This window comes from Nocardia amikacinitolerans (assembly GCF_900215415.1).
Taxonomy (GTDB): domain Bacteria; phylum Actinomycetota; class Actinomycetes; order Mycobacteriales; family Mycobacteriaceae; genus Nocardia; species Nocardia amikacinitolerans.
Genome location: NZ_OBEG01000007.1, coordinates 57,469 through 286,498, shown reverse-complemented (window position 1 = coordinate 286,498; position 229,030 = coordinate 57,469). Strand labels below are relative to the sequence as shown.

The window sequence follows — 229,030 nt, the reverse complement described above, 5'->3', positions numbered from 1 at the left end:
TCTCGCGCAGCACCGAACCCGTCGTGTCGGCGAGGCCGACCAGGTTGGCGAGCACGTCGTCGAGGCCCTGCCGTTCGTCGACCAGCGTCTGGCTGGTGGTGACCGCGTTGTCCACGGTCCGCAGCAAATCACCAACGGTGTCCGCGTACAGGTTCGACACGTCGGCGGTGGCCGCGAAATCCTGTTGCAGCGTCGGCAGCGTCGGGTTCATCTCGCGCAAGTAGAAGTCGAGGTTCACCAGCAGCTCACCGAGCGTCTCGCCGCGGCCTTGGAGCGCGGTGCCCAGCGCGGAGAGCGTCGCGTTCAGCTTCTCCGGCTCCACCTTGGCGAGCACGTCGGACAGGTGCTGGAACAGCGTGTTGAACTCGACGGTCACGTTCTCGGCGACCACGGTCGCACCCGGCTTCAGCGAATTCGACGAAGGCGCTTCCGGCACAACGAAGTTGACGTACTTCGCGCCGAACACGGTGGTCGACCTGATGTCGACGCCCGCGTTGGCGGGAACCAGCTTCAGCATTTCGGGATCGACCGCCAGCTTCAGCTGCGCCCGGTCGGCCTGCTGGGTCACCTCGGCGACCCGGCCGATCTCCACGCCGCGCACCTTCACCTTGGCGTCGGGGTCGAGCACGAGGCCGCTGCGCGGCGCTTCGACCAGCACCGTGGCGGTCTTGGTGAACCCGCCGACGAACATGGTCAGCGCGATCGCGACCACCGCGACCAGCACGAGCACCATGGCGAGGCCGGCGAGTTTGTACTTGAACTTTTCCATACCGCCCTACCCGGAAAGATGGAAGTTGCCGGAGGTGCCGTAGATGGCCAGCGAGATCAGCAGGGTCACCGTGACCACCGCGACCAGCGAGGCCCGCACCGCGTTACCGACCGCCACACCAACGCCGACCGGGCCGCCCGCGGCGTAATAGCCGTAGTAGGTGTGGATCATCATGACCGCCAGTGCCATGAAGATCGCCTGGGCGAAGGACCAGAGGATGTCGCTCGGGATGAGGAACGTCGAGAAGTAGTGGTCGTAGACGCCCGCCGACTGCCCGTAGATCACCACGGTGGCGAACCGGGCCGCAACGAACGAGGCGATCACGGCCAGCGCGTAGAGCGGCACGATCGCGATCATCCCGGCAAGCACCCTGGTGCCGACCAGGTACGGCACCGGGCGGATCGCCATGGTCTCCAGCGCGTCGATCTCCTCCGAGACCCGCATCGCGCCGAGCTGGGCGGTGGAACCCGCGCCGATGGTGGCGGCGAGACCGATGCCGGAGATCACCGGAGCGGCGATGCGCACGTTGATGAAGGCGGAGAAGAAGCCGGTCAGCGCCTCGACGCCGATGTTGCCCAGCGAGCTGTAGCCCTGCACCGCGATGGTGCCGCCCGCGAACAGGGTCAGGAAGCCGACGATCACCACCGTGCCGCCGATGACGGCGAGCGCGCCGGTGCCCATGCTGATCTCGGCGATCAGCCGGATGGTCTCGGTCCGGTAGTGGATGAGGGCGCGCGGCATCGAGGCCACCGCCTGCGCGTAGAACACGGCGTGCTTGCCCACCGCGTCCAGCGAATCCGACATCCGGCGCACCCTGCGCACCGCGCGGGGGAAGCGGGACTGGATCACGAAGGCCATCGCGTCACCGCACCGTGAACTTGATGCCGACGGCGGTGACCACCACGTTCACCACGAACAGCGCCATGAAGGCGAAGACGACGGTCTGATTCACCGCATCACCGACACTCTTGGGACCGCCTTTGACGTTCAGGCCGAGGTAACAGGCCACCAGTCCGGCGATCAGCCCGAACAATCCGGCCTTCACTTCGGAGATGATCAGCTCGGGCAGTTTGGTGAGCAGCGTGATGCCGTTGACGAACGCGCCGGGATTCACGTCCTGCAGATAGACGGAGAACAAGAAGCCGCCGACGATGCCGATCGTGCACACAAGGGCGTTGAGCAAGAGCGCGACGAACATCGAGGCCAGCACCCTCGGCACCACCAGCCGCTGGACCGGGTCGATGCCGAGAACGCGCATCGCGTCGATCTCTTCCCTGATGGTTCGGGCGCCGAGATCCGCGCAGATCGCGGTGGCGCCCGCGCCGGCGACGATCAGCACGGTGACGATCGGACCGACCTGGGTGACCGTACCGAAGGCCGCGCCGGCCCCGCTGAGGTCGGCCGCGCCGATCTCGCGCAAAAGAATATTCAGCGTGAAGCTCACCAGGACGGTGAACGGGATCGCGACCAGCAGGGTCGGCACGATGGACACGCGCGCGATGAACCAGGACTGATCGATGAACTCACGCGCTTGAAAGGGCCTGCGGACGCTCGCGCGGGCGACTTCCGCGGTGAGTTCGAAGAACCCACCGACGGCCCGCAACGGGACAGCAAGGACCTCGTTCATCCGCGATCCTCCTTGCTCAACTGCACGTACTGCTGCATGGCGCGACTCGGCACCATGGCCGCGTCGCCGGAATGATTAGAACATGTTCACATGGTCGTCGTGCGGTTTTCTTTACATTTGAACTGCACGTTTTCTAGATGACGGCCCTCGATTATGAAACGTGTTTCATACACAGGTGGTGACGCCTTTGTGAGGCGTCACACACCGATCACCCATGTCTACCAAGTGCCGGACTCATGATCAACAGCTGGACAGCTGATCAGTTGTCCCTTCGACGACCGCGGCGAGCGGTCGGCGATCAGCCGAGTTCGGTCAGCGAGGAGGCCGAGAAGGTCTGCCCCGCCGGTCGCTCGGCGAAGTATCCGGAGAGCGTGGCGGCGAGATCGCCGGAGTCCCACGCGTCGCCCGCGGCATCGAAGCGCCGCTCGACGACGGGCGCCGCCATCAGCGCCACCATCGGTCCGTAGACGACGAACAACTGCCCGTTGACCGCGTCGGCCGCGGGCGATGCGAGATAGGCGACCAGCCGCGCCACGTGATCGGGCGAGAGCGGGTCGATGCCCGCCTCGGGTGCCGCGCTGAACACGGCCTCGGTCATCGCCGTGCGCGCACGGGGCGCGATCGCGTTGGCCCGCACGCCGTAGCGCGACAGGGCCCGGGCCGCCGAGAGAGTAAGGGCGGTGATGCCCGCCTTGGCCGCGCCGTAGTTGGCCTGCCCCTCCGGACCGAGCAACCCGGCCTCGGAGGAAGTGTTGATCAGGCGGCCGTAGACCGGCGCGCCCGCCTCCTTCGACTTCGCCCGCCAGTAGGCGGCGGCGTTGCGGGACAAGAGGAAATGGCCGCGCAGGTGGACCGCGAGCACCGCGTCGAAGTCCTCGTCGGACATGTTGAACAGCATCCGGTCGCGGGTGATGCCCGCGTTGTTGACCACGATGTCCACGCTGCCGAACGCCTCGTTCGCGGTGCTGATCAGCGCGTCGGCCGTCGACCGCTCCGCGATGCTGCCCGCGACGAACTCCGCCTTGGCGCCGAGCGCCCGGATCTCGGCGAGGGTCTCGGCGACCGCGTCGGATTCCGCGAGGTCGTTGACCACCACCGACGCGCCCGCGCCCGCCAGTGCGAGCGCCTCGGCCTTGCCGAGTCCCGCGCCCGCGCCGGTCACGATCGCCACACGGCCCGCCAAGCTCAGATCAGTTTCGTTCACCGGCCCGACTTTAGAACGTGTTCCAACCTACTGGCAAGAAACTTTCACTGAAGCTTCAGCGCGGCTTTCGGGCACTGCGCCACCGCGTCCTCGACATCGCCGAGACGGTCGTCGGGCACGTCGGCGGTCAGGATGTGCAGTTGGTCCTCGTCATCGAGTTCGAACACGTCGGGGGCGATTCCGACACAGATTCCGTTCGCCTCGCACAGATCCAGATCAACGCTGACCTTCATGGAAACTCCTTTACTGCGACTCTTCTCGAAGCCTACAAGCCCGCGCTGCCACGCGCGCCGTCATCGGCCGGATTCCTCGGCAATACTGGAACATGTTTCAGTCGATATGCAATCATCGGGACAAGCGAATCGAAGGACACGAGGTTTTGCCATGCGCATTGCGTACACGCCGCAGCAAGAAGAGCTCCGCGCCGAGTTGCGCGACTACTTCGCGCGGCTGATCACACCGGAGCGCCGGGCCGCGCTGAGCGCGACGACCGGTGAGTACGGGCACGGCAATGTCTACCGCGAGATCGTCCAGGAGATGGGCCGCGACGGCTGGCTGACGCTGGCCTGGCCCAAGGAGTACGGCGGCCAGGACCGGCCGACCATGGACCAGCTGATCTTCACCGACGAGGCCGCGATCGCGGGCGCCCCGGTTCCGTTCCTGACCATCAACTCGGTGGCGCCCACGATCATGCACTACGGCAGCGAGGAACAGAAGAAGTTCTTCCTGCCCAAGATCGCCGCGGGCGAGCTGCACTTCTCCATCGGCTACTCCGAGCCGGGCGCGGGCACCGATCTGGCCAGCCTGCGCACCTCCGCGGTGCGCGACGGCGACGAGTACGTGATCAACGGCCAGAAGATGTGGACCAGCCTGATCGCCTACGCCGACTACGTCTGGCTCGCGGTACGCACCGACCCGAACGCCAAGAAGCACAAGGGCATCAGCATGCTCATCGTGCCGACCACGGCCGAGGGCTTCTCGTGGACGCCGGTGCACACCATGGCTGGCCCCGACACCAGCGCCACCTACTACCAGGACGTGCGCGTTCCGGTCAGCTCGCTGGTCGGGCAGGAGAACGGCGGCTGGGCACTGATCACCAACCAGCTCAACCACGAGCGCGTCGCGCTCACCTCGGCCGGGCCGCTGACCGTCGCGCTGAACCAGACCCTCGAGTGGGCGCGCACCACCAAGGCAGGCGACGGCTCGCGTGTCATCGACAAGGAGTGGGTGCAGCTGAATCTGGCCAAGGTGCACGCCAAGGTCGAGTACCTGAAGCTGCTGAACTGGGAGATCGCCAGCCGCGCCGACGCGGGCGGCGATGCGGCGCCGCGCCCGTGGGACGCCTCGACCTGCAAGGTGTACGGCACCGAGCTGGCCACCGAGGCTTACCGGCTGCTGATGGAAGTCCTCGGCCCGCAGGCCTACCTGCGCCAGGACTCCCCCGGCGCCGAGCTGCGCGGCCGCCTCGAGCGCTTCCACCGCGCCGCGCTGATCCTGACCTTCGGCGGCGGCACCAACGAGGTGCAACGCGACATCATCGCCATGACCGCCCTCCGCCAGCCCGCGGCCGCGCGCTGAGCAGAAAGCAGAGACCACCATGGATTTCACCCCCACCGAAGCTCAGCTCGACCTGGCCCGCCTGACCGGCGAGGTGTGCGGCAAGCTCGTCACCGCCGACCGGCTTCGCGCGCTCGACGTGGCGGGCCGGTTCGACGAGCCGCTGTGGAAGTCGTTGGCCGAGACCGGGATTCTGGCCGCGGCGCTGCCGGAGAACGTCGGCGGCAGCGGACTCGGCGCGCTCGAGCAGACCGCGGTGCTTCGCGAGCTCGGCAAGTCGGTCGCCGCCGTTCCCTACCTGTGGTCGATCGTGGTCGGCGCGGGCGCGCTGGCGCGGTTCGGTTCCGAAAGCCAGCGGGCGCTCGCGGCTCGGGCGGGCGAAGGCGAGGCGATTCTGACCGCCGCGCTGGCCGAGGAGCACAACTACGAGCCCGCCAAGCCGACCACCGTCGCCCGCGAGAGCGACGGCGCGTGGCTGCTGACCGGCGCCAAGACCACGGTGCCCTACGCCGATCGCGCGGCCCGAATCCTGGTGCCCGCCACGGTTTCCGGTGTACCCGCGGTCTTCCTCGTCGATCCCGCCGACGCGTCGGTGTCGGTCACCGCGCAGCAGGTGGTGGATCTCAGCGCGGAGTTCGGCGTCGAATTCACCGACACCCCTGCCGAATTGGTCGGCACCGTGGACGGCGGCGCGGAGCTGCTGGACTGGATTCTCACCCGCGCCTGGCTCGGGCTCAGCGCCCAGCAGCTGGGCACCGTCGAGAAGGCGCTGGAACTGGTCGCCGATTACGCGCGCGAACGCGAGCAGTTCGGCAAGGCCGTCGGCAGCTTCCAGGCCGTCGCGCAGCGCTTGGCCGACGCCTACATCGACGTGCAGGGTCTGCGCCTCGCGGTCACCCAGGCGGCCTGGCGGCTCGCCGAGGACCTGCCCGCCGCCGAAGCCGTGCACACCGCCAAGTTCTGGGCCGCCGACGCGGGCCACCGCGTCGCCCACACCGTCGTGCACGTACACGGCGGCGTCGGCATCGACCGCGACCACATCGTGCACAACTACTTCACCGCCGCCAAGCACAACGAATTCGCCCTCGGCGCCGCCACCGACCACCTCCGCGCCCTCGGCACCCTCCTCGCCACCCCGTCCTGAACCCAGCGGCACAACCGCCCCGAGACATCGGCCCGTCGGCACAACCGACGGGCCGATCGTCGTTCCCGGACCTGCACTCGCTCAGCGCGCGAACTTCGTCAGCATCTCGACGATCGTGGGAACGTCGAGCAATCCCTGGCAGACATCCAGCACGAATCGTTCGGCGGCGTCCACATCGAATCCACCATCCAACGGGTGGCCGTTCATGTGCAGGAAAACCCAGGTGGCATACCAGGCCAGGCGCTTGTTGCCGTCGACCAAGCCGTGGTTGCGTGCGATCGACTCCATCAACGCGGCCGCCTTCTGCCACACATCCGGATACGCGTCCTGCCCGAACACGCTGGACTGCGGCCTCGCCAGCGCGGAGTCGAGCAAACCGAAGTCACGTACCTCCGGGGTACCCAGACGCTCAGCGAGCTTCAGCAACTCGGGCAGCGTCAGATACTCCATCAGGCGAGCCTCCGGTTCAGCTCCTCACTCACCCGTAGCACATGATCAGCAGCCTCGTTGAACAGCCGCGAGTGCTCATTGATCGCCCTGGTGACCGCATTGCGCACGAACTGTTGCATGCTCGTCCCCTCCGCCTCCGCGCGCTCACGCAAGGCATTCAGTTCATCATCCGAAAACCGAACATTGAGACCCGCCATGCTCTCGACGGTACCACGCGGTACCACTACGACCCGCCCGTCGCGCGCCGACCGCCGTTGCCCTACGCCGCGAGTGGTGACGAGGTCAGGTAGCGCTGGAGGGTGGGGGCGATGTCGGCGATGAGTTGGGGTGGGGTCATGGCTACGACCGGGGGTAGGCGGAGGACGTAGCGGCACAGGGCCAAGCCGAGGAGTTGGGTGACGACGAGTCCGCCGCGGCGGGGGGCGTCGGCCGGGTCGCCGAAGCGCAGGACCGCGGGGAGGACCTGTTCGGCGAAGACCGCGCGGAAACGGTCGGAGACGGCGTCGTCGGTGATGGACGAGCGCAGCAGGATCAGCAGGACGGTGTTCTGCTCGTCCTCCCAGATCGCGAGGAAGCGGCGGATCAGCAACTCGCCCAACGTGTCCGGCTCGGCGGCGGCCAGGTCCGGCAGTTCGAGATCGATGTCGACGGCCGCCGCGAAAAGGCCGTCCTTGCTGCCGAAGTAGCGCATCACCATGGACGGATCGATGGCGGCGTCGGCGGCGATGGCGCGGATCGTCGCTTTGCGAAATCCTTCGGCGGCGAACCGCGCCCGTGCCGCTTCGAGGATCGCGGCGCGGGTCGCGTCGGAGCGACGGGCGGGGGGCGGATCAGACGACTCTGTCATGCCAACGATTGTAGGCCAACAACTGTTGACTTCCGCGCTCACACGGCTCTACAGTTTTGCCAACAAGTGTTGGCCTACAGTTGTTGACATAGGAGCCAGTCATGAACGCCACCCCGCTTCCCGGCACCACCTCGGTACTCGTCGTCGGCGCCGGACCCGCCGGACTCACCGCCGCCATCACCCTCGCGGACGCGGGCGTCGACGTCGTCGTCCTGGACCGGCTCACCGAGGGCGCCAACACCTCTCGCGCGGCTGTGGTGCACGCGCGCACCCTCGAGGTACTCGCCGAACTCGGCATCGCCGACGAACTGATCCTGCGCGGCATCCAGGTTCCGCGTTTCACCGTGCACGACGGCGCGCGTACCCTCGCGACCATCGAGTTCGGCAAACTCCCGACCCCGTACCCGTACACCCTGATGACCCCGCAGGACACCACCGAGGCGGTGCTGCTCGAGCGCCTGCACAAGGCGGGCGGGCGGGTGCACCGGCCGTACATCGTCACCCGCGTCGTGAACGAAAAGGACGGCGCCACCGTCGAATACACCGATGCCGCGGGTGTCGCCGGCACGATTCGCGCCGACTATGTCATCGGCGCCGACGGCATGCACAGCACCGTCCGCGAGCACGCGGGGATCGGCTTCACCGGCGACACCTACCCGGCCTCGTTCGTCCTGGCCGACGTGCGAATGACTTGGCCGATCGCCAGAGATGAAGTAGCGCTGCACCTTTCGCCGGAGGGCGTGACCGTCGTGGCTCCGCTGCCCGACGCCGCGGAACCCGACCGCTACCGGGTGGTCGCCACGGTGGACGATGCGCCGGAACACCCCACCACCGACGACATTCAGGCGATCCTGGACGCGCGCGGCCCCGGCGGCGACATCCGCGTGCGGGAAGTGCTGTGGTCGTCGCGATTCCGCGTGCACCACCGGGTGGCGGACCGTTACCGCGCGGGCCGAATCCTGCTGGTTGGCGACGCCGCTCACGTGCACAGCCCGGCGGGCGGTCAGGGTATGAACACCGGCATCCAGGACGCGGCCGCCCTCGGCCCGCTGCTCGCGCGAGTGCTGGCCGGCGAGCCGCAGGCGCTTCTGGACGAGTACGAAGCCAGCCGCCGACCTGTCGCCGTCGGGGTGGTCGCGTTCACCGACCGCATGACGAAGATGGCCACCTTGCGCCCCCGCATCGCCCGGCTCGCGCGCAACACCGCGCTCGCATCGCTGAGCAGGATCCCCGCGATCCGCACCCGCCTCGCCTTCCGCTTGGCCGAGCTGACGACCCGCTGACCGAAAGACATACCGGCGCCGCCGCATTCGACCGCGGCGCACGACGAAAGAAGGCCGGATCGACGCGTCGATTGGGTAGCGCTCGGCGCATGACGAAGGGCCGCCGCGGTTTTCGCGGCGGCCCTCGATCGTGGTCGACCTACTTGGCGCTCGCCTCGGCGTGCTCGTCGGCCGGGCGCGCCTCGGTCTGCGCCTTGGCCCACCGGTAGTCCGGCTTGCCCGCGGGGGAACGCTTGATCTCGTCGACGAACCAGAGGCTGCGCGGGAGCTTGTAGGGGGCGATCTCCTTGGTCAGGACCGGGCGCAGGTCCTCCAGGGTGGGGCGGTTGTCGCCGCGACACTGCACGACCGCGACGACGCGCTGGCCCCAGCGATCGTCGTCGACGCCGACCACCAGGGCGTCGAAGATCTCGGGGTGCGACTTGAGCGCGCCCTCGACCTCCTCGGGGAAGATCTTCTCGCCACCGCTGTTGATGCTGACCGAACCGCGGCCCAGCATCGTGACGGTGCCGTCCTCCTCGACCCGCGCGTAGTCGCCGGGGATCGAGTAGCGAATTCCGTTGAACTCCTTGAAGGTCGCGGCGGTCTTGGCCTCGTCCTTGTAGTAGCCGAGCGGAATGTGGCCCTTGCGCGCGAGGATGCCGATCTGGCCGGACCCCGGCACGACGGGGTTGCCCGCCTCGTCGAGCACCTCGGTGGAGGCGTCGATCTTGACCCGAGGCCCGCCGGTGTGCGCCTGCCCCTTGGCGACCATGCTGAGCCCGCCGAACCCGGTCTCGGAGGAGCCGATCGAGTCGGTGATCATCCGGTTCGGCAGCAGGTCGAGCAGCTTCTCCTTGATGGCGGGCGAGAAGAGCGCCGCGCTGCTGGCGATCGCGAACAGCGTCGAAAGGTCGTACGGCTTACCGGTTTCCGGGTTGCCCTCGATCAGCGCGTCCAGCATCGGCCGCGCCATCGCGTCGCCGGTGATGAAGATGAGGTTGATGCCGTGGCGGTCGATGTGCTGCCACACGCCGTGGCCGGTGAACTCCGGGATCATCACGGTCTTGCCGCCGCCGAACAGGCTCTGGAAGGTGGCCCACTGGGAGCCGCCGTGGATCATCGGCGGAATCGGGAACCGGGTCATCGGCGGGTTGGCCGCGCCGAGCTTGGCCAGATCCCATTCGTCGGCGACGTATTCGCCGGTGAGGAAGTTGATGCCGCCGCCGAGCACGCGCCACACGTCCTCCTGCCGCCACATCACGCCCTTGGGCATGCCGGTGGTGCCGCCGGTGTAGAGCATGTACAGGTCGTCGGGGGACCGTTCGCCGAAGTCGCGCGCGCCCGAGGACTGCGCGAGGGCGGCCTCGTATTCCACCGAATCGGCTGCGGTGGGGATCGTGCCGGTCGTATCGTCGTCCACGACGATGACGGTGCGCAGCTTCTCGATCGCGGGGCGAACCGCGGCCACTTTGTCGCTGTAGCGGCGCTCGTGAATCAGCGCGACCATGTCCGAGTTGTCGAAGATGTATTGCAACTCGTTCTCGACGTATCGGTAGTTCACGTTGATCATCACGGCGCGGGCTTTGAACACCGCGACCATGGCCTCGACGGCCTCGATGGTGTTGCGCGAGTAGATGCCCACCTTGTCGCCCGGCTGAACACCGTGTTCCAGCAGGTAGTGGGCCAGTTTGTTGGCGCGCTCCTCCAGCTGGGCGTAGGTCACCTCACGGCCGTCGTCGGCCAGCGCGACGCGATCGGGCATGAGGTCGATGGCATGTTCGACGAGGTCGGCTATGTTGTGGCTCACACGCTAAAAATAGAACGTGTTACTGTTCTTGACAAGGCTCGAAAGTCAGGAGAATCAGCAATGCCGCACTGCCTCGTCGAGAAGCGCGATCACGTTCTCATCGTCACCATGAATCGGCCGGAGGCCCGCAACGCGCTGTCGGCCGAAATGATGGCGATCATGCGCGACGCCTGGGACCAGGTGGACAGCGATCCGGACATCCGGGTGGCGATCCTGACCGGCGCGGGCGGCGCTTTCTGCGCGGGCGCCGACCTCAAGGCGATGACCGCCCAGCATCCGGGCGATTCGTTCAAGGGCGGCGGCTGGGACCTGTCCAAGATCGAGGCGCTGCTCAAGGGCCGCAGGCTGACCAAGCCGCTCATCGCGGCGGTCGAGGGCCCGGCCATCGCGGGCGGCACGGAGATCCTGCAGGGCACCGACATCCGCGTTGCCGGCGAGAGCGCGAAGTTCGGTGTGTCCGAGGCGCGCTGGGGCCTGTTCCCGCTCGGCGGCTCCGCGGTGCGCCTGGTGCGCCAGATCCCCTACACCGTCGCGGCCGACATCCTGCTCACCGGCAGGCACATCACCGCGCCGGAGGCCAAGGAGATCGGCCTGATCGGGCACGTCGTCCCGGACGGCACCGCGCTGGACAAGGCGCTCGAACTGGCCGACCTGATCGCGGCCAACGGCCCGCTCGCGGTGCAGGCGATTCTGCGCACCATTCGCGACACCGAGGGCATGCACGAGGAAGAGGCGTTCAAGATCGACGCCGAACTCGGAACACAGGTCTTCAAGTCGGCGGACGCCAAGGAGGGACCGAAGGCGTTCGCGGAGAAGCGCAAGCCCACTTTCACCGGTCAGTAGCCGAATGCGGCTCGGCCCCCGGCGCGTTCGCGCTCGGGGGCCGCGTTGCGTTCGGGCGTCAGTTGGCGCCGGGGTAGTCCATCCAGAACGGCTCCCACTGGTGGCCGTCGGGGTCGATGAAGGTGCGGCCGTGCATGCCGACCTGGGCCTCCTGCGCGCGCTTCTCCTCGTTGACCTCCTCGGTCGCGCCCGCGGCGACGGCGGCGTCGGTCAGCTGGTCGACCTCCTGGGCGCTGGACAGCGACAGCGCGTAGGCGGCGGCCGTCGCCGAGACGGTGTCGGCGATCGGGCGCTTGCTGAAGGTGGTGAAGTATTCCCTGGTCAGCAGCATCAGGCAGATGTTGTCGTCGACGACGATGCAGGAGGCGTTCTCGTCGGTGAAGTCCTGGTTGACCTTCCAGCCCAGTGCCTCGTAGAAGGCCTTCGACCGGTCAAGATCGGTGACCGGAAGGTTGATGAAGATCATCTTGCTGCTCATGTTCTCGTCCTCTCGGGGCGTGTCGGCGTGTTCACAGGTAGAGACGAACCCGGCGGCGAGAACTCATCGCTGTAGCCGCGTGTGATCACGGCCACTCCGTTTCCGGTCGATCTTGGTGCAGGTGCCACCCGGTTTTCGGGCCTGTTTTGTGTCGGTGGGCTGTGGCATGGTGGCACCCATGACCGACTCGTCCAGCCCGTCGACCACCCTCTCCCCCGACGTTCTCGCGTCGTTCGAGGGTCACCGGCGGGAGCTGTGCGCCTACGCGTATCGCATGCTCGGCTCGTCCTTCGAGGCCGAGGACGCGGTGCAGGAGACCTTCACCAGGGCGTGGAAGTCCTACGGCTCCTTCGAGGGCAGGGCCAGCCTGCGATCCTGGCTGTACCGCATCGCCACCAACGTCTGCCTCGACATGCTCGACGGTCCCCAGCGGCGGGCCAGGCCGATGGATCTCCACGGTCCAGGCACTCCGGATTCGCCGCTGCCCCCACCGCAGCCCGACTACGTCTGGATCGAGCCGATCCCCAATGCCCTTGCCTTCGGGGCGGATCCGGCCGAACACGCGGCCACCAAGGACACCCTGCGCCTGGCTTTCGTCGCGGCATGTCAGCATCTGCCCGCGACCCAGCGCGCCATCCTGATCATGCGCGAGGTGCTGCGCTTCTCGGCGAGCGAGACCGCCGAGGCGCTGACCATGTCGCCCGCGTCGGTGAACAGCGCCCTCCAGCGCGCCCGCGCCACCATGTCCAAGGTGCAGCCCGACAGCACCGACGGCTACGACGAATCCGACGACGATCAGCGCAAACTCGTCGACGATTTCGTCGCGGCCTTCGAGGCCTACGACATGGACGCGTTGACCACCCTGCTGAAAGCCGATGTGGCACTGTCCATGCCGCCTTTCGACCTGTGGATCTCCGGCCCGCAGAACGTCGCCGAGTTCATGCTCGGCACCGGCAGCGCTTGCGCCGGGTCCCGGATGGTGCGGCTGGAAGGAGCGAACGGACTGCCGGCGTTCGGGCACTACAAGCCGAGCGAGGAGCCGGGAGTGTTCGTGCCGTGGTCGATCACGGTGCTGGAACTCGACGGCGAGACGATCTCGGGGCTGAACTTCTTCTTGGATACGGAGCGGTTGTTCCCGCTGTTCGGGTTGCCGATGGAGTTGCGGGACTGAGTTGGTGGTGGGGCGGGTCCGGTTTGAGTGGGCCGGGCGGTAGGTAGGGGGTGTGCCAGGGGGTGAGTTGTGGGGGCGGGGAGTGGGTGGTTGGCGGCCCGAGGGGCGTTGGTCGCGGGTGGGGGTGGCGGCCCGGTGAGCCGCTAGTCGCGAGGTGGGTGGCGGCTCGGTGGGCCGCTGGTCGCGAGGTGGGTGGCGGCCCGGTGGGCCGTCGGTCGCGAGGTGGGTGGCGGCCCGGTGGGCCACTGGTCGCGAGGTGGGTGGCGGCCCGGTGGGCCGTCGGTCGCGAGGTGGGTGGCGGCCCGGTGGGCCGCCGGTCGCGAGGTGGGTGGCAGCCCGGTGGGCCGCCGGTCGCGAGGTGAGTGGCAGCCCGGTGGGCCGCCGGTCGCGAGGTGAGTGACAGCCCAGTGGGCCGCCGGCCGCGAGGTTGGTGACAGCCCGGGTGGGCCACTGGTCGCGAGGTGGGTGACAGCCCGGGCGGGCTGCGGGGAGTGGGTGGTTGGCGGCCCGAGGGGCGTTGGTCGCGGGGCGGGGTGGCGGCCCGGTGGGCCGCTCGTCGCAAGGTGGGTGGCGGCCCGATGAACCATCGGTCGCGAGGTGAGGTTGACAGCCCGGTGGGCCGCTGACCGCAAGGTGGGTGGCGGCCCGGTGAGCCACTGGCCGCAAGGTGGTCGGCGGCCCGGTGAGCCACTGGCCGCGAGGTGGGTGGCGGCCCGATGAACCATCGGTCGCGAGGTGAGGTTGGCAGCGCGGTGAGCCACTGGCCGCAAGGTGGTCGGCGGCCTGGTGAGCCACTGGCCGCGCGGTGGGGTGTTGGCCCGGTGAGCCGTCGGTCGCGAGGTGGGGTTGGCAGCCCGGTGAGCCACTGGCCGCAAGGTGGGCAACGGCGCCCTGTGGGCCGCTGGTCGCGAGGTTGGGATGACGGCCCTCGCGGGGCGGGGGTGACGGCCCGGTGGGCCGCTGGTCGTGGGCCATGAGTCGGGTGATCGTGGTGGGTCGTTTGTCACGCAGCCATGTGTCGGCCCGGTGGTCCGCCGAATGTTGGGATCGTGGTGACCGCGCGTTCGGGCGGGTGCGGGGTCGTGGTGACCGCGTGTTCGGGGGGGTGCGGGGTCGTGATCGATGGGTGCGGCGGTCGGGCGGATTCCGACCGGGGCGGCAGGTTGGGTCGGCGGTCCGGTTGGGTCACGTGAGCCCCAGGTCGATGTGCCCAAATAGTCTGCCTACCAGTGTTTTCCTCGAACGGTGCTGGGCACGTTGGGTGCCGTACCCGGCTTACCTCCCGCAGTTGAGGAGCGTGGGCGCGGCTTCCGGCGTGGTCATCTGGTTGTGGTTGCGTCTAGGGAGGGCAGCGAGCGGGAGTTGGTGGGTGGAGCTGCGGTGTTGGGTTGTCGTCGCGTGCAGGTCGCGTGCAGTTGTGCACAGTGCTCGCACGAGTACTGGCGCTGTGTGGCGTGGGCAGCGGTCGCGAGCTGGTCCGATGCGGCGGCGGTGCGCCCGATGCGGGCGCAGGGGGTGCCCGCGAAAATCGACGGTAGTCAAATGGCTGCTAGTTGATCTTGAACAGCCACCATTTGACTACCGTCGAATCCATTTCTCTATCGACGGTAGTCAAATGGTGGCTGGGGGCTTGACAGGCTGAGAGCTCTTTCCCGCTGGCGCACTCTCTAGACGCAACCAGAGCCGGTCGACCACGCCGGAAATCGAGCCCGCGCACCCGACTGCGGGAGGTAGGCCGGGTACGGCACACGACGCGCCCAGCACTGCTCAGAGGAAAACCTGGGTAGGCAGACCATCTGGGCACCAACAACATTGGGATGAAACCCTGGTAAGCAAACCCTCTTGAGCACCCACAACATTGGGAACCGTCTCCCCAACCGCAGCCCCCGCACCAAGCAAACGACGCACCGATTTCGCGCACCCCGGAGAACCGCAACCCAGAGCCCGCGCTCCCACACACCCACCACACCCCTCACATAGGCACCGCCTATGCGAGGCGTGTACAAGGTGTGTGGCACCAGCCAGACCTCCGAAGAACCCGGGGTGACCTCAGCACCAGGGACCGCCGCCCACGCAAACCAGTGGGCGGCACCGCAATTCAGGACGCGGGCACGTAGCGGTCTCGGAGTTTGCGCTTGTACAGCTTCCCGTTGGGGTCCCGGGGGAGCTCCGCGAGGTAGTCGATCGACCGCGGCATCTTGTACTTCGCCAATTGCGTTGCCGCGAAAGCAAGTAGCTCGGCGGTGAGCTCCTCGCCGACTTCGACCCCGTCCGCGGGCTGGACCACCGCCTTCACCTCCTGCCCCCAATCGGGGTGCGGGATACCGAAGACGGCCACGTCCGCGACCTTCGGGTGCGTGACGAGGACGCTCTCGATCTCGGCGGGGTAGATGTTCACACCGCCGGAGAGGATCAGGTCCGAGCGACGGTCGCAGAGGTAGAGGTAGCCGTCTTCGTCGAGGTAGCCGATGTCGCCGACGGTGAACAGGTCGCCGACTCGCGCGTCCTCGGTCTTCGCCTTGTCGTGGTGGTATTCGAAGCTGGAGGCGCCCATTTTCATGTACACCAAACCGGTTTCGCCCGCGGCGACCTCGCTGCCGTCCTCCTCGCTGAGCACCTTGATCACCGACCATGGCCACGCCTTGCCGACCGAGCCGGGCTTGCGCAGCCAGTCGGCGCCGTTGATCACCGTGCCGCCGCCCTCGGTCGCCGCGTAGTACTCGGTGACCGTCGGTCCCCACCACTCGAGCATCTGGCGCTTGGTTTCCTGCGGGCACGGCGCCGCGCCGTGCACCATGCTGCGCAGCGAGGAGACGTCGTACTTCGCGCGCACCTCCGCGGGCAGCGCGAGCAGCCGGTGGAATTGGGTGGGCACCATGTGGCTGTGGGTGACCCGGTACTTGTCGATCAGGCGCAGCATCTCCTCGGGTTCCCACTTGTCCATGAGAACGAGCGTGTGCCCCAACTGGATAGAGATGGTCGCGAAGTTCAGCACCGCGGTGTGGTACAGCGGCGAACCGCAGATGTGCACGTGATCGTCGTAGGGCGCCAGCTCGAACAAGCCGAAGAAGGCGGTGGTGTGCGGCGGGACGACGTCGGGGTCGGCGCCGGTGAGCGGACGCCGAACTCCCTTGGGCCGCCCTGTGGTTCCCGACGTGTAGAGCATCGGCGCGCCGGTGCTGCGCTCGGACGGACGACCGGTGTCGGCCGCGCCGAGCCAGGCCACCGACTTGAAGCCCTCGATCTCACCGACCGAAAAGCGCGCCGTCGCAGGCAAACCGGCCTCGTCGGCGGCCGCCTTGGCCGCGGCGGCGAACCGGTCGCTCGCGATGAACGCCTTTGCCTCGCTGTCCTGGAGGATGTAGGCCACCTCGGGACCGGTGAGGTGCCAGTTCACCGCCACGATGTACAGGCCGGATTGGTAGGCCGCGAAGTAGGCGGCGACCGCCTCGACGCAGTTGTGCACCATGCTCACCAGCACGTCGCCGGTCCGCAGGCCGAGGGCGCGCAGCCCGTTGGCGTAGCGGTTGGCGAGCGTGGCCAGTTCGCGATAGGTCACCTCCCGACCCGAGGGATCGACCATCGCGATCCGATCGGGTTCGGCGTTCGCGATATTCCACAGACCGAGAATTTCCACCGCCCCCTGCGCAGAGGGACGGTGCGGAGACGGGGCGGGCGAGGCAGTCACCCCATTGAATCTAGAACGCGTTCTACTGATCGACAAGGGGTGCGAGCCGGTGCAATTGCGCCACGTCCGGAACCGACACCAGCATCATGGTGACGCCCGCGGCCTCCCAGACCTTCAGTTGCTTACGCACATGCTCCTCGTCGCCGATGATGGCGGTGTCCAGAATCAGCTCGTCCGGGACGACGGCCGCCGCCTCGGCCTTCTTGCCCGCCTGGAACAGCTTGCCGATCTCGTCGACCTCGCGGTCGTAGCCCATCCGGCGGTAGACCTGGGCGTGGAAGTTCAGCTCCGGCGCGCCCATGCCGCCGATGTAGAGCGCCATGATCCAGCGCATCTTCTCCAGCTCCGCGGCGGGGTCGTCGGTGATCACCACTTGGCAGCTGGCCGCGATCTCGAAGTCCTCGCGGGACCGGCGAGCACCCGCCCTGGCAAACCCCTCGTCGAGCCAGTCGTTGTACATGTGCGCCAGGCGCGGGGCGTAGTAGATCGCCAGCCAGCCGTCGGCGATCTCGGCGGTGAGCGCCACGTTCTTCGGCCCCTCTGCGCCGAGCCAGATCGGCAAATCCGCACGTAGCGGGTGCACGATCGGCTTGAGCGGCTTACCGAGCCCGATCGAACCCGGCCCGGTGTATGGCAGCGGGTAGTGCGGGCCGTCGCTGGTCACCGGCGCCTCCCGCGCGAGGATGCGGCGGATGATGCCGACGTACTCGCGGGTGCGCTGCAAGGGCTTGGCGAACGGCTGCCCGTACCACCCCTCCACCACCTGCGGACCGGAAACCCCGAGCCCGAGGATCGCCCGGCCGCCGCTGAGATGGTCGAGGGTCAGCGCGTGCATCGCGGTGGCGGCGGGCGTGCGCGCCGACATCTGCACCACCGAAGTGCCCAGCCGCACCCGCTCGGTGGACGAACCCCACCAGGTGAGCGGACCGAACGCGTCCGAGCCCCACGACTCCGCGGCGAACACGGCGTCGAACCCCGCCTTCTCGGCCGCGACGACCAACTCCCCCGCGTTCTGCGGCGGCTGCGCCATCCAATATCCGAGTTGCAATCCGAACTTCATGAGCGTCCCTTTCCGAGCCACCGATGGGCGGTAAGGCGAAGGTACGCCTTGCCACCAGAATAAGAACCTGTTCTACTCGATAGCGTGACCAAGGGGAATACCGCGTCCGGCGTATTCACGGGTGGGGGCCCGACGGGATGAGCACCGCCGCGAGCTGGGCGGGATGAACCCGACCTGGCACGGGCGCGACGACGGCCGCCGGAACAGCGGCGAGTGATGAACAGCTGAGAGAGGGTCGGAATTGGACACCAGCACGGCACCCGATGTGCTGAGCGCCCCGCTGCGGGCGAAATTCGACTACACACGGTCGGTTGGCCCGACCATCGGCCGATTCCTGACCGGTCTGCGGAGCCGCAAGGTGGTCGGCGTGCGCGGGACGGACGGCCGGGTTCTGGTGCCGCCGCCCGAATACGACCCGGTCACCAGCCTGCCGCTGACCGAGTTCGTCGACGTCGCCGACACCGGCGTCGTCGCCTCCTGGACCTGGGTGCACGAACCGCTCCCCGGCCAGCCCTTCGACCGGCCCTTCGCCTGGGCGCTGATCAAGCTGGACGGCGCGGACACCAGCATGCTGCACGCCGTCGACGTCGCCGGGCCGGACCAGATGCGGACCGGCATGCGGGTGCGGGCGCGCTGGGCCGAACAGACCGAGGGCACCATCAAGGACATCGTCTGCTTCGAGCCGGGCGAGCAGTCCACCGCCGAGCCCGCCACCGAGAGCGGCGAGCCGGTCACGATGGTCGTCACGCCGGTCGACCTGTCCTACAAGCACACCGCGTCCCCGCAGGAGACCGTCTACCTGCGCGGACTTGCCGAAGGCAAGCTGATCGGCGCGCGCACCGACGCCGAGGGCAAGGTGTACTTCCCGCCGCGCGGCGCCAACCCGACCGACGGCAGGCCGACCGACGACTACATCGAGCTGTCCGATCACGGCACGATCACCACGTTCTGCATCGTGAACGTCCCGTTCCTCGGGCAGCGCATCAAACCGCCGTACGTCGCGGCCTACGTGCTGCTCGACGGCGCCGACATCCCGGTTCTGCACCTCGTACTCGGTTGCGAGGCAAGCGAAGTGCGGATGGGCATGCGCGTGAAGGCGGTGTGGAAGCCGCGCGAGGAGTGGGGTCACGGTCTGGAGAACGTCGACCACTTCGAGCCGAGCGGCGAGCCGGACGCCGACTACGAGACCTACAAGCACCACCTGTGAGAGGCGCTTACGTTGACTGACAACGCCACCGACATCGCGGTCGTGGGCTTCGCCCACGCTCCGCACGTGCCGGAGACCTTCGGCACCACCAACGGTGTCGAGATGCTGGTGCCCTGCTTCCAGCAGCTCTACGCCGACCTGGGCATCACCAAGTCCGACATCGACTTCTGGTGCTCGGGCTCCTCCGATTACCTTGCCGGACGCGCCTTCTCGTTCATCTCCGCGGTGGACGCCATCGGCGCCGTACCGCCGATCAACGAGTCGCACGTCGAGATGGACGCCGCGTGGGCGCTGTACGAGGCGTTCGTGAAGCTGAAGTCCGGGCAGGCCCGCACCGCGCTGGTCTACGGCTTCGGCAAGTCCTCGGCGGGCACGCTGCGCCAGGTGCTCACCATGCAGCTCGATCCGTACCTGGTCACTCCCCTGTGGCCGGACGCGCTGTCCATCGCGGGCCTTCAGGCAAGGGCCGGTCTGGACGCGGGCCGGTGGACCGAGCGCGACATGGCCGCGGTCGCGGCGGGCGACTCGGGTGACATCGAAAGCCTGCTCGCCACACCGTATGTGGCCGATCCGCTGCGCGCGCACGACTGCGCGCCGATCACCGACGGCGCGGCCGCCATCGTGCTCGCGGTCGGCGATCGCGCCCGCGAACTGTGCGAGCGCCCGGCCTGGATCACCGGCATGGCGCACCGCATCGACACCCCGGTGCTCGGCGCCCGCGACCTCACCCTCTCCCCCTCGACTTCCGCTGCCGCGCAGGCGGTTACGGGCGGCGACCTGAGCGGCTTCGATATCGCCGAACTGCACGCCCAATTCAGCCATCAGCAGCTGATCCTCACCGAGGCAATCGGTTTGAAGCCGGAGACCACGGTGAATCCGTCGGGCGGCGCGCTGGCCGCCAACCCGATGTTCGCGGCGGGACTCGAGCGCATCGGTTTCGCGGCCGAAGCCATCATGGCGGGCAACGCGAACCGCGCGCTCGCGCACGCCACCAGCGGCCCCGCGCTGCAGCAGAATCTTGTGACCGTTTTGGAGGCGCACGCATGAGTGTTCCGGCCGCGGTGCTCGGCACCGGACAAACCCATCACGTGACGAAACGAACCGACGTGTCGATGTCGGGCATGTGTCGCGAGGCGATCGATCGCGCGCTCGCCGACGCCGGGCTCACCATCGCCGATATCGACGCGGTCGTGGTCGGCAAGGCGCCGGACCTGTTCGAGGGCGTCATGATGCCCGAGCTGCACATGGCCGACGCGCTCGGCGCGACCGGAAAGCCGCTGCTGCGCGTGCACACCGCCGGTTCGGTCGGCGGTTCCACCGGTGTGGTTGCCGCCAACCTCGTGCAGGCGGGCGTGCACAAGCGGGTGCTCGCGGTGGCCTGGGAGAAGCAGTCGGAGTCGAATGCCATGTGGGCGTTGTCGATTCCGGTGCCGTTCACCATGCCGGTCGGCGCGGGCGCCGGCGGCTACTTCGCGCCGCACGTGCGTTCCTACATCCGCAGGTCGAACGCGCCGACCCACATCGGCGCGATGGTCGCGGTGAAGGACCGGCGCAACGGCGCCAAGAACCCGCTGGCCCACCTCCAGCAGCCCGACATCACGCTGGAATCGGTACTCGCCTCGCAGATGCTGTGGGATCCGATCCGCTTCGACGAGACCTGCCCGTCCTCGGACGGCGCCTGCGCGATCGTCATCGGTGACGCCGAAGCGGCCGCGGCGGTCGAGGCCGAAGGCAAGAAGGTGGCCTGGGTGCACGGCACGGCGATGCGCACCGAGCCGACCACCTACGCCGGGCGCGACCAGGTCAACCCGCAGGCGGGCCGGGACGCGGCCGCCGCGCTCTGGAAGGCGGCGGGCATCACCGATCCGCTCGAGGAGATCGACGCGGCCGAGATCTACGTGCCGTTCTCCTGGTTCGAGCCGATGTGGCTGGAGAACCTCGGCTTCGCGGCGCCGGGCGACGGCTGGAAGCTCACCGAGAAGGGCGAGACCGAGATCGGCGGACGCATCCCGGTGAACCCGTCCGGCGGCGTGCTCTCCTCCAACCCGATCGGCGCGTCCGGGCTCATCCGGTTCGCCGAGGCCGCCAAGCAGGTGATGGAGCGGGCGGGCGACTACCAGGTCGACGGCGCGCGCAAGGCCATGGGTCACGCGTACGGCGGTGGGTCGCAATACTTCTCGATGTGGGTTGTCGGTTCGGAGAAGCCGGAATGACCGCTACCGAGCACCCCGCGCGCGCCGCCGGACTCGCATCTCAGGCCGCTGTGCGCGCGCGGGACAAGGACGCATGGCTCAATCTCTTCGCCGCCGACGGGATCGTCGAAGATCCCATCGGGCCTTCGGGTTTCGATCCGGAGGGCAAGGGACACCGCGGGCGCGACGCGATCGGGGCGTTCTGGGACAAAGCGATCGCGCAGACCGAATCGATCGAGTTCCTGTTCGACGATTCCTTCGCCTGCGGCAAGGAGGTGGCCTTCACGGGCACCATCCGCAGCCGCATCGGCGGGCATCAGATCGACGCCGAGGGCGTGTTCACCTACAAGGTCGACGACGCGGGCAAGATCGCCGCTCTGCGCGCGTTCTGGGAGGTCGATCGGGCAATGTCGACCACCCGAAAAGTCGACTGATACCTGCTGCCCATCCCCCTCGGGCAGCACACGAAAGGCCCTCGAACCGGCTGGGTACTCCGGTTCGAGGGCCTTTCTCGTCCGTCAGTGCGCGACGGGGCAGCCGCCCGTCTTGTAGTCGACCTGGAATTCCTTGATCCCGTTCAGCCAGCCGGAGCGCAGCCGCTTCGGGTCGCCGAGCTTGGTGATGTCGGGCAGGTGGTCGGCGATGGCGTTGAAGATCAGGTCGATCTCCAGGCGGGCCAGGTTCGCGCCGATGCAGAAGTGCGCGCCGGTGCCGCCGAAGGACAGGTGCTGGTTGTCCTGGCGGGTGATGTCGAACTTCATCGGGTTCTCGAAGACGTCCTCGTCGAAGTTGGCCGAGCGGTACAGCATCACCAGCCGCTGGCCCTTCTTGATCTGCACGCCGGCGAGTTCGGTGTCCTCGAGGGCGGTGCGCTGGAAGGAGGTGATCGGGCTGGCCCACCGGATGATCTCGTCGGCGGCGGTCGCCGGGCGCTCCTTCTTGAACAGCTCCCACTGGTCGGGGTTGTCCAGGAAGGCCATCATGCCCTGGGTGATCGCGTTGCGGGTGGTCTCGTTGCCCGCGACGGCAAGCAGGATGACGAAGAAGCCGAACTCCTCCTCGCTGAGCTTGTCGCCGTCGATATCGGCCTCGATCAGCGTGGTGACGATGTCGTCGGCGGGACAGGCCTTGCGCGCGACGGCCATCTGGTAGGCGTAGCCGAGCACCTCGGCGGAGGCGGCCACCGGGTCGGCGTCGTTGTCCGGGTCGTCGTAGCCCGTCATCTGGTTCGACCAGGCGAACACCTTCATCCGGTCTTCCTGCGGCACGCCGATCAGCTCGGCGATCGCCTGCAGCGGCAGCTCGCAGGCGACCTGGGTGACGAAGTCGCCTGCCCCCGACGCGGCCGCCCGCTTGACGATGTCCTCGGCCCGCGCCGAGAGCTCGGCGCGCAGACCGTTGATGGCGCGCGGTGTGAAGCCGCGCGAGATGATCTTGCGGAGCTTGGTGTGCTCGGGTGCGTCCATGTTCAGCAGCACGATGCGCTGGAGCTCGATCTGCTCGCGGGTGATGTCGTCGTTGAAGCGCGGGATCGCGGTGTTCTCGAAGCTGGAGAACACGTCGCTGCGCCGCGAGACCTCCTTGATGTCGGCGTGCTTGCTCACCACCCAGAAGCCGTCGTCCTGGAAGCCGCCGGTTTCGGGTGACTGCGGGTTCCACCAGATCGGCGCGGTCTTGCGCAGCTCGGCGAACTCCTCGACCGGAATGCGCTCGGCGTAGATGTCCGGGTCCGTGACGTCGAACCCTTCCGGCAGATTCGGGAGGGCGTTCCGAGTCTCAACCACCAGATGTCTCCTTCGACAAACTGAAACACGTTCTACAATCAATTGCAGCACAGCCGGAAGGACTAGTAAATAAGCGCGGACCATCCGGCTGGCACACGTTTCAGTTTTGTCCCCTAGTGGAAGGTTCAAAGATGGGCACACCCGTCATCGTCGAGGCCGCTCGCACCCCGATCGGCAAGCGCGGCGGCTGGCTTTCCGGTCTGCACGCCGCCGAACTCCTCGGCCTGGCCCAGCGCGGACTGCTCGAGCGCGCCCACCTGGACCCGGCCCAGGTGGAACAGGTGATCGGCGGCTGCGTCACCCAGGCGGGCGAGCAGTCCAACAACGTCACCCGGGTCGCGTGGCTGCACGCCGGATTGCCTTGGCAGGTGGGCGCGACCACGATCGACGCGCAGTGCGGCTCGGCCCAGCAGGCCAACCACTTGGTGGCCGGCCTGATCGCCGCGGGCGCGATCGACATCGGCATGGCATGCGGCGTCGAGGCGATGAGCCGAGTTCCGTTGGGCGCCAACGTCGGCGAGCACGCGGGCCCGCGCAGGCCCGCGTCGTGGAGCATCGACATGCCCAACCAGTTCGAGGCCGCGGAGCGTATTGCCAAGCGGCGCGGCATCACTCGCGACGATGTCGACGCGTTCGGCGCGCGCTCGCAGCGGCTGGCCGGGCAGGCGTGGGCCGAGGGACGCTTCGATCGCGAGGTACTGCCGATCACCGCGCCGGTGGTGGACAAGGAAGGCAATCTCACCGGCGAGAAGCTGGACGTCACACGGGATCAGGGTCTGCGCGAGACGACCGTGGAGGGACTGGCCAAGCTGAAGCCGGTGCTGGAGGGCGGCGTTCACACCGCGGGCAGCTCGTCGCAGATCTCCGACGGCGCAGCCGCCGTGCTGCTGATGGACGAAAAGGCCGCGCAGCGAGCGGGTTTGCGGCCGCGGGCGCGGATCGTGACGCAGGCGCTCGTCGGCGCCGAGCCGGAGTTCCACCTCGACGGACCGGTACAGGCCTGCACCCGCCTGCTCGAGCGCTCCGGGATGAATATAGGCGACATCGACCTTTTCGAGATCAATGAGGCATTCGCTTCGGTCGCACTTTCTTGGGCTTCTGTACATCAGCCGGACATGGACCGGGTAAATGTCAACGGCGGCGCGATTGCGATCGGCCATCCCGTCGGGTCCACCGGATCCCGGCTCATCACAACGGCTTTGCACGAACTGGAACGCACGGGCGGCAGCACCGCGATGGTGCTCATGTGTGCCGGTGGCGCACTGGCGACAGGTACGATCATCGAGAGGTTGTAGCAACTTCAACCAATTCCACACCCCTTTGTTGAACGTTCATCCCAGAGCCGCCAAAACGTGTCGTACGCCACACAATGGCCGGTACGGCCGACTAGATGAGATGTCAGCTATCTTTTCGCTATCATTGCCGCGTCCGGGAAGAACCCCGCGACGGGCCAGAACCGGGTCGTACCGCCCTTGGACTAGAGACGTTGGCGCGACCCGCAAACGCAACCGTCTCAGTGACTTCGCCGACGGCGCACCTAGAAGCTTCAAGGAAATCCTGAATCAGGCGTAGGTTTTCAGTTACTGAGCCGCTAATATCAATGATACGTATCCGAGATAACGACTGTTAGTACAGCGAAGGGAATTGGGCGGCTCACAATGGCTGATTTCGCGGCGCGGCTGAACAAGCTGTTCGAAACCGTGCATCCCCCGGGGCGCAAGCCGCACACCAACGCGGAGGTTGCGGCTGCGCTGACGGCCTCCGGGCATCCGATCTCGAAACCGTATCTCTCGCAGTTGCGGTCGGGCCAGCGGACCAACCCGTCGGACGAAACGGTGGCTGCACTGGCCAAGTTCTTCAAGGTCAAGCCGGACTACTTCTTCAACGACATCTATGCCGCCAAGATCGATCACGATCTAGAGCTGCTGTCCCAGCTGCAGGGCTACGGACTGCGTCGGCTGTCGAGTAGGGCGTTCGATCTGTCCGAAGAATCACAGAACCTCCTCACCTCCATGGCGGAGAAGTTGCGGGCGAGCGAGGGCTTGCCCGAAATTCCTCCGGATGGAACCGAATAAGGTTCTCCCACAGCGCAGCACAGTGCGGCCATCGGTCGCACTGTGCTGCGTTGTGCGCGAGCCAGTCCGTGACCGGGCCGAGACCGTCGGCGGCGCAGACGTTACCGCCGAAGGCAATTCGGCGGCGTAGTCGCATTCCGTAGTTCGGCGGATTGCGTTCGCACCGATTCGCAATGCGCGCTGCGCAAGAACGTTTGAAAGTGCATCGCCGTACGATACTGCGGCGAGTGTGATCGCCATTGCGCAAACGCTTGCCACACAACGTCACAGGGCCGAGACAGTTCTGTCTCTTTTCGTTTGCCCCTATTTCCAGGGGCATTCCCATTCGCTCCATGGACACAGGTCCAACTTCGAGTACGCATCGCTGTCGTCACGGTGACGGATACCATCACCGCCCGGCCGTCAGCGCTGTGAGCGTTTGGGGGAGGTTCATTGTGAGATGGAACGCTCCGCGTGCGCGCCGGCTGTGGATTCGAAAGCGCGGGCGATCGCCTGCACCCAGCCGCGCGGGCTGACGCCTTCCGGTGGAGCGATCCAGCGCGCGTCGATCACTATGTCGCCCAATGGATTTCGTGCCCACTGTGCCACCCGATCGGCGCGCTCGGCGACGGCGGAGGGCGGCGCGCCCGCGGCGACCAGCTCGACACCCCCGCCCGATTGCAGGTAGAGCGCGTCCATGATCTGGGCGACCTGGTCCGAGGCCCGCAGCTGCGTGGAGGTTCCGGTCTGGTCGTGCGCCACCACCTCGGGGAACCGGCCGATCATCAGACGGTGCAGCGGCCGAATCCGGCGCAGCAGCACCCTGGCTCGCACCCACAGTTCCACCACGATCCACACGGCGCCGAAAGCTATGAGCAGAGCGGCGATTTCCCACGCGGGCCAGCCCCACGTCGGTTCACCCGCTGGCGCTCGCGGTTCGTCGGCAAGGGCGCGCTGAACATGCAGGGCCGCGAGCACGCCGACCAGCGCGGTGCCCGCGGTATAGATGGCGATGCCGCGGCCGAGCGTCGTCCAGTCCAGATTGCGCAGACCGGTGACGACGATGAAAATCGCCCCGAGCACCACGAGCACCCAGCCGACCATGTACGACAAGGCCAGCGCGACGGCCACCGCGGTGGCACCCGCCGCGTAGATCACCATGGCGATCTGGCGCAGGTTGCGCCGGGAGACCACCGGCCACGCCGCGGCGGCCACCACCGAGGTCGCGGTGACGAACGCCAGCCAAGCCGATACGACGACACCATCGGACAGCAGTCCCGAGCGCAGGCCGTGCGGGCGCAGATTGTCTATGGCGAGGGCGATCTCGGGCACCGCGACGGTCGCGCCCAACGCGACCGCGGCCACCGCGACGACGATCGCCACCCGCGCCGTCGTCGCGGGCTTCACCAGCACGCGCCCCACGCGCGCGCCCGCGGCGACCCACACCAGCATGGCCGTCAACCAGAGCGTCATCCAAGTGCCTCATCGAATCGTAGGACCGAGACGCCTGCGCCTCGACTGTTGAAGACGCGCAGCCGGGTCATCAGCATGGCGGCGAAGGTCTCGGCCTCCCACTCGGCGAGTTCGTCGGCGCCGTCGTCGACGATCTGCTGATGGGCCCGCTGGCTGAGCATGTAGGCGATCAGGTCGTCGCTCGCTTCCAACGTCACCTCGGGCGCGGGCGCACCCTCGTGATCGAAGACGATGTGGCCGAGCTCGTGTGCCAGCGTGTGATCGCGGCTGGGCAGTGCGGTCGCCAGCACGATGACATCGCGGTCGGGATAGAACCTGCGCTGGCCGCAGACGCCGGGACCCAATTGGGCGCTGGCGATTTCGATTTCCCGCTCGCGCTCGGCGGCGATCGCGGCGACCACCTCGTCCAGGGTTGTCGCGTCGAAGTCGGCGGCGACGGCGCACACCGCGTCGACCGCGGCCGCCACCCGCCGGTAGGACCGGGAGCTGCTCTGGGTCCTGCTCTCACTCATCGCTGCTCCCTCACGACCTCGGGCCGAAGAACTGGGCGCGGGCGGCGTCCACCCTGGCCTGCGCGGCGGAGGCGCTCTGGAAACTCACCGCGCCGGAACCGATTCCGGCCAGCGCGAGCGCGATGAGTCCGCCGACGACCGAGAGCATGTCCGGTTCGGGCAGTCCATCGTCGGCGCTCGTCGGACGCACGTCGTGGGTCGGCTTGGCGGGCGCCTGCGGCGCGGGAGGTGGTGGCGGGGGCGCCTGTTCGGGGAGTGCCTCGGGAGCGTGCGGCGCCGCGACTGGAATCGGCGCGAGCTGCGGGGCCGGGAGGTTGGGCGCCGGTACGGGCGGAATGACAAGGGGCACCGAGGGAACCGCGGGTGCGGGCGGCGGCGGGAGCGGGATCAGCAGGAGCAACAAGGGCGAGGCGGAACCGACCGCGGCCGAACCCACGGCGGCCGAACCGAGGCCCGCCGAACCGACACCCGCGGAACCGACACCCGCCGAACCGACTCCAGCGGAACCAACGCCCGCCGAACCCACTGCGGCGGAACCGACTCCCGCGGAACCGACGCCTGCCGAACCGATGGCCGCGGAACCTACTGCGGCCGAACCTGTCCCGAGCAGTACACCGAGACCGGCCGAACCGGTGCCGACCAAGGCACCGAGTCCGGCGGAGCCGGTACCCAGCACGGCTGCGAGTCCCGCCGATCCGGTACCGAGCACAACACCCAACCCGGCGGAACCGGCCGCGCCAGCCGAACCCAGTCCAGCAGAGCCCGCCGCACCGGCCGCACCCAATCCGGCGGAACCCGCCGCGCCAGCCGAACCCAATCCGGCAGAACCCGCCGCACCGGCCGAACCGACGCCAGCAGAGCCCGCCGCACCGGCCGCACCCAATCCGGCGGAACCCGCCGCACCTGCCGAGCCGAGCCCGGCGGAACCGGCGGCACCCGCCGAGCCGAGCCCGGCGGAACCGGTACCGACGATCGAACCCGCGCCGGACGAACCGATTTCCGCGGCGGCGGGTTCGGGTGTCATTGGGACGAGGGGCAATCCAGGCCCGGGAATACTCGGTTGCGCCGGTTCCTCGAGCGGTATGCCACCCGGTTGCGCGATCGCGGCGACGGAGCCGAACAGCGCGAAACCGGTCACAGCTCCGGCTAGAGCCAACGCACGGACAGTGCGACCAACGGCCATGCGCCAGCCTTCCCCTCTTCGTACTGCGCAGATCTGTGCCCGGTCGCAACACCTCATCCGGGACTTTTGACGGACGGGTGCCCATAGTAAACCCCCGTTCCGAACCTCGCAGGAAAAGGATCGGCGCGCACAGCGACACCCCGAGCGACTCGCGGCTCGAATCGCTCGGGTTAGCCCGAACTTCACTGGGCGGCGTCAAGGGCGGCCCAGCAAACTCGAAGAGGGAATCCGTCGACTCCGGCAAGACGGCCGGAGCGGCGGTGAAGGGATGCCAATCGACGCTGCCAAGCAGAGTCGATCGATTCGCGCACGGCAGGGACGCCGGTCCTACGCTGCCGGACCAAACCTCATCGATACTCGGCGCGGCCTAAGCGAGAGCAGCCGAACGCACGACGAGGCCGCCGGACAGAGTCCATCAGAATCGCGCACAGCCGTGCATCAGTAGCAGACAGGGTCAGCGCGACACGGAGATGCGCGGGACCGATGTTGCCGGATCAATGCCGTCGATACCCGCGCTGGGCCGAAGCGACAGCGGGCGGCCGCCCCCATCCCGGACGAGGTCATCCACACCCTCGCGCAGCGACCCGAGCGCAGCGAAACCCCTCAGGCGCCGTAGACCGGCTCCGGCGGAGCGGCTTTCGCGATGAGATCGGCGACGACGGGCCCCAGCTCGGCGGGTTCCCAACGAGCACCGCGATCCACCGCGACGCCGTGCCGCCAGCCGTCGGCGAGCGCGACCTTGCCGCCCTCCACCTCGAACATGCGGCCGGTGACGCCTGCGGACTGCGGGCTGCCGAGCCAGACGACCAGCGGCGAGATGTTCTCCGGCGCCATCGCGTCGAACCCGTCCTCCGGCTTGGCCATGGTGTCGGCGAACACGGTCTCGGTCATCCTGGTGCGCGCGGCGGGCGCGATCGCGTTGACGGTCACGCCGTAGCGGGCGAACTCGGCGGCCGCGGTGAGGGTCAGACCGGCGATGCCCGCCTTCGCGGCGCCGTAGTTGCCCTGGCCGACGCTGCCCTGGAGACCCGCGCCGGAGCTGGTGTTGACGATGCGGGCGTCGACAGGGCGGCCCGCCTTGCTCTCGCCGCGCCAGTACTCGATGGCATGGCGCATGGTGGCGAAATGGCCCTTGAGGTGGACGCGCACGACCGCGTCCCACTCGTCCTCGCTCAGGTTGACCAGCATCCGGTCGCGCACGAAACCGGCGTTGTTGACGAGCACGTCCAGGCCGCCGAAGGTGTCGACGGCCTGGCGGATCAGGTTGCGCGCGCCCTCCCAGTCCGCGACGTCGTCACCGTTGGCGACGGCCTGTCCGCCCATCGCCTCGATCTCGGCGACCACCTGCTGAGCCGGTGTCTCTGCGGTGGCCGCGCCGTCGAGCGCGGAGCCGAGGTCGTTGACCACCACGCGCGCGCCCGCGGCCGCGAAGGCCAGTGCGTGCGCACGGCCGATGCCGCGGCCCGCGCCGGTGACGATGACAGTTCGCCCGGCGCAGATCTGCTCACTCATTACCTGTTGACCTCTTTCGTTGGCGTTCGGGATCAGGCCCGCTGCTGGTCGTGCGCCGCGGTGGAGGCGGCGAGGAAGGCGGGGCGCTCGCCGCCGCCGTGCACCGGCAGCGACGCGCCGCTGACATAGGCGGCCAGCGGCGAGGCGAGGAAGGCGGCCGCGCGGCCGATGTCCTCGGGCCGGGCCATGCGGCCGAGCGGAACCGTCGCGGCGACGGCATCGACACCGTCGCGGTCGCCGTAGTGCATCTCGGTCAGCTCGGTCTCGACCAGGCCGACGACCAGCGAGTTCACCCGCACCTTGGGCGCCCACTCGACGGCGAGCGACTGCGTCAGGTTGTCGATGCCCGCCTTGGCCGCGCCGTAGGCCGCGGTGCCGGGCGAGGGCCGGTGGCCGCTGACGCTGGAGATCATCACGATCGATCCGCCGTCGTCCTGCTTCTGCATCACCGCATTCGCGGCTTGCGAAACCAGCAGCGGCGCAAGGAGGTTCAGCTCCACGATCTTGGCGTGGAAGTTCTTGCTCGCCTCGGCGGCGAGCGCGAAGGGGGCGCCGCCCGCGTTGTTCACCAGGGTGTCCAGCCGACCGTGTCGGGCGAGCACGGCGTCGATCATGCCTTGGACCGCATCGCCGTCGCGGACGTCGCAGGGCAGGTATTCGATCTCCCGGCCGTCGTGCGCGACCGGGGCGTCGGCCGGACGCCGCGCGCAGGCGATCACAGTCGCGCCCGCGGCCAGAAAGGTCTTGCTGATGCCCGCGCCGACGCCGCGCACGCCGCCGGTGACCAGAACGACGCGATCGGTCAGATCGATTTCGAGTCCCACCGTGCTAACCTACCAAGCAACTGCTTGCTTTGCCAATGCCGACATACTTCGGCACGCACCACGAGCTCAGAAACGAAGGACATGCGATGGGGATCAACCGTCACTCCGAATCAACCGGCATCACCGTGGTCACTGTCGACTACCCGCCGGTCAACGCCATCCCGACCGACGGCTGGTTCGCCATCGCCGACGCGGTGCGCGCGGCGGGGCGCGACCCCGAGACCAAGGTCGTGGTGCTGCGGGCGGAGAACCGCGGCTTCAACGCGGGCGTCGACATCAAGGAGATCCAGAGCAAGCCGGGCCACCAGGCGCTGATCGACGCCAATCACGGCTGCTTCGAGGCGTTCGCCGCGGTGTACGACTGCCCGGTGCCGGTCATCGCGGTGGTGCAGGGCTTCTGCCTCGGCGGCGGCATCGGGTTGGTCGGCAACGCCGATGTCGTCGTCGCCTCCGACGACGCCACCTTCGGCCTGCCCGAGGTCGACCGCGGCGCGCTCGGCGCGGCCACCCACCTGTCGCGGCTGGTCCCCCAGCATCTGATGCGCGCGCTGTTCTACACCGCGAGCACCATCACCGCCCAGCAGCTCCAGCACTACGGCTCGGTGTACCAGGTGGTGCCGCGCGCCGAACTCGACGCCGCCGCAATGGAAGTCGCCAAGAACATCGCGGCAAAGGACGGCCGGGTTATCCGGGCCGCCAAGCGCGCGCTCAACGGCATCGACGTGCAGGACGTGCACCGCAGCTACCGCTACGAGCAGGGCTTCACCTTCGAGCTGAACCTCGCGGGCGTCGCCGACGAGATCCGCGCCAGGTTCGACGACGACCTCGCGGCGCGCAAGGCCGACAAGTAGCCCGCCCACCGGATACAGGAGAACACATGCGGGACAAGCGAATGTCGCTCGACGACGTGGTCGGCGAGCTGCGCAGCGGAATGACCATCGGCATCGGCGGCTGGGGTTCCCGGCGCAAGCCGATGGCGCTGGTGCGGGCCATCCTGCGCTCGGATATCACCGATTTGACGGTGGTCAGCTACGGCGGGCCGGATCTGGGTCTGCTGTGCTCGGCGGGCAAGGTGCGCAAGGCCTATTACGGCTTCGTGTCGCTGGATTCGGCGCCGTTCTACGATCCATGGTTCGCCAAGGCGCGCACCTCCGGCGAGCTGATCGCCCGGGAGATGGACGAGGGCATGGTCAAGTGCGGTTTGCAGGCCGCGGCGGCGCGGCTGCCGTTCCTGCCGATCCGCGCCGGGCTCGGTTCCGCGGTCGTGGATTTCTGGGAGGGTGAGCTGAAGACCGTCGCCTCCCCCTACCCCGCCGCCGACGGCCGGACCGAAACGCTCGTGGCGATGCCCGCGCTGAATCTCGATGCGGCACTTGTGCATCTGGATCTCGGAGACAAGCACGGCAACGCCGCCTACACCGGCGTCGACCCCTACTTCGATGATCTGTACTGCCTGTCCGCCGAGCGCCGCTACCTGTCGGTGGATCGCGTGGTGGAGACCGAGGAATTGGTGAAAGCCGTTCCACAGCAGGCGATCATCCTCAACCGCATGATGGTGGACGGTGTGGTCGAGGCGCCCGGCGGCGCGCACTTCACCTTCTCCGGCAGCTACGGCCGGGACGAGAAATTCCAGCGCCACTACGTGGACGCTGCCAAGACGCCCGAGTCGTGGGCCGAGTTCAAGGCCACCTACCTGGACGTCTCCGAGGACGAATACCAGGCGGCCGTCCGCGCTTTCGCCACGCAGGAGGGCTGATTCGATGACCGAGACCACCACAAGCACCCGCGCCGAAGTCTGCGTCGTCGCGTGCGCGGAGATCTTCCGCGGCGCGGGCGAGATCATGGCCAGCCCGATGTCGCCGGTCACCACGATCGGCGCGCGCCTGGCCCGCCTGACCTTCGAACCGGACCTGCTGCTCTCCGACGGCGAGGCGCTGTACCTGGCCGAGACGCCCGCCCTCGGCGCGAAAGCGCCTATCGAGGGCTGGATTCCGTTCTCCAAGGTCTTCGACGTCGTCGCCTCGGGTCGGCGGCACGTCGTCATGGGCGCCAACCAGATCGACAAGTTCGGCAACCAGAACCTGTCCGCCTTCGGCCCGTTGCAACGGCCGACCAGGCAGATGTTCGGCGTGCGCGGCGCGCCTGGCAACACCATCAACCACGCCACCAGCTACTGGGTGCCCAAGCACAACAAGCGGGTGTTCTGCGAGCAGGTCGACATCGTCTCCGGAATCGGTTACGACAAAGTCGATCCGGGTAATCCGGCGTTCCGCTTCCACCACCTGCATCGGGTCGTGAGCAACCTGGGCGTCTTCGATTTCGGTGGTCCCGACAACACGATGCGGGCACTCTCGCTGCACCCTGGCGTCGGCGCCGACGAGGTCGCGGAGAACACCGCGTTCGAGATCGCTGGGCTCGGCGAGGCGGGCGAGACCCGGCTGCCGACCGAGGAAGAGCTGCGGATCATCCGAACCGTGCTGGATCCCAAGGGTATTCGCGACAAGGAGGTCGCCTGATGACCGCGCGCCTGCACACCCCGCTGACCGAGCTGGTCGGCATCGAGCATCCCGTCGTGCAGACCGGCATGGGTTGGGTGGCTGGTCCGAGCCTGGTCTCGGCCACCGCCAACGCGGGCGGCCTCGGCATTCTCGCCTCGGCGACCATGACCTTCGAGGAGCTGGAAGCGGCGATCGCGAAGACCAAGACACAGACCGACAAACCGTTCGGCGTGAACATCCGCGCCGACGCCAGCGACGCCAACGAGCGCATCGACCTGCTGATCCGGGAGAAGGTGAAGGTCGCGTCGTTCGCCCTCGCGCCCAAGCAGGACCTGATCGCGAAGCTGAAAGATGCCGGCGTCGTGGTGATTCCGTCGATCGGCGCGGCCAAGCACGCGGTGAAGGTGGCCTCCTGGGGCGCCGACGCCGTCATCGTGCAGGGCGGCGAAGGCGGCGGGCACACCGGCCCCGTGGCGACCACCCTGCTGCTGCCCTCGGTGCTCGACGCCGTCGACATCCCGGTCGTCGCGGCGGGTGGCTTCTTCGACGGACGTGGGTTGGCCGCCGCCCTCGCCTACGGCGCGGCGGGCGTCGCGATGGGCACCCGCTTCCTGCTGACCCAGGAGAGCTCGGTCCCCGAGGCGGTGAAGCAGGAGTACCTGCGCAGGCAACTGCAGGACACCGTGGTCTCACTGAAAGTCGACGGCATGCCGCACCGCGTACTGAACACGGAACTGGTTCAAAAGCTGGAGAATTCGGGCCGCTGGCGCGGACTCGCCGCAGCGGTGTCGAACGCCGCGCGGTTCAAGAGCATGACCGGCATGAAGTGGTCGACCATGGTCCGTGACGGGCTCACCATGCGAAAGACCAAGGACCTCAGCTGGTCTCAGGTCGTCATGGCCGCCAACACTCCAATGCTGTTGCGCGCCGGGCTCGTCGAGGGCAATACGCAGGCGGGTGTGCTGGCGGCGGGTCAGGTCACCGGCATCATCGAAGACCTGCCGACCTGCAAGGAGCTGATCGAGCGGGTGGTCACCGACGCGGTCGCGCGGATCGAAGAGATGTCATCCCTCGCCGGCCAGACAACTGCCCACTGATTCCCGATCGCCGACGACAAGGCTGCTCGACCCCACCGGACCGAGCAGCCTGTCAACCCCCTGACCACCATTTCTCTCCCGTCGATAGAGAAATGGTTTCGACGGTAGTCATATGGTTGCTGTTCGATCTTGAAACGCCACCATATGACTACCGTCGATTGACGAGCCTCGTCAGGAACTTCAGCGCGGCCGGAGGTGAGAATCACGGCGCGGTGAAACTGGCTCGTCGTTATCCACAGCTCATTGCCGGAGCACGCACGGTGACGGACGGGTGCGCACTACGAAACCGCGCCGGGCGAATGACATTCACCCGGCGCGGATCGCGATCGGCCCCTACAGGCGCTCGATGATGGTCGCGTTGGCGGTGCCGCCGCCCTCGCAGATGGTCAGGAGACCGTAGCGGCCGTTGCGGCGCTCGAGCTCGTTGAGGAGGGTTGCGAAGAGCTTGGCTCCGGTGGCGCCGAGGGGGTGGCCGAGGGCGATGGCGCCGCCGTTGACGTTGACCTTTTCGGGGTCGGCGCCGGTTTCCTTCAGCCAGGCGAGCACCACGGGGGCGAAGGCCTCGTTGATCTCGACCACGTCGATGTCGTCGATGGTGAGGCCGGTCTTCTCCAGCGCCCACTTGGTGGCCGGGATGGGGGCGGTGAGCATGAAGATCGGGTCGGCGCCGCGGGCGCTGACGTGGTGGATGCGGGCGCGCGGCTTCAGGCCGTACTCCTGCACCGCCCATTCCGAGGCGAGCAGGGTAGCGCTCGCGCCGTCGGAGATCTGGCTGGCCACGGCGGCGGTCAGCGGACTGCCCTCGGCGAGGGCGGGCAGCGACGCCATCTTCTCCAACGAGGTCTCGCGCGGGCCCTGGTCGATCCAGAAGTCGCCGACGGGGACGATCTCGTTGTCGAACTTGCCTTCCTTGATGGCCTGGCGGGCGCGCTCGTGGCTGCGCAGCGCCCACTGCTCCATGTCCTGGCGGGTGATGCCCCACTTCTCGGCGATCAGCTGCGCGCCGCGGAACTGCGAGACCTCGTCGGTGCCGTAGCGGTGGTCCCAGCCCTGCGCGCCGACGAACGGCGACTCGAAGCCGTACTCCTTGCCCGCGAGCATGGCGGCCGAGATCGGGATGGCGCTCATGTTCTGCACTCCGCCGGCGACGATCACCTCGGCGGTGCCGCTCATGATGGCCTGCGCGCCGAAATTGATGGCCTGCTGGGAAGATCCGCACTGCCGGTCGACGGTGACGCCGGGGACTTCCTCCGGGTAGCCCGCGGTCAGCCACATGGTGCGGCCGATGTTGCCCGCCTGCGGGCCGACGTTGTCGACGCAGCCGACGATCACGTCGTCGACGTTGATCGGGTCGATCGGGTTGCGGTCGAGCAGACCTTTCAGCGCGGCCGCACCCAGATCGGCCGGGTGCACACCGGCCAGCGCACCGTTGCGCTTGCCGACCGGGGTGCGCACCGCGTCGATCACGTAGGCATCCCGCAGCGGGGTGTACGGACGGCGGGCGGAAGGTGCAGACATGGGAACTCCTAGTCGGTCCGCGAGACGGTGAGACCGTCGAGCACGATGGTGAGGTACTGCTTGGCGAGGTTTTCGACGGTGATGGCGCCGCCCGGCTGGTACCAGCGCACGGCGACCCATACGGTGTCGCGCAGGAAGCGGTAGGCGAGTTCGACGTCGAGTTCGGGGCGGAAGCTGCCGTCCTTGACACCGTTGGTCAGCACCTGGTGCCAGAGCTCGCGGAACTCGCGGTTGTACTCCTCGATGTAGGCGAATCGCTCGCTGTCTTTCAGCCGCTTGGCCTCGGCCTGATAGATCGCGACCGCCGCGTGGAAGCGGTCGAACGACTCGTAGGACGCGATCACCAAGGCTTCCAAGGTGTCTCGCGAGCTGAGGCCGGAGCCGACGATCTCGCGGTAGCGGCCGAACAGGTCGTCGAGGAAGCCGCGCAGAATCTCGTCCACCATCGACTCCTTGGAATCGAAGTGGTGGTAGAGGCTGCCCGATAAGATTCCGGCCGCGTCGGCGATATCGCGCACCGTGGTCGCGCGCAAGCCGCGCTCGGCGAACAGTTCGGCCGCCAGCGCGAGCAGTTCGTTGCGTCGTGCTGATTTCGAGGCGTCAGGTGCGGTCACGAGGGTCATAATACAACCAAGCGTTTGCTTGGTGCTAGGTGCGTCGTCGGCGTCGGATGAGGGGGCCTTCGGGATACCGGCACCCGAGAGGGTCAGCCAAACAGTGCTCGTCGACGCGACGATCTGGCTGACGGTGCGGGGCCCATCTCCTGACTGCTCTACTATCAGCGGCTCTCGATCCGAACGACCGCAAAGCCACCCCACCATCTCGGCTTCCTCACCTGCGCCGCCACAGGTAGTACGACCTGCCACAGAACTCGCGAAGGCCGGGAAGACAGCGACGTGAGACACAGTCTTAGTTGGCCAGCGCTCCAGGGAGATGGCTCAGAACAGCTGAGAAGTCAATGATGGGAGCGGCGAGGCGTGTCTGCCCAGGGGTCGCCATACTTTTCGTACGGGCTTCCGAGCTCGGCCAGTCGCCGCTCACCCTCCTCGAGGAGATCTGCGCGGAACACCTCCGTCGAGCCGATCTCGCTGTCCGGTATATCTAGATATCCGCGAATGCCGTTGTAGCCGTGTGCTACTCGATGGATTGCTTCGTCGATCGAGACGTCCCAGGGCTCCCATCCGCGCCCGCCACCGGGGAATGATCCGAATCGGATGTATCCCTTGGCCCCGAGTTCGCGGATCACGTCGAGAACAACGCCGCGGGAATAAGTTTCCGGGGTAATCCTCGCCACCATTCCGTCGAAGGTCGCAACCGCAGCCCAGTCGTCCGACAGCTCATACAATAGGAAGTGCTCAAGTTTCTCGTCCATTATTTCGGTAGGTGCACTTTCACTGGTACGGGATTTCCGGGATATCTGATGTCGAGAGTAACGCCACCAGACTTACTTCCATCTCTGAACCTCATCTCCGTACCATCGGGGAGTCGACCGCCCTTACCATCGCCAAAAGAAGTCCGCCCACGACCGAGTTACGATCGGTGACTACCCTCGACCAGACTGCACCGAGGCCGACACCATGCGAAGATCGGGCTGCATCCTCTGCTTGACCCGGAGAAGAAGTAGCTCTGCTTGCACGAGCTTTGGCGAGAATCTCCGAGCGGACGAACTCGTCGACAGAAGTTTGACAAACCGGTCGGAGCCAGACAGGGTGGTTGCGTCCGTCCGCCCATCCGTGGCGGCGGCCAACTCGAATGGGGGGTTGACTTTTGATTCAGGAGACAACGATGCTGCCCGCAGCACCGGCTAGCGGTTGCCGTGAGGTGAAGTGATGACAGGCGTGTTCTACAACCACTACGACGACCCACATTGGGACTGGGACGACGCGCTCGCGAGGCTGACCCCACACGTCAATTCCGACAGGCGCACGCAGTGATTACGATTGCGGGGCGCCCGGTCAGCGCGGTGGCAGGAATAATTGCAATAGCCCTGTTGTCGGCCTGTGGACCAAATGCCGAAACCAGCCCTGCGATAACAGATTCAAGCCATGATCTTCGCGAGCAATGCGATCGAACGCTCGGTTTCTTTTCGAACGATCTCGGAATATCCTCTGTGCAAATCGAATATGGGTCCGAGAAGCCCGATGAGAAAATCGCCCGGGGCGCTGCATGTACCATTACGCAGGATTCCCTGGTAGGAGTGGGCCAAACACGACTACGGGCGATGCTGCCGAGTGAGTCGGACCCAGCCTTGCTCAAAGATGACCCGGACTACATTCCCCAATCCGGATACGACGAGAAAGTATGGGTAAAGAAGGCCGATGATGCCGTGCGCATCGCCACCAAAGTTGACGGTTGGCAGGGTACGCTCACCATAAACACGGCTTTAATCAAGACTAAAGCCGGTGAATCGAAGTTCAAGGTATCCGACCAGCAGATCCGAACCGCATCGCAGTTCCTGATCACTTTGACTCGAGAGCTCGGGTCGCAGGGCTGAGCCGAGGCGACGTGGATTCCACTGGACGACCACCTGAAAGTGCTGCGGCACAGTGATGTTCCGGTGCTGGAGCCAGGAAGTAACTACCGCAACGAGTAGCGGATCGGGGAGGACACGGAGAGGTCGGCGAGGAGGCGGTCGCAGATGATGACCGGGGAGATGCCTGCGCGGGCCATGCGGGCGACGAGGGCCAATCTTCGTTCGGGCGTGTCCCATTCGACGGTGAGGGGTCCGCGGCCGGGGCCCGCGTCGACGGTCGCCATCACGCGGGGCGGGCCGTAGGGGACGGGTTCTTCGATGAGTTTCAGGACCATGCCGCGCTGCCAGGCGTGGTAGGCGTCCATGTCGGCGCCCACGACCAGTTTGTCGGTGGCGGCGCACAGGCCCTGTGCGATTTCGTCGGCGACGGCACCGCGGTCGAAGTGGTGTCTGCGGCAGCGGCGCAGCACCTCGATGAGGTCGGCGCGGACCTCGCGCAGCAGGGCGGTCTGGCGTTGTCGCCGTCGATCCTGCTCGGAAGGAACACCGGCGGGAGCCTTCAAGCCGATCCGCCGGGCGCGGGCGTTGTCGCGCCTCATGTCGGCGCGCAGCGCGGCCCGCGGGTCACGTTCGACTTCGTTCTCGTCGACCGCGTACAGCTCGAGAATCTGGGCGGCGCGGCAGGCTGTCGCCCGCGCGGATTCGTGGTTCATCAGTTCGGCGCCGAGTGTCAAGGCGGCTAGCACCATGCTGTCGAGACGACGTCTGGCCAGCACGACCTCGCGTACGACGTCGAGTTCCAGTTGTTCGCGGGCAGGTGGGCGATCCAGGCCCATAGCCAACGCCCCTTACGAAATTGCGGGATCCGTCCATCCCCAGCATGGCACACCCCGGCCGCCCGCGCGCCACCCTTTTTCACCTGATCGGGCGCCCGTTTCCCAGGAAGGAAGCGGACGCCCGAAGGCGATCTCAATCGGGCGCGTCAGGCCCGCTGACTGCTCACCGAAACCACCTCGCCGGTGAGGTAGCTGGTGTAGTCGCTGGCCAGCATGGCGATGGTCGCGGCGACCTCCCACGGCTCGGCCGCGCGGCCGAAGGCCTCCCGTTCGGAGAGCTGATCGAGCAGTTCCGTCGAGCTGACCTTGTCGAGGAAGGCGTGCCTGGCGATGCTCGGCGCGACCGCGTTGATCCGCACGCCGAGCTCGGCGGCCTCGATCGCGCTGCACCTGGTCAGCGCCATGACGCCCGCCTTGGCGGCCGCGTAGTGCGCCTGACCGTACTGCGCGCGCCAGCCGAGGACGCTCGCGTTGTTCACGATGACGCCGCCGTGGCCGGCCGAACGGAAGTAGGACAGCGCGGCGCGGGTGCAGCGGAAGGTGCCGTTGAGCGTGATGTCGAGGACGCGGTCCCACTGCTCGTCGGTCATGTCCACGACCGGCGTCTCACCGCCGAGGCCCGCGTTGTTGACCATGATGTCGATGCGGCCGAGCGCTTCGGCCGCGCCGCGGACCAGCGCGTCCACCTGCTCGGTGCTCTGCACGTCACAGGCGATCGCGGCGACCCTGCGCTCGGGGAACTCACCCTTCAGCTCGACCTCGGTCTCGGCGAGCCGACGCTCGTGCCAGTCGGAGACCACCACGTCGGCACCCTCGGCGAGCAGCCTGCGCGCGGTCGCCGAGCCGATGCCGGTCCCCGCGGCGGCGGTGACCACGGCGACGCGTCCGGTCAGCAGGCCGTGCCCGGCGACGGGCTCGGGGGCGACCGAAAGGGGCCGCGCGGTCACGGCCGTGCCTCGCGCGGCAGACCGAGCACGCGCTCGGAGATGATGTTGCGCTGCACTTCGTTCGAACCTCCGTAGATGGTGTCGGCGCGGGTGAACAGATACAGCCGCTGCCATTCGTTGAGATCGTCGTCCTCGTCGGCCACCAGGCCGCGCGCGCCGAGCACGGCCATGGCCAGCTCGCCGAGGCCGCGGTGCCAATTGGCCCAGAGCAGTTTCGCCACCGACGCCTGTCCGCCGTCGTCCACGCCGGTGCCTTCCATGGTGCGCAGCGCGTGCGCGCGCAACACTCGCAGACCCACCCATGCCCGGTCGATCCGGTCGGCGATGAGCGGGTCGTCGGCCGCGCCGATGCGGCGGGCCAGCGCTTCGATATCGGCTAGTTCACGCGCGAAGCGGATCTGCTGGCCGAGGGTGGAGATGCCGCGTTCGAAGGTCAGCGTGCCCATCGCGATGCGCCAGCCGTCGCCCGGCGCGCCGACGACCAGGTCGGCGGCGGTGCGGGCGTTGTCGAAGAAGACTTCGTTGAATTCCGACGTCCCGGTGAGCTGGATGATCGGACGCACCTCGATGCCCGGTTGCTTCATGGGAACCAGCAGGTAGGACAGGCCCTTGTGGCGGGAAGAGCCCTTCTCGGTGCGGGCGACGACGAAGCACCAGTCGGCCACGTGCGCCAGCGACGTCCAGATCTTCTGGCCGTTGATGGACCACTCGTCGCCGTCGAGGTGCGCGGCCGTGCTGATGGCAGCGAGGTCCGAACCCGCGCCCGGTTCCGAGTAGCCCTGGCACCACAGTTCGCTGACATTGCGGATGCCGGGCAGGAAGCGGTCCTTCTGCGCCTGGGTGCCGAAGGCGAGCACGGTCGGGCCGAGCAGCTCCTCCCCCACGTGCGAGACCCGCGCGGGCGCGTTGGCCTTGGCGTACTCCTCGTGGAAGATCACCTGCTGGCGCACGGTGGCCTCGCGACCGCCGTACTCCTTGGGCCACCCGAGGCAGGTCCACCCGGACGCGGCCAAGTGCCGGTCCCAGGCCAGGCGCTCGTCGAACGCCTCGTGTTCGCGGCCTGGACCGCCTAGTCCGCGCAGTTCGCGGAATTCTCCGTTGAGATTCTCGGCCAGCCATTCCCGCACTTCGGCGGAAAACCGCGCGTCCTGCGCGGCAGTGTCGGAATCTGAGGTCTGGATCGCAACCACGCCGGTAGGATAACCTACCAAGCACTTGCTTTGTAGAGTGCATGCATAAGTACTCGCGTGAACGGTGAGGAACACCCGTGACAACCCCTGCACAAACGACACCAATGGCCCTGCACGATGCCGCGCGGACCTTCGGCGCCGCGCCGGCACTGGCCGACGGCGGCGTCCGTCTGGACTGGACCCAGCTACTCGGCGCGGTCCAGGAGACGGCGCGCGCGCTGATCGCGCGTGGCGTGCAGTCCGGCGACCGGGTGGCCATGTGGGCGCCGAACACCTATCACTGGGTGGTCGCCGCGTTGGCCGCGCACTACGCTGGCGCCGCCCTGGTGCCGCTGAACACCCGCTACGTCGCCGACGAGGCCGCGGACGTTCTGTCCAGGGTCGACGCGAAGGCGCTGTTCATCGCGGGGACCTTCCTCGGCCGCGACCGGCTCGCCGAACTGCGCACCGCCGCACCGGAACTGGCCATCCCCACGATCGTGGTGATTCCGGTGGAGCCGGGCGGCGAGACGACCAGCACCGACTCGACCGTGCTGAACTGGTCCGATCTCGCGGTGATCGCCGAGACAGTCCCGGTCGAGGACGCCGAGAAGCGGGCCGCGGCCGTGGACGCCGAGGACATCTCCGACATCCTGTTCACCTCCGGAACCACCGGCCGCAGCAAGGGCACGCTCGTCGCACACCGGCAGGCGCTGTCGGTGGTGCGGGCATGGGCCGAGTGCGCAACACTGAACAGCGACGACCGCTACCTCATCGTCAGCCCGTTCTTCCACAACTTCGGTTACAAGGCGGGCATCCTCGCGTGCCTGGTCGCCGGCGCGACGATCATCCCGCAGGCAACCTTCGACGTGCCGCAGACGATGCGGCTGGTCGGCCAGGAGAAGATCACCGTGCTGCCCGGCCCGCCGACGATCTACCAGACGATCCTGGACTTCCCGGACCGCGACTCCTACGACCTGAGCACCCTGCGGGTGGCGGCCACCGGCGGGGCGACGGTGCCGGTCGTGCTCGTCGAGCGGATGCGCTCGGAGCTCGAATTCGCCGTCGTGCTCACGGCTTACGGCCTTTCCGAAGCGGCCGGATTCGGCACCATGTGCCGCGCCGACGACGACGCCGAGACCATCGCGACCACCTGCGGCAGGCCGATCGCCGACTTCGAACTGAAGCTCAGCGACGCGGGCGAGGTGCTGCTGCGCGGCCCCAACGTCATGCTCGGCTACCTGGATGATCCGCAGAGCACCGCCGAGACCATCGACGCGGACGGCTGGCTGCACACCGGCGACATCGGCACGCTCGACGAACGCGGCTATCTCCGGATCACCGACCGGCTCAAGGACATGTACATCTCCGGCGGTTTCAACGTCTATCCGGCCGAGGTCGAGCAGGCGCTCGCCCGGCTCGACGGCGTGGCCGAGTCGGCGGTCGTCGGCGTGCCCGACACCAGGATGGGCGAGGTCGGCAAGGCCTATGTGGTGCGCAAGCCCGGCTCGACGCTGACCGAGGACCAGGTGCTCGCCCACGCCACCACCGTGCTGGCGAATTTCAAGGTGCCGCGCTTCGTCGAATTCCGCGACGAGCTGCCCTACAGCGCCGCCGGGAAAGTGCTCAAGCGTCAACTACGTGAGGAGAAGTCGTAATGCCAGACCAACCGGAGAACGGCGTGCCGGACGAAGGCGAGGTCGTCACTTACGAGCGGCGCGGCCGGGTCGCGATCGTCACGATGAACCGGCCCGACTACCGCAACGCGCAGAACTCGGTGATGACCTACGCGCTCGACGCCGCCTTCCAACGCGCCGTCGAGGACGACGAGGTCGGCGTGATCGTGTTGGCGGGCAACGGAAAACACTTCAGCGCCGGACACGACATCGGCACCCCCGGCCGCGACCACCACGTGCACTACGACAACAAGGCCGTGCTGTGGTGGGACCACGTCGACAAGCAGGGCGGCGACCAGCGGTTCGCCAGGGAGTCCGAGGTCTACCTCGGCATGTGCCGCCGCTGGCGGGAGATCCCCAAGCCGACCATCGCGATGGTGCAGGGCGCCTGCATCGCGGGCGGGCTCATGCTCGCGTGGGTGTGCGATCTGATCGTCGCCTCCGAGGACGCGTTCTTCTCCGATCCCGTGGTACGCATGGGCATTCCGGGTGTGGAGTACTTCGCGCACCCGTGGGTGATGGGACCGCGCGCGGCCAAGGAATTCCTGTTCACCGGCGACCGCTTCGGCGCGGCGCAGGCCAAGGAATGGGGCATGGTCAGCCGGGTGGTCCCGCGCGCCGAGCTGGAGGCCGAGACCATGGCGCTGGCCGAGAAGATCGCCGCCATGCCGCGTTTCGGCCTCGCGCTCACCAAGAAGGCGGTCAACCAGGCCGAGGACCTGATGGGCATGCGCACCGGCATGGACTCGGTCTTCGGGCTGCACCACTTCGCGCACGCGCACAACGCCGAGGTCGGCGCGGACTCACTGGGCGGCATGAACGCCAAGACGATGAAGGCCAGTGCCAGCACGGCCGAGCAGAACGGGACGACGTAGTGGATCTGGATCTGGACCAGGCGACGCGGGAATTCCAGCGGGAGGTCCGCGAATTCCTCGCCGCCGAGAAACCCTCGACACCGCTGCCTTCGATGGACACGAAGGCCGGCTTCGAGGCGCACCGCGACTGGGAGCGCAAACTGGCCGACGCGCGGCTGTCGGTGGTCTCCTGGCCGAAGGAGTACGGCGGGCGCGACGCCTCGCTGCTGGAATGGGTGCTGTTCGAGCAGGAGTACTACGCCGCGGGCGCGCCGGGGCGGGTCAGCCAGAACGGCATCTTCCTGCTGGCGCCGACGTTGTTCGAGCACGGCACCCCCGAGCAGCTCGACCGCATCATGCCGCGCATGGCGCGCGGCGACGACATCTGGGCGCAGGCCTGGTCGGAGCCCGAGGCGGGCAGCGACCTCGCGGGCATCCGGTCGACGGCGCGGCGCACCGAGGGCGGCTGGCTGCTGAGCGGACAGAAGACGTGGAGTTCGCGAGCGGCGTTCGCGGACTGGGCCTTCGGCCTTTTCCGCAGCGATCCGGAGGCGGAGCGGCACAAGGGACTCACCTATGTGATGTTCCCGCTCACCGCCGACGGCGTCTCGGTGCGACCGATCCCGCAGCTGGACGGCGAACCCGGTTTCGCCGAGATCTTCCTCGACGACGTCTTCGTGCCGGACCGCGACGTGATCGGCGCGCCGGGCGAGGGCTGGCGGGTCGCCATGAGCACCTCGAGCAACGAGCGCGGTCTCTCGCTGCGCAGCCCCGGCCGATTCAGCGCGACCGCGCGACGGCTGGTCGACCTGTGGCTGGACTCCGGCGACCGCACCAACACCGCGCAGCGCGACGCCGTCGTCGACGCGTGGATCGGCAGCGAGGCCTACCGCCTGCATACCTTCGGCACCGTCACCCGGTTGAACGAGGGCGGCAAGCTCGGCGCGGAATCCTCGATCACCAAGGTGTTCTGGTCCGAGCTCGACATCGCCATGCACGAGACCGCGCTGGACGTGCTCGGCGCGGCGGGCGAACGGTCCGGTCCGTGGACCGACGGGTATCTGTTCTCGCTGTCCGGCCCGATCTACGCCGGTACCAACGAGATCCAGCGCAACATCATCGCCGAGCGCATCCTCGGCCTGCCGAGAGGGAGTAGCCGATGAGATTCGCGCTCAGTCCGGAACAGATCGATTTCGCGGCAAGCGTGCGCAAGCTGCTGGACGCCGGGCGCACGCCGACCGCGGTGCGCGCCTGGGCGAGTGGCGACTCGCGACCGGGTCGCGCGCTGATTCAGCAGCTCGCCGGTTCGGGCGTGCTCGGCCTCGCGGTCGACGAGGCGCACGGCGGTGTCGGCGCGGATCCGATCGACCTCGTCGTCGCGTTCGTCGAGATCGGCCGGTCCGCGGCGCCGGGACCGCTGGTCGAGACCGCCGCCGCGATTCCCGTTCTGCTGCAATCGCTCTCGGATTCCGCGGCAGCCGAGCGCTGGCTGCCCGGGCTCGCCGAGGGCACCGCGCTCGGCACGGTCGCCTTCGCAACACCGGGCACCGATCCGGTCGCGCTGGACGCCGATGTCGCCGACGTGACGCTGCTCGTCGACGGCGCGCAGGTCTTCCTTGCCGAGCGTGGCGAGTCGATCCGTTCGGTCGACCCCGCGCGAAAGCTGTTCGGAGTGACGGCCACCGAGCTCGTCGCCAACGACGACCGGGTGCTGGAGGCCGGCGCGCTGGCGTTCGACACCGGCGCGCTGGCCGCCGCCGCCCAGCTGCTCGGCGCCGGTCGCGCGCTGCTGCACGCCGCCACCGAATACGCCAAGCAGCGCAAGCAGTTCGGCAAACCGATCGGTGAATTCCAGGCCGTCAAGCAGAAACTCGCCGACGTGCTGATCGGGCTCGATCTGGCCGAGCCGCTGCTCTACCGCGCCGCCCTCACCATGGGCGAGCCGACCCGCGGCCGCGACGTGTCGGCGGCGGTGCTGGCCTGCGGCGACGCCGCGCACACCGCCGCGCGAGCCGCCTTGCAGGTGCACGGCGCGATCGGCTACACCGCCGAGTACGACCTGTCGCTGTGGCTGACCAAGGTCACCGCGCTGCGCGCCGCGTGGGGAACGCCGGATCTGCACCGCGCCAGGATCGCCCGCGCCCTGCGCGACGAGGCCGTTCGGGACCGAGCGATCAGGGGTACCGCATGACCGAACACGAGGAATTCGCCGCCTCGGTGCGCGCGCTGCTCACCAAGCACGCGGGCCGCGACGCCGTGCGCACCGCGATGGACACCGAACTCGGCTACGACCCGAAGCTGTGGCGGCTGCTCTGCGAGCAGATCGGTGTCGCGGCGCTCGCGGTGCCGGAGGAGTACGGCGGGTTCGGCGCTTCGCTGGTCGAATCCCTGCTGGTGGTCCGCGAATTGGGCCGCACGCTGGCGGGTGTTCCGATGCTCGGTTCGGCCGTGCTCGGCGCACAGGCCGTGCTGCTCTCCGGCGACGAGGACGCCTGCGCGCGGCTGCTGCCCGGCGTCGCGGAAGGCACGACGACACTCGCGGTGTGCTGGGCGAGCGAGACCGGGTGGGACGTGCCCGGCGTGCGCGCCGATGGTGAGATACTCTCCGGCACAGCGTATTACGTGCTCGATGGCGCGCACGCCGATACGTTGATCGTGGTGACGGCGAGCGGGTTGTTCGAGGTCGAGGCGGGCGCCGCCGGGATCACCCGAAACCCGGTCGCGACCATGGATCCGACGCGCAAGCTCACCTCGATCCACTTCGACGGCGTCGCGGCACGCAAGCTCGGCACCGGCGATCCGCTCGCTCTCGCGACGCGACTTCGGGAGATCGCGTGGGCCGCGGTGGCCGCCGAGCAGGTCGGGGCGGCGGAGCAGTGCCTGGAGATGACGGTCGAATACACCAAGTCCCGGGTGCAGTTCGGGCGCGCGATCGGCAGTTTCCAGGCGCTCAAGCACCGGATGGCCGATATGTACGTGCTGCTGGAGTCGGCCAAGTCGGCGTCCTACGCCGCCACCGCCGCGGTCGCCGAGGGGCTTCCGTCGGCCGCCGAGGACGTGTGGGTCGCACGGACGCAGTGTTCCGAGTCGTTCACCGAGATCGTCTCCGAGACCGTGCAACTGCACGGCGGCATCGCCATCACCTGGGAACACGACGCGCACCTGTTCTTCAAGCGCGCGCACGGCGACGCCCAGCTCTTCGGCACGCCACACCGTCCGCTTGCGCACACCTAGCACTACCCGACCGAAGGCCCCGGCGAATCCTCGCCGGGGCCTTCGTCGTTCGCTGCTCCGGCTGCCACAAACCGTCCACACGCCTCACATAGGCACCGCCTGTGTGAGGCGTGCAAAGGGTGTGTGGCACCGAGCCAGCCGGGCGCGGCAGGTGCGGTGGGCTATCTCACGGTAAATAGATAGTTAGCTTATGTAATAATATTTTGGTGCAGCAGGCTCCCGTGACGACAGCAGACATCGTGGTCGATCTCCTCGTCACCGCGGGCAGGCTGACCCGGCTGGCCGGGGTGATCGGCGACGACGATCTGCCGCGAGCCGTACTGCGGGCCCTTGCCCTCCTTGACGAGCACGGCGCGGTGCGGGTCAGCGAATTCGCCAGGATCGATCGATGCTCCCAACCGGCGGCAACGGCGCTGCTCGGCAGGCTCGTCGAGGACGGATTCGCGACGAGGACCAAGGACCCCGATGACTCGAGGGCGGTCGTCGTCGACCTCACCCCGGCCGGACGCGAGCGACTGGTCAGGGCACGTGCCGCCTACGGCACGGCCATGGCCGCCCGGCTCGCCGATTTCGACGTCGAACGACTCGCGCGAATGGAAACCGATCTGAACGAACTGCTGGAAGCGCTGAAAAACGCCGCTCCCCAGCACGATCCGTCGAGGGAATTTTGATGAGCACCGTAGTGGACACCCGCGCCGACACCGGCGCACCGGCGTCGACCAAACAGCCGAAAGCGGTCTGGGCGGTCGCCTTCGCCAGCGTCATCGCGTTCATGGGCATCGGCCTGGTGGACCCGATCCTGAAGCCGATCGGCGAGCAACTACACGCCTCGCCGTCGCAGGTCTCCCTGCTGTTCACCAGCTACATGCTGGTGACGGGTGTGGCGATGCTGGTGACGGGCGTGGTGTCCAGCAGGTTCGGTGCGAAGAAGACGCTGCTCGCCGGTCTGGCCATCATCGTGGTGTTCGCGGCGCTGGCGGGCATGTCCGGCACCGTCGGTGAGATCGTCGGCTTCCGCGCGGGCTGGGGTCTCGGCAACGCGCTGTTCATCGCGACCGCACTCGCCACCATCGTCGGCGCGGCGAGCGGCGGCGTCGCGCGCGCCATCATCCTGTACGAGGCGGCGCTCGGCATCGGCATCGCGACCGGTCCGCTGGTCGGCGGCGTGCTCGGCGGAATCAGTTGGCGCGGACCGTTCTTCGGCGTCTCGGTGCTGATGGCGATCGCGTTCGTCTGCATCGTCGTGCTGCTGCCCGACAGCCCGAAACCCGCGCACCGCACCTCGCTGGCCGCGCCGTTCCAGGCGCTGCGCCACCGCGGTCTGCTCACCGTCAGCATCACCGCGCTGCTCTACAACTTCGGCTTCTTCACCTTGCTCGCCTACACCCCGTTCCCGCTGGACATGGGCACCTACGCGATCGGCTTCATCTTCTGCGGCTGGGGCATTCTGCTCGCGGTCGCCTCGGTCTTCCTTGCGCCCGGCTTGCAGCGCCGGTTCGGGACGCTGCCGATGATGGGTCTCGCGCTCGGGTTGTTCGCCGCCGACCTGGCGGTGATGGCGCTGTTCGCGGAGAACAAGACGGTGCTGATCGTCGGCACGGTGGTCGCCGGTCTGTTCCTCGGCGTGAACAACACCCTCATCACCGAGGCCGTGATGATCTCCGCGCCGGTGGAGCGTTCCACCGCGTCGGCCGCCTACAGCTTCGTCCGGTTCGCCGGCGGCGCCGCCGCGCCGTGGTTGGCGGGCAAGCTCGGCGAGCACAGCATCGCGGTGCCGTTCTGGGTGGGCGCCGCGTGCACCGCGGCCGCCGTGCTCGTGCTGGTCGTCGGGCGGGCCGCACTCGCCCACATCGATGAGCACGATCCCGCGCCGCACTCGGTGGAGGAGGCGCAGGCGATCACGGTCGGCGACTGAGATTCGGCGTTTCGCGGGCCCCGTCGGCATGGCGGGGCCCGTTCGGCGTCCGGAATCTGTCACCCCTTCGGCGTACCGTCGAGAGGTATGACCGAAGAGCAGCGAGGCCGCGTCAAGGTCGCGACCAGCCAGAAGCGAGTCCGGGTTTATCTCGGCGGGCACCTGGTGGCCGATACGGACCGCCCGGTGCTGGTATGGGAGATCCCCTACTACCCGACCTACTACATTCCCGTCGCCGATCTGCACGCCAAACTCGAGCCGAACGGCGAGACCACCCACTCCCCCAGCCGTGGCGATGCCACGGTCTACGACGTGATCGTCGACGGCGTCACTGCGGCGGGCGGTGCGCTGCGCTACCACGATTCCCCGCTGCCGGAACTGAACGAACTGGTCCGGCTGGACTGGGACGCCATGGGCGACTGGTTCGAGGAGGACGAGCCGATCTACGTCCATCCGCGCGATCCGTATTCGCGCGTCGACATCCTCGGCAGCTCCCGGCACATCCGGGTCGAGATCGGCGGCGTCGTCGTCGCGGACTCCCACAGCCCGCGCATCCTCTTCGAAACCGGCCTTCCCGCACGCTATTACCTCCCCCTCACCGACGTCCGCCTAGACCTCCTGCACCCCTCCGACACCCACTCCCACTGCCCATACAAGGGCACCGCCGACTACTGGACCGTCCGCATCGGCGACAAGGAATACCGCGACATCGCCTGGATCTACCGCACCCCGCTACCCGAAAGCCAGAAGATCGCGGGCATGGCGTGCTTCTACAACGAGAAGGTCGACGTCTGGATCGACGGCGTCCTCGAAGAACGCCCCAGCTCCCCCTTCAGCTGAGATCCTCGACGCCGTATCCCGGCAACGCGCCACGCAACAGGAGGGCGTACGCGATTCCGCCGTGTGGTCGGCAGACCGCGTGGCGTGGTTGACTTCGGTTCATGCTGGTCGATACGCACGAGCTCGAGGTGTTCGAAAACGCCAGGCCGCGTTTGGAAGCGATCGCGTACCGCCTACTGGGTTCGGCGAGCGATGCCGAGGACGCGGTGCAGGATACGTTTCTGCGCTGGCAGGTCGCCGACCGCGAATTCATCGAGACGCCCGAGGCGTGGCTGACGAAGGTGCTCACCAATATCTGCCTCAACCGGCTCACCTCCGCGCGGGCAAGGCGGGAGACCTACGTCGGCCAGTGGCTACCCGAACCGGTCTTCGCCTCGGACCGCATACTCGGGCCTGCCGACACCGTCGAGCAGCGTGAATCGGTCTCGATCGCGATGCTCACGCTGATGGAGCGACTGTCGGCCAAGGAACGCGTGGTGTACGTGCTGCGCGAGGCGTTCGGGTACTCGCACGGCGAGATCGCCGAGGTCCTCGACCTGTCCGAGTCGAACTGTCAGCAGATCTATCGACGGGCCAAGCAGCGTATGGCCACCGACCGGACGCGTGTGACGGTCGACGAGGCCGCCGCCCGCAAGATCGTCGAGGAGTTCCTCGCCGCGGCACTGAGCGGTAACACCGACTCGCTGGTGCGGCTGCTGGCCGACGACACGATCAGCGTCGGCGATGGCGGCGGCGTTGTCGTGTCGCTGCCACAGCCGATCACGGGCGCACTGCGGGTCGCGCGATTCCTGCGCCGCCTGTTCGAACCCACCGCCGCCAAGTGGGAGACCATCGGCGGTCGCGCCGCCCTGTTCGCCGACGTGGTCAACGGCGTGCCCGCAGTGGTGATCGTGGTCGGCGACCGGATCGTAGGCGTGATCACCCTCGAGGTGACCACCGACGGGATCGCGGCCGTCCACACCCAAGCCAACCCGGCCAAGCTCGAACGCGCGACGCGCCACTGGGCCACCTTCGACCACGGAGACCCGCTCGTCGAAGAGTGGTGACCTAGATCACATCAGACTCCTGTCAGGGTTCGGGCCGCTGTCCGGTTCAGGTAGCGAACACCCGCCAGACAGGAGTGAGACCATGACCCACCGCATCGTCGTTCTCGGGGCCGGATACACCGGAGCCAACGCCGCTGGTCGCCTTGCCAAGCGGCTGCACCCCGCCGACACCGAGATCACCCTCGTCAACGCCGATCCGGAGTTCGTCGAGCGGGTCAGGATGCATCAGCTCGCGACCGGTCAGGACCTGAAGCGCCGCCTGCTGACCGACGTTTTCGCAGGCACGGGCGTGCGGGTTCGGCTGGCGCGGGTCACCGCCGTCGACGCCGAACGCAAGACCGTCGATGTCATCGACGCCGACGGCCCGAGCGAGATCGCCTACGACACCCTCGTCTACGCCCTCGGCAGCGCCGCCAACGACTTCGGCATTCCCGGCGTGGCCGAGCACGCCTACGACCTCGCGGGCAAACAGTCCGCGCAGCGGCTGCGGGACCGTCTGGCAGAGCTCGCCGCCGGCGCGACCGTGCTGGTCGTCGGCGGTGGCCTCACCGGCATCGAAGCGGCCACCGAGATCGCCGAAGCCCGCCCGGATCTCGGGGTCGCACTCGCCGCCCGCGGTGGCCTCGGCGACTGGCTGAGCGAGAAGGCCCAGCGGCATCTGCGCAAGGCCTTCGACCGTCTCGGCATCGCCGTGCACGAGCACACCGACATCGCAGGCGTTCAGGCGACCGGCGCGCGCACTGCCGACGGGCGCACGATCCCGGCCCAGGTGACGGTGTGGACTGCCGGTTTCGCCGTGCACCCCCTTGCCGCGGCCACGACCCTGCGGGTTTCCGAGACCGGGCAGATCGTCGTCGACGACACGATGCGGTCGGTCTCGCACCCCGACGTGTACGCCATCGGCGACGCCGCGCTCGCGCCGGGGGCGAGCGGCAATCCGCTCCGCATGTCCTGTGCCTCGGGAGTCCCGACGGCCTACCAGGCGGCCGACGCCATCGCGGCACGGCTCACCGGCCGCGAGGTCCCACGCAACTCCATCGGCTACACCGGTCAGTGCATCAGCCTCGGACGCCACGACGCCATCGTGCAGTGGGTCACCCCGGACGATCAGCCCAAGCCGTCCGCCCTCACCGGCACAGCGGCCGCACGCCTCAAGGAACTGATCTGCAAGTCCGCGGCCTGGAGCATCTCGCATCCGACGTCGATGCTCCCGTCGCGCCGCCGCCGCATCGCCGGGGTCCCGGAAACCACCGTCACCACCGCGTGATCTCGATCAGTACGGCCTGGGCGGCACGGGCCGAGGAAGCCAGTGGTTCCTCGGCCCTCGACCCCGGATCGTCATGCGGCCTTACGGGTGGCGCGGCCGCCCTTCGACAGTTGCACCGGGAGTTTCACGTAACGGCTCAGTTTGGCGGCCACCGGCGGGGTGCCGCTGACCTGTTCCTTGTAGACGACCGCGGCGGTGTGGTCGGCGGTGACGACGCCGCTCTGGCAGGTGCCGTGCAGCTGTCCCCAGGCCTGCCGCACCAGGGCGGCGTCGCCGATGGCATGGATCTCCGGGTGCGACACCGAGCGCAGTGTGGCGTCGGTGATGATGAGACCTCTTGCGTCGGTGGCGATTCCAGCCTGGGCGGCGAGCGGTGATACGCGCACGCCGGTAGTCCACAGGATCAGGTCCGAGGGGACGAGTGCGCCGGTGTCCAACCGCACGGCGTCGGGCAGCACCTTGGCGACCTTCACCCCGACCGTGCGCACCACGCCAAGCCGGTCCAAGACACGGTTCAGGTAGGCGCGGCAGCGCGGGATGGGCCTCACACCGCGACGACCGCGGGTTGGGTTGGGGTGCGGCGGTAGTGGCCGGGGGCCTGGCCGTATTCGCGTTTGAAGGCTTTGGCGAAGGCGAATTCGGAGGTGTAGCCGACTTTTCGGGCGACGGTGTGCAAGGGGGCGTCGGTGTCGCGGAGGAGGCGGGCGGCGGTGAGAAGGCGCCAGCGGGTGACGTAGGAGAGCGGGGGTTCGCCGACGGTGGCGGTGAAGCGGCGGGCCAGGGTGGCGCGGGAGACGCCGGCGATGTCGCTGAGGTCGGGGACGGTCCAGGCGCGGGCCGGGTCTTCGTGGACGGCGCGCAGGGCGGCGGCGACGGCGGGGTCGGCGAACGCGCCCGCCCAACCGGTGGGGCTGGCGTCGGCCTGTTCGTCGAACCAGGCGCGCAGGATGAACAGCAGCATGGTCTCCAGCAGCGCGGGCACCGCGGCATCGCTGCCCTGGCACGGTTCGGCGATCTCGGCGGCGAGCAGATCCACCGCACCGCGCAGCGCGGGATGACGGCCGGGGCGGGCGGGCAGATGGATGAACTCGGGTAGTTCATCGAGCAGCGGGTGCGACCGCGCTCGACCGAGTTCGTATGCGCCGCAGAGAAGTTCGGTGCGCACTCCGGGTCCGACGATCTCGCGCGGCTCGCCGGGCTTGGCGGTTTCGGTGACGGGGCTGTCGAGATTGTCGACCAGGTCGTGATCGGCTCCGCGCGGCATGAAAAGCACGTCGCCGGCACCGAGCGCGATCGGCTCACCCTCCGGCGGAACGACCCAGCAGGATCCGCGCAGCACGACGTGGAACCCCGCGCCGGGCACGACCGGATAGCGGCGCCCCCACGGCGCGTGCCTGATGAACAAGCCGGACGCCGGATTGCCGGTGCGAATGGCCGCTATCGTCTCGCTGAGAATGTCCACGATAGAAACCATACGCTCATCGATTGAGCGTTTCAGACATGAACGCGAGCATTCAAGCCATTCATTTGCTCGCCGCACGCCCATAAGTTCATACCCATGACACAGCGGACAACCTCCCCCACCATCGCCGTCTACGGCGCCACCGGCCACACCGGCGGCTACCTGCTCGACGAACTCAACCGCCGCGGCCTCACCCCGATCCTGGTGGGCCGCAACGCCGAACGCATGCGTGCCGCCGCCGAAGCCGCGGGCCTGACCGACGCCGAGATCCGCGTCGCCGACCTCGCCGACCACGCCGCCCTGGTCGCCGCGTTCACCGGCGTCGACGCGGTGATCAGCAGCCTCTCCGCCTACGTGCGCAATGGCGAGCCGGTCCTGGCGGCCGCCATCGAAGCGGGCGCGCACTACACCGACATCTCCGGCGAACAGCTGTTCCTGAAGAAGGTCTTCGACGATTACGCGACCACGGCCGAAACAGCAGGTGTCACAGTCGTTTCCGGTATCACGGACAACAACATCGCGGGCGACCTGCTCGCCAATCTCGTCGCGCGCCGGGTGAACGGCCCGGCCGAGATCGTCATCAGCCACCTGAGCAAGAGCGGAGGCAACGGGTCGAAAGGCAGCGCCAAGACGGTGTTCGCCAGCCTCGACTGGTTCAGCAGCGGCGGTTGGCATTTCGCGGACGGCGAGCTGCGCACCGGCCCCGCGCGGCATCCGGAGATGACCTTTCCCGGCGACACGGCGCCCACCGCCGTCGGGAAGTTCCCGCAGCCGCCGGTGCTCACCGTCCCGAGGCACACCGAGGTCGTGTCGGTCGAGGGCGTGCTCGCCGCCGAAATCCTCGACACCCTCCGCTCTTTCACCGAGGAGCTGATCGAGCAGATCCCGGACGAGCCGAGCTCGGACCTGCGCTACGAGGTGATCGTCGACGCCCACGCCGACGGTCGGGTGGTGCGCGGCGTGGTCGACGGCGTCGACTCCTACCGCGATTCCGCCCTGCTCGCCGTCGAGATCGCGACCAGACTGGCGGCGGGCACCGCCAAGCCGGGCGCGCTGGCACCGGCGGAAGCGTTCGAGCCGACCGAATTCCTCGACGCTCTCGGGCGATTCGGTATCACCTGGCGCATCGAGGAAGTCTGACACCAGCGCGTTCCGCCGCGACCGGGTCGGCATCGAGCCGAACGAGCCAGCCCGGCTCGGCGGCGGGCAAAGAAGGCGCCATCGTGGCGAGCGAGCATAGAGTCGCGGGTATGACCGACGACCGGCCCGCGCTGGCCATCGCACTCGATTTGGAGCCGCACCCAGAGGGCGGCTGGTATCGCCAAACCTGGCGCAGCTCGGTGGAATTCACGCCTCCCGGATATCCGGGAGCGCGGGCCGCGGCCACGATGATCCATTTCCTGCTGATGCCGGGAGAGCGCTCGGCCCCGCACACGGTGCGGTCGGACGAGCTGTGGCTCTGGCACCGCGGCGGACCGCTCGCGCTCGACATCGGCGGCGAGGAGATCGTCCTCGGACCCGATGTCGAGCGCGGTCAGCTGCTGCAGGCCGTGGTACCCGGCGGCGTCAGCCAGGCCGCGCGACCGCTCGGCGACGAGTACGTCCTGGTGAGCTGCATCGTCGCCCCTGGCTTCGACTTCGCGGACTTCCAGCTCGACTGAGTTCTATTTGGGTACCTCGATCACACCCTCGTCGACCGCCCACTTGATGGTCTTCTCCAACTGCGGACACGTCTCGGGACGACCTGGACGACCGCCCGACGCCGCGAGCTCGGCGAAGACCGGGCAGTGCGTTTCGGGCGGCTCGGTCCACTGCACGGAGGTCTGGTGCGAGCTGGATTTGCGCACCAGCACCTCGCTCCGGCAGGCCTGACACCGCAACGGCGTCAGGCCCTCCTCCAGGTAGCGCTGCTTGTCGGCCACGGTCTGGGCCTGCACCGCCGCCCGCCGCGCGGGCTGATCGGCGAAGTCCGGCGCCTTGGCCCAGGTGGCCGCCATCAGACGCCTGCCTCGGCTTCCTTCGCCGCCTGCTCGGCCTCTTCGGCTTCGCGCTTGCGACGCAGGTTCTCCGCCACCTCGGCCTCCCACGCCTCGTTCGCCTTGGTGGTGTCCACCTCGAACTCGAAGCGCTGGGTCATCTTCTCGGTGACGTCGGCGACGTCCACGTAGAACTGGTCGTACCAGCGGCGCAGCTGGTAGACCGGGCCGTCCTCCTCGCACAGCAGCGGATTCTCGACCTTGGACTTGTGCTTCCAGATCTCGACGTCCTGCAGGAAGCCGACGCTGATGCCCTCGGTCATCTTCTCGGCCAGCTTGTCGGCCATCTCGCCGTCGACGCCCTTCGGCTTCTCCAACGTGATGCCCCATTGCAGCACGAACGAGTCCTGCGTCACCGGGTAGTGGCAGTTGATCAGGACGCTCTTGACCTCGTAACCGCTGTAGACGTTGATCAGCGGGTTGATCATGTACGAGGGGCCGAAGTACGAGGCCTCGGACTTCAGCAAGGTGTCGCCGCCGTACTTGGAGGCCATGCCGATGTCCGGGCGGCCCTTGGTCTCCAGGAACTGGGTGGCGATGTGTCCCTCGAAGACGTTCTTGAAGTACGTCGGGAAGGCGAAGTGGATGTAGAAGAAGTGGGCCATGTCGACCACGTTGTCGATGATCTCGCGGCAGTTGGCGCCCTCGATGAGCATCGAGTTCCACGTCCAGTCCGTCCAGCCGCTGTCGAGCTGGTCGGTCGGATTGCCGTCCGCGTCGGTGTAGGGGCCCTCGATGTGCGGGATGGTGATCTCCGGCGGCGGCTCGTTGCCCTCGTGGTCGTGCCAGACGAACAGCTGACCGTTGCGCTCGAGGGTGGTCCACTTCCTGGTGCGCGCGAGCGGCGGAACGCGGCGCGCGTAAGGGATGGAGCTGCACTTGCCGTTGACGCCGGACCACCGCCAGTCGTGGAACGGGCAGGCGATGTCGTCGCCCTTGACCTCGCCCATGCTCAGGTCGCCACCCATGTGCCTGCAGTAGGCGTCGAGCACCCGCAGTTCGCCCGCGCTGTCGACCCAGACCACCAGCTTGGTACCGAACACGTTCACCGCGTGCGGCTTACCGTCCCGGAACGTTTTGGCCAGGCCGAGGCAATGCCATCCCCGCGCATAGCGGGTAGGCACCGAGCCGACATCCAGCTCCCTGTGCTTACCCACCCCGCCGGCTCCGCCGGCTGCCGACCCTGTGGCCCTTGCACCGCTCCCTTTGGGGGTAACTGCCATCGCGATTCTCCTCCTTCTGTACTAGAACACGTTACAAAAATGTCCTGCCGCATGCCAGCTATTCGGGCCACTTCCTGCGGATGTCCATCTCCGACCTGCGATGAACGGCGGTTCTCGACAGAAATAAGAACCTGTTCTAGTCTCAGAGACAAATGAGTACCGGTTACCAATCCGACCAGGCAGGAGCAGGTCCCGAGATGACGCAAGAAGTGACCGAGCGGGTCGAAGCGCTGTTGCCGACACTGCGTGAGCGCGCGCAGGAGGCCGAGGATCTGCGGCGCATCCCCGACGAATCGATCAAGGCGCTCCAAGAGACCGGCTTCTTCCGACTGCTACAGCCCAAGCAGTGGGGCGGATACGCCGCCGACCCGGTCGTCTTCTACGACACCGTCCGCAAGCTGGCCAGCGCGTGCGGTTCCACCGGCTGGGTGGCGGGCATCGTCGGTGTGCACAACTGGCACCTCGCGCTGTTCGACCAGCAGGCGCAGGTCGATGTCTGGGGCGAGGACACCGAGGTGCGGATCTCCTCCTCGTACGCCCCCATGGGCGCGGGCACCGTGGTGGACGGCGGCTACATCGTCAAGGGCGCGTGGGCCTGGTCCTCCGGCTCCGACCACGCCACCTGGGCGGTGCTGGGCGGTCCGGTCATCAAGGACGGCAAGCCGGTGGATTTCGGCAGCTTCCTCATCCCGCGCACCGACTACCGCATCGATGACGTGTGGAACGTGGTCGGCCTGCGCGGCACGGGCTCGAATACCGTTGTGGTGGAAGACGTTTTCGTGCCGAAGCACCGGTTCCTGAGCTTCCGCGCCATGAGCGAGCTGAAGTCGCCCGGCCTGGAGCAGAACCCGGACCCGGTCTACAAGATGCCTTGGGGCACCATCCATCCCACCACCATCTCCGCGCCGATCGTCGGCATGGCCTACGGCGCCTACGCCGCGCACGTGGAGCACCAGGGCAAGCGCGTGCGCGCGGCCTTCGCGGGCGAGAAGGCCAAGGACGACCCGTTCACCAAGGTCCGCGTCGCCGAGGCCTCCAGCGACATCGACGCGGCATGGCGCCAGCTCTCCGGCAACGTGGCCGACGAGTACGCGTTGCTGAAGGAGGGCAAGGAGATTCCGTTCGACCTGCGTGTGCGCGCCCGCCGCGACCAGGTGCGCGCGACCGGGCGGGCGATCGCCTCGATCGACAAGCTCTTCGAAGCGTCTGGCGCCACCGCGCTCGCCAACGGCACTCCGCTGCAACGCTTCTGGCGGGACGCGCACGCGGGCCGGGTGCACGCGGCCAACGATCCCGAGCGCGCGTACGTCATGTACGGCACCCACGAGTTCGGCCTTCCGGTGACCGACGGGATGGTGTGATGACCTCCACGGTGGAACTCACCTACGAATCGACCTCGCGCTACGCGCAGGTGCGGCCGGACCTGCGGCTGCACTACCACGAGGCGGGCAGCGGCAACGGGCCGACGATCGTGCTGCTGCACGGCGGCGGCCCCGGCGCGTCGTCCTGGTCGAACTTCGCACGGAACATCCCCGTGCTGGCGCAGAATTTCCATGTGCTCGCGGTGGATCAGCCGGGTTTCGGCAAGTCGGACAAGCCGGTCGAGCACCCGCAGTACTTCGCGCACTCCGCGTCGGCGCTGAAGGATCTGCTCGACCACCTGGAGATCACCGACCGGGTGCACATCCTCGGCAACTCGCTCGGCGGCGGCGCGGCGGTCCGGTTCGCGCTGGACTACCCGGACCGGGCGGGCAAGCTGGTGCTGATGGGCCCCGGCGGCCTCAGCCTCAACGCCTTCGCGCCGGACCCGACCGAGGGCGTGAAGCAGCTTTCCCGCTTCAACTTCGAGCCGACCAGGGCGAATATCGAAGCGTTCCTGCGGATCATGGTCTTCGACCAGAAGCTGATCACCGAGGAACTGATCGACGAACGCTTCGAATCGGCCAAGACCCCCGAGGCGCTGGCCGCGACCCGCGCCATGGGGAAGTCGTTCTCCGGCCCCGATTTCGAGCTCGGCATGCTCTGGCGCGACGCCTACAAGCTGCGCCAGCCGGTGCTGCTGATCTGGGGCCGGGAGGACCGGGTCAATCCGCTCGACGGCGCCATCCTCGCGACCAAGATGATCCCGCGGGTGCAGTTGCACGTGTTCGGCGGCTGCGGTCACTGGGCGCAGCTGGAGAAGTTCCACGAATTCAACCGGCTGGCAACGGACTTCCTGTCCGGATCCGGCAAGGAGAAGTAGACATGGGCATTCGATCGCTCGGCTATCTGCGCATCGAGGCCACCGATATGGCGGCCTGGCGCGAATACGGCCTCAAGGTGCTCGGCATGGTGGAGGGCAAGGGCGGCATCCCCGACGCGCTCTACCTGCGGATGGACGAATTCCCGGCCCGGCTGGTCATCGTCCCCGGCGAGAAGGACCGGCTGCAGGTCTCCGGCTGGGAGACCGCCAATGCCGAAGAGCTGCAAGACATCCGGAATCGGTTGGAAGCCGCGGGCGTGCCCTACAAGGAGGGCACCGCGGCGGAGAAGGCCGATCGGCGCGTCTACGAGCTGATCAGTTTCGAGGACCCGTCCGGCAACGTGCTCGAGGCGTTCCACGGCGTCGCGCTGGAGCACCGGCGGGTGGTCAGCCCGTACGGGCACCGGTTCGTCACCGAGGAACAGGGTCTCGGCCACGTGGTGCTCAGCACGTCGGACGACAAGGCCGCGCTGGAGTTCTATCGCGACGTGCTCGGCTTCCGGCTGCGCGACTCGATGCGGCTGCCACCGCAGATGGTCGGCCGTCCCGCCGACGGCGAACCGGCCTGGCTGCGGTTCTTCGGCTGCAATCCGCGCCACCACTCGCTGGCGTTCCTGCCGATGCCGACCCCCAGCGGCATCGTCCACCTCATGCTGGAGGTGGAGAACGCCGACGACGTCGGCCTCTGCCTGGACCGCGCGCTGCGTAAGAAGGTCAAGATGTCGGCCACCCTCGGCAGGCACGTCAACGACAAGATGCTGTCCTTCTACATGAAGACGCCAGGCGGCTTCGACGTCGAATTCGGTTGCGAGGGCTTGGAAGTCGACGACCACGACTGGATCGCCAGGGAGTCAACCGCCGTGAGCCTGTGGGGCCACGACTTCACGGTTGGCCAGCGCCAGCAATGACCGACGGGGTGAGCGAGCCTGTGATGGAGACGAAAGCGACCGCCGACGGACATCCGGTGATCGATCCGCGCCAATTCCGAAACGTGTTGGGGCAGTTCTGCACCGGTATCACCGTCATCACCGCCTTCGGCGACGACGGGGCGCCGATCGGCTTCGCCTGTCAATCGTTCGCCGCCCTGTCCCTCGATCCGCCGCTGGTGCTGTTCTGCCCAACCAAGGCGTCGCGCTCCTGGGCGGCGATCGAGAAGACCGGACGCTTCTGCGTCAACATCCTCGCCGAGGAACAACAGCAACTGTGTGCCCGCTTCGGTTCCCGCGAACCCGATAAGTTCGCCGGAACCGCCTGGCACGCTTCGGAACTGGAGCTCCCGGTACTGGACGACGCGCTGGCCACGATCCAGTGCACGGTGGACAGCGTCGTCGACGGCGGCGATCACTACATCGTGATCGGCCGCGTGCAGGTCCTGTCGGAGTCCACGGACTCCGGCAGGCCCCTGCTGTTCTACCGCGGTCAGTACACCGCCATCGAGCCGGAGAAGACGGTGCCCGCACCGTGGCGGGCCGATCTCGACCACTTCCTCACGACGACGACGTTGGACACCTGGTTGTAGGCGTACCCCCGCCGTCGCTCGGCCGCGCGCGCTGCGTCCGGCAGTGCTGGTAACCGACCGAAGGCCCCCTTCATCCCGCCAGACCGACTGGACGTGACCTTCATTCACCCGGTACAGGGGTGGGTGCGGGCGTCAGAAGTAGGCGTTGCCCTGGTCGGCGGTGACGAACTGCGCCCACCGCTGCGTGCCGTCGGTGTGGTCGGGGCAGGTGTTCCGACCTTCGCGGAACGCCCGCGCCACCTCGCCCGGCGCGGGCACCCGCACGACCCGGCGCGGTCGCGACCTGATCGTGCGCCATGTTTCGGCGAGCTCGCCCAGGGTCAACACTTCGGGGCCGCCGAAATCGGGGGCGCGGCCGAGCGGCGGGCCTTGAATCAGTTCGGCGGCGCGTGCCGCCACGTCCGTCGCGGCGACCGGCTGGAACCGAAAGTCGGTGGGCAGCGGTGCGATCGGCAGCCGTTCGACGCCGTACATGATCGACGCGATCAGCTCGTGGAACTGGGTCGCGCGCAGAATCGTATGCGGCACATCGCTTTCGGTGACGAGCTGTTCGCAGGCGAGCTTGTTGCGGTAGTACTTGAACGGGATGCGGTCGATGCCGACGATCGACACGTACAGCAGGTGGTCGACGCCCGTGGCGGCCGCGAGCAGATTGCGGGTCTGCTCGACGTCGGGGCCGCCGAACTTACGGAAGTCCGAGGCCGCGTGCACGATGGCGTCCACGCCTTCGACCGCCTCCGCGACGCCTTCGCCCGTCCGCAGATCTCCCACGTGCGTGCCCGCGCCCGGCCGGCGCGAGAGGACTCGCACCGCATGCCCCTCCCGGCGAAGCAGCGCGACGATGTGCCTGCCGAGCGCCCCGGTTCCTCCGGCGACAAGAATGTTACCCATGAGTAACTAGTACTCCTTCCCCTTTGAACACCACAAGTGCCGAGACCCGCGAGTCGGGTTACAAAACTGCTCAATTGGTGAGCACTTATGTGCGGAGGATCAGAAGAAGAGACCATCCCCGCACCTCGGAGGCCACCATGAACCAGCTCGACGGCACCGAAATCCACACCTTCGCCGACTCCGCGCGCTGGGAGGCGTGGCTCGCGGCCAATCACGACCGGTCGACCGGCGTCTGGTTGAAGATCGCGAAGAAGAACGCCGCGAGCGCGACGATCACCATCGCCGAGGCGCTCGACGGCGCCCTCTGCTACGGCTGGATCGACAGCCACCGCCGCGCACTCGATGCCGACCACTACCTCCAGCGCTACTCGCCGCGTCGCCCGAAGAGCCCCTGGTCGCAGGTCAATGTCGAGAAGGTGGAGGCGTTGGTCGGCGCGGGGCGCATGCGCGAACCCGGTCTCGCCGTAGTGCGTGCGGCGCGCGCGGACGGGCGCTGGGACGCCGCCTACGAACGGCAGCGCACCGCGACCATTCCAGACGACCTGACTGCGGCGCTGGACGGAAATCCCCGAGCGCGCGTCCGGTTCGATCAGCTCGACCGCACGGGGCAGTACGCGCTGTTCCTCCGGTTGATGAAGGCGCGCGGCGAGACCGAACGCGCGGCGAGAGTGCGGCAGATGATCGACGAGCTCGGACACGGCGCAGGCTGATCCGCGCGGGTCCGGCGGCCCTCGGTCACCGGTCGACACCCCACCACGGATCCTCGTCGCCGACCGATCCTCGGATCCGAAGAACTCATCCGCCTCCCGGCGCATCGCCGCGCAATCCCCGGCGGCAGTCTGCGATGCCGAGCGACCAGCTCCTCGGCAGTGCGTCGCCACTCACGGCCGACGGCCGTCATTGCCGAGGTTCCAGCAAAAACGCCGAAGCGAGGGCGACCACCTCGCGGCGGCTGCGGTCGCCGTGGTCGGCGGCGAGCAGGTGTTTGCCGACCGCGAGGCTGAAGGCGAGCATGCTGCGGGCCTCGATCTCGTCCGGGTCGGTGCAGTAGGTGCCGAACAGTTCGCGCAGGTACGCCATGCGCTCGTTGTCGACCCGCCGCAGGCGCTCGGCGACCGCCTCGTCGCGGCGGGCCCAGTCGCGCACGGCCAGATCGATCGGGCGGAGACGATCGTCGGAGAAGGTGAGCAGACCGGCGCGCTGGATCTTGGTGCGCGCGTCGCCGCCCTCCTGCTCGACTCGTTCGACCACCGCGCGGGTGCTCTCGCGCTCCCAGGTGTTGAGCATTTCCTCCAGCAGGGCGTTGCGGTCGGCGAAGTGACCGTAGAACCCGCCCTTGGTGACGCCGAGCGCCGCGGCGATGCTCTCGACGCGGACGGCGTCGGGGCCGCCCGCCGCCAGGGCGGCGAGCCCCTGCTCGACCCACCGGCTGCGGGGTGTGCGTGTGACGGCGACCATGCCACCAGTATCGCCGAGGGTGTCGACACTGCGGGCGCAGCGGTCTACGATCGATCGTATACGGTTACGTATATATGAAAGACGTTGCCGTGCAAACTAATTCACGCCGCACGTCCATCGGAGGAGGCCGACATGACGACTCCATTTCCCGTCCCGACAGCGCGACCGGGCAGAAAGATCCCCGACGAAGAGCACACCGAGCGCCCGTGGCGAATCCACGAAATCGCCCCCGATTTCGCGCTGTACGACGTGTGGGCGCTGCCGACGCCGGGCGGCCCGGACGACCTGCCGCGACTGGTCCGGCTCATCACGACCGACGACGACACTCCGCAACCGCTGGTGTTCCGCGCCCTGTTCGAGATCCGCTGGAAGCTCGGCGCGCTGCTCGGCTGGGACGACACCGACTCCGGGGTCGGCGCGCGCGTGACCTCGTTGCGGGAGCGGCTGCCCGACGATCTGCGTGCCGGGCCGCGCGGATCCGATGTCGAGGGCTTTCCGTTCACCTCGGTGTATCTCACCGAGAACGAGTGGGCCGCCGAGATGGCCAACCGCACCGTCCACACCGTGATGCACATCGGCTGGGTGCGCGACGGTTCGGGTTACCGAGGGCAGATGGCCGTGCTCGTCAAGCCGAACGGATTGTTCGGCAAGGTGTACATGGCGGCGATCGCGCCGTTCCGGTACACGCTGGTGTATCCCGCGCTGATGCGCATCTTGGAGCAGGGATGGCAGCGGCAGGCCGCATAGTCGGCCGCCGGATCGAGTTCCGCTCGGGGTAGCTGGCGGAATCGCCGCGGGCGGTTGGCTGTTCGTAAGTATTCGTACCAGCAACACGCTCCCTCGGAGGTTTCGCCCGTGCGCGCCAACAGCTCTCGTTTCGACGACAAGATCGCCCTCGTCACGGGCGGCACCAGCGGGATAGGACTCGCGGCCGCGCGCCGTCTGCTCGACGAGGGCGCGCGGGTCGTCGTGACCGGTCGCGACAAGAGCCGCCTGGACGCGGCGGTCGACGAGTTGGGCGGCGGTGAGCGACTGCTCGGGATCCGCAGCGACGTCGCGGAACTCGGCGACATCGACGCGCTGACCGACACCATCCGCGAGCGCTACGGCCGCCTCGACGTGCTCTTCGCCAACGCGGGCATCGCCGCCTTCCAGCCCACCGCCGACATCACCGAAGCCGAGTTCGACCGCGTCGTCGACATCAACTTCAAGGGCGTCTTCTTCACCATCCAGAGGACCCTTCCGCTGCTCGCCGACGGGGCGGCCATCGTCGTCAACGCCTCCTGGGCCATGCACCGCGGCGTCCCCGGCGCCTCCCTCTACTCCGCCACCAAAGCCGCCGTACACAACCTCACCCGCACCCTCGCCGCCGAACTGGCCCCGAGGAAGATCCGCGTCAACTCCATCAGCCCCGGCTACATCGAAACCCCCTCCTACCGCGACAACGTCTCCCCCGAAGCCAAAGCCGCCGCCATCACCGCCGTCGCCGCGGGCCGCCTCGGCACCCCCGAAGACATCGCCGACGCCGTAGCCTTCCTCGCCTCCCCCGAAGCCTCCTACATCAACGGCCAAGACCTCTCGGTCGACGGCGGCCTCATCACCGCCATCCCCGACCGCATGCTGTAGGAGAGCGAACGGGCCTCCGCGATCAACGTCCGTACAGTTCGTCGAGTCCGATCAATTCGACCTCACCGCGACGCTGCGCGTCCTGCAGATCCGCGCTGAAACCGACACCCGAGAAGCAGAGCAGTCTGGTGCCGGAGGTGTCGAATCGTTCGCCTTTCGCGACGAGGTCCCGAATTCTGCGCAGCCGTTCCAGACGGCCGAGGCCCATCGTCTCGTTCCACTTCGCCTCGCCGATACCCAGCAGCGGCGGTCGGCCGTCGTCGCTATGGCCGACCGCCACGACATCCACCTCGTGGGTCGTCCGATTGGCCGAGTCGTTCACCGTGCCCGAGGTCACGCCAACCGGCCAATCACCGAGTCGATTCAGGCTGTCGGAAGTGCTGGAGAAATGCAGCGCCCAGTCCCGGCACACCCGCTCGAAATGCGGACCGACGACATTGCTCGCGAACCGGTGCGCCGCTCGCTGCCAGATCCGCCGAGTGTCGGTGGCCAGCGTCAGCTGTGGCCAGAACGGCCGCATGATCGCGTGATAGAAGGTGAGCAACGGCTCGGCGATACGGAAATCGGTACGGTTGGCGCGAAAGGCATCCTTCTCGCGCCGAATCAGCCCGGCATCCTCCAGGACCGTGAGCGGGTGTGCGAGTTCGTTCGTCTTTCTGCCGACATGACCCGCGATGCCACCGCGTCCCGTGTTTCCCGTCGCTATGGCATTGAGCACCGAGTGGTAGAGCGCACCTTCCCGTAGATCCGGCTCCTCGGCGAGCAGGTAGCGCGCCTCCAGGAACATCGGGCTGCCCGGCGAGAGAATCGCGCGGACAATCCAGTCGTCGAAGTCGTCGACATCACGGGGAGCGTCGTAGCGGATCATCAGGTACACAGGACTCGGGAGCCACACGTGGACTAATATAAGTAGAAACTTATCCAAGGAGGTTGTTATGCCGTTGTTGACGGATCCGGCGGGGATTGCGGGGCTGGTGGTTCGGGAGGTTCGGACCGGGGAGAGAGGTGGGGAGGTTACCCGGATCGCGGTGGCGCGGCGGAGTTATCCGACGGATCAGGCGGATCTGTGGGACGCGTTGACGAATGGGGAGCGGATTCCGCGGTGGTTCCTGCCGGTGAGCGGGGAGTTGAAGCTGGGTGGGAAGTATCAGCTCGAGGGGAACGCGAACGGGGTGATCGAGGAGTGCGAGGCGCCGCGGCGGTTCGCGGTGACGTGGGAGATGGGCCCGCAGGTGTCGTGGCTGACGGTGACGCTGAGCGCGGACGGGGACGCGACGGTGCTCGAGCTCGAGCACGAAGCGCCGGTGGATCCCGAGTTCTGGGCGCAGTACGGTCCGGGGGCCGTGGGTGTCGGCTGGGATCTGGCGCTCATGGGACTTGCGCTGCACCTGGACGGTGCGGCGGTGCTGGATCCGACCGAGGTGCTGACCTTCCACACCACCGCCGAGGGCGTGGCGTTCATTCGCGCGGCGGCCGAGGGGTGGGCCGACGCGGCGGTCGCCGACGGCGACGACCCGACCGCGGCGATCACGGCCGCGGACCAGACGGTGACCTTCTACACCACCGAGCCCGAGGACGGCGCCGAGTCCTGATGGTCGCGTCTCCGGCGAAGATTTTCGAGGCGCTCGGCGATCCGATCCGCCGCTACATTCTCGAGCTGGTGGCGGCCGAGGAGCAGCCCGCGGGCGCGCTGGTCGCGGCCGTGCAACAGCGCGCCTCCATCTCCCAGCCCGGCGTCTCCCAGCATCTGAAGGTGCTGCGCGACGCCGGGTTGGTGAGCGTGCGCGCGGACGGCACGCGTCGCCTGTACGCGCTCGACCCCGCGGGTCTGGACGCGGCCCGCGCCTGGCTGACCGCGTTGACCGAGCCGCTGCACCAGTTCAGCCAGCCCCTCGACGCCCTCGCCACCGAAATCGCCCGCGGCAAACGGGCCCGGCGCACCGCCGAACCGCCCGCCGAGGAGACGACGAGAAACGCCCGGCACGCCTGAACAGCGCGAATCAGAAAGCGATGAAGAGGATTTCGTCGCGCGAGTACTCGTGCCCGGGGTGCTTCTCCGCGAGGTGCGCCTGGGTCTTGGCGACGAGATCGTCCTCGTCGGTGCCGACGATGGATTCACCGCAGGGGCAGTTCAGGTTTCGCTTCATGGTTCGTCCTAGGTCGCGGTCGGCGGGTCGCCGACGGATCGGAGAGTGGGGTCAGGGCTTTCGGGCCAGGCCTGCGACGATCAGCTGCTCCCAGACGGTCAGCTCGCGAACGGCGGTAGGGCCCGTGACGGGATCGGGCCGCCACTGCGAGACGGGGACGACACCGGGTTCCAAGATCTCGAGATCACCGAAGAGTTCCGCGATCTCCTCGTCGGTGCGCCACCGGCCGCGGCCGAAGGTGGACTGCAACTTCTGCTCCACCGCTTCGGTCTCGGCGTTGTTCCCGGAGCGGAAGTGCGAGATGAACACCGCGCTGCCGGAGGGGATCTGGTCGGTCCAGAAGCGGACGATCTCCGCCGGGTTCTCGTCGTCGTTGAGGTGGTGCAGGATGGCGCTGAAGACGACCGCGACCGGCTGCTCGAAATCGATCAGCCGGATGACGTCGGGATGCTCGCGAATTCCCTTCGCGTCGCGGACGTCGGCCTGGATGACGACCGTCCGATCGTCGGCCTCCAGCAGCGCGCGCCCGTGCGCGAGGACGATCGGATCGTTGTCGACGTAAACGACTTTGACGTCCGGTGCGTGCCGCTGCGCGACCTGGTGCACGTTGTCGGCGGTCGGCAGGCCACTGCCCAGGTCGATGAACTGCCGCAGGCCGGCCTTGGCCAGCTCGCCGACGGCGCGAACCAACACCTCACGGTTGGACGTCGCGATGACGACCGAACCGGGAAGATCGTTCTTGAAGTGGTCGCCGATTTCCTGATCGACCGGGTAGTAGTCCTTGCCGCCGAGCAGGTAGTCGTAGACCCGAGCGATGCTCGGCTTGGACGGATCTATCACGTTCGAGCTATCGGACACGTTCGCACCCCCGACTCGCCGGATATTGTCCCCGCCAATAGTAGGAGACGTCCGCGTGGTCCCGCGCCCGACTGCCAACGACCACAGCGGAATTCGCCGATCAACCGCGGCTTGTCGCCGACTCCATCACGGGCGACCGCGCCCGATTCATCGCGGGCGACTTGGCTGCGAATCCGATTCATCGCGGGCGACAGCGCTGCGCCCCCGATTCATCGCGGGCGACCTGGCTGCGCCCCCGAGCTCGCGGGAATGCTCATGCGGCCGAGTTCGAATTCGACGCCGTCGAGGGCTGTGATGGCGTCGCCGGAGCGTATCCGGCCCGCGAGACCACCCGCGGGCCGGATACGGCAGAGTCCTCGAAAACCGCCCCGATCAGGCGGAAACCGCGGCCTGCTCCCGCTGCAACTCCAGCGCGATATCGATGAGCTGGTCTTCTTGACCACCGACGAGCTTGCGCTTGCCCGCGCGCACGAGCATCTCGGCGGCGGAGACGCCATAGCGTTCGGCCTGGCGCTCGGCGTGCTTGAGGAAGCTCGAGTAGACGCCCGCGTAGCCCATCATCAGGGCCTGACGGTCCAGCAGGCATTCCTGCGGCATGGCGGGACGGACGACGTCTTCCGCGGCGTCGGCGATGGCGAAGAAGTCGATGCCGGTCTTGATGCCCAGCTTGTCGCAGACGCCGACCAGCGCCTCGACCGGCGTATTACCTGCGCCGGCACCGAAACGCCTTGCGCTGCCGTCGATCTGGCTAGCACCGGCGCGAATCGCGTAGATGGAGTTGGCCACCGCGAGATCGAGATTCTCGTGACCGTGGAAACCGACCTGCGCGTCGTTGCCGAGCTCGGCGACCACCGCCGCGACGCGATCGGAAACCTGTTCCAGGACAAGCGCTCCCGCCGAGTCGACGATGTACACGCACTGACACCCGGCGTCGGCCATGATGCGCGCCTGCTTGGCGAGCACCTCCGGCGGCTGGGTGTGCGACATCATCAGGAAGCCAACGGTTTCCAGCCCGAGTTCGCGCGCTAGGCCGAAGTGCTGGATGGAGACGTCGGCCTCGGTGCAGTGGGTGGCGATGCGGCAGATGGACGCGCCGTTGTCCTGGGAGACCTTGATGTCCTCCTTGACGCCGACGCCGGGCAGCATGAGCACCGCGATCTTGGCCTGCTTGACCGTCTGGGCGGCGATCTTAACCAGTTCCTGCTCGGGGGTTTTGGAGAAACCGTAGTTGAACGAGGAACCGCCGAGCCCGTCGCCGTGCGTCACCTCGATGACCGGAACGCCCGCGCCGTCGAGCGCGGCGACGATGTCACGCACCTCGGTGGCGGTGAACTGGTGGCGCTTGTGGTGCGAGCCGTCGCGCAGCGAGGTGTCGGTGACGCGGATGTCGAGTTCTGCTGAATAAGCCATGGGTAACGCTCCTTACACCCGGGTCGAGGAGATCTGTTGTGCCATGACCTCGCCCACCTTGGTGGCCGCTGCGGTCATGATGTCGAGGTTGCCCGCGTACGGGGGCAGGAAGTCGCCCGCGCCCTCGACCTCCACGAAGACCGAAACCTTCGCCAGGCCACCGGAAACCACCGACGGCTCGTCGAACTGCGGTTCGTTGAGCAGTCGGTAACCGGGCACGTACTGCTGGATGTCGGCGACCATCCGGTGGATGGAGTCGGCGATCGCGTCGGTGTCGGCGTCCTCCGGGATGGCGCAGAAGATGGTGTCGCGCATGATCATCGGCGGCTCGGCCGGGTTCAGGATGATGATCGCCTTGCCGCGCTCGGCGCCGCCGATGGTCTCCACGCCCCGACTGGTGGTCTTGGTGAACTCATCGATGTTGGCGCGAGTGCCAGGGCCGGCGGACACCGACGACACCGACGCGACGATCTCGGCGTACGGCACCGGCACGACGCGCGACACGGCCGCGACGATCGGGATGGTGGCCTGGCCGCCGCAGGTGATCATGTTGACGTTCGGCGCGTCCAGGTTGGCGCCGAGGTTCACCGGCGGCACCACGGCGGGGCCCACCGCGGCCGGGGTGAGGTCCACCGCGCGGATGCCCGCCTCGGCGTACTTCGACGCGGCGGCGCGGTGCACGTAGGCCGAGGTGGCCTCGAAGACCAGGTCCGGCAGCTCGGACTGCCCGAGCAACCAGTCGACACCTTCGTGCGAGGTCTCCAGCCCGAGCCCGCGGGCGCGCTTGAGGCCCTCGCTCTCCGGGTCGATGCCGATCATCCAGCGCGGCTCGATGACCTCCGAGCGCAGCAGCTTGTAGAGCAGATCGGTGCTGATGTTGCCGGACCCGACGATCGCGGCGGTGACGGTCCCGTTGGACACGACAATCCTCCTAGATGAATTGCAAACGGACGGAACCGAGTCCGGCGAACTCGGCGTGGAACTTGTCGCCAGGACGGGCGTCGATGGCGCGGGTGCAGGAGCCGGGCAGCACGATGTCGCCCTTCTTCAGCCGCACGCCGAACGAGGCGACCTTGCGCGCCAGCCAGGCCACGGCGATGACCGGATCGCCGAGCACCGCGTCGCTGCGCCCCTCGGCGACCACCTCGTCGTTGCGGGTGAGCACCGCGTCGATGGCCTTGATGTCGATGTCCTTCGGCGCGACCCGCTCCGGTCCGAGCACGTAACCGGCCGAAGACGCGTTGTCCGAGATGGTGTCGCACAGGCCGATGTTCCAGTCCTTGATCCTGGAATCGATCAGCTCGATCGCGGGCGCGTAGGCGACGGTCGCGGCGAGCACGTCCTCCTCGGTGCAGTCCGCGCCGGGCAGGTCGGCGCCGAGCACGAACCCGACTTCGACCTCTACGCGCGGGAAGAGGTAGCGGTCGGCCTCGACCGGAACGTCTTCGAACACTTCCATTTCCGCGAGCAGGTGCCCGTAGTCGGGCTCGTCCACGCCCATCATCTGCTGCATGGCCTTGGACGAGAGGCCGACCTTGTGGCCGACCACGCGCGCGCCGCTGTCGAGGCGGCGGCGGATGTTGATCAGCTGGATCTCGTAGGCGTCGACCACATCGATGTCGGGGTATCGCGCGACCAGCGGGTCGATGGCGACCCGATCGTTCTCGGCCCGCGCGAGTTCGTCGGCGAGTTCGGTTCGTACCGCGTCGGACAGCACGCTAGTTTCCTTCCACTGTTGCTTTTTCGAGGACGGCCTGTTCGTCCGCCGCGGACCGTCCCGCGCGGCGACCGGAGAAGACGCAGTCGGCCAGCGAGAGACCGCTGACGTAGGAATCCGAGCAGATGCCGACGGCGGTCCGGCCCGCGGCGAACAGGCCCGGAATGTCGTTGCCCTCGGCGTTTTTCACCGCGCCGGTGTGCTCGTCGACGACGACGCCGCCGAGGGTGAGCATCGGGCACGGGTTGGTGAGACTCGGCTTGATCCCCACATCCAACAGCCAGTACGGGCCGCTGCGCACGGGTTCGGTGAATTCAACGGGCTTGCCGACCGGGTCGGGTGTGCCGTTCGCGATGGCGGCGTTGTGCGCGTCGACGGTCGCGCGCAGCCCGGCCGGATCGATACCCGCCTTGGCCGCAACGGCTTCCAGTGTCGCGCCACGCACCGCGTTGCGGCGCATCACTTCGAATTGGCCGCGCTGGAACCAGGTCGCCTGGGTGCGGATCTGCGCTATCGCGGTGCGCATGAGCCGCGCGTCGGCGAGCAGCCAGCCCTTGCCCTCGTGCTCGTTGATCAGCTTGTGGCCGACCGCGGCGCCGTAGCGGGTCTCGTCGATCACCCGGCGGCCGTGCGCGTCGACCAGCACCGAGCCGGTGAAAGCGCTGGGCGGCAAGATGAATCGCCAGGCCGAGACGTTGCCCATGCGGTCGGTGGCCGCGCCGACCTCTTGCGCCATCAGGATGCCGCTGCCGTCGTCGCCGGTGGTGCCGAGCGCGAGACCGGCGCGGTACTGCGGACCGTACTGCGCGAGCATGGCGCGATTGGCGATGAAGCCGCCCGCGCTGACCACGACGCCGCGTCTCGCCCTTACCCGAATCGTCGTGCCGTAGCGGCGATCGAGCAGGTCGAGGCGCTTCTCCAGCGACTTGCGCAGCGGCGGATAGTAGATGCCCGGCTTGGCCGCGGCCTTGGCCATGCGGCTGTAGCGGTCACGGACCCGGCCGGGGGCGTCGCGCAGCGATCGGCATTCGACGCCGATCACCACGCCGTTGTCGTCGGTGATCAATCGCGTTGCGGTGGTGAGGGTTTCGACCCGAATGCCGCGGCGCGCCGCGGAGGCGGCGAGCGGGCCGGTGAGCTGCTTGCCAGAGGTGCCCTTGCCCTTGACGCGGTGGCCGCGCTGCGCGGGCTCGGCGACCTCGCGGCCGTAACCGGAGACCTCGCTGCCGGAGTAGTACAGGTAGTAGCTGTCGTTCGGGTACGAGGTCTTGTACGGGCAGAGCGAGGCCTCGAACGGCACGCCGTGCCCCTTCAACCACTCGATCATGGCCGGGCTCTCGTCCACGAAACGGCGCAGCGTCTCCGGTGTGACGGCGGTGCCGACCTCGCGCTCGAGATAGGCGAGCATCTGCTCCGGCGTATCGCGCACCCCCGCCTCGCGCTGCACCGACGTGCCGCCACCGGCGTAGATGATGCCGCCGGACAACGCAGACGCGCCGCCTCCGTTGAACCGCTCCAACACCACGACCTGCGCGCCCGCCTCCGTCGCTTCCAAGGCGGCCGACGCTCCCGCGGCGCCGTATCCGACGACGACCACGTCAGCGGTCAGGTCCCATTCGAGGCCCATGTACTTCACTCCGGTCCGAAACTGAAACAAGTTTCCTCGACAAATGGAACGCCGAGCAAGTCTTCTGCCACACAACATAGACCAATGGCGCGTCCATTCTATAACGTGTTCTACATGACAGATCCGGTTCTCGAGCCACACAGCTACGACGTGGTGGTGGTCGGCAGCGGCGCCGCGGGCATGACCGCCGCCCTCACCGCGGCCCACCACGGCCTCAGCGCGGTCATCATCGAAAAGGCCGCGCACTACGGCGGGTCGACCGCGCGCTCCGGTGGCGGCGTGTGGATTCCCGGCAACAAGGCGCTGCGCGCGTCGGGTCGTCCCGACGACCGTGAGGACGCGCGCACCTACCTGCACAGCATCGTCGGCGACGTGGTGCCAAAGGACCGGATCGACACCTACATCGACCGCGGCGCGGAAGCCTTCGACTTCGTGCTCGACCACACCCCGCTGAAGATGAAGTGGGTGCCCGGGTACTCGGACTACTACCCGGAGGCGCCCGGCGGTCTCGGCGAGGGACGCTCCTGCGAGCCCAAGCCTTTCAACCTCAAAGTGCTGGGCGCGGAGAAGGACAAGCTGGAGCCTCCCTATGCGAAGGCGCCGCTGAACGTGGTCGTCATGCAGGCGGATTTCGTCCGCCTCAACCTCATCCGCCGCCACCCGAAGGGCATGATGCGCGCCATGCGCGTCGGCGCGCGAACCTACTGGGCCAAGTTCACCGGCAAGCACATCGTCGGCATGGGTCAGGCCATCATCGCCGCCATGCGCAAGGGGCTGATGGACGCGAACGTTCCGGTGCTGCTGAATACGCCGATGACGGAGCTCGTCGTGGAGAACGGCGCGGTCACGGGCGTACGTGCGCTGGTGGACGGTAAGCCTGTCGTGTTCACCGCGCGCCACGGCGTCGTGCTCGGCAGCGGCGGTTTCGAGCACAACGCGGAGATGCGCGCGAAGTACCAGCGCCAGCCCATCACCACCGAGTGGACGACGGGCGCGGCGGCCAACACCGGCGACGGCATCCGCGCCGGCATCGAGGCGGGCGGCGCGGTCGACTTCATGGAAGACGCCTGGTGGGGGCCGACCGTCTTCAAGGGTGGTCGCCCGTGGTTCGCCCTCGCCGAGCGCAATCTGCCCGGCTGCATCATCGTCAACCGCGACGGCAAGCGATTCGGTAATGAGTCCGCTCCTTACGTCGAGGCTGGGCACACCATGTACGGCGGCGAATATGGGCAGGGCGAGGGTCCGGGCGAGAACATCCCGGCGTGGCTGGTGTTCGACCAGCGCTATCGCAACCGCTACATCTTCGCCGGATTGCAGCCTGGTCTGCGCTTTCCGTCCCGCTGGATGGAAAACGACAACATCGTCAAGGCCGAAAGCCTGGAAGAGTTGGCGTCCGCGATCGGCGTGCCCGCGGAGAATCTGGCCGCGACCGTCGAGCGGTTCAACAAGTTCGCCGAGGCCGGCACCGACGAGGACTTCGGCCGCGGCAACAGCCACTACGACCGCTACTACGGCGACCCGACGGTGAAGCCGAACCCCTGCCTCGCAGGCCTGGTGCAGGGTCCGTTCTACGCGGCCAAGATCGTGCCTGGCGATCTCGGCACCAAGGGCGGTCTCGTCGCCGACTCGGCGGGCCGGGTGCTGCGCGAAGACGGCAGCACCATCGAGGGCCTCTACGCCTCGGGCAACTGCTCGACGCCGGTCATGGGCCACACCTACGCCGGACCCGGCGCGACCATCGGCCCCGCGATCACCTTCGGCTACCTCGCCGTCCTCGACATCGCCAAGCGCAAGCAGGAGCAGCCCGCCGCGGCCGCCTCCGAGGCGTAACCGCATGCCCCTGCCACACAGGCACCACACGGTTCACATAGGCGGTGCCTATGTGAACCGTGTGAAAAGTGTGTGGCATCGACCCGAACCGCTCGCGCTGCGCCGCCGGACGTGCCCGTGTGGCGGTACGCCGACCTCGCAGACCGTGGATCGTGCGGGACGCCGTCCTATGCGGCGACGAACCCACGGATGCGGGCGCGACACCGGCCCGCGCGGCGCACGAGCCCGCGGATCTGGGTGCGGCGCCATCTCACGCAGCGGCCGGGCTCGCAGTCGAGCGCGGCACCGGCCCGCACGCGGCGGCCGGACTCGCGGCGGGCCGCCGTCCCGGCGAGTGGATTTGGCGTTGCCAGTGGCGGGCGCGTGCCCGCAGGATCGATTCGTGGGCTGAGACGAACCAATCCGTCCACAACCATGCACAAGGAGTACTGATGCCCATCGACCCGAAGATCGCGCTCGGCGCGGAACTGCCGAGCCGGGAGTTCGCGTGGACGCCGTCGGATGTGCAGCTCTATCAGCTCGGCCTCGGCGCGGGAGCGCGGTGGACCGATGCCGCCGAGCTGCGCTACCTCGACGATCGGGAGCCGCAGGTGCTGCCGACCTTCGCGACCGTCGCGCAGACTCTGCACGAGACCGAGCCGCCCAAGGTGAGCTTCCCCGGTATCGACATCGACCTGGCGAAGGTGGTGCACGGACACCAAGAGGTGGAGGTGCACCGCCCGATCCCCGCCGCGGGGAAGGCGACCAGCACCGGGCGGATCAGCGAGATCTGGGACAAGGGCTCGGCCGCTGTGGTCGTGCAGGAGCACACCATCACCGGCTCCGACGGCGCGCCGCTGTGGACCACCCGCTCGTCCATCTTCGCCAAGGGTGAGGGCGGCTTCGGCGGTGAGCGTGGGCCGAGCACGAAGTCGGAACTGCCCGATCGCGCACCGGATTTCGACGTCACCACGCGCACGCTGCCGCAGCAGGCGCTGCTGTACCGGATGCTCGGCGACCGCAATCCGCTGCACTCCGACCCCGAATTCGCCCGCGCGGCAGGGTTCCCCAACCCGATCCTGCACGGCCTGTGCACCTACGGAATCGTCTGCAAGACCGCGACCGACACCGCACTGGATGCCGACGCCACCCGCGTCACCGGTTTCCGCGCGCGCTTCGCCGGTGTGCTCTACCCGGGCGAGACGATCCGCACCCGGATCTGGCGCACCGACGGCGAACTCGTCATCGCCGCGACCGTGGTCGAGCGCGAGGACGCGCCGGTGCTCGCGGACGTCAGCCTGAAGTTCGAGTAGGGCGGGACATCAGCGTGGAGCAGCCGGGGTGACCGTCGCTCGTTCGGAGAGTCGGTCACCTTCGTGCGCGATCTAGCCGGACGGCGGACCGACTATCGCCTCTGATCGGTTGCGGCGTGGGCCGAGGCCTTGGATGACCAAGGCGTACAACACGATCACGACGACCGGCGCGACCGCGGGAGCCCAGGCCAGACGCAGCGGCAGCAGGGCCGCGCCCACCGCGCAGGCCGCGAAACCCACCGCCCCGACGACCGAGGGCAGCGTGGTCGGCACGACGCCGACCGGCGCGGTCACGGTCGCCGCGTTCAGCAGGTAGGTGGTGGCCACCAAACCCGTTGCGGCCGCAGCGAGTACACCGGTGTCGGCCCAGGCGAGCACGCCGATCGCGACGAGCACGGCGGCGACCGCGGCGGGGCGGAACCACCAGCCCGCCGCCGTCAGTATCAGTGCGGGAATGGCCGCGAGCGGCGACATGAGCAGGACCGACGTGACGAGTAGGACACCGGCGAGCACGGCGAGGAATCTGGTCATCGGCGCACCCGCACTGTCCTGCGGTGTTCGGGCAGCAGGCGCATGATCTCGTCGAGCCTGGCGTCCTGCGCCCACGGCACGATGTCGACGCCGACGGTGCCCATGTCGCGATACATGGAGGCGCGTTCCAGCTGCCACATGCGCGCGAGGGTCTGGTCGAGACCGTCGCGAAACGGCGTGCCGCGCAACACGTCCACCACCACGACGACGTGCCCGCGCTTTCGCAGATCGATCAGCGCCAGCGCGAACTGGGTGTCGAGCAATGTGGAGAAGGCCACCACGATCGCGCCGAGCGGCACCGCGGCGTGCGGCGCAAGGGTGCCGGTGGTGGGGATGTGCTCGTCGCCCACGTCGAGCACGGTGTCGACGATCCGGTAGAACTGGCGCCGCCCGATGTCGGGCCGCAGCCAGCGCGGGTCCTGGCCTAGGCAGACCACCGCGGTCCGGTCGCCCGCCTGCAATGTCGACTGCACGACCTGGGCCGCGCCGCGCACCGACAGCTCGAGCGAATCGGTCGCCGGGCCCGGCGCCTGCTGCGAGGTGTCGACGAGCACGACGACGTCGGCGGACCGGTTGGTCAGCCGCTCGGTGACGTACAACCGCCCGCGCCGGGCGCTGACCGGCCAGTTCACGATCCGCAGCTGATCGCCCGGCGCGTAGGCGCGAATGTCGGCGTATTCCACGCCCGGGCCGTGCCTCCGGGTCAGATGGGTGCCGAGCCGTTCCGGAAGTTCGGTGCGCGGCAAGCGCATTCGCTGCGGGTCGGTCACCGGGTAGACGAACAACTGTCCGGCGGGCAGCGTCGCCGTCGCGATGGCGAGCCCCGCCGGGCTGAGCGCGGACACCCGCACCGACACCGGGTAGCGGCCCCAGCGCGCGGCCGAGAGGGCCAGCCGCAGCCCGGCGGGCGCCGCCCCTGAGTCACTCGCCTCCTCGATCTCGATCCCGAGTCCTTGCACCGTCTGCGGCTTCAGGCGAAGCAGCGCGTGCCCCGCCTCGACGAAGGCGGCGACGGTGAGGACAACCTCCTCGGTCTCGAAGCAGCGCAGGGTGCCGCCGCCGTCGACCTGGATCCTGGTCCGCGACTGCTGCCACGGCGCGGTCGCGAGCACGCCGAGCAGCGGCGCGGCGAACACCACCAACTGCCACCGCGCGGCGACGACCGCGACCACCAGCGCCACCGCCGCGCAGCAGGCCAGCATGTACACCAGCGGCGCTGCGCGCCACCGCAATTCGGCCTCGACGGTGGCGCTCGCGTCGCGGTGCCTCGACCGGGTCATGTCACGGTGGCGCGCGGAACCGGCAGGCGGCGCAGCAGTTCGGCGATGACGTCCTCGCCGCGGATCCGCCGCACCCACATCTCCGGGCGCAGCGTGATCCGGTGCGCCATGGCCGGAATCGCCAGCGCCTTCACGTCTTCCGGGATGACGTAGTCCCGGCCGAGCAGCAGTGCGCGGGCGCGCGACATCTGCACCAGATCCAGTTCGGCGCGCGGACTCGCGCCGACCTCGACCTGCGGGTGGCCACGGGTGGCGCCCGCCAGAGCGACGACGTAACCGACCACGTCGGGATGCACCGTCACGTATTCGACCGACTGCCGCATCTCCAGCAGCCCGTTGGCGTCGACCACCTGGCCGACCTGCGGCGGCGTCGCGCCGCGCTCCAGGCGCCTGCGGATCATCTGGGTCTCGTCGTGCTCGGACAGGTAGCCCAGCCGCAGCTGGATGGCGAAGCGGTCGAGCTGCGCCTCGGGCAGCGGATAGGTGCCCTCGTATTCGATGGGGTTGTCGGTGGCGAGCACGATGAACGGCTGCGGCAGCGGGTAGGTTTCGCCGTCGATGCTGACCTGTCCCTCCGCCATCGCCTCCAGCAGCGCGGCCTGGGTCTTCGGCGGGGTGCGGTTCACCTCGTCGGCCAGCAGCACGTTGGTGAAGACCGGGCCGCGCCGGAAGTTGAACCGGCCCGAGTTCATGTCGTAGATGGTGGAGCCGAGCAGGTCGGCGGGTAGCAGGTCGGGGGTGAACTGCACCCGCGTGAAGTCGAGGCCGAGCGCGGCGGCGAAGGATCTGGCGATCAGCGTCTTGCCGAGTCCGGGCAGGTCCTCGATGAGGACGTGCCCACCGGACAGCACGGCGATCATGATCAGCTGCAATTCGTCGCGCTTGCCCACGACGACGCGGCCCAGCTCCCGCAGCACCGCCTCGGTTCGCTGGACGGTCACGTCCAGTGGCATCGTCATTTGTCTACTCGCACTCGTCAACCCATTTCACATTCTCTGCAGGCGGCGCAGGATCTCGTCCAGCGCCGCCCGACCCGGTGCGCGCGTCGTCTGATCGCGCAGTGCCGAGTTCGCCGGATCCACCCAGCGCCACAGTTCCGGTCCGAACTGCAGAATCCCGGCCGCTTCGGTCGCCCTGCGGTTCTTGGCTACCCGCATGCCCGTGGACAACTCGAATTCTTTGGCGAGCAATGGCCGCAGGTGCCGATCCCAGTCGGCCCTGCTGCCGTCGGCGCGCTCTGCGAGCATCTGCGCCCGCGCCTGCCAGCGGTTCAGCATTTCCTGCGGGCCGTTCTCGATGTCGTCGGCGCGCTCGTCGTCGTCGGCGTTCCCGCGCTCGCGCAACGTCAGGATCAGCTGGAACAGCGCGAGGGCGACCGGGACGGCGGCGAGCAGCAGCATCGCACCGCGCGCCCTGCCGAACGCGACCAGCTCCAGCACCACTACCGCGACGATCGCGGCGGCCGCGATCCCTGCCCTGTTCATCCGGCCACCACCACCTCTCCTTGCAGGTCGGCGAGCACGATGCGCAGCAGCTGTTCGGCACGCATCCGCTGCCACTCGAGCATCGCGTGTGGACTGAACCTGGCCTCCTCGAAGAGCGCGACGAGCTCGCGGGCGGACGCGTCGTGCAGCGCGCCGCGCTCGAACGCGCGGGCAAGCACTTCCATCGGGGTGTCGGAGGCCAGTGGCGCGGCCGCGCGGTCGACGGCGAGACCGCGCTCCATGGCGACATAGCAGGCGATGATGGCGGTGCGCGGCTCCTGGCCCGGCGCGTTCATCGCGGCCAGACCCATTTCGGCGGCCCTGGCGAGCGAATCGACGGCGGTCGGCGGTGCGGGAGTCTCCGGCAGCGGAGCGGCGGCCGGCTTGCGGCGGGCCGTCGCGGCGACCACCACCAGACCGACCAGCGCGACACCGACCAGGACGCCTGCGCCGACGATCGTCAGAACCAAGCCGGTTCCGGTCAGGCTCTCGGCTCCGCCGGGCTGGGGCGGCGGAGTGGTAGGGAGATGTTCGGGCGGTGCGCCCTCGCCGGTGGCGGGCGCGGGCTCGGACGGCTGCACTTCTGTGCGGACGCCGACGAAGAACACGGCGGAGGCGGCGGCCAAGACCAGCGCGAGCCCGGCGAGAGCCGCGAGTACCAGCAGACCGACCCGGCCGAGTCGCCATTGGCGGCGCTCCTCCTCCCGATCGAGTTCGGGCATGGCGAGCGGCAGCCGGTGCTGACTGGCGATCACGCCCGCGAGCAGGATCACCACCGAGACCGTGAGCAGCACCGGCATCAGCGCCAAGGCGAGCGCGGAGGGACCCGAGCGACGATCGGCGCTCTCCTCGACCGCGCCGGGAATGTGCCCGCGTAAGGCGATCGCGGCAACGGCCAGCAGCGTGATCAGCACGATCACGCGCGATATCGCCGCTCGCGCCCGGACCACCAGCGTCTACCACCAAACCTGAGAACTGCTCGAATCAGCCACATAGTTACATGCCGAACGGTCCGCTCGGGAGCGAATCGAATACTTCGGATCATGTCCGTTTTAACTCGGGCCGCCGGCGAGTCGCCGCAGGTAGGACCGGAAAAGTGCGGCTACCCAGCCGCCGCGGTCACCGCTTGTGAGATCTCACAGAGGCGGCTCGCGGTGCGCGAAATGTCCGGAACGCCGACCACGCCGTCGACCAGCTCGGCCAGGGGCGCCGCGGCGCAGAGCGTGAGCTCGAGGTCCGCGTCGTAGAGCACGTCGACCAGGTTCACCAGACGCATCGCCCAGTCCGGCGGGACCTCGCGCAGCCGGGGAACGTCCCGGATCGTCCAGCGACGGAAGCGGCGGGTCAGGCCGACGTAGTCGGCGGCGGAGGTCGGGGTGCCGCAGAGCGCGGAGAAGTCGAAGGTGATCGCGTCGCCGTCGACGGCGCGGGCGCGGAGTGTGCGGTCGCCGATCGGGACCGGGAGCTCGTCTTCGGCGGGGACCTTGGGACCGGCAGCGGTGACAGTGCGGGCGGGGCTAGCGGCGGGGGCGGGCGGCGTCCCTACTTCGCTCTGGGTCGGCACGCAGCAGACCAGATAGCGGCCCGCTGCGAAACCCCTTGTGGCGTCGCGGTTGGGCAGTGTGCGGTAGTCGGTGGGTCCGTCTACCGAGAGCACGTCCAAGTGTTCGACGATGCGGGCGATGGTCGGCAGGAACCGGGCGTGGAACAGCGGGTTCGGCAGGAGTTGGGTGGGCGGGTAGTTCGAGGTGAGCACGAGCGCGATGCGGCGGGCGAAGAGGGCATCCAGCATGCGGGCGACGAGCATGGCGTCGCCGATGTCGTGAACGTGGAACTCGTCGAAGCAGACCAGGCGCGCGGTGCCGAGCAGACGCTCGATGGCGGTGTCGATCGAGCCGGTTTCGTGTGCGGCGCTGTGCAATTCGGCGAAGAACCAGTGGAAGTGATAGCGCTTCGCGCGGTCGGCGTCGGCGGTGGCGAGGAAACGGTCCATCAGCATGGTCTTGCCGCGGCCTGGCCGACCGTGCAGGTAGACGCCCCGCGCACCTTTGATCGGGCGGCCGCGCCGGTCCACGAGGCGAGCCAGCCGGTCGGCCGCCGCGCGCTGATCCCGGTCGAGTTCGATCGTCATCCCAGCCTCCTCGCTCTACAGATGTAGAGTCCTCTACAGTTGTAGAGCATGGCGCGGGATGCGGACTAGGGGAGGTGATGATGTCCACAACCGACCGCCGCACCCTGATCGTCGACGCAGCCATCGAACTGATCGCCCGGCGCGGCCTGCGCGCGCTGACGCACCGCGCGCTGGACACCGAGCTGGCACTGCCGCCCGGATCGTCCTCCTATTACTTCCGCACCAAACGCGCGCTGATCGAGGCGATCGCCGACCGGATATCCGCCCGTTCCCGAAGCGATTTCGTCGCGGCGAAGTTCGACGCACCCGAGACGACCGACCTGCCCTCCATCGCCAACGGCATCGCGGTCTGGTTGGACCGGCTGCTCCTCGAACGCCGCGACCACCTGATCGCCCGGCACGCACTGATCATCGACCTGATCGGCGACCCGGAACTGCACCCCCGGCTCGCCAACAGCCTCTTCTCGGTCGAACGCGCCCGAGAACTGTTCCGCGCCAACGGCTTCCCCGACCCGGACACCGCCGCCGCCGACTTCGTCGCCATCCTCGAGGGCGCGGTCTTCGACCGCTTCGCAGGCAGCCGCAGCGCCCTCCCCGCGGGCACACCCGCCAGCATCACCCAGCTGACGACACTCCTGTCCGCCTACCTCCGCCGCTGACAAGCAGAGCCACCGCACGGGTCCGCCGATCTGCCATGCCACGCCGAAGATGTTGGTACCACACACCTTTCATACGCTTCACATAGGCACCGGCTATGTGAAGCGTATGGAAGATATGTGGCAGCAGTGCACAGCCGCGCCAGAACTTGGCCACAGAGTTTCGCACGCTTCACATAGGCGCCGGCTATGTGAACCGTGCGGAAGACATGTGGCAGCGGCGCACGGCCGCACTGGACGCGGACACTGGCCATGTGAGGCGTGCGGAAGCTGTATGGGCAGCAATGCACCGCCGCGACGGACCCGCGCCACACACCTTTCGCACGCTTCACATAGGCACCGGCTATGTGAAGCGTGCGGAAGATATGTGGCAGCAATGCACTGCCGCGCCGGCCCCTTCGCCACAAGCCTTTCGCACGCGTCACATAGGTACTGGCTATGTGAGGCGTACGGAAGCTCTGTGGCAGCGGTGCACGGCCGCGCTGGGCGCGGGCACCGACTGCGTGAGGCGTGCAGAAGGCATGTGGCAGCGGCGCACGGCGGCGGTGGACGCGGGCACCCGCTATGTGAGGCGTGCGGAAGATATGTGGCAGCAATGCACTGCCGCGCCGGACCCTTCGCCACAAGCCTTTCGCACGCGTCACATAGGCACTGGCTATGTGAGGCGTACGGAAGCTCTGTGGCAGCGGTGCACGGCCGCGGTGGGCGCGGGCGCCGAACTATGTGGGGGGGTGTGGCAGTGGTGCACAGCCGCATTGGGCGCGCGCGCCGGCGTGCAGAAGGCATGTGGGCGGGAGGGGCTTTGAGCCGCAGTACTAGACCGGGGCATGCCCGGGCACGGGCTAGACGGGCCAGCCGCGTTGGGAGTAGGTGGCGCCGGTGAAGTAGGCGCGGATGCCTGCGGCGGGGTATTCGATGAGGTCGCTTGGCAATGCCGTCAAGGCGAACCAGGCCAGTTCGTAGCACTTGTCGGGCTCGCGGTTGACCGGTTCGCCTGACCAATTCACGGCCTCGAAGAAGAGCCCGAGGCGGGCTTCGCGGCCCGATCCGACGACGTGCGCGGTGTGGATGTGGCGGAGGTCGGCCGGGTCGACGACCACGCCGATCTCCTCCATCGCCTCGCGGGCCGCGCCCGCCGTGGCCGACTCGCCCGCTTCCAGCTTTCCCGCGGGCAGGTGCCAGCGTCCGTCGAATTCGTCGTCGCTGCGCCGCCTGCTCAGCAGCACCTCGCCGCCGCGGACGAGCAGGATGTGGACATCGACAAGGTGCCGGTCGGTCATGAGGCTCCTCCCGTCGCGGCGACATTGCCGCTCCAAACTACGCGCGGCGATCGGCGCTCGACACCGAACTCGATCGCCGCGGCGAACAAGGCTCGACTGATTGACAGCGAACGCTGTCTGTCCGCAGACTTCGCGGATGGTCGCGCACCGAAGGACTGTGTCGGCCGCTGTCCGGAGTCCTCGATGCCGTCGGAGAAGTTCGTGAGCAAAGATCCCCTACTGCTGTTGCACGGCGTGACGATGTCCGCCGCCGCATGGGACGAAGTCGTTCCGCTGCTCGCCGACGAGTTCGATCTCATCGTGCCGACCGCCGCCGGGCACCGCGGCGGTCCGCAAGCCGAGGGCGCGGCGACGATCGAGCATCTCGTCGATGTCACCGAACGACTGCTCGACGAACGCGGCGTGCGCACAGTGCACATCGCCGGAAACTCGCTTGGCGGATGGATGGGCATCGAGCTCGCCCGCCGTGGCCGCGCGCGCTCGGTCTGCGCACTGTCCCCGGCGGGATTCTGGACAACCGGCACCGCCGACGAAACCGCGCCCACCGGCAAGCTCCGCCGCACGAAACGCTTGGCGGACGTCGCGCACCGGATCGCGCCGCTGCCGGTGCGTTCGGCTGTCGTCCGCAAACTGCTCTTCAATGATGTCGCGGTACACGGCGATCGCCTGACCGCGGCTCGAGCGCTCGCTGCGATACAGGATCTCGTCGACTGCCCCGCCGCCTACGAGATCCTGCGCAGCACCGAAAGCGTCGCGCCCATGCCCACACTGCCGTGCCCCATCACTCTCGCCTGGTCGGCGAAGGACCGCATCTTCCCGCCGTCGGTGAACGGAGCTGTCGCACGGCGCCGTATCCCCGACGCGCGGTATGTGGAACTTCCCGCCGTCGGACATGTCCCGATGATCGATGACCCGGCCTTGTGCGCGGCGACCATCCGCGCGGCCATCGGCAGCACCGAATAGAAGGCACCGCCTGCCGAGCGAACGCAGCTGATGGACGCGGCCGCCCGGCACCGGGCTCGATATTTCGGCAGGCACCAACCTCGCACACCGGCCGGTGTGGCCGCCGACTCGAATGGCCCGACCCAGCCGGTGCGGTCCCGCTCCGCGTCGATCACCTCGTCTCGCGGTCGCCCAGATCGGGTCGGCGGCGGCGCGGGCGATGAGCCGCGCGGCATGTGTGCCGCACTTGGCGTGCCGCGCTCGGCCGACTACCACGTCGCCATGTGGGCAGGGCGATCGTGCGCAGGCGAACGCGCCGACCGAATGGCCTACCCTGCCGTGCGGGCGCCAACCGAATGGCCGACCCAGCCGGTGCGGGCACCAACCAAATGGCCGACCCCAGCCGGTGCGGGTGCCTACCGAATGGCCGACCCGACCGGCGCCCACGTCGAGTGGGCGCACGCGAAATCAGTTGGCGCTCAACACCAGACCCGAGGTCGGCACACCGGTCCCCGCGGTCACCAGAATGTTCCGCAGCGAGTCGACCTGGTTGACCGAGGTGCCGCGAATCTGGCGCACCGCTTCGGCGATGCCGTTCATGCCGTGGATGTACGCCTCGCCGAGCTGGCCGCCGTGCGTGTTGAGCGGCAGCCTGCCGCCCAGTTCGATCGCGCCGTCCTTGACGAAATCCTTCGCCTCACCGCGACCGCAGAACCCGAGCTCCTCGAGCTGCATGAGCACGAACGGGGTGAAGTGGTCGTAGAGGATAGCGGCCTGCATGTCCTGCGGACCCAAACCGCTTTGCGCCCAGAGCTGTTCGCCGACGAGGCCCATCTCCGGAAGGCCGGTCATGGCGTCGCGGTAGTAGCTGGTCATCACGTACTGGTCCGCGCCGGAACCCTGCGCGGCGCCGGTGATCACCGCGGGCTTCTGCGGCAGGTCGCGGGCCCGCTCGACGCTGGTCACCACGATGGCGACGCCGCCGTCGGACTCCTGGCAGCAGTCGAGCAGATGCAGCGGCTCGGCGATCCAGCGCGAATTCTGGTGGTCGTCCAGGGTGATCGGCTTGCCGTAGAAGAAGGCGTCCGGGTTCACCGCGGCGTGCTTGCGATCGGCGACGGCGACTCGGCCGAAATCCTCGCTGGTCGCGCCGTAGACGTGCATGTAGCGGCGCGCCACCATGGCGACCTGCGCGGCGGGCGTGCCGAGCCCGTGCGGATAGGACCAGCCCGCGTCGATGCCCGAGGAGGTCGGCGCGGTGGCCAGCGCCGTGGAGAACTGACCGAACCGCGACACCGAACGCTCGTTGAACGCGCGGTAGGCGACCACCACGTCGGCGACGCCGGTGGCCACCGCCATCGCGGCCTGCTGCACGGTCGCGCAGGCCGCGCCGCCGCCGTAACCGATGTGGCTGAAGAACTTCAGCTGCGGAATCCCCGTGGCGCGCGCGACCGCGGCCTGGGTGTTGGTGTCCATGGTGAAGGTGGTCAGGCCGTCCACGTCGGCGGGCGTGAGGCCCGCGTCGGCGAGCGCGGCGGTCACCGCCTCGGCCGCCAAACGCAGCTCACTGCGGCCGGAGTCCTTGGAGAAATCGGTGGCGCCGATGCCGACGATGGCGGCGCGTCCCGACAGCTTCTGCTCAGTCATTGGTACCCCGCAGCGCGATGACGACTTTCGCCGTGATGTGGTCGCCGAGGCTGTCGCGCCCGACGACGTCGATGTGGATGTCGTCGCCGTCGACCGCGCTCACCGTGCCGGTGAGAGTCAGCGTGTCGCCCGCGTACAGCGGCACCCCGAGGCGCAGCGCGATCGACTTCACGATGGCGCGCGGGCCCGCCCAGTCGGTGACGAAGCGCTGCACCAGGCCGGTGTCGGTGAGGATGTTGACGAAGATGTCCTTCGATCCGCGCGCGACGGCCTTGTCCCTGTCGTGGTGCACGTCCTGGAAATCGCGGGTGGCGAGCGCCGTGCTGATGACGAAGGTCGGGTCGGCGTGCACGACCAGTTCCGGCAGCGTCGTGCCGACCTGCACGGAAGTTGGTTCGGTAGTCGCGGGCCCACCCGTCGCCCGACCACCACCCCTCGAGGAATCGCTTCGCGATGCTGTCGGCCCACCCGTCGCCCGGCCACCACCCCTCGAGGAATCGCTTCGCGATGCTGTCGTCATTTGTTCACCGTCCAATACGGCAGCACGGCCTCGTCTTCGAGCTTCTCGAACTCGACCCGCACCGGCAGGCCCACCTCGACCTCGGCCGGCTCGATGCCGCGCAGTTCACCGAGCATGCGCACGCCTTCCTCCAATTCGACAAGCGCGACCACGAACGGCAGTTCCCGCCCTGGCACTTTCGGCGCGTGATGCACGACGTAGCTGAACACCGTGCCGCGCCCCGAGGCGACCACGTAGTCGGTCGGCTCGGATTTGTCCTTCCACAGCGCGGGGATCGGCGGGTGCCGCAGCGTGCCGTCCGGCAGCTTCTGGATCCGCAACTCGCCGAGTTTCGCGCCCTCCCAGAAGAATTCGGTGTCCAACGAGACGAGCGGCTTGACCCGTTCCCCCGCCGGTTTCGCCGGGGCGGCTGAGGTGCCTGGCGCGAACTTCAGTATGCGGAACAGCATTTCGGTGACGAGCTCGTCGCCAACGCGCCAGGACGTGCGGAAGGTGACGAACCATCCGTCGCCGAGCCCGGTGCGCTTGGGTCCGGTGATGCTCTCCAGCCGACTTGTGACACTCACCTGTTCGCCTGGCACCAGGTAGCGGTGGTAGATCTGCTCGCAGTTGGTGCCGACCACCGAGGTGAATCCCGCCTCGTCGAGCAGTTCGGTGGTGGCCCCCATCGGGTCGTCGGACGGGCGAACACCGTTGAGCCCGAACATGGTCCACACCTGCGCCATGGCGGGCGGCGCGACGATGCCAGGGTGGCCCGCGGCACGGGCGGCGGCCTCGTCGACGTAGATCGGGTTGGTGTCGCCGATGGCCTCGACCCAGTTGTTGATCATCGGCTGGTTCACCGGGTCGCGCGCGAGGCGCGGCGCGCACTCGCCCGCCGCGATGATCTTCTCTGCGGCGGCGACGATCGCTTCCGGCGTTGACGTGTCCGGCACGCGCGGCTCCTTCTTCCTATCGGGGTACTCGCGGCAGGTTCAATCCGGCGGTGGCGACGAGTTCGCGCATGATCTCGTTGACGCCGCCGCCGAAGGTCACCACGAGGTTCTGTTTGGTGCGCCGGTCCAGCCAGGTGAGCAGTTCGGCGGTGGCGGGCTCGGCCGGATCGCCGTGGCGGCCGACGATCTCCTCGGCAAGGCGGCCCGCTTCCTGGAGCGATTCGGTGGAGAAGATCTTGGTGGCCGATGCGTCGGCGATGACCTGCGACTGATCGCCGTCGACTGTCCCCGCGACCTGCCAGTTCAGCAATTCGTTGAGCCGCACCATGGCGTGCATGCGGCCCAGCGAGCGCTGCACATCGGGTTCGACGAGCAGCCCGCGCGGACGCGCCCAGTCGCGCACCCGGTCGTAGAGCTGTTCGATCTTGCCCGACGGACCGAGGCTGACCCGCTCGTGGTTGAGCTGGGTGGTGATCAGCCGCCAGCCCCGGTTCTCCTCGCCGACCAGCATGTCGGCGGGGACCCGGACGTTGTCGAAATAGGTGGCGTTGGTGTGGTGGGCGCCGTCGCAGGTGATGATCGGCGTCCACGAGTAGCCGGGGTCCTTGGTGTCCACGATCAGGATCGTGATGCCGCGATGGCGCGACTCCGCGGTACCGGTGCGGCAGGCCAGCCAGACGTAGTCGGCCTCGTGCGCGCCGGTGGTGAAGATCTTCTGCCCGTTGACGATCCAGTCGCCGGAGGCGTCGCGGACCGCGCTGGTGCGCAGCGACGCCAGATCGGTGCCAGCCTCCGGCTCGGAGTAGCCGATCGCGAAATGGATGTCGCCGGAGAGGATTCCGGGCAGGAACTTCTGCTTCTGCGCGTCGGTGCCGAAGGACTGCAAGGTCGGGCCGACGGTCAGCAGCGTCACCAGCGGCAGCGGCACATCGGCGCGCACCGCCTCGTTGAAGAAGATCTGCTGTTCGACGGGCCCGAAACCCTGCCCGCCGTATTCCTTCGGCCAGCCGACACCGAGCCAGCCGTCGCGGCCCATGCGCTTGACCACGGCGCGGTAGGCGTCACCGTGCCGGTTCACCGCCATCTCGGCCTCCTCTTCGGGAGTGACGAGATCGGCGAAGTACCTGCGGAGTTCGTCGCGCAGCGCGCGCTGCTCGGCGGTCAGATCGATGAACATCTTGCTCCTAGACGATCCAGGCGGAACGACGCGCCGCCGAGCCAGCGGGCGATGTCCTTGGCCTGGGAGTAGTAGCGGTGCATCGGATGGGTCACGTCGACGCCGAGGCCTCCGTGCAGGTGGTGGCACTTCTGCATGGCGGCGGGCAGCTCGGAGGCCACGGTATAGGCGAGTACGTCGAGGTCGTCGTCGACGCGCTCGAGGTGCGCGGAATCGGCGTCGGACAGCGAGAGCGCCCAGTTCGCCGAGACGGCCGCGGCGTGCAGGGTGCGGGACACCACGTACAGATCGGCGATCTGCTGCGCCACCGCCTGGAATTCGGCGAGCGGCCTACCGAACTGCCGCCGTACCCGCAGGTGTTCGGCGGTGAGCACCAGCGCGCCCTTCAGCAGTCCGTCGGCGACCGAGCCGATGCTCGCGACGGCGAGCCGGTGCAGCCGCGCGAGATCACCGGGTAGCAGCTGCTCGGCGGGGATCTCCACGTTGTCCAACAGGACGCTGCCCTCGGGCAGGCCGCCCGAGGTCGGCGACGGCGTGACGGTCAGGCCCGCGGCGTCGCCCTCGACGAGCGCGATACCGGAATCGGTCGGGATCAACAGCCAGCGCGCCTGCTCGGCGTAGGGCACCGCGACCTTGTGCCCGCTGATTCGCACGACGGACCCTTCGGCGACCGCGGTCGTCTTCGGCGTCGCGGCGAAGGGCGCACCGGGCTCGCTGAGCGCCGCGGTGAGCACCGCGCCCTTCGCGATCTCGGGGCAGATGGCCTCGGCCTGCTCGTCCGGCAGGACGGGTAGCAGCGCGAGCAGGGCGAAACCCAAGGTCGGCAGGGCGGGCACGGCGACCGCGTCGACGGCCAGCTCGGTGAGCAGCACCGAGACCTCCGGCAGGCCCATGCCGTCGCCGCCGAAGCGCTCCGGTAGCGCGACCGCGAGCAGTCCCGACTCGACGAGGGTCGGCCACAGCTCCATATCCCGCGCGGATTCGCGCTCCAGCAAGCTCACTACTACTTCGGCGACGGCGTCTTGGCGCTCGTCCCTGGTGAAGTCCACGCTGTTCTCCCAGTCGAGTTTCGTCAGCTGTCCGCGTCGCGCGGCAGCCCGAGAATCCGCTCACCTGCCACGGTGAGCAGGATCTGCTCGGTGCCTCCCGCGATGGAAAGACAGCGGGTGAGCAGGAATTCGGTCACCTCGTCCGACTCCAGCGCACCGTTCGGTCCCGCCGCCTCGACGGCGAACTCCGCGACCGCCTGCCGGTGCCGCACGCCGACCAGCTTGCGCACGCTGCTCTGCGCGCCAGGGTCGGCGCCCGCCAGCATCGCGACCGCGGCACGCTGTTCGAGCAGCAGTCCGGCGATGGCCTCCGCGACGAAGCCGCCGAGCCGGTCGTTGCGCAGCTCCGCGCCTGGTCCGGTGGCGGGCAGCTTGGCGATCAGCTCCTCGAGCACCGGCCCGATTCCGTTGCCGCCCATGGCGACCCGTTCGGTGGACAGCGTGGAACGGGCGATCTTCCAGCCGTTGTTCAGCGCGCCGACCAGGCAGTCGTCGGGGACGAAGACGTCGTCGAGGAACACCTCGCTGAACCGCGCCTCGCCGGTGATCTGCACCAGCGGGCGGATCTCCACACCCTTGCTTCGCATGTCGACGAGGAAGTAGGAGATGCCGCGGTGCTTGGGCGCCTCGGCGTCGGTGCGCGCCAGGCAGATGCCCCAGTTCGCCTTGTCGCCCAACGAAGTCCAGACCTTCTGGCCGTTCAGCACCCAGCCGCCCTCGACCCGCTTGGCGGTGGTGCGCAACGCGGCGAGATCGGAACCCGCGCCTGGCTCGCTGAACAGCTGGCACCACACCACCTCCCCGCGCAGGGTCGGCCAGGCGAACCGGTCGATCTGCTCGGGAGTGCCGTGCTGCAACAGGGTCGGGATCGCCCACCCGCCGATGGCCAGGTCGGGTGCGGCCACGCCCGCGCGGCGCAGCTCCTCGGAGATCACCAACCCGGTCATCGGGTCGGCGCCGCGGCCGTAGGGCGCGGGCCAGTGCGGCATGGCGAGGCCCGCGTCGACCAGTGCGTCGCGCTGCCGGTCCACCGGCAGTGCGGCGATCGCGGCCACCTCGGCGGCCAGGTCGTTGGTCGCCGCGCCGTCCACGTCGACGCCCTCGGCGGCGAAGACCCGGTCCGCGCCGGTGGTCCTGCGCAATCCGGCACGAGTCAGTTCGGTGACCCTGGCCCGCCAGCGCGCCGAGCCGCCGAGCAGCTGGCGCAGCGCCGTCGCCCTGCGCAGGTAGAAGTGGGCGTCGTGTTCCCAGGTGAAGCCGATGCCGCCGAGCACCTGGATGCAGTCCTTGGCCGTCTCCACCGCGGCGTCCAGCGAGATGGCCGCGGCGATGGCGGCCGCGATCGGCAGTTCGGCGCCGCCCTCGTCGACGGCGGCGGCGGCGTCCAGCGCGACCGAGCGGATCAGCTCGGTGCGGCACAGCATCCAGGCGCAGATGTGCTTGACCGCCTGGAAGGAACCGATCTTGCGACCGAATTGCTCACGCACCTTGGCGTATTCGACCGCGGTCTCCAGACACCAGCCCGCGACGCCGGCAAGCTCGGCGGCAACGAGCGCGACGAGCAGGTCTTCGACCCGGTGCGGGGAGGCGAACACCCGCTCGGCGGGCACCGCGACATCGGTGCAGTGCACACGGGCCAGCGGCGTGCTCGGGTCGGCCGAGGTCAGCTCGTCGACGCGCAGACCGGCGGCGCCCGGCGGCACCAGGCACCAGCGCTGCCCGTCCGGGCTGGTCACCGGAAGTAGCACGGCGGTGCCGGAAGCGGCCCCGAGCACGAGGTCCCAGACACCGGTGAGCAACACGTCCGAGTCCGCGGCGGGTACGCTCACACCCGTCTCGGACGAAACGTCCGGACCGACAACGACGTCGAGCGCGACACCGCATGGGAGGTCTTCGGCAAGAGCGCCCGCGGTGACCAGGTTGGCAAGGGCGGTGCTGAGCACCGGGCCGCCCACCAGATCGTGCGCGGCCTGCTCCAGCAGGACTGCGAGATCGGCGACCGACCCGCCGTCGCCGCCCGCGTCCTCGGCCACCGCGACACGGAAGATCCCGAGTTCGGCCAGCGCGGGCCAGTACGTGCGCCAGAAGCCGACCGGCTCGGCCCGCATTGTTGCAATCGGCCGGACCGATCCAGCCCAGCCCCGCATCGACTCCTGAACGGCTTTATGCTCGTCAGTGGTGGCGATGGTCACACTCCAACCCGCCTTTCCGGCGTGACTCCCACACCTAGAACATGTTCTAATATCATCGCCGGGCGGAAGTCAAGAGACGGCCAATCCGCATCGGTGAGCACCGCGCGCCAGGCCGCCGTACGACGTTCGAGGAAAGGACCCTTTTCGATGGCCAGCCCCTCCCGATCGCAGCCCGCCGACACGAGCGCTGCCCGCCCAGCGACCGTGACGACGCTCAGCGAGGACGATCTGAGCTCGGCCGCGCAGCGCGAGCGGCGCAAGCGCATCCTGGACGCGACGCTGGCGCTCGCCTCCAAGGGTGGATACGACGCGGTGCAGATGCGCGCCGTCGCGGAGCGCGCTGATGTGGCCGTCGGCACTCTGTACCGGTACTTCCCGTCGAAAGTGCACCTGCTGGTCTCGGCGCTGGCCAGGGAATTCGAGCAGATCGAGGGCAAACGCAAGCCGCTCGCCGGGACGACGCCGCGCGAGCGCATGCACCTGCTGCTCACCCAGATCACCAGGATGATGCAGCGCGACCCACTGCTCACCGAGGCCATGACACGCGCGTTCATGTTCGCCGACGCGTCGGCCGCCGCCGAGGTGGACCGCGTCGGCAAGGTGATGGACCGCGTTTTCGCCCGCGCCATGAACGACGGAGAACCGACCGAACGGCAACTCGCCATTGCCCGCGTCATCAGTGACGTGTGGCTTTCCAATCTGGTGGCGTGGCTCACTCGACGGGCTTCCGCGACGGATGTCACAGATCGTCTCGAACTGACCGTGGATCTCCTCCTCGGAGATCAAGCGGCGAAATAGCCAAAGGCGATTACCGCGCCAACCGAATCGGATCGGGGAGCCCGGTCGACGGGCACACCGCCCGCGACCGGGCTACCGTGGTGTTATGCCGCGCTTGCCACTGCACGCGGAGCAGACCGCGAACCGCCATGTCCGACAAAGCGACTCGCATCCGACTTACCCGCCGGAGCGAATCGGTACGGGCGTGCCGATCCTCGCGATCGCCGCGCGACCCGACTCCGCTCGCGTCCGCGGAAAGTTACTTGCTGGTTACCTGTGCGTTAACTGGGCAAATCCCGATAACCCAGTTGCAATCGTGCGCACGCATACCGGCGCGCTGCGGTGCGATGAATTCAACACAGTATTGTTTTGCCCGCCCCTGAAACAACTCCTCCGATCACTAGGTTGGATGCGTGAGCGCACAGGATCTGCCACAGGAACTTCGACGAGCTTTGTCGACGGTCGCGCGCGAGCCGAGACTCTTGGTCGCGTCGGACTACGACGGGACTTTGGCCCCGATCGTCTCCGACCCCGCCAAGGCGTATCCGCACCGAGAATCGGTGAGCGCGCTACGCGCACTCGCCGGTCTCACCGGAACAACGGCGGCCGTCATCTCCGGCCGCGCGCTGCGCGATCTCGCGGCACTCTCCCGGCTTCCGGTCGAGGTGCAACTGATCGGTAGCCACGGCTCGGAGTTCGACGTCGGCTTCGTGCACGCGATCGACAACGACGCCAGGCAGCTACTGCAAGAAGTACAGACCGCGCTGACGCACATCGCCGCGGGCAATCCCGGCGTCACCGTCGAGATCAAGCCGGCGAGCGTCGCCCTGCACGTGCGCAACGCCAGCCCCGAGATCGGGCGACGGGCGCTGACCTCGGTGCGCCAGGGGCCCGCCTGCTGGGTCGGCGTTCAGGTCACCGAGGGCAAGGCCGTCATCGAGCTGGCCGTCGTCGCCACCGACAAGGGCACCGCGCTGGACACCATCCGCCATCAGGAGGGCGCGACGGCGGCGGTGTTCTTCGGCGACGACGTCACCGACGAGAAGGCCTTCCGCGTGCTCTCCGGTCCGGATGTCGGCATCAAGGTCGGCGAGGGCGACAGCCTGGCCAAGTACCGGGTCGACACCACCGAGCAGGTCGCGTGCGCGCTGGCCTTCCTGTTGGAGGAGCGGCGCACCTGGCTGGCGGGCGCGAGCGCGCCGCGCATCGAGCGGCTGACCATGCTGGCCAGCCCGCGTTCGGTGGCGCTGCTCACCCCGGACGCCACGGTCACCTGGTTCTGCCACCCGGAGCCGGACTCGGCCGCGGTGTTCGCGCACCTGCTCGGCGGACCCCAAGCGGGCCACTTCACGATCGCGCCGGAGCGGCCGGGGCTGCCGCTCTCGCAGCGCTACGTGGACGGCACCATGACCGTCGAAACCCGTTGGGCCAGCTTGCAGGTCGTCGACTACCTGCCGCACGACGTGGCGCCCAACCGCACCGATCTGACCAGGGTGATCACCGGTGTCGCCAAGGCGGTCGTCACCTTCGCGCCGCGACCGGAGTTCGGCCAGGTGCCGGTGACGCTCGAATCCGAGCCGTCCGGTCTGCGGGTGCTCGGCACCAACGATCCGATGGTGCTGCGCTCCCCCGGCGTCCGCTGGACGATCGAGAGCGACGGAACGCACGATGTGGCGCGCGCCGTTGTGGATCCGGCGATCGGTCCGATCGTGCTGGAACTGCGCTGCGGCACACAGGATCTCGCGCCCGCCATGACCGGCGAGCCGGAGCGCCGCAGGGAGGCGCAGCGGTACTGGTCGGAGTGGTCGAGCGCGCTGGAGCTGCCGCCGCTCAAGCCCGACCTCATGAAGCGCTCGGCCCTCACCCTGCGCGGACTGGTGCACGCGCCGTCCGGCTCGATCCTCGCCGCGGCGACCACCTCGCTGCCCGAGGACATCGGCGGCGTGCGCAACTGGGACTACCGCTACTGCTGGCTGCGCGACGCGGCGCTCACCGCGCAGGCGCTGGTCAACCTCGGTTCGCTCACCGAGGCCGACGAGTTCCTCGGCTGGGTGCACCGCGTGCTGGAGACCCTGCCCGGACCGGAGCGGCTGCACCCGCTGTACACGATCTACGGCGAGACGCTGCCGCCCGAGGCCGTCATCGACCAGCTGCCCGGTTACGCCGGGTCGCGGCCGGTGCGCGTCGGCAACGCGGCGAACATGCAGGTGCAGCTCGACGTCTTCGGCCCGATCGTCGACCTGATCGCGACGCTCGCGCACGCACGCGAGCGCAAGGGCATCACCGACCCGGCCCGCGCGCTGCCGGACGCCGACTGGGAGCTGGTGCACGCCATGGTCTCCGCGGTGCAGCGGCGCTGGACCGAGCCGGACCACGGCATCTGGGAGATCCGCGGCAACCCGCGCCACCACGTGTACTCGAAGGTGATGGGCTGGCTGACCGTCGACCGGGCGCTGACGCTGGCGCAGAAGTTCGACCGGGAGATCGACCCGGAATGGCTCGAACTGCGCGAGACCATCGCCGAGGAGGTCAAGACCAAGGGCTGGAACGACGAGGTTCAGTCGTTCACCGCGGCCTACGACGGCACCGATCTGGACGCGGCCACCCTGCACATCGGCCTCAGCGGGCTGATCGACCCCTCCGACCCGCGCTTCGCCGCGACGGTGGTGGCGACCGAGGCCGAGCTGCGCAGCGGTTCGACCGTCTACCGGTACCACCACGACGACGGCCTGCCCGGCGGCGAGGGCGGGTTCCACCTGTGCGCGGCCTGGCTGGTCGAGGCGTACCTGCTGATCGGCAAGCGTTCGGACGCCGAGGCGCTGTTCGCCCAGCTGGTGGACGTGGCCGGGCCGACCGGGCTGCTCAGCGAGGAGTACGACCCGGTGGCCGAGCGGTCGCTTGGCAACCACCCGCAGGCCTACAGCCACCTCGGTCTGCTGCGCTGCGCGCAGTTGCTCGCCCAGCCGGTGGAAGTTCTCGTCTGAGCGGTCGGCCTTCGAGGCCCGCGGACCGAGCGGTTCGCGGGCCTTCGCGTGTCCGGGCCGGATTCGGCAGCGATGTGGCGGTGGCCGGGCGGTGGCCGGGTTGCGGGTTGCTGATAAAGTAAAACGGTAACGGTTTCCATTATGGGTTGGAGCACTCACCCTGCTCTGACCGCATCGCCAGGAGTTTCCCCGCGTGAGTAGTCGCATTGCCCTGAAGTTCGCCGGCGCCGCCGTGGGGATGGCCCTTCTGTTGACCGCCTGCGGCGGCTCCGACGCTTCGGATAAGCCCGAGGTGGTCGCCTCCACCAACGTGTGGGGCACTATCGCCGCCGCCGTCGCGGGACCGGACGCGACCGTGACCTCGCTCATCACCGATCCGGCCGCCGACCCGCACTCGCACGAGACCTCCGCGGTGGAATCGGCGAAGATCAGCGACGCCGACCTGATCGTCTACAACGGTGGCGGCTACGACGAGTTCGTCGAGAAGGCCATCTCCGGCAAGGACAAGCGCACGGTCGACGCCTTCGAGTCCCGGCCCGACAAGGCCGACGAGAACGAGCACGTCTGGTACGACGTGCGCACCGTCGGCGCGGTCGCCGACCAGATCGCCACCGCCCTCGGCGAGATCGACTCGGCGCACGCCGCGGACTACACGGCGCGCGCCGCGACCTTCAAGACGCAGCTGGCCGGAATCACCGCGGCCACCGGCGCGATCGCCGCCGCGCACCCGAAAACTCCTGTGCTGCAGACCGAACCGCTCGCGCACTACCTGCTGCGCGCCGCGGGCGCGGAAGACCGCACCCCGCACGAGTTCCAGGAAGCGATCGAGCAGGAGACCGATCCCGCTCCCGCGGCCGTCGCCGAGACCAGGGATCTGCTGACCGGCAAGCAGGTTCGCGCACTGATCTACAACGTGCAGACCGAGGACAAGATCACCCGAGACCTGCGCGGGCTCGCCGAAAGCAACGGTGTCGCCGTCGTCGAGGTGACCGAAACCCTGCCCGAGGGAATGGATTACATCCAGTGGCAGACCAAGAACACCGAAGCGCTCGCCAAGGCGCTTGGCTGATCGAAGAGCAGTTGGTCGAGATGGTCATGAGCGAGAGAGCCCCGCTTACCGAACACACCGCACAGGAGCGGCGGCGGCGCGCGGACACCGACGGCGCGGCCGCCGTTCGGCTCGACGACGCCCGGCTCTCGTTCGGCGACCGCACCCTCTGGCAGGGCCTCGACCTCGACGTGGCGCCCGGCGAGTTCATCGCCGTGCTCGGGCCCAACGGCTCCGGCAAGACCTCGCTGTTGAAGGTGCTGCTCGGTCAGCTCACGCTGGGTTCCGGGCGGGCGTTCGTCGCCGGTTCGCCAGCGCGCGCGGGCAACCCCGACATCGGCTATGTGCCGCAACAGAAGACGATCGACGCGGGCGTGCAGCTGCGTGGCGTCGACCTGGTCGGTCTCGGCGTGGACGGGCACCGGTGGGGCCTCGGACTGCGCGGGCGGGCCGAACGCAACAGGAAGGTGGCCGCCGCCATCGCGGCCGTCGGCGCGGAGAAGTTCGCGCACGCGCCGCTGGAATCCATGTCCGGCGGCGAACAGCAGCGGCTGCGGGTGGCCCAGGCGCTGGTCGGCGATCCGAAGGTGCTGCTCTGCGACGAACCGCTGCTGAGCTTGGACCTGGCCAACCAGCGGCTGGTCGCCGAGCTCATCGACCGGCGCAGGCGCGGCCACGACACCGCGGTGCTCTTCGTGACCCACGAGATCAATCCGATTCTGCCCCTGGTGGATCGGGTGCTGTACCTGGTGGACGGCAAATTCCGGATCGGCGCGCCCGACGAGGTGATGACCTCCGAGGTGCTCTCCGAGCTGTACCAGACCGAGGTCGACGTGCTACGCGTGCGCGGACGGCTGGTGGTGGTCGGCACCGGTGACACCATGGACGCGCTCGGCGCGGCGGGGGCGCAGCACTGCCACGCCGAGCCCGACACGAGCGGGGTCCGCGCGTGAACGACAAGCTCGCCGACGTGTTCTCGAAGATGTTCGACCTGTCCACAACGGCCGATCTGCTGTCCTACGACTTCGTCCAGCAGGCGGTGCTCGCCGCCGCCCTGCTCGGCCTGCTCGCCGGCGCGATCGGGCCGCTGATCATCAGCAGGCAGATGTCGTTCGCGGTGCACGGCACCAGTGAGCTCTCGCTGACCGGCGCGGCCGCGGCGCTGCTCGCCGGAATCGGTGTCGGACTCGGGGCGATCATCGGGTCGGTGGTGGCCGCGGTGCTCTTCGGCGTGCTCGGAACCCGTGCGCGCGAACGCGATTCCGTGATCGCGGTGGTGCTCTCGTTCGGCCTCGGCCTCTCCGTGCTCTTCCTCTGGCTCGGGCCGGAACGCGCCGGTTCCAAGTTCTCGCTGCTGACCGGCCAGGTGGTCAGCGTCGGCTACAGCGGACTCGCACTGCTCATCACCTGCACGGTGCTGGTGCTCGCGGTGCTCGCGGTGATCTATCGCCCGCTGCTGTTCGCCAGTTCGGACCCGGAAGTCGCGGTCGCGCGCGGTGTTCCGGTGCGCGCGCTGGCGATCGTCTTCGCCGTGCTGCTCGGCATCACTGCGGCCTTCGGCGTCCAGATCGTCGGCGCGCTGCTGGTGCTGGCCCTGCTGATCACCCCGGCCGCGGCGGCGGCCCAGCTCACCGCCAACCCCGCCCGCGCCACGGTGCTCGCGATCGTCTTCGCCGAACTCGCCGCGGTCGGCGGCATCCTGCTGTCGCTGGCCCCCGGCGTCCCGGTCTCGACATTCGTCACGGCGATCTCGTTCGTGATCTACGTGGTGTGCCGGATCGTCGGCAACCGCCGCCGCCAACTCGCGCGCGTCCGCTGAGTCGGCGCCGGTCGGTCGGCCTCAGGCAGGCCGTACATTCGCCGCCGCGATGATCCGCGCACACTGCGGGAGGGCCGCCGACGCCCGAGACCGCACACCACCGGGGCGGTCTCGCGGTCGGGACGCCCCATCCTCACGACCGTTGGCCGACCGCGGTGCAGGCGGGGCTCATTGGGCCGTGCGGGTTACGGCGTCGCGGGCGGGTCCCGCTCGGGCAGCGAGACCTCCCAACGTGGGGTGCACTAGGGCGGAGGTCTCCCGCAGTCACAGGCCGCACCCACTGGCTGCGAGCACTCTCGCGGTGCAGGCGGGACTCACTGGCCGGTGAGGCCCACCGCCGTTCGGAGGCGGGTCATGTTTCCCGTGCACATCCAGCGCGATGCGAAGCCTTGCGGCCGGTCACTGGTCGGTGAGGCCCACCGCCGGGGGGAGGCGCGTCAAGGATCGGCACAGCACATTCGGCACGATGCGAAGCCTTGCGGCCGGTCACTGGTCGGTGAGGCCCACCGCTGTACGGACGCGGGTCAGGGCTTCGGGGGCGGGCAAGGTGGCGGTGCGATGGTAGGCGGCCTTGTAGGTTTCCTGGCCTAGTTGGTTGGTGAGTGTGTTCACCAAGTCCGCGAGGCGGGGTTCGCCCGCGTCGAAGTCGCCGCGGAGGGCTTCGCTGAGGCCGAGGGCTTCGGCGGCGAGTTCGGGGGTGTTCTCGAGGGAGAGCAGTTCGGCGAGTAGTTCGGCGACGTGGGCGGTATTCGCCGTGTCGCCCAAGGAGAACAGCCCTGCGGCGGCGTGCGGGAGGTGGGCGCGGGCTCCCGCCGCGTCGCCGTCGGCGAGGCGGTTGGCCAGGCGGGCGGCGGCGATCAGACCGTCGGCCATGGTTTCCGGGAGGCCGAGGCGGTCGGCGATCGCGGCGAGTTCGTCGATGGTGTGGTCGGCGGCGGGCACGTCGCCCGCGCGGCGGTGCCATTCGGCGAGTTCGAAGAGGGTTTCCGCGGCGCTGCGGCGGTGGCCGCGGGCGGTGGCCTGCCGCCGCATCGCCTCGATGTCGCGGAGTGCGCCGACGAGATCACCCGCGCGCATGCGTTCGACGGTGAGCCGGGCGCGGCAGTGGAACAGGTCGTCCTGGCCGCCAAGCTCGCTGCTGACCGCGACACCGCGCTCGAAAACGGCGATGGCGCGGGCGTGTTCGCCGCGCAGCGAGTGGTCGCGGCCGACGGCGAGCAGCGCCATCCCGAGACCCCAGCGGTCGCCGACCTCCTCGAAACCGCGCACCGCCGCCGCACGGGCCTCGGCGCCCGCCGCACGGTCGCCACGTTCGGTCCACACGTAGTCCCGCGCCCAGTGCGCGCTGGCTCGCACCCAGGGGTCCCGGTTGGTCAGCGCCTGGTCGAGCACGCGGTCGCCGAGGTCGTCGGCGCCCACCGATGCGGCGAGCAGCGGAATCCACAGCAGCAGCGCGGGGTGGAAGTCGAGTGCGTCGGCGGCGACGCAGTCCTCGATGAGCGTCCGCACCGGAACCTCTTCCGCGATCGGCGCGCCCGCGAGCAGCTGCACGAGTCGCAGCGCGGACCGTTCACGGGCGGGCAGCGCGTCGTCGAGACTCAGCACGGCGGCGAGGAACGTGTCGAACTGGGTGCTCATGCCGCGGATGCCCCAGTACCAGAACAACCCGCCGACGAAGCGCGCGGCGCGCACTGCGTCGCCCGCGTCGAGCATCGATCGCAGTGCGGTTACCAGGTTTTCGTGTTCGTCATCGAAGATGCCGATGGCGCGCAACTGTTCTCGCGTGCGCAGCAGTGGTTCGTACCGTTCGACAAGCGTCAGGTAATGCTCGGCGAAGCGGTCGGCGAGATCGTCGCCGGACTCCGTCAGCCGGTCGGCCGCGTAGGCGCGAATGGTCGCGAGCATGCGGTAGCGCTCGCCCGAGACGGTGAGGACGGACTTCTCCACCAGCGCGTCGGCCACGTACAGCATGTCCTCGGCGGGCAGCGCCGCGTCGGAGCAGATCGCTTCCAGCGCGTCGAGGGTCGCGCCGCCGGGGAACAGCGAGAGTCTGCGGGCCAGCACCCTTTCCGGCTCGGTGAGCAGGTCCCAGCTCCACGCCACCAGCGCCAGCAGCGTGCGCTGGCGCGGCAGTGCGGTGCGGCTGCCGGAGGTCAGCAGCCGGAAGCGATCGTCGAGTCTGCGCGCGATCTGCTCGACGCTCATCGAACGCAGTTTGGCGGCGGCCAATTCGAGCGCGAGCGGCAGGCCGTCGAGCTGACGGCAGATGTCCACCACCGGTCCGACCGTCTCGGTGTCCAGGACGAAGTCGGGTCGTGCCGCGACCGCGCGATCCAGAAAGAGCCGTACCGCGGGCGCATCGGCGGCATCGGCGGACTCTGCTGCCTCGCCCGGCAATTCGAGCGGTCCGAGCTGGTACAGCGTCTCCCCCGCGATGGCGAGCGGCTCCCTGCTCGTCGCGAGAATCCGTAGCTGCGGCAGTCTTTCGAGTAGACCGTCGGCCAGTTCGGCGGCGGATTCGATCAGATGCTCGCAGTTGTCGAGCACGAGTACGGCGGGGCCGACGTCGAGCAGCTCGGCGATGCGGTCGATTCCGGTGAGCGGCTGGCGATTGTCGGAGACGCGCATATCCCAGGAGGCCAGCGCGCCGAGCACGGTGTCGGTCAACTGCTCCGCTGTGCTCACACCGGCCAGCGGCACCAACCAGACCCGGCCGCGCTCGTAAGCCCGGTGCCTGCTGACGGTTTCGACCGCCAAGCGGGTCTTGCCCGCGCCGCCCGGACCGACCAGCGTGACCAAACGACCCGCGGCGAGCAGTTCGGAAACTCGGGACAGCTCGCGATCCCGTCCGACGAAGTTGGTGAGCGGCAGGGGAATTCGGCTCACCGTCGGCTCCGGACGCGCTGCGGGGCGATCCAGTTCACCGCGCAACAGCGCCAAGTGGATGTCGCGCAGTTCGGTGGAGGGGTCGACGCCGAGTTCGTCGCCGAGCCGCTCGCGGATCTGCTCGTAGACGGCGAGCGCGTCGGATTGGCGACCGGCGGCGGACAGCGCCCGCATGCGTAGTCCGGCCAGCCGCTCGGCCAGCGGGCGTTCGGCGGCGGCGGTTTCCAGGTCGGTGAGCACTTCGGCGTGCCTGCCGAGTCGCAGCTCGACATCGTAATTGTCCTCGGCGACAGCGGCTTTCAGCTCTTCGAGCCGGGCAACCGAGAGATCGGCGAACGGGGCGTCCCGCACGTCGGCCAGCGCGGGACCTCGCCAGAGCGCGAGCGCGTCCGCGAATGTGGCCGCCGCCGCCTCGACCTTCCCCGCGGCCAGTTCGCGGCGTCCCTCGGCGGCCGCGGTTTCGAAGCGGTGGGTGTCCACGTCCTCCGGCCGCACCGAGAGCCGGTAGCCGCCGGGGCCGAGTTCCAGGGTGCCCGCGCCGCGAATCGCCTTGCGCAGGCGGGAGACCAGTGCTTGCAAGGCACCCGCCGCCTCGGCCGGTGGATGCTCACCCCACAACCCGTCGATGAGCGCGTCTACCGAGACCGGGCGACCCGCCTCCAGCGCGAGCCTGGCCAGGAGCATCCGGAGCCGCACACCGCCGAGATCCAGAGGGGAACCGTCGTCGGCGAAAGCCGCGACCGGACCGAGTAGAGCAACACGCACCGGTCCAGGGTGTCAGAAGGGTCGAACCTGTCGGCTGGGGTGGTGCCACACAGGTTTCACACGCCTCACATAGGCGGTGGCTATGCGAGGCGTACACAGGGTGTGTGGGAGTCGAAGATTGCGTACGCCAAAGAACCCGGCGCGGGTCGAGCCCACGCCGGGGTTGGGGAGCTCAGGCGGCGAGCAGGGCCAGGAAGACCAGGATCGAGCCGCCGAACACGATGGCGTGGCGGGCGTTCTGCAGCCAGGGCATCACCCAGCGGGGGAAGGCGCCCTCGGCGGCGGCGAGGAAGCGGCGCGCGTCGATGCGGGCGAGTTCCGGGTCGCCGGTCTTGGCGAAAGCGGCTTCGACGCCCTTGGCGGCGGTCAGGTTGCTGTACAGGATGACGACGTTGACGAGGAGAACGAGCGCCTGGCAGATCCAGGTCAGCGTCTGGCCCCACGGGTTCGCCGCGAGGTTCAGTGCGGCAAGGGCGGTCATGACCAGCGCGATGGACAAAGGAGCCCAGGTCTCGTGGCCGCCCGCGTCGAACCGCATGCCGTGCTCGGCGAGCACACCGGGCCGGACGCCCTGGCGGTTCAGTTCCGCCTCGGCGGCGGCCTTCGCGGCGGCGCCGTAGCGGTGGCGGACCAGCGGGATGCTCACGAAGGCGAGCGCGATGAGCAGTTGGACGATGGCGGCGATGGTCAGCATGGTGGTTCTCCTCGGTCTTGCGTGGCCGGTGTGGCCCTTCGATGAACCAAAGATGTCGGGCCAAGCTGACAGGCCGTTCACAATGCGCTGACAGCGCCTGTCAGTGCAGGTAGAGGCGAAATATGGCGGGCACCGATCGAGGTGATGGCAGCCGCCTTCAGTCGTCGGCGTAAGGTTTCGTATGCTCGGATCCACACGCCGCCGAACGAATGGTGACCAACGATGATCGACTTCTCGATTCCCGCCGAACTCGCCGCCGAACGCGACCGCGTCCGCCAGTTCGTCATCGACAAAATCGTTCCGTTCGAGCGCGACCCGCGCCTGACCGCGCACGGTCCGACCGACGAATTGCGCCAGGTGTTGGTGGAACTCGCGCGCGCCGAGAAGCTGCTGACGGTGCAGGCGCCCGAGGCGCTCGGCGGGCGCGGGCTCAGCCACGTCGAGCAGGCCGTCATCTACGAGGCGGCCGGGTGGTCGACCCTCGGCCCGATCGCGATGAACTGCGCCGCGCCCGACGAGGGCAATATGTTCCTGCTGTCCAAGGTCGCGAACCAGGAGCAGACCGAGCGCTACCTGATGCCGGTGATCAACGGACACCAGCGTTCGGTCTTCGCGATGACCGAACCCGACGGCGCGGGCTCGGACCCGGCGCAGCTGGCCACCGAGGCCGTCTTCGACGGCGAGAACTTCACCGTCAACGGGCGCAAATGGCTGATCACCGGCGCCAACGGCGCGAAGACCTGGATCATCATGGCGCGCCTCGCGGCCAACCCACACCTGCCCGAGGGACCGACGCTGTTCCTCACCGACGGCGATCAGCCGGGCATCGTCATCGAACGCACCATGAACACGATGGACCGCAACTACGTCGCCGGGCACGGCGTCGTCCGCTTCGACAACCTGGTGCTGCCCAAGTCGGCGCTGCTCGGGGAGGCCGGGCAGGCGCTGCGCTACGCCCAGCTGCGGCTCGCCCCCGCCCGGCTCACGCACTGCATGCGCTGGCTCGGCGCGGCCGAACGGGCCCAGAGCATCGCGGTGCAGCACGCCAAGACCCGCACCGCGTTCGGCAAGCCGATCGGCGAACACGAGGGCGTTTCCTTCATGCTCGCGGACAACGAGATCGCGCTGCACCAGTGCCGCCTGACCATCTGGCACGCCTGCTGGCTGATGGACCAAGGCGAGAAGGCGCGGCACGAGAGCTCGATCGCGAAGTCCTACGTCTCCGAGGAGCTGTTCAAGGTCGCCGACCGCTGCGTGCAGGTGCTCGGCGGCATCGGCATCAGCGACGAGACGGTGGTCGAGATGATCTTCCGCGATATGCGCGCCTTCCGCCTCTACGACGGCCCCACCGAGGTCCACAAGTACGCCATCGGCCGCAAGATCCTGCGCTGAGCCACTACGATCCCATGGCATGAGTTCGGAACTGCTCGTCGATGTCTCCGCGGGCATCGCCGTCCTCACGCTCAACCGACCCGCCCAGCAGAACGCGTTCACCCCGGCGATGGCCGCTGAGCTCGGCGCCGCGCTGCAGCGCTGCGACAGCGAGGACGCCATCCGCGCGGTGGTCATCACCGGGACTCCGCCCGCGTTCTGCGCGGGCGCGGACCTGTCCAACCGGGTCGGCGAGGTCAGCGCCACCATCGAGCCCGCGCCGTGGCGGGTGCGCAAGCCGGTGATCGCCGCGGTCAACGGGCACGCGGTCGGCATCGGGCTGGCGCTGGCACTGCAATGCGACCTGCGCTACATGGCGCGCGACGCGGTCTACGGACTCACCCAGGTGCGCCGCGGCGTGCTCGCCGACGGCTACGCGCACTGGACGCTGCCTCGGCTCGTCGGCATGGCCAACGCCGCCGACATCATGCTCACCGGCCGCACCTTCGACGGCGAAGAGGCCAAGGCGATGGGCCTGGCCAACGCGTGCCTAGCGGGCGGCGAAGTGCTGCCGACCGCGCTGTCGGTCGCGCACGATCTGGTCAACGGTTCGGCGCCGCTGCCGGTCGCGCTGTCCAAGCGGCTGCTCTGGGAGGGCCTCGGCATGAGCCCGGCCATGGTCGGCAGGCTGGAGTCCGAACTCAACGCCCACGTCGCCAAGAGCGTCGACGGCGGCGAGGCGATGGCGGCGTTCCGTGACCGCCGTCAGCCCAACTGGACCGGCAGCATCAGTTCCGAATGGCCGGCGTGGGACAGCAAGGCCGACACCGACCGACCGGTGCTCGACTGAATCGCGACTTCTCAGGCGTTGCCGCCCAGCACGATAAGCAGAAACAGGATCGCCATCAGAACCATGAGGACGGTTCCGATGACGCCCAGGATGTAGCCGACCAGTACCTGCGCACGGCCGCCGAGTGCGCCGCCGGAGTCCTCGATCTGGTCGAGAGCGCGCTTGCCCAAAGCCCACGCCACCGGGCCGAGGGCCCCGCAGCAGAAGATGCTCGCCGCGCCGAGAAACAACACGGCCGTGGCATTGGGATGCTCGACCGTCGCACCGATGGGCTGGTTGGGTATCACCACCAGCCGAATTCTACGGGGCTACCGGGGAACTCCGCGTATTTTGCGGATCGCGCGTGACACGGGGCGTTTCGTACCCAGGTGCGAAACGCCGTTCACCTGCGCCATCGCCGAAACGGTTGGCGCGTAGGGACATTCGACCCGAGAGCCGTCAGGCCCGACGCTGACGCGCGATCTCGGCGAGCACCACACCCGCGGCCACCGAAGCGTTCAGCGACTCGACCGGACCGGCCATCGGAATGCTCAGGATGCTGTCGCAGTTCTCCCGGACCAGGCGCGAGAGACCCTTGCCCTCCGAGCCGACCACGATCACCGTCGGTGCGGTGCCGTCGAACTCGTCCAGCGTGGTGTCGCCGCCCATGTCGAGGCCGACGACCTGGATGCCCTGGCTGGCCCAATCCTTCAGCGTGCGAGTCAGATTCGTGGCGCGCGCGACCGGAAGGCGGGCCGCGGCGCCCGCGCTGGTCCGCCACGCGACGGCGGTGACGCTCGCGCTGCGCCGCTGCGGGATCAGCACGCCGTGGCCGCCGAACGCCGCGACGGAGCGAATCACCGCGCCGAGATTGCGCGGATCGGAAATGTTGTCCAGCGCTACGAGCAGCGCGGGTTCGGCCGTGCCGCGCAGCCGGTCGAGCAGATCGTCCGGGTGGGCGTAGCGGTACGGCGGCACCTGCAACGCGAGGCCCTGGTGCAGGCCGTTGTTGCTCATCCGGTCCAGATCGGTGCGCGGCACCTCGAGGATGGAGATGCCCGCGTCGGCCGCGGTCTGCACGCTCTCGGTGAGCCGGTCGTCGTTCTCGGTGCCCACCGCGACGTACAGCGCCGTCGCGGGAACGCCCGCGCGCAGACACTCGACGACCGGGTTGCGGCCGAGCACCAACTCGGGACCGTCCTCGGTCTTACGGCCCGCGGCGCGGCCGGTCGGGCGACCCTTCGCCTCCGCCTTGGCCTTGGCAGCGGCGCGCTTGGCCGCGGGGTGCTTGGTCCGCATCTCGGCGGGCGGCGTCGCGCCACGCCCCTCGAGCCCGCGCCTGCGCTTGCCGCCGGAACCGACGACCGCGCCCTTCTTGCTACCCGTCTTGCGCACCGCGCCACGGCGCTGCGAATTCCCTGCCATCAGTTCGCCTTTCCGCGCGCGGCGCCCAGCGACCACTCGGGGCCCTGGGGAGTGTCGGTCACTTCGATGCCAGCGGCGGCCAAACGGTCGCGCACGGCGTCGGCGGTGCCCCAGTCCTTGTCGGCGCGGGCCTGCTGGCGGCGATCGAGTTCCGCGCGCACCAGCACGTCGAGCGCCTCCTGCGCCGCGGAGGTGTCCTCCGGCGCGTACCACTTCGGGTCGTACGGGCAGACGCCGAGGATGTTCAGCATGGCCCGCACCTGCCCGGCCAGCTCGCGGGCGGTGTCGACCGCGCCCGACTCCAGCGCCTTGTTGCCTTCGTGCACCACGCGGTGCACCTCGGCGAGGGCGCGCGGCACGGCCAGGTTGTCGTCCATCGCCTCGGCGAACGCGTCGGTCCACTTGCCGATCGGGATCTCACCGGCCCGCTCGGCGACCCGGTGGATGAACGCCTCGATCCGCTGGTAGGAGGCCGCGGCGTCGTACAGCGCCTTGTCCGAGTACTCCAGCATCGATCCGTAGTGCGCGCTGCCGAGGTAGAACCGAAGTTCCACGGCGCGAACCTTTTTCAGCACGTTCGGCACCGAGAGCACATTGCCGAGCGACTTGGACATCTTCTCGCCGCCCATGGTCACCCAGCCGTTGTGCAGCCAGTACCGCGCGAAACCGTCACCGGCTGCCTTGGACTGGGCGATCTCGTTCTCGTGGTGCGGAAACACCAGATCCATACCGCCGCAATGGATGTCGAATTCCGCGCCGAGGTAGAACTCGGCCATCGCGGAGCATTCCAGGTGCCAGCCGGGGCGGCCGGGACCCCACGGCGACGGCCAGTTCGGCTCGCCCGGCTTTGCCGCCTTCCACAGCGTGAAATCGCGCGGGTCGCGCTTGCCCTCGCCCGCGCTCTCGCCCTGGTGCACGTCGTCGAGCTTGTGGCCGGACAGCTTTCCGTAGTCCGGGAAGCTCTGCACGTCGAAATAGACGTTGCCCTCGGAGGCGTAGGCGTGCCCGCGCTCGATGAGCCGCCGCATCAGGTCGACCATCTGGGTGATGTGGCCGGTGGCCCGCGGCTCGGCGGACGGCGGCTGCACGCCGAGCGCTTCGTAGGCGCGGTCGAAGGCGCGCTCGTAGGTGGCCGCCCACTCCCACCACGGGCGGCCCGCCTCGGCGGCCTTGTTCAGAATCTTGTCGTCGATGTCGGTGACGTTGCGGATGAAGTACACGTCGTAGTCGTGCGCCTGCAACCAGCGACGCAGCACGTCGAACGCGACGCCGCTGCGGACGTGACCGATATGGGGTTCCCCCTGGACGGTGGCGCCACAGAGGTACACCGAAGCGCGGCCGGGAACCAGCGGCGCGAAATCGCGCATGGTTCGGCGTTCGGTGTCAAAGAGGCGCAGTGTCACGGCAGTCGATCCTAGTCGGCGTCGTCGAGCGACTTCCGTCCAGGCTCACACACGACCGGCGCGAACTCTGAGGTTCGCCCGCCCGGTCGGAGCAGGGCGTTCGCGCCTCGGCCCGATCGAGAGCCGCCGCAGTCCCGAGTCACCGGCCGGCCGATCGTGCGCACGGCCATCGCGCAGACTGGGATTCGCTCAGCCGCGGGCTTGCAGCAACGCGGTGGCGATCGACGCGACACCTTCCCCGCGACCCGTGAGTCCCAGTCCGTCAGTGGTCGTTCCCGACACCGAGACCGGCGCTCCCAGCAGCTCGCCGAGCACCTTCTGCGCCTCCGCGCGGCGCGGTCCGATCTTGGGCCGATTGCCGATGACCTGCACCGCGGCGTTGACGATGTCGAAGCCCGCCTCGTCGAGCAACCTGCGGACCTCGGTCAGCATGGCGGCGCCCGAGACGTCCTTCCACTCGGGGCGGCCGGTGCCGAACACCGCGCCGACATCGCCGAGTCCGGCCGCCGAGAGCAGCGCGTCGCACAGTGCGTGCGCGGCCACGTCGCCGTCGGAGTGGCCGGAGCAGCCGTCGTCACCGTCGAACAGCAGACCCGCCATCCAGCACGGACGACCGGGTTCGATGGGATGCACGTCGCTGCCGATACCAACTCGCATGGTCACGACGTTCTCATACGCTCCGCGCCGCGTTGCACACCGTCTCGGCGAGCATCAGGTCGAGCGGAGTGGTGATCTTGAAGGCCATCGGGTCGCCGGGAATGGTGTGCACCTCGGCGCCGAGCCGCTCGACGAGTCCGGCGTCGTCGGTGGCGAGCACGTTCGTCTCGTAGGCGGCGCGCAGCAGATCGGCCGCGAAACCTTGCGGCGTCTGGATCGCGCGAAGGGCCGCGCGGTTGGGGGTTCCAGTCACCACGCCGTCCTGGTCGACGGTCTTGACGGTGTCGACCACCGGGAGGGCGGGCACGACCGCGCGACGACCCGCCCGCAACTCGGCCGCGACCCGGGCGATCAACGCGGGCGGGGTGAGCGCGCGGGCGGCGTCGTGCACGAGGTAATAGCCCGCGTCCGGCGCGGCGGCGATACCGGCCCGCACCGAATCGGTGCGTTCGGCCCCGCCGACGACTACGCGCACGGCGTCCGAGGGCGGCAGCAGGGCGACTGCGCTCTCGACCAGTTCGACGGGGACCATCACGATGATGCGGTCGACCGCCCCGGAGGCCAGCAGGCCGTCCACGGCGAGCCGGACCATGGGTGTGCCGCCGACCGCGACGAACGCCTTGGGCATGTTCTCACCCAAACGAACACCGCGACCGGCGGCAGGAACCAAGGCAACGACAGGACTGTCGCTGTCAGAGTTGTTCACGGTCAGGAAGCCGCTGCGAGGACCTCGTCGAGCAGCGTCTCGGCCTTGCCGTCGTCGGTACCCTCGGCGAGCGCGAGTTCACCGACCAGGATCTGGCGAGCCTTGGCCAGCATGCGCTTCTCGCCTGCGGACAGCCCACGATCCTGCTCCCGACGCCACAGGTCGCGGACGACCTCGGCAACCTTGTTCACATCGCCGGAGGCGAGCTTCTCCAGGTTGGCCTTGTAGCGGCGAGACCAGTTGGTCGGCTCCTCGGTGTGCGGCGCGCGCAACACCTGAAAGACCCGGTCGAGACCCTCCTGGCCCACGACGTCGCGCACGCCGACGTATTCGGCGTTTTCCGCGGGTACGCGAACGGTCAGATCGCCTTGGGCGACCTTCAGGACCAGATACTCTTTTTGCTCACCCTTGATGGTGCGAGTCTCGATTGCTTCGATCAGCGCCGCTCCGTGGTGGGGGTAAACGACGGTGTCTCCGACCTTAAAAATCATGTGTCCCGTGCCCCTTTCGATGTTCACAGTTTAACATGCGACTCGGTAACGGCGCGATCAACTGTGCAGGTCAGGGCCACAACGAGCGGACCGAGGGGGTTGACAGAACCCGTGCGGTGTGCATTACGTTGTGCCAGAACGAGTTATCCACCTGCGCCGACTCGCCCCTGTCCCGCGAGGCGCCCCGGCACTCGGCCCGCAACCGCACCCCCGGGCCACCGAACCGTTATGCAACGGATGCCGACCGACGGCGGTGTCGCGGAGCGGACACCCCGGCCCGACCGACGGGTCCCCGGTGTCGACTACTACGCTGCCTAGTTACTACTCTCCGTAGCGGAGTGATCCCGGTCGACATGGAGGACAACCCGTGACTGCCCTGAATGCTGTGACCGCCTCGTCGGGGGCGCGGAAGCCACGTCTCATGGTGACTGTTGCCGCACTCGCCGCGGGCGCCGCGCTCGCGCTGACCGGCTGCAGCGCGGGGCAGGTCTCCCAGACCGCGAACCAGGCTCCGGCCATCAACGGCAACAACGCCGAGGTCGAGGACATCTCGCTGCGCAACGTGCACATCGTGTACCCGTCCGAGGGTTACACCAACGTGCAGGGCGGCAAGGCGCTGATCGCGCTGTCCATCGTGAACAACAGCGAGACCGTCACCGACGAGCTCACCAGCGTCACCACCGACCTCGGTCAGGTGAAGATCACCCCGCCGTCGGGCGCGTCGTCGGTGAAGCTCGCGCCGCAGCAGACCGTCGTCGCGGCGGCTTCCGAGCAGGGCGGCCGGGGCTCGGCCGACTCGCACGGCGACGACCACGGCTCGGACAGCCACGGCTCGCAGCCGACCAAGCAGCAGGCCGCCGACCCCGAGGCCAAGCCGGCCACCATCGAGATCACCGGCCTCACCAAGGACATCACCCCCGGTCTGACCTACACCGTCTCGTTCAACTTCAAGGAGAACGGCACCGTGCAGGTGCAGGTCCCGGTCGACGCGGGCACCGAGGCCGAGCGCCACGAGTCCGACAAGTCGGGCCCGGCCGCCGGTGGCGGTCACGGCGGCGGCCACTGAGGGTTCCGCCCCCAGCGGACCGAGAACGAAGGCTGTCGCACACGGTGCGGCAGCCTTTTCCCTATCCGGGGTTCTGTCGGGCCCGGTACGTAAGGTGCGCGTGTGGCAAAGAACAAGCCGATCTTCCGGTGCTCCGCCTGCTCGCACGAGGTCGCGAAGTGGGTGGGCAAGTGCCCGGACTGCGGGGCGTGGGGCACGGTCGACGAGGTAGCAGTCTCGGCCGCGTCGGCTGCCGCTCCCGGTAGGCGCGCGATGCTGCCGAGTACCGCGGCGGCCCCGATCTCCTCGATCGATTCGCAGGTCACCAAGGCAAGGCCGACCGGTGTCGGCGAGCTGGACCGGGTGCTCGGCGGCGGGGTGGTCGCAGGCTCGGTGGTGCTGCTCTCCGGCGAGCCGGGCGTCGGCAAGTCGACGCTGCTGCTCGAGGTCGCGCACCGGTGGGCCAAGCAGCGCGACGAGAAGGCGCTCTATGTGACCGCGGAGGAGTCCGCCGGTCAGGTCCGGCTGCGCGCGGATCGCACCGGCGCGGTGCACGAGCGGGTGTACCTGGCGGCGGAGTCGGATCTGTCGATCGTGCTCGGGCATGTCGAACAGGTGCGGCCGACGCTGCTCGTCGTCGACTCGGTGCAGACCATGCTCGCGCCGGACGTGGACGGCGTGATCGGCGGCGTCACCCAGGTGCGCGCGGTGACGGCGGCGCTCACCTCGCTGGCCAAGGCGAGCGGGATCGCGGTGCTGCTGGTCGGCCACGTCACCAAGGACGGCAACGTGGCGGGCCCGCGCACCCTCGAACACCTGGTCGACGTGGTGTTGCAGTTCGAGGGCGACAAGAACTCCGCGCTGCGCATGGTGCGGGGCATCAAGAACCGGTTCGGCAGCGCCGACGAGGTGGGCTGTTTCGAGCTGCACGAGGAAGGCATCGTGGGCGTCGACGACCCGTCCGGGCTGTTCCTGCACCACCGCACCGATTCGGTGCCGGGGACCGCGGTGACCGTCGCGATGGACGGCAAGCGTCCGCTGGTCGGCGAGGTGCAGGGCCTGACGGTGAAGACCGAGATTCCCGCGCCGCGCCGCGCGGTCAGCGGGCTCGACTACAACCGGGTCGCCATGGTGCTCGCGGTGTTGCAGAGCCGCGGCCGGGTCTTCCTCGGCAAGCACGACGTCTACGCGGCGACGGTCGGCGGCATGCGGCTCGTCGAGCCCGCCGCCGACCTGGCCATCGCGCTCGCCATCGCCAGCGCCGAATCCGACACCGCGCTGCCGCCTGGCTGGGTGATACTCGGCGAGGTCGGCCTTGCCGGCGAGGTGCGGAAGGTGACCGGCGTGGCACGTAGGCTGGCCGAAGCACAGCGGCTCGGCTTCACCACCGCGCTGGTGCCGCCGGGGCTGGAACGAATGAAGGGCGGGGGCATGAAGATTCACGAGGTGACCGACGTCGGTTCCGCGCTGCGGATCAGCGGCCTGCGCGCGCGGCGGGCGGCGCGGAACGAGGCGGCCGAGTGATACCAGGGCGGTGGGCGGCGTATCTGCTCGGCAGACCGGCCCCCGTCGCGCCATGTCCCCCGGTCCCGACGACGACCACGCGGAACCGGCTGCCCGAGATCGTCACCCGGCTGGCTCCCGGCACGCCGCTGCGGGACGGATTGGAACGCATCCAGCGCGGCCGCACCGGCGGCCTGATCGTGCTCGGCCACGACGCGGACGTCGAGCGAATCTGCGACGGCGGATTCGAGCTGGACGTCGACTTCGCGCCGACCCGGCTGCGCGAGCTGTCGAAGATGGACGGCGCGGTGGTGCTCTCCACCGACGGCGCCCGCATCCTGCGCGCCAACGTGCACCTGGTCCCCGATCCGAACCTGCCGAGCGCGGAATCCGGCACCAGACACCGCGCCGCCGAAAGGACCGCCGCCCAGACCGGCTACCCGGTCATCGCGGTGAGCAAGTCGATGCGCACGATGACGCTGTACCTCGGCGAGGTCCGCCACCTGATCGAGCCGTCGGCCACCATCCTCGCCAGGGCGAACCAGGCGCTCGGCACGTTGGAGCGCTACAAGGCGCGGCTGGACCAGGTGTGCGAGCAGCTTTCGGAGAGCGAGATCGAGGACGTCGTCACCCTGCGCGACGCGCTGTCGGCGGCCCAGCGCCTGGAACTGGTGCGGCGGCTGGCCAAGGAGATCGAGCAGAGCGTGCTGGAACTCGGCGCCGACGGTCGCCAGCTCGCGCTGCAACTGGAGGATCTGGTCGGCGACAGCGCTTGGCTGCGCGAGTTGCTCGTCCGCGACTACCTCGCCTGCGAGCCGGTCATGTCGGGGGCGGGGGCGGGTGTGCCTGCTGATGGTTTGGTTCTCCGCAGAAGTACCCTGCAACGGGAGAACACGGACTGCTCGTGCGCCGACCACCAACATCAGGACATGCCGGGGGCGGGTGTGCCTGCTGATGGCTCGGTTCTCCGCACAAGTACCCCGCAACGGGAGAACACGGACTGCTCGTGCGCCGACCACCGACATGTGTACGTGTCGGAGGTAGAGCGGGCGATGGCGGGGCTGGACATGCTCAGCGACGACGAACTGCTGGATCTCACCAATTTGGCCGCGCCGCTTGGTTATCCGGGCACCATCGAGGCGCTGGACCTGCCGATGCGCCCGCGTGGCTACCGGGTGCTGACCCGGATACCCCGGCTGCGGTTCACCCACATCGAATCGCTGGTCGACTCGTTCGGCTCGCTGCAAGGGCTTTTGGCCGCGACGGCGGGCGATCTACAGGCCGTCGACGGGATCGGGGTGCCGAGGGCGCGGCAGATCCGCGACGGGTTGACTCGGCTGGCCGAAGCGGGCGCGGACAACCCGTTCGAGCGGGAACGATGAAGCGGCTCAGGCGATATTGAACGGCTCGGCCGCGCTGCGCACCGAACCGAGTTGCGCGACAACGGAATACGCCCCGGGCGGGACCGGGACGCGCTCGCCGGCGCAATTCGGCTGGGATGTCGAGCCGGACCAGGTGACCTGGAATGCGGCCTGTTCACCGCGATTCAGATTGCGCACGTCGGGCTGACCGTCCGGATAGCAGTCGGTGCTCGACCACAGCTTGCGGCTGCCGTCGAGGGTGTAGACCGAGATCTGCTGCAACCCGGAGCCGACGTCGCGGGCACAGGTCACCGAGGAGATGTTGGTGATGACGATGCCGAACACCGGCTGCTCGCCCGCCTTGTAGGTGGGCTGTTCGACGGTCACCTTCACCGCGAGCGACTGATCGGGGCACTGACCGGCCGCCACCGGAGCCGGACTGGCCGCCGGGGTCACCGAGGGTTTGGGAGCGTCCGCGCTCGGCGAGGACTTCGGCGTATCACCCGACTTCTTCACCGACGAGGTCGAACTCGTCGCGGCCGCCTTGACGTCACCGGGCGAGCCCCCACCGCGCACGACCATCACCACCAGCCAAATCACCAGCGCGAGCGCCACGACCAGGATTCCGATGGCGAAAACGCGACGACGCCAGTAGATCTCCGGAGGCAGCGGTCCAGTCGGTTCCAGCACGATTCAAACTTACGGGCAGCACCGGGCGCGGTGTCTCAGGACCTCGGCGTGTCGGACTGGACGACGCCGTAGCGCCGGGTGCGACGCCCCCGGCACGCTGGGGAAACTCCGCTCCGCGAACGGGTCAGGCGACCTCGCCGATGTTGCCGACGGCACTGTGCAGTTTCATCTGGCCCTCGGCCAACTTGTAGGTGACACAGGCGATGGCGAGCTCGCCCGCCTTCACCCGCTCGGCGATGATCGACGAACGCTCCATGAGCAGCTTGCTGGTCTCGACCACGTGCCTCGCCTCGAGCTCGTCCACGTCGGACAGGCCCTCGCGTCGGCCGATCAGGATGGACGGCGACACCTTCTCCACGACGCTGCGGATGAATCCGCCGGGCACCTCGCCGCCGTCGAGCGCGTCGACGGTGGCCTTCACCGCGCCGCAGCTGTCGTGTCCGAGCACGACGATGAGCGGCACGTTCAACACGTGCACGCCGTACTCGATCGAACCGAGCACCGAGCTGTCCACCACGTGGCCCGCGGTGCGCACGACGAACATGTCGCCGAGACCCTGGTCGAAGATCAACTCCGCGGCCACACGCGAGTCGCCGCAACCGAAGAGGATGGCCGAAGGATGCTGACCGCCGACGAGCTTGGCCCGGTCGGCTGCGCCCTGGTTAGGATGCAGAAGCGTGCCGTTGACGAAACGCTCGTTGCCCTCGCGGAGAGATTTCCAGGCGCTGATCGGGTTTGAATCAGACATACCGACCATTGTGCACAAGGCATTCGCTACCGGCGAGTCAGGTTCGTTACGGGTCGGCAAATATCGACTGGCCGCCGGGTGGCGGGGACGGTGAGGGTAATGCGTAGCGGCACAGGTCGGATCACCCCGCCCCTGCAACAGTTCGGCGATCGCGGCATCGACGCCGACGTGTTGCTGGACTGGTACGCCGAGACAGCCCGCGACCTGCCGTGGCGACGCCCCGGCGTGACCGCGTGGCAGATCCTGATGAGCGAGATCATGCTCCAGCAGACACCCGTGGTGCGGGTGGAGCCGATCTGGCTGGAGTGGGTGGCGCGCTGGCCGGTGCCCTCGGCGATGGCCGCGTCCTCCCAAGCCGAGGTGCTGCGCGCGTGGGGCAAGCTGGGTTATCCGCGGCGCGCGCTGCGGCTGCACGAGTGCGCGCGGGTGCTGGCCGAGGAACACGGCGACGAGGTCCCCGCCGACGTGGAGGTGCTGCTCGGGCTGCCCGGCATCGGCGCGTACACCGCGCGTGCGGTCGCCTGCTTCGCCTACGGCCAGCGCGTGCCGGTGGTGGACACGAATGTGCGCCGGGTCGTCGCGCGCGCCGTGCACGGCCGCGCCGAAGCGGGCAACCCGGCCGCGCGCGACCTCGCCGAGACCGAGGCGCTGCTGCCCGCGAAAATCGACCGCGCGGCAAGGTTTTCCGCTGCGCTGATGGAGCTCGGCGCGACGGTCTGCACCGCGCGCACGCCCGACTGCGCGCGCTGCCCGCTGCCGACCTGCGCCTGGGTGACCGCGGGCCGTCCGGTGTCGGAGGTGGTGCGCCGGACCCAGAAGTACGAGGGCACCGACCGCCAAGCGCGTGGCCGCCTGCTCGATGTGTTGCGCGCCGCGACCGGGCCGGTGGAACGGGTGCGGCTCGACCTCGCTTGGACGCGCGATCCAGGACAGCGCGATCGCGCGCTCGACTCCCTGCTGATCGACGGGCTGATCGAGCAGACGGCTGATGGATTGTTCGCGCTCGCGGGCGAGGGTGATCGTTAGTCGATCGCCCGCAACGACCCCCATTGAAGGTGACCTCCAGCGCCTCATACCGACCGAATGCCACCTTCTGTCGATCTCACCCGCACCCGTAGCCGCCGACCGAAGGTGACATCCGGTCCGTCTGGCGGGCTGGGGGTCACCTTCGGTCTGGCCGAACTTCGCCTAGTCCAAAATCTCGCGCAGGAATCGCTCGACCTCGGCGCGGTAGCGCTCGGGCTGGTCGTCGTGCACCAGGTGCCCGGCGTCAGGGATCAGCACGTACTCCGCGTTCGCGTTGGTCTCGGCCATTTCGCGCATCTGCCCGGCCGGGGTGATGGTGTGCTCGCCCTCGATGAGCAGCACCGGGACGCGCACGGCCCGCCACTGCTCCCAGAAATGGCGACTGCCCCACTCCTCGGAGATGTCGCGGAAGGTCGCGACCGAGCCGTGCAGCCGATAGCCGTCCGGGCCGTGCTCGAAGGAGTTCAAGAAGTAGCGACCGGCGACCGGGCCGAAGTACTCGAGCACCGAGTCGGCGTCGGGGAACGGCTGCGGCCACGCCTCGATCATGGCCGCCCAGTCCGCGGCGGTGCGTCCGGTGAAGTCGGGGGCGATGTCCTCGACCACCAGCGCGCGCACCCGCTCCGGATAGTGCGCGGCGAACACCCAGCCGTGCAGCGCGCCCATGGAATGGCCGATCACGACCATCGGCTCGGCGAGGTGCGCGGTGGCCTCGGCGAGGTCGGCGACGAAGGCCTCGGTGGTCAGTTCGGGCGGGGCAGGGCGGCCGTGGCCAGCGGCGTCGTAGGTGTAGACGTGCCCGTGCGCCCGCAGCCAGTCCAGCTGGTCGCCCCAGGTGCGCGCGCTGCCCATCAAACCGTGCAGCAGCAGGATCGGCACGCCTGCTCCGCCTTCGTCGTACCACATCGGGTCGATTGTGCCCCCGGGCTCGTCCGGGCGCGCGGTCGCCCGCGAACGGGCGACGTATTGTCGAGTTCATGGCTGTCGTGAAGATCAACGCGATCGAGGTTCCCGAAGGCGCAGGACCCGAGCTGGAGAAGCGGTTCGCGCACCGCGCGCACGCGGTGGAGAACTCGCCAGGCTTCCTCGGCTTCCAGCTGCTGCGTCCGGTCGCGGGCGAGAACCGCTACTTCGTGGTGACCCAGTGGGATTCCGAGGAATCCTTCGCCGCGTGGCGGGACGGTCCGGCCCGTGCCGCGCACGCGGGCAGCGGCGACAAGAAGCCGGTCTCGACCGGCGCTTCGCTGCTCGAGTTCGAGGTCGTCATGGACGTCGCGGCCAAGCCCGCGTCCTGAGTTCCGGCGGGTAACGACTCGCCCACACCGTGGTCAACAGGCGTCGACCGTGTTGACGACGGGCGCGCCGTGGTGTCACAGTTCGAGGTGACCAAGCGAGGGTGATGCGGTAATTCCGGTGTGATTCCGGAGCGGTCGCGCCACTGTGTTCCAAGCATCGAGTCCGTTCTCCGCCGAGTGGCGGGGGCAGGCAAGGTGCCGGAAAGCCAGACACCGGCACCCATCGCACCCATCTCACGGGACGCGAAAGCGCCCCGGCCGGGCCACAACCCGGCAGGGACGTATCCCTAGGAGGACTCGAATGGCCATCGCGCATTCACCGAGCCAGGCAACCGATTCGCTGGCGACCGTGCTCGTCACGGTAGGTGTCGTTCTGCTCGCACTGCTCACGCTGTACCTGGTCGGTTTCGATCAGGGCGCCATCTCGCGCAGCGGGATGTTCATGCACGAGCTGATGCATGACGGACGGCATCTGCTGGGTGTTCCGTGCCACTGAACCAACCCGTTCCGTCGGCCGCCGTCCCCTTGGCCGGATCCCTCAAGACCCTGCTGTTGCGCGGCCTGCTCGCCGGTCTGATCGCCGGTCTGCTTGCCGCCACGGTTGGCTATTTCGTGGGTGAACCCAAGGTCGACGCGGCGATCGCCATCGAGGAGGCGAGCGCGGCCACCGAAGAGTCGCACCACGCGCCCGAAGAACCCGCCGCGGGTCACTCCCACGGCGACGAGGAAGAGCCGCTGGTCAGCAGGCCCGGACAGAAGTTCGGGCAGTTCCTGGCACTCGGCCTCAGCGGTCTCGCCTTCGGCGCCATCTTCGCCTCGGTCGCGCATTTCGCGCGGCGCCACACCGCACTGTCCGGTCCGAAACTGGCGATCGGGCTCGGTGTCGCTGGCTGGGCCGCGATCGTCGCGGTGCCGTTCTTCAAGTACCCGGCGAACCCACCCGCGGTGGGCGACCCGGAGACCATCAACGATCGCACCCTGCTGTGGGTCGCCTCGGTGCTGCTCGGCCTCGCGGCCGTCGGCGCGGGGGTGTACGTGTACAAGCTGCTGCGCGGGCAACTGGACACCGTCCGGCTTATCGCGGGCGTCGCGGCGTTCGTGCTGATCACCACGCTGGGCTACGTCCTGTTGCCCGGCGTCGACGAGGTCTCCGCCGACTTCCCGCCGAGCCTGCTGTGGCAGTTCCGTGTCGCGTCGCTGGCCGTCTCCGCCACGCTGTGGGCGGCGCTCGGCCTGGGCTTCGCGGCGCTCACCGAGTTCGCTGGGCGTAGCACCCAGGTACGGAGCGAGGTCGCTACCGCGGGGTGATCCGCGTTCAGAAGTTCAGGGGCAGTGTCGGTCTCATGACCGGCACTGCCCCTTCTGGTTCCGCTGTCGTTTCGCCGCGCTCCGTGACGCTCGCGGTGACGGCTTTCGTCATCGCGCTGCTCGCCGGGGTCGGCGAGGCGCTGGCGCGCACGGCGATGACGCTCGAACGGTCCGACGCCGACGTGCCAGGCCTCGCCGTCGGCTTGGCCCTGCGCTTCGCGATCTACCTGTTCGTGTTGGCCGTCGTGATGCGGATGGCGCGCGGGGACCGTGTCGCACGGCTCGCGCTCGTGCTCGGCATCGGTGTGCTCGGCCTGGCTTCGTTGCTCGTCGAACCGGTGACGGCGCTGCTCTCCGGCGTGGCGGTATCCGTCACCCCGAGCTCGCTCGGCCTCGGCCTGCTGCGCGCGATCCACGTGCTCGCCGTGTTCGTAGCGATCCCGGCCATGTACGCGCCCGACGCCCGTGCGTACTTCGCCCGCCGCGCGACCGCATGACTCCCCGCACTCCCCGCTCGGCGCGAGGAGTGCGGGGAATCGAACGGTCACGCCAGCGCGGCGTCCAGGCTGATGGTGTCGACGCCCGCCAGCGCCTTGGAGACCGGGCAGCCCGCCTTGGCGGCCTCAGCGGCGGCGAGGAAGCCGTCGGCGTCCATGCCGGACACCCGGCCGCGGACGGTCAGCTTGATCGCGTTGATGCGGAAGCCGCCCGCCGGGTCGGGGCCGAGGGTGACATCGGCGGTGACGTCAAGGCTTTCGGGGGTGGCGCCCGCGTTGCCGATCTGCGCCGAGAGCGCCATGGCGTAGCAGGAGGAGTGCGCGGCCGCGATCAGTTCCTCGGGGCTGGTTGTGCCGTCGGCTTCCTCCGCGGAACGCTTCGGGAACGACACGTCGTACTTGCCGACGCCCGAACTGGTCAGCTCCACCTGGCCGGAGCCGTCCTGCAGACCTCCGGTCCAAGCGGTGCGCGCGGTACGTGTTGGCATCATTGTCCTTTCACGAAGTGAGCCGAACTCGTGCAGGCTAGAACCTACCCGCACAGCCGAACCGTGGACACCGCTTCCGCTGGCGAGCCGTCAGCCGACCGCGCCGAGCTTCTGATCGAGCTGCTCGAGCACCTGCGGCCACGCGGCGCGGTGCCGGTCTCTGGCCGCCTCGCTCGCGAACCCCGAGTGGCGCAGGCGAAGCCGGATGCCGCGCGGCTGCTTGACGAACTGCACGCTCACCACCGTCTCGGCGCCCTCGGTGCCGCCCTCGCCGGTGACCCAGGTCAGCTCGACGAGGCGCTCCGGCTCCAGTCGCAGGAAACGGCCGTAGTGCGGGTTGCGCTTGCCCTCGAACTCGGTCTCGAAGAAGAACGGCTCGTTCACCGCTGGCCTCATCCGCACCGAATCCGGGGCGGCGAACCAGATGTCGAACCCCTCTGTCCATGCGGCGTAGAGCAAGCTCGGCGGTGCTTTCATCACCCGCTCCACGGTGAGGTCGTGGGGCCGTGCGGACAGATCCGGGAGACGAACTGACTGGTCGACCATCACCGGACCATATACCCCGCGCCCAAAGCCCCCACAGCGTTTACCCCGACGTGATCGGCGGTCACTCGGGATTGGTCACCCGGGCGAGCACGATGCCGCCGAGAATCAGCGCGAGCGCGAGTACTCGGCCCGCGCTGAACGGATCACGGTGCACCACGATGCCGAGGGCGATCGCGCCCACCGCGCCGATGCCGGTGAACACGGCGTAGGCGGTGCCGACGGGTAGCGTCTGCATGGCCCTGGACAGCAAATACACCGCTAGGCTGCCCAGGACGAAGCACACGAGGGTGGGTAGTGGGCGGGTGAAGTTCTCGGTGGGTTTGATGCTCTGCGACCAGACGATCTCGACGAGGCCCGCGAGACCTAGTACGAGCCAGTTCATTTCGGTGCTCCAGTCATTGAGGTACTCGCGTCATTCCGGCGCACGGTTCAGTACCGCGCCGCGAGGGAGCGGGCGGTTTCGGTGGCCTTCGCGTAGGAGTCGTCGTGTTCGGCTCGGCGGTCGGCCAGTGCCGGGTCCTGGCGCGAGTTGGCCAGTTCGGCGTGCACGAAAACCGTGTCGGTGACGGCGAAGTGGCCCGCGAAGAAGTCGCGCAGGTAGCGCTCCTGGTAGTCGAAAGCCGCCTTGGGCGCGCCGGGCGAATAGCTGCCGCCGCGCGCGGAGACGACCACGAAACGGCGGTGCCCCAACGACATTCGCGGAAAGGTGAGCTGGTCCAGCCAGGCCTTCAGTACGGCTGGAATCGAATAGTTGTACATCGGGGTGCCGATCAGGATCACGTCGGCGGCAAGCACCTCGTCCAGCAGAGGCCGCAGGATCGCGAGCGCGGCGGTCTGCGCCGGAGTCGTCGCCAGTCCGTCGAGCTCTTCCGGGTCGAAGCCGCCGCGCGAAAGCACCGCGTCGCACAGCTCGGTCCACGCCTCGCCGATGAACGGCACTGGCCGGGTCGCCAGATCGCGGTACAAGTACCCGCCGTCCGGATGCTCGGCGCGCCAGGCGGTGGCGAACTCCGCGCTCAGTTCCCGGCTGATGGAACGCCGACGGGCGCTCGCGTCCAGGTGCAACAAAGTGCTCATGCCTGCACCTCGCTGACGCTCGGCTCCGGCATGCGCACAGCGCGCTGGCACATGATTCGCTCACTGCGTTCGCTCATGCCTGCGCCCCCACCGACTCTCGACTCCAGCAAGTGCACCGCGCCCTGGCACCTGGTTCGTTCACTGCGTTTCACGGTTCAACCCTTTCGACCAATCGGACACATTGTCCGGTTTGACGCTAACAGGCAACCGGACATACTGTCCACTTATTCCGAACTCCGCTAGAGTCGCTGTCATGGACACCCGTTCGGATCTGCTCACCGGCGCACCGCTCGACCAACCGAGCGAACGCGCGGACGCGGCACGCAACCGCGCCAAGGTCCTCGCTGCGGCGGCGAAGCTCTTCGCCAGCCGCGATCCGCGCGCGGTCACCATGGACGACATCGCCAAGGCGGCGGGCGTCGGCCGCGGCACGCTGTATCGCCGCTACCCGGACACGAATTCGATCGCCGTCGCGCTCTTGGACGCGCACGAACGCGCCCTCCAAGAGCGCCTGCTGCACGGCGAACCACCCCTCGGCCCCGGCGCGTCCCCAGCCGACCGCCTGGCCGCCTTCTACGAGGCGATGGTCGAACTCCTCGACGACCACGCCCATCTGGTCCTCGGTGCGGAAACCGGCGGCGCCCGCTTCGCGACCGGCGCCTATGGATTCTGGTACGCCCACGTGCGTGCGCTGCTGCTCGCCGCGGACGTGCGCGATCCGGACGCACTCGTCGACGCACTCCTGGCGCCCTTGGCCGCGGAGGTCTACCTCGCACAACGCAAACGCGGCCTCACCCCACCCGCCATCACCCAGGGACTAACCCGAATCGCCCACACCCTCCTCGGCGAATCCCGCTAGCCACCACCCCAATTCGCCGCTCCCACACACCGTTCACACGCCTCACACAGCCGATGCCTATGCGAGGCGTCAACAACCTCTGTGGCACCGCCAGCGCAGCACTCACACACGGGCTGCCGGACGAAGTCCGTCCGAAATCCCGCGCATGGCCGGAGCGGATGCGCAGGTACGCCTTAGGCTGCAAGGGTGAGTGCGCCAGGCATAGCGAATCGTGGCTCGGTCGTATGGGACTGGGGCCTCGCGTTGATCGTCGCGGTAGTCCAGGTGGCCGGGGGTCGCGGCGCCAATTTGCACCAGACCGGCACGCAGTCGGTGGATGTGCTCGGCTATCTGCTGCTGATCGCGGGGCCGGTGGCGCTGGCGTTCCGGCGCGTTCAGCCGCTGCCGGTGCTGGTGATCGCGCTTGCCGCGTGCGGCATCTATCTGGCGCTGGGCTACGGGTACGGTCCGATCTTCCTCTCGCTGGTGATCGCCTTCCTTACCGCGGGAACGATCGGATCCCGTTGGTGGACATACCCACTCGTACCGATCGGCTTCGTACTCTTCGTGTGGCCACTGCCCGCGTCGCTCGGTGAGTCGGTGAACGGCTGGCAGGTCTTCGGGATGCTGGCGTGGTCGGCCGTGCTCATCAGCGCGGCCGAAGGGTTGCGCCAGCGCCAAACAACATTGGACGCCCGCAAGGAACGCGAGGAGGCCGCCCGTCGCGACGAGCAGGCGCAGCGGGAACGCCGCGCGACCGAGGAGCGGCTGGCCATCGCCAGGGAGCTGCACGACGTACTGGCCCACAGTCTTTCGCTGATCAACGTGCAGTCCTCGGTGGCGCTGGAGCTGTTCGACAAGCGGCCGCAGCAGGCAAGGACGGCGCTCGCCGCGATCAAGGCGGCGAGCAAGGAATCCCTCGCCGAGGTGCACACCCTGCTCCAGACCATCCGCATGGGCGCGACACTCGCTGATCCCGAAACCGCACCGGTGCAGCGTGATTCGACCGAGACGTCGCGTCCCGCGCGGGGCCTGCGCGGTCTGCGGCGCGCGGCGCCGGGCCAGCGGAGGGTGTCCGGTACGGCGGAGCCGGGTAAGCAGCCGGAGGACCTGCGCGCCGCCGTCCGGGAGCCGCGCTCCGAATTCCGCCCGGCCGAGCCGCCGAAGAAGCAGGAGGCGCCGCGTCCGCCCGCGCCGAGCATCGGGGATCTGGACGCGCTGCTGCGGCGGCCACGTGAAGCGGGACTGACCGTAGAGACCCGCGTCATCGGCGAACCGCAGGCGTTGCCCAGCGAAATCGACGCCGTCGCGGCCCAGATCGTTCAGGAATCCCTGACCAACGTGGTGCGCCACGCGCCGGGCGCGAGCGCCACGGTCACCGTCCGCTATGCGGTCGGCTCCGTCGACCTCACCATCGACAACGCCCGCCCCACCGCCCCCGCGCTCCGATCCGGCTCCGGCGGCCGCAACGGGATCATCGGGATGCGCGAGCGGGCGCACGCCCTCGGCGGAGCGCTCACCGCGGGCCCGCGACCCAGCGGTGGATTCCGCGTCGCGGCCCGGCTACCGAGCCAGACCGTTCCTGTGCCCGCGCGCCCCGCACCCCGCCCCGCCGAAGTCGCGGCCAGTAGCGGCGACGGCGTAGCGGAAAAGGTCCGCGCCGAGCCGGACAATACGGCAGAGCCGATGGGCCGCAACGGGTCCGAGAGTGCGTCCTCCGACAACGCGGACGCCGCGCGCGGCGATCACAAGGGCCGCAACGACACCGCCCCAGGATCCTCCGGCAGCGCAGACGCCGCTGGTGCACCCGACAGCTCGCCGAACATGTACGGCAGCACCGGATCGAGGTCCAGAGGCAGCGAGGACACCGCGCCGGGCGACCGCAAGAGCCGCAACGGCACCGCCTCCGCATCCACTGGCAGCACAGCCGCCAGTGCACCCGACGGCTCCGCGCCCACATCCCCCGGCGACGCAGGCGCCGCGACAACGAACCCGAACGCCCACGGCGGCAACGGTTCGTCGACCACAGGCAGCGGGGACACCACGCCGGAAGACCGCAAGACCCGCAACGGCACCGCCTCCGCATCTACAGGCGGCCTAGACACCGCCGCACGCGACAGCTCCACGCATGCTTCTCTCGGCGCCTACGACACCCCGGCGACCAGCCAGGACAACCGCAGCGCCACCGCGCCCAACACTCGCAGCTCGGACGCCGCGCGCGGCGATTGCAAGGGCCACAACAGCACCGCCCCAGCATCCACGGGCAAACCAAATGCCGCTAGCGCGCGCGACAGCTCCGAGCCCACATCCCCTGGCGACGCGGGCACCGTAGCGGCGAACTAGAACGCCCGCGGCGGCACCACGACCCACACCGGCGACTCGGCCACCGGGGCCGGCGATCGCAACGGCCACAACACCACCGCCGAAACGGGCGGTCGGCAGCCCGAATTAGGCAGGTGCACAAGGTAATTCCGCGACCGAAGCCGCCCGCGGCTCAGGACCGCGACAACGAACCCGAACGCCCTCGGCGACATCGCGTCCGAGACCGAGGACACATCCGCCGGGACCGGCGATCACGACGGTCACAACCGCAGCGCTTCGCCATTCACCGGCAGCCCGGATGCCGCCGGTGCGCACGGCAGCTCCGCGCCCGCATCCCCTGCCTGATCCGCACTTCGGCCGGACGGGAAAACTGTCGGTCGACCCGACTACATTCCGACTAGATCGACAAGGCAGACAGTCGGATCGGAATTCGGGACGGTTCCCGTAGTCCGACGGAGTGGGGAAACCAATGGGAGTGATTCTGTCGTTCACCAAGGTCACGGCGGAACGATTGGGCGAGTTGGTCGCCGCGAGAGCGGAAGCGGGCGACGAGGTTTGGGATATCGAGCGGGCGAAGGGGGATCCCAGCGGGTACCTCGACAAGTCGTGGGACGGGCTGCGCTATCTGCTCGAAGCGGCCGAGTCCAGGGTAAACCTGTTCTACGACGGTGATCTCATCGTCGACGAGTACTACGCGTGGTCGCCGGATCTCGTCCGCTCGACGGGCGAGCGGCTGCGTGCGACACCGTTCACCGCGCTCGCCGCCCACTACGACCCCGCCGCCATGGACGAGGCGAACGTCTATCCGGGCATCTGGACGAGGGACGGCGACGAAGGACTCGGCTACCTGCGCTACCACTACGACGCCCTCGTCACGTTCTTCCGCGACGCCGCGAAGACCGGCTCCGCGGCGATCATGCACTTCGGTTGAGCACAAACGCCGAAGCACGTACCCCGAAACACGTACGAAAAAGGCCCGCCCCCAACGGATTTCCGTTGGGGGCGGGCCTTTCGTTGCGGCTTACTCGCCGGACGCGGCCTCCGTGGTGGAGCCCTCGCCCGCGCCGGTCAGCACGACCTCGGGCTTCTCCTCGACGGGCGTCTTGGTCAGCTTCGCCTTGCCGGTGAAGGTGAACTTGGCGTCCTCGCCGGAGCCCTCGCCGTCCCAGCCCTCGACGTCCACGGCAATGGTCTGGCCTGGGCCGATCTCGCCGAAGAGGATCTTCTCCGACAGCTGGTCCTCGATCTCGCGCTGGATGGTGCGGCGCAGCGGCCGGGCACCGAGCACGGGGTCGAAGCCACGCTTGGCGAGCAGGTTCTTGGCGTTCTCGGTGAGCTCGATCGCCATGTCCTTGTTCTTCAGCTGCGTGGCGACGCGGTTGATCATCAGGTCCACCATCTCGACGATCTGCGCGTTGGTGAGCTGGTGGAAGACGATCACGTCGTCGATGCGGTTGAGGAACTCGGGCCGGAAGTGCTTCTTCAGCTCGTCGTTGACCTTGAGCTTCATCCGCTCGTAGTTCGAGCCCTCGTTGTTGGACTGCGAGAAGCCCAGACCGACGGCCTTCGAGATGTCCGAGGTGCCGAGGTTCGAGGTGAAGATCAGCACCGTGTTCTTGAAGTCCACGGTCCGGCCCTGGCCGTCGGTCAGGCGGCCGTCCTCGAGGACCTGCAACAGGGTGTTGTAGATCTCCTGGTGGGCCTTCTCGATCTCGTCGAACAGCACGACCGAGAACGGCTTGCGGCGCACCTTCTCGGTGAGCTGGCCGCCCTCCTCGTAGCCGACGTAGCCCGGAGGGGCGCCGAAGAGCCGCGAGGCGGTGAAGCGGTCGTGGAACTCGCCCATGTCGATCTGGATGAGCGCGTCGTCGTCGCCGAACAGGAAGTTCGCCAGCGCCTTGGACAGCTCGGTCTTACCGACACCGGACGGACCGGCGAAGATGAACGAGCCGGACGGACGCTTCGGGTCCTTCAGGCCGGCGCGGGTGCGGCGGATCGCCTTGGAGACGGCCTTGACCGCGTCCTCCTGGCCGATGATCCGCTTGTGCAGCTCGTCCTCCATGCGGAGCAGACGGGTGGTCTCCTCCTCGGTGAGCTTGAACACCGGGATACCGGTCCAGTTGGCCAGCACCTCCGCGATCTGCTCGTCGTCGACCTCGGCCACGACGTCCAGATCACCGGATCGCCACTGCTTCTCCCGCTCGGCGCGCTTGGCGACGAGCTGCTTCTCCTTGTCGCGCAGTCGCGCGGCCTTCTCGAAGTCCTGCGCGTCGATCGCGGACTCCTTCTCCCGGCGCGCGTCGGCGATCTTGTCGTCGAATTCGCGCAGGTCCGGCGGAGCCGTCATGCGACGGATGCGCATGCGCGCGCCCGCCTCGTCGATAAGGTCGATCGCCTTGTCCGGCAGGAACCGGTCGTTGATGTAGCGGTCGGCCAGCGTCGCGGCGGCGACCAGCGCGCCGTCGGTGATGGACACCCGGTGGTGCGCCTCGTAGCGGTCGCGCAGACCCTTGAGGATGTTGATGGTGTGCTCGACGGTCGGCTCGCCCACCTGAACCGGCTGGAAGCGGCGCTCCAGGGCGGCGTCCTTCTCGATGTACTTGCGGTACTCGTCGAGGGTGGTCGCGCCGATGGTCTGCAGCTCGCCGCGGGCCAGCTTCGGCTTCAGGATCGAGGCCGCGTCGATGGCGCCCTCGGCCGCGCCCGCCCCGACCAGCGTGTGCAGCTCGTCGATGAACAGGATGATGTCGCCGCGGGTGTTGATCTCCTTGAGCACCTTCTTCAGGCGCTCTTCGAAGTCACCGCGGTAGCGGCTGCCCGCGACCAGCGAACCGAGGTCGAGGGTGTAGAGCTGCTTGTCCTTCAGCGTCTCGGGGACCTCGCCGTTGACGATGGCCTGCGCAAGACCCTCGACGACGGCGGTCTTGCCGACGCCGGGCTCGCCGATCAGCACCGGGTTGTTCTTGGTGCGGCGGCTGAGCACCTGCATGACGCGCTCGATCTCCTTCGAGCGGCCGATGACCGGGTCGAGCTTGCCCTCGAGCGCAGCCTGGGTCAGGTTGCGGCCGAACTGGTCGAGCACCAGCGAGGTGGACGGGGTCCCGGCCTCGCCGCGGGCGCCGGACTCCACCGGCTCCTTGCCCTGGTACCCGGAAAGCAGCTGGATGACCTGCTGGCGGACCCGGTTGAGGTCGGCGCCGAGCTTGACGAGCACCTGCGCCGCAACGCCCTCGCCTTCGCGAATGAGGCCGAGCAGGATGTGCTCGGTGCCGATGTAGTTGTGGCCGAGCTGCAGCGCCTCGCGCAGGCTCAGCTCAAGCACCTTCTTGGCGCGCGGGGTGAACGGGATGTGGCCGGACGGGGCCTGCTGGCCCTGACCGATGATCTCCTCCACCTGGCTGCGCACACCCTCCAGCGAAATGCCAAGGGACTCCAGCGACTTCGCCGCGACTCCCTCGCCCTCGTGAATGAGGCCAAGCAGGATGTGCTCGGTGCCGATGTAGTTGTGGTTGAGCATCCGGGCCTCTTCCTGGGCCAGGACAACGACACGCCTCGCGCGGTCGGTGAACCTCTCGAACATCGCTCCCTCACTCTCCTGCTCAGACCTTCATAGGCGTCCGACGCTTCAGTGCTGTGGTCAACCTTCGGTCGTCAGCCTGCCATGAAGCCCGGGGGTTGCGGCCCCCGCCTCCACTCTAGTTGGCGGGGGTCCGGGCCGCCTCCAGTCCACCCTATTGGGGACCAGCGACAGCACGGTCATTCACTCATAACGTGAGCGTTTCGGGTTTCGTTTCCGATCCGGTTTTGCCGACAGCGAACACCCTCTGATCCGGCGATCTCGCCCCGATCCACGGGCCATCGTCGCCCCGTTGACGCCCCTGCCAGTGCAAACGACCGAACGACCCCCGGTGTTCCCGGCAATCCGCGATTTTCGAATCAATCCGGCGGCCGGGCGGCTGCCGCTCCCGAGGTCAGCCCGTGAACGGTGCGGCGAACTGGCACGGCACCGGCCGCGGATGGGCGGGATCGAGTGCGTTCAGGACGAATCCCGCCGCCCGCGCGGTGCCCGCGATGCCCGCGTGCTCGGAGTAATCCTGTGCGCAACCGTCCTGAACCACGACATTCGTGACATTCGGGCCGGGAACCAGCCCCGCGGTGTACGGGATAACGGCCTCGTCGAGCCGGGTGGCGATGTTCGTGTAGGTGACGTCGGGGTGGTAGACGCCGTCGGCGTTGAGCGACTCCAGGAACGGCGAACCCGCGATGAGCTGGCGGCAGGCGTGGCATAGCGTGGCGCCGACCGCCGAGTCGAAGATCCCGCCCGCGCCGAGCCGGGTCGCGAAGGCGGCGGCGTTGCCGAGGCCCCCGGCGTTGGTGCCGAGCCAGGGCGGCGCGAGGCCGACGAGCTTGTCCACTTTGTCCGCGCCGCCGAGCCGCTTGACGTAGTAATTGCCGATGAAATTGCCCTGCGAGTGCCCGATGACGTCCACCTTCGCGGCGCCGGTCGCGGCGAGCACGCGGTCGACGAAGGCGGCGAATTCCAGGCCACTCTGTTCCATCGGCCGCATGCCGCCGATCGCGGACAACGGCCATGGCAGCGCGTGGGCGCCGTAGGTCAGCGAGTAGACGCAGTAGCCCTCGTTGGCGAGCAGCGGCACGTACACGCCCCAATTGGTCTGCGCGCCACCTCCGGTGCCGTGCGCGAGGACCACCGGATTGGGGTGCTCCGCGCTCGGGCGGCAGGACCAGTCGTTGGCGCCGGGCAGCGAGCCACCCGGGTTGGTCAGCTCGGACGGAATGCCGGAGAAGAAGTTGTAGACGACCGGGTAGCGCTGCGCGTGGGCCGAACCCGCCGCACCGATCCACAGTGCGGCGAGCACGAAGGCCACCACGAACGGAACTGGGACACGTCGCATGGAGCCTCCAATTCTGGAACTTGTTCCAGAAGAAGCTACCGACGACGTGTCCCAGATAGTGCCGATACCGGCGGGTAACTTATAACCCGTTCTACCGACGAGGATCAGCCGAGCCGGTGTGCCGCCGCGGGCTGCGCACCGAATCCGGCGGGCGCTGCGTAGGCCGTCCCAGCCTGGGCCGGACCCGCGGCCTCGCTCTTGCCCTGCTGGACGCCCGCCGCGAACAGCGCGCCGCACAGCACGAGGAAGGCCAAGGTGTGCACCACGGCGCGAATCACGTTGTAGCGCACCCAGGCGGCCTCGTAGTTCGCCCGGACCGCCGCCATGTCCGCGATCTGCGCCGGGTCGCCCGCGGCGGCCAGCTGATCGTTGAGCGGAACGTTGAATCCCGCGGTCACCGCGAACGCGATCACGTTGAGCACCACGGCGATACCGATCCAGACCAGGGTCGCGCGGTGATCCCGGCCCAAGTGCAGCAGCGCGGCGATGATGCCGAACGCGACGGTGCCGAGGAACGCGATCATGAACCAGGGGTTGATGATGACCACGTTGATCTTCTGCATCAGGTCGATGATGGTCCGATCGTCGCTGCGCTTCAGCGCGGGCATCACCGAGATGGCGTAGGCGTAGAACACCCCGGCGGTCAGACCCGTAGCCAGCACGGCCGCCACCAGCGCGGCGATTCTCAGCGCGAACATTCGATTTCTCCTGCCTCACAGTCCGGGTCCGAATCTTCTCGGTCCGGCGACGAGTACAAGTCAATCGTGAAAGGGCCCGCGCCTCCATGGTCGAGACGCTCGCCCGCTTAAGCGGGCGTCCAGACGCGGTTCAGAGATCCCGGTCGGAGATGATGCCGCTCTGCATGGCCAACGCCGCGAGCCGCACCCGCTTCTGGTTCTGCGGCAGGCTCTCCACACCGAACTTGGCGAACAGGGCGCGCAGGTGGGTCTTGATGGCGTCGACGCTGAGGAACAGTTCCTCGGCGATCTGCTGGTTGGAGGCCGGGGTCGCGAAGCCCGCGCCGTTCTTGTACGGGCGGCACAGCGCGACGAGCACCGCTCGCTGGGTCTCGGTGAGCGAACGCAGGGTGGGAATCGAGCCGGTGGAGGTGCGGGTGGCGTCGTCGGCGACCGCGCCGAAATCGTGGAAGGAGACCAGCGAGGTGCCGACCCGGATCTTGTCGCCCGCCATCAGGCGGCGCCTGCCGACCAGTCGCTCGCCGTTGACGAAGGTGCCGTTGCGGGAAAGCCCGTCGTCCACGATCGTCCAGTGCGCGCCCAGGTATTCGACGGCCGCGTGCAGGCGCGAGACCTCCGCGTCCCAGCGCAACGCGAGATCGGCATGGGGCGAACGGCCGATCGTGACTCGCTGCTGATCCGGGCTCAGCATCAGCTCCTGCTGGCGACCCGAGTCATCGGTGAATCGCAACAATGATCCGACGAATCCAGTCACTGCGCCGATACCTCATCTCTCCATACCGCCAGTGACGACCTTCGCACAGTTTCCATGGTGCCGCTTCGGGGTACCACGAGCAAGATCGTGCCGGTCCGGTCGATGGTCGGCGTCGGGCCCGATGCCCGACGAAATGCTGCTGCCGCCCGGGCGTCGCACGATTCGCCCAGGCGGCAGCGGGTGGAAAAGTACTAACCCTTCGCGGCCTTGTTGTACGCGTCGGTGATGTCGGCGGAGATACGGCCGCGAGCGGAGACCTTGTGGCCATTCCGGCGCGCCCACTCGCGAATTGCCGCACTTTGTTCCCGGTCGATGGAGACCCGGCTCTTCGGGGTGGCGGCGGTACCCGCGGCGGCCTTCACGCGGCGACGACCGCTCACCCGGCGCGCACTGGAAACCCACTGCTCCAGCCCGTCACGCAGCTTCGCGGCATTTGCCGACGACAGGTCGATCTCGTACGACACACCGTCGATCGCAAACTCGATGGTCTCGTCCGCGATGGACTCACCGTCGACATCGTCGATCAGGCTAACGGTGACCTTCTTTGCCATGAGATGAACGTCCTCTCGAAATCGTGCGACCCGCATACTAGGCCGATTACCCGAGGCAAGAATACCTCGAATTCAGAAAATTCCAAGACGAGACTTCGGCTATCGAAACGCACCCGACTCTGTTTGATTTGCGATGTTCGCCGACCGCTGGCTGGTTACGCTCCGGCGTCGCCTGTGCGTCGGTCGCTCACACCTCGCTGAGTGACCGGACGCACAATTGGGAACAGTATCGTTTCGCGGATTCCCAATCCCGTGAGTGCCATCAACAACCGATCGATTCCCATACCGGTTCCAGTTGTCGGCGGCATACCATGCTCCATCGCGGCAAGGAAGTCCTCGTCCAGCGCCATTGCCTCGTCGTCGCCCTGCGCGGCGAGCCTAGCCTGGTCCACGAACCGCTCGCGCTGGATCACCGGATCGACCAACTCCGAATAGCCGGTGGCCAACTCGAAGCCGCGGACATACAGATCCCACTTCTCGGTAACTCCGGGCTTGCTGCGGTGCTGACGAGTCAGCGGCGAGGTCTCGATCGGGAAGTCGCGTACGAATGTCGGCGCATAGAGCTTGTCACCGTACTCGTGCTCCCACAGTTCTTCGACCAGTTTGCCGTGGCCGTAGCCCTTGCCCTCCGGAATTTCCAGTCCGACCCGATCGGCGAGTGCCAGCAATTCCTCGACCGATGTTTCCGGGGTGACTCGGACACCCAGCGCATCGGACAGCGAAGGGTACATCTCGACGGTCGCCCACTCGCCCCGAAGATCGTATTCGGTACCGTCCGCGAGGGTCACCACCTGGGTGCCGAAAGCCTCTTGCGCGACTTCCTGCACCAATTCCCGGATCATCTTCGCCGAGTCGTCGTACGTGCCATAGGCCTCATACGTTTCCAACATTGCGAACTCGGGCGAATGGGTCGAGTCGGCGCCTTCGTTGCGGAAGTTCCTGTTGATCTCGAAGACCTTCTCCAAACCGCCGACCACGCACCGCTTGAGGAACAGTTCCGGCGCGATGCGCAGGTAGAGGTCCATATCGAGGGCATTGGAACGGGTGACGAACGGCCGGGCCGCCGCGCCGCCGTGCAGCGTCTGCAGCATCGGCGTCTCCACCTCGAGGAAACCGCGGCGCTCCAGCGCGGCACGCAGCGCGCGCACCACCGCGACCCTCGTGCGCGCCATTTCCCTGGCCTCGGGGCGCACGATCAGGTCGACATAGCGCTGCCGGACCCTCGACTCCTCGTTCATCTCCTTGTGCGCCACCGGCAGCGGCCGCAGCGCCTTGGCGGACATGGACCAGGAATCGGCCATGACGCTCAATTCCCCGGTGCGCGAGGCGATGACCTCACCGTGCACGAAAACGAAGTCACCGAGGTCCACATCGGCCTTCCAGGCCGCGAGCGCGTCCGCTCCGACGCCGTTGAGGCTGATCATGGCCTGCAGCTTGGTGCCGTCGCCCTCCTGGAGCGTGGCGAAACACAGCTTGCCGGTATTGCGCAGGAAAATGACGCGGCCGACGACGCCTGCCAGTTGCCCGGTCTGGGTATCGGCGGGCAGATCGGGAAAGGCGGCCCGAATTTCGGCCAGCGAGTGCGTGCGCGGCACCACAACGGGATACGCCTCGGCGCCCTGCGCGAGCAGCCGCTCACGCTTCTCCCTGCGAATCCGCATCTGCTCCGGGACGTCGTCGACTTCCGGGGCGGGTCGGCGGGATTGCGCCGCAGGAACCGAACCCGCGGAGCGACCGGACGAGGGCGTGTTCGGGGTGCTCACATCGGACAACCCTAGCGTGCACCGGAAATCCTTTTGCGGGCCGCCCGGGCTCCGCCCGATAGTAACGAATCGGCATCGGTTTCCGGTGCGGACGAAAGCCGCAGGAATACCGAAACCGATTGCGCTACCTACTATTTCGAGATAGAAGCAACTCGCGCCGAATTACAGCGAGGCGAGCGCGGTGACCTCGCGGGCGAAGTGCGGCGCCCGGCTCGCGATGGTGAGCAGGCCCGCCGCCTTGAGCGCCTGGTAGCCGCCGATCAGATCGGTGGCCCGGTGCAGCCCGAGTTGTTGCAGCGAGGCGGCGGCCAGGCTGGAGGTGTAGCCCTCGGAGCAGACGACGATCCATTCCACGTCGTGATCGGCGGCCAGCGCCAAACGCGCCGAACTGGTCGGGTCGAGCCGCCATTCGAGCACATTCCGCTCGATCACCAGGGCGCCGGGCAGCGTGCCCTCCCGCTCGCGCTGCGCCTGCGGACGGATGTCCACCAGAATGGCGCCCCTGGCGAGCGCGGCGGGCAATTCGAACGCGTAGATCCGGTCGATCTGCTCGCGCGCGTTGTCGAGCATCTGATCGATGGTCAAGGGGGCCATCACATATCACCTTCGGGCTGGTCGGTGAGAACGGTTCGGGTACGCCGCAGGGTGCCGTGGCCGGTCACCTCGTAGTAGGACATCGCGGTCAGCGGCGGGGAATAGGCGTGCACGCTCAACGTCGGATCGAGCGGGCCCGCGGATTCGGCGGCGGCCGGTGCGCGCATCACGTCGTGCACCCAGCCGATGGGAAAGGAAGCCTGATCGCCCGCGGTCAGCGTGCGCCTGCGCAATTCCGTGCCGTTCCAACGGAATTCCGAGAGCGCGCCGCTGAGCACGGTGAGCGCGCCGAGCGATCCGGCGTGGTCGTGCAGCTCGGTGGACTTGCCCGGCGTCCAGCTGATCAGCCAGACGTCGACCTCGTCGTCGGAGAGCAACCGGGCCGCCCAGCGTTCTTCGACGGGCCAGACGCCGCCCGCGGGAAGCAGGTGGTCGTAGCGGCCCGCGAGCACGTCCTCGGCGCCCTCGTCGGTCAGCCGCAGCAGATCGGCGGGACGCAGCCGGGTCGGGAGCGCTGGGGCGACGGCACGGTCGACCGGCGGACGGGCCGACAGGCCGTCACGTGCGGACGAAAGGGAAAGAACAGAGGAACGCATGAGCGAAACTCCAGGAGGTGGGGATCGGTCGAGGGACTCGTGGTCGGCCTCGATCGGTCGAGGCCGGAATCAGCCTCGACAACACTCCTGGGTGCTCACGCGGAAAGACACGTCGGCGAGTCTAGCAGCGCTCTTCGCGGGAGCAACAGACCCACCCGGGGTGATACACGCCCCACCCCGGGCGCGCGGTCAGGATTTGCGCCGCTGCTGGTTGCGTTCGTAGACCAGGCGCAGGCCGGTCAGGGTCAGGTGCGGCTCGTGATGGTCGATGGTCTCCGACTCCGGCACGATCAGCGGCGCGCTGATGCCGGTGGCGACCACCGCGACGTCGTCGCCCGCGAACGCGTCGAACTCGTCGCGGATGCGGTCGATCAGACCGTCGACCAGCCCGGCGAAACCGAACACCGCGCCGGACTGGATCGCCTCGACGGTGTTCTTGCCGACCACCGAACGCGGGCGCGCCAACTCGACGCGGCGCAGCGCCGCTCGCTCGATGAGCGCCTCACTGGAGATGGCGACGCCGGGCGCGATGACGCCGCCGAGGAACTCGCCCTTGGACGAGACGAGGTCCACGGTGGTCGCCGTGCCGAAATCGACGACGATCGCGGCCGAGCCGAAGCGCTGCTGGGCGGCGAGCGCGTTCACGATCCGGTCGGCGCCGATCTCCTTCGGATTGTCGACCAGCAACGGAATGCCGGTCCGCACACCGGGTTCCACCACCACGTGTGGCACGTGCGACCAGTACCGCTCCAGCATGGCGCGCAGCTCGTGCAGCACCGGCGGCACCGTGGAAAGGGCCGCGACGCCCATCACCTCGTCCAGCTGTGCCCCGACCAGCCCGCGCACCTGCATCGCGAACTCGTCGGCGGTCAGCAGCGGATTGGTGTGCATCCGCCAGTGCCGCACCAGCTTTGCGTGCGAGCCGCTGCCGGAGAACAGGCCGAGCTCGATGCTGGTGTTGCGGACGTCGATGGTCAGCAGCATTGCTCACCCGACTTTCGAAGTTCTGGCCGTCAGGCGAAGACAACGGGGACGGCAGCCGGCGGAGCCGGCGGGGTGGGTGAACGCAGCGTGCGCGGGGAGGTGAGGCCGGAGCCCTCGGGGGCGTGCGCCGGATCGGAGCCGAGCTCGACGGGGCGGTTGCGCTCGTCGACGAAGACGACCTTCGGGTCGTACTCGGCGATCTCCTGCTCGTTCATCATCCCGTAGGCGATCAGGATGACCAGGTCGCCGGGATGCACCAGGTGCGCGGCGGCGCCGTTGATACCGATGACGCCGGAACCGCGCTCACCCGCGATCACGTAGGTCTCCAGGCGGGCGCCGTTGTCGATGTCGACGATGCAGACCTGCTCGCCCTCGAGCAGATCGGCCGCGTCCAGCAGATCCTGGTCCACCGTCACCGACCCGACGTAGTGCAGGTCGGCGTGGGTCACGGTGGCGCGGTGGATCTTGGACTTCATCATGGTGCGCAACATCTTCGTCGTCGCCTTTCTAGAAAGCTGCCGGTGCCGGCTGGGATTCGAGGTTCGGGTGGCCGTCGATCGGGGCGCCGAGGGTGACGGCGATGTTGTCGATGAGCCGGGTGGCGCCGACCTTCGCGGCTACCAGCAACCGGGCGTTGCCGGAGGCCGGGGCCGGGCCGAGGGTCGAGGAGCGCAGTTCGAGGTAGTCGACGTCGACGCCGGTCGCGGCATCGAGAACGGCGCGGGCGGCGGCGAGCACGCCGTCGGCGCCGAGGCCGCCCGCGTGCCTGCCCGCCGACAGGGCCGCGGAAAGGGCCAGCGCGGCTTCGCGCTGGGCGGGATCGAGGTAGCGGTTGCGCGAGGAGAGCGCGAGGCCGTCCTGCTCGCGCACGGTCGGGACCGCGACGATCTTCACGTCGAAGTTCAGGTCGCGCACCATCTGCCGGATCAGCGTGAGCTGCTGGTAGTCCTTCTCGCCGAAGAACGCCTCGCTGGGACGGGCGATCTGGAGCAGCTTGGCCACCACCGTGAGCATGCCCGCGAAATGCGTCGGACGGCTCGCGCCCTCCAGCTCCGCGCCGATCGGGCCGGGATGCACCGTGGTGCGCGGGCCGTCGGGGTACATATCGGACACGCTCGGGGCGAACACCAGGTCGACGCCCTCGGCGCGCAGCAGTTCGACGTCGGCGTCCAGGGTGCGCGGGTACTTGTCCAGATCCTCGTTCGCGCCGAATTGCAGCGGGTTGACGAAGATCGAGACGATCACCACCTGATTGGTCCGCTTCGCGCGGCGCACGATTTCCAAGTGCCCCTCGTGCAGCGCGCCCATGGTCGGCACCAGGCCGATGCTGCGGCCGACACCCCGCAGCGCCTTCGCCACCGCGGCGACCATGGCCGGGTCGTGGTGCACGGTAAGTTCGCCCGGCTTGTAGGCGCCGCGCAATTTCGGATCCATCAACGGCGTCCTTCCAGGAGCTCGATCAGGGCGGGGTTGGTCTTGGCGCGCTCGGCGGTGCGCAGCGACATGGCGCGGTAGCCTGCGGCGAGCCGCTCGTCGGTGGCCTCGAGCGCCGCGAGATGCGTCGCGACGGCGTCCGCGTCGCCGCGGGCGACGGGGCCGGTCAGCGCGGACTGACCGCGGCGCAGCGCGTTGTCCAGCGCGGCCGACGCGAGCGGGGCGAGCAGGCGCTCGGCGAGTCCGTTGGGCTGGTCGTCCACGATCTGCTGACCGAGCAGACCTGGACCGGCCAGCGCCTCGCGCAACGCTTCCACCGCGTCCAGCACCACGGTTACCAGATGGTTGCTCCCGTGCGCGAGCGCCGCGTGGTACAGCGCGCGGTTCTCCTCGGAGACCCGCACCGGCTCGCCGCCCATCTCGATGACAAGCGACTGCGCGATCGCGTAGCCGATGTCGTCGGCGGCGGTGATGCCGAAGCAGGCGTTGCCCAACCTGGTGACGTCCTCGTCGTGGCCGGTGAAGGTCATCGCGGGGTGGATGGCAAGCGGCAGCGCGCCGATCTCGGCCAGCGGCGCGAGCACGCCGACGCCGTTGGCGCCCGACGTGTGCGCCACGATGGTGCCCGGCCGGACCACGCCCGAGCTCGCCAAACCGCGCACCAGCCCGGGCAGCTCGGTATCGGGCACCGCGAGCAGCAACAATTCGCTGCGCGCCGCCACCTCTTCGATCGGCAGGATCTCGGATTCGGGCAGCCGCAGCCGAGCCCGGTGCTTGGAGGCGTCGGAAATGGCGGAGACGCCGAACACCACGTGCCCGGCTCGCTCGAGCGCTGCGCCGAGCGCGGAACCCACGCGTCCCGCCGAGACGATTCCCACCGTCAGGCGTGCGGGCGCAGGGTCGAAGCCCGAAGCCGCGTTGTCAGAAGTCACGCTTCTCGAGGTCAACACTGTCCTCTCGATGTCGTTCCAGTCCCGCACCGCGGGTACCAGACGTTACGAGGTCGAGGATATCGGCCCGAAGTTTGCCGATGCCATGGCCCCCGGACGTGATTTAACGAACAGTGCTTGTTGGCGCGCTGGCGCGCGCGTGTCCGCAGCACCCCCAATCCGACCAAAGGTCACCATCAGTCGCCCCACCGACGTGAAGGTCACCCTCGGTCGGTTCACCGGGCAGACAGGTCGGGTGAACGAAGGTCGCCTCCAGTCGGTCTGGCGGGATGGAGGTGACCTTCGGTCGGTTACCGGGCCGACCATTCTGGACGCGGGAGTCGTGCCTGGAGCGTGCTTTCGAGCTGGGTCAGCCGTGACCGTTTTGTTCCGACTGGAGGTTGGCCATGATTTCCGCGACCGAGAGGCGGCGGGAGGCGTTGCCCGAGTCGGAGTCCGGGTCGACGCGGCGGCGTCGGCGGGAGCTGGCGGTGCCGACCGTCGGGGTGGGGTGCGGGGTTGCCAGGGGCGGGATGGTCGGGTGCGGGGCGGCGTCCTCCTCCAGCGGTGGACGGCGAAGCGGGGCGGACGGCTCGGCTTGCGGTTCCTCGCGTTCGGCCTGCGCTTCTTCCCGCTCGACCGGGGTGAAGGCGTCGGACCAGGCCGTGGGTCTGCCGAGCGGTCCGGTGGTGTGGACGGGGTCGACCGCGTCGTCCGAGTACCCGGCGGCGTAGTCGTCGTAGTCCTCGTCCGGGTAGTCGTCGGGCGAGACGACCGCGGTCTCCGCGGTAACCGGCTCGTCGAACGGGCTCGCGAAGACCGGCGGCTCCGGATGATCCGGAACGAAGACCGGCGTGACCGCGCTGCGCGGTTGCTGCCCCAGCGGACCGACCCACCCGTCGGCATTCGCGGAGCTATCGTTCGCCGGATCGCCGTACGCGCTCGGCAACTCCTGGATTCGGGTGGCGTCGGCGCGCAGCGCGGGCCGATCCATCGGCAGATCGCCGTCGAAGAGTCGTTGCAGACTCTGCCGCAACACCGTCAGCTCGGCGCGCAGCGCGGCCAGCTCCGCGGCGTCCGCGCCGACCTCCTCGCGCACCCTCGCCTCGACGCCGAGCTCGTATTCGCGGCGCGCGGTGATCTCCCGCTCGAGCTGAAGTTCGTAGACCGTCTGCAGGTCACGCACCTTCGCCTTGTCCACATCGGCGTCTTTGCGGTACTTGGTCGCGGCGAGCGCGCCGATCGCGGCGGCCCACAGTGCGGCGATCAGACCGATCCTGATGAACTGCAGGCTGTTGCTGAAGACCAGGAAAACACTGGCAATCAGACCGAGCAGAATCAAAGCGCCGACGAACAATTTTCCCGCCTGATCCCGCTGTGGACGGGAAGTGCTGCTACGGGAGGGTGAAACCATGCACGCCAGGGTAGCGGGGTTGGCGCGGCACGCCCAGAAACTGGTCTTTCGCTTCCGATCAGAAGAATTGCTACGTAGTTGCTGATTCGTCCGGCGGCTCGTCAGGAGCCCGGCAGCAATACTCGAGCCACAGCGCGGCGGCGACCAGCGCCACTCCCGCGAACATACCGACCACCGCGCCCGGCGAATCGGCGGCAGCCGCCCGGAGGGTGCCGCGCTGCGGAAAGACCCAGCACAGGAAGCCGAGCCAGACACCGGCGGCGATCGAACCGACTTGCAGCGAAGCCTTCGCCAACGCGACGGCGCGCGCGGCGGTGATCGGATGCAGCTGGTCCCTGCCGTCCCCGATCTGGTGGTCGCTGACCCTGGCGCGGATGACGAAGGCGAGCACCACCTCGATGGCGGCCACCGGATACAGCGAGGCGCCCGCGTAGATCGAGATCGGCGGGAAATTCGCGTAGGCGACCCTGGTGGCGATCCACGCGACGACCGCCGCGATCAGCACGTTGGCCCCGAGGTCGAGCACCCGGGTCGGTTTGAGCTTCACGATGCGGCTCCCCCAGCGGTCCGGTGCAGCGACAACTCGGTCCGGTGCACACCGGCCCGCTCGTCGGCGTCGAGCGCGGCGAGCCATTCCCGGACCGGCCGGTCGACCCCAGCGACGGACAGCCGCGCCTCGGGTTCCACGTCCAGCCACGGGATCAGCACGAAGGCCCGGTTGTGCGCCTGCGGGTGCGGCAGGGTCAGCTCCGGATCGGCGCTGACGCACGGCACCGGCCCCGACGGACCGGATTCGGCGCACCACACCACGTCCACATCGAGAGTTCGCGCGCCCCAGCGCACTTCGCGGACCCGGTGCGCGGCCCGCTCGAATTCCTGGCCCCTGCGCAACCAGCCGAGACAATCCAGCTCCGGATCATCGACCAGCACAACGGCATTGAGGAAATCGTCCTGATCGACACCGCCCCACGGCGCGGTCGAGTACACCGCCGACACCGCGACGACCCGCTGCGCGAGCCCATCCACAACGCTGCGCAGGTGCGCTAAGCGGTCCCCCATGTTCGAGCCGATCGACAGGACGGCGCGACTCATTCGGCACCCTCGCGCACGCGGGAGGTCACCACGCGGACATCGGCGAAAGTGTGCGGAATCGGGGCGGACGGCTTGTGCACCACTACTTCCACGGCGCGAATACGCGGGTCGGTCATCACGTCGTCGGCGATCTCGGAGACCACCGTCTCGATCAGATTGCGCGGCGGGCCTTGCACGATCCGCACCGCGCGTTCGGCCAGCGCGCCGTAGTCCACCGTGGCGGCCAAGTCGTCGGAGGCGGCGGCCGCCGCGAAATCCACCCACACGGTCAGGTCGACGACGAACTCCTGTCCGTCGCGGCGCTCGTGCTCGAAGACCCCGTGGTTACCGAAGGCGCGCAGGCCGCGCAGCTCGATCCGGTCGGGTCCGGACGGCAGGCCGCCGCGCTCCCACGGTCGGCCCTCGTGGGTCACCGGTGCCGTGGACGAGTTCATTCCTGCGCTCCTCGCGGAATCGGCCGGGCGGCGCGCTGCCAGGCGTCGGTGACGGCGATCGCGTCCAGGGAGGCGCGCACGTCGTGCACGCGGACTCCCCAGGCGCCGTGCATGGCGGCCAGCGCGGAGACCGTCGCGGTGGCGACCTCCCTGCCGTCCGGCGGCCGCGGACCGTCGGCGTCGGCGAGCAGGGCGCCGAGGAAGCGTTTGCGCGAGGCGCCGATCAGCACCGGAAGGCCGTCGGCGACGAAGTCGGGCAGCGCGCCGAGCAGTGCCCAGTTGTGGTCGGCGTTCTTGGCGAAGCCGAGGCCGGGATCCAGGATCAGCCGGGACAGGTCGACGCCCGCGGCAACGGCTAGCTCGACCTGCGCGTTCAACTCGGCGCGCACCTCGGCGACGACATTGTCGTAGTGATCGGCCGGGCCGGTGTGCCGGTAGTCGGCGCCCGCCCGCCAGTGCATGAGAATCCACGGAACTTCCGCAGCGGCAACGACTTTCACCATATCGGGATCGGCGCGCCCGCCGGAGACGTCGTTGATCACCGAGACACCGGCGCCGAGCGCGGCCTCGGCGACGCTCGCCCGCATGGTGTCCACGCTGGTCGGCACGCCCGCCGCGACCAGCCCGCGGATGACCGGCGCGACCCTGGCCGCCTCGGTCTCCGGATCGACGCGGTCCGCGCCGGGCCTGGTCGATTCGCCGCCGACGTCGATGATGTCGGCGCCTGCCCGGTACAGCTCGACGCCGTGCGCGATGGCGAGTTCGGGATCGAGGTAGCGGCCGCCGTCGGAGAACGAATCGCTGGTGACGTTCACGACGCCCATCACCACGCAGCGGCGGCCGCCGCGCGCGACGACGTTCGTGCGACCGGGCACCGTGTCCTCCCTCACCGGCGCAGGATCAGTTCGAGTGCCTCGGCGCGCGAGGCGGCGTTGGTCTGCAACAGGCCGCGCACGGCCGAGGTGGTGGTGCTCGCGCCCGGCTTGCGGATGCCGCGCATCGCCATGCACAGGTGCTCGGCCTCCACCACGACGATCGCGCCGCGCGGCTCCAGCTTGCGCATGATGGCGTCGACGATCTGGCTGGTCAGTCGCTCCTGCACCTGCGGGCGCTTGGCGTAGAGGTCGACCAGCCTTGCGAGCTTGGACAACCCGGTGACCCGGCCGTGCTCGCCGGGGATGTACCCGACGTGGGCGACGCCGTGGAAGGACACCAGATGGTGTTCGCAGGTGGAGTACATCGGGATGTCGCGCACCAGCACGAGTTCCTGGTGGCCTTCGTCGAACGTGGTGTTCAGCACCGCGTCCGGCTCCTGATAGAGCCCGGCGAAGGTTTCCCGGTAGGCGCGGGCCACCCGGGCGGGCGTCTCGATCAGGCCGGGGCGGTCCGGGTCCTCGCCGATCGCGATCAGCAACTCCCGAACCGCGGCTTCGGCCCGGTCCTGGTCGAACGGCCGCCCGGTCTCGAGTGCGACCAGTTCAGGCAGGGTCGACGCGGGCATGGCGCCGTTGCGCTCGACCTCGTCGCGACCGTTGAGCGCCGAGCCGACGGCATGATGATTGGCCGACAATCGAGGACACCTCCAAAATCTCAGGCGCCGGCAATCACTCGGCACCCCGATGGTCGAGCGTAATCGGCGCCCGCTCAGCGCCGTCCGTTCGGTCCATCCCACTCGTGGTTCTCGCCCTCGGCGCGCTGGCTCGGACGACCCGGCTCCTCGTAGCCGTCGTTGTCGTAGCCGCCGTGCTCCTGGCCGGAACCACCCTGCTGCGGATTGCTCCACGGCTGGTAGCCATGCCTGGCCTCGCCTTGGCCGCCCCAGCCGCCGCCGTAACCCGGCTGCCCGACCGGCTGCTGCGGTTCCTCCCTCGGCGGCCAGCCCGGCGCCGACCAACCGGCCGGAGCGCCGTAGTCCGGACGGGAGCCGTGCGTGCCGCCCTGACGCGGGTACGCCTGGGTCGGCGCGTGCGGACTCGGGTAGCCACCGGCCGCGGGCTGGCTCGGGTAGCCGTACTGCGGCTCCGGCTGACGGTCACCCTGCTGCGGATAACCGTTGGCGGGCACGGCCTCTCGCTTGGCGGCGGCCAGCGAGGGCTGCACCGGCTCCGGCGGCCAGGACTCGCCGCGCTCGGCGGCCAGCTCACCCGGCGTCTTCACCGGCGGCTTGTCCGACGGGACGCGCTCGCCGAAGTCGTTGAACGCGGTGATCCTCGGGCGCTTCTCCACCGCGGCAAGCAGTTCCTCGAGATCCTTGCGGTGCAGGGTCTCGCGCTCCAGCAGCGCGGTGGCCAGTACGTCGAGCACGTCGCGGTACTCGTTCAGAATCGCCCACGCCTCGGTGTGCGCGGCCTCGATGAGGTTGCGCACCTCCTCGTCGATCTCACGGGCGACCTCGTGCGAATAGTCCGAGCCCATGCCCATGGACCGGCCGAGGAACGGGTCGCCCTGCTCCTGGCCGTAGCGGACCGCGCCGAGGCGCGCGCTCATGCCGTACTCGGTGACCATCGCGCGAGCGATCTTGGTGGCCTGGTCGATATCGGAGGACGCGCCGGTGGTCGGCTCGTGGAACACCAGCTCCTCGGCCGCGCGACCACCCATCGCCATGACGAGGCGGGCGATCATCTCCGAGCGGGTCATCAGGCCCTTGTCGTCCTCGGGCACCGTCATGGCGTGGCCGCCGGTGCGACCGCGGGCCAGGATGGTGACCTTGTAGACCGGCTCGATGTCGGGCATCGCCCATGCCGCGAGGGTGTGGCCGCCCTCGTGGTAGGCGGTGATCTTCTTCTCGTGCTCGCTGATGATGCGGCTCTTGCGGCGCGGGCCGCCGATCACGCGATCGACCGACTCCTCCAGCGCCTCGCCGGTGATGACCGCGCCGTTCTCCCGCGCGGTGAGCAGCGCGGCCTCGTTGATGACGTTCGCCAGATCCGCGCCGGACATGCCGACGGTTCGCTTGGCGAGACCGTCCAGGTCGGCCTCGGAGGAGATCGGCTTGCCCTGCGAGTGCACCCGCAGGATCGCGCGACGGCCGGCCAGGTCGGGGTTGCCGACCGGGATCTGCCGGTCGAAGCGACCGGGGCGCAGCAGCGCGGGATCGAGGATGTCGGGGCGGTTGGTCGCGGCGATCAGGATGATGCCGGTGCGGTCGCCGAAGCCGTCCATCTCGACGAGCAGCTGGTTCAGCGTCTGCTCGCGCTCGTCGTGACCGCCGCCGAGGCCCGCGCCGCGCTGGCGGCCGACCGCGTCGATCTCGTCGACGAAGATGATGCACGGGCTGTTCTGCTTGGCCTGCTCGAACAGGTCGCGCACGCGGGAGGCGCCGACGCCGACGAACATCTCGACGAAGTCCGAGCCGGAAATGGTGAAGAAGGGCACGCCCGCCTCACCCGCGACGGCACGCGCGAGCAGCGTCTTACCGGTGCCGGGCGGACCGTAGAGCAGAACGCCCTTGGGGATCTTCGCGCCCAGCGTCTGGTACCGCACCGGGTTCTGCAGGAAGTCCTTGATCTCGTAGAGCTCTTCGACGGCCTCGTCGGCGCCCGCGACGTCCGCGAACGTGGTCTTGGGCATGTCCTTGGACAGCTGCTTGGCCTTCGATTTACCGAAGCCCATCATGCCGCCGCGGCCACCGCCCTGCATCCGGGCCATCACGAAGATGAACAGGCCGAGGAGGATCACCATCGGCAGCACGAACAGCAGGATCTGGGTGAACCAGCTCTCCTGCTTGACCACGGTGTTGTACGGAGCGCCCGACTTCTGCACGGCGTCGAAGATCTGCGCCGAGGTCTCGCTGCCGCCCGGGAACTTGGCGATGATCTTGTTCTGGCCGTCGGTCGCGTCGTTACCGTTGTTCAGCTCGATCCGCAGCTGCTGCTCGCGGTCGTCGATCTGGACGTTCTTGACGTTGCCCTTGTCGTTCAGCTGGCTCAACGCCACCGAGGTGTCGACGCTCTTCCAGCCGCGCGTGTCATTGCCGAAATAGCTGAACGCATAGATCACGAGCAGGATGCCCGAGACTATGGCCAGGGTGCGGAACACTGTCTTGCGGTTCATAGAGCGTAGGCCGGGCGGCCAGTCCTTTCCGGTGTCTCCGGTTCTGCCTAGCGAAACGTCGGGCGCGTCGTGATGCATTCCGCCCGGTCCTACCCGATTCCGGGAGGGTTCGGATGCGGACAAGCCACGTTACCGCGTACGGTCTACTCGATACATCGCGCAGTTCGGCAGTTGGTGCAGTTCGACAAGTAAACGGTCGGAGGACGACGGTGGTTCCCGATTCCTCGCTCCGGTTTACCTCGAGTGGTCACAATCATGGCATGTTCGGCCTATCGTGAGCGACGACACAACATCCGGCGTGAGCGAGCGGCCGCGGAGGCGAGCCCTCGGGAGCACTGGACAACTGAACAAGACAACGCGAGCCGACAGGCAACGAGGCAGTGGCTCGCGTCACCACGAGACGAAAGCGGCGCGCGAGCTCACGGCACGGAGGTGACGGCTCGCGGAACCAAGAAAGACCCCGGGACAGCCGCACATCGGAACAGAGCGCAGGGGGTATGGACATAGTCGAGCTACGGACACCCACAGCGATTGTGCGCCACGGTCGCGGACGGTTGATCGTCCTGCGGCCGGGCAGCGAGGGCGAGCGCGTCCTCGACGTGCCGGTCACCGATCTGCTCAAAGTCCGGCTGAGCAGGCGCGCGGACGACGCCGTCGTCATCGAGATCTACCTGCGCTACCCCACCCCGGTGCTCACCGGCGTGCCCGCCGACCGCACCCCGCTTCCGGTGCTGATCGCCGAGCACGACGTGCCCGCGGCGAGCGAGATCGTGGAGCGGATCAACGACCAGATCATGGCGGCCCAGCGCATCGATGTCGCGGCGCCCGATCTGACCCCACCCGCGCCGACCTGGACGAAAACCGGCCCGACGCGCGCGGACGTGGATCGCGCGGTGCGCAGGATGGCGCCGCGCCGCGAGGCCAGGCCCGCGATAGCCGCCCTGCATCGTTACGTGACGGCCGACGAGTACGTCCTGGAGACCGCGGTCGCCGTGGCGCACCCGCCCGCGGGCACCGGGCCCGGCCTGCTCGCCGTGACCACCGGGCGGCTGCTGTTCATCTCGATCGGTCCCGGTGAGCGGTACGCGCACGAGCTGCCGATCCCCGCGGTGCTGTGGGCCAGGTCCACCGAGGGCGCGCCGGCCGCGCCCGGCGAGATCGGCGCGCGCGGCGAGACCGGCGTGGAGGTGCACGACGGCAACATCACCCTGCGTTTCACCGGCACCGACCGCGCCGACATCGAGCGGGTCGCCTGCGCGGTGAACTTCGCGGTCCGCCGCGACTCCGCGGACGGCGCCGCCGGACCCGCGGATCCCGGTGTGGCGCAGCTGTATTCGGAATGGGAGCTGCTCGTCGAGCGGCATTCGCTGGGCATGGTCGACGACGGCCAGTTCCAGCGGTACGGACGCGGGATCCTGCGCTCGCTGCCGGATTCCGTCGCGACCCCTTAGCCTCGCGCAGAAGCAGCAGCCTCGAGGGAAGTCTCGCGCTTCGATCCGGCAGTTTCGCGCGGCGGCTCGGATGCTCGTGGGCGGCGAAATACGCCGCGCCGCGCATAACGGCTCCGTGCTGCCGCGCGCGAATAGAGGCGTCAGCTCTGGTCCGGGCTCTTGTCGTTCAGCGCGATGCGGCGCCACGGGCTGGTGGGGCGGGTCCACAGGCGGAGCAGTTCCATGCGACGGTCGACGCCGCCGTTCTTGAGTTCGGCGAGGTCTTCGCAGGCCTGCCAGTAGGTCCAGCCGGTGAGGTAGGCGTCGCCGAACTGGCGCCAGTTGCGGTACTTGCGCTGGGCCAGTGGCAGCGCCCGCATCAGATAACCCCAGGCCACGTCGGCTTCCAGGTAACCGGCCGTGAACGCCATCCTGGCGACCGCGACGACGCGGGCCAGGTCCCAGGCGTGGATGTCGCTCGGCAGCGGGCGAGCCAGATGGTCGGTGAAGCCGATCTTGATGGCCTGCGACCAGATGTCGTAGTCGCGGACGAGCGCCTCCGGGTTGTCCATGCCGCGGAACGCGCCGACCTGGCGCAGGAACGCGCGGTGCCGGTCGGCGCGCTCGCCGAAGCGGTCGCGCTCGCTGGCGTTGATCGAGGCCATCACGAGCGGATGCACCATCGCGTAAAGGGGGGCGTGCATGCCGTCCAGCAACTGCTCCATCGAGGCCTGCGCCTCGGTGCCGTCGGTGATGCCCCACGCGCCGGTCAGTGTGTCGATGGCCAGCTCCCTGCGGTCGCCGAGCGGATGCTCCCGCTCTGGTCCGAGCAGCAGGGCGTCGTGGAAAGCGTCCCAGCGGGCCGAGTAGAAGCCGCCGAGCGCGAGCGCGCGCAGCTCGTCGTCGGATATCGCGGCCCCTGACCAGTGGTCCTCTTCCCGCTTGTCGAGCTCTTCGTAGGGGAAGGTCGTCAACGTTGGTATACCGCGGGCTGGCATGTTTCCGATTGTTCCCCATGGAGCGACTCGCGGCCGTGCTTATCGCCGACGCGCCCACGACTTCACGGGCGATTTTCAGATCCCTCGTTTCTTGGCCTGCCGCATCGGCGGGTGGAGAGCTAATGTGCACGCATGTGTAAGAGCATCACCGTCCTGCGTGGCCTGGAGCCTGCCGCTACCGAGCAGGAAATCTATGCTGCCGCACTGCAGTACGTGCGCAAGGTCGGTGGCGTGTCCGGCCTGAGCAGCACGACCAAAGCGGCCGTCGACAAGGCCGTGGCGACCATCGCGGCGGCGACGACAACCCTGCTCGACGAGCTGCCGGACACCACGATCGCGCCGTCCACCGAACCGCCGGTGCGGCGGGCCGAGGTGGACTGAGCGGATTCAGACCCCGTAGGCGTCGACGCAGGCGAGCGCCACCTCCAGCGGCAGACTGCGCTGCTCGATCGGATGGCCGAGCAGTTCCTCGATCCGCTGGATCCGGTAGCGGACGGTGTTCTTGTGCACGCCGAGCAGCTTCGCCGTGGCCTCCGGGCTGCGGTGACTGGCCAGGTAGGCGTGCAGAGTCCGGCGTAATCGGACGGCGTTGGCGTCGGAGCCTGCCAGCTCGCGCAGTTCGCGGCGGATCAGGCCGCGCATGGCCGCCTCGTCGGTTCCGGCGAGATAGGCGATCTCGACATCGCGATAGACGGTGACGCGCGAACCGTCGCCGGGTGCGAGCTCCGCTACGTGCCGGGCCGCGACCGCCTCGCGGTGGCTCGCGCGGAAGCCGCCCGCCCGCGCCGCTGGCACCCCGAAAGCGACCCGCACCGGCGCGTCGACGTGCCCGGCGAGCAGTCGCGCGAGCCTGCCCGGCGCGGCGAGGTCGGCGGCGTGCGCCGCGTCCTCGAGGCCGATCCAGGCCCACATCCCGCTGGCTCCGGACGGCACGGTGAGCAGCTTGGCGCTGCCGAGTTCGCCTGCCACCCGCGCGGCCGCGCGGTCGAGCAGTCCGGTCGACTCGCCGTCGCCGCCGGGTTCGGACGCGTCGGTCCACAGCACGAAGGCGAGGTGCTGCTGCGCGAGCCGGTAGCCGAGCCGGATCGAGGCCTGGTCGCCGTCCATCTCCTCACCGGACAGCAGCGCGTGCACCGTCTCGGTGCGGCGGTTCAACGCCGCGCGCAGCACCCGCTCGCGCTCCTCCATATAGGTCTCGGTGAGGAGTTCCACCGACATGCTGACCCATTTCGTCGACCGATCGAAGAGCCGGAGCATGACAGCGCGCTCGATCTCCTGCGGCACGTCGCGCTGCTCGACGGCGTCGGTCATGTAGTCGAGCACCGCCTCCATGCCCACGTGATAGGTGCGCAGCAGCAGGCGCAGGTCGAAGCCGCGGCGCGCGATGGTGCGCGCGAAGGCGTGCGCCTCCTCGGGGATCGCCAATTCGAAGGTGTCGCTGGTCAATCCGCTCAGCATGGTCCTGGCGTGGGCCCGGGTGCTGGCGGCGAGATCGCGGCTCATGTCGCGATCGGCCAACTCGGGGACGCGCGCGACGATGGCGCTGTCGAGGCGGTCCACGACCTGCTCCAGCGTCTCGGTGCGCATCGTCTCGTAGACGTAGTCGGCCAGCCAGTCGCGCACCACCGCGCTGTTCGGCCCGATGCGACCCGCCGACACGCCCGCGCTGCTTTGTACTTTCGACACAATCAGGCCCGATCTGGTTGACAAAATGAGCCAAGAAACTCCCAGGTCATTGTGTCACGATCATAGTTCAGTGAGCTGATTCACAGCGTCGGAGCGGCTCGGCATCGAGCACCGCGGCGCGCACAACGTCAGTGGGAGAACAGCAGTGACCAACACCGAGTCCGCGCCGAGCGCGGCGAAGAAGGCGTCCACGCGCAAACCGGCCGCCAAGAAGGACGCGCCTGCCGTCATCGAGGTGCGCAATCCCGGCACCGGCCAGATCGTCGGCACGGTGCCGACGCAGAGCGCCGACGAGGTCGCGGCCACGGTGCGCGAGCTGCGGCTCTACCAGCCGGAGTGGGAGGCCATCGGCCCCGACGGCCGCAAGGAATGGCTGCTAAAGCTGCAGGACTGGCTGATCGACAACACCGAGCACCTCGCCGACGTGCTCCAGTCGGAGACCTCGAAGCCGCGCGCCGACGCCCTCATCGACCCGGCCTTCGGCGCCGACCTGATCGGCTACTACGCCCGCCGCGCCGCGAAGTTCCTCGCCGACGATCACCCGTCGCCGCACAGCCCGCTGGCCAGGGTCAAGAAGCTCACCACCGCCTACCGCCCGTACCCGGTGGTCGGCGTGATCACCCCGTGGAACTTCCCGCTGGCCATGCCGGTGATGGACGTGATCCCGGCGCTGGCCGCCGGCGCGGCGGTGGTGCTCAAGCCGTCCGAGGTGACCCCGCTGTCCGCGCTCGAATTGGCAAGGGGCTGGCGGGAAATCGGCGCGCCGCCGGTGTTCGAGGTGGTGACCGGCGCTGGCGAGACCGGCGCTGCGGTGGTCGGCAATGTCGATTACCTCCAGTTCACCGGGTCGACCGCCACCGGCCGCAAGATCGCGGCGGCCTGCGTGGAGCGGATGATTCCGTACAGCCTCGAGCTCGGCGGCAAGGATCCGGCCATCGTGCTCGCCGACGCCGACCTCGATCGCGCGGCGCACGGCATCGCCTTCGGCGGCATGTTCAACGCGGGCCAGGTCTGCATCTCGGTGGAGCGCGTGTACGTCGAGGCGCCGGTCTACGACGAGTTCGTCGCCAAGCTCACCGCCAACGTCAAGGCGCTGCGCCAGGGCATCGACGGTCGCGAGCTGAAGCACGACGTGGGCGCGCTGGCCAACGAGAACCAGGTGAACATCGTGCAGCGCCACGTCGAGGAGGCGGTCGCGGCGGGCGCCAAGGTGCTCACCGGCGGCAAGCGCACCGGCCAGGGCACGTTCTTCGAGCCGACGGTGCTCGTCGACGTGGACCACAGCATGTCGTGCGTGGCCGAGGAGACCTTCGGACCGACGCTGCCGGTGATGAAGGTGGCCGACGAGGCCGAGGCGATCCGGCTGGCCAACGACTCCGTCTACGGCCTGTCGGCCTCGGTGTGGACCGGCGACAAGGACCGCGGCGAGCGCATCGCCCGCCAGCTGAACGCGGGTGCGGTCAACATCAACGACGTCTTCGCCAACCTGTTCAGCTACGCGCTACCGATGGGCGGCTGGGGTCTCTCCGGCGTCGGCGCTCGCTGGGGCGGTGCCAACGGCGTGCGCAAGTACTGCCGCCAGCAGGCGATCACCAAGCCGATCCTGCCGACCCAGCAGAAGGAACTGTTCTGGTACCCGTACCAGGTCCCCAAGCTGCTCACCGCGCTCGGCGCCATGCGCGCCGCGGGCGCGCGCGGACTGCGCCGCATCGACATTCCCGCACTGCTGAAACTCAAGGGAGACAACAAGTGACCGACCCGGCGAAGATCCGAGGCAAAGTCGTCGTCATCACCGGCGGCGCCCGCGGCATCGGCCTGGCCACCGCCACCGCGTTGCATGCGCTCGGCGCCAAGATCGCGATCGGCGACGTCGACGAGACCACCGTCAAGGAGTCCGGATCCGCGCGCGACTTCGAGCTGTACGGCAAGCTCGACGTCACCGACGCGACCTCGTTCGAGTCCTTCCTCGACGAGGTCGAGCGCACCATCGGTCCGATCGACGTGCTGATCAACAACGCCGGCATCATGCCGACCGGCAGGCTGGTCGACGAGCCGGACCAGATCACCCGCCGAATTCTCGACATCAACGTCTACGGCGTGATCCTCGGCTCCAAGCTGGCACTGGCCAGGATGCTGCCGCGCCGCAGCGGGCACGTCATCAACATCGCCTCGCTCGCCGGCGAGACGCACATCCCCGGCCTGGCCACCTACAACGCGAGCAAGCACGCGGTCCTCGGCTTCACCGACACGCTGCGCGAGGAGTACCGCGAGTCCGGCGTGCGCTTCTCCTCGGTGCTGCCGACGCTGACCAACACCGAGCTCGGCTCCGGCGTGACCGCGCCGAAGCTGCTGCGTCCCGCCGAGCCGGAGGAGATCGCCGACGCGATCGTCGGGCTGATCGAGTCGCCGCGGTCGAAGGTCAGGGTCACCGCGGTGGCCGGGATCGTCTCCCAGGTCGTCGGCCTGCTTCCGCAGGCGGTCGGCGACGGCATCGCGCGGGCGCTCGGCGCGAGCCACGCGTTCCTCGACGACGTCGACGCGGAGAAGCGCAAGGCCTACGAGGAGCGCGCCAGGAGCGTGTAAGGAGTACCCCGGGCGGGTCAGGAGGCGCTGTGATCGCGGTTTTGCCGCCGATCACAGCGCCTCCGTCGTATGTGCCGGATGTCGCATCCCGGCGGGTGCCTGGTGGCGGTCGCCGTCACTCGGCCTGTACCGCTATCCAATCAATTTGTGACTAATATCACTATTTTTCGTCGTAACAAGCTCCCGCCGCTCAGCGAAGGGTTTCTGTTCGGTCACTGGGTTTGCACATCACCCCGGCGAACCCGATCGCAGATCACGGGCAGGTAACATAAGCGCTGGTCAAGCGACCAAGGAATGCGGCCAGCGGCAAAGCCGCGGCGGGTGCCGGAAATTCGCCGAGCCGATGATGCAGATGACCATGCCAAGCAATATGCTGTCCCTAACAAACCTGCCGACTGTTTCGGTGCCCGTATCCAAACTTTTCGGCCTGATAAGGCTGGAAATTGAGGACTGATTCTGATAGCAAGGGGCTATGGACCCGCATTTGCGCGACCTGCGGTATTTCGTCGCCGTCGCTGAGGAACTGCATTTCACCAACGCCGCTCAGCGGCTGCACATCGCACAACCCACCCTGTCGCGTCAGATCCGTCAGCTGGAACGCCAGCTCGACGTGGTCCTGTTCGACCGCAACCAGCGCAGCGTCGCGCTGACCGTCGCGGGCAAGGAGCTGCTCGAAGGCGCCCGCAAGATCCTGGAGCTCTGGGAGGTCACCAACGTCTCCCTGCAGGAGGCGGGCGAGGTGCTGCGCGTCGGCATCCAGTCCGCGCTCGGCCGCGGACTGCTCAACGATCTGGAGAGCGCGAGCGGCCACCGCTTGGCCCTGCACGCCGCTTCGTGGACCGACCCGTCCAGTGGTCTCGCGGGCAGGCAGGCCGATCTGGCCCTGGTCTGGCTGCCGCTACCCGACCCGAACCGGTACCGCTGGGAGGTCCTGCGCACCGAGCCGCGCTGGGTGCTGCTTCCGGAGAACCACCCGCTCGCCGATCAGGACAGCATCGACTTCGCCGACCTGCTCGACGAGCCGTTCATCGCGCTGCCCTCGGAAGCGGGCGCGGTGCGCGACTTCTGGCTCGGCAACGACGCGCGCAACGGCCGTCAGCCCAAGATCGGCGCGGAGGCGGCGACGCCCGAGGACAAGCTCGAGGCCGTGAGCCTCGGCCTCGGTGTCTGCCTGCTCGCCGAGAACAACGTGCCGATGTACCGCTGGCCGGGTCTCACCGCGCGGCCGCTGACCGGACTCGCGCCGTGCGAGCTGGCCGTCGCGTGGCGGGCCGACGACACCCGCCCGACCATCCTGGAGTTCGCGGCTCGCGCCGTCGAGGGTGGCTTCTCCACCCAGCAGCCGCTGGCCAGCTGAGCGGTTCCCGGCGCACCGTCAGCGCACGGTGCGCCGCCAGGGGTGCAGCTGTTCGAGTTGCGCGGAAAGCCGGAGCACGGTGGTTTCGCTGCCGGGCGGACCGGCCAGCTGGGCGGCGACGGGGGTGTCCGAGTAGGGATGCGTGCCCATCGGCACGGAGGCGGCGGGCCAGCCGACCAGATTCCAGATCGGCGTGAACGGCGAGAAGCGGAAGCCGGTGAGCACATTGGCGAGCCAGCCTTTGCGGTGCCAGGCCCGCGCTCGCGGCGGCGCGGTGGCCAACGTGGGAGTGATCACCACGTCGTAGTCTTCGAAGAATTCGAGCAACCGGGCTTCGATCCGGTCGACCTGCGCGGCACGTACCAGTCCGAGCCGCTGGACGAAGCGGCCGATCGCCAGGTGACGGCGGGTGCGCGGTTGCAAACGTTCGGGATGAGCGAGGGCGGCGGCTTCGGGCAACGCCACCGTCAGCCAGCGGAGCAGCAACGCGAGCACGGCGTTGCCGTACGGCAGCGCTGTCGTCTCCACCTGGTGTCCCGCGGCGGCGGCGACGGCCGCGGCCTTGTGCGCTGCGGCGGCCCAATGCGGGTCGACGCGGGCGAACCGGGAGGGTGGGGTGACGACCAGCGCGATGCGTAGTCGGCCCGGTGGATCCAGCTCGGCTAGGTCCGGACGGGCGGCCATCACCGAGAGCGCGAGCGCGGCGTCACCGACGGTCGTCGCGAGCACGCCGTTCTCCACCATGCCGCCCCAGGAGTCCACCCCGACATCCGACGGCACGGTATGCCTGCCCGGTTTGATGCCGTAGACGCCGCAGGCGGCCGCCGGAATGCGTATCGAGCCGAGTCCGTCGTTGCCGTGCGCCACCGGAACCAACCCGGCCGCGACGGCAGCGGCCGCGCCGCCGGAGGAGCCGCCCGCGCTGCGCTTGACGTTCCACGGGTTCCTTGTGACGCGGTGCTGGTCGTCGGTCATCGCCCAGAGGGCAAGCTCGGGCACGGTCGTGAGCCCGACGACGACCGCGCCCGCGTCGCGCAGCCTGCGCACCACCGGGTGGTCGGCCGTGGCCGGGCCGGTGTCGGTCGCCGCCGACCCGCACAGCACGGTTTCGCCGGTCACCGGGATGTTGTGTTTGACGGCCACCGGCACGCCCGCCATCGGCAGCACGTCCAGATCCGCCCGCTGTTCCAGCGCGATGGCCTCGGCGACGGCGCGCTTGGCGCGCACCACGCTGAACGCGTTGGTCGTTCCGTCCTCGGCGGCGATGAGTTCGATGGTCGCGTCGACGACCTCGGTGGGCGTCAGCGAGCCCTCGTGCACGCCGGCGACGATGGTCACCGCGGGACCGCGCGGCGCCTCAGCTTGCCCCTCGGCGTACGGCCCCCCTCGCTCACTCTCGCCCATGGGCGCCTCCCGGGCGGACAATGGTTCGGTGCTCGTGGTTTCGGTGATCGCGGCCAAGCCTTCCGCCACCGCCGTAGCCTTGTTGTGCATGTGCTGATTCGCCCCCGTCGCATCGTTGTCGAAATCGGGTGATCCGCTGTTGTGGCGCAAGTTATCATTCCCGATACTGCTCGGGGGACGATGACGTCGGGTGTGGCGGATTTTATCCGGTGCAGCCACCGACCGACCAGTGCGGATTTCCCGAACTCCGCCACAGCTAGTAGGTCCGAGAATGAGTGCCGACTCCGATAGAAATACCCGCCCGGACGCGGCTTCCGACTCCGAGTCCGGCGGCCAGTTGCTCAGATCCGAGCTCGTCGCGGTGGAGGCCTTCGCCACGGCGTGGGCCGCCGCGATCAACATCGCCCCAGATGAGGGCCCCGGACCACTACCGGAGATCACCGCGTTCCTGCCCGACGCGCGCACCCTGCGCCGTGAGGCGCTGATCGAACTGATCCGGGTGGATATGCGGCACCGATGGCTGCGTAGGCCCGCGCTCGGAGCGCGCCGCCAGGAAACGCCTCCGCCCACCCTTCGGCGCAAACGATTGGCCGAATACTGCGCCGAATTCCCCGAGCTCGAACGCGAGAACATACCGGCCAGTTTGGTGTATGAGGAATTCGTCGTCCGGCGCCAGAGCGGCGAGCGCGTCGACCCGCGGGAATGCCTGCGCGAATATCCGAGCCAAGCGGCCGAGTTACGCGGTCTGCTGAATGCCGACGACGTCGATCAGAGCACCCGACGAACCCCGCCCGAGGCCCCCGACGACTCCACCCGGCCCTCGATCGACGGGACGAACACGGCCGCGATCGACGAGACGCGCGAGTCCGCGACCGATGACTCCACCCGCGCCGCGTTCGACGGAACCATGCCCGCGACCGGCACCGACCAGACCTCCGCGCTGAACCGAACCACCGCGCCCGTTCGTGGTACCGAGGTGAACCACACGGCGGAGGCTACGAGGGCCGCCGATCTGGGCGGAACCGAAACCGCGATCGGCACCACGATGGGTACCGGACCGGGTCGTCTCGACCCGCTGGACCGCATCGAGATCGGTCAGCGCGTCGACGACTTCGACCTGCTGACCGGTCTGGGCAGCGGCGCCTTCGCCAGGGTCTTCCTGGCCAGGCAGCGATCCATGCAGCGGCTGGTCGCGGTGAAGATCTCCGCCGACCACGGCACCGAGCCGCAAACCCTGGCCCAGCTGGATCACGACTACATCGTGCGAGTCTTCGATCAGCGCCTGCTCGACGCGGGCGAGGCGGACGGAACCGCGCGGCGGTTGCGCCTGCTCTACATGCAGTTCCTGCCCGGCGGCACGCTGCTCGGCGTGCTGCGCTGGGTGCGCGCCACCCCGCCGGAGGAACGCAGCGGCCAGCTGCTGCTCGACGCGGTGGACGCGGCGATGGAGGAAAAAGGCGAGATCCGGCCGACCGATTCCAGCGTGCGCGCCGAGATCGCCGCGCTGAGCTGGCCGGAGACCGTCGCGTGGCTGGGCCGCAGGCTGGCCGAGGCGCTGGACTACGCCTCCGCGCACGGCGTGCTGCACCGCGACGTGAAACCGGCCAACGTGCTGCTCACCGCCGAGGCCGTGCCGAAGCTGGCCGATTTCAACATCAGCTTCAGCCGCAATGTGGAGGGGACGAGCCCGGTCGCCTACTTCGGCGGCTCGCTGGCCTACATGTCGCCAGAACAGCTGGAGGCCTGCCACCCCGGCCGCGCCCGTTCCGCCGCCGATCTGGACACCCGCTCGGACATCTTCTCGCTCGGCGTCGTGCTGTGGGAGCTGCTCACCGGCGCGAAGCCCTACGACGACAGCACCGCGGGCGCGGGCCAGCGCGGCGACGACACCACGCTGGAAGCCATGCTGGAGCGGCGCTGCGTCGGCGTCGACGCCGCGGCGCTGGCCCGGATACCGAAGGACTGTCCCGCCGCGCTGCGCCGCGTGCTGCTGACCTGCCTGCAACCGGAGCGAAGCGAGCGCTGGTCCAACGGCGCGACGCTGGCCAAACAGCTCGACCTCTGCCTCGATGAACGAGCGCGCGGCCTCGTCGACCCGAAACCGGGCAGCTGGCGGGAGCGGCTACAGCCCTACATCCTGCCGGTGATGGTCGTCGCCATCGCCGTGCCGAACATGCTCGCCTCGCTCTACAACATCCAGCACAACCAGAACCTCATCGTCGAACGAATGCCGGAGGACGCGCAGCGCACCTTCCTGATCATCACCGGATTGGTGAACGCGGTGTTCTTCCCGATCGGGTTCATCACCATCATCTACTCGATGCGCTACATGCTCCGGGTGACCAAGGGGCTGCGCCACGGCAAACGCTACGACCCGGACACGCTGCGCCGCGCCAGAACCGACACGCTGCTGCTCGGCGAACGGGCGGTCGCCATCCCGTTCCTGCTGTGGGTGCTCGCGGCGCTCACCTTCCCCGTCGCGATGGAACTCTCCACGGGCGACGTCACGGGGCGCGACGTCGTGCACTTCATGGCCTCGCTGGTGGTCTGCGGCGCCATCGCGGCGTCGTATCCGTTCTTCCTCGCGACCTTCTACCTGATCCGCTGCATCTACCCGATCTTCCTGCGGCACGGGAACATCAGTCCGGAGGACGCGGGCAGATTGCGCGCGCTCGACCGCCGCTGCAACCTGTACCTCGCGATCGCGGCCTCGGTGCCGCTGCTCGCGGTGGCCGGGGTGACCTTCCTGCCGCCAGAGGACATCCCCATGGTGATCGTCGCGGTGCGCGTGCTCTGCGCGGGCGCCATCATCGCGTTCATCGGGTCGTACCTGCTGTTCCGCGCGCTCGAGGCCGACCTGCGCGCGCTGGAGCGGGTGGTCGCGCCGAGCGGGGAGCCCGGCGCACCCGCAGCGCAGAGCGGCTCGGCCCGATACGACGACCGGCCGCGCGCGGCCGCGGAGCGTCCATGACCGTCACGCACGTCGACCCGGTCGCCCGCTTCACCGCCGCTTGGCGACACTGCCTGCACGCCGCACGGGAAAGCCCGCCGCACCTCGCCGACTACGTGCCCGACGGCACCGAGGTCCGCACCGCCGTGCTCGCCGACCTGGTCCGCATCGACCTGCGGCACCGATGGAGCGGACGCGGACCGGTCAAGCGGATCGCGGAGTATCGGGCGGAGTTTCCGGAGGTCGACGCCAGCCCGGAGCTGGCCGACCTGGTCTGCGAGGAGTTCGCCGCCCGGCGCGGACGCGGCCCGCTGCCGCTGGAGGACTTCCTCGCGGAGTATCCCGAAGTGGCCGACGCGGTGCGCGCCCGGCTCACCGGTGAGCAGGGCCACGCCGGGGTGGTGCGGGTCGACCGCGATCCCGCCGACCTCGTCCCCGGTCAGCGGATCGACGATTTCGACCTGCGGACCGAACTCGGCAACGGCCGTGCCGGGCGGGTCTTCCTGGCCAAGCAGCTGTCCATGCAGCGGGTGGTCGCGGTCCGGATCGCGGCGGCGGGCGGCGTGGACCCGCAACCGATGGTGCAGCTCGATCACCCGAACATCGTCCGCGTCTTCGATCAGCGGATGCTCGCCTTCGACGGCGAGATCGGCAGGCTTGTCTACATGCAGTACCTGCCGGGCGGCACCGCGGCGGAGGTGCTGGCTCGGCGCCGCGTCGTGGACGAGGGTATGGGCGGCGCGCTCTTGCTCGGCGCGCTGGACGCCGCGATCGAGGCGAAGGGCGAGATCCGGCCAGCGGACTCCCCGGTGCGCGCCGAACTCGCCGAGCTGAGCTGGCCGGAGACGGTGGCGTGGATCGGTCGACGCCTCGCCGACGCACTCGGTTACGCGGATCGCCACGGCATCGCCCACCACGCCATCGCCCCCGCCAACGTGTTGTTCACCAGCGAGGGCACACCCAAGCTGGCCGACTTCGCGCCCAGCGACGGCGCCGCCGCGCCGCCCGATTCACCTGCGGCGCTTCGCGATTGGCTCGCCTACCGCTCCCCCGAACAGCTCGCCGCCGCACTCGACCCCGATGCCCCGGCGCCGGACGGCCGCAGCGATCTGTACGCGCTCGGCGTGCTGCTGTGGGAATTGCTCACCGGCACAAGACCTTTCGCTGACGACCCGCCCACCGTCGAGGCGGCGCTGCGGGCTCGCCGAGCCGGCGTACCCGCCGCGGCACTCGCGACGCTGCCCGCCGACTGTCCGCCCGCGCTGCGCCGGGTCCTGCTGACCTGCCTCGAGCCCGACCCGCGGCGGCGCTGGCGCAACGGCGCGGTGCTCGCCGAGCAGTTGGACCTGTGCCTCGACGCGCGCGCCCGCGACCTGGTCGACCCGCCCGAGCACAGCTGGCGGGTGCGGCTGCGCCCGTGGCGGGTGGTGCTGATCGCCCTTGCCATCGGCGTGCCCAACATCCTGGCCTCGATCTACAACATCGACCACAACAACATGCTGATGCACCACAGGCAGTCCGCGCAGGCCCAGCGGCAGTTCGAGATCTACTCGGTGATCGTCAATGGCTTCGGCTTCGCGATCGGTACGGTGCTGCTGGTCTACCTGGCCAGATACCTGATCACGGTGCCGCACGGTTTGGCAGCGGGCGTCCGCTACGACGAAGCCGTGCTGCACAAGGCGCGTGCCTCGGCGGTGCGACTCGGCGACTCGGCCGCGCTGATCATCTTCACCATGTGGCTGATCTCCGGCCTGGTCTATCCGCTCGCGTTGCGCGGCACCCCCGACGTGGTATCCGCCAGCGACTACACGCATTTCATGATCCTGCACACCATCTCGGGCGTCATCGCGATGACGTATCCGTTCCTGCTGACCAACTTCTACATCATCCGATGCGTGTACCCGATGTTCTTGGGGCAGGGCGGAATCGAGCGCTCCGAGGCGGACGATCTGCGCGCGCTGCGCCGCCGCAGCGGCGTGTATCTGGTGCTCGCCGCGTCCATTCCGCTCATCGCGGTGGCGGGATCGACCCTGTTGCATCCCCCGGATCTGGCCAAAATCATCGTCGCACTGCGGATAATGTGCATCGCGAGCATCGTCGCCTTCGTCGTTGTCTACCTGCTGTTCCGTGCCATGGAACAGGATCTGTACGCGCTTCGGCGGGTCACGGTGCCGGGTTTGTGAGCACCAACCCAGGAGCGCGATGAAACCACCGTTCGGCAGGTTGGTCAGCCTGTCGCATGTGCACGATCCGGCGACGACGCCGATCTTCCCAGGCGACCCGGAGTTCCGCACCGACATCGTCGCCACCGTCGCCAACGACGGCTACTACCTGCGGTACATCCAGCAGGGCGAGCACACCGGAACGCATTGGGGCGCACCGATCCACTTCCACGCCGACGGGCTGGCGGCCGACGAACTGGACCTGGCCGATCTGCTGCTGCCCGCGGTGAAGATCGACGTGCGCGAGCGGTGCGCGGCGGACCGCGATTACGCCGTCACCGTGGACGATCTGCGGCGCTGGGAATCGCGGCACGGCCGCATCCCGGACGGCGCGGCCGTGGTCGCGTGGACCGGGTGGGACGCCAAGTGGGGCGGCCCGGATTTCATCGGGGTCGACGAATCGGCCGGTCGCCAGCCCGGATTCGCGGTCGAGACGGTGGAGTGGCTGCTGCGCACGGGACGGCTGGGCAGGCGCGGCGCGCTCGGCACCGACACCTTCGGCCCCGATGTGGGCGCCGACGACGCGTACACGGTCTCCAAGCTGCTCTACCGCGAGCACCGGATCAGCCTGGAATGCCTGGCGAACCTGGCCGAACTCCCCGCGACCGGCGCCTGGATCCTGGTCGGCAGCCCCCTCTACCGAGGCGGGTCCGGCTCCCCCGCAACCATTTTCGCGCTACTACCCGACTGAAGGCGCCCATCGGCCGGTCCGGCACGATGAAGGTGACCTTCGGTCCGCTACCCGCCGTATACCTTCGGGTCGAGCGTGCCGATGTAGGGCAGGTCGCGGTAGCGCTCGGCGTAGTCGAGGCCGTAGCCGACGACGAACTCGTTCGGGATGTCGAAGCCCACGTGGGCCACATCGACGTGGGTGCGCAGCGCGTCCGGCTTGCGCAGCAGGGTGACCACCTCGAGCGAGGCCGGGTTGCGGGTGGACAGGTTGCGCTTGAGCCACGAGAGCGTCAGGCCGGAGTCGATGATGTCCTCGACGATCAGCACGTTGCGGCCCGCGATGTCCTTGTCCAGGTCCTTCATGATCCGCACCACGCCCGAGGACGAGGTCGACGAGCCGTAGGAGGAGACGGCCATGAACTCCATCTGGGTCGGGATGGGCAGCGCCTTGGCCAGATCGGTCATGAAGAAGATCGCGCCCTTGAGCACGCCGACCAGCAGCAGGTCACCCTCGGGTGCGTCGGCCGGGTAGCGCTTGGCGATCAGCTCGGCAAGCTCCTGGGTCTTGGCGGCGATCTGTTCCTCGGTGATCAGCACCGACGCGATGTCGTCCCCGTACACGTCAGTTGGTTTCCCTTCCTGTGCGCCGCTGGTTTCGATCGATCCCGCTCGGCATCAGTCACTGCGCAGACATCGGTCGTGTTCGCGCAGTGTCAGCCTGCCATGTTCGCGCGCGGCAACCAACCTCGTGTCCGGTGTACCGCCGCCGACCGCCACCCCTCCCTGCCCGCGCCACGCCGTGACCAGGGCGTCCACCGCCCGTAAATGCTTGTCGGTCAGGGCTTTCGCCCCGCCGTGCAGCAGCCAGGAGCGGATCGCCCTGCGGCGCAGCGCGGCGGGCGCAGTGGCGAGCATCTCGATCGACAGCGCCACCTCATCATCGACGCCGCCGGGACCCTCGGCGGCACGGCCGGGCACCTTCGCGGCCTCCAGCAACTCGTCGGCAAGCACGTCGAGCAGCGCGCCGTCCTCGCGCAGTTGCTCCGCGGTGCGGGCGAGCGCGGCCGCGACGCCGCCGCCGAGTACGTCCTCGAGCAGCGGCAACGCCTCGGTGCGCAGCCGGACCCTGGTGAATTCGGGTGACAGGTTGTGCGGGTCCTCGTGCGGGGTGCGACCGAGGTCGGCGCACATCTGGCGGGTCGTGACCCGCCGGACGCCGAGCAGGGGCCTGCCCCACGGTTCGGCGTAGGCCGCCATGCCTTGGATCGAGCGTCCGCCGGAACCGCGGGCGAGTCCGAGCAGCACGGTCTCGGCCTGATCGTCGAGGGTGTGGCCGAGCAGGACGGGCGCGCCGTGGCGGGCGGCGTCCAGCGCCGCGTACCTGGCCGTGCGCGCCGCCGCCTCCAAGCCGCCTTCGCTGCCGACGTCCACCGCGAGCACGTGGGCCGATCGGCAGCCGAGCGCGAGGGCCGCGGCGGCCGCGTCCGCCGCCACCTGCCCCGAGCCTTCTTGCAGGCGATGGTCGACGATCAGCGCGTCGACGTGCCCGAGCTCGACGACCGCCGCGGCCGTCAAAGCCAGTGAGTCCGCTCCGCCGGACAGCCCGACCGCTACCGATGCACCCTGCGCCAAGTGCTCCCCCGCCCACGCACGCACCGCGCGCCGGACCTCGAGCACCGCCGCGGTCTCCGGCAACCTGCGCGGTCCACCCGAACCAGCGCCGCCCGCACCCGAACCAGCGCCGCCCGCACCCGAACCAGCGCGGCCCACGCCGCCCGAACCAGCGCTGCCCGCGGTAGGCCCGGTTGCCTCACGCTGCCCGGGCGTCGCTCGTACCGCACGGCCCATGGGGAGGACACTACCGATGTCCCGCCGCCCCCGATACGGTGATCGGCGCGCGGGAATCGCGGACGCGGCGCGCCGCTCGGCGAGCCGACGACGACCGTGCTCAGCCGCGCCGAACAGGCAGTGCCCGCTGCCCGCGAGGTCCGCAGCGGCAACGTCTGCCTCCATCTGGACGGCACGGGAGCGCCGAATGGATCTGTCTGCCAACCGAGAGCTGGTGCCACGTCCAGGATGGTCGGCGCGGTAACCGACCGAAGGCCGCCTTCATCCCGCCAGACCGACTGGACGTGACCTTCATTCACCCGACCTGCGTGCACCGGTGGGCCGATCAAGGGTGACCTTCAGTCGGCTTTGCTTGTCCAAACTTTGCGGACGGGCATCGGTACCTCCGCACGGCACTGGATCGGCCGTACCGATGTGGGCTCGGAAGTTCGCTCAGCCCAGGACGCGGGCGATCCAGCGGTCCGGGTTCTCGATCTCGTCCGGCCGGGGCAGGGTCTCGGGATTCGACCACACGACGTTGAACCGCTCCATGCCGACGCGACCCACGACGTGGTCGACGAACGCCTTGCCGCGGACGTACTGCGCGACCTTCGCGTCCACGCCGAGCAGGGCACGCAGGATGCGCTGGATCGGGTTGGTCGGGCGCTTGCGGCGCTTGTCGAACGCGGCGCGGATCTGCTCGACCGACGGGATGACCGTGGGACCCACGGCGTCCATCACGTGGTCGGCGTGGCCTTCGAGCAGGGTGCCGAGCATGAGCAGCCGGTCGAGGGCCTCGCGCTGCGGCGGCGCCTGGGTGGCGCGCAGCAGACCGACGACGCCGCGGGTGGCCGGATCGTCGTTGGCGGTACCGCGGCGGCGGTCGCGTAGTTCCTCGACCAAACGGGTCAGCATGTCGGTCAGCGGCTCGTCACCGACCTCGGAGAGGATGTCGACGTTGTTGCGCATGTACTCGGCCAGCCAGGGCGCGGAGGAGAACTGCACTCGGTGGGTCACCTCGTGCAGGCACACCCAGAACCGGAAGTCGGCTGCCGGGACCCCGAGCGCGCGCTCGACGGCCATGATGTTCGGCGCGACCAGCAGCAGCGTGCCGTCCGGCCCGGTGAACGGGTCGTACTGGCCGAGAATGGCGGTGGAGAGGAACGCGAGCATGGCGCCCGCCTGCACGCCTGCGGGCTTGCCCGCGAAGCCGCCGCGACCCCGTGTATCGCCGCCGGTGCCGGTGAGCTGGGCCATGGAGTCGGCGGCCGCGCCGATCCAGCCGGGCCGGTCGACGATGCGCGCCGCGGGCACGGGCTGGTCATCGAGCAGTCCGCTCACCTCGCGAACCGGTCCCTCGGCCCGCACCGACGCCTCGGCCAGCTCGGCGACGACCTGCTCGGCCGAGTAGCGCGAGGTGCGCGGACCCGGCGGCACAAGGGCCGATCCGGTGCGCGCGGCCAACCGCCAGTCGACGGCGCCGGACAGGCCGGAGCGACGTCGCGCCTTGCCGTCCGATGCCGAATCGGCGATGGCGGATTCGCGTGTCTTGTCAGCGCCTTCGATCATGGTCAACCACCCGTCACGAGCATCCACAGTTGCGCAGCGTGCCTGCGATGGCGTCCAACGCGGGCCTGCTCACCTCCGGCGGCCGGTCGTTCGACATCAACGCGAAGGTCAGCACCCGGCCATCCCGGTCGAGCACATACCCGACCAACGTGCTGGCCACCGAGAGAGTTCCGGTCTTGGCGCGCACCCATCCTGCGCCGCCGCGGTTCTGGGTGACATATCGGCTGGCCAGCGAGCCCGTCGCGCCCGCGACCGGCAGATCGTCCAGCATCGGCGCGAGGGTGGCCGCGAGCTTCTCGCCTGCGGGCCTTGCCTTCGTGCCGGTCGGCCGGGTGAGCGCGTCACCGGCCGACTGGGCGGCGGTGGCGACGATCTTGTCCAGCAGGCGCGCGGGGATGCGGTCGTCGGTGGAGAGTCCGCTGGTGTCGTGCATCACCACCCCGTTCAGATCGAAACCGGCCTTCTCCAGTGTGGCGGCCATGGCGGCGACCGCGCCGCCGAACGACGGTTCGTGTCCGGTCGCCACCGCGATCTCCCGGCCGATGGTCTCGGCGAGCACGTTGTCGGAGTAGACCATCATGTCGCGCAGCCGGTCGCGCAGCGGCGCGGACTGCACGCTCGCCACCTCGGCCGCGCCCGGCGCCGCCTTGCCCGCGCGCACCCGAGACGGGTCGAGACCGAGTTCGGTGGCGAGCCTGCGTCCGGCGTCCAGCGCGGGGGTCGAGGTGCGCGGGGAGTATTCGACGAGCGGTTCGATGCGGCCGCCGTCGATCATCACCGCTTCGATCGGGGCGATCGAGCCGCCGGGGATGTCGGAGTCCTCCCAGCCCTTCGCCATGGTCGGCCCGGCGAAGGCGGTGGTGTCGACAACGATGGTGTCCGCCGTGCTTCCGGCGAGCTTGATCTGCGCGACCAGGTCGGCGAGGCGCGGGCCCTTCGGGTAGTAGCCCTTGCCGTCGGCCTGCGCGGTCAGCGTCGGATCGCCGCCGCCGACCAGCACCAGTTCGTTCGGCGCCGTCCCGGCGACCACTTTGGTGGTGACCCGCTGGTCCTGCGGCAGGGCGAGCAGCGCGGCCGCGGTGGTGAGGATCTTGGCGGTGGACGACGGAATCATCGGGGTGCCCGGATCTTGGCTCCACAGCGTGGTCCCGCTGTCGGCGTCGGTGACGACACCGGCGAACGTGCCGAGATCCGGATTGGCCAGCGCGCCACCGAGCGCCGCCGCCACACCGGCCGGGCTCGGCGCGGGCGCGTTCGACGGCGCGGGAGCCACTTGCGGAAAGGGCTTCACCGGCGGAGGCGGCGCGGCGATGGTCAGCCCGCCGTGCCGGAACTCCGGGGTCCACGGCTGGACGACGACCAACGCGCCGGCAACCGCGATCAGCAGCACACCGAAGGTCGCCCCGAATCCGATCCACATTCTGCGGCGGCGCCGTGCGGCCAAGTCACCGATATTTCTCTTGTTCCCGCCAACCACGTACCCGTCGTCTCCCTGACTCGGCTGCCGCGCCACCCGGCGCACCCATGCCCTTCAAAACCTCGGCCCCACCGATCACACTATCCTCGTTTCGCTACCGTTCCCCCGAACAACCTGGCGAGTCGGCGGTCGTGCCCGCTCGAGCCACCGGATGCAGCACAGAAGGAGATGGCGTGGAGTTCGACGTCACCATCGAGATCCCCAAGGGTTCCCGCAACAAGTACGAGGTCGATCACGAGACCGGCCGTGTTCGGCTCGACCGGTTCCTCTACACCTCCATGGCCTACCCGGCCGACTACGGCTTCATCGAGAACTCGCTCGGCGAGGACGGTGACCCGCTGGACGCGCTGGTCCTGCTGCCCGACTCGGTGTTCCCCGGCGTGATCGTCGAGGCGCGCCCGGTCGCGATGTACAAGATGGAGGACGAGGCGGGCGGCGACGCCAAGGTGCTGTGCGTGCCCGCGGGCGACCCGCGCTGGGACCACATCCAGGACCTGGCCGACGTGCCGGAGTTCGAGCTCGCCGCGATCAAGCACTTCTTCGAGCGCTACAAGGACCTGGAGCCGGGCAAGTACGTGAAGGGCTCGGAGTGGGTCGGTCGCGCCGAGGCCGAGGCCGAGGTGGAAGCCTCCTTCAAGCGTCTGCAGGAGAAGGGCGGCCACTGAGCCGCACGACGAAGGCGGGAGGTCCGTACGGACCTCCCGCCTTTTTCGTTGTCCCCGAAGGGTTCTCCGTTACGCGAAAGGGACGCCCGGCGCTCGCCGGACGTCCCTGGGGAACCGATCACGGTGCTCCGAGCACCGATTACGGGTGGTTTCGCGGGTCAGTAGTAGATGTAGAGGTCCCAGCCGTCCCAGGCCTCGACGCACTCCCAGTAGTAGCCGCCGGTGCTCGGCGAGACGCCGTCGGCGCGGCAGGCCTCGAAGGTGGCGTAGGTGCCGATGTAGGTGGCGCCGTAGCCGGTCGCCTGGTAGGTCGGCGCGGCGTTCGCCGTGGCAGCCGTCGACACCCCGGCGACGGCTGCGGTGGCAAGAAGGCCAGCGGCGAGGAAGGACTTGATTCGCATTTCACTGCTCCTGGAAAGCGAGGTTGATGTTGACCTCTCTCAAGGTAGGGAGCGAAACCCCGCCGAACAGCCACCCCTAGGGCTCGAACCCCCACCCCCTCAGGAGATTCCACCTTCCCCACCCTGCACGGGGATTCACCCCGCACCCTCGCAATCCGCAGGACTCGCCCACACCTCCACAACCGCTTCGACCATTTCCGACGCCACGCGGCCGCGGCGGCTTCCCCGGCAGCGAAACCGCCATGGCCGCAACATTTCCCGCTGGCGAGCGTGCGTCGTGCAGCCGGCGGTCGGTCACGAATCCGGACCGTCCACACCGCGCCGCGCGCTCTCGCGGTTCGCGCTCTGGTCCAGGGGCGGCTCCACGGTCGCACCGCCGGGCAGCGGCAGGCCGGTCTGTTCGAGGAGCCGCGTCTCGGTGTCCACCACGTTGTCGTTTGCCGCCTGGATGCCGCCGACCATGCGCAGCGGCACTTCCTTCCAGAACAGCACGAGGATCAGCGCGAGCAGCGAGAGGCAGGTGAGGGCGAGGAACACCGTCGACATGGAGTCGGCGAAACCGACCTGGAAGGGTCTGGCCAGTTCCGGGCTGAGCTGCTGGATGATCGAGCTGTCCTTCAGCACCTCGCCCGCGGCCGAAGTGTCCTGGGCGAGCAGGCCTTTGGCCAGTGCGGCGTCGGCGGGGTTGCCGCTCTGCGCACCGGCGAGGACGGCCCGCGCGAACTCCGGGTCGCTTGCGGCGGAGTGCAGTTCGTCGGTGATGTTCGGCGTCATCCGCGCGAACAGGATGGACAGGAACACCGCGACGCCCAGCGTGCCGCCGATCTGCCGGAAGAAGGTGGCGGACGCGGTGGAGACGCCCATGTCCTTGGGCGGCAACGCGTTCTGCAAGGCGAGGGTGAGCGGCTGCATGAGGTTGCCGAGGCCGAAGCCGGTGCAGGTCATGAAGAGCATGGCCAACCACAGCGGGCTGTCGGCGTCGAGGAAGTGCAGCAGGAACAGACCGAGCGTCAGCGTGGTCGCGCCGATGATCGGGAAGATCCGGTAGCGGCCGGTCCGCGAGATCAACTGACCGGACAGGATCGAACCGAGCATCAATCCCAGCACCATCGGCAACATTTGCAGACCGGCCAGTGTCGGGCTCGCGCCGCGCACCACCTGGAGGTACTGCGGCAGCAGCGAGATGCCGCCGAACATGGCCGCGCCGACCACGAACGAGATGACGACACCCAGCGCGAAGGTGCGGTTGCCGAAGATTCGCAACGGGATCAGCGCCGCGTCCTTCAGCCCTTTCTCGACCACGACGAACCCGACGACGCCGAGCGCGCCGATCACATAGCAAGTCACCGAAGCGACGCTGCCCCAACCCCATTCGCGCCCTTGCTCGGCGACGATGAGCAGCGGCACCAGTCCGACGGCAAGCACGAGCACGCCCCACCAGTCGACCCGATCGGTGGAGTGCGGCTTCTTCGGCAAGCGCAGCACTCGCGAAACCACCGCCAGCGCAACGAGTCCCACCGGCACGTTGACCAGGAACACCCAGCGCCAGCCGCTGACGCCGAGGAGGGTGTCCTGCCCGGCGAGAACGCCGCCGAGCACCGGGCCGATCACGCTGGACGTGCCGAACACCGCGAGGAAATAGCCCTGGTAGCGGGCCCTTTCGCGCGGACCGACGATGTCGCCGAGGATGGCGAGCGCCAGCGACATCAGCCCGCCCGCGCCCATGCCCTGCACGGCGCGGAAGGCGGCCAGCTGGTACATCGACTGCGCGAGCGTGCACAGCAGCGAGCCGACAACGAAGATGCTGATGGCCGCCATGAAGAAGGGCTTGCGGCCGAACATGTCCGACAACTTGCCGTACAGCGGTGTGGTGAGGGTGGCGGTGATCAGGTAGGCGGTGGTGGCCCAGGCCTGGAGCGCGTAGCCGTCGAGATCGTCGGCGATGGTGCGGATCGCCGTCGAGACGATGGTCTGGTCCAGCGAGGAGAGCAGCATGCCGAGCATGAGCCCGCTGAGGATGGTCAGGATCTGCCGGTGGGTGAATCCCGCCTGCGGTGTCACGGCAGTCGGAGTGGTCACGAATTCCGCTCCGCTTCATCCGGATTCGTGAGCCGCGGCCCGGCGACCATCATGGGTCGCGCGCGTTCGAAATCGTCGACGAACTGGCGCAGCAGGTCCGCAAAGAGCGCGCGGTTGTCCGGCGTCCAGTCGGCCATCACCCGGGTCAGGTTGTCGTGGCGGCGCCTGCGGATCCGCTCGGCCACCTCCCGTCCGCGCTCGGTCACCTCGAGCACCGTCGCACGCCCGTCGGCGGGGTCGGCCGTCCGCCGGACCAGTTCACGCTCGACCAGTTGGGCGACCTGACGGCTGACCGTCGACGCGTCGGAGTACACCGCCTCGGCCAGCGCGCCAGAGCGCATCGGACCGTCGCACAGCAACCGGAACAGCACGGCGAACACGGCCGGGTCGACGCGGTCCTCGGTGCGGATCTGCAAGGCGGTCCGGTCGCGGATGCGCTGGAGCCGGGTCAGTTGCACCGCGATGGTGTCGATCGAGAGGTCGTCCGCGTCCACGCACCGCCACCTTTACTTGCGCCAATCAATTAGTTGTCCGTCGCAAGTATGTCGGTGCGTGGACGCGGGAGGCAACCGCTTATCGACCCTTGAACTGCGGCTCCCGCTTCTCGAACACGGCCTGGATGGCCTCGGTCAGGTCCTCCGACGGCAGGAAGGCCGCGTTCCACGCCGAGACGTAGCGCAGGCCTTCGGCCACCTCCGACGCGCGCTTCTGGTCCAGCACGTCCTTCACGCCCTGCACCACGAGCGGCGGGTTCGCGGCGATCTCGCGCGCCATCGCGTGCGCCGCGTCCAGCACCGCCTCTTGGTCCGGGTACACGTCGTTGATCAGGCCGATCTTCTCGGCGCGCGCGGCGTCGATGTCCTTGCCGGTGTAAGCGAGCTCGCGCAGGTGGCCCTCACCGATGATGCCGGGCAGCCGGTGCAGCGACCCGATGTCGGCGACGATCGCGACCTTGGCCTCGCGCAGGCTGAACTTGGCGTCGGCACTCGCCAGCCGGACGTCGACGGCCGCGATCAGGTCGAGGCCGCCGCCGATGCACCAGCCGGAGATGGCCGCGATCACCGGCTTGGTGCACTCGGCCACCGCGGTGACCGAGTCCTGCATCCGCCGGATCTCCTTGAGGAAGTCGGTGCGCGGCGCGGCGAGCGCCTTGTCGGCCAGCAGCGGACCGAAGGTGCCCGCCATGGCCGGGAGGTCGAGTCCGTAGGAGAAGTGCTTGCCCGAGCCGGTGAGCACGATGGCGCGCACCTCGGGATCGGCGTCGAGGCCGCGGAAGATCTCGGGGAGTTCCCGCCAGAAGTCCGGGCCCATCGCGTTGCCCTTGCCGGGGCCGGTCAACGTCACCTGCGCGACGTGGTCCTTTGTCTCGACGGTGAAAGCCTGCCAGTCAGTCATTTGTACAGCGTATACGCCCCTTCCGCGGGCCGTCCGGGGGAATGCGCGGCGGCTTTCGTCGACAGGAGCAAATGCGCAGCCGCACTTACCCTGAATTCATGAGCAGGGCCCAGCTACCTCCGGTCGCCTGCCGGGTCGCCGACACGCTGATCGCGCGCGGCCATCACGGCGTCATCCTCCGCCAACCGACACCCACCCGAACCGCGGCCGACGCGGCGCGCGCCCTCGGCGTCGAGGTGGGCGCGATCACCAAATCGCTGGTATTCCTGCTGGACGAGGATCCGGTGCTGCTGCTCGTCTCCGGGGCGCACGAGGTGGACCTGACCCAGACCGGCGCTCGACTGGAAGGCACGCTCACCCGCGCGCCCGCGGCGTTGGTGCGGGAGGTGACGGGTCAGCCGATCGGCGGGGTCGCACCGGTGGGGCATCCCACCAACCTGCCGACCTGGGTGGACAACGCGTTGGCCAGGCACCCGGAGCTGTGGGCGGCGGGCGGGCATCCGAACACGCTGTTCCGTACGTCGTTCCGTGAGTTGGTGCGGATCACCGCCGGGCTTCCGATCGACGTGGACTGAATCTCACACCGCCGCGTGAGCTGCGGGTTTCCCGGACGAACGGCAATCGAACAACAATCGCGCGAGCCGAATTCGACGAATCGGGCGTACTTTCGTCATGTGACCGAAGCACCGCAGCCGCACACCGGCGTCCGGATCCCCGACGACCTGAGCGGCATCACCGCCGAGCAGTACCGCGCGTCCATGCGTCACTATCCGGCGGGCGTCACCGTGGTCACGCTCTCCTGCCCGAAGGGACCGGTCGGCTTCACCGCGACCTCCTTCGCCTCGCTCTCGCTGGAACCGCCGCTGGTGTCGTTCAACATCGCGCACACCTCGTCCAGCATGGCCGCGATGCTCGACGCCGACTCCGTCGTCATCCACTTCCTCGGCGAACACCAGCAGCACATCGCCAAGCGCTTCTCCCGCTCCGCCGAGGAACGCTTCACCGACCGCTCACTGTGGACCACCCTGGACACCGGCGAACCCGTCCTGCACGGAACCCCCATCTGGGTCCGCGCCGTCGTCCAGCAACTCATCCCCATCGGCGACCACACCTTCGTCGTCGGCCTGGTCACCCGCGTCCACGACAACACCGACGAAAAGCCCGCCGCCGCACCGCTGTTGTACTACAACGGCCGCTACCACCGCCCGTCCTCGCTGGAGGACTGAGTGGGCTCAGGAGCCGTCCAGCTCCTCGAGCGCGACCTCCATCGGGAACGGGCCGGTCAATCGCAGCGCGTCCTGATGCGTTTCGGCGAGCCGATAGGTCCGGCTCGCCCAGTCCAGGCGCAACGCACGATGCCCCTAGGCGACTCGCGGCTTCACTTCGACAACGAGGTCCGCGTCCAGCGCACTGGCCAACCGCTCCAGAACGGGCAGGCTCGGGATAGTCCCGCCCGCTTCGAACCGCGCTACCGCCGACTGGGTCATCCCCGCCGCTTGCGCGAGCGCGGTTTCGGCGGATCTGGTGCGGCCGAGGATTCAGGCGATGAGGCAGGGGGTGGCGCCGGTGGTGGGGGTGGCGGTGAAGGGGCGGGTTTCGGGGGTGGGGTTCCAGAGGCCGTCGGTTTCGGCGTAGTTCCAGGAGGGGCCGCGGTGGACAAGGGTGGCGACGGCGTCGACGAGGCGGTCGATGTCGGTGGACGTGGTGCCGAGGCCGATGCTTGCGCGCAGTGCGCCGTCGAGGCCGAGGCGGGCGAGCAGCGGGTGGGCGCAGAAGCGGCCGTCGCGCACGCCGATGGCGTGTTCGGCGGAAAGGTAGGCGGCGACGTGGCCGGGTGCGAAGCCCGCGACGGTGAACGCGACGATGCCGACGGAATCGGGACTGTCGGACCAGATGCGCAGCGTCTCGACGCCCGGGATGGCGCACAGTCCGTCGCGCAGGCGGTCGGCGAGCAGGCGTTCGTGCGCGGCCAACGCCGCGGGGTCGATGGCGGCGAGCGCGTCGCAGGCGGCGGCGATCGCGGCAGCGCCGAGCACGTTCGGCGAACCCGCCTCGTGCCGCTGCGGCGCGGGCGCCCATTCGGTGTGCTCGGTGCTCACCGCGCGGACCGCACCGCCGCCCGCGAGATACGGCTCGGCCCGATCCAGCCAGTCGCGGCGGCCGACCAGCACACCTGCACCGAACGGCGCGTACAGCTTGTGACCCGAGAAGGCGAGATAGTCGATACCCTTCTCCCGCAGACTGATTCGCCGGTGCGGCGCGAGCTGGGCCGCGTCGACCAAAATGCGCGCCCCGCACTGGTGCGCGATGTCGGCGAGCCGCTCCAACGGCACCACTTCCCCGGTGACATTCGACGCCCCCGTGACCGCGAGCAGCGCGGCGGGCTTGCTGCACAACTCCGCCACCAGCAATCGGATGGTCTCGGCGACGGTGTCGGCGGCGCGCACCACCCGGCGTCCGTGCCGCGTCCACGGCAGGAAATTGGCGTGATGTTCGATGTCGAGCACCACGGTGTCGCCCGGCACGCAGGACGCGAGCAGGTTCAGCGAGTCGGTCGTGTTGCGGGTGAACACCACCACCTGGTCGTCGTCGGCGTCGAGGAAACGGGCGACCGAACCGCGGGCCGCCTCGTAGCACTCGGTGGAGATGCGCGAGGCGTAACCTGCGCCGCGGTGCACGCTGGCGTAGTACGGCAACAACCGCTGGATCCGGTCGGTGACCTGGGCCAGCGCGGGCGCGCTCGCGGCGTAGTCGAAGTTGGCGTAGGTGCGGGTTCCGCCCTGCACGAGCGGCACCGGCAGATCGTCACCCGAGACGCGGGCGAAGGCGGCGCAGGTCTGGTCCACAACAGAAGTCATCACGTAATCCCGTCGGCTATGGGACTCGCAATCGAGAGATTCGTCGAGTCCGCGCTTGCCGCACCCGGTCGGGCGGCGGCCCGGTCGTCACCCGGAGCACCCCACCGCGGAGGAGGGTTGCCGACCAGCTAGCCGGGGCTTAGCGCTGGTACTCATGACCTGTTTCGAGGTTGGCAGACCGCACGCGGCTCTGTCAACCTCCGGATCAATTGGTTGCGCCGACGACAGAACTGCGCTGCACTCGGTGGATGACGCCCTCCCTGCTGCTGAGCTTCGTCGGATTGTGCGTCCTGCTTTCCCTCACTCCGGGGCCGGATTCGTTCCTGGTGCTGCGCTTTTCGATCGTGGACGCCCGTCCCGGCATCGCCGCGGCGGTGGGTTCCGCGCTCGGCGGCTTGGTGTGGGCGGTGGTGGTTGCCGCGGGCGTCGCCGCGCTCCTGGAGCAATCCGCCACCGCGTATCGCGCGCTGAAGATCGTCGGCGGAATCTATTTGGTGTACTTGGGAATTCGCACGCTCATCGAATTGCGCAGGCGGCGGGCACTGGCCGATCCCGAATTCGATTCCAGCGGCGGGAAAACCGCGCCCTCGGTTCGCTCGGCGTTCACGGCGGGCGTGGTCTCGTGTCTGTTCAACCCGAAGGTCGGCCTGTTCTACCTGGCCGTGCTGCCCCAGTTCCTGACCGAGATCACTTTTCTCAACACCCTCGCGCTCGGCGCGATCGAATGCACCGTCGCGGCCGTCGAAATGATCCTGCTCGCCCTGCTCGCCGCCCGCGCGGTGGCGTTCCTGCGCAGTCCGAAGGTCCGCGATCGGCTCGAACAGGCCAGCGCCGGAATCCTCACGGCGCTGGGACTCGGCACCGCGGCCTCGGCGACCTGACGGACGCTGCCGGACGCGTCCGAAACCCGCGCACGACCGGACCGAATCTGGCCTATCAGCCATTTCGCACAGCGGGTTCGCCCCTCGACATCACACCGCGAGCCCGGCGATTTCACCGATACCGCGGGTACCTTGGTCTGTTGGTCACCGTGGCGTTTGCCAATCGGTAACCCTCATGTGAGACAACCAACGGCGACGCAAGGCAGGTCTATGAGAGGTGGGTCGGACGTGATGCTCCAGCCGCAGGTAGACACCGCGGCGGGCGAGGGCCCGACCGGGCGAGCGCTGTCCGATCCCCTCCGGCGCGGGGTCGCCGCGCCTCCCGCACGGACCCTGGTCGACATTCTTTCGGCGACCGCCGAAGCCCATCCGGACGCGCACGCCATCGACGACGGCGAGATCCTGCTCACGTATCGCGAGCTGCTCGCCGCGATCCAGCACCGAGTGGGCGAGCTCACGGCGGCGGGCGTGCGGTCGGGTGACCGGGTCGGCGTCCGGATGCCTTCCGGCAGCCATGATCTCTACGTCACGATCCTCGCCGTGCTGTGGGCGGGCGCCGCGTACGTCCCGGTCGACGCCGACGACCCGGACGAGCGTGCCCGTTTGGTGTTCGGCGAGGCCCGGGTCAGCGCCATCGCCGGAGTCGACGGAATCCGTCCGGTCGTCGAACGCGACACCGCGCCAACGCAATCCGATCATGCCCTCCCCACCCCCGAAGACGACGCCTGGATCATCTTCACCTCCGGCTCCACCGGCACCCCCAAGGGCGTCGCGGTCACCCACCGCAACGCCGCCGCTTTCGTCGACGCCGAGTCTCGACTCTTCCTGCAGGACGCGCCCATCGGCCCCGGCGACCGTGTCCTCGCCGGTCTCTCGGTCGCCTTCGACGCCTCCTGCGAGGAGATGTGGCTGGCCTGGCGGCACGGCGCCTGCCTGGTGCCCGCCCCGCGCGCGCTGGTGCGCACCGGCGCGGACCTCGGGCCTTGGCTGGTTCGTCGGGAAATCAGCATCGTCTCGACCGTGCCGACGCTGGCCGCGACCTGGCCCGCCGAGGCACTGGAACCGGTTCGGCTGCTGATCTTCGGCGGCGAGGCCGTGCCGCCGGAACTCGCCGAACGCCTTGCGGGCGACGAGGATTCGGGCCGCGAGGTGTGGAACACCTACGGCCCCACCGAGGCCACCGTCGTGGCGTGCGCGGCCCTGCTCACCGGAGAGCCGCCGATTCGCATCGGATTGCCGTTGGACGGCTGGGATCTGGCGGTGGTCGACGCGCAGGGCAACCCGGTCGGCGAGGGCGAATCGGGCGAACTCGTCATCGGCGGCGTCGGACTCGGCCGCTACCTGGATCCCGCCAAGGACGCCGAGAAGTATGGGCCGCTGCCCGCACTCGGCTGGGAACGCGCTTACCGCAGCGGCGATCTGGTCCGCAACGAGCGCGCCGGACTCGTCTTCCTCGGCCGCGCCGACGATCAGATCAAGCTCGGCGGCCGCCGCATCGAACTCGGCGAGATCGACAACGCGCTCCAGCATCTGCCCGGCGTCACCGGAGCGGCCGCCGCGATCCGAACGACCAAGGCGGGCAACAAGATGCTGGTCGGCTACCTCACCGGACCGGACGCCGACTTCGACGTGCACGCCGCCCGCGAACTGCTCGCCGGACAGCTGCCCGCACCGATGGTGCCGCGCCTCGCGGTGGTCGGCGAACTGCCCACCCGCACCTCGGGCAAGGTCGACCGCGACGCTTTGCCGTGGCCGCTGCCTAAGACCAAGCCCGCCGACGCCGACATGTCCCCCACCGCGCGTTGGGTCGCCGGACTCTGGGACGCCATCCTCGGCGCCGAGGCGACCGGCCCCGACGCCGACTTCTTCGACCTCGGCGGCGGCTCGCTCGCCGCCGCCCAGCTGGTCACCGCGCTGCGCGAACGCTATCCGCGGGTCGCCGTCGCCGATCTCTACGACCATCCGCGCCTCGGCGCGCTCGCCGACTGGCTCGACGCCAGCGTCCCCACCGCCGCGGTCGTGGAACGCACCGTGCGCCCGACCCCGCGCGCCGCGCAGTGGGTGCAGGTGCTCGCCACGGTGCCGCTGACCACCCTGACCGGATTGCAGTGGCTCACTTGGCTGGCCATCGTCGGCAATATCGCGGCGTGGTCGGGATCGCTGCCCTGGCTGCCTCGACTGTCCTGGTGGTGGGCGCTGATCGCGTTCCTGCTCTTCATCTCCCCGCCAGGCCGGATGGCGCTGTGCGTTGCCGGGTCGCGCGTGCTGTTGCGCGGTATCGAGCCGGGCAGCTATCCGCGCGGCGGCTCGGTGCACCTGCGTCTGTGGGCGGCGGTGCGGCTGTCCGAGGCGAGCGGCGCCGAGAACCTTTCCGGCGCACCGTGGATGGTGCCGTTCGCGCGGGCGCTCGGCGCGCGCATCGGCAAGGGCGTCGACCTGCACACGTTGCCGCCGGTCACCGGGATGCTCGAACTGGGCGACGGGTGCAGCGTGGAACCCGAGGTCGATCTGTCCGGCTACTGGATCGACGGCGACCTCGTGCACATCGGACCGATCACCATCGGCCCCGGCGCGGTGGTCGGCGCGCGCTCGATCCTGCTGCCGGGCACGCGGATCGGCAAGAACGCCGAGATCGCGCCGGGTTCCGCGGTCTCGGGCAAGGTCAAGGCCGAACAGGAATGGGCGGGCTCCCCTGCCGTGAAGGTCGGCCGCGCCCGGCACCGCTGGCCCGCGCACACGCCGCCGCGCGCCCGGCACTGGGTCCCGATCTTCGGCATCACCTCGATGGCGCTCGCCGCGCTCCCGATCCTCGGCCTCGGTACAGGTGGCGCGTTCCTGGCCTGGTGGGTCCGCGACACCACGACGCTCACCGCCGCGCTCGGCCGCGCCTTCGCCGTACTGCCGGTGGCCGTGCTGCTCGTGCTCGGCGTGTACGCCGCGGCGACCGTCGTCCTGGTGCGTCTGTTCGCGATCGGACTGACCGAGGGCCACCATCCGGTGCGCAGCCGCGTCGGCTGGCAGGCCTGGGCCACCGAACGGCTGCTCGACTCCGCGCGCACCTTCCTGTTTCCGCTCTACGCCAGCCTGCTCACGCCGCTGTGGCTGCGCCTGCTCGGCGCGAAGGTCGGCAAGCACGTCGAGGCATCGACCGTGCTGCTGCTGCCCAAGTTCACCACCGTCGCCGACGGCGCGTTCCTTGCCGACGACACCATGGTCGCCGGTTACGAACTCGGCGGCGGCTGGCTGCGCATCGGCGAGGCCAAGGTCGGCAAGCGCGCCTTCCTCGGCAACTCGGGCATGACCGCGCCCGGCCGCCGGGTACCGAAGAACGGGCTGGTCGCCGTGCTCTCGGCCGCGCCGTCCAAGGCCAAGGCGGGGTCCTCGTGGCTCGGCAGCCCGCCGGTGCGCCTGCGCCGCGCCTCCGAAACGGCCGACGCCCGCCGCACTTTCGATCCGCCGCGGCGGCTGCGCGTCGCGCGGGCGATCGTCGAGACGTGCAGGCTGATCCCGGTGCTCGTCACCTTCGCCATCGGCCTCGGCGTGCTCTTCGCGCTGGCCTGGCTGGCCCAGCGGATCGGTCACCTGCCGACCGCGCTGCTCAGCGGCGTCGTGCTGCTGGTCGCGGGCGCTGTCGCGTGCGGTAGCGCGGTGGCCGCGAAGTGGTTGCTGGTGGGTCGGATTCGGGCCGAGGAGCATCCGCTGTGGAGCTCGTTCGTCTGGCGCAACGAGGTCTCGGACACGTTCGTCGAGACCGTCGCAGCGCCCTGGTTCGCCCGCGCCGCGACCGGAACGCCGGTGCTGAATCTGTGGCTTCGCGCGCTCGGCGCGCGCATCGGCCGCGGGGTATGGTGCGAGTCCTACTGGCTACCGGAGGCGGATCTGGTGACACTCGGCGACGGCGCGACCGTGGAACGGGGCTGCGTGGTGCAGACTCATCTGTTCCACGATCGGATCATGGCCATGGACACCGTCACCCTCGGCGCGGGCGCCACCCTCGGCCCGCACTGCGTCGCCCTGCCCGCGGCGGGTCTGGGCGCGGGCGCGACCGTCGGCCCCGCCTCGCTCGTGATGCGCGGCGACACCGTGCCGCCGTCGACCAGGTGGTGGGGCAACCCCATCGCACCGTGGCACGAGGAGGGCTGATGGGTGACAAGTTCTACGAGAAGCCCATCGACGACTACCTGCCGCAGAACGGCAATCGTGGCTATCGGGTCTCACGGTACGAGCTCGATCTGGTCTACCGGGTGGCGAGCAACCGGCTGAGCGGGCGCGCGGAGATCACCGCGGTCACCACCGCCGTCCAGCCCCGGTTCAGCCTCGACCTCGGGCAGGCGTTGACGGTGTCGAAGGTGTTCGTGAACGGCGCCAAGGCCGCGAAATACGGTCACCAGCACGGCAAATTGGTCGTCACGCCGCAGCAGAAGATCCCGGCGGGCGGCGTGCTCTCGGTGGTGATCCAGTACGCGGGCGTGCCCAAGCCGGTGCGCGGGCCGTGGGGCGAGGTGGGCTGGGAGGAGCTGTCCGAGGGCGCACTCGTCGCCAGCCAGCCCAACGGGGCCGCGTCCTGGTTTCCCTGCGACGACCACCCGAGTTCCAAAGCGAGCTACCGGATTTCGATCACCACCGACAGCCCGTACTATGCCGTCGCCAACGGCACGCTGATGCGCAAGCAGACGAAGGCCAGCCAGACCACCTGGGTGTACGAGCAGCCGGAACCGATGTCGAGCTATCTGGCGACCATCCAGATCGGGCACTACCGCAAGCATCGCGTCGGGCCTGCGCACGGACCGGTGCCCATGCAGGCGGTCGTGCCGCCACGGCTGCGCGCCGAGTTCGAACACGACTTCGCGCGTCAACCGCGGATGATGGAGGTCTTCACCGAACGGTTCGGCCCCTATCCGTTCGGCGGCTACACGGTGGTGATCACCGACGACGACCTGGAGATTCCCATCGAGGCCCAGGGCATCTCGGTGTTCGGCGCCAACCATTGCGACGGCCGCCGCGGCTCCGAACGGCTCGTCGCACACGAACTCGCGCACCAATGGTTCGGCAACAGCCTGACCCTGCGGCAATGGCGCGACATCTGGCTGCACGAGGGCTTCGCCTGCTACGCCGAATGGATCTGGTCCGAGGCTTCGGGCGGGCCGACCGCCGATCAGCTGGCCCGCGCCGCCCGGCACAACCTGTCGCGGCAGCCGCAGGACATCGTCATCGGAGATCCCGGTCCCAGGCGCATGTTCGACGATCGGGTGTACAAACGCGGCGCGCTCACCCTGCACGCGCTGCGCCTCGAGCTCGGCGAGCCCGGCTTCTTCGACCTGCTACGGGAATGGGTGCTGCGCTACCGGCATTCCTCGGTGAGCACCGAGGAGTTCACCGATCTGGCCGGGCACTACAGCCTGGTGCCGCTGCGTCCGCTGTGGGAAAGCTGGCTGCGCGACGAGGCGCTGCCGCAGCTGCCGCCGCACGGCGGGCAGGTCGGGGCGCGCTGAGTTTCGCCGGGGCTCAGAACACGAGGTAGCGGGCGGCGAGTTCTTCGACGATCGGATCGTCCTCGGCGACGCTGTCCAGGGTGTCCAGGTCGGCCGCCACCGAGATCTGCCTCGGGTCGTCGTGTTCGTTGTCGGACGCGTCCTCGGCCAGCTGACGCAGCAGCTTTTCGCGTACCCGCGCCTTGAGTGAATTCTTCATACCGAGGGCTTGCCCGGTTCGGGGCGCGGGAATCTCGCGGGGAGTACCGGGTTGCTCGGTGCAGCGTCGCGTCCCGGATCGCGGGCGTCCTAGGCGCACGGGAGGACGACACCGGCAGACGACACAGACGCCGCAGGATGCCGGCAAGGAGGGCACAGTCAGTCCGGCCATCCGTTTGGCGATCGGCGCCGCCAGCTCGAAGCCCGTGCGGCTGGCGGGGCAGTCAGTTGTTGGACCCGCGTGCGGCTTGCGGCGGCACAGTCCGTCCGGGACCGCGAGCGGCTGGCGGCACCGTCAGACACGGACCACAAGCGGCAGGCGGCACAGTCCGTCCCCGGACCACGAGCCGCTGGCGCACAGTCAGACACCGGACCACGAGCGGCAGGCAGCACAGCCCGTCCCCAAGCCGCGTGCCGCTGGCGGCCCAGTTAGTCGCCGGACCGCGAGCGGCTGGCAGCACAGCCAGACGCCGACCGCGAGCGGCAGGCAGCACAGTCAGTCGCCGATCCGCGTGCAGCTAGCGACACAGTCCGTCCCCGAACCGCGTGCCGCTGGCGACCCAGTTAGTCGCCGGACCGCGAGCGGCTGGCAGCACAGTCAGTCGCCGATCCGCGTGCAGCTAGCGACACAGTCGGTCTCCGGACCGCGATGGCTGGCGGCACAGCCAGGCCCGGGACCGCGTGCGGTTTGCAGGGCAGTCAGTCGCCGGACCACGTGCAGCTTGGGGCAGTGTGCCGGAACCGCGTGCGGTTGGAGGTGCGGCTAGACGGGAGCCAGCCATGTCCCCCACGGCGTGTTGCGCAGTACCGAGTACACGACGAACAGCGCGAGCACCGTCCACATGAACGGGCGCGGCAGGTCCGGGACGCGGGGGCGTTCGCCGCGCCAAGCGCGCATCGCCCAATCGCCGAGGAAGACCGCGAAGGCCAGGAGCAGCGGAATCGCGAGCAGGTTGCTGTGCAGCGAGTCCAGCAGGCGGCCGTCGGTGAGGTTGTGCACGGCGCGCATGCCGCCGCAGCCGGGGCAGTACAACCCGGTCAGGCCGTAGATCGGGCAGATGCCGTACGAGCCCTCCACGTGCGGGTCACGGAAGTGCAGCAGAACCACGGCCCCCACCGCCGCGCCCGCCGCAAGCGCGGGCAGACCGAGCGCACGCCACCCAGTGCGCCGCACCCGCTGCGGCGGCGGGAACGGGTGCTGGGCTGCGACGTGCGTGGTGTCCACGAGAAACCACGGTAGCGGGATCGCGCGGGTCGGCGCTACAGCCACCGGGCGCGGCGAAAGGAGACCGCCGGCCGTGCTGCTCGGAGTGCGAAAGTTTTTGCGGACCGCACTAATCCGGCTGCGCGAGGCGCAGTACGTTGCCCGAGGGATCGGTCAGGTCGAACCCGGGACCGCCGGGTCCGTCCTCGGGGCAGCCCGGCTTGGCATACCGGTAGTCCTTGGCGGCGAGCTCGGCGTGCAGCGCGTGGATGTCGCCCACCGCGATCCACACCACCGAGCCGGGTGTGCCGTCACCGTGGTGCTCGCTGAGGTGCAGTTTCGCGTCCGACCGGGACACCTGCGCGTAGAGCGGGAAGTTCGCTCCGAACCGGTGCTCCCAGTCAACGGTGAAACCCAAGTAATCGCAATAGAATTCGTAGGCTTTCGCGGTGTCGAACATACGCAGCACCGGAATCGGCGCGGCAAACCGAATGCCCTCGGAGGTCATCGCCCGATCATCGCACCACCCACCGACAGCCCGCGGCCCTCTGCACGCGACGACGCCTCCCACACAGCGTTCACACGCCTCACATAGGCACTGGCTGTGTGGGGCGTGCACAGGGTGTGTGGGTGGGTTGGGGCGGGGCACCGCTGGGGGCTGGGTAACGATCGGGTACCGGTGATAGCGGCGCGGGCTCGGCAGGCGATGTACCGGATGTGACTGTTCTGGCCGTGTGCACTCCCGGGAGACATCGCTCGTGCGCGATGTTTCTCCTTCCGGGCAGAGTTCACCGGACCGAATATTGGGTATCCACAGATATGCGCCAGGATTTCCGCCGTCGAGCGCTTGCACTTGCAAGCACTTTGCTTGCATCGTAGTGTGGCGGATGACACAAAGGAGTGCACAATGCTGGTGACGTCGATGAAGACACTGGCGGGGGTGCGCGGCGCCGAGCCGCTCACCGCGGCTTACCGTGCCGGACTGCGGTCCCGCACTTTCGCGACAGCTTCGCTGAACAAGCCGACCGCACCCTGCGAGATCATCCCGGTCACAACCGTCGACGGTGCCAAGCTCCGCGTCCACGCGTACGGACCTGCCGACGGTGACGTCATCGTGCTCATCCACGGCTGGAGCTGCTGCATCGAGTACTGGAACCCGCAGATCAACGCACTCGCGGACCGCTACCGCGTGATCGCCTACGACCAGCGCGGACACGGCGAGAGCACCCTGGGCCGCACCGCCCCGAGCGGCGACACCCTCGCCGACGACCTGGCCACCGTCCTCGACGCCACCCTGCCGCGCGGCAAGCGCGCCACCCTCGTCGGCCACAGCATGGGCGGCATCACCTTGCAGGCGTGGGCCGCCCGCTACCCGGAGCAGGTGCCCGACCGCGCCAACGCGGTGGTGCTCGCGAACACCGCCTCCCGCGAGATCCGCCACGAGACCGATCTCCTCCCGCTGCTGAACAAGCCGCTGACGATGGCGCAGCGTCCGGTCACCCTCTTCGGCGCGGGCCTGCGCATGCCGCTGGTGTTCGCCGAGACGCTGCTGAGCGCACCGGTTCCGCTGCCCGGCGGCCCGCTGGCGACGGCCATCATCAAAGCCAGGCTGATGACAAAGAACGCGACCGCCGACGAGGTCGCCTTCTCGCTCGGCATCGTCCGCTCCTGCCGCCCGCTCACCCGCGGCCTGCACGCCGCGGCGCTCGCCGTCCTCGACCTTGGCGACGCGGCCAAGAACCTGACCGTCCCCACCACCGTCATCGCGGGCGAGTACGACTACCTGCTGCCCGCGAGGATGAACCGTCCGATCGTCGACGCGCTCGACGCCGCGGGCTCGCTCGGCGACTACCAGGTCTGGCCGACCGGCCACCTCGGCAATATCGAGGCCGCCGCCCGCTTCAACGCCGAAATCGATCGGATCGCCCAGGGCGCGAGCAACCAGCGCGCCACCGCGGTCTGACCCGGATCGTTCTCCCGGGCCGGTCGACGATGCCCGGCCCGGGAGCGACGTTCACGATTGCTCGAAGCGCAGGCAGCTGCGAACGAAGTCTTGGACCGGCGCGTTGTCGTCATCGATCGGATTCCACGCGACACCGACCTGGCTGGCGGCGATTCCGGCCACCGACCGGAAAACGATGCCGGGCCGCTGATAGAAGCGAGCCGCGGACTCCGGCGCCAAGGCGATGCCGTACCCGTTCGCGATCGCGTTGAGCCAGTCGTCCGGGTGCTGGGTGACGGCGCCGATGCGCGGCGGAACGCCGCCGCGCTCGTCGACGGCCAACCAGTAGTCGCGCCACGGTCCGGTCGCCTGCGGAGCGGCGACGAACGGTTCGTCCAGCAACTCGTGGAACGGGATCTCGTCGCGATCGGCGAACCGGTGCGTACTCGGCAGAACGACGCAGCGCGGCTCGGTGAGCAGCACCTCCACGCGCCATTTCTCCTGGTCGGGGATCGGCAGCCGCAGTATCGCGACGTCGACCCGGCCATCGGCCAATCCCGCGGTCGGATCCGACCAGGCACTCTGGCGCATATCCACTCGCCAGCCCGGCCTGCGAGCCGTGAATTCGGCGATGATCTCCGTGGTGGCCTCGTTGGCGGCGCTGGCGAGGAAACCCACCCGCAGGACGCGAGTCTCCCGCGCGGCCGCGACGTTGGTTTCGGACACCGCACGATTCCAGTCGTCCAGCAGAGCGGGCACCCGCCGCGCCAGCGCGCGCCCCGCCTCGGTGAGCGCCATTCCCGCCCGCGAACGCGTGAAAAGCCTTGCTCCCAACAAGGTTTCGAGCTGCTTGAGCTGCTTCGTGAGCGCCGGTTGCGAGACGTACAACCGTTCGGCCGCGCGGGTCAGATTCCCCTCCTCGGCCACGACCGCGAAGTAGCGCAGCAGCCGAGTGTCGACATCCATGCCCCCAGGTTATGGATACAGGTATTGGTGCCACAACGACCGCCGAATCGAGACTGGGTGGGCAACCTCGTCTCCGTCGGAAGGCTCCGCCGTGTTCGCCCTCTACGTCACCCTGACCACCCTCACCGCACTGGCCGCCGCGACCGGCGCGTGGATGAACTTCGTCCGCCACCCCATCCCCGTAGCCGCGGCGAAGGAGGTGCGCGTCCCACAGACCTGGATGCTCCCGCTGGGATCCCTGCTCGCCGCCGGCGCCCTCGGCCTCGTCGCCGGTTTCGCCATTCCGCTCGTCGGCATCGCCGCCGCCACGGGTCTGGTCCTCTATTTCATCGGAGCGGTCATCGCCCACTTACGAGTCGCGGACTTCCACCTCGGCCGCGTATCCACAGCCCTCGCCCTCACCGTAGCCACCCTCGCCGCCACCTTGGCGTACCAGATCGGCTGACCTAGCGCGTCAGCGCGATCGACATCAGGCCGTGCACGCCGCCAAGGATGAGAGTGCGCCGATCGGCGGGGTGGATACCCACCGCGAAGAGGTGGCCGCTGGTGTCGAACCGCACCCGTGGCTGTCCCTCGCCGGGGTAGCTGAGCGTCAGCTCGCCGCGGTTTCCGGCCGCGAGGAGTCGGTGACCGCCGTCGAGTTCGTCGACCCGAATAGCGTCGATCGCGCCCGGATGCAGCGGAATCCATGCGCCCGCGAGCCCGGCTTCCAGATCCCAGACCCGGATACCGGAAACGGTCGCCGCATAGACGGGCCCGTTTTCGGCGGCGCCGATCCGGGCGAACGAGAGGTACGGCCGGTAGCGGCCGCCCATGCGCTCCATCAATACCGGATCCGGGGCGGTGCCGCTCATCTGTTTGGCCTTCTCCGCGCGCCAGAAGGCGAGGTCGGCGCGGCTTCTGGCGTCCTCGGCGGCGATGAAAAAGTCCTCGCGGGTCCACTGCGAATCGTCGGGGGGAAGATCCGGCGGCGGCGGGTCGGTGTCGTCCTCGAGCAGCCCGTCCGGGTCGACGAGCGGTACCCCGATCTGGGTGCCATCGCGCAGGTCCCACAGCCGCAGCGCGCCGTCCTCGCCGCCGGAGAGCAGCCGCGGGTGCGTCCCGAAGAACATCGACCGCCGCGGCGGCAAGAACATGACGGCCTGCACCGTGCCGAGGTGTCCGGCCAGGGTGAGCGCACAGGTGTGGCTCGCCACGTCCCACAGCCGAATCGTGTGGTCCCCGCTGCCGGACGCGAGCATCAACCGCTTGCCGACCCAGCCGAATGCCAGTGCGGCAATGTATCGCCCGTGTCCGGTGAGTGTCCCGACCACCGCACCCCCGGTCGGGGTGAACGACGCCAGGACGATGGTGTTGTCGAACCCGCCCGCGGCGACCAGCAGGTTCGCCCCGGATGCGATCGAGGCGAGACAACGAATACCGCCCTGCCCGGTTGAAATCGCCGCGCCGATCGGCTCGCCGCTGTCCACGTCCCATTGGCGCAAATTGCTGTCGGAACCGCCGGAAACGACCACCGCGCGCCCGGCCACCTCGCCCGTGATCACCCCGTAGACAGTCGTCAGGTCCGGCGCCTCCGCCGTGGCGGCCGACAGCAGCTCCGCGACCGGCCAGATATTGACCACCCCGTCGTAGCCGCCGGAAACCAGCGCGACATCGCCTCGGAAGCGCGTGGTGGCCAGGACCGTAGTGGCGCTGTCGTGCGGCACGGGAACGGTGGCGAGCCTACGGCGGTCCGCCAGCGCGTAGAGGTTCAGCGACCGTCCACCGACGGCGAGGATGTCGCCGGGCAGCACCGCGAGCGCGTGCAGCGACTCGGCGTCGACGACGATCGGGTCGCCGACGTGGCTGCCGTCGTGGGGGTTCCAGAAGCGGACCACGCCGTCGTCACCAGCGGTGACGACGACTGTCTGGCCTGAAACAGACGCCGCGACACAGGCATTGATGTTGTGGAAGGCCGCTATGACCTCCTCGGGTTCCTGCTCGTGGATCGGGTCCGGACCGAGATCGGCCGGGACGTCGCCGAGGTGCAGCACCGCGAGCCTGCCGTACTGGTCTCCGATCACCACGGCCGGAACACCGTCGAGTGACGTGAACGCGAACGACTCGGGGGTGCCGTACACGAAGGGGTTGAGCAGGGCGCGCGGCTCACCGGTGGCTAGATCCCAGACGGTGACTACGCCGTCGAGATCCCCGGCGACCGCGTACGCGTGATCATCGATGTCGGCCACTGCGACCGCGGAGAGTTCGGCAGGCGCGCCGAGCGTCACCGATCCCGAGGCTATCCGGCCCGCCACAACCAGCCGGGGCAGTCTGTCGAAGCCCGCCCGCCCCGAGAGCGGCGGCACGCTCGGCGCGCCGGTCACCGGATCGAAGACGTGCACGCGACCATCGGCGGCTCCGACGATGGCGACGATGCGGCCGAACGCGGTACCGAGATTCAGCGCCACGGGCGTACCCACCACGGCCGCGAGATCGAATGCCCGCGAGACCAGTCCGGTGACGCGGTCGACTGTCCGCACGACGCCATCGGCGCCGAGCAGCACGATTTCGTCCAGCTCGGGATCGGCCGCCATGGCCACGGGCGGGGCGTCGCCGAATCGCCCGAGCCGGTGATGCGGGTGCCACAGCCACGTGCGCAACCACCGTACCGAGAGGTCGCGCTCCACATCGAGGGCGGCGAGACCATCGGTGAGCGCGTCCATCCGCTGTTGCCGAGCGACCAGTTCCAGGTGGCCGGGACGTTCCCGAACCGGGCGGCCCGAGAACCTGCGGGCAGCCGCCTCGTACACCCAACCCGCGGCCTTGGCCTCGGCGCCGCGGAGCAGCGGCAGCTCACGAAGCAGCACGTCCGGCTCCGCTGCGACGAGGAATCCCGCATCGAGCACCAGCTCGTCCAGTCTGCCCGCCGCCGCGGCGTGGACAGCGAGGTAGCGGCGCAGGTAGGCGTCGGCCGTTTGCCAACCCGCGCCGCCGCCGAATCGGCGCAGGGCGCGAGCGGTGATTCGGTTGTGCCAGTGCGTGGAATCGACGCGCAGGAGCGGGTCGGTTCGCTCCGACTCCAGGAATTCGCCGAAGCTCTCGTGGTAGAGCTGATATCCGCCGTCGACCTCGTCGAGAAACTGTGCGAGGCGCTGCACCGCGTCGGCGATCCACTCCGGCGCGATGGACAGCCCGACCAGTTCGGCGGCAGCGTTCGGTGTCAACGGTTCCTGCGCAAGGGCGAATGCCGCGAGTAGTGGGAGATACAGCGCCGCCCACGCCGGGTCACGCCGCTCCGGATCGCTGGCCACCGGCACCTCGGTCGGCGCGTTCTCCCGGATGAGCCCGAGGAAGAAGGCGTAGAGCTCGTTCAGTTCGCCGGGCAGCTCCGCAAGGCGAGCCAGTGCGACCAGGTCGCCGTGCCGTTCGTTGGCGCTCGCGTCGAGTATGGCGCGTAGCACCGAGCGCGCGTACTGGAAGCTGCCGTCGGCGCGCTCGGCCACCTTCGCCAGGAAGCGCTCCGGCACCAGGTCCACCGCGCGCAAACCGGCGCCGAGCAGCGGCTCGACCGACGCGACCCGGCTGGTGTAGCGACGCAGATCCCGGTCGACCTCCGTGGACTCCTCGCTGATCGCCAGTTCCCGCAGCCAGCGCCGCTGCGCGCCACGGAATCTGGACAGCAGGACACGGTCCGGGCGCGCGGTGACGACCACCCGGATGTTCGCGGGCAGTTCGGGGCAGACGGCCAGCCAGTTCAGCACATTCGCGACCTGGTCACCAGGCAGAAAGCGCAACTCGTCCACGCCATCGATGACGACAAGAACCCTGGTTTCCGGGCGGATTCGGGCCAGCGCGATGGCCGGTGCGAGCAGCGCGAGGTACTGGAGGTTCTCGAAATCGAGCAGACGTTCGTCGGCGACGATCCGCCCCGCCTGCACCGCGACGACCTCACCATCGATCTCCCCCGCCCGCTGCGTCACCACCGCCGATGTCGCCGCGAACGGGGAAACGACCAAATCGTCCACCTTGATACCGACCATCCGGCCGCCCTGGCCGACGCGGCCCGCCTGCTGCTCGATCACCAGCCGCAGCGCGTCGGTCTCGAATGCCTCGGGGTGCAGCACTGCGAACTGGTGCCCGAGGGTGAGCAGGACCGAGCGCACGTCACCGGCCGACGCGCGCGACATACTGTCACGGCGGATGAAATAGCGCAGCGCGCTCGGCTCGTGTTCGACCAACCAGGAGGCGAACGACGACTTTCCGCTACCGGGACCGCCGGTGAGCAGCACGAAGCGACAGTCGGGTTCGTCGAGCAATTCGGTGAGTGCCTCGGCGAGCCAGGGCCGTTCGACGAAGAACCGGTCGAGGTGCATCTCGACGACCGGCTGATAGAAGAGATCGCCGACCTTGATGCCGGTCATCTTTCACTCAGCCGCCGATCCGGTCCGCGTCCACACCGACCACACGGCCACCGGCCCCGACATCACCGGCCTTCGTGCGCACATCGATGTCGGCGCCGTCGATAGCCCGCGCCCGCACCCCCGCGAGATATCCGTCCACCCGCTCGGCCTCCACCGCGACCTCGATCGTGGTGCCCGACGTGTCGCGGCGCTCGCCGCGAAAAGTGATCCGCTGCCCGTAAACGAGTTCCAGCAACCGCCGCAGCGCCTCGACCCGCTCCAGTAACTCCGGGTCCGCCGGGTCGACATCGGCGAGCTGTTGCGCGTACCGCGACAACTGCTCGTACAACCGCTCGAACTCCCCGATTCGACCCTCCACCAGATCGAAATCAACTGGAGCCGAACGTAATTCACCATCGAGCACGTCGCCCCCACCGCCCGGCAGCATCGTGGTCTCGGCATCGTTCTCCGCCGACCGCCGCTCCCGCCTGCGCCGCAGTATCTCGTCTACCTGCCCGTACAGAAACGTAATGCCCTGCGCGAGCGCCAACGCCCCCACCCCGGCCAATGTCAATGGCTCCGTCACCGACGCTCCTCCCGCGCAGTAGGACCGCTCCAATTCTGTCCCACCGCAACGCGATCCGTTGCCCGTTCGCGGAATTGGGCACAGCCATGACAACCGCGAGCGTCGGTGAACCGGTGGCGCTTCGGTTCCGTCGGGAAGGAGGAGGTAGCACAGGTGAGCTGCCACGCGATGCTTCCGCCCGCGACCGAGCGCGGCGGTACATAGCCCGTGGGCGGGTGCATCACGCTGCGGCGGACGCGTTGAACGACGCGGTGAGCAATCCGGGCTGATCAGCAGACGTGTCGAGCCACTTTGTTGGGACTTGGTTGGGAGTTGGGCCGGTTCGGACGGGAGTCCTTGATCCAGAAACCGGCCTCTACCAGCGGGTATGGAGCCGCCTGGGGGAATCGAACCCCCGACCTTTTCATTACGAGTGAAGCGCTCTACCGACTGAGCTAAGGCGGCGTGCCTTTCGGCCACGCGAGTCTATCGTCTCCGCCCCCGAATCGCGAAAACGGGTGGTCCCGCGGGGTGCGGTCAGGCGGATTGGGCGGCCATGATGGCCGCGACCATGGCGGCGAGGGCGAAGCGGGGCTTGACGTTGAGGTCGAGGGCTTCGCGGCAGTCGAGCACGGCCTCGATGGAGCGCAGCAGGCCTTCGGGGCGCACGCGATCGGCGAGGTCGTGGATCTGGTCGGACATGTCGGGATGGGTGAGGGTGACGCCCGAGCCGTTGCGCGCCGCGCCGAAGCGGACGGCCAGCGCGTCGCGGTACACGCCGGCCACGTCGATCAACGCGCGGTCGAGTGCGTCGCGGCCGGTGCGGGTGGCTCGGGATTTCTGGCGGCGCTCGAGATCCTTCAGCACGCCCGCGGAGCCGCGGGTCGCACTGGCCGCACCCTTGCCGGTGCCGCCCGCTCCGAGCGCGGTGGCCAGCTCCTCGCGTTCGCGTTCGTCGCGGGCCGCGCTCATCTGCTTGGCCTCGTCGTCGGCGGCCTTCACCAGTTCGTCGGCGGCGGCGTAGGCCGCGCCGGGCCGCCCGACGGCCGCCACCAGCGCAAGCGCCCGCTGCCGACGCGCCCTCGCCTCTTCGTCGGTGGCCAGCCGCCGGGCCCGTCCGACGTGGCCGCCGCTGACCGAGGCCGCCCAGTTCGCGGTCTTCTCGTCGAGTCGGTCGCGCTCCTTCAGCACCTTGGCGATGGCGGGCACCGACGGGGTCACCAGGTGCACGTGCCTGCACCGCGAGCGCAGCGTGATCGAGATGTCCTCCGGGTCCACCGACGGCGCGCACAGCAGGAACACCGTGCGGTCCGGCGGCTCCTCGACCACCTTGAGCAGCACATTGCCCGCCGCCTCCGTCAAACGGTCGGCGTCCTCGATCACCACCACCTGCCAGCGCCCCGTGCTCGGACGGCGCGCCGCGATCTGGACGATCTCGCGCATCTCCTTGGTGCTGATGCTCAGCCCCTCGGGCACCACCCGCCGCACGTCGCCGTGGGTGCCCGCCATGGTCGTGGTGCAGGCGTGGCACTTTCCGCAGCCGGGCATGCCGGGATCCGTGCACTGCAACGCCGCCGCGAAGCACAGCGCCGCAATGGATCTCCCCGATCCGGGCGGGCCGGTGAACAACCAGGAGTGCGTCATCGCGCCCTCGACCGCTCCGGCGCGGGCCGCGATCGCGGCAGCCGTCAGCTCGGACTCGACCGCATCCTGGCCGACCAACCGATCGAAGACTCCCGCCACGGCCTACACCCTAGTGGTGCCGTCCGACAAAGTCCGCAGCCCGGGCGGCGGGAGGTCGGCCTGCCCGCCACCGCGCTCGGCCTGTCCCCGCGCGACACGCGGGCGCTGCCGAGCAATCGTTGACCCAACTCATCGCACAGGCGGATCCTCGATGCGGAGGTGGAATCATCGTGAGAATTCTGTTGATCGCCGGGGACGCCGCCGAAGACCTCGAGGTCTTCTACCCCTACCAGCGCCTGCTCGAAGAGGGCCACGCGGTGGACATCGCGGCGCCGACCGTCAAGAAGCTCCAGTTCGTCGTCCACGACTTCGCGGATGGCTTCGACACCTACACCGAGAAGCTCGGCCACAGCTGGCCCGCAGACATCGCACTGGCCGACGTCGTGCCGGAAGACTACGGCGCGCTCGTGGTCCCGGGCGGACGCGCGCCGGAGTACCTGCGCAACAACCCGGACTGCCAGCGCGTCGTCCAGCATTTCGCCGAGCAGCGCAAACCCATCGCCGCCCTGTGCCACGGCCCGCTGATCCTCGCCGCGGCGGGCGTGCTCACCGGCCGCTCGTGCAGCGCCTACCCCGCCCTCGCCCCCGACATCGAGGCGGCGGGCGCCAAGTTCGTGGACAGCGAGGCGCACGTCGAGGACAACATCGTTACCGGCCGCGCCTGGCCCGACCACCCTGCGTGGATGCGCGAATTCCTCCGCCTGCTGCGCGAGTGAGCACGACGCCGCGCCGCGCGCCAACTACGGGCAGCGATTCATGACACCCTGGAATAGGTGCTGTTCTGTCCGTCCAGTGCCTCGCGGATGATATCGGCGTGCCCGCAGTGGTGCGCGATCTCCCGCAGGATGTGCAAGATCGTGAAACGCACGGTCTGCCAAACCCTTTCGGGCGTCCACGGGGCGGTCGGGGTGGGGATGGAGGTGTCAAGGCTGTCCACGGTCCAGATCAGCTCGGCCGTTTCGGCGGCCACCTCGTCCCAGGTGTCCAGCAGGCCTTGCACCGTCTCGTCCGGCGCCATGACGTACTCGCCCGCGAACTTGGAGACGTCCAGCTCGGCGTGCTCGTCACGGGCGACGATCACCGAGGTCCAGTGCCGCTCGCAGCTGATCAGATGATGCAGTAGGCCACCGAGGGTCAACTCGCTGACAGTGGTGCGCTTGCGCGCCTGCTCGTCATCGATGCCGCGAACGGTGATTCGGAACAGCTCGCGCTGATCCGCCAACATCGCGATCAGATCCTCGCGCTCCCGATCGGCCATGGTCGGTCCCTTCCCCGGTACGTCGTACCGCCCGAGGCTAGCCCAACCGTGGCCGATGCTCAGGACTTCTCGGCGGCCGTCTTCTTGGCCGGGGCCTTCTTGGCGGCGGTCGTCTTCTTGGCGGTGGTCTTCTTCGCCGTGGCCGTCTTCTTGGCCGCGGTCTTCTTCGCGGCCGTCGTCTTCTTGGCCGCGGTCTTCTTGGCCGCCTTCTTCACCGGACCGCGAGCGCGCCGATCGGCGAGCAGCTCCGAAGCGCGCTCGTCGGTGATGGTCTCGACCTCGTCGCCCTTGCGCAGGCTGGCGTTGGTCTCACCGTCGGTGACGTACGGACCGAAGCGGCCGTCCTTGATCACCATCGGCTTGCCGGTCGCGGCGTCGTTACCGAGCTCACGCAGCGGCGCCGCGCTCGCGGCCTGCCTGCCGCGGCGCTTCGGCTCGGCGTAGATCTTCAGCGCCTCGTCCAGCGAGACGGTGAAGATCTGATCCTCCGACGCCAGCGACCGCGAGTCGGTGCCCTTCTTCAAGTACGGACCGTAACGGCCGTTCTGCGCCGTGATCTCCTCGCCAGAGGCCGGATCCGCGCCGACCACCCGCGGCAGCGACAGCAGTTTGAGCGCGTCGTCGAGGGTGATCGTGGCCAAGTCCATGGACTTGAACAGTGAACCGGTGCGCGGCTTGGGCGCGGCCGCCTTCTTGGCGGTCTTCTTGGCGGGCGTCTCCTCGGCGGCGGGCTCGGGCAGGATCTCGGTGACGTAGGGACCGAAACGTCCTTCCTTGGCGACGATTTCGTTCCCGGTCTCCGGATCGACGCCGAGACTGCGACCTTCCTGCGGTGTCGCGAACAGCTTCTCGGCGGCCTCGGCCGTCAGTTCGTCGGGCGGCAGATCGTCGGGCAGGTTGGCCCGCTGCGAGATCGGATCACCCTCGGGGTCATCGGGATTGACGACCATGCGCTCCAGGTACGGCCCGAAACGACCGACCCGGACCACCACGTCGCGGCCCTCGTCGTCGGTGAAGAGCTTGATCGAGTTGACCTCGCGGGCGTCGATGTCGTCGAGCTGCTCGCCGACCATCTTCTTCAACCCGCCGGAACGCGCGACCGAACCCTCGACGCCGTGATCGCCGCCGAAGTAGAAGCTGGACAACCAATTTCCGCGCTGCTCGCGGCCGCCCGCGATGGCGTCGAGGTCGTCTTCCATGGCCGCGGTGAAGTCGAAGTCGACCAACCTGCCGAAGTACGCCTCCAACAGACCGACCACCGCGAACGCCACCCACGACGGCACCAGCGCGCTGCCGCGCTTGTACACGTATCCGCGGTCCAGGATCGTCTTGATGATCGAGGAATACGTCGAAGGACGGCCGATGCCGAGCTCTTCGAGCGTCTTGATCAGCGAGGCCTCGGTGTAGCGCGCGGGCGGATTCGTGCTGTGCCCATCGGGATTCAGCTCGACGGCGGTGACGCCCTGACCCTCTTCCAGTGCGGGAAGCCGAGATTCGGCGTCGTCGGACTGACCGCCCGCCTCCTCGTCCACGCTTTCCACGTACGCCTTGAGGAAGCCGGGGAAGGTGATCGTGCGACCCGACGCGGAGAACACGCACTCCTCACCGGTGCCGGCGACACCGGTGATGCGCAACGTCAGCGTGGTCCCTCGCGCGTCGGCCATCTGCGAAGCGACGGTGCGCTGCCAGATCAGCTCGTACAGGCGGAACTCGTCGTTGTCGAGCCGCGCGTGCAACTGGCCCGGCGTGGCGAAGGTGTCGCCCGCGGGGCGGATCGCCTCGTGCGCCTCCTGCGCGTTCTTCACCTTGCGGGTGTACTGACGCGGCGTGGGGTGCACGTACTCCGCGCCGTAGAGCTGGGTCGCCTGCGAGCGGGCCGCGGCGATCGCCGACTCCGACAGCGTGGTCGAGTCGGTACGCATGTAGGTGATGTAGCCGTTCTCGTACAGCCGCTGCGCCACCCGCATGGTCCGCTCGGAGGTGAAACGCAGCTTGCGGCCCGCCTCCTGCTGCAGGGTGGACGTCATGAACGGCGCGTACGGCTTGCGGCTGTACGGCTTGGCCTCCGCCGAGGACACCACCAGATCCGCGCCGTCGAGCGCCTCCGCCAGCCGCCGCGCGTAACCCTCGTCCAGGACGATCACGCCGTTGGTCGACTTGAGCTGCCCGTCGGACCCGAAATCCCGGCCGGTCGCGACCCGCGCGCCGTCGACGTTCACCAGTCGCGCGCCGAAGGTTCGCGGATTCGAGGCGTCGACCGCCTCGCCGGTACCGGCGTCCAGCTTGGCCGCGATATCCCAGTACTCCGCGGAACGGAACTGCATCCGCTCCCGCTCGCGTTGGACGATCACGCGGGTAGCCACGGACTGCACCCGGCCCGCCGACAACCGCGGCATGACCTTCTTCCACAGCACCGGGCTGACCTCGTAGCCGTACAGCCGGTCCAGGATGCGCCGGGTCTCCTGCGCGTCGACCAGATCCGGATCCAGCTCGCGAGTGTCCGCCGCCGCGGCCTGGATGGCGGGCTCGGTGATCTCGTGGAACACCATCCGGCGCACCGGCACCTTCGGCTTCAGCGTCTCCAGCAGATGCCAGGCGATGGCCTCGCCCTCGCGGTCGGGGTCGGTGGCGAGGTAGAGCTCGTCGGCGTCCTTCAACAGGCTCTTGAGCTCGGTGACCTTGGCCTTCTTATCCGGGCTCACCACATAGATGGGCTCGAAATCGTTGTCCACATCCACGCCGAGGCGCGCCCACGGCTGCCCCTTGTACTTGGCGGGCACGTCCGCCGCTCCGCGCGGCAGGTCCCGAATGTGGCCGACCGAGGCCTCGACCGTGTAGTTGCGGCCCAGGTAGGGCGCGATCTTGCGGGCCTTGGTCGGGGACTCGACGATCACGAGACGACGCAGGGGACGGCCCTGGTCGGCTGCACCGCGGTCTCGTGTTGCCACCGGCGAATAACCTTTCCTTCTCGACCCGCGCGACGCGCTGGTGCGCGTTTGTGCGCGGTTTGGGGCAAGCGGCGGCGACGCTGACATCGCTACCAGTCACGTTTATACCTTGACGCTGGTTGTGGTCGAGTGCTTGCGACCCGAACCACTGAGCGTACGTGATCGTTGCCGATCAGTATGCCCTGTTGTTCGGCGCGCTGGCGCGCGCGTGTTCGCGTCCTTCTATCTCTCGCTTCCGAGCGGTCGAGACTCGCGACTGCGTCGCATGCGCTTCGACCGCTCGGAAGCGAGACGGCCGCGAACGGGCTCGTAAGGCTCGCCTCGGGGGTGGTTGGTGGGGGTGGAATGTTGGGGTTGTTGCCGATATATACGGAGTGCGGGGGCGGGTTGGATGTGTTTGGGCGCGCGCCAATCGCTGTGGACGGCAAGGGGCTTCGCCGCTGGGGAGCTTTCGAGCTGGATGATTCGGGATCAGGTCCGCTCGCCGCCGGAGTTGTGTTCGCGACATAGTGCGCGAAGGTCTGTTCTCGGGCGTGGCGTTCTGGCCGATGCCGTGCGCGTGGACGGCCGCTCGGTTGAGGATCGGGGTGCGTGACCGTGGCTCGAATTCGGGCGGACTCCGCGGCTGACCAGGGCCAGCTGATTGCGACGCGTGCCGGTACTGCGGCAGCGTCGTCGCGGGGTCGGCTGTTCTCCGGCCGCGGTGGGCTGACGTACGAGCTCTCGGGGCCATTCAGGTGCCGCACGCTGCGGTTTTGCCGTCTGGAACGACCCCCGCTCAGCTATGCGCGCCCACTCCGGAAACCGATTGGAAGCTCGTGAACCGGCATCCTTCGAGCAACGCGGCCCGCGGAGCCGTCACCGGCCGGCAGCAGCGCATTTAGTTCATATTTTTCACGGACCGCCGTTTCCGACCCACCCCGGATATAGCTCGTCCCCCACCTCCGGCTCACCGGTGGTGGGGGACGAGCTGTGTATTGAGCGTCGCTCAGCTGAGCGCGCGAACTCCGGTGGCCTGGGGGCCCTTGGTGCCCTGGCCAACCTCGAACTCGACCTTCTGGTTCTCCTCGAGGGTGCGGAAGCCCGACCCCTGGATCTCGGAGTAGTGGACGAAGACGTCAGCGGAGCCGTCCTCGGGCGCGATGAAGCCGAACCCCTTCTCCGCGTTGAACCACTTCACAGTTCCCTGTGCCATTCTGTTCCTTCTCTTTTCTTACCGGAACGGCGGACAACTGGGTTCGTCCACCGGGTCCGTTCCGACCGCTGTACTCTTGGTTCCCCCTGCAGGAAAGCACCAAGCACACCGTTCGCAACATCGATCCTGCTGACGGTTTGGACTTTGGATCCGTCCCTCGAACACAGAAGCTTGCGACCAGGAACCAGTGAACCATGTCTTCGAGCAATTCAACAGTCGAGTTACCGACAATTTGCAAAAAAGTTGATCTTGCGAATGTGCAGGTGAGGGACACAATGCTCGAATCCGTACTTCAGGTTCGTTTGCCCCTGGATAACCGGGACAGCATCTGGCAAACCAGATGTGATCCAGGTCGCTCTTTGGTATCGAAATGGCTGGTGGAGCTTCCCACTCGCACACGTTTCACACTTTCCTCGCGTGTCGGAGTCGCGGGATCGTGAATCCGACCCACCAGACGGCCCGAACCGAGCCCGGGAGCGCCGTCAGCTACGGGCGATCGTTGCTGAATCGTGTCCAACGCGGCGGCCTCGACGGCGACCCCAGGCTGACCCACGTCGTAGAGCTTCCTGCGCGGGTCGCAGGCGGCACCGAGTGGCCGGAATGGGCCGCTCTCGACGTGGTCGAAGCCCTGCGCGCCTGCGGAATCAACGCGCCATGGACGCATCAGACGAAGACCGCGGAACTGGCCGCCGCTGGACAGCACGTCGTGGTGAGTACGGGCACCGCGTCCGGTAAATCGCTCGGCTATCAATTGCCGGTGCTCACGGCACTCTTGGCGGACCCGAAGGCCACCGCCCTATACATCTCGCCGACCAAGGCGCTCGGCGCCGACCAGCTGCGAGCGGTCGGCGCGCTGACCCACGAGGGTCCGCTGCGGGATGTGCATCCGGCGACCTACGACGGCGACACACCCGCCGAGATCCGGCAGTGGGTCAGGGCGAACGCGCGGTGGATCTTCACCAATCCGGACATGCTGCACGTCGGAATGCTGCGCTCACACCAGCGCTGGGCCCGGGTCTTCCGCAGGCTGCGCTACGTGGTCGTCGACGAATGCCATGCCTATCGGGGCGTCTTCGGCTCGCACGTCGCGCTGGTCCTGCGCAGGCTGCGGCGGATCGCGGCCCGCTACGGCGCCGATCCGGTATTCATCTTGTGCTCGGCGACCACCGCCGAGCCAGCGGCCGCGGCGTCCCGCCTGATCGGCGCGCCCTGCGTCGCCGTGACCGAGGACGGCTCGCCGCAGGGCCCGCGCACCGTCGCGCTGTGGGAGCCGCCCCTGCTCACGACCCTGACCGGCGAGAACGGTGCGCCGGTTCGCCGCTCGGCGACGTCGGAGGCGGCACGGATCATGGCCGACCTGGTGGTCGAGGGCGCGCGGACGCTGACGTTCGTCCGGTCCAGGCGAGGCGCCGAACTCACCGCGATGGAAGCCCGGCGGCTGCTCACGGAGGTGGATCCGACCCTCGCCGAGCGGGTCGCCGCCTACCGCGCCGGATACCTCGCCGAAGATCGCCGCGACCTGGAGACCGCACTCTCCGACGGTTCCCTGCTCGGCGCGGCCAGCACCAACGCACTGGAACTCGGCGTGGACATCGCGGGCCTGGACGCGGTGGTGATCTCGGGTTTTCCCGGCACCGTCGCCTCCTTCTGGCAGCAGGCGGGCCGCGCGGGTCGGCGCACCCATGGTTCGCTCGTCGTGCTCGTGGCCAGGGACGATCCGCTGGACACGTACCTCGTCCACCATCCAGAGGCGCTGCTGGACAAGCCGGTCGAGGCCACCATCACCGATCCGCGCAATCCCTATGTATTGGGCCCGCAGCTGCTGTGCGCGGCGCTCGAGTTGCCGCTCACCGATGCCGAAGTCGACGAACTCGGCGCCGCCGAAGTGCTCGCCGACCTCGCCGCCGAAGGCCTCATCCGGCGCCGCGTCGCAGGTCAGGACGGCGCCGCCCGCTGGTATGTCACCGCGGACGCGCACCCGCACGACAACGTCGACGTGCGCGGCGGCATCGGCGCGCCGGTCGCCATCGTGGACGGCGAGACCGGCAGGCTGCTCGGCACCGCCGATGCCGGGCGCGCCCCGGCGACGCTGCACCAAGGCGCCGTCCACCTGCACCAAGGCGAAACCTACGTGGTGGACGAGCTCGACCTGGAGGGCGGCGTGGCGTTCGTGCACGCGGCCGAACCCGGGTGGACGACCAGCGCACGGCAGGTCACCAACATCGCCGTCGACGCGTTCACCGAGCAGCACTGGCACGGGGCGGTGACCAGCGCGTTGGCGCAGGTCACCGTGACCAGCCAGGTGATCGGCTATCTGCGCACGCTGCCCACCGGCGAGGTCCTCGACCTGGTCGAACTGGACCTGCCGCCGCAGACCCTCCCCACCCGCGCCGTGCTCTACACCGTCACCCCCGCGCTCCTGACCACCGCCGGCATCGACCCGCGGCAGGTGCCTGGCGCGCTGCACGCCGCCGAGCACGCCGCGATCGGCCTGCTGCCCCTCGTCGCGACGTGCGACCGATGGGACATCGGCGGAGTCTCGACCGCGGAGCACCCGGACACCGGCCTGCCCACCGTGTTCGTCTACGACGGCCAGCCCGGCGGGGCGGGCTTCGCCGAGCGCGGGTTCGCCCAGCTGCACCGCTGGCTCTCGGCGACGCTGTCGGCCATCGAGTCCTGCGCGTGCGCGGAGGGCTGCCCCTCGTGCGTGCAGTCACCCAAGTGCGGCAACGGCAACCACCCGCTCGACAAGGGGGCCGCTGCCCGCCTGTTGACCGCCGTCCTCGCCGAGCTGAACGACCGGCCTGGGGGTTCTGTTCGCCCAGGTCACGGCGCCGATTTCAGTTCGTGACACCCGCGTCCTCCGAGCGTGACCGGACCGCCATCCTGGCGGCGGTCACCGGGCGTCGGCTGCCTCCATCAGCCTCTTCCGCCCCACCAGACGCAGCGGTGTCGGCGGGCTGAATAAAAAGGATTAGATTCATGTTAACTGAGGTATTGCCGTGGGCTTCGGCGGTCGACGTGCGGATTCGGAGCCGGAATATTCCGCACTCGCGCGGGAAATAGATATCGCATCGTAATTGTTCGATTAATCCTATAGCCCATTCGTGGCGAACAAACACTGGCGAGTGTTAGTACGTACCGGTCACTCTTCTTCTTCGGCCGGACCCGCCCGCGCGATCGCGTGCACTGTCCGCGCACCGAACAGACCCATTGGTACATTTCGCGCCACTGTCACAGTCGCATCCCATCCGTCGACCCGACACTCACTAATCCGCGCACCCATCCGCCGCGCCACCTTCTCCCCCGCCGCGCACCCCGCCTCGACCCCTCCGTCCAAAGCCCCGGCCGCCGCGAGCGCCGCCAGATCCGCCCCCGCCTGCGCCCGATGCCGCGCCACCACTGCCGCCCCCACCTGCCCGATCGACAATGCCGCCGCAATCAACCCCACCAACGCCACGCATGCGAACACCGTCGCCCCACCCCACTCCCCTTGCCCACACCCCGGTCGCCCCACTCCCCACTTCCTTCGCCCACAGCCCAACCGCTGCGGGTGGCCCTCGCACCCGCGTTCCGGCCATCCGGCCCGGTGACTCCCTCGCCCGCGTCCCGGCCCGGCGGCCCGTGGTTCCCATCGCCTGCGGGCTCGCCATTCCTCCCTGCCGACACTGCCGCGCCGTTGCATCGGCGATCTGGATCGCCCGTTCACCGCGTCACCTCCGGTTCCAGGGCCGCCACGGCCTCTGCGTGTAGCTCGAGAGGAAGGAGGGGTGCTCGTGCGGAGACGACCGCTACGACGTGAGCACCTTCCGTACGGAGCGAGATGGTGGCGTTGGGTGGGGCGACCTGCCTGGCGGTGGTGACGGCGTTGGGTTCGTCGCCGCGCGCCGCCAAGCGTGCTGCCTCACGGGCGGCGTCGACGCAGCGGACCTGCGTCGACGCCGCGAGCAGTGCTCCGAGACAGGCCATCACCGCGACCATGAGGGACCCGAGCGCGATCGCCGCCTCCACCGTGACGGCACCGCGATCGTCTGCCATCCGCACCGATCCAAGACGTGGCGCGGCGCCCGCCGGGACAGTGGAGCGACACGCAGCGCCCACCGACACAGTGGGGCACCGCAGAGGGCGCGCTGCCACGGTGAAGCGCAGCGCGGCACTGGCCGCGACGGTGCAACGCCTCGCGACCCCCGCCCTCACGGTGAAGCACTGCACAGCAGCCGCCCCGGTCAAGTGCCGCACTGCACCCACCACCACAGCCGATGGCCACACAACACCCGTCACGGCCAAGCACCGGGCAACAGTCACCCCGGCGAAGCGCCGGACGGCATCCACCACCACAACCGAACGCCACGCAACACCCGCCACCGTGAAGCACCGCGCAGCAGCCGCCAGCACAGCGCAAAGCCGCGCGGAGCCCGGCGCTACACCGTGGTGTTGAGGGCGCGGTCGATGATCCGTGTCAGCGCGTCGACGATCGAATCTCCGGTCACTACCCCGTAGAGCACCGCGCCGAAAGCTGCCGCGGCGATCGTGCCGATGGCGTATTCGGCTGTGCTCATGCCGTCTTCGGCGGCGGCTGCTCGGATCGTGCGGAGTTGGAGTCGCGCGATCGCCTCGCGTGCGCGAGCCCACAGCTGTCGGGGGTGAAACCTCGAAACAGCCGTACTCGCTTCGGCTCTCGGTGGCACCGCCTCGTGCCGCACGGCGGCCGCGGCGTTCGCAGGCGCCGTGCGTCGACTCGTCGGGTCCGCGCGATGTGCCGCCTTCCTGCGCGACTTCACACGGATCCTGGCCAAGCGAATGCCCGTTGTTCGAGCGACCCGCCGGATCGAGCTTGCTGGTGAGCTCGCCGTGTCCGTCGCGGAGCCGCGCGGCGCGCGGACCGCTTCGGCCGTCGAATCCCGTACGGCCGCGTGGGCGCGAGCCCACCGCGCGGCAAGCAGTGGGCCGCCGACTCGTCGCGGCGCGCGATCCGTCGGTTTGTCGATTCGCACCGATCTCCCCTTTCCCTTCGGCCCGCGCGGTCCCTCCGCGCGGGTAAGACTGCTGCCGATCGGCGAGGCGGTGCTCATTCATAGGAGACCGCCATCCAGGACCCGCCCCGCCAGACCGATCACCACGGGCACAATGCCCAGGCAGAGGAACGCGGGCAGGAAGCACAGGCCGAGCGGGCCGCCGATCAGCACGCCTGCGCGTTCCGCTCGGGCCGCCGCCGCATCCTCGACCGCGCCGCGGTGCTGGTCGGCGAGTTCTCCGACGGCCACCGACAGCGACGCGCCCGAGCGCGCCGAACGTCGTGCCATCCGGGCCAGCGAGTCGATCTCGGCGGCGCCCGGCCGTCCCTCCGCTTCCCGCGCCGCTCGCTCCCACGCCGAGTTCGGCTCCGATCCGAGCGCCAGCAGGTCCGCGGCTGTGCACAGTGCGGCGGCGACCGCCCGCGGCGCTCCGGCGGCCACCGCTCGCGCCGCGCCCGCCATCGGAAGTCCCGCGCGCAGGCATGCGGCCAGCAGGTCGAATACCGAGGCGACATCGAGCGGATCGCCCACGCCGGGCTTCTTCGGTTTCGCGCTCGTCGCCCGCCCCACTGGCTCCAAGACCCGCAGTCGCCGACTGACGCCGACACGCCCCGGCCACAATGCGAAGGCTCCCGCCAGTGCCAACGTCGCCATACCGGTCTCGACCGCCATGCCGAACCCCTTCCCGCCGAGCCGAATTCGCAAGTGCCCGCGCACTACTTCGGGGCCGACGAAGCCTCGATCGCGCCGCTGATCCGGCGCGCCCGTTCACACCAGCACCTTTCGCGTGATCGCATCGCTCCACAGCAGTCCCGCGCAGGCGAGGCCCACGCCCAGAGGGAGCAGCAGACTCCCCGCAGGGGAGGCGAAGAGGACCCGTAGCGGGTCGGCTCCCATGAGCTGCCCCAAGGCCAGTCCCAGCAGCGGGAGCGTGGCGAGGACCGTGGCCGTGGCGCGAGCACCCGCGAGAGCGGCGGTGGCACGAGCACGAAAACGGATGCGGCCCCGCATGTCTGCGCGGGCGGCCGTCAACAGTTCGGCCAGCGCCAAGCCGTGGTCTTCGGCGATCCGCCACGCGTCGGCGATGCGAGCGAGTTCGGTTCCGATGACGGCGTCCGGGTCGCGCAGTCCGTCGGCGGCGGACCCGCCCAACTTGCTGCGGGCGGCGCTGACCGCGAAAGCGCGGGCCGCCGCTCCGCGCGATTCCCGAGCGGCGACGTCCGCGGCCGCGCTCGGGTGCGCGCCGACTCGCAGCTCGCCGATGACCGCCTCGAGCGCGTCGAGAAGGTGGGCGCACTCCGCGGCACGGTGCCGGTCGCCGCGAGCCCGGCGCCTACGCAGCCCCACGGTGCCCGCCAGCAGCGCGGTGGCGAGGAAGGTCCCGGCATCCAACAGCTTTGTGGAAACCACGCCCACAACCACCGAGAAGCGAACAACGTTGCTGTAGTCCGGCTTTCGCGCCCCATCTATCGAGAACAGTCCGCGCAGCCGCCGTCTCGCACCCGCGCCGGGCAAGAGCAGCACCGCGAGCGCCAGGCACAACATCGCCGCTGTCATCGCCGAACCCGCCCCTCGGGCAATCCCGCCGTCGCGAACCCAGTCCGCGCAGCCGCCGCGCCCGATATCGCCGCCATCGCCCGGACCCGCCGGGCCGGAAGGTCCGCCCTCGCGAGACCGGCCAGCACAACCGCCACACAACTGGTCGCCGCCCTCATCGTCCAACCCGTTCCGCCAGAAGACCTTCCAGCTCTCCTGCCCCCGGCACCGCCCCACCATCCGACCGCCAAGCCGCGACGATCCGCACGTTCCCGCTCTCCGCACGGTCGAGCACCCCGATCTCCCGCAGCCCACGCGAACCGTCCGCACGGCGCTCCACATGCAGCACCACCTGGATCGCTGCGGCGAGTTGGCTGTGCAGGGCGGCGCGGTCCATGCCGCCGAGCGCCGCGAGGGCTTCCAGCCGGGCGGGCACTTCGCGCGGGGAGTTCGCGTGGACGGTGCCCGCGCCGCCGTCGTGGCCGGTGTTCAACGCGGTCAGCAGGTCGACCACTTCGGCTCCACGCACCTCGCCGACGACGATTCGGTCCGGTCGCATGCGCAGCGCTTGCCGCACCAGGTCGCGGACCGTGACCACGCCGACTCCCTCGACGTTCGCCGTGCGCGCGACGAGGCGCACCACGTGTGGGTGCGGCGGCGCGAGCTCGGCCGCGTCTTCGACGCACACGATCCGTTCGCGGGCGTCGACCTTGGCGAGCAGTCCGGACAACAGTGTCGTCTTTCCCGCGCCCGTGCCGCCGACCACCAGAAACGCGAGCCGGGCTCGGATGATCCGCTCCAGCAGCGTTTTCGCCTCCGGCGGCACGGCGCCCGACGCGGCGAGGGCGTCCAACCCCTGGGTGGCGGGCCGCAACACCCGCAGCGAGAGGCAGGTGCCGCCGTGCGCGATCGGCGCGAGCACGGCGTGCAGCCGGACGCCGAACGAATCACCAAGCGCCGCTTCGCTTCCGGCCAACCGGCCGTCCACCCACGGCTGCGCGTCGTCGAGTCTCCGGCCCGCCGCGAGCGCCAACCGCTGGGCCAACCGGCGTACCGCGGCCTCGTCCTGGAAGGTGACCGAGGTCTTTTCCAGGCCGTGCCCCCGGTCGATCCAGACCGCGTCGGGCGCCGTCACCAGCACGTCCGCCACCCGCGGGTCGTGCAGCAGCGGTTCCAGCACGCCCGCACCGGTCATCTCGGTCTGCAACAGCCGCAACGCCCGCAGCAGGTCGGTATCACCGAGCACGCCACCCGCTTCGGCGCGAATGGCCGCCGCCACGGCCGCCGGTTCCGGCGCGCTCGGCGTGCCCGCCAGCCGTTCCCGCACGCGATCCAGCAGCTCGGCCGTCACGAGCGCGCTCATCGTCCGCTCCGCACCGTCGGCGCACCGAGCACGGCGAGTACCGCGTCGGCCGCGTCCGTGAGCGGTCCGCGCCGGGGGGTGGCGAGCCCACCGCGTTCCAATCGACCCGCGAGGCCCCCTTGTGCGCGCACGGCCGCGAGCAGCGGTAGATCGAGCACCTCGGCCACTTCGGCTCCGCGCAGACCGCCCGGCGCCGGACCGCGGACCACCAAGCCCTGGTTGGGATTTCGCCGACCGATGAACGCCGCGACGGACTCCGCCGCCGCCACCGCCCGCAGTGTCGCCTGCACGACCAACACCACCAGATCCGCGCGGTCGAGCATCTGCTCGGCGTGCGCGCCGCGTTCGCCGGAAATGTCGCAAATCACGAGATCGCCTGCGGCACGGCCTGCTTCGATCACCGCGCGCACCGCGCCGGCGCCGATACGGCCCGGCAATCTACCGGCACCGCCGCGGCCGCAGGACAGCACGCCGAGCCCCGGCGCCGCCCTCGGCAGTGCGCTGTGCAGTGCCGCTGCCGCGACCCTGCCGTCCTCGACGACCAGGTCCGGCCAGCGGGGGCCCGTAGCCTTCTCTATGCCCAACAGCAGGTCGAGACCGCCGCCGAAGGGCGCCCCGTCGACGAGCAGCACGTCGCGCCGGAACCCTTCGGCGGCGGCGCGCAGGGCTGTCGCCGCGGCGAGAACGGAGGCGCCCGCGCCACCGGATCCGCTCGCGAAAGCCACGGCGATGCCGTCGGAAGCACGCCGCTCGCCGTGCTCAGCAAACTTCTCGACAAGCCCCTCGGCGGACGCGGGCAGTGCGATGACGCGCTCGGCTCCGACCGCCGCCGCGGCCTGCCAATCGGACAGTTCGGGCTCCCCGTCGGTCACCAGAACGACGCCCGCCCGCCGGGCACAACCGGCCGCCGCGCACGAGCGCGCCCCCGCTGTGTCGAGGATCACCAGGGGCGTTCCGGACCAGACATGCCTGCCCACCGGCGGCTCACGCTCGTCGAGCTGGCGTTCCGCGGCCGCCGCCACCCGGCGGACCTCGTCGCGCAACCGGACATCCCGGATGAGCACGAGCGCGGGCGATGAGCGGGCGGTCTGCGCGGCGTCGGTATCCATGCAGGTCAGCGTGGTGTAATCGACGGCTCGCCAGAAGACCCGAGATGCCGAATGTGGATAACTCCGCCGCTGTGGACAACCGCCGAGCCGGCGAAAAGGGGGAACCGTCCCCGAAATAGAGGACGGCCCCAGCCGGGGGGGGAGGAGGCTGGGGCCGTCGGGTTCAGCCCCGGGGGGTCGGGCTGAACGCGCCTGGACCATGTCCAGGTGCCAGCAATACTACACCCAATCCCCGGCCGTCACGCAAGTCTGTCGGCGAAGAACTTTGCCGTCGCCGCCGCTCCGGCGTCTCCCGGGCAAACTCGTGGCCGCCCCCGCAGACCCGACCCGGCCACCGCCATTTGCATCGCGTGCATATTCTGGACGGGTGACGGCCGAGGGCGACCAGACAACCGTTCCCGACCACCGGGCGGGCGCCGCGACGACGGCGAACAGCACTCCGGGCAGACGCGGGCGCGTCGCCGCGTTCTTCGATCTGGACAAGACGGTGATCGCCAAATCGAGCACCTTCGTGTTCAGCAAGCCGTTCTTCGCCCAGGGTCTGCTCAACCGCAGAGCGGTGCTGGAGAGCAGCTACGCGCACTTCCTGTTCCTGCTGTCCGGCGCCGACCACGACCAAATGGAGCGCATGCGTGAACATCTGACGAAGATGTGCGCCGGCTGGGACGTCGAACAGGTGAAATCCATTGTCGCCGAGACACTTCACGAGCTGGTCGACCCGCTGATCTACGCCGAGGCCGCCGATCTCATCGCCGACCACAAGATTCGGGGCCACGACGTGGTGATCGTCTCGGCCTCCGGCGAGGAGATGGTCGGGCCCATCGCGGAGGTGCTCGGCGCCTCGCACACCGCGGCAACCAGGATGGTCGTCGCGGACGGCAAGTACACCGGCGAGGTCGAGTTCTACTGCTACGGCGAGGGCAAGGTCGAGGCCATCGAAAAGCTCGCCGCCACAGAGGGTTACGACCTCTCGCGCTGCTACGCCTATTCCGATTCGGTGACCGATCTGCCGATGCTGAGCGCCGTCGGCCACCCGACGGCGGTGAACCCGGATCGCACGCTACGCCGCGAGGCGGTCACGCGCGGCTGGCCGATCCTCACCTTCTCCAACCCGGTCTCGCTGTGGGCGCGATTCCAGTCGCCCTCGTCCACCACCCTTGCCGCGACGGCGGCCGTCGGACTCAGCGCGGTGCTGGCCGGAGCCATCAGTTACCGCCTGCTGCGCCGCCGCCGCTGACGGCCGACGGCCCGGTGCTGATCATTGACCGGTGGGCCGGAACGGCCGCCGCCGCGCTGTTCAACGGGGCAACCGACAACTTGCCGGAGGGGTCGGCCGACCCGAGAACGGGGGCGGCCGCGACCAGGCATTTAACCACGAAACGCCGACAGACACGCCGATAATTCAGTGCTTTCTCAACCCTTGAGTGAGCCCACTCACAGTGGTAGAAAGGAGGCACGGAAGGACGGAAGGCCAAGGCGGAGCCGGAAGAGAAGGTTCAGTCTCCCATCCCACCCTTCCCAGCACGGACACCAGGCACCCACGCGGAGCACGCCGCGACAAGGGCAGAAGCGTTGTGGGCCTGCGAGATTCGGATTGTCGACGGCGAAGGCCTCGCACAGGTTGCGGGGATGAACCGGCGGAGTTCGAATAGTCGCCGAGGCCGCAGAACACAACCCACCTAGCACGCTTGGTAACCCGGTAGTCCGTGCTAGCGGGCGGTGAGGTCGTCAACGACAACGCCGCCCGCTTTGATGTGCGGGGCCCATTCCGAATCGCGCGCGAGCGCACGCGCTATCGAACCCGCGCACGCGGCATCCGACCAACGCAGGCGGCACCGAAGCCGAGCCGCTACCCCGCCGCCGCGTCCGCGATCGACGTCGCCTCCCGTGCGCCGTCCTCCAGCGCACCGCAGCAGAAAATCACCCATCCGCCGACCGCGTCCGGCCGACCGGTCCCGAATTCCGCCGCGGCGGCGTCGTACGCCTGCTTGCGCCGCAACCAGAACACCTCCGGCACGCCCAAGCTGTGCGGGTCGAGCCCCCTTGCCACCGACACCAACCGCGAGGCCGCGCGCGCCACGATCCCGTCGGCCGTGCCGAACGGCCGCAGCGCGAGCAGCTCGCCGTGCACCACCGCCGCGACGACGGGCGCGGGCGCCTTCGTGGTCAACACCGTCTGCGCGAGCAGGTCCAGCCGCTCGGCGACGCCCGGATCCGTGCGCGGCCGCCCGAGCAGCTCCTCGTCGGAGACCAGGTCGGCGGCGGCGAGCAGGTGCAACCGGGCGAGGGCCTGGAGCGGCGCGCGCTGCCAGGTGCTTGTGAGGTTGCGCAGGGCGTCGCCGTCGAGCGCCTGGCCGACGCGCAGCGAGCCGGCCAGGATCGGATCCTCGACGCGCCCGTCCGCGGGCAGGTCGGTGCTGCCGCCGTCGATGGCCGCCGAAGACCGCGCCGCGCGCACCGCCGCCTCGGCCGCTGTGGTCGGCCAGCCGCGGCGGTTCGACTTGTGCCGGTGCACCGCGGCGAGTGCATCGCGGGCGCGGTCGGCGGCGTCGCGCACGCCGGGCAGGTCGACGAGGGGCTGCAGCGGGTCGGTCACGAAAGACGAGGCTACTTGCGCGCCCGCCTCACCCCGCGAGCAGATCCCGCCCGGGGATCGCGTCGAGCAGCCTGCGCGTGTAGTCCTCGCGCGGATGGTCGAAGACCTCCTCGGCGCTCGCCGCCTCGACCACCCTGCCCTGCTGCATGACCAGCACGTTGTCGGCGATCTGACGCACAACGGCCAGGTCGTGCGAGATGAACAGGTACGACAGACCCAGCTCGGCCTGCAGGTCGTTGAGCAGATTCAGGATCTGCGCCTGCACGAGCACGTCCAGCGCGGACACGGCCTCGTCGCAGACCACCACTTCGGGCGACAGCGCAAGCGCCCGCGCGATCGCGACCCGCTGACGCTGACCGCCGGACAGCTCGTTCGGATAGCGCCGCTGCACCGAGGCGGGCAACGACACCTTGTCGAGCAGGTCACGCACCGTCGCGGCGCGCTCTTTCGAGGTGCCGATCCTGTGCGTGCGCAGTGGCTCCTCGATCGTGCGGAAGATCGAGTACATCGGGTCCAGCGAGCCGTACGGGTCCTGGAATATCGCCTGCACGCGCCGACGAAACGCGAAGGCGCTCTTGCGATCCAGCTTCGCGACGTCGCGTCCGTCGAAGGTCACCGCGCCGGAGGTCGGCGCGAGCAGGCCTAGCACCATCTGCGCGACGGTCGACTTGCCCGACCCGGATTCGCCGACGATGGCCGTGGTTGTGCCGCGGCGCAGCCGGAAGGACACCTCGTCGACAGCGCGGAACTCCGACGACTTCCACGGCGCCCCACCGCGGATCGGGAACACCTTCGTGAGGCGCTCGGCGACAACCACATCGGCCGACTCGACCGCGGCGCCCTGTTCGGCCACCTCCACCGCCTGCTCCCGGATCTCGATCCGCTTGCGCACCGCCGAGAGCCGCTGCGAGGCGAGCGAGGGCGCGGAGTTCACGAGCTTCTTGGTGTAGGTGTGCTGCGGATCGCGCAGGATGCGCAGCGCGGGGCCGGATTCCACCACCCGCCCGCGATACATCACCACCAGGTGCTCGGCTCGCTCGGCGGCTAGTCCGAGGTCGTGCGTGATGAGCAGGACGGCGGTGCCCAGTTCGCTGGTCAGCGAATCGAGATGGTCGAGAATCTGGTGCTGGACGGTGACGTCGAGCGCCGAGGTCGGTTCGTCGGCGATCAACAGCTTGGGGCGGCACGACAACCCGATCGCGATCAGCGCCCGCTGCCGCATGCCGCCGGAGAATTCGTGCGGGTATTGGTTCACCCGGCGGGCGGCATCGGACATACCGGCTTCCTCGAGCAGTTCGACGGCTCGCTTCGCCGCCGCCGATCCTTTGGCGATCCCGTTGGCCGCCAATGTCTCCCGCACCTGAAAGCCGACCTTCCACACCGGATTCAGATTGGACATCGGATCCTGCGGCACCAGCCCGATGCCGCGACCGCGCACCGCGACGATCTCCTTCTTCGACGCCTTGGTGAGGTCCTTGCCGTCGAAGACGATCGACCCCGAGGTGACCTGCCCGGTGCCGGGCAGCAGGTCGATGACGGCGTGCGCGGTCGTTGTCTTCCCGGACCCCGACTCCCCGACGATCGCCACGGTCTGCCCCGGATACACCGCGAGGCTCACGTCCTGCACGGCGGGCACCTGCCTGCCCTCGGCGCTGAAACAGACGTTTAGGTCGCGGATTTCGAGCAGCGGACGGTCCGGCATCGCGGCGCTCACCTCTTCCTCGCCTTCGGGTCGAGCGCGTCGCGCACCGCGTCGCCGAGCATGATGAAGCTCAGCACCGTGATGGCCAGCGCGGCGGCGGGGTAGAATAGGATCGGCGAGGTCCGCAGATCGTTCTTGGCCCTGGCGATGTCGCCGCCCCAGGACACGATGTCGGGCGGCAGACCGACACCGAGATACGACAGCGTCGCCTCGGCGACGATGAAGACCCCCAACCAGATGGTGGAGACCACGATGAGCGGCCCCGCCGCGTTGGGCAGCACGTGCCGCACCAGCGTTCCCGTCCGCGAGACACCCAACGCCTTTGCCGCCGTGACATATTCGCTGTTCTTGGCCTCGATGACCGCGCCGCGCGCGATGCGTGCCGCCTGCGGCCAGGTGAACGAGGCGAGCACCAGGACGACGTTCCACATGGTCGCGGGCCGCAGCATCTGGAGCAGGACGATCGCGGCGAGCACCATCGGGATCGCGTAGAAGATCTCCGCGATGCGCGAGACGATCTCGTCGAGCACTCCGCCGAAGAACCCGGCCAACGCGCCGAGCGTGCCGCCGATCAGCACGAACAACGCGGCCGCACCGAGCCCGACCAGCACCGAGGCGCGCGCGCCGTAGAGGGTGCGGGTGTAGACGTCGCAGCCCTGCCGGTCGAAACCGAACGGGTGCCCTGGGCGCGGGGGCGCCATGATGTCGTCGCCGAGGCACCGGCGCGGGTCCTGATCGGTGAACAAGCCCGGCCACAGCACGACCACCGTCACCGCCACGATCAACAGGACCGCGACGAGGAAGATCGGATTGCGCCGCAGCTGCCGCCAGGCGTCGCCCCAGATGCTCGTCGGCTCGCCCGACGCGTCGACGCGGTCGGTGGCCAGCACCTCGACCTCGTCCGGCGGCGCGACGTAGTACTCCTGACCGGGCCTGCTCACGTCTTTCTCCAGCTCAGGCATAGCGGATCCTCGGGTCGAGTGCGGCGTAGAGCAGATCCACGATCAGGTTGGCGATCAGGAAGATCACCACAAGCACGGTCACGAACGAGACGACCGTCGGCGGCTCCACCCGCTGGATCGCCTGGTACAGCGTGCCGCCGACGCCGGGGATGTTGAAGATGCCCTCGGTGACGATGGCCCCGCCGATCAGCGCGCCGAGGTCGGCGCCGAGGAAGGTGACCACCGGGATCATGGAATTGCGCAGGATGTGCACGGTCACCACGCGCCGCCTGCTCAACCCTTTGGCGGTCGCGGTGCGCACGTAGTCGGCGGACATGTTCTCCGCCACCGAGTTTCGCGTCAGCCGCAGCACATAGGCGAACGAGAGCGAACCGAGCACGAACGCGGGCAACAGCAGTTCCGCGAAACTCGCCTTCCCGCTGACGGTCGTCGGCGCGATACCCCACTTCACCCCGAACAGGAACTGCGCGAGATAACCGATGACGAACACCGGCACCGCGATGATGACCAGACTCGCCACCAGCATCGTCGAATCGAACAGCTTGCCCTTGCGCAACCCCGCGATCAGACCGAACACGATGCCGAAAACGCCCTCGATGAACACCGCCATGAAGGCGAGCCGGATCGTGATCGGAAAGGCGCGCGCCAACTCGTCGCGGACCGGACGGCCTGAGTAGGCGGTGCCGAAATCGAAGGTCAGAATGCCTTTCAGGTAGAGCAGGTACTGCATGAAGAACGGCTCGTCGAGGTGATACCTGGCCCGCAGCTGAGCCTCGACGGCCGGGGTGAGCGGCTTCTCACCGGCCAGCGCCTTGATCGGGTCGCCGGGGATGAGGAAGACCATCGCGTAGATGAGCAGCGTCGCGCCGAGGAACACCGGGATCATCTGGAGCAGACGCCGCAGGACATACCAAGCCATATTTCCCTCCGGCTTCCGCGGCGGCTACTTCTCGATGTTCTCGAAGTCGAACAGGCCGTTCCACGCCAGCCGCGCGTTGCTGACTCGATCCGAATGACCCGCCGCCGCAACGTAATCCAGCACCGGAATATCGGCCATGTCGCGGATGAGCAGCGCCTGCGCCTGGGCGACGAGCCGGTAGGACTCCTCCTGGGTGGGCGCGGCCAGCGCGGCGTCGAGCAGGCGGTCGAATTCGGGGTTGGCGTAGTTGACGTTGTTGGTCTCGGAGTAGCTGTAGTACTGCGAGGTGAGGAATTGCAGCATCGTCGGATAGTCGCCCTGCCAGCCGTAACGGAACGACTTGCCGATGGTCTCGGCGTTCACCTCGTCGCGGATGTTCTTGAAGGTCGGATAGGGCACCGCGATCGCGTCGATGCCGAGGGTGTTCTTGACGCTGTTGGCCACCGCCTCGACCCAGGCCTGATGCCCGCCGTCGGAGTTGTAGGCGATCTCGTAGCGGCCCGACCACGGCGCGATGGCGTCGGCCTGCGCCCACAGCCGCTTGGCCTCCTCGGGGTTGTACTTCAGCACCTCGGAACCGGGCAAGTTGCCGTCGAAGCCGGGCAGCGTGCTCGCGGTGAAATCGCGGGCCGGAATGCGGGTGCCGTGGAAGATCTTCTCGCAGATCTGTTCCCGGTTGATCGCCATCGAGATCGCGCGCCTGCGCAGCAGGCCCTCCTCGCCGGCGAAATGCGGGACGTTGGACTGCACGCCGATGTGCTGGTTCTGCGCGACCGGCTTGGAAATCGCGCGATCACCGAGTTCCTGCTTGTACACCGAGAGCGCGCTGGACGGAATGGTGTCGAGCGCGTCGAGGTTGCCGGATTGCAGATCGGCGTACGCGGTGTCGAAGGACTGGTACATCACGAACCGCAGGCCCTTGTTCTTGGCCGGACGTCCGCCCTGGTAGTCCGGGTTGGGCACCAGATCGATCTTGACGTTGTGCTCCCACGCGCCCGCGTTGGCGAACTTGTACGGGCCGTTGCCGATCGGGTTCTGCCCGAACGCCTGCATATCCTTGAACGCCGCCTCCGGCAGCGGATAGAACGGCGCGTAGCCGAGTTCGCTCTCGAAATCGATGGAGGGGGCCTTCAACTCGATGGTGAAGGTGCGGTCGTCGACCACCTTCAGACCCGACATCGTCTGCGCGGTGGGCTTTTCCGCGGACACCTCGTCGAAACCGACTATCGGCGAGAAGACATAGCTCTGCAGCTGCGCGTTGGTGCCGACCGCGCCGTAGTTCCACGCGTCGACGAAGGACTTGGCCGTCACGGGCGTGCCGTCGGTGAACTTCCAGTTCGGTTTCAGGGTGATTCGGTAGCTCTTGCGATCGGTGGTCTCGATCGATTCGGCCATCTCGTTGTGCGCCTTGCCGTCGGCGTCGTAATACTTCAACCCCGCGAAGAGCCGGTCGACCACTCGACCGCCCATGTTCTCGTTGGTATTGGTCGGCACCAGCGGGTTCTGCGGTTCGGCGCCGTTGACGGTGACGATGTCGGCATCGGCTCCGTCATCGGTGGAACATGCGGACAGTCCTAGGCTCGTGGCCAGCAAGACCGCCGCGGCGAGCGCGGTAACTCTGTGGAATCGCAACGCGTACTCCCGATTTCGAGAAGGTCGAAGGCGGCTGTGCGGCCTGCGCCCCGTAATCCTCTCCAGCGCGTGCCCACACGTCCCGCCTCGGAATGTCAGCGACGTTAGCCATCGGCGGGTGAGCTTGTCATCGGATCGCCCTATGTTCGTTTCACTTGTTACCAACGCGGCAACATCGGCGAAACACCGAAACTATGCCACCGAAGGGACCCAGCCCGGTGCGTACTCCTCGGCGCGGCGTAGGTCACAGTTGGCTAGGGTCGAGGGTGGGCAGAGCCGACGCGAAAGAAGAGACGTGATGACCGAAACCACCGCCGACCACCGGGACTCGTATCCGCCCAGCGCGGAGTTCGCCGCCGCGGCGAACGCCGACGCCTCGCTGTACCGGGCGGCCGCCGACGATCGCGACGCGTTCTGGGCCGAACAGGCCGAGCGACTGCACTGGCATCGGAAATGGAACCGGGTGCTGGACTGGAGCGTCGCGCCGGTGGCCAAGTGGTTCGTCGATGGACAGCTCAACGTCGCCTACAACTGCGTGGACCGCCACGTCCTGGACGGACACGGCGATCAGGTCGCGATCCACTGGGAAGGCGAACCTGGCGACTCGCGCGAAATCACCTACCGGCAGTTGCTCGACGAGGTGTCCCAGGCCGCCAACTACCTGACCGAGCTCGGGCTCGAGGCGGGCGACCGGGTCGCCATCTACATGCCCATGGTCCCCGAGGCCATCGTGTCCATCCTGGCCTGCGCCCGGCTCGGGCTGACCCACTCGGTGGTGTTCGCGGGCTTCTCCCCCACCGCCCTGCGCCAGCGGGTCGACGACGCACGCGCCCGACTGGTCATCACCACCGACGGGCAGTGGCGCCGCGGCAAGTCCGCGCCGCTCAAGGAGGCGGTGGACGAGGCGCTTTTCGCACACGGCGATGTGCCGCCCCGCCCGAACGGTCAGGGCCCGGAGGAGGAAGCCCGCGTAACCACGGAGGGCCCCCGCTCGGGCGAAAATGGACACAGCGTGGAGCACGTGCTCGTGGTGCGGCGGACGGGCATCGAGGTGCCGTGGACCGAAGGTCGCGACCTGTGGTGGCACGAGACCGTGGCCCAGGCCTCGACCGAGCACGAGGCGCAGCCCTTCGACGCCGAGCACCCGCTGTTCATCCTCTACACCTCGGGCACCACCGGAAAACCCAAGGGCATCCTGCACACCTCCGGCGGCTACCTCACCCAAGCCTCCTACACCCACCACTACGTCTTCGACCACAAACCCGGCCAAGACGTCTACTGGTGCACCGCCGACATCGGCTGGGTCACCGGCCACAGCTACATCGTCTACGGACCGCTGTCCAACCGGGTCACCCAGGTCGTCTACGAAGGCACCCCCAACTTCCCCGACGAACACCGCCACTGGCAGATCGTCGAAAAGTACGGCGTCACCATCTATTACACCGCGCCGACCCTGGTGCGCACCTTCATGAAATGGGGCCGCGAGATCCCGGCCGCGCACGATCTGTCCAGCATCCGGCTGCTCGGCTCGGTCGGCGAGCCGATCAACCCCGAGGCGTGGCGCTGGTACCGCGAGGTCGTCGGCGCGAACACCGCGCCCATCGTCGACACCTGGTGGCAGACCGAGACCGGCGCGATCATGATCTCCCCGCTGCCCGGCGTCACCGCCGCCAAGCCCGGCGCCGCGATGACCCCGCTGCCCGGCATCTCCGCCCAGGTCGTCGACGAAGAGGGCAAGCCGGTGCAGCGCGGGGAGACCGAGGCCAACGGCTACCTGGTGCTGGACCAGCCGTGGCCGTCCATGCTGCGCGGCATCTGGGGCGACATGGAGCGCTACAAGGCCACCTACTGGGAGCGCTACGCCGAACAAGGCTGGTACTTCGCCGGTGACGGCGCCAAGCTCGACTCCGACGGCGACCTGTGGGTGCTCGGCCGGGTCGACGACGTCATGAACGTCTCCGGCCACCGCATCTCCACCGCCGAAGTCGAATCCGCCCTCGTCGGACACTCCGGCGTCGCCGAAGCCGCCGTCGTCGGCGCCACCGACCCCACCACCGGCCAAGGCATCGTCGCCTTCGTCATCCTCACCGCCGAAGCCAAAGACACGGGCGCGGCGCTCGTCGACGAACTGAAGGCCGAAGTCGCCCGCGAAATCAGCCCCATCGCCAAACCACGCGAAATCCACGTCGTCCCCGAACTCCCCAAAACCCGCAGCGGCAAAATCATGCGCCGCCTGCTACGCGACGTCGCCGAAGGCCGCGAACTCGGCGACACCTCCACCCTCGTCGACCCGAACGTCTTCGAGGCGATCCGCGCAAGCCGCGCCTGAGCTTCTTCGCAGACGGTTCGCACGCTTCGCAGTGGGTGCATCCCCTGCGAAGCGTGTGGCGGCTCTGCGAAGTGCGCACCGGAAGGGCGCAGGGTACGGCCGGTGGGTGATCTTGTCACGGGGGGTAGCCGTTAGAATTGCGTCAGGTGTGCCGGGAAGTCTGGTCGGCGTGCGGGCAGGTGGTGTGAGCCGGAACGGCTCGGTCGCGGGTCCGCGGTTCTGCCCGCCCGGCCGAGAGGTTTTCCGTGATCAATCAGGTGCGCTCCGAACTGGCTCGCTACCTGCGAACCGAAACAGTCGGTGGCGCCCTGCTTCTCGTCGCGGCGGCTGTCGCGTTGCTCTGGGCCAACTCCCCGTGGGCCGACAGCTACGTCACCATGACCGAGACGGTGCTGCCGCTCGAGCCGCTGCACCTGGAGCTGACACTTGCCGATTGGGCGAAGGACGGTTTGCTCGCCGTCTTCTTCTTCGTCGCTGGGCTCGAGCTCAAACGCGAGCTCGTCGTCGGTGAGCTGGCCGACCGCAAACGCGCCGCGCTGCCCATCATCGCCGCGATCGGCGGCGTGGTCACGCCCGCGCTGATCGCGGCGATAGTCGGATTCGGCGTCGAAGGCATGGACCGCGGCTGGGCCATCCCGGTCGCCACCGACATCGCCTTCGCGCTGGCCGTGCTCGCCATGACCGGTTCGCGGATTCCGGCGGGCGCGCGGGTTTTCCTGCTCAGTCTTGCCGTGGTGGACGATCTGCTGGCCATCATCCTGATCGCGGTGCTGTTCACCACCACACTCGCACTGCTCTGGCTGCTCGCCGCCGCGGCGTGCTTCGCGGTGTGGGCGCTGGCCCAGCACCGACGGATCGCCTCGCCGGTGGTGTACGTGCCGCTTGCGCTGGTCGCCTGGTATGCGCTGCACGAGGCGGGCATCCATCCGACGCTGGCGGGTGTCGCGCTCGGCCTGCTGACCAGGGTGCGCACGGATCCCGACGAAGAGGAGGCGCCGGCGACCCGGTGGGAGCATCGGTTCCAGCCGATCTCGGCCGGGCTGTGCGTGCCGCTGTTCGCGTTGTTCGCTTCCGGAGTCCCGTTGAACAGCAAGGTCTTCGGCGAGCTGTTCACCGACCGGCTCTCGCTGGCCATCATTCTCGGTCTGCTGCTCGGCAAGACCATCGGCATCTTCGGGATCAGCTGGATGGCAATACGGTTCGGCATCGCGAAGAAGCCGGCCAATCTCGAATACCGCGATATGTTCGCGCTGTCGGTGCTCGGCGCGATCGGGTTCACGGTTAGCCTTCTCGTGGCGGAGCTCGCGCTGTCCGACGTCGGCGACGGATCGGCCGTCGATTTGGCGAAAGCCGCGGTGCTGGTGACCTCCATGGCGGCATCGCTCGCCGGTTCGGCGCTACTGTTGCGGCGTGGGCGTGTCCACCAGGCGCGGCGCGCGGCTCGTGCGCTAGAACCGGAAGAGTGAAAGCGGCGCGAGCGAGCCGCAGCGGGAACACCACGCGAGCGACGGGCCCGCAGGCGGTAGCCTGCGTGACGGAGCTGAAAGCAGTGCCGGGACAGGGAGAAGGGTCGACCAAGTGAGTTTCACCCAGGGCGGTAACGGGAACGACGCGCAGAGCGGGCGCACGGTCACCTCCATTCCGCTGACCGATGCCAACCCGATCGGCTCCGCCAGCTTCGGCACCCTGGTCCGCGACGCGGCCGAGCAGATGTCGACTCTGGTGCGCGCCGAGGTCGAGCTGGCCAAGGCCGAGGTCACCGGCGAGATCAAGAAGGGCCTGCAGGGCAGCGTCTACTTCATCCTCGCGCTGACCGTGCTGCTGTTCAGCACCTTCTTCTTTTTCTTCTTCCTCGGCGAGTTGCTCGACGTGTGGCTGGCCAGGTGGGCCGCGTTCCTGATCGTGTTCCTGCTGATGGTCGTCGCGACCGCGGTTCTCGCGTTCCTCGGTTATCGGCGGGTGAAGAAGCTGCGCGCGCCGGAGAAGACGATCGATTCGCTGAAGCAGGCGCGCTCCGTGCTGCCGAGCGGGTTCGGCGCCGGCGCGCACGACGAGCACCTGGCGCTGGAAAAGCGCACCAACTGACCGTGCGGGTCGTCGTCGCGGCGCCGCGCGCCGACCACTAGGCTCGGTCGGCGTGTCGTCGAACTTCCTTCCGGATCCGTCCACCGTCCGTTACGACGGTCCGTGGACCCACCGGGACGTTCATGCCAACGGCATTCGATTCCACGTCGTGGAGGCCGCGCCCGAGCGCACCGACGCACCGCTGGTGGTGCTGCTGCACGGGTTCGCCGACTTCTGGTGGTCCTGGCGGCACCAGCTGACCGGGCTCACCGAGCTGGGTTTCCGCGCGGTCGCGGTGGATCTGCGCGGTTACGGCGACAGCGACAAACCGCCGCGCGGCTACGACGGCTGGACCCTCGCCGGTGACGTCGCCGGACTCATTCGCGCGCTCGGGCACACCGAGGCCGCGCTGGTCGGCCACGCGGAAGGCGGGCTGGTCTGCTGGGCCACCGCGGTTCTGCACCCGCGGCTGGTGCGCGCCATCGCGCTGGTGAGTTCGCCGCACCCCGGCGCGCTGAAGAGCGCCGTGCTGCGCGATCGGCGGCAGCGCAGGGCGTGGCTGCCGAACTTCCTGCGCTACCAGCTGCCCCGCTATCCGGAATACCGGCTGACCACCCACGACGGATTCGAGGTGGAACGCCTGCTGCGGCAGCGCGTCACCGGATCCTGGTCGGGGACCGCCGAATTCGTGGACGCGGCCCGGCGCATGCGCTCGGCCATCCAGATCCCCGGCGCCGCGCACTGCGCGCTGGAATACCAGCGCTGGGCGTTCCGCAGCCAGTGGCGCCCCGACGGCCGCCGCTTCATGGCCACCGTCCGCGTCCCCATCGCCATCCCGGTGCTCGCCATGCGCGGCGAAGCCGACAACTACTTGCTCCGCGCCACCTTCCACCGCGGCCTGCGCTGGTCACCGCACCGCCGCATGGTCACCGTGCCGAACGCCGCCCACTTCGCCCACCAGGAGAACCCGGACGTCGTCACCGCGGAACTGGCCAAGTTCCTCGGCTGAAATCGGCGTCCCTGCACCGTGCCGGCAATGTGGGCTGGACGCCGACAGCGGTACCGCTCAGCCGCGGTGCTCGACGCCTACCCGCCGACGATCCCTTGCTCTGGGCGCGCCACCGACGGAAGTGACGACACGGCGCCACCGCACTCGGATTCGCACCCAGATCGGCCGCGACGCAGGCAACAGCGCCGCGCGAACCGGTGTGACCTGATACTTCGACGTAGACCGCTAAAGTCATTGCCGCTCGCTATATATCGACCTACTCCCGTGGGCGGGGGATGGGGTCGCCGAATGGCGTCGAATCCGCCTGCCCCTGTCGGTCGGCAATCTGATCAGTGACCAGAAAGGCTAGGCACTTGTCTCACACCCGTGTCAGGGCGTTAGTACTCGCTGTTGCCGCCTTCGCTATCGGCGGCGGTATGCAGAGTGTCGCGAACGCCGAACAAGCTCAGCCCGTGGCCACCGTCCATTCCCCCGGCGAGATAAACGGATCGAGAGAAGTCGCGTACCTGCAGGGCACCTGCGCCGATAGGGTGTCCAGTCTCGAGGTCGTGCTCCGTCAGGGCAACAACGCCCTCTCGCGTCCTACGGCATGCAACAACGGCAACTGGCAGCAGGGCTTCTACCAGCGCAGCACCGAGGATCACCCGTTCGCCTGGCAAGATGGCGAGGCCACAGTCGTCCTCAGGGCATACGACAACGGCGACAATTTCATCGACGGCTACGAGACGACCGTGCAACTGAAATCAGGCTGACGGACCCCGCGACTGTCGCGTCCGGGTTGGTCGGACCAACCCGGACGCGATCCCGGGCGTTCACCGTACTCAGCTGAGTACGCAGGCTCCCGTGTCGACGGGGAGGTTGGCGGTGGGGGCCGCGTCGAGGTCGGAGCGGACCTCGTCGAGGGTCAGCACGTAGCCGGTGTCGTCGTCGGTGACCGCGGCGCCGAAGACGACGCCGAGCACCTGGCCTTCGGTGTCCACCAGCGGGCCGCCGGAGTTGCCGGCGCGCACCAGGCCGCGGACGGTGTAGACCTCGCGCTCGACGGTGCCGTTGCGGTAGATCGTCGGGCCGGTGAGGTCGAGCGTCTCGCGGACGCGGGCCGCGCTGGCCGTGTACGGTCCGCCGCCCGGGTAACCGAGCACGATCGCGCTGTCGCCGGAGCGTGCGGGAGCCGGGGCCTGCGGCACGACCGGCGAGGTCAGGCCGGGCACCGCGAGCACCGCGATGTCCTTGGACGGATCGAAAAGCACGACATTGGCGTCCAGCGGTCCGCGCGGCGTGTCCACCGCGACGCTGGTGGTGCCCGCGACCACGTGCGCGTTGGTCATCACCCGCTCCGGCGCGATGACGAAGCCCGAACCCTCCAGCGCGCGCTGGCAACTCGGCGCGACGCCGCGGATGCGCAGCACGCTCTGTTGCAGCGAGGCCGCGACGGGGCTGGCGAGCACGCTCGGATCCGGCGGCTCGACCGCGGCGATGGGCGCGCGGCCGAACGGACCGATGACGTCCGGCAGCCCGGAAGTGTTGAGCAGCTTGGAGAATTCGTTGGGGACCTTGCGCAGCCAGTTCGGCGCGACCTGGTTGACGTCGGCGAGCACCCGGGAACCGTTGATCGCGGTGGCGATCGCGGGCTGCGACGAGGTGGCCAGCGGCAGCGCCAAGAGCCACGCGGTGACGAGCACCGCCACCGCCTGCAGCATCGCGCCGACCACGCTGTCCACGCTGCGGGTGAACGGATGCCGCATCCCGCTGCGCGCGGCGCGCCCGAGCACCATGCCCGCGACCTCGCCGACGATCACCAACAGCACGATGAGCAGCACACCGGTGAGCACCCTGGTCCGCCCCTCGTCGACGTGCACGAGGATGTGCGGCGCGATGAGGATGCCGGCGACGGCGCCGAGCACGACGCCGAGGAAGGCCAGCGCCGAGGCGACGGCGCCCTGCCGCCAGCCGGAGGCGGCCGCGGCCAAGGCGAGCAGCACCACGATGATGTCGAGCCAGGCCGAGGAGCTCATAAGGTCATCCCCACTGCGGCGAGCGCCGATTCCAGGTCCCGCACGTCGTCGCGGTCCCATTCCAGTTCCCAGCCCGCGGACTGGAAGATGCCCGCGAGTATCCCGCCGGTCAGTCCCCAGACCAGCATGCCGTCGACCTGGAAGGCCGGGCTCTGGTAGCCGAGGCTGCCGCGGACGAGGAAGCGATTGGCCGGGTCGAGCATCTCGGAGAGCGGCACCCGCACCACCCGCTCGGTCTCGCTCTGGTTCACCACCCGCACCTCACCGGGCGTGCGCCAGTAGGCGACGACCGGTGTCACGTCGAACCGCGACGGCGGCACGAAGACTTTCGGCAGCACCGCGAGTGGCTGGACGTGCTCGCGCATGACGCCGGTCTCCTCGCACGCCTCGCGCAGCGCGGTGTCGATCGGACCCTCGTCCTCGGGATCGACCGCGCCGCCCGGAAAGGCGACCTGCCCCCTGTGCTGGCGCATCGTCGACGCGCGCTGGGTCAGCAGCACGTCGGCGTCGGCGGGCAGCCCGCCGGGCGCCGTCGGATCGTCCTCGGTCGAACCGCTGAAGAGCACGAGCACGGCGGCCTGGCGCGGCTCGCCGGTGATCGTCATTGCTCGGCGCAGGGCGCGCGCGATCGTCAACGTGTCACTCGCGTCGGCGTGCGCGGGCTCGACGGCCCGGCGCAGCCAGTGCGGAATGTCGGTCGGCAGCGGAATCGTCATGCCGCTCCCCCGGTGAACCTGCGCACCACCACCTCCACAACCGTTCTGTCCGCCCGCAACAGACGCTGCGAGATGTCTTGCGGTGTAGACCTTCTCACGGCGTCGCAAACATCGTGTTCGACCACGCGCGCCGTCACGCCCGCACTCCGAGCGCCGTTGCCACCGTATCGGCAATGTCGTCGACGCCGGTAAACGTTCGCACGACAACCTGTGCAAGGGAACCATCCGGGCGAACGAGCAGCGAAATCGGCAGCACGGCAGGGGCACCGGCGGCGGCGCGCACCTTCGCGGCGCCGTCGAGCACACCGGGCAGGTGCACGTCCAATCCCGTCAGGCGCAACAGCGCCTTGGCCTCTTCGGGATCGCTGTGCACGGTGAGCACGGTGACTGCCGTACCCGCCCGCTCGGCGTACTGACGCAGGTACGGCAACTCCTCGGCGCACGGTCCGCACCAGTAGGCCCAGAGGTTGAGCAGCGCGGGTTTGCCCGCGAGCGCCGCGGCGAGGTCGACGGGCGCGCCGTCGGCGAGGCAGGTCAGCGTGATCCCGGCCAGCGGTCCCGCTCCCGTCGCGCCCGGCGCGGGCAGCGGACAGGGTGCGAGCGCGGCATCGGCGCGCAGTTGCGCGGGGACCTGCTGCGCGGGGGCGGATCGCGAATCCGACGCGGCGTCCTCGCCGCCGCCGCGCGGCCACAGCGCGATCACCGCGGCGACGACCACGATCAAGCCGACCAGCGCCCAGCGCATCGCGGAGGGGAACCTCGACGTACCGGAATCCTCTTTCCGCGGCGTTCGGTCCGCGGCCCGTGATCTCACAGGCCGACCATCCCGAGCAGGTGTTCGCGCTCCGGACCCTTCACCAGCTTCGCCGCGAGCTCCGGCTCGGTCGGCCCGGCGCCGAACGAGGGGCAGTCGTCGGCGAGGACGCACGCACCGCACGCCGGCTTCCTGGCATGGCACACCCGCCGACCGTGAAAGATCACGCGATGGGACAACATTGTCCATTCCTTGCGCTCGACGAGTTCGCCGACCGCGTGCTCGACCTTGACCGGGTCTTCCTCGGTGGTCCAACCCCACCGGCGAACCAGCCTGCCGAAATGCGTGTCGACCGTGATGCCCGGCACGTCGAAGGCGTTGCCGAGGATGACGTTGGCAGTCTTGCGGCCGATGCCCGGCAACTTAACCAGTTCGGCGAGGGTGTGAGGTAATTCACCATCGTGTTCGGTCACCAGGGCTTGCCCGAGGCCGATCAGCGAGCTCGTCTTGTTCCGGTAGAACCCCGTCGGCCGGATGTATTCCTCCAGCTCCGCGCGGTTGGCCTCGGCGTAATCGCGCGCGCTGCGGTACTTGGCGAAGATGGCGGGAGTGGTGAGATTCACGCGCTCGTCGGTGCACTGCGCGGAAAGGATTGTCGCGACGGCCAATTCGAGCGGCGTTGTGAAATCCAGCTCACAGTGCGCGTCGGGAAAAGCGGCGGCGAGAGTGCGGTTCATCCGCCGCGCCCTCCGGACGAGTCCCAGCTTCGTTTCCGCCTGTCGCGTGCGGGTTTTCCGTCTCGGAACGGTCACGGAGAGTGGTTGCGCATCGGTCGCTCCATCGCCAGCGGAAGAGCCGTTCGAATCGGTCACAGACGGGGAGACGCGCACGCGTCCACCATACGGAACCGCTCCGACAAGGTGCCCGCTCAGATCTCCTGCCGTGTTCCATCTGAGACCTTCAGCGTGTTTACTCCTCGATATGCAAGGACTCGCTGTGGTGCTCTTCCCAGTGGTGTTGATGCTGTTCGCACTGCTGATGGAGCGGGTCGAGAATCGGCTCCGCAAACTTCTCGAACCCGACCCGGAGGTTCAGCAGTACCTGGACAGGGCCAGCAACGCCGAGGTCAAGGAGTTGACGAAGGCCGGACTGCCCGCCGCGGTGGCCCGGATGCGTAAGCGCCGTTCCCGTAACGACGACCTGGACGTCGCTCGAGCGAGCTGAATCCACTACCTGGACGCCGCGCAATCCACTCGTTACGTGGTGTCTGTCACTACGCCGCCACAATGCCGCGTAGACTGCGCTGTTGGCCGATTCGCTTCGGTCCAGCCCAGAGCCATTTCCCATAAGGAGCACATTCGTGGACGAGGCCCTCGCCAGAGCAGGCATCTTCCAAGGCGTAGAGCCCACCGCGGTGGCGGCACTCGCCAAACAACTGCAGCCGGTGGATTTCCCGCGCGGCCATGTCATTTTCAACGAGGGCGAACCCGGCGATCGGCTGTACATCATCACCTCGGGCAAGGTGAAGATCGGCCGACGTTCCCCGGACGGCCGGGAGAACCTGCTCACCATCATGGGCCCGTCGGACATGTTCGGCGAGCTGTCGATCTTCGACCCCGGCCCGCGCACCTCGACCGCAACCACGGTCACCGAGGTCCGCGCCGTCACGATGGATCGCGATGCCCTCAAGGCCTGGATCGACCAGCGGCCCGAGATCGCCGAGCAGCTGCTCCGCGTGCTCGCCCGCCGTCTGCGGCGCACCAACAACAACCTCGCCGACCTGATCTTCACCGACGTTCCCGGTCGCGTCGCCAAGGCGCTGTTGCAGCTCGCGCAGCGGTTCGGCACGCAGGAGGCCGGCGCCCTCCGGGTCACCCACGACCTCACCCAGGAGGAGATCGCCCAGCTCGTCGGCGCGTCTCGCGAGACCGTCAACAAGGCGCTCGCCGACTTCGCACACCGCGGCTGGCTGCGACTCGAGGGCAAGAGCGTGCTCATCTCCGACTCCGAGCGGCTCGCGCGGCGCGCCCGCTGACTCGCTTCCGATACGGCTCGTCCCGCCGGATCCAGCGCTCCACTGGATCGGGCGGGCCGTCGTGTTTCGCTCCGGTTGTGCGGCGGACGCGGTAGTCGGGCTACCGCTCGGCGCGCAGGTACTCCAGTTGGGCCTGCACCGAACTGCGCGCGGCCAGCCAGAGCCGCTTGTCCACATCCGCGTACACCTTGCGCACCACTGCCATGGCGTCCGCGTCCGGACCGAGTTCGGCGAGCGCGGCGCGCACCTGGTCGAGCCGCTCCTTGCGGTGCTGGATGTAGTACCGCGCGACCGGTTCCAGATCCGGGTGGTCCGGGCCGTGCGCGGGCAGCAGCGCCTTGCCCGCACCCGCCTCGATGAGCCGGTCCAGCGAAGCGAGGTAGTCGGCGAGGGTGCCGTCGGTGGAGTCGAGCACGGTGGTGCCGCTGCCGAGGATGGTGTCGCCGGTGAGCACCGCGTCGTCGAGCACGAAGCTCAGCGAGTCGGCGGTGTGCCCCGGCGTGGCGAGCACACCGATCCGTAGCCCGGCGGCCTCGATCACCTCGCCGTCGGCCAGCGGCGCGTCCGCACCGCGCACGAATTCCGGATCCTTCGCGCGCACCGGCGTGCCGGTCAGCTTCACCAAGCGCTCGATGCCGCCGGTGTGATCGTGGTGGCGGTGCGTGATCAGGGTCAGCGCGATCTTGCCCTCGGTGACCCTGGCGATGGCCTCGCTGTGCTTCTTGTCCTTGGGCCCCGGATCGACCACGACGTACTCCGACGCATCCGGCGCACGCAGGATCCAGGTGTTGGTGCCGTCCAGGGTCATCTGGCCGGGATTGTCCGCGAGCAGCACCGCCGCCGTCGGCGTCACCTGGCGCAATTGCCCGTACGCGGGATGGGTTGGCGTCATCGCATCACCTCGGTCGTTCGGAGTCGTTGTCCGACAACCTGTCTAACGCACCTCGGCGATCAGTTCGACCTCGACCGGGGTGTTCTTGGGAAGTTCGGAGACGCCGACGGCCGAACGCGCGTGCACGCCCGCCTCGCCGAAGACCTCACCGAGGAACTCCGAGGCGCCGTTGATCACCAGCGGCTGATCGGTGAATCCCGGCGCGGACGCGACGAACCCGACCACCTTGACGATCCGCACCACCTCGTCCAGCCCGACCAGGTCGTGCACCGCGGCCAGCGCGTTCAGCGCGCACAGCCGCGCCGCCTCGGCCGCCTCCGCCAGCGAGACCTCGGCGCCGACCTTGCCGGTCGCCGACAGCTCACCGTTCACGAAAGGCAGCTGCCCGGAGGTGTAGACGAGCGAACCGGTGCGTATCGCCGGGATGTAGGCCGCGACGGGCGCGGCCACCGCGGGCACGGTCAGGCCGAGCCGTTCCAGGTTCTTCCGCCACGGGGTGGCCGCGTCGCCAGCCATGGCCTACTGCCTCGGACGCTTCAGGTAGGCGACATGCTGCTCGCCGGTCGGGCCGGGCAGCACCGTCACCAGCTCCCAACCGTCGGCGCCCCACTGATCGAGGATCTGCTTGGTCGCGTGCGTCAGCAGCGGAACGGTCGCGTACTCCCACAGGGTCACATCACTCATGCGGTGAGTTTATGGGCGAGCTCGCGGCGCCGTGCGTTCCGGGCTCGCTTGGCGGAATATGCCTCGACGGCGGGCGGGATCATAGCGGCCGGAAGGACTGTCTGGTACAGAAGGTGCCGAAAACGGCAGTGTGACCGTATCCCTAGGGCGTGATCGCAGAACGGGTTATAGGCTCGCGAACGTGGGAGTACCAACAGCAGTGCCTATTTCGGCGGAGCCGGGGCTGGAAACGGGTTGGCCGAAGCGCGCGGAAAAGGCCCGCTTGCACTACGTCTCCGGCAAAGGGGGAACGGGCAAGTCGACGGTCGCCGCCGCGCTCGCGCTGGCACTGGCCGCGGGCGGACGCCGGGTGCTGCTGGTCGAAGTCGAGAGCAGACAGTCCATCGCGCAGCTGTTCGACCTGCCGCCGCTGCCACCGACCGAGACGAGAATCGCCACCGCGGACGGCGGCGGCGAGGTGGTCGCGCTCGCGCTCGACATCGAGCACGCCTTTCTCGAATACCTCGACATGTTCTACAACCTGGGCTTCGCGGGGCGGGCGATGCGCAGGATGGGCGCGGTCGAGTTCGTCACCACGATCGCTCCAGGTCTGCGCGACGTCATCTTGACCGGCAAGATCAAGGAATGCGCGGTCCGCGTGGACAGCACGGGCAAGCGGGTCTACGACGAAATCGTCGTTGACGCACCGCCGACCGGCCGGATCGCCAGCTTCCTCGACGTCACCACCGCGATGGTCGAGATCGCCAAGGGCGGACCGATCGCCTCGCAAGCGGAGGGCGTGTCGCGACTGCTGCATTCGGATCAGACGATGATTCACCTGGTCACGCTGCTCGAGGCGCTGCCGGTGCAGGAGACCGCCGACGCCGTCGCCGAGCTCACCGCCAACAACCTGCGCATCGGCACGGTGATCGTGAACCGCGCGGGCGAGAGCTTCCTGCCGACCGACGTGCGCAACAGGGCCGCCGAGGGCGACATCGACCGCGCCGCCATCCGCGCCGGACTGGAACGAGCCGGAATCACCTTGTCGGAGGACAGTTTCGAAGGGTTGATCACCGAGACCTACGAGCACTCCGCCCGGCTGCGAGCGCAGGATGCCAGCGCGGCCGAGCTGAACAAGGTCGACGTGTCGCAGCTGCACCTGCCCGCGTTGGCCGACGGCATGGACCTCGGCGGACTCTACGAACTAGCCGAACACCTGAGTGCGCAGGGAGTGCGATGACCACGCTGGACATCTCGAAGATCATCGCCGATCCCACGGCGCGGGTCGTGGTGTGCTGCGGCTCCGGCGGCGTCGGCAAGACCACCACCGCCGCCGCGATCGCGCTGCGGGCCGCCGAGATGGGGCGCAAGGTCGTGGTGCTGACGATCGACCCCGCGCGCCGACTGGCCCAGTCACTCGGCGTCGCGGATCTGGACAACTCCCCGCAGCGGGTGGCGCTCGGCCCGGAGGCCAAGGGCGAGCTGTACGCGATGATGCTGAACATGCGTCGCACGTTCGACGACATGGTGCTCGAGCACACCTCCCCGGAGAAGGCCGAGCAGATCTTCGCCAACCCGATCTATCAGACCCTCGCGTCGTCCTTCGGCGGCACGCAGGAATACATGGCCATGGAGAAGCTCGGACAGCTGGCGAACAAGCGGGAATGGGACCTGATCGTGGTCGACACCCCGCCGTCGCGCAACGCGCTCGACTTCCTCGACGCGCCGAAGCGCCTCGGAAACTTCCTGAACGGCAAGATGATCCGGCTCATCATGGCGCCGGGACGCGGCGTCGGCCGGTTCGTCACGGGCGCGATGAGCCTGGCCATGCGCGGCGTGTCCACCGTCGTCGGCGGGCAGCTGCTCAAGGACGCGTCGGTGTTCCTGCAGTCGCTGGAATCGCTGTTCGGCGGTTTCCAGGACCGCGCCGACCGCACCTACGCCTTGCTGTCGAAGCCGGGAACACACTTCCTTGTGGTGGCCGCCCCGGAACCGGACGCGCTGCGCGAGGCGTCGTTCTTCGTCGACCGGCTCTCCACCGAGCAGATGCCGCTCGCGGGACTCGTGCTCAACCGGACGCATCCGGCGCTGAGCGATCTGCCCGCCGATCACGCGCTCACCGCCGCCGACCAGCTGGCCGAATCCGATCCGCTGACCAGCTCGGTGCTGCGCATCCACGCCGACCGGGTCGCAACGGCCAAACGCGAGCAGCACCTGCTGCACCGATTCACCGGCGCGCATCCGCGCGTGCCGATGGTCCCGGTGACCGCGCTACCGTTCGAGGTCTGCGACCTCGAGGCGCTGCGCGCGGTGGGCGATCAGCTGACCGGAGCACCCATCTCCGCTTAACAAAACGTTCGATATTGAAGCGGAATCGCTATAGCCGCAAACGAAACCGAGCCCGCAATCGCGGGCTCGGTTTCTCGTTCTTTCGACTACATCGCCACTTGGTGCTGGCGCTGGGCCTGGAAGAAATCGGCCCAAGAGGTCACCTCGGGATGCTGTTTCAGCAACGCCCTCCGCTGCCGTTCGGTCATCCCACCCCACACGCCGAACTCGACGCGATTGTCGAGTGCATCGGCTCCACATTGCATCAGCACCGGACAGTGCCTGCAGATCGTCGCCGCTTTGCGCTGCGCCGCGCCGCGGACGAACAACTGATCGGGATCCACTTCCTTGCATCGGGCCTGGGATACCCAGGCGATTCGCGCTTCGGCCTGCTCTACGTCCAATCGAGCGATGGGGGTTGTCATATGCATTTGGTGTGCCCCTTTGCAGTCCGAACACCGGGTCAACGGCGCTCCAGAATCGCGTGCCAGATCGCAGCAACCCGAACCCCGCTGCGCTCTGAACCACATTCCACTTTGAGTGTTAGCTCCATCACACTGGGTTCTCAATCTAGGTAAAGGTATGGCCCGAGCGCAAGACCGTCTCGAGATTTTTTGGTACGCCCGTCCATGCAAACGTGATAAGGAACCGGTCGGTCGGCCCGATTCGCGACACGCCCACGCATGACACGCCGGACACGCCCAAGCGACACGCCCAACAGGCCTGGACGAACACCGGATCTCGCCTTCGGACAAGCACACCCGAGAGGGCGCGAAGTGCAACCCGTACCCTTGGGAACGTGTCGAATGTGCCGATCACACATACGCTCGCGAAGCTGGCGGGCAGCTGCGCGCTGGCCGCGGTGCTCCTCGCCGGGCTCCTGTTCCCCCTCGCCGGTGGATTCGGGTTCGTCTCCAACCGGGCCGCCGACGCCGTGGACAACGTCTCCGCGGAACTGGTCGAGGGCACCGTCCCAGCGGTCTCGACCATGGTGGACAAGAACGGGTCTCCCATCGCCTGGCTCTACGAGCAGCGCAGGTTCGAGGTGCCGAGCGAGCGGATCTCCAACGACATGAAGCTGGCGATCATCTCCATCGAGGACCGCCGCTTCGCCGACCACGACGGCGTGGACTGGCAGGGCACGATGCGCGCGTTCCTCACCAACACCACCAGCGGCGAGGTGCAGCAGGGCGCGTCCACCCTCGACCAGCAGTACGTGAAGAACTTCCAGCTGCTCGTCGTCGCCAAGACCGACGCCGAACGCCGCGCGGCGATCGAGACCACCCCGGCGCGCAAGATCCGCGAGATCCGCATGGCGCTGACCTTGGACAAGGAACTCACCAAGGACGAGATCCTCACCAGGTATCTGAACCTCGTGCCGTTCGGCAATTCCTCCTACGGCATCCAGGACGCCGCGCAGACCTACTTCGGCATCGACGCGGCCAACCTGAACGTTCCGCAGGCGGCGATGCTCGCGGGCATGGTGCAGTCCAGCTCCAAGCTGAACCCCTACACCAACCCGCAGGGCGTGCTGGCTCGCCGGAACACCGTGCTGGACACGATGATCCAGAACATCCCGGCGCGCGCCGAGGAGTTTCGCAAGGCCAAGTCGGAGCCGCTCGGCGTGCTGCCCGAGCCCAAGGGCCTGCCGCGCGGCTGCATCGCCGCCCAGGACCGCGGCTTCTTCTGCGACTACGCGCTGCAGTACCTGGCCAATTCGGGCATCAGCCGCGAACAGATCGACAAGGGCGGTTACCTGATCAAGACCACCCTCGATCCGGCCGTGCAGGACTCGGTCAAGCGCGCGGTCACCGAGGCGGCCAACCCCAACCTCGACAACATCGCCGAGGTGATGTCGGTGATCGCGCCCGGCCAGGACTCGCACGACGTCGTCGCCATGGCGAGCAGCCGCACCTACGGTCTCAACCGCGATGCCAACGAGACGGTGCAGCCGCAGCCGTTCTCGATGGTCGGTGACGGCGCCGGCTCGGTCTTCAAGATCTTCACCACGGCGGCCGCCATGGAGAAGGGCCTCGGCATCGACTCCCAGCTCGACGTGCCGGGCCGCTTCGACGCGCGGGGCATGGGTAACGGTGGCGCCCGCGGCTGCCCGCCCGCCACCTACTGCGTCGAGAACGCGGGCCGCTACAAGTCGCCGATGTCGGTGACCGAGGCGCTGGCCACCTCACCGAACACCGCGTTCGTCAAGCTGATCCAGGCCGTCGGCGTCACCCCGACCGTCGACATGGCGGTGCGGCTCGGCATGCGCTCGTTCACCACCCCTGGCAGCTCCGGGCACGGCAACCAGAGCCTGGCCGACATGATCAAGGACCAGAACCTCGGCTCGTTCACCCTCGGCCCGGTCGCGATCAACCCGCTCGAGCTCTCCAACGTCGCCGCGACGCTTGCCTCCGGCGGACGCTGGTGCCCGCCCTCCCCGATCAAGGAGGTCGTCGACCGCAGCGGCAAGCAGGTGCCGCTCACCCAGCAGGCCTGCGAGCAGGTGGTAGAGCCCGGCCTTGCCAACACGCTCGCCAACGCGATGAGCAAGGACGACACCGCTGGCACCGCAGCGGCCGCGGCCCAGGCCACCGGCTGGAACCTGCCGATGGCAGGCAAGACGGGAACCACGGAAAGCCACCGTTCCTCGGCCTTCTTCGGCTTCACCAACTCGCTGGCCGCCGCGGTCTACGTCTACGGCGACAGCCCGACGCCCGGCGAGATCTGCTCGTTCCCGCTGCGCAACTGCGGTGACGGCAGCCTGTTCGGCGGTAACGAACCCGCGCGCACCTGGTTCAACGCGATCAAGCCGGTCATCGGCAACTTCCCGCCGCCGGTGCTGCCGCCGCTGGACGACAAGTACGTCCGCGGTGCGAACAACTCGCAGGTGCCCGATGTGGTCGGTATGTCGCAGGGCGAGGCGACGACCGCGCTGATCGCCGCTGGCTTCCAGGTCTCGGCCGTCAACGGGTCCGGCCCGCCACCCAAGGGCAGTGTGATGAGCACCGCGCCGAACGGTTCGGCCATCCCCGGATCGGTCATCACGATCTACA

Annotated in this window: 215 protein-coding genes, 1 tRNA gene and 1 riboswitch (2 of these 217 running past the window's edge); of the genes, 88 read left to right on the top strand and 128 right to left on the bottom strand. The window is 68.8% G+C overall.

The features are described from left to right. From CRP45_RS28820 to CRP45_RS28800, 5 genes are all read right to left on the bottom strand, one after another. A protein-coding gene (locus tag CRP45_RS28820; RefSeq protein ID WP_097247829.1) for an MCE family protein crosses the window boundary here: on the bottom strand, positions 1-769 show its 5' portion. It extends 401 nt beyond the left edge of the window; only the first 769 of its 1,170 coding nucleotides appear in the window; the start codon lies at positions 767-769; the stop codon falls past the left edge of the window. Positions 770-775: 6 nt separating this feature from the next. Next, positions 776-1,627 (bottom strand): MlaE family ABC transporter permease, encoded by an 852-nt coding sequence (locus CRP45_RS28815; RefSeq protein ID WP_067791274.1) that lies wholly within the window; start codon positions 1,625-1,627, stop codon positions 776-778. A gap of 4 nt (positions 1,628-1,631) precedes the next feature. Continuing rightward, on the bottom strand, positions 1,632-2,396 hold the full coding sequence (locus CRP45_RS28810) for an MlaE family ABC transporter permease (protein WP_067791272.1): 765 nt from the start codon (positions 2,394-2,396) through the stop codon (positions 1,632-1,634). A gap of 298 nt (positions 2,397-2,694) precedes the next feature. Continuing rightward, positions 2,695-3,600, bottom strand: coding sequence for a 3-oxoacyl-ACP reductase (locus CRP45_RS28805; RefSeq protein ID WP_067791270.1), 906 nt, complete (start codon positions 3,598-3,600; stop codon positions 2,695-2,697). A gap of 44 nt (positions 3,601-3,644) precedes the next feature. Continuing rightward, the gene (locus CRP45_RS28800; protein ID WP_067791268.1) at positions 3,645-3,833 is read right to left on the bottom strand and encodes a ferredoxin; all 189 of its coding nucleotides are present in this window, start codon (positions 3,831-3,833) and stop codon (positions 3,645-3,647) included. A 151-nt stretch (positions 3,834-3,984) separates the two neighbouring features. On the opposite strand from CRP45_RS28800, the gene CRP45_RS28795 reads away from it, so the two are divergent. Both CRP45_RS28795 and CRP45_RS28790 read left to right on the top strand, forming a co-directional pair. Beyond that, positions 3,985-5,178, top strand: coding sequence for an acyl-CoA dehydrogenase family protein (locus CRP45_RS28795; RefSeq protein ID WP_067791266.1), 1,194 nt, complete (start codon positions 3,985-3,987; stop codon positions 5,176-5,178). A gap of 19 nt (positions 5,179-5,197) precedes the next feature. Further along, complete coding sequence (locus CRP45_RS28790) at positions 5,198-6,301, top strand: acyl-CoA dehydrogenase family protein (protein ID WP_097247828.1); 1,104 nt, start codon at positions 5,198-5,200, stop codon at positions 6,299-6,301. A gap of 81 nt (positions 6,302-6,382) precedes the next feature. Here the strand turns inward: CRP45_RS28790 and CRP45_RS28785 are convergent, their stop codons facing one another. From CRP45_RS28785 to CRP45_RS28775, 3 genes are all read right to left on the bottom strand, one after another. After that, positions 6,383-6,754 (bottom strand): type II toxin-antitoxin system death-on-curing family toxin, encoded by a 372-nt coding sequence (locus CRP45_RS28785; protein WP_425436985.1) that lies wholly within the window; start codon positions 6,752-6,754, stop codon positions 6,383-6,385. After that, complete coding sequence (locus tag CRP45_RS28780) at positions 6,751-6,948, bottom strand: plasmid mobilization protein (protein ID WP_179831045.1); 198 nt, start codon at positions 6,946-6,948, stop codon at positions 6,751-6,753. The genes CRP45_RS28785 and CRP45_RS28780 overlap by 4 nt, the downstream gene beginning before the upstream one ends. 62 nt (positions 6,949-7,010) lie before the next feature. Continuing rightward, positions 7,011-7,598, bottom strand: coding sequence for a TetR/AcrR family transcriptional regulator (locus CRP45_RS28775; protein ID WP_097247825.1), 588 nt, complete (start codon positions 7,596-7,598; stop codon positions 7,011-7,013). Positions 7,599-7,699: 101 nt separating this feature from the next. Between CRP45_RS28775 and CRP45_RS28770 the strand changes: the two genes are divergently transcribed. Beyond that, complete coding sequence (locus CRP45_RS28770; RefSeq protein WP_097247824.1) at positions 7,700-8,881, top strand: FAD-dependent monooxygenase; 1,182 nt, start codon at positions 7,700-7,702, stop codon at positions 8,879-8,881. Positions 8,882-9,020: 139 nt separating this feature from the next. Here the strand turns inward: CRP45_RS28770 and CRP45_RS28765 are convergent, their stop codons facing one another. Then, positions 9,021-10,670, bottom strand: a complete 1,650-nt coding sequence (locus CRP45_RS28765; RefSeq protein ID WP_067791254.1) for an acyl-CoA synthetase — start codon at positions 10,668-10,670, stop codon at positions 9,021-9,023. A 60-nt stretch (positions 10,671-10,730) separates the two neighbouring features. Between CRP45_RS28765 and CRP45_RS28760 the strand changes: the two genes are divergently transcribed. Continuing rightward, entirely contained in the window at positions 10,731-11,513 is a 783-nt protein-coding gene (locus CRP45_RS28760) for a crotonase/enoyl-CoA hydratase family protein (RefSeq protein ID WP_067791252.1), read from the top strand. Positions 11,514-11,571: 58 nt separating this feature from the next. On the opposite strand, the gene CRP45_RS28755 is transcribed toward CRP45_RS28760, so the two are convergent. Further along, positions 11,572-11,991: a VOC family protein gene (locus CRP45_RS28755; protein WP_067791250.1), complete on the bottom strand. Its 420-nt coding sequence runs from the start codon at positions 11,989-11,991 to the stop codon at positions 11,572-11,574. Positions 11,992-12,169: 178 nt separating this feature from the next. Here CRP45_RS28755 and CRP45_RS28750 point away from each other — a divergent pair, with 178 nt between their 5' ends. Beyond that, a complete protein-coding gene (locus tag CRP45_RS28750) occupies positions 12,170-13,162 on the top strand; it encodes a sigma-70 family RNA polymerase sigma factor (RefSeq protein WP_097247823.1) in 993 nt (330 codons plus the stop codon). Between the two features lie 2,098 nt (positions 13,163-15,260). Here the strand turns inward: CRP45_RS28750 and CRP45_RS28745 are convergent. Then, positions 15,261-16,799: an acyl-CoA synthetase gene (locus CRP45_RS28745; RefSeq protein ID WP_097247822.1), complete on the bottom strand. Its 1,539-nt coding sequence runs from the start codon at positions 16,797-16,799 to the stop codon at positions 15,261-15,263. 73 nt (positions 16,800-16,872) lie between these two features. Continuing rightward, positions 16,873-17,910, bottom strand: a complete 1,038-nt coding sequence (locus CRP45_RS28740; protein ID WP_097247821.1) for an LLM class F420-dependent oxidoreductase — start codon at positions 17,908-17,910, stop codon at positions 16,873-16,875. Positions 17,911-18,151: 241 nt separating this feature from the next. Here CRP45_RS28740 and CRP45_RS28735 point away from each other — a divergent pair, with 241 nt between their 5' ends. From CRP45_RS28735 to CRP45_RS28720, 4 genes are read left to right on the top strand one after another with little or no spacing between them, the layout of a single operon-like run. Next, positions 18,152-19,117: a Zn-ribbon domain-containing OB-fold protein gene (locus CRP45_RS28735; protein WP_097247820.1), complete on the top strand. Its 966-nt coding sequence runs from the start codon at positions 18,152-18,154 to the stop codon at positions 19,115-19,117. A 12-nt stretch (positions 19,118-19,129) separates the two neighbouring features. Beyond that, positions 19,130-20,164, top strand: a complete 1,035-nt coding sequence (locus tag CRP45_RS28730; protein ID WP_097247819.1) for a thiolase domain-containing protein — start codon at positions 19,130-19,132, stop codon at positions 20,162-20,164. After that, positions 20,161-21,330: a thiolase domain-containing protein gene (locus tag CRP45_RS28725; protein WP_067792610.1), complete on the top strand. Its 1,170-nt coding sequence runs from the start codon at positions 20,161-20,163 to the stop codon at positions 21,328-21,330. Before CRP45_RS28730 ends, CRP45_RS28725 begins: the two co-directional genes overlap by 4 nt. Next, positions 21,327-21,743, top strand: coding sequence for a nuclear transport factor 2 family protein (locus CRP45_RS28720; RefSeq protein WP_097247818.1), 417 nt, complete (start codon positions 21,327-21,329; stop codon positions 21,741-21,743). The genes CRP45_RS28725 and CRP45_RS28720 overlap by 4 nt, the downstream gene beginning before the upstream one ends. Positions 21,744-21,827: 84 nt before the next feature. Here CRP45_RS28720 and CRP45_RS28715 read toward each other — a convergent pair whose 3' ends face one another. Continuing rightward, the gene (locus tag CRP45_RS28715) at positions 21,828-23,093 is read right to left on the bottom strand and encodes a cytochrome P450 (protein WP_097247817.1); all 1,266 of its coding nucleotides are present in this window, start codon (positions 23,091-23,093) and stop codon (positions 21,828-21,830) included. A 131-nt stretch (positions 23,094-23,224) separates the two neighbouring features. Between CRP45_RS28715 and CRP45_RS28710 the strand changes: the two genes are divergently transcribed. Both CRP45_RS28710 and CRP45_RS28705 read left to right on the top strand, forming a co-directional pair. Further along, a complete protein-coding gene (locus CRP45_RS28710) occupies positions 23,225-24,388 on the top strand; it encodes a steroid 3-ketoacyl-CoA thiolase (protein WP_097247816.1) in 1,164 nt (387 codons plus the stop codon). Between the two features lie 363 nt (positions 24,389-24,751). Next, positions 24,752-25,168, top strand: a complete 417-nt coding sequence (locus CRP45_RS28705) for a helix-turn-helix domain-containing protein (protein WP_011207048.1) — start codon at positions 24,752-24,754, stop codon at positions 25,166-25,168. Between the two features lie 429 nt (positions 25,169-25,597). Here the strand turns inward: CRP45_RS28705 and CRP45_RS28700 are convergent, their stop codons facing one another. The 5 genes from CRP45_RS28700 to CRP45_RS28680 all read right to left on the bottom strand — a co-directional run bounded on the left by CRP45_RS28700 (position 25,598) and on the right by CRP45_RS28680 (position 30,651). Beyond that, a complete protein-coding gene (locus tag CRP45_RS28700; protein WP_097247815.1) occupies positions 25,598-26,620 on the bottom strand; it encodes a hypothetical protein in 1,023 nt (340 codons plus the stop codon). Then, positions 26,617-27,132, bottom strand: coding sequence for an ImmA/IrrE family metallo-endopeptidase (locus CRP45_RS28695; RefSeq protein ID WP_067792627.1), 516 nt, complete (start codon positions 27,130-27,132; stop codon positions 26,617-26,619). Before CRP45_RS28695 ends, CRP45_RS28700 begins: the two co-directional genes overlap by 4 nt. 10 nt (positions 27,133-27,142) lie before the next feature. Then, positions 27,143-28,156: a hypothetical protein gene (locus CRP45_RS28690; RefSeq protein WP_143861567.1), complete on the bottom strand. Its 1,014-nt coding sequence runs from the start codon at positions 28,154-28,156 to the stop codon at positions 27,143-27,145. A 762-nt stretch (positions 28,157-28,918) separates the two neighbouring features. Then, positions 28,919-29,827 carry an SDR family oxidoreductase gene (locus CRP45_RS28685; protein WP_097247813.1) on the bottom strand — a complete coding sequence of 303 codons (909 nt, stop codon included), beginning with the start codon at positions 29,825-29,827 and terminating at the stop codon, positions 28,919-28,921. A 32-nt stretch (positions 29,828-29,859) separates the two neighbouring features. Continuing rightward, positions 29,860-30,651, bottom strand: a complete 792-nt coding sequence (locus tag CRP45_RS28680; protein WP_097247812.1) for an SDR family oxidoreductase — start codon at positions 30,649-30,651, stop codon at positions 29,860-29,862. Between the two features lie 86 nt (positions 30,652-30,737). On the opposite strand from CRP45_RS28680, the gene CRP45_RS28675 reads away from it, so the two are divergent. Genes CRP45_RS28675 through CRP45_RS28660 form a run of 4 tightly spaced genes read left to right on the top strand, consistent with a single transcriptional unit; the run spans position 30,738 to position 34,246 of the window. Continuing rightward, a complete protein-coding gene (locus CRP45_RS28675; protein ID WP_067792642.1) occupies positions 30,738-31,502 on the top strand; it encodes an enoyl-CoA hydratase family protein in 765 nt (254 codons plus the stop codon). 26 nt (positions 31,503-31,528) lie between these two features. Beyond that, entirely contained in the window at positions 31,529-32,407 is an 879-nt protein-coding gene (locus tag CRP45_RS28670; RefSeq protein ID WP_067792644.1) for a CoA transferase subunit A, read from the top strand. A gap of 4 nt (positions 32,408-32,411) precedes the next feature. After that, complete coding sequence (locus tag CRP45_RS28665; protein WP_067792646.1) at positions 32,412-33,167, top strand: CoA-transferase subunit beta; 756 nt, start codon at positions 32,412-32,414, stop codon at positions 33,165-33,167. Further along, positions 33,167-34,246 carry an NAD(P)H-dependent flavin oxidoreductase gene (locus CRP45_RS28660; RefSeq protein WP_097247811.1) on the top strand — a complete coding sequence of 360 codons (1,080 nt, stop codon included), beginning with the start codon at positions 33,167-33,169 and terminating at the stop codon, positions 34,244-34,246. Before CRP45_RS28665 ends, CRP45_RS28660 begins: the two co-directional genes overlap by 1 nt. Before the next feature lie 333 nt (positions 34,247-34,579). Here the strand turns inward: CRP45_RS28660 and CRP45_RS28655 are convergent, their stop codons facing one another. From CRP45_RS28655 to CRP45_RS28645, 3 genes are all read right to left on the bottom strand, one after another. Beyond that, entirely contained in the window at positions 34,580-35,764 is a 1,185-nt protein-coding gene (locus CRP45_RS28655; RefSeq protein ID WP_425436983.1) for an acetyl-CoA C-acetyltransferase, read from the bottom strand. A gap of 8 nt (positions 35,765-35,772) precedes the next feature. Then, positions 35,773-36,387, bottom strand: coding sequence for a TetR/AcrR family transcriptional regulator (locus tag CRP45_RS28650; protein ID WP_143861566.1), 615 nt, complete (start codon positions 36,385-36,387; stop codon positions 35,773-35,775). Positions 36,388-36,719: 332 nt separating this feature from the next. Next, positions 36,720-37,136 (bottom strand): hypothetical protein, encoded by a 417-nt coding sequence (locus CRP45_RS28645; protein ID WP_245910532.1) that lies wholly within the window; start codon positions 37,134-37,136, stop codon positions 36,720-36,722. A gap of 558 nt (positions 37,137-37,694) precedes the next feature. Here CRP45_RS28645 and CRP45_RS28640 point away from each other — a divergent pair. Beyond that, positions 37,695-38,258, top strand: coding sequence for a hypothetical protein (locus CRP45_RS28640; protein ID WP_143861565.1), 564 nt, complete (start codon positions 37,695-37,697; stop codon positions 38,256-38,258). A gap of 83 nt (positions 38,259-38,341) precedes the next feature. Here the strand turns inward: CRP45_RS28640 and CRP45_RS28635 are convergent, their stop codons facing one another. The 3 genes from CRP45_RS28635 to CRP45_RS28625 all read right to left on the bottom strand — a co-directional run bounded on the left by CRP45_RS28635 (position 38,342) and on the right by CRP45_RS28625 (position 41,210). After that, positions 38,342-39,073 (bottom strand): hypothetical protein, encoded by a 732-nt coding sequence (locus CRP45_RS28635; protein ID WP_067792345.1) that lies wholly within the window; start codon positions 39,071-39,073, stop codon positions 38,342-38,344. Positions 39,074-39,219: 146 nt separating this feature from the next. Further along, positions 39,220-40,020 carry an SDR family oxidoreductase gene (locus tag CRP45_RS28630; protein ID WP_097247808.1) on the bottom strand — a complete coding sequence of 267 codons (801 nt, stop codon included), beginning with the start codon at positions 40,018-40,020 and terminating at the stop codon, positions 39,220-39,222. Beyond that, the gene (locus CRP45_RS28625) at positions 40,017-41,210 is read right to left on the bottom strand and encodes an acyl-CoA dehydrogenase family protein (protein ID WP_097247807.1); all 1,194 of its coding nucleotides are present in this window, start codon (positions 41,208-41,210) and stop codon (positions 40,017-40,019) included. Before CRP45_RS28625 ends, CRP45_RS28630 begins: the two co-directional genes overlap by 4 nt. 77 nt (positions 41,211-41,287) lie before the next feature. On the opposite strand from CRP45_RS28625, the gene CRP45_RS28620 reads away from it, so the two are divergent. The 10 genes from CRP45_RS28620 to CRP45_RS28575 all read left to right on the top strand — a co-directional run bounded on the left by CRP45_RS28620 (position 41,288) and on the right by CRP45_RS28575 (position 52,021). Further along, on the top strand, positions 41,288-42,847 hold the full coding sequence (locus CRP45_RS28620; protein ID WP_281256224.1) for a FadD3 family acyl-CoA ligase: 1,560 nt from the start codon (positions 41,288-41,290) through the stop codon (positions 42,845-42,847). Continuing rightward, positions 42,847-43,740: an enoyl-CoA hydratase gene (locus tag CRP45_RS28615; RefSeq protein ID WP_097247805.1), complete on the top strand. Its 894-nt coding sequence runs from the start codon at positions 42,847-42,849 to the stop codon at positions 43,738-43,740. Before CRP45_RS28620 ends, CRP45_RS28615 begins: the two co-directional genes overlap by 1 nt. After that, the gene (locus CRP45_RS28610; protein WP_097247804.1) at positions 43,740-44,882 is read left to right on the top strand and encodes an acyl-CoA dehydrogenase family protein; all 1,143 of its coding nucleotides are present in this window, start codon (positions 43,740-43,742) and stop codon (positions 44,880-44,882) included. Before CRP45_RS28615 ends, CRP45_RS28610 begins: the two co-directional genes overlap by 1 nt. Further along, positions 44,879-45,910, top strand: coding sequence for an acyl-CoA dehydrogenase family protein (locus tag CRP45_RS28605; RefSeq protein ID WP_097247803.1), 1,032 nt, complete (start codon positions 44,879-44,881; stop codon positions 45,908-45,910). The genes CRP45_RS28610 and CRP45_RS28605 overlap by 4 nt, the downstream gene beginning before the upstream one ends. Beyond that, a complete protein-coding gene (locus CRP45_RS28600) occupies positions 45,907-46,953 on the top strand; it encodes an acyl-CoA dehydrogenase family protein (protein ID WP_097247802.1) in 1,047 nt (348 codons plus the stop codon). Before CRP45_RS28605 ends, CRP45_RS28600 begins: the two co-directional genes overlap by 4 nt. A gap of 221 nt (positions 46,954-47,174) precedes the next feature. Next, entirely contained in the window at positions 47,175-47,624 is a 450-nt protein-coding gene (locus CRP45_RS28595) for a MarR family winged helix-turn-helix transcriptional regulator (protein ID WP_245910530.1), read from the top strand. After that, positions 47,624-48,868 carry an MFS transporter gene (locus CRP45_RS28590; protein ID WP_097247801.1) on the top strand — a complete coding sequence of 415 codons (1,245 nt, stop codon included), beginning with the start codon at positions 47,624-47,626 and terminating at the stop codon, positions 48,866-48,868. Before CRP45_RS28595 ends, CRP45_RS28590 begins: the two co-directional genes overlap by 1 nt. Before the next feature lie 87 nt (positions 48,869-48,955). Then, complete coding sequence (locus tag CRP45_RS28585; RefSeq protein WP_067792319.1) at positions 48,956-49,708, top strand: DUF427 domain-containing protein; 753 nt, start codon at positions 48,956-48,958, stop codon at positions 49,706-49,708. Between the two features lie 101 nt (positions 49,709-49,809). Continuing rightward, positions 49,810-50,754: an RNA polymerase sigma-70 factor gene (locus CRP45_RS28580; protein ID WP_097247800.1), complete on the top strand. Its 945-nt coding sequence runs from the start codon at positions 49,810-49,812 to the stop codon at positions 50,752-50,754. Positions 50,755-50,836: 82 nt separating this feature from the next. Then, positions 50,837-52,021, top strand: a complete 1,185-nt coding sequence (locus CRP45_RS28575) for an NAD(P)/FAD-dependent oxidoreductase (RefSeq protein ID WP_097247799.1) — start codon at positions 50,837-50,839, stop codon at positions 52,019-52,021. Between the two features lie 71 nt (positions 52,022-52,092). Here the strand turns inward: CRP45_RS28575 and CRP45_RS28570 are convergent, their stop codons facing one another. Continuing rightward, entirely contained in the window at positions 52,093-52,569 is a 477-nt protein-coding gene (locus CRP45_RS28570; RefSeq protein WP_245910528.1) for an FAD-dependent oxidoreductase, read from the bottom strand. Further along, a complete protein-coding gene (locus CRP45_RS28565; protein ID WP_097247798.1) occupies positions 52,566-53,483 on the bottom strand; it encodes an AraC family transcriptional regulator in 918 nt (305 codons plus the stop codon). Before CRP45_RS28565 ends, CRP45_RS28570 begins: the two co-directional genes overlap by 4 nt. A 96-nt stretch (positions 53,484-53,579) precedes the next feature. Here CRP45_RS28565 and CRP45_RS28560 point away from each other — a divergent pair, with 96 nt between their 5' ends. Together CRP45_RS28560 and CRP45_RS28555 are read left to right on the top strand one after the other, a co-directional pair. After that, positions 53,580-54,623: a saccharopine dehydrogenase NADP-binding domain-containing protein gene (locus CRP45_RS28560; RefSeq protein ID WP_097247797.1), complete on the top strand. Its 1,044-nt coding sequence runs from the start codon at positions 53,580-53,582 to the stop codon at positions 54,621-54,623. 110 nt (positions 54,624-54,733) lie between these two features. Beyond that, positions 54,734-55,144, top strand: coding sequence for a cupin domain-containing protein (locus CRP45_RS28555; RefSeq protein ID WP_097247796.1), 411 nt, complete (start codon positions 54,734-54,736; stop codon positions 55,142-55,144). A gap of 3 nt (positions 55,145-55,147) precedes the next feature. On the opposite strand, the gene CRP45_RS28550 is transcribed toward CRP45_RS28555, so the two are convergent. After that, complete coding sequence (locus CRP45_RS28550) at positions 55,148-55,480, bottom strand: hypothetical protein (RefSeq protein WP_097247795.1); 333 nt, start codon at positions 55,478-55,480, stop codon at positions 55,148-55,150. Continuing rightward, the gene (locus CRP45_RS28545) at positions 55,480-56,742 is read right to left on the bottom strand and encodes a 3-ketosteroid-9-alpha-monooxygenase, oxygenase component (RefSeq protein ID WP_301315830.1); all 1,263 of its coding nucleotides are present in this window, start codon (positions 56,740-56,742) and stop codon (positions 55,480-55,482) included. The genes CRP45_RS28550 and CRP45_RS28545 overlap by 1 nt, the downstream gene beginning before the upstream one ends. A gap of 197 nt (positions 56,743-56,939) precedes the next feature. Between CRP45_RS28545 and hsaA the strand changes: the two genes are divergently transcribed. The 4 genes from hsaA to hsaB are packed head-to-tail and all read left to right on the top strand — an operon-like array spanning position 56,940 to position 60,503. Beyond that, a complete protein-coding gene (hsaA, locus tag CRP45_RS28540; RefSeq protein ID WP_067792296.1) occupies positions 56,940-58,103 on the top strand; it encodes a 3-hydroxy-9,10-secoandrosta-1,3,5(10)-triene-9,17-dione monooxygenase oxygenase subunit in 1,164 nt (387 codons plus the stop codon). After that, positions 58,103-58,984, top strand: a complete 882-nt coding sequence (gene hsaD / locus CRP45_RS28535) for a 4,5:9,10-diseco-3-hydroxy-5,9,17-trioxoandrosta-1(10),2-diene-4-oate hydrolase (RefSeq protein ID WP_097247793.1) — start codon at positions 58,103-58,105, stop codon at positions 58,982-58,984. Before hsaA ends, hsaD begins: the two co-directional genes overlap by 1 nt. Before the next feature lie 2 nt (positions 58,985-58,986). Next, positions 58,987-59,892, top strand: a complete 906-nt coding sequence (gene hsaC, locus CRP45_RS28530; RefSeq protein WP_097247792.1) for an iron-dependent extradiol dioxygenase HsaC — start codon at positions 58,987-58,989, stop codon at positions 59,890-59,892. Positions 59,893-59,915: 23 nt separating this feature from the next. Continuing rightward, positions 59,916-60,503 (top strand): 3-hydroxy-9,10-secoandrosta-1,3,5(10)-triene-9,17-dione monooxygenase reductase subunit, encoded by a 588-nt coding sequence (hsaB, locus tag CRP45_RS28525; RefSeq protein WP_097247791.1) that lies wholly within the window; start codon positions 59,916-59,918, stop codon positions 60,501-60,503. 132 nt (positions 60,504-60,635) lie between these two features. Here the strand turns inward: hsaB and CRP45_RS28520 are convergent, their stop codons facing one another. After that, complete coding sequence (locus CRP45_RS28520; protein WP_097247790.1) at positions 60,636-61,394, bottom strand: SDR family oxidoreductase; 759 nt, start codon at positions 61,392-61,394, stop codon at positions 60,636-60,638. A 137-nt stretch (positions 61,395-61,531) separates the two neighbouring features. On the opposite strand from CRP45_RS28520, the gene CRP45_RS28515 reads away from it, so the two are divergent. Further along, positions 61,532-62,104 (top strand): YdeI/OmpD-associated family protein, encoded by a 573-nt coding sequence (locus CRP45_RS28515; RefSeq protein ID WP_097247789.1) that lies wholly within the window; start codon positions 61,532-61,534, stop codon positions 62,102-62,104. A gap of 187 nt (positions 62,105-62,291) precedes the next feature. Here the strand turns inward: CRP45_RS28515 and CRP45_RS28510 are convergent, their stop codons facing one another. Beyond that, complete coding sequence (locus tag CRP45_RS28510) at positions 62,292-62,852, bottom strand: TetR/AcrR family transcriptional regulator (RefSeq protein ID WP_097247788.1); 561 nt, start codon at positions 62,850-62,852, stop codon at positions 62,292-62,294. Positions 62,853-62,984: 132 nt separating this feature from the next. Between CRP45_RS28510 and CRP45_RS28505 the strand changes: the two genes are divergently transcribed. Further along, positions 62,985-63,599: a DUF2867 domain-containing protein gene (locus CRP45_RS28505; protein WP_097247787.1), complete on the top strand. Its 615-nt coding sequence runs from the start codon at positions 62,985-62,987 to the stop codon at positions 63,597-63,599. A 108-nt stretch (positions 63,600-63,707) separates the two neighbouring features. After that, positions 63,708-64,478 carry an SDR family NAD(P)-dependent oxidoreductase gene (locus CRP45_RS28500; RefSeq protein ID WP_097247786.1) on the top strand — a complete coding sequence of 257 codons (771 nt, stop codon included), beginning with the start codon at positions 63,708-63,710 and terminating at the stop codon, positions 64,476-64,478. Positions 64,479-64,500: 22 nt separating this feature from the next. Here CRP45_RS28500 and CRP45_RS28495 read toward each other — a convergent pair whose 3' ends face one another. Further along, positions 64,501-65,403 carry an AAA family ATPase gene (locus CRP45_RS28495; protein WP_143861564.1) on the bottom strand — a complete coding sequence of 301 codons (903 nt, stop codon included), beginning with the start codon at positions 65,401-65,403 and terminating at the stop codon, positions 64,501-64,503. Between the two features lie 10 nt (positions 65,404-65,413). Here CRP45_RS28495 and CRP45_RS28490 point away from each other — a divergent pair, with 10 nt between their 5' ends. Together CRP45_RS28490 and CRP45_RS28485 are read left to right on the top strand one after the other, a co-directional pair. Continuing rightward, a complete protein-coding gene (locus CRP45_RS28490) occupies positions 65,414-66,070 on the top strand; it encodes an SRPBCC family protein (RefSeq protein ID WP_097247784.1) in 657 nt (218 codons plus the stop codon). After that, the gene (locus CRP45_RS28485; protein ID WP_097247783.1) at positions 66,070-66,468 is read left to right on the top strand and encodes an ArsR/SmtB family transcription factor; all 399 of its coding nucleotides are present in this window, start codon (positions 66,070-66,072) and stop codon (positions 66,466-66,468) included. The genes CRP45_RS28490 and CRP45_RS28485 overlap by 1 nt, the downstream gene beginning before the upstream one ends. 10 nt (positions 66,469-66,478) lie before the next feature. Here the strand turns inward: CRP45_RS28485 and CRP45_RS28480 are convergent, their stop codons facing one another. The 6 genes from CRP45_RS28480 to CRP45_RS28455 all read right to left on the bottom strand — a co-directional run bounded on the left by CRP45_RS28480 (position 66,479) and on the right by CRP45_RS28455 (position 72,237). Further along, positions 66,479-66,625 (bottom strand): DUF1059 domain-containing protein, encoded by a 147-nt coding sequence (locus CRP45_RS28480; RefSeq protein WP_097247782.1) that lies wholly within the window; start codon positions 66,623-66,625, stop codon positions 66,479-66,481. Positions 66,626-66,676: 51 nt separating this feature from the next. Then, the gene (locus CRP45_RS28475; RefSeq protein ID WP_097247781.1) at positions 66,677-67,483 is read right to left on the bottom strand and encodes an SAM-dependent methyltransferase; all 807 of its coding nucleotides are present in this window, start codon (positions 67,481-67,483) and stop codon (positions 66,677-66,679) included. Between the two features lie 372 nt (positions 67,484-67,855). Then, positions 67,856-68,893, bottom strand: a complete 1,038-nt coding sequence (dmpG, locus tag CRP45_RS28470) for a 4-hydroxy-2-oxovalerate aldolase (protein ID WP_097247780.1) — start codon at positions 68,891-68,893, stop codon at positions 67,856-67,858. Positions 68,894-68,905: 12 nt separating this feature from the next. Continuing rightward, positions 68,906-69,814 (bottom strand): acetaldehyde dehydrogenase (acetylating), encoded by a 909-nt coding sequence (locus CRP45_RS28465; RefSeq protein WP_097247779.1) that lies wholly within the window; start codon positions 69,812-69,814, stop codon positions 68,906-68,908. Between the two features lie 10 nt (positions 69,815-69,824). Next, positions 69,825-70,610, bottom strand: a complete 786-nt coding sequence (locus tag CRP45_RS28460; RefSeq protein WP_097247778.1) for a 2-keto-4-pentenoate hydratase — start codon at positions 70,608-70,610, stop codon at positions 69,825-69,827. A gap of 1 nt (position 70,611) precedes the next feature. After that, entirely contained in the window at positions 70,612-72,237 is a 1,626-nt protein-coding gene (locus CRP45_RS28455; RefSeq protein WP_097247898.1) for an FAD-binding protein, read from the bottom strand. 105 nt (positions 72,238-72,342) lie between these two features. Here CRP45_RS28455 and kstD point away from each other — a divergent pair, with 105 nt between their 5' ends. Together kstD and CRP45_RS28445 are read left to right on the top strand one after the other, a co-directional pair. Continuing rightward, positions 72,343-74,067, top strand: a complete 1,725-nt coding sequence (gene kstD, locus CRP45_RS28450) for a 3-oxosteroid 1-dehydrogenase (protein WP_372508072.1) — start codon at positions 72,343-72,345, stop codon at positions 74,065-74,067. A 431-nt stretch (positions 74,068-74,498) separates the two neighbouring features. Then, positions 74,499-75,359: a MaoC/PaaZ C-terminal domain-containing protein gene (locus CRP45_RS28445; RefSeq protein ID WP_067792234.1), complete on the top strand. Its 861-nt coding sequence runs from the start codon at positions 74,499-74,501 to the stop codon at positions 75,357-75,359. A gap of 72 nt (positions 75,360-75,431) precedes the next feature. Here CRP45_RS28445 and CRP45_RS28440 read toward each other — a convergent pair whose 3' ends face one another. The 6 genes from CRP45_RS28440 to zapE form a co-directional block, all read right to left on the bottom strand. After that, positions 75,432-75,890 carry a hypothetical protein gene (locus CRP45_RS28440; RefSeq protein ID WP_097247777.1) on the bottom strand — a complete coding sequence of 153 codons (459 nt, stop codon included), beginning with the start codon at positions 75,888-75,890 and terminating at the stop codon, positions 75,432-75,434. Continuing rightward, positions 75,887-77,170: a DUF58 domain-containing protein gene (locus CRP45_RS28435; protein ID WP_097247776.1), complete on the bottom strand. Its 1,284-nt coding sequence runs from the start codon at positions 77,168-77,170 to the stop codon at positions 75,887-75,889. Before CRP45_RS28435 ends, CRP45_RS28440 begins: the two co-directional genes overlap by 4 nt. After that, positions 77,167-78,129, bottom strand: coding sequence for an AAA family ATPase (locus CRP45_RS28430; protein ID WP_097247775.1), 963 nt, complete (start codon positions 78,127-78,129; stop codon positions 77,167-77,169). The genes CRP45_RS28435 and CRP45_RS28430 overlap by 4 nt, the downstream gene beginning before the upstream one ends. 27 nt (positions 78,130-78,156) lie before the next feature. After that, the gene (locus tag CRP45_RS28425) at positions 78,157-78,654 is read right to left on the bottom strand and encodes a hypothetical protein (RefSeq protein WP_097247774.1); all 498 of its coding nucleotides are present in this window, start codon (positions 78,652-78,654) and stop codon (positions 78,157-78,159) included. Beyond that, on the bottom strand, positions 78,651-79,574 hold the full coding sequence (locus CRP45_RS28420) for a DUF4129 domain-containing protein (protein ID WP_097247896.1): 924 nt from the start codon (positions 79,572-79,574) through the stop codon (positions 78,651-78,653). The genes CRP45_RS28425 and CRP45_RS28420 overlap by 4 nt, the downstream gene beginning before the upstream one ends. Before the next feature lie 182 nt (positions 79,575-79,756). Further along, on the bottom strand, positions 79,757-80,785 hold the full coding sequence (gene zapE / locus CRP45_RS28415; RefSeq protein ID WP_097247773.1) for a cell division protein ZapE: 1,029 nt from the start codon (positions 80,783-80,785) through the stop codon (positions 79,757-79,759). Between the two features lie 80 nt (positions 80,786-80,865). On the opposite strand from zapE, the gene CRP45_RS28410 reads away from it, so the two are divergent. Further along, positions 80,866-81,444 (top strand): TetR/AcrR family transcriptional regulator, encoded by a 579-nt coding sequence (locus CRP45_RS28410; protein WP_097247895.1) that lies wholly within the window; start codon positions 80,866-80,868, stop codon positions 81,442-81,444. 839 nt (positions 81,445-82,283) lie between these two features. Here the strand turns inward: CRP45_RS28410 and CRP45_RS28405 are convergent. After that, on the bottom strand, positions 82,284-82,721 hold the full coding sequence (locus CRP45_RS28405) for an NUDIX hydrolase (protein ID WP_067790148.1): 438 nt from the start codon (positions 82,719-82,721) through the stop codon (positions 82,284-82,286). 201 nt (positions 82,722-82,922) lie between these two features. On the opposite strand from CRP45_RS28405, the gene CRP45_RS28400 reads away from it, so the two are divergent. Next, the gene (locus CRP45_RS28400; protein WP_245910526.1) at positions 82,923-83,684 is read left to right on the top strand and encodes an alpha/beta fold hydrolase; all 762 of its coding nucleotides are present in this window, start codon (positions 82,923-82,925) and stop codon (positions 83,682-83,684) included. Positions 83,685-84,131: 447 nt separating this feature from the next. On the opposite strand, the gene CRP45_RS28395 is transcribed toward CRP45_RS28400, so the two are convergent. The 6 genes from CRP45_RS28395 to CRP45_RS28370 all read right to left on the bottom strand — a co-directional run bounded on the left by CRP45_RS28395 (position 84,132) and on the right by CRP45_RS28370 (position 91,183). Then, positions 84,132-85,310, bottom strand: a complete 1,179-nt coding sequence (locus CRP45_RS28395) for a lipid-transfer protein (protein WP_097247772.1) — start codon at positions 85,308-85,310, stop codon at positions 84,132-84,134. Further along, entirely contained in the window at positions 85,303-85,695 is a 393-nt protein-coding gene (locus CRP45_RS28390; RefSeq protein ID WP_067790143.1) for a MaoC family dehydratase, read from the bottom strand. Before CRP45_RS28390 ends, CRP45_RS28395 begins: the two co-directional genes overlap by 8 nt. Before the next feature lie 131 nt (positions 85,696-85,826). Then, complete coding sequence (locus CRP45_RS28385; RefSeq protein WP_097247771.1) at positions 85,827-86,765, bottom strand: bifunctional MaoC family dehydratase N-terminal/OB-fold nucleic acid binding domain-containing protein; 939 nt, start codon at positions 86,763-86,765, stop codon at positions 85,827-85,829. A gap of 16 nt (positions 86,766-86,781) precedes the next feature. After that, on the bottom strand, positions 86,782-87,942 hold the full coding sequence (locus CRP45_RS28380; RefSeq protein WP_097247770.1) for an acyl-CoA dehydrogenase family protein: 1,161 nt from the start codon (positions 87,940-87,942) through the stop codon (positions 86,782-86,784). Continuing rightward, complete coding sequence (locus tag CRP45_RS28375) at positions 87,927-88,991, bottom strand: acyl-CoA dehydrogenase family protein (RefSeq protein ID WP_097247769.1); 1,065 nt, start codon at positions 88,989-88,991, stop codon at positions 87,927-87,929. The genes CRP45_RS28380 and CRP45_RS28375 overlap by 16 nt, the downstream gene beginning before the upstream one ends. A gap of 23 nt (positions 88,992-89,014) precedes the next feature. Next, entirely contained in the window at positions 89,015-91,183 is a 2,169-nt protein-coding gene (locus tag CRP45_RS28370) for an acyl-CoA dehydrogenase family protein (protein WP_097247768.1), read from the bottom strand. Positions 91,184-91,330: 147 nt separating this feature from the next. Here CRP45_RS28370 and kstR point away from each other — a divergent pair, with 147 nt between their 5' ends. The 5 genes from kstR to CRP45_RS28345 all read left to right on the top strand — a co-directional run bounded on the left by kstR (position 91,331) and on the right by CRP45_RS28345 (position 97,811). Next, positions 91,331-91,981: a cholesterol catabolism transcriptional regulator KstR gene (kstR, locus tag CRP45_RS28365; RefSeq protein ID WP_067790127.1), complete on the top strand. Its 651-nt coding sequence runs from the start codon at positions 91,331-91,333 to the stop codon at positions 91,979-91,981. 392 nt (positions 91,982-92,373) lie between these two features. Further along, entirely contained in the window at positions 92,374-94,944 is a 2,571-nt protein-coding gene (gene otsB / locus CRP45_RS28360; protein WP_067790124.1) for a trehalose-phosphatase, read from the top strand. A 238-nt stretch (positions 94,945-95,182) separates the two neighbouring features. Continuing rightward, positions 95,183-96,013, top strand: coding sequence for a metal ABC transporter solute-binding protein, Zn/Mn family (locus tag CRP45_RS28355; protein WP_097247767.1), 831 nt, complete (start codon positions 95,183-95,185; stop codon positions 96,011-96,013). Between the two features lie 26 nt (positions 96,014-96,039). Then, positions 96,040-96,945, top strand: a complete 906-nt coding sequence (locus CRP45_RS28350) for a metal ABC transporter ATP-binding protein (protein WP_097247893.1) — start codon at positions 96,040-96,042, stop codon at positions 96,943-96,945. Next, complete coding sequence (locus CRP45_RS28345) at positions 96,942-97,811, top strand: metal ABC transporter permease (protein WP_067790118.1); 870 nt, start codon at positions 96,942-96,944, stop codon at positions 97,809-97,811. Before CRP45_RS28350 ends, CRP45_RS28345 begins: the two co-directional genes overlap by 4 nt. Before the next feature lie 486 nt (positions 97,812-98,297). On the opposite strand, the gene CRP45_RS28340 is transcribed toward CRP45_RS28345, so the two are convergent. Both CRP45_RS28340 and CRP45_RS28335 read right to left on the bottom strand, forming a co-directional pair. After that, the gene (locus tag CRP45_RS28340) at positions 98,298-101,462 is read right to left on the bottom strand and encodes an AfsR/SARP family transcriptional regulator (protein WP_097247766.1); all 3,165 of its coding nucleotides are present in this window, start codon (positions 101,460-101,462) and stop codon (positions 98,298-98,300) included. 172 nt (positions 101,463-101,634) lie between these two features. Then, positions 101,635-102,156: a hypothetical protein gene (locus CRP45_RS28335; RefSeq protein ID WP_097247765.1), complete on the bottom strand. Its 522-nt coding sequence runs from the start codon at positions 102,154-102,156 to the stop codon at positions 101,635-101,637. Between the two features lie 222 nt (positions 102,157-102,378). On the opposite strand from CRP45_RS28335, the gene CRP45_RS28330 reads away from it, so the two are divergent. Together CRP45_RS28330 and CRP45_RS28325 are read left to right on the top strand one after the other, a co-directional pair. Then, a complete protein-coding gene (locus CRP45_RS28330; protein WP_097247764.1) occupies positions 102,379-103,548 on the top strand; it encodes an acyl-CoA dehydrogenase family protein in 1,170 nt (389 codons plus the stop codon). Between the two features lie 19 nt (positions 103,549-103,567). Next, positions 103,568-104,377: an enoyl-CoA hydratase/isomerase family protein gene (locus CRP45_RS28325; RefSeq protein WP_067790066.1), complete on the top strand. Its 810-nt coding sequence runs from the start codon at positions 103,568-103,570 to the stop codon at positions 104,375-104,377. A gap of 11 nt (positions 104,378-104,388) precedes the next feature. On the opposite strand, the gene CRP45_RS28320 is transcribed toward CRP45_RS28325, so the two are convergent. The 6 genes from CRP45_RS28320 to carD form a co-directional block, all read right to left on the bottom strand. After that, positions 104,389-104,667, bottom strand: a complete 279-nt coding sequence (locus CRP45_RS28320) for a DUF4190 domain-containing protein (protein WP_067790064.1) — start codon at positions 104,665-104,667, stop codon at positions 104,389-104,391. A 148-nt stretch (positions 104,668-104,815) separates the two neighbouring features. Then, on the bottom strand, positions 104,816-105,781 hold the full coding sequence (rlmB, locus tag CRP45_RS28315; protein ID WP_097247892.1) for a 23S rRNA (guanosine(2251)-2'-O)-methyltransferase RlmB: 966 nt from the start codon (positions 105,779-105,781) through the stop codon (positions 104,816-104,818). Next, positions 105,781-107,184, bottom strand: coding sequence for a cysteine--tRNA ligase (gene cysS, locus CRP45_RS28310; protein ID WP_097247763.1), 1,404 nt, complete (start codon positions 107,182-107,184; stop codon positions 105,781-105,783). The genes rlmB and cysS overlap by 1 nt, the downstream gene beginning before the upstream one ends. A 189-nt stretch (positions 107,185-107,373) precedes the next feature. Further along, positions 107,374-107,841, bottom strand: coding sequence for a 2-C-methyl-D-erythritol 2,4-cyclodiphosphate synthase (gene ispF, locus CRP45_RS28305; RefSeq protein ID WP_067790112.1), 468 nt, complete (start codon positions 107,839-107,841; stop codon positions 107,374-107,376). Between the two features lie 13 nt (positions 107,842-107,854). Continuing rightward, the gene (gene ispD, locus CRP45_RS28300) at positions 107,855-108,547 is read right to left on the bottom strand and encodes a 2-C-methyl-D-erythritol 4-phosphate cytidylyltransferase (protein WP_097247762.1); all 693 of its coding nucleotides are present in this window, start codon (positions 108,545-108,547) and stop codon (positions 107,855-107,857) included. Positions 108,548-108,549: 2 nt separating this feature from the next. Continuing rightward, complete coding sequence (gene carD, locus CRP45_RS28295; protein ID WP_011206964.1) at positions 108,550-109,038, bottom strand: RNA polymerase-binding transcription factor CarD; 489 nt, start codon at positions 109,036-109,038, stop codon at positions 108,550-108,552. Between the two features lie 421 nt (positions 109,039-109,459). Between carD and CRP45_RS28290 the strand changes: the two genes are divergently transcribed. From CRP45_RS28290 to disA, 3 genes are all read left to right on the top strand, one after another. Continuing rightward, positions 109,460-110,104: a copper chaperone PCu(A)C domain-containing protein gene (locus tag CRP45_RS28290; RefSeq protein WP_097247761.1), complete on the top strand. Its 645-nt coding sequence runs from the start codon at positions 109,460-109,462 to the stop codon at positions 110,102-110,104. 102 nt (positions 110,105-110,206) lie between these two features. Continuing rightward, positions 110,207-111,607, top strand: coding sequence for a DNA repair protein RadA (gene radA, locus CRP45_RS28285; protein ID WP_097247760.1), 1,401 nt, complete (start codon positions 110,207-110,209; stop codon positions 111,605-111,607). An 89-nt stretch (positions 111,608-111,696) separates the two neighbouring features. Continuing rightward, the gene (disA, locus tag CRP45_RS34785) at positions 111,697-112,968 is read left to right on the top strand and encodes a DNA integrity scanning diadenylate cyclase DisA (protein WP_245910552.1); all 1,272 of its coding nucleotides are present in this window, start codon (positions 111,697-111,699) and stop codon (positions 112,966-112,968) included. 6 nt (positions 112,969-112,974) lie between these two features. Here the strand turns inward: disA and CRP45_RS28275 are convergent, their stop codons facing one another. Further along, positions 112,975-113,637, bottom strand: a complete 663-nt coding sequence (locus CRP45_RS28275; protein WP_097247759.1) for a DUF7974 family protein — start codon at positions 113,635-113,637, stop codon at positions 112,975-112,977. A gap of 124 nt (positions 113,638-113,761) precedes the next feature. Continuing rightward, positions 113,762-114,385, bottom strand: a complete 624-nt coding sequence (locus CRP45_RS28270; RefSeq protein ID WP_067790109.1) for a carbonic anhydrase — start codon at positions 114,383-114,385, stop codon at positions 113,762-113,764. Between the two features lie 99 nt (positions 114,386-114,484). Between CRP45_RS28270 and CRP45_RS28265 the strand changes: the two genes are divergently transcribed. Beyond that, positions 114,485-115,411: an HhH-GPD family protein gene (locus CRP45_RS28265; RefSeq protein WP_097247758.1), complete on the top strand. Its 927-nt coding sequence runs from the start codon at positions 114,485-114,487 to the stop codon at positions 115,409-115,411. A 162-nt stretch (positions 115,412-115,573) separates the two neighbouring features. Here the strand turns inward: CRP45_RS28265 and CRP45_RS28260 are convergent, their stop codons facing one another. Further along, positions 115,574-116,317 carry an alpha/beta fold hydrolase gene (locus tag CRP45_RS28260; protein WP_097247757.1) on the bottom strand — a complete coding sequence of 248 codons (744 nt, stop codon included), beginning with the start codon at positions 116,315-116,317 and terminating at the stop codon, positions 115,574-115,576. Between the two features lie 71 nt (positions 116,318-116,388). Between CRP45_RS28260 and mhuD the strand changes: the two genes are divergently transcribed. The 4 genes from mhuD to CRP45_RS28240 all read left to right on the top strand — a co-directional run bounded on the left by mhuD (position 116,389) and on the right by CRP45_RS28240 (position 118,511). Continuing rightward, entirely contained in the window at positions 116,389-116,706 is a 318-nt protein-coding gene (mhuD, locus tag CRP45_RS28255) for a mycobilin-forming heme oxygenase MhuD (protein WP_067790039.1), read from the top strand. A 301-nt stretch (positions 116,707-117,007) separates the two neighbouring features. Further along, positions 117,008-117,202: a CbtB domain-containing protein gene (locus tag CRP45_RS28250; RefSeq protein WP_067790036.1), complete on the top strand. Its 195-nt coding sequence runs from the start codon at positions 117,008-117,010 to the stop codon at positions 117,200-117,202. Then, a complete protein-coding gene (locus CRP45_RS28245; RefSeq protein ID WP_245910522.1) occupies positions 117,193-118,014 on the top strand; it encodes a CbtA family protein in 822 nt (273 codons plus the stop codon). Before CRP45_RS28250 ends, CRP45_RS28245 begins: the two co-directional genes overlap by 10 nt. A 35-nt stretch (positions 118,015-118,049) precedes the next feature. Beyond that, on the top strand, positions 118,050-118,511 hold the full coding sequence (locus CRP45_RS28240) for a hypothetical protein (protein ID WP_143861563.1): 462 nt from the start codon (positions 118,050-118,052) through the stop codon (positions 118,509-118,511). A 47-nt stretch (positions 118,512-118,558) separates the two neighbouring features. Here CRP45_RS28240 and CRP45_RS28235 read toward each other — a convergent pair whose 3' ends face one another. From CRP45_RS28235 to CRP45_RS28220, 4 genes are all read right to left on the bottom strand, one after another. Beyond that, on the bottom strand, positions 118,559-118,999 hold the full coding sequence (locus tag CRP45_RS28235) for an OsmC family peroxiredoxin (protein ID WP_067790105.1): 441 nt from the start codon (positions 118,997-118,999) through the stop codon (positions 118,559-118,561). Between the two features lie 90 nt (positions 119,000-119,089). Then, on the bottom strand, positions 119,090-119,545 hold the full coding sequence (locus CRP45_RS28230) for an SRPBCC family protein (RefSeq protein ID WP_097247754.1): 456 nt from the start codon (positions 119,543-119,545) through the stop codon (positions 119,090-119,092). A 61-nt stretch (positions 119,546-119,606) separates the two neighbouring features. Further along, positions 119,607-119,927 carry a DMT family transporter gene (locus tag CRP45_RS28225; protein ID WP_097247753.1) on the bottom strand — a complete coding sequence of 107 codons (321 nt, stop codon included), beginning with the start codon at positions 119,925-119,927 and terminating at the stop codon, positions 119,607-119,609. A 47-nt stretch (positions 119,928-119,974) separates the two neighbouring features. Then, a complete protein-coding gene (locus tag CRP45_RS28220) occupies positions 119,975-120,622 on the bottom strand; it encodes an FMN-dependent NADH-azoreductase (RefSeq protein WP_097247752.1) in 648 nt (215 codons plus the stop codon). 253 nt (positions 120,623-120,875) lie between these two features. Between CRP45_RS28220 and CRP45_RS28215 the strand changes: the two genes are divergently transcribed. The 3 genes from CRP45_RS28215 (at position 120,876) to CRP45_RS28205 (ending at position 124,713) form a co-directional block, all read left to right on the top strand. Next, a complete protein-coding gene (locus tag CRP45_RS28215; protein WP_097247751.1) occupies positions 120,876-121,481 on the top strand; it encodes a TetR/AcrR family transcriptional regulator in 606 nt (201 codons plus the stop codon). A 186-nt stretch (positions 121,482-121,667) separates the two neighbouring features. After that, entirely contained in the window at positions 121,668-123,803 is a 2,136-nt protein-coding gene (locus tag CRP45_RS28210; protein ID WP_245910520.1) for a histidine kinase, read from the top strand. Between the two features lie 448 nt (positions 123,804-124,251). Next, positions 124,252-124,713: a YfbM family protein gene (locus tag CRP45_RS28205; protein ID WP_097247749.1), complete on the top strand. Its 462-nt coding sequence runs from the start codon at positions 124,252-124,254 to the stop codon at positions 124,711-124,713. A gap of 90 nt (positions 124,714-124,803) precedes the next feature. Here CRP45_RS28205 and CRP45_RS28200 read toward each other — a convergent pair whose 3' ends face one another. From CRP45_RS28200 to ftsH, 19 genes are all read right to left on the bottom strand, one after another. Continuing rightward, a complete protein-coding gene (locus tag CRP45_RS28200; RefSeq protein ID WP_067790016.1) occupies positions 124,804-127,362 on the bottom strand; it encodes an ATP-dependent Clp protease ATP-binding subunit in 2,559 nt (852 codons plus the stop codon). Positions 127,363-127,753: 391 nt separating this feature from the next. After that, entirely contained in the window at positions 127,754-128,698 is a 945-nt protein-coding gene (locus tag CRP45_RS28195; RefSeq protein WP_097247748.1) for an esterase/lipase family protein, read from the bottom strand. 104 nt (positions 128,699-128,802) lie between these two features. Next, complete coding sequence (locus CRP45_RS28190) at positions 128,803-129,396, bottom strand: anthrone oxygenase family protein (protein WP_067790011.1); 594 nt, start codon at positions 129,394-129,396, stop codon at positions 128,803-128,805. 130 nt (positions 129,397-129,526) lie between these two features. Further along, on the bottom strand, positions 129,527-130,087 hold the full coding sequence (locus tag CRP45_RS28185; RefSeq protein WP_245910550.1) for an FHA domain-containing protein: 561 nt from the start codon (positions 130,085-130,087) through the stop codon (positions 129,527-129,529). Positions 130,088-130,341: 254 nt separating this feature from the next. Beyond that, on the bottom strand, positions 130,342-130,701 hold the full coding sequence (locus tag CRP45_RS28180; RefSeq protein WP_067790005.1) for a histone-like nucleoid-structuring protein Lsr2: 360 nt from the start codon (positions 130,699-130,701) through the stop codon (positions 130,342-130,344). Positions 130,702-130,856: 155 nt separating this feature from the next. Continuing rightward, positions 130,857-132,362: a lysine--tRNA ligase gene (lysS, locus tag CRP45_RS28175; protein WP_067790102.1), complete on the bottom strand. Its 1,506-nt coding sequence runs from the start codon at positions 132,360-132,362 to the stop codon at positions 130,857-130,859. A 264-nt stretch (positions 132,363-132,626) separates the two neighbouring features. Beyond that, positions 132,627-133,049, bottom strand: a complete 423-nt coding sequence (locus tag CRP45_RS28170; RefSeq protein WP_067790101.1) for a rhodanese-like domain-containing protein — start codon at positions 133,047-133,049, stop codon at positions 132,627-132,629. 8 nt (positions 133,050-133,057) lie between these two features. Further along, positions 133,058-133,654 carry a cysteine dioxygenase gene (locus tag CRP45_RS28165; RefSeq protein WP_097247747.1) on the bottom strand — a complete coding sequence of 199 codons (597 nt, stop codon included), beginning with the start codon at positions 133,652-133,654 and terminating at the stop codon, positions 133,058-133,060. A gap of 189 nt (positions 133,655-133,843) precedes the next feature. Further along, positions 133,844-134,638 (bottom strand): type III pantothenate kinase, encoded by a 795-nt coding sequence (locus CRP45_RS28160; RefSeq protein WP_067790002.1) that lies wholly within the window; start codon positions 134,636-134,638, stop codon positions 133,844-133,846. 29 nt (positions 134,639-134,667) lie between these two features. Beyond that, positions 134,668-135,129, bottom strand: coding sequence for an aspartate 1-decarboxylase (gene panD, locus CRP45_RS28155; protein WP_097247746.1), 462 nt, complete (start codon positions 135,127-135,129; stop codon positions 134,668-134,670). Between the two features lie 16 nt (positions 135,130-135,145). Beyond that, positions 135,146-136,072: a pantoate--beta-alanine ligase gene (gene panC, locus CRP45_RS28150; protein ID WP_097247745.1), complete on the bottom strand. Its 927-nt coding sequence runs from the start codon at positions 136,070-136,072 to the stop codon at positions 135,146-135,148. Next, positions 136,072-137,004: a Rossmann-like and DUF2520 domain-containing protein gene (locus tag CRP45_RS28145; protein ID WP_097247744.1), complete on the bottom strand. Its 933-nt coding sequence runs from the start codon at positions 137,002-137,004 to the stop codon at positions 136,072-136,074. The genes panC and CRP45_RS28145 overlap by 1 nt, the downstream gene beginning before the upstream one ends. 367 nt (positions 137,005-137,371) lie before the next feature. Next, complete coding sequence (locus CRP45_RS28140; protein WP_101750207.1) at positions 137,372-138,415, bottom strand: DUF6779 domain-containing protein; 1,044 nt, start codon at positions 138,413-138,415, stop codon at positions 137,372-137,374. A 70-nt stretch (positions 138,416-138,485) separates the two neighbouring features. Then, a complete protein-coding gene (locus CRP45_RS28135) occupies positions 138,486-138,962 on the bottom strand; it encodes a DUF3180 domain-containing protein (RefSeq protein WP_245910518.1) in 477 nt (158 codons plus the stop codon). Next, entirely contained in the window at positions 138,959-139,507 is a 549-nt protein-coding gene (folK, locus tag CRP45_RS28130) for a 2-amino-4-hydroxy-6-hydroxymethyldihydropteridine diphosphokinase (protein WP_067789988.1), read from the bottom strand. The genes CRP45_RS28135 and folK overlap by 4 nt, the downstream gene beginning before the upstream one ends. After that, a complete protein-coding gene (folB, locus tag CRP45_RS28125; protein WP_097247742.1) occupies positions 139,504-139,941 on the bottom strand; it encodes a dihydroneopterin aldolase in 438 nt (145 codons plus the stop codon). Before folB ends, folK begins: the two co-directional genes overlap by 4 nt. Next, positions 139,938-140,765, bottom strand: coding sequence for a dihydropteroate synthase (gene folP, locus CRP45_RS28120; protein WP_097247891.1), 828 nt, complete (start codon positions 140,763-140,765; stop codon positions 139,938-139,940). The genes folB and folP overlap by 4 nt, the downstream gene beginning before the upstream one ends. A 62-nt stretch (positions 140,766-140,827) precedes the next feature. Next, positions 140,828-141,442 (bottom strand): GTP cyclohydrolase I FolE, encoded by a 615-nt coding sequence (folE, locus tag CRP45_RS28115; protein WP_097247890.1) that lies wholly within the window; start codon positions 141,440-141,442, stop codon positions 140,828-140,830. Positions 141,443-141,585: 143 nt separating this feature from the next. Then, positions 141,586-143,994, bottom strand: a complete 2,409-nt coding sequence (ftsH, locus tag CRP45_RS28110; RefSeq protein WP_097247741.1) for an ATP-dependent zinc metalloprotease FtsH — start codon at positions 143,992-143,994, stop codon at positions 141,586-141,588. Between the two features lie 554 nt (positions 143,995-144,548). On the opposite strand from ftsH, the gene CRP45_RS28105 reads away from it, so the two are divergent. Further along, positions 144,549-145,445, top strand: a complete 897-nt coding sequence (locus CRP45_RS28105; RefSeq protein ID WP_245910517.1) for a hypothetical protein — start codon at positions 144,549-144,551, stop codon at positions 145,443-145,445. A gap of 140 nt (positions 145,446-145,585) precedes the next feature. Here the strand turns inward: CRP45_RS28105 and CRP45_RS28100 are convergent, their stop codons facing one another. Continuing rightward, positions 145,586-146,422, bottom strand: coding sequence for a DUF1266 domain-containing protein (locus CRP45_RS28100; RefSeq protein ID WP_097247739.1), 837 nt, complete (start codon positions 146,420-146,422; stop codon positions 145,586-145,588). 132 nt (positions 146,423-146,554) lie between these two features. On the opposite strand from CRP45_RS28100, the gene CRP45_RS28095 reads away from it, so the two are divergent. Beyond that, positions 146,555-146,803 (top strand): DUF2277 domain-containing protein, encoded by a 249-nt coding sequence (locus tag CRP45_RS28095; protein ID WP_067789971.1) that lies wholly within the window; start codon positions 146,555-146,557, stop codon positions 146,801-146,803. 6 nt (positions 146,804-146,809) lie between these two features. On the opposite strand, the gene CRP45_RS28090 is transcribed toward CRP45_RS28095, so the two are convergent. After that, positions 146,810-148,081 carry a PucR family transcriptional regulator gene (locus CRP45_RS28090; RefSeq protein ID WP_245910514.1) on the bottom strand — a complete coding sequence of 424 codons (1,272 nt, stop codon included), beginning with the start codon at positions 148,079-148,081 and terminating at the stop codon, positions 146,810-146,812. A 172-nt stretch (positions 148,082-148,253) separates the two neighbouring features. Between CRP45_RS28090 and CRP45_RS28085 the strand changes: the two genes are divergently transcribed. The 3 genes from CRP45_RS28085 to CRP45_RS28075 all read left to right on the top strand — a co-directional run bounded on the left by CRP45_RS28085 (position 148,254) and on the right by CRP45_RS28075 (position 152,048). Further along, the gene (locus CRP45_RS28085) at positions 148,254-149,861 is read left to right on the top strand and encodes an aldehyde dehydrogenase family protein (protein WP_067789968.1); all 1,608 of its coding nucleotides are present in this window, start codon (positions 148,254-148,256) and stop codon (positions 149,859-149,861) included. Beyond that, a complete protein-coding gene (locus tag CRP45_RS28080; protein WP_097247738.1) occupies positions 149,858-150,691 on the top strand; it encodes an SDR family oxidoreductase in 834 nt (277 codons plus the stop codon). The genes CRP45_RS28085 and CRP45_RS28080 overlap by 4 nt, the downstream gene beginning before the upstream one ends. Before the next feature lie 472 nt (positions 150,692-151,163). Beyond that, the gene (locus CRP45_RS28075; RefSeq protein WP_067789962.1) at positions 151,164-152,048 is read left to right on the top strand and encodes a LysR family transcriptional regulator; all 885 of its coding nucleotides are present in this window, start codon (positions 151,164-151,166) and stop codon (positions 152,046-152,048) included. Between the two features lie 18 nt (positions 152,049-152,066). On the opposite strand, the gene CRP45_RS28070 is transcribed toward CRP45_RS28075, so the two are convergent. Then, complete coding sequence (locus CRP45_RS28070) at positions 152,067-153,452, bottom strand: amidase (protein WP_253789757.1); 1,386 nt, start codon at positions 153,450-153,452, stop codon at positions 152,067-152,069. 271 nt (positions 153,453-153,723) lie between these two features. Here CRP45_RS28070 and CRP45_RS28065 point away from each other — a divergent pair, with 271 nt between their 5' ends. Genes CRP45_RS28065 through CRP45_RS28055 form a run of 3 tightly spaced genes read left to right on the top strand, consistent with a single transcriptional unit; the run spans position 153,724 to position 159,315 of the window. Next, on the top strand, positions 153,724-156,423 hold the full coding sequence (locus tag CRP45_RS28065) for a serine/threonine-protein kinase (RefSeq protein WP_097247736.1): 2,700 nt from the start codon (positions 153,724-153,726) through the stop codon (positions 156,421-156,423). Then, entirely contained in the window at positions 156,420-158,585 is a 2,166-nt protein-coding gene (locus CRP45_RS28060) for a serine/threonine protein kinase (RefSeq protein WP_097247735.1), read from the top strand. Before CRP45_RS28065 ends, CRP45_RS28060 begins: the two co-directional genes overlap by 4 nt. Positions 158,586-158,604: 19 nt before the next feature. Beyond that, positions 158,605-159,315 carry a cyclase family protein gene (locus CRP45_RS28055; protein WP_097247734.1) on the top strand — a complete coding sequence of 237 codons (711 nt, stop codon included), beginning with the start codon at positions 158,605-158,607 and terminating at the stop codon, positions 159,313-159,315. Positions 159,316-159,362: 47 nt separating this feature from the next. Here the strand turns inward: CRP45_RS28055 and hpt are convergent, their stop codons facing one another. From hpt to CRP45_RS28035, 4 genes are all read right to left on the bottom strand, one after another. After that, the gene (gene hpt, locus CRP45_RS28050; RefSeq protein ID WP_040773205.1) at positions 159,363-159,917 is read right to left on the bottom strand and encodes a hypoxanthine phosphoribosyltransferase; all 555 of its coding nucleotides are present in this window, start codon (positions 159,915-159,917) and stop codon (positions 159,363-159,365) included. Positions 159,918-159,971: 54 nt separating this feature from the next. Continuing rightward, positions 159,972-161,144 (bottom strand): tRNA lysidine(34) synthetase TilS, encoded by a 1,173-nt coding sequence (gene tilS / locus CRP45_RS28045; protein WP_097247733.1) that lies wholly within the window; start codon positions 161,142-161,144, stop codon positions 159,972-159,974. Positions 161,145-161,576: 432 nt separating this feature from the next. Next, positions 161,577-162,692 carry a zinc-dependent metalloprotease gene (locus CRP45_RS28040; RefSeq protein ID WP_097247888.1) on the bottom strand — a complete coding sequence of 372 codons (1,116 nt, stop codon included), beginning with the start codon at positions 162,690-162,692 and terminating at the stop codon, positions 161,577-161,579. 13 nt (positions 162,693-162,705) lie between these two features. Beyond that, entirely contained in the window at positions 162,706-164,112 is a 1,407-nt protein-coding gene (locus CRP45_RS28035) for a D-alanyl-D-alanine carboxypeptidase/D-alanyl-D-alanine-endopeptidase (RefSeq protein WP_097247732.1), read from the bottom strand. 230 nt (positions 164,113-164,342) lie between these two features. Here CRP45_RS28035 and CRP45_RS28030 point away from each other — a divergent pair, with 230 nt between their 5' ends. Then, positions 164,343-164,834, top strand: coding sequence for an inorganic diphosphatase (locus tag CRP45_RS28030; RefSeq protein WP_067789948.1), 492 nt, complete (start codon positions 164,343-164,345; stop codon positions 164,832-164,834). 158 nt (positions 164,835-164,992) lie between these two features. On the opposite strand, the gene CRP45_RS28025 is transcribed toward CRP45_RS28030, so the two are convergent. From CRP45_RS28025 to CRP45_RS28010, 4 genes are all read right to left on the bottom strand, one after another. Beyond that, complete coding sequence (locus tag CRP45_RS28025; RefSeq protein WP_067789945.1) at positions 164,993-165,235, bottom strand: hypothetical protein; 243 nt, start codon at positions 165,233-165,235, stop codon at positions 164,993-164,995. Positions 165,236-165,529: 294 nt separating this feature from the next. After that, positions 165,530-167,314 (bottom strand): MDR family MFS transporter, encoded by a 1,785-nt coding sequence (locus CRP45_RS28020; RefSeq protein WP_143861562.1) that lies wholly within the window; start codon positions 167,312-167,314, stop codon positions 165,530-165,532. After that, positions 167,311-167,808 carry a MarR family winged helix-turn-helix transcriptional regulator gene (locus CRP45_RS28015; RefSeq protein ID WP_097247731.1) on the bottom strand — a complete coding sequence of 166 codons (498 nt, stop codon included), beginning with the start codon at positions 167,806-167,808 and terminating at the stop codon, positions 167,311-167,313. The genes CRP45_RS28020 and CRP45_RS28015 overlap by 4 nt, the downstream gene beginning before the upstream one ends. A gap of 79 nt (positions 167,809-167,887) precedes the next feature. After that, on the bottom strand, positions 167,888-168,709 hold the full coding sequence (locus CRP45_RS28010) for a crotonase/enoyl-CoA hydratase family protein (RefSeq protein WP_097247730.1): 822 nt from the start codon (positions 168,707-168,709) through the stop codon (positions 167,888-167,890). A gap of 98 nt (positions 168,710-168,807) precedes the next feature. Between CRP45_RS28010 and CRP45_RS28005 the strand changes: the two genes are divergently transcribed. Together CRP45_RS28005 and CRP45_RS28000 are read left to right on the top strand one after the other, a co-directional pair. Beyond that, complete coding sequence (locus tag CRP45_RS28005) at positions 168,808-169,284, top strand: YbaK/EbsC family protein (RefSeq protein ID WP_097247886.1); 477 nt, start codon at positions 168,808-168,810, stop codon at positions 169,282-169,284. A gap of 99 nt (positions 169,285-169,383) precedes the next feature. After that, complete coding sequence (locus CRP45_RS28000; RefSeq protein WP_342747046.1) at positions 169,384-169,935, top strand: flavin reductase family protein; 552 nt, start codon at positions 169,384-169,386, stop codon at positions 169,933-169,935. A 135-nt stretch (positions 169,936-170,070) separates the two neighbouring features. Here the strand turns inward: CRP45_RS28000 and CRP45_RS27995 are convergent, their stop codons facing one another. Beyond that, entirely contained in the window at positions 170,071-170,247 is a 177-nt protein-coding gene (locus CRP45_RS27995; protein WP_281256225.1) for a helix-turn-helix domain-containing protein, read from the bottom strand. After that, positions 170,248-171,567 carry an aminotransferase class V-fold PLP-dependent enzyme gene (locus tag CRP45_RS27990; RefSeq protein ID WP_097247728.1) on the bottom strand — a complete coding sequence of 440 codons (1,320 nt, stop codon included), beginning with the start codon at positions 171,565-171,567 and terminating at the stop codon, positions 170,248-170,250. Between the two features lie 46 nt (positions 171,568-171,613). After that, positions 171,614-171,727: riboswitch (SAM riboswitch) on the bottom strand. 88 nt (positions 171,728-171,815) lie between these two features. On the opposite strand from CRP45_RS27990, the gene CRP45_RS27985 reads away from it, so the two are divergent. The 3 genes from CRP45_RS27985 to CRP45_RS27975 all read left to right on the top strand — a co-directional run bounded on the left by CRP45_RS27985 (position 171,816) and on the right by CRP45_RS27975 (position 177,940). Continuing rightward, positions 171,816-172,448, top strand: coding sequence for a LysE family translocator (locus tag CRP45_RS27985; RefSeq protein ID WP_097247727.1), 633 nt, complete (start codon positions 171,816-171,818; stop codon positions 172,446-172,448). 210 nt (positions 172,449-172,658) lie between these two features. Next, positions 172,659-176,591 (top strand): Pls/PosA family non-ribosomal peptide synthetase, encoded by a 3,933-nt coding sequence (locus CRP45_RS27980; RefSeq protein ID WP_425436979.1) that lies wholly within the window; start codon positions 172,659-172,661, stop codon positions 176,589-176,591. Next, positions 176,591-177,940, top strand: coding sequence for a M1 family metallopeptidase (locus tag CRP45_RS27975; RefSeq protein WP_097247725.1), 1,350 nt, complete (start codon positions 176,591-176,593; stop codon positions 177,938-177,940). The genes CRP45_RS27980 and CRP45_RS27975 overlap by 1 nt, the downstream gene beginning before the upstream one ends. Positions 177,941-177,953: 13 nt before the next feature. Here CRP45_RS27975 and CRP45_RS27970 read toward each other — a convergent pair whose 3' ends face one another. From CRP45_RS27970 to CRP45_RS27960, 3 genes are all read right to left on the bottom strand, one after another. Further along, entirely contained in the window at positions 177,954-178,139 is a 186-nt protein-coding gene (locus CRP45_RS27970; RefSeq protein ID WP_067789919.1) for a hypothetical protein, read from the bottom strand. Between the two features lie 762 nt (positions 178,140-178,901). Next, complete coding sequence (locus CRP45_RS27965; RefSeq protein WP_084483308.1) at positions 178,902-179,363, bottom strand: DUF2752 domain-containing protein; 462 nt, start codon at positions 179,361-179,363, stop codon at positions 178,902-178,904. A gap of 109 nt (positions 179,364-179,472) precedes the next feature. Then, positions 179,473-179,850, bottom strand: coding sequence for a glyoxalase superfamily protein (locus tag CRP45_RS27960; protein WP_097247724.1), 378 nt, complete (start codon positions 179,848-179,850; stop codon positions 179,473-179,475). Between the two features lie 399 nt (positions 179,851-180,249). Here CRP45_RS27960 and CRP45_RS27955 point away from each other — a divergent pair, with 399 nt between their 5' ends. Next, complete coding sequence (locus CRP45_RS27955; RefSeq protein ID WP_097247723.1) at positions 180,250-181,305, top strand: alpha/beta fold hydrolase; 1,056 nt, start codon at positions 180,250-180,252, stop codon at positions 181,303-181,305. Between the two features lie 51 nt (positions 181,306-181,356). Here the strand turns inward: CRP45_RS27955 and CRP45_RS27950 are convergent, their stop codons facing one another. Further along, positions 181,357-182,250, bottom strand: coding sequence for a LysR family transcriptional regulator (locus CRP45_RS27950; RefSeq protein WP_097247722.1), 894 nt, complete (start codon positions 182,248-182,250; stop codon positions 181,357-181,359). A gap of 91 nt (positions 182,251-182,341) precedes the next feature. Here CRP45_RS27950 and CRP45_RS27945 point away from each other — a divergent pair, with 91 nt between their 5' ends. After that, complete coding sequence (locus CRP45_RS27945; RefSeq protein ID WP_218841199.1) at positions 182,342-182,695, top strand: DoxX family protein; 354 nt, start codon at positions 182,342-182,344, stop codon at positions 182,693-182,695. A 1-nt stretch (position 182,696) separates the two neighbouring features. Here the strand turns inward: CRP45_RS27945 and CRP45_RS27940 are convergent, their stop codons facing one another. From CRP45_RS27940 to CRP45_RS27925, 4 genes are all read right to left on the bottom strand, one after another. Beyond that, positions 182,697-186,650 (bottom strand): WD40 repeat domain-containing protein, encoded by a 3,954-nt coding sequence (locus tag CRP45_RS27940; RefSeq protein WP_097247720.1) that lies wholly within the window; start codon positions 186,648-186,650, stop codon positions 182,697-182,699. Between the two features lie 7 nt (positions 186,651-186,657). Then, positions 186,658-187,215: a hypothetical protein gene (locus tag CRP45_RS27935; RefSeq protein ID WP_143861561.1), complete on the bottom strand. Its 558-nt coding sequence runs from the start codon at positions 187,213-187,215 to the stop codon at positions 186,658-186,660. Between the two features lie 368 nt (positions 187,216-187,583). Then, a tRNA-Thr gene (locus tag CRP45_RS27930) sits at positions 187,584-187,659 on the bottom strand. 72 nt (positions 187,660-187,731) lie between these two features. Beyond that, complete coding sequence (locus CRP45_RS27925; protein WP_097247718.1) at positions 187,732-188,937, bottom strand: DNA polymerase III subunit delta'; 1,206 nt, start codon at positions 188,935-188,937, stop codon at positions 187,732-187,734. Positions 188,938-189,107: 170 nt separating this feature from the next. On the opposite strand from CRP45_RS27925, the gene CRP45_RS27920 reads away from it, so the two are divergent. Then, the gene (locus tag CRP45_RS27920; RefSeq protein ID WP_097247717.1) at positions 189,108-189,653 is read left to right on the top strand and encodes a DJ-1/PfpI family protein; all 546 of its coding nucleotides are present in this window, start codon (positions 189,108-189,110) and stop codon (positions 189,651-189,653) included. Positions 189,654-189,691: 38 nt separating this feature from the next. Here CRP45_RS27920 and CRP45_RS27915 read toward each other — a convergent pair whose 3' ends face one another. The 3 genes from CRP45_RS27915 to CRP45_RS27905 all read right to left on the bottom strand — a co-directional run bounded on the left by CRP45_RS27915 (position 189,692) and on the right by CRP45_RS27905 (position 194,338). Continuing rightward, positions 189,692-190,195, bottom strand: a complete 504-nt coding sequence (locus tag CRP45_RS27915) for a mycothiol transferase (RefSeq protein ID WP_067790077.1) — start codon at positions 190,193-190,195, stop codon at positions 189,692-189,694. Between the two features lie 59 nt (positions 190,196-190,254). Then, positions 190,255-193,089, bottom strand: coding sequence for a type I DNA topoisomerase (gene topA, locus CRP45_RS27910; RefSeq protein ID WP_245910548.1), 2,835 nt, complete (start codon positions 193,087-193,089; stop codon positions 190,255-190,257). 1,042 nt (positions 193,090-194,131) lie between these two features. Then, entirely contained in the window at positions 194,132-194,338 is a 207-nt protein-coding gene (locus CRP45_RS27905; RefSeq protein WP_011206895.1) for a cold-shock protein, read from the bottom strand. A gap of 499 nt (positions 194,339-194,837) precedes the next feature. Here CRP45_RS27905 and CRP45_RS27900 point away from each other — a divergent pair, with 499 nt between their 5' ends. After that, positions 194,838-197,189, top strand: a complete 2,352-nt coding sequence (locus CRP45_RS27900; RefSeq protein WP_245910512.1) for a DEAD/DEAH box helicase — start codon at positions 194,838-194,840, stop codon at positions 197,187-197,189. A 294-nt stretch (positions 197,190-197,483) separates the two neighbouring features. Here the strand turns inward: CRP45_RS27900 and CRP45_RS27895 are convergent, their stop codons facing one another. The 7 genes from CRP45_RS27895 to ssd all read right to left on the bottom strand — a co-directional run bounded on the left by CRP45_RS27895 (position 197,484) and on the right by ssd (position 203,361). Next, positions 197,484-198,023 (bottom strand): Rv3654c family TadE-like protein, encoded by a 540-nt coding sequence (locus tag CRP45_RS27895; RefSeq protein ID WP_097247714.1) that lies wholly within the window; start codon positions 198,021-198,023, stop codon positions 197,484-197,486. A 20-nt stretch (positions 198,024-198,043) separates the two neighbouring features. Beyond that, positions 198,044-198,376: a TadE family type IV pilus minor pilin gene (locus tag CRP45_RS27890; protein WP_097247713.1), complete on the bottom strand. Its 333-nt coding sequence runs from the start codon at positions 198,374-198,376 to the stop codon at positions 198,044-198,046. Between the two features lie 383 nt (positions 198,377-198,759). Further along, positions 198,760-198,948 (bottom strand): DUF4244 domain-containing protein, encoded by a 189-nt coding sequence (locus CRP45_RS27885; RefSeq protein WP_245910546.1) that lies wholly within the window; start codon positions 198,946-198,948, stop codon positions 198,760-198,762. 462 nt (positions 198,949-199,410) lie between these two features. Further along, complete coding sequence (locus CRP45_RS27880) at positions 199,411-200,025, bottom strand: type II secretion system F family protein (protein WP_245910510.1); 615 nt, start codon at positions 200,023-200,025, stop codon at positions 199,411-199,413. A gap of 96 nt (positions 200,026-200,121) precedes the next feature. After that, the gene (locus CRP45_RS27875) at positions 200,122-200,910 is read right to left on the bottom strand and encodes a type II secretion system F family protein (RefSeq protein ID WP_097247712.1); all 789 of its coding nucleotides are present in this window, start codon (positions 200,908-200,910) and stop codon (positions 200,122-200,124) included. Between the two features lie 154 nt (positions 200,911-201,064). Beyond that, positions 201,065-202,252, bottom strand: coding sequence for a TadA family conjugal transfer-associated ATPase (locus tag CRP45_RS27870; protein ID WP_097247711.1), 1,188 nt, complete (start codon positions 202,250-202,252; stop codon positions 201,065-201,067). After that, complete coding sequence (gene ssd, locus CRP45_RS27865; RefSeq protein WP_097247710.1) at positions 202,249-203,361, bottom strand: septum site-determining protein Ssd; 1,113 nt, start codon at positions 203,359-203,361, stop codon at positions 202,249-202,251. The genes CRP45_RS27870 and ssd overlap by 4 nt, the downstream gene beginning before the upstream one ends. A 367-nt stretch (positions 203,362-203,728) precedes the next feature. Here ssd and CRP45_RS27860 point away from each other — a divergent pair, with 367 nt between their 5' ends. After that, positions 203,729-204,598: an HAD family hydrolase gene (locus tag CRP45_RS27860; protein ID WP_179831044.1), complete on the top strand. Its 870-nt coding sequence runs from the start codon at positions 203,729-203,731 to the stop codon at positions 204,596-204,598. A gap of 612 nt (positions 204,599-205,210) precedes the next feature. On the opposite strand, the gene CRP45_RS27855 is transcribed toward CRP45_RS27860, so the two are convergent. Genes CRP45_RS27855 through CRP45_RS27835 form a run of 5 tightly spaced genes read right to left on the bottom strand, consistent with a single transcriptional unit; the run spans position 205,211 to position 211,172 of the window. After that, a complete protein-coding gene (locus CRP45_RS27855; RefSeq protein ID WP_097247709.1) occupies positions 205,211-205,957 on the bottom strand; it encodes a Fic family protein in 747 nt (248 codons plus the stop codon). 28 nt (positions 205,958-205,985) lie between these two features. Continuing rightward, a complete protein-coding gene (locus CRP45_RS27850; RefSeq protein WP_097247883.1) occupies positions 205,986-207,659 on the bottom strand; it encodes a dipeptide ABC transporter ATP-binding protein in 1,674 nt (557 codons plus the stop codon). An 8-nt stretch (positions 207,660-207,667) separates the two neighbouring features. Then, positions 207,668-208,621 (bottom strand): ABC transporter permease, encoded by a 954-nt coding sequence (locus CRP45_RS27845; RefSeq protein WP_097247708.1) that lies wholly within the window; start codon positions 208,619-208,621, stop codon positions 207,668-207,670. Next, complete coding sequence (locus CRP45_RS27840) at positions 208,614-209,540, bottom strand: ABC transporter permease (protein WP_067790179.1); 927 nt, start codon at positions 209,538-209,540, stop codon at positions 208,614-208,616. The genes CRP45_RS27845 and CRP45_RS27840 overlap by 8 nt, the downstream gene beginning before the upstream one ends. A gap of 24 nt (positions 209,541-209,564) precedes the next feature. Further along, positions 209,565-211,172, bottom strand: coding sequence for a peptide ABC transporter substrate-binding protein (locus CRP45_RS27835; protein ID WP_245910508.1), 1,608 nt, complete (start codon positions 211,170-211,172; stop codon positions 209,565-209,567). A 298-nt stretch (positions 211,173-211,470) separates the two neighbouring features. Here CRP45_RS27835 and CRP45_RS27830 point away from each other — a divergent pair, with 298 nt between their 5' ends. The 5 genes from CRP45_RS27830 to CRP45_RS27810 all read left to right on the top strand — a co-directional run bounded on the left by CRP45_RS27830 (position 211,471) and on the right by CRP45_RS27810 (position 217,326). After that, entirely contained in the window at positions 211,471-213,501 is a 2,031-nt protein-coding gene (locus CRP45_RS27830) for an acetate--CoA ligase (protein WP_097247707.1), read from the top strand. Between the two features lie 245 nt (positions 213,502-213,746). Then, entirely contained in the window at positions 213,747-214,967 is a 1,221-nt protein-coding gene (gene nhaA / locus CRP45_RS27825) for a Na+/H+ antiporter NhaA (protein ID WP_097247706.1), read from the top strand. Positions 214,968-215,079: 112 nt separating this feature from the next. Then, a complete protein-coding gene (locus CRP45_RS27820) occupies positions 215,080-215,586 on the top strand; it encodes a phage holin family protein (RefSeq protein WP_067790187.1) in 507 nt (168 codons plus the stop codon). Positions 215,587-215,638: 52 nt separating this feature from the next. After that, a complete protein-coding gene (locus CRP45_RS27815) occupies positions 215,639-216,574 on the top strand; it encodes an alpha/beta fold hydrolase (protein ID WP_097247705.1) in 936 nt (311 codons plus the stop codon). 452 nt (positions 216,575-217,026) lie between these two features. Then, positions 217,027-217,326: a hypothetical protein gene (locus tag CRP45_RS27810; RefSeq protein ID WP_143861560.1), complete on the top strand. Its 300-nt coding sequence runs from the start codon at positions 217,027-217,029 to the stop codon at positions 217,324-217,326. Positions 217,327-217,395: 69 nt separating this feature from the next. On the opposite strand, the gene CRP45_RS27805 is transcribed toward CRP45_RS27810, so the two are convergent. From CRP45_RS27805 to nth, 4 genes are all read right to left on the bottom strand, one after another. After that, positions 217,396-218,589 carry a MarP family serine protease gene (locus CRP45_RS27805; protein ID WP_097247703.1) on the bottom strand — a complete coding sequence of 398 codons (1,194 nt, stop codon included), beginning with the start codon at positions 218,587-218,589 and terminating at the stop codon, positions 217,396-217,398. Further along, complete coding sequence (locus CRP45_RS27800; protein ID WP_097247702.1) at positions 218,586-219,305, bottom strand: NUDIX hydrolase; 720 nt, start codon at positions 219,303-219,305, stop codon at positions 218,586-218,588. Before CRP45_RS27800 ends, CRP45_RS27805 begins: the two co-directional genes overlap by 4 nt. Before the next feature lie 133 nt (positions 219,306-219,438). After that, positions 219,439-220,050, bottom strand: a complete 612-nt coding sequence (locus CRP45_RS27795; RefSeq protein ID WP_097247701.1) for a TlpA family protein disulfide reductase — start codon at positions 220,048-220,050, stop codon at positions 219,439-219,441. 65 nt (positions 220,051-220,115) lie between these two features. Continuing rightward, a complete protein-coding gene (nth, locus tag CRP45_RS27790) occupies positions 220,116-220,796 on the bottom strand; it encodes an endonuclease III (RefSeq protein ID WP_179831043.1) in 681 nt (226 codons plus the stop codon). A gap of 259 nt (positions 220,797-221,055) precedes the next feature. Between nth and CRP45_RS27785 the strand changes: the two genes are divergently transcribed. Both CRP45_RS27785 and CRP45_RS27780 read left to right on the top strand, forming a co-directional pair. Then, positions 221,056-221,283 carry a hypothetical protein gene (locus tag CRP45_RS27785; protein ID WP_084483326.1) on the top strand — a complete coding sequence of 76 codons (228 nt, stop codon included), beginning with the start codon at positions 221,056-221,058 and terminating at the stop codon, positions 221,281-221,283. Positions 221,284-221,419: 136 nt separating this feature from the next. Further along, entirely contained in the window at positions 221,420-222,094 is a 675-nt protein-coding gene (locus tag CRP45_RS27780; RefSeq protein WP_019044571.1) for a Crp/Fnr family transcriptional regulator, read from the top strand. Positions 222,095-222,194: 100 nt separating this feature from the next. Here CRP45_RS27780 and CRP45_RS27775 read toward each other — a convergent pair whose 3' ends face one another. From CRP45_RS27775 to sp36, 3 genes are read right to left on the bottom strand one after another with little or no spacing between them, the layout of a single operon-like run. Continuing rightward, entirely contained in the window at positions 222,195-222,986 is a 792-nt protein-coding gene (locus CRP45_RS27775) for an MBL fold metallo-hydrolase (protein ID WP_097247700.1), read from the bottom strand. 42 nt (positions 222,987-223,028) lie between these two features. Next, positions 223,029-223,502, bottom strand: a complete 474-nt coding sequence (locus CRP45_RS27770) for a RidA family protein (RefSeq protein WP_097247699.1) — start codon at positions 223,500-223,502, stop codon at positions 223,029-223,031. A 3-nt stretch (positions 223,503-223,505) separates the two neighbouring features. After that, positions 223,506-223,670 (bottom strand): Sp36 family protein, encoded by a 165-nt coding sequence (gene sp36, locus CRP45_RS27765; RefSeq protein WP_085999251.1) that lies wholly within the window; start codon positions 223,668-223,670, stop codon positions 223,506-223,508. Positions 223,671-223,869: 199 nt separating this feature from the next. Here sp36 and bagA point away from each other — a divergent pair, with 199 nt between their 5' ends. Then, positions 223,870-224,889, top strand: coding sequence for an ATPase BagA (bagA, locus tag CRP45_RS27760; protein ID WP_097247698.1), 1,020 nt, complete (start codon positions 223,870-223,872; stop codon positions 224,887-224,889). Continuing rightward, a complete protein-coding gene (gene bagB / locus CRP45_RS27755; protein WP_067790218.1) occupies positions 224,886-225,998 on the top strand; it encodes an ATPase BagB in 1,113 nt (370 codons plus the stop codon). The genes bagA and bagB overlap by 4 nt, the downstream gene beginning before the upstream one ends. A gap of 86 nt (positions 225,999-226,084) precedes the next feature. Here bagB and CRP45_RS27750 read toward each other — a convergent pair whose 3' ends face one another. Next, entirely contained in the window at positions 226,085-226,408 is a 324-nt protein-coding gene (locus tag CRP45_RS27750; protein ID WP_011206869.1) for a WhiB family transcriptional regulator, read from the bottom strand. A gap of 377 nt (positions 226,409-226,785) precedes the next feature. Between CRP45_RS27750 and CRP45_RS27745 the strand changes: the two genes are divergently transcribed. Further along, positions 226,786-229,030 carry the 5' portion of a penicillin-binding protein gene (locus CRP45_RS27745; RefSeq protein ID WP_097247697.1) on the top strand. The gene runs 110 nt beyond the window's last position, so the window shows 2,245 of its 2,355 coding nt (coding positions 1-2,245); its start codon is at positions 226,786-226,788; its stop codon lies beyond the right edge, outside the window.

Excerpts from the sequence above, each read along its gene's own strand:
- CRP45_RS28815 (WP_067791274.1), bottom strand. The coding sequence starts at position 1,627 with ATGGCCTTCGTGATCCAGTCCCGCTTCCCCCGCGCGGTGCGCAGGGTG.
- CRP45_RS28810 (WP_067791272.1), bottom strand. The coding sequence starts at position 2,396 with ATGAACGAGGTCCTTGCTGTCCCGTTGCGGGCCGTCGGTGGGTTCTTC.
- CRP45_RS28800 (WP_067791268.1), bottom strand. The coding sequence starts at position 3,833 with ATGAAGGTCAGCGTTGATCTGGATCTGTGCGAGGCGAACGGAATCTGT.
- CRP45_RS28795 (WP_067791266.1), top strand. The coding sequence starts at position 3,985 with ATGCGCATTGCGTACACGCCGCAGCAAGAAGAGCTCCGCGCCGAGTTG.
- CRP45_RS28790 (WP_097247828.1), top strand. The coding sequence starts at position 5,198 with ATGGATTTCACCCCCACCGAAGCTCAGCTCGACCTGGCCCGCCTGACC.
- CRP45_RS28780 (WP_179831045.1), bottom strand. The coding sequence starts at position 6,948 with ATGGCGGGTCTCAATGTTCGGTTTTCGGATGATGAACTGAATGCCTTG.
- CRP45_RS28775 (WP_097247825.1), bottom strand. The coding sequence starts at position 7,598 with ATGACAGAGTCGTCTGATCCGCCCCCCGCCCGTCGCTCCGACGCGACC.
- CRP45_RS28770 (WP_097247824.1), top strand. The coding sequence starts at position 7,700 with ATGAACGCCACCCCGCTTCCCGGCACCACCTCGGTACTCGTCGTCGGC.
- CRP45_RS28760 (WP_067791252.1), top strand. The coding sequence starts at position 10,731 with ATGCCGCACTGCCTCGTCGAGAAGCGCGATCACGTTCTCATCGTCACC.
- CRP45_RS28755 (WP_067791250.1), bottom strand. The coding sequence starts at position 11,991 with ATGAGCAGCAAGATGATCTTCATCAACCTTCCGGTCACCGATCTTGAC.
- CRP45_RS28750 (WP_097247823.1), top strand. The coding sequence starts at position 12,170 with ATGACCGACTCGTCCAGCCCGTCGACCACCCTCTCCCCCGACGTTCTC.
- CRP45_RS28740 (WP_097247821.1), bottom strand. The coding sequence starts at position 17,910 with ATGAAGTTCGGATTGCAACTCGGATATTGGATGGCGCAGCCGCCGCAG.
- CRP45_RS28725 (WP_067792610.1), top strand. The coding sequence starts at position 20,161 with ATGAGTGTTCCGGCCGCGGTGCTCGGCACCGGACAAACCCATCACGTG.
- CRP45_RS28720 (WP_097247818.1), top strand. The coding sequence starts at position 21,327 with ATGACCGCTACCGAGCACCCCGCGCGCGCCGCCGGACTCGCATCTCAG.
- CRP45_RS28710 (WP_097247816.1), top strand. The coding sequence starts at position 23,225 with ATGGGCACACCCGTCATCGTCGAGGCCGCTCGCACCCCGATCGGCAAG.
- CRP45_RS28705 (WP_011207048.1), top strand. The coding sequence starts at position 24,752 with ATGGCTGATTTCGCGGCGCGGCTGAACAAGCTGTTCGAAACCGTGCAT.
- CRP45_RS28700 (WP_097247815.1), bottom strand. The coding sequence starts at position 26,620 with ATGACGCTCTGGTTGACGGCCATGCTGGTGTGGGTCGCCGCGGGCGCG.
- CRP45_RS28695 (WP_067792627.1), bottom strand. The coding sequence starts at position 27,132 with ATGAGTGAGAGCAGGACCCAGAGCAGCTCCCGGTCCTACCGGCGGGTG.
- CRP45_RS28690 (WP_143861567.1), bottom strand. The coding sequence starts at position 28,156 with ATGACACCCGAACCCGCCGCCGCGGAAATCGGTTCGTCCGGCGCGGGT.
- CRP45_RS28685 (WP_097247813.1), bottom strand. The coding sequence starts at position 29,827 with ATGAGTGAGCAGATCTGCGCCGGGCGAACTGTCATCGTCACCGGCGCG.
- CRP45_RS28675 (WP_067792642.1), top strand. The coding sequence starts at position 30,738 with ATGGGGATCAACCGTCACTCCGAATCAACCGGCATCACCGTGGTCACT.
- CRP45_RS28670 (WP_067792644.1), top strand. The coding sequence starts at position 31,529 with ATGCGGGACAAGCGAATGTCGCTCGACGACGTGGTCGGCGAGCTGCGC.
- CRP45_RS28665 (WP_067792646.1), top strand. The coding sequence starts at position 32,412 with ATGACCGAGACCACCACAAGCACCCGCGCCGAAGTCTGCGTCGTCGCG.
- CRP45_RS28660 (WP_097247811.1), top strand. The coding sequence starts at position 33,167 with ATGACCGCGCGCCTGCACACCCCGCTGACCGAGCTGGTCGGCATCGAG.
- CRP45_RS28655 (WP_425436983.1), bottom strand. The coding sequence starts at position 35,764 with ATGTCTGCACCTTCCGCCCGCCGTCCGTACACCCCGCTGCGGGATGCC.
- CRP45_RS28650 (WP_143861566.1), bottom strand. The coding sequence starts at position 36,387 with ATGACCCTCGTGACCGCACCTGACGCCTCGAAATCAGCACGACGCAAC.
- CRP45_RS28645 (WP_245910532.1), bottom strand. The coding sequence starts at position 37,136 with ATGGACGAGAAACTTGAGCACTTCCTATTGTATGAGCTGTCGGACGAC.
- CRP45_RS28635 (WP_067792345.1), bottom strand. The coding sequence starts at position 39,073 with ATGGGCCTGGATCGCCCACCTGCCCGCGAACAACTGGAACTCGACGTC.
- CRP45_RS28615 (WP_097247805.1), top strand. The coding sequence starts at position 42,847 with ATGCCAGACCAACCGGAGAACGGCGTGCCGGACGAAGGCGAGGTCGTC.
- CRP45_RS28605 (WP_097247803.1), top strand. The coding sequence starts at position 44,879 with ATGAGATTCGCGCTCAGTCCGGAACAGATCGATTTCGCGGCAAGCGTG.
- CRP45_RS28600 (WP_097247802.1), top strand. The coding sequence starts at position 45,907 with ATGACCGAACACGAGGAATTCGCCGCCTCGGTGCGCGCGCTGCTCACC.
- CRP45_RS28590 (WP_097247801.1), top strand. The coding sequence starts at position 47,624 with ATGAGCACCGTAGTGGACACCCGCGCCGACACCGGCGCACCGGCGTCG.
- CRP45_RS28585 (WP_067792319.1), top strand. The coding sequence starts at position 48,956 with ATGACCGAAGAGCAGCGAGGCCGCGTCAAGGTCGCGACCAGCCAGAAG.
- CRP45_RS28580 (WP_097247800.1), top strand. The coding sequence starts at position 49,810 with ATGCTGGTCGATACGCACGAGCTCGAGGTGTTCGAAAACGCCAGGCCG.
- CRP45_RS28575 (WP_097247799.1), top strand. The coding sequence starts at position 50,837 with ATGACCCACCGCATCGTCGTTCTCGGGGCCGGATACACCGGAGCCAAC.
- CRP45_RS28560 (WP_097247797.1), top strand. The coding sequence starts at position 53,580 with ATGACACAGCGGACAACCTCCCCCACCATCGCCGTCTACGGCGCCACC.
- CRP45_RS28555 (WP_097247796.1), top strand. The coding sequence starts at position 54,734 with ATGACCGACGACCGGCCCGCGCTGGCCATCGCACTCGATTTGGAGCCG.
- CRP45_RS28550 (WP_097247795.1), bottom strand. The coding sequence starts at position 55,480 with ATGGCGGCCACCTGGGCCAAGGCGCCGGACTTCGCCGATCAGCCCGCG.
- CRP45_RS28545 (WP_301315830.1), bottom strand. The coding sequence starts at position 56,742 with ATGGCAGTTACCCCCAAAGGGAGCGGTGCAAGGGCCACAGGGTCGGCA.
- hsaA (WP_067792296.1), top strand. The coding sequence starts at position 56,940 with ATGACGCAAGAAGTGACCGAGCGGGTCGAAGCGCTGTTGCCGACACTG.
- hsaD (WP_097247793.1), top strand. The coding sequence starts at position 58,103 with ATGACCTCCACGGTGGAACTCACCTACGAATCGACCTCGCGCTACGCG.
- hsaC (WP_097247792.1), top strand. The coding sequence starts at position 58,987 with ATGGGCATTCGATCGCTCGGCTATCTGCGCATCGAGGCCACCGATATG.
- hsaB (WP_097247791.1), top strand. The coding sequence starts at position 59,916 with ATGGAGACGAAAGCGACCGCCGACGGACATCCGGTGATCGATCCGCGC.
- CRP45_RS28520 (WP_097247790.1), bottom strand. The coding sequence starts at position 61,394 with ATGGGTAACATTCTTGTCGCCGGAGGAACCGGGGCGCTCGGCAGGCAC.
- CRP45_RS28515 (WP_097247789.1), top strand. The coding sequence starts at position 61,532 with ATGAACCAGCTCGACGGCACCGAAATCCACACCTTCGCCGACTCCGCG.
- CRP45_RS28510 (WP_097247788.1), bottom strand. The coding sequence starts at position 62,852 with ATGGTCGCCGTCACACGCACACCCCGCAGCCGGTGGGTCGAGCAGGGG.
- CRP45_RS28505 (WP_097247787.1), top strand. The coding sequence starts at position 62,985 with ATGACGACTCCATTTCCCGTCCCGACAGCGCGACCGGGCAGAAAGATC.
- CRP45_RS28490 (WP_097247784.1), top strand. The coding sequence starts at position 65,414 with ATGCCGTTGTTGACGGATCCGGCGGGGATTGCGGGGCTGGTGGTTCGG.
- CRP45_RS28485 (WP_097247783.1), top strand. The coding sequence starts at position 66,070 with ATGGTCGCGTCTCCGGCGAAGATTTTCGAGGCGCTCGGCGATCCGATC.
- CRP45_RS28480 (WP_097247782.1), bottom strand. The coding sequence starts at position 66,625 with ATGAAGCGAAACCTGAACTGCCCCTGCGGTGAATCCATCGTCGGCACC.
- dmpG (WP_097247780.1), bottom strand. The coding sequence starts at position 68,893 with ATGGCTTATTCAGCAGAACTCGACATCCGCGTCACCGACACCTCGCTG.
- CRP45_RS28455 (WP_097247898.1), bottom strand. The coding sequence starts at position 72,237 with ATGGGCCTCGAATGGGACCTGACCGCTGACGTGGTCGTCGTCGGATAC.
- CRP45_RS28445 (WP_067792234.1), top strand. The coding sequence starts at position 74,499 with ATGCCCATCGACCCGAAGATCGCGCTCGGCGCGGAACTGCCGAGCCGG.
- CRP45_RS28440 (WP_097247777.1), bottom strand. The coding sequence starts at position 75,890 with ATGACCAGATTCCTCGCCGTGCTCGCCGGTGTCCTACTCGTCACGTCG.
- CRP45_RS28435 (WP_097247776.1), bottom strand. The coding sequence starts at position 77,170 with ATGACCCGGTCGAGGCACCGCGACGCGAGCGCCACCGTCGAGGCCGAA.
- CRP45_RS28430 (WP_097247775.1), bottom strand. The coding sequence starts at position 78,129 with ATGACGATGCCACTGGACGTGACCGTCCAGCGAACCGAGGCGGTGCTG.
- CRP45_RS28425 (WP_097247774.1), bottom strand. The coding sequence starts at position 78,654 with ATGAACAGGGCAGGGATCGCGGCCGCCGCGATCGTCGCGGTAGTGGTG.
- zapE (WP_097247773.1), bottom strand. The coding sequence starts at position 80,785 with ATGACGATCGAACTCGACCGGGATCAGCGCGCGGCGGCCGACCGGCTG.
- CRP45_RS28410 (WP_097247895.1), top strand. The coding sequence starts at position 80,866 with ATGTCCACAACCGACCGCCGCACCCTGATCGTCGACGCAGCCATCGAA.
- CRP45_RS28405 (WP_067790148.1), bottom strand. The coding sequence starts at position 82,721 with ATGACCGACCGGCACCTTGTCGATGTCCACATCCTGCTCGTCCGCGGC.
- CRP45_RS28395 (WP_097247772.1), bottom strand. The coding sequence starts at position 85,310 with ATGACTGAGCAGAAGCTGTCGGGACGCGCCGCCATCGTCGGCATCGGC.
- CRP45_RS28380 (WP_097247770.1), bottom strand. The coding sequence starts at position 87,942 with ATGTTCATCGATCTGACCGCCGAGCAGCGCGCGCTGCGCGACGAACTC.
- kstR (WP_067790127.1), top strand. The coding sequence starts at position 91,331 with ATGGCCAGCCCCTCCCGATCGCAGCCCGCCGACACGAGCGCTGCCCGC.
- CRP45_RS28355 (WP_097247767.1), top strand. The coding sequence starts at position 95,183 with ATGGCCCTTCTGTTGACCGCCTGCGGCGGCTCCGACGCTTCGGATAAG.
- CRP45_RS28350 (WP_097247893.1), top strand. The coding sequence starts at position 96,040 with ATGAGCGAGAGAGCCCCGCTTACCGAACACACCGCACAGGAGCGGCGG.
- CRP45_RS28335 (WP_097247765.1), bottom strand. The coding sequence starts at position 102,156 with ATGCTGACCATCGCCGCCATCGTCCAACTGCTCATCGCGCTCGCCTTC.
- CRP45_RS28330 (WP_097247764.1), top strand. The coding sequence starts at position 102,379 with ATGATCGACTTCTCGATTCCCGCCGAACTCGCCGCCGAACGCGACCGC.
- CRP45_RS28325 (WP_067790066.1), top strand. The coding sequence starts at position 103,568 with ATGAGTTCGGAACTGCTCGTCGATGTCTCCGCGGGCATCGCCGTCCTC.
- rlmB (WP_097247892.1), bottom strand. The coding sequence starts at position 105,781 with ATGGCAGGGAATTCGCAGCGCCGTGGCGCGGTGCGCAAGACGGGTAGC.
- ispF (WP_067790112.1), bottom strand. The coding sequence starts at position 107,841 with ATGCGAGTTGGTATCGGCAGCGACGTGCATCCCATCGAACCCGGTCGT.
- carD (WP_011206964.1), bottom strand. The coding sequence starts at position 109,038 with ATGATTTTTAAGGTCGGAGACACCGTCGTTTACCCCCACCACGGAGCG.
- CRP45_RS28290 (WP_097247761.1), top strand. The coding sequence starts at position 109,460 with ATGGTGACTGTTGCCGCACTCGCCGCGGGCGCCGCGCTCGCGCTGACC.
- CRP45_RS28270 (WP_067790109.1), bottom strand. The coding sequence starts at position 114,385 with ATGTCTGATTCAAACCCGATCAGCGCCTGGAAATCTCTCCGCGAGGGC.
- CRP45_RS28265 (WP_097247758.1), top strand. The coding sequence starts at position 114,485 with ATGCGTAGCGGCACAGGTCGGATCACCCCGCCCCTGCAACAGTTCGGC.
- CRP45_RS28260 (WP_097247757.1), bottom strand. The coding sequence starts at position 116,317 with ATGTGGTACGACGAAGGCGGAGCAGGCGTGCCGATCCTGCTGCTGCAC.
- mhuD (WP_067790039.1), top strand. The coding sequence starts at position 116,389 with ATGGCTGTCGTGAAGATCAACGCGATCGAGGTTCCCGAAGGCGCAGGA.
- CRP45_RS28250 (WP_067790036.1), top strand. The coding sequence starts at position 117,008 with ATGGCCATCGCGCATTCACCGAGCCAGGCAACCGATTCGCTGGCGACC.
- CRP45_RS28240 (WP_143861563.1), top strand. The coding sequence starts at position 118,050 with ATGACCGGCACTGCCCCTTCTGGTTCCGCTGTCGTTTCGCCGCGCTCC.
- CRP45_RS28235 (WP_067790105.1), bottom strand. The coding sequence starts at position 118,999 with ATGCCAACACGTACCGCGCGCACCGCTTGGACCGGAGGTCTGCAGGAC.
- CRP45_RS28230 (WP_097247754.1), bottom strand. The coding sequence starts at position 119,545 with ATGGTCGACCAGTCAGTTCGTCTCCCGGATCTGTCCGCACGGCCCCAC.
- CRP45_RS28225 (WP_097247753.1), bottom strand. The coding sequence starts at position 119,927 with ATGAACTGGCTCGTACTAGGTCTCGCGGGCCTCGTCGAGATCGTCTGG.
- CRP45_RS28220 (WP_097247752.1), bottom strand. The coding sequence starts at position 120,622 with ATGAGCACTTTGTTGCACCTGGACGCGAGCGCCCGTCGGCGTTCCATC.
- CRP45_RS28215 (WP_097247751.1), top strand. The coding sequence starts at position 120,876 with ATGGACACCCGTTCGGATCTGCTCACCGGCGCACCGCTCGACCAACCG.
- CRP45_RS28205 (WP_097247749.1), top strand. The coding sequence starts at position 124,252 with ATGGGAGTGATTCTGTCGTTCACCAAGGTCACGGCGGAACGATTGGGC.
- CRP45_RS28200 (WP_067790016.1), bottom strand. The coding sequence starts at position 127,362 with ATGTTCGAGAGGTTCACCGACCGCGCGAGGCGTGTCGTTGTCCTGGCC.
- CRP45_RS28195 (WP_097247748.1), bottom strand. The coding sequence starts at position 128,698 with ATGCGACGTGTCCCAGTTCCGTTCGTGGTGGCCTTCGTGCTCGCCGCA.
- CRP45_RS28190 (WP_067790011.1), bottom strand. The coding sequence starts at position 129,396 with ATGTTCGCGCTGAGAATCGCCGCGCTGGTGGCGGCCGTGCTGGCTACG.
- CRP45_RS28185 (WP_245910550.1), bottom strand. The coding sequence starts at position 130,087 with ATGCTGAGCCCGGATCAGCAGCGAGTCACGATCGGCCGTTCGCCCCAT.
- CRP45_RS28180 (WP_067790005.1), bottom strand. The coding sequence starts at position 130,701 with ATGGCAAAGAAGGTCACCGTTAGCCTGATCGACGATGTCGACGGTGAG.
- lysS (WP_067790102.1), bottom strand. The coding sequence starts at position 132,362 with ATGCGGATTCGCAGGGAGAAGCGTGAGCGGCTGCTCGCGCAGGGCGCC.
- CRP45_RS28165 (WP_097247747.1), bottom strand. The coding sequence starts at position 133,654 with ATGCGTTCCTCTGTTCTTTCCCTTTCGTCCGCACGTGACGGCCTGTCG.
- CRP45_RS28160 (WP_067790002.1), bottom strand. The coding sequence starts at position 134,638 with ATGCTGCTGACCATCGACGTCCGCAACACCAGCATCGAGCTCGGCCTG.
- panD (WP_097247746.1), bottom strand. The coding sequence starts at position 135,129 with ATGTTGCGCACCATGATGAAGTCCAAGATCCACCGCGCCACCGTGACC.
- panC (WP_097247745.1), bottom strand. The coding sequence starts at position 136,072 with ATGGATCCGAAATTGCGCGGCGCCTACAAGCCGGGCGAACTTACCGTG.
- CRP45_RS28140 (WP_101750207.1), bottom strand. The coding sequence starts at position 138,415 with ATGGTTTCACCCTCCCGTAGCAGCACTTCCCGTCCACAGCGGGATCAG.
- folK (WP_067789988.1), bottom strand. The coding sequence starts at position 139,507 with ATGAGTCGCGCCGTCCTGTCGATCGGCTCGAACATGGGGGACCGCTTA.
- folB (WP_097247742.1), bottom strand. The coding sequence starts at position 139,941 with ATGAACTCGTCCACGGCACCGGTGACCCACGAGGGCCGACCGTGGGAG.
- folP (WP_097247891.1), bottom strand. The coding sequence starts at position 140,765 with ATGGGCGTCGTGAACGTCACCAGCGATTCGTTCTCCGACGGCGGCCGC.
- folE (WP_097247890.1), bottom strand. The coding sequence starts at position 141,442 with ATGCCCGCGTCGACCCTGCCTGAACTGGTCGCACTCGAGACCGGGCGG.
- ftsH (WP_097247741.1), bottom strand. The coding sequence starts at position 143,994 with ATGAACCGCAAGACAGTGTTCCGCACCCTGGCCATAGTCTCGGGCATC.
- CRP45_RS28100 (WP_097247739.1), bottom strand. The coding sequence starts at position 146,422 with ATGCCAGCCCGCGGTATACCAACGTTGACGACCTTCCCCTACGAAGAG.
- CRP45_RS28095 (WP_067789971.1), top strand. The coding sequence starts at position 146,555 with ATGTGTAAGAGCATCACCGTCCTGCGTGGCCTGGAGCCTGCCGCTACC.
- CRP45_RS28075 (WP_067789962.1), top strand. The coding sequence starts at position 151,164 with ATGGACCCGCATTTGCGCGACCTGCGGTATTTCGTCGCCGTCGCTGAG.
- CRP45_RS28070 (WP_253789757.1), bottom strand. The coding sequence starts at position 153,452 with ATGGGCGAGAGTGAGCGAGGGGGGCCGTACGCCGAGGGGCAAGCTGAG.
- CRP45_RS28065 (WP_097247736.1), top strand. The coding sequence starts at position 153,724 with ATGAGTGCCGACTCCGATAGAAATACCCGCCCGGACGCGGCTTCCGAC.
- CRP45_RS28060 (WP_097247735.1), top strand. The coding sequence starts at position 156,420 with ATGACCGTCACGCACGTCGACCCGGTCGCCCGCTTCACCGCCGCTTGG.
- CRP45_RS28055 (WP_097247734.1), top strand. The coding sequence starts at position 158,605 with ATGAAACCACCGTTCGGCAGGTTGGTCAGCCTGTCGCATGTGCACGAT.
- tilS (WP_097247733.1), bottom strand. The coding sequence starts at position 161,144 with ATGGGCCGTGCGGTACGAGCGACGCCCGGGCAGCGTGAGGCAACCGGG.
- CRP45_RS28040 (WP_097247888.1), bottom strand. The coding sequence starts at position 162,692 with ATGATCGAAGGCGCTGACAAGACACGCGAATCCGCCATCGCCGATTCG.
- CRP45_RS28035 (WP_097247732.1), bottom strand. The coding sequence starts at position 164,112 with ATGTGGATCGGATTCGGGGCGACCTTCGGTGTGCTGCTGATCGCGGTT.
- CRP45_RS28025 (WP_067789945.1), bottom strand. The coding sequence starts at position 165,235 with ATGCGAATCAAGTCCTTCCTCGCCGCTGGCCTTCTTGCCACCGCAGCC.
- CRP45_RS28010 (WP_097247730.1), bottom strand. The coding sequence starts at position 168,709 with ATGACTGACTGGCAGGCTTTCACCGTCGAGACAAAGGACCACGTCGCG.
- CRP45_RS28005 (WP_097247886.1), top strand. The coding sequence starts at position 168,808 with ATGAGCAGGGCCCAGCTACCTCCGGTCGCCTGCCGGGTCGCCGACACG.
- CRP45_RS27990 (WP_097247728.1), bottom strand. The coding sequence starts at position 171,567 with ATGACTTCTGTTGTGGACCAGACCTGCGCCGCCTTCGCCCGCGTCTCG.
- CRP45_RS27985 (WP_097247727.1), top strand. The coding sequence starts at position 171,816 with ATGACGCCCTCCCTGCTGCTGAGCTTCGTCGGATTGTGCGTCCTGCTT.
- CRP45_RS27980 (WP_425436979.1), top strand. The coding sequence starts at position 172,659 with ATGAGAGGTGGGTCGGACGTGATGCTCCAGCCGCAGGTAGACACCGCG.
- CRP45_RS27975 (WP_097247725.1), top strand. The coding sequence starts at position 176,591 with ATGGGTGACAAGTTCTACGAGAAGCCCATCGACGACTACCTGCCGCAG.
- CRP45_RS27970 (WP_067789919.1), bottom strand. The coding sequence starts at position 178,139 with ATGAAGAATTCACTCAAGGCGCGGGTACGCGAAAAGCTGCTGCGTCAG.
- CRP45_RS27960 (WP_097247724.1), bottom strand. The coding sequence starts at position 179,850 with ATGACCTCCGAGGGCATTCGGTTTGCCGCGCCGATTCCGGTGCTGCGT.
- CRP45_RS27955 (WP_097247723.1), top strand. The coding sequence starts at position 180,250 with ATGCTGGTGACGTCGATGAAGACACTGGCGGGGGTGCGCGGCGCCGAG.
- CRP45_RS27950 (WP_097247722.1), bottom strand. The coding sequence starts at position 182,250 with ATGGATGTCGACACTCGGCTGCTGCGCTACTTCGCGGTCGTGGCCGAG.
- CRP45_RS27940 (WP_097247720.1), bottom strand. The coding sequence starts at position 186,650 with ATGACCGGCATCAAGGTCGGCGATCTCTTCTATCAGCCGGTCGTCGAG.
- CRP45_RS27915 (WP_067790077.1), bottom strand. The coding sequence starts at position 190,195 with ATGGCCGATCGGGAGCGCGAGGATCTGATCGCGATGTTGGCGGATCAG.
- CRP45_RS27905 (WP_011206895.1), bottom strand. The coding sequence starts at position 194,338 with ATGGCACAGGGAACTGTGAAGTGGTTCAACGCGGAGAAGGGGTTCGGC.
- CRP45_RS27895 (WP_097247714.1), bottom strand. The coding sequence starts at position 198,023 with ATGCAACGGCGCGGCAGTGTCGGCAGGGAGGAATGGCGAGCCCGCAGG.
- CRP45_RS27890 (WP_097247713.1), bottom strand. The coding sequence starts at position 198,376 with ATGGCAGACGATCGCGGTGCCGTCACGGTGGAGGCGGCGATCGCGCTC.
- CRP45_RS27880 (WP_245910510.1), bottom strand. The coding sequence starts at position 200,025 with ATGGCGGTCGAGACCGGTATGGCGACGTTGGCACTGGCGGGAGCCTTC.
- CRP45_RS27875 (WP_097247712.1), bottom strand. The coding sequence starts at position 200,910 with ATGACAGCGGCGATGTTGTGCCTGGCGCTCGCGGTGCTGCTCTTGCCC.
- CRP45_RS27870 (WP_097247711.1), bottom strand. The coding sequence starts at position 202,252 with ATGAGCGCGCTCGTGACGGCCGAGCTGCTGGATCGCGTGCGGGAACGG.
- ssd (WP_097247710.1), bottom strand. The coding sequence starts at position 203,361 with ATGGATACCGACGCCGCGCAGACCGCCCGCTCATCGCCCGCGCTCGTG.
- CRP45_RS27850 (WP_097247883.1), bottom strand. The coding sequence starts at position 207,659 with ATGCCGGACCGTCCGCTGCTCGAAATCCGCGACCTAAACGTCTGTTTC.
- CRP45_RS27845 (WP_097247708.1), bottom strand. The coding sequence starts at position 208,621 with ATGCCTGAGCTGGAGAAAGACGTGAGCAGGCCCGGTCAGGAGTACTAC.
- CRP45_RS27840 (WP_067790179.1), bottom strand. The coding sequence starts at position 209,540 with ATGGCTTGGTATGTCCTGCGGCGTCTGCTCCAGATGATCCCGGTGTTC.
- CRP45_RS27830 (WP_097247707.1), top strand. The coding sequence starts at position 211,471 with ATGACCGAAACCACCGCCGACCACCGGGACTCGTATCCGCCCAGCGCG.
- CRP45_RS27805 (WP_097247703.1), bottom strand. The coding sequence starts at position 218,589 with ATGAGCTCCTCGGCCTGGCTCGACATCATCGTGGTGCTGCTCGCCTTG.
- CRP45_RS27800 (WP_097247702.1), bottom strand. The coding sequence starts at position 219,305 with ATGACGATTCCGCTGCCGACCGACATTCCGCACTGGCTGCGCCGGGCC.
- CRP45_RS27795 (WP_097247701.1), bottom strand. The coding sequence starts at position 220,050 with ATGCGCTGGGCGCTGGTCGGCTTGATCGTGGTCGTCGCCGCGGTGATC.
- nth (WP_179831043.1), bottom strand. The coding sequence starts at position 220,796 with ATGAACCGCACTCTCGCCGCCGCTTTTCCCGACGCGCACTGTGAGCTG.
- CRP45_RS27775 (WP_097247700.1), bottom strand. The coding sequence starts at position 222,986 with ATGACGCCAACCCATCCCGCGTACGGGCAATTGCGCCAGGTGACGCCG.
- CRP45_RS27770 (WP_097247699.1), bottom strand. The coding sequence starts at position 223,502 with ATGGCTGGCGACGCGGCCACCCCGTGGCGGAAGAACCTGGAACGGCTC.
- sp36 (WP_085999251.1), bottom strand. The coding sequence starts at position 223,670 with ATGAGTGATGTGACCCTGTGGGAGTACGCGACCGTTCCGCTGCTGACG.
- bagB (WP_067790218.1), top strand. The coding sequence starts at position 224,886 with ATGACCACGCTGGACATCTCGAAGATCATCGCCGATCCCACGGCGCGG.
- CRP45_RS27750 (WP_011206869.1), bottom strand. The coding sequence starts at position 226,408 with ATGCATATGACAACCCCCATCGCTCGATTGGACGTAGAGCAGGCCGAA.